We start from the raw sequence: 226,985 nt of genomic DNA, 5'->3' as shown, positions 1-226,985 counted from the left end.
GGTCGACCTCGATTCCGGCCGTCGACGGGTCGGCGATCAGCGCGGCCGCCAGGGCCCGGTCGTCGCTGGAGCGGACGAGATAGCGGTGCGGCCGGTCGGTCATCAGCCGGCGGATGCGGCGGAAGTCGCCGGAGGCCGCGTGGCGTCCGGCCACGATCACCTCGATGTGCGAGGCGAGCTGCTCGACCTCCTCCAGGATGTGCGAGGAGAAGAGCACCGTGCGGCCCTCGGCGCCCATCCGGCGCAGCAGGTCCATCAACTGCATGCGCTGGCGCGGGTCCATGCCGTTGAACGGCTCGTCGAGCAGCAGCACCGACGGCTCGTGGACGAGGGCCGAGGCCATCTTCACGCGCTGCCGCATGCCCTTGCTGTACGTGGCGATCTTGCGGTCCTGGGCGTATTCCATCTCCACCGTGGCGAGGGCCCGTTGGGCCTCCTTGTCGCCCAGGCCCTGCAACTCGGCGTTGGCGACGACGAATTCACGTCCGGTGAGGAAGTCGTACATCGCCTCCCGCTCGGGGACGATGCCGATCTTGCGGTAGACCGACTCGTTGCGCCAGATCGTCTCGCCGTCGAGCGTGACGGTGCCGGTGGAGGGGTTGAGGAAGCCGCCCATCATGTTGATGAGGGTCGACTTCCCGGCTCCGTTGGGGCCGAGCAGGCCGGTGACTCCGGGGCCGACGGTCATGGTGACGTCGTTGACGGCCACGACGTTGCCGAACCAGCGGGACGCGTGGTCGATGTTGAGCGAGGTCACAGCCCGACCTTTCGGTAGCGGCGCATCAGCACGCCGTACGAACCGGCGATGAGCGCGAGGACGACCAGCAGATAGACCACGCCGACCGCGGTGCCGGGTGCCGCGGCCTCCCCGCCGGGGGCGGCGGTGGGCGCGCCGAGGAAGGCGTCCTGCACTCCGCCGATGAGGGTGATCGGCGAGAACAGGCCGATCCACTTCACGGCGCCGACGTTGTCGGTGCCGTAGGCGATGCCCTGGAGGGTGGAGACCGCTCCGTAGGAGATCACCAGGGTCGCGATGACGGCGGCGACGCCGAAGCCGCGGCGCGGGGTCAGGGCCGCCATGACGAGGCCGATGCCGCCGAAGAGCAGCGAGAGCAGCGTGACGGAGACGAGGCCCTGGCCGAGCATCTGCGCCTGCTCGGCGAAGTCCATCTTGGCGAGCAGCGAGCCGACGAACAGGATCAGCAGCGGAGCGGCGGTGAGGACGAACATCGCGGAGGCCATCGCCCCGTACTTGGCGAGCACGTAGTCGACGCGCTCGATCGGGCGGGCGAAGTAGAGGGGGACGGTCCGGAACCTGAGGTCGCGGGAGACCGACTGCGGGGCCTGGGCGGCCACGAAGATGGCGATCACCATCTGGAGGAAGATCGCGTACTGGGTGTACTCGATCGACAGCTTCGAGGACTTGGTGACGACCGCGACCGCGACGATGATCAGCGCGGGCACGCACATCACCGCGAACAGCAGCATCGGCAGCACCTTGGACTTGGCGCTGCGGCCGAGTCCGTACGCACCGCGCAGCGACTGCGAGAACAGCGCCCGGCGGGCGGACGAACGGCCGAGCCGCGGGCCGTCGTAGCCGCGGTAGCCGATGTTGTGGATCTGCGTGGCCTCGCGGCCCTGCACGGTGTCGGGGGTCGGGGCACTCATCGCGCCGGCACCTCCTCCTGCTGCTCGGCCCGCGGCTTGAACACCTCGGCGATGTGGTGGCGGCGCTGCTCCATGCGGACGAGACCGAGGCCGAGGCCGGCGACGGTGTCCCGGACCAGGTCGTAGGTGTCCTCTCCGGCGGCCTCCAGGAGCAGGATGTGACCGGCGCCCGGCAGTCCCTCCTCCACCCCCGCGTGCAGGGTGATGCCGGCGGCGGTGAGGGCGGCGCGGAGCGCCTCCGTGCCGTCGGGGTGGGCGTCGGAGTCCGTGACCTCGACCGCCAGGGTCGTGGTGCTGCGGGTGAAGTCGCTGGTGGAGCTGGAGCGGAGCAGCCGGCCGCCGTCGATGACGACGACGTGGTCGCAGGTGCGCTCCAGCTCGCCGAGCAGGTGCGAGGTGACGAGGACCGAGATGCCGAAGTCGGTCCACACCCGCCGGATCAGGCCGAGCATGTCGTCCCGGCCGACCGGGTCGAGGCCGTTGGTCGGCTCGTCGAGCAGCACCAGCTGCGGGTCGTGGACGAGGGCCTGCGCCAGCTTCACACGCTGCTTCATGCCCGTCGAGTAGCCGCCCATCGGGCGATAGCGCTCCTCGTACAGGCCGACGTGGCGCAGGGTGTCGGCGGTCCGCTCGCGGGCGGCGGTCGCGGGCAGGCCCGACATGCGCGCCATGTGCACAACGAACTCGGTCGCCGAGACGTCGGGCGGCAGGCAGTCGTGCTCCGGCATGTAGCCGACGCGCTCGCGGATCTGGGCGCCGGAGGTGGCCACGTCGAGTCCGAGGACTTCGGCGCGGCCCTCCGTGGCCGGGGACAGACCGAGAAGGATCTTGATCATCGTGGACTTGCCGGCTCCGTTGGCACCCACCAGTCCGGTCACACCGGGCCCGATGTCCAGGGAGAGCCGGTCGAGAGCGGTCACCCGGGGGAACCGCTTGCTGAGGCTTTCGGTGGCGATCACAGTCACGTCTCCGACGGTAGTGGTGTGCGTCACGGCAGGCGTCAGCCCAACGGCTCGATTCATGTCCGACTCCAGGTGTACACGCCCGTAGGGGAGCAGCGACCAAGGTCTCGTTTTCCACAGGCCCGTGCACGCCCCTTGACGCAGCCGCCGTGCATTGTCACATTCATCGATGGCAAGTTACGGACGCGTAGCGCATCCGGACGGTCACACAGGACGGGCGGGGTGACATGGCATCGGTCGGAACGGCGGGCGCGGCGGTGACGCGCGAACTCACCGCGGAGCTGCGCGGGTTCAGAGAGGTGCAGCGGCTCTCCTACGCCTGCGCGGAGGCCGTCGCGGCGCAGCTCAGACCGGGCGTGACCGAGCGGGAGGCGGCCCGGATGCAGCGGGAGTGGCTGTACGAGCGCGGGGTGAGGGACTGGTTCCACCGGCCCTTCGCCTGGTTCGGGGACCGCACCGCCTTCGTCGACTTCAAGATCCCGCTCCAGTTCTTCCCGACGAACCGGCGCCTCGAGCCCGGGATGCCCTTCATCCTGGACATGGCCCCGGTCCACAAGGGCTACACGGCGGACATCGGCTACTCGGGCTCCCTGGGCCTCAATCCCGTCCAGGACAAGCTGCTCGCCGACCTCAGGGAGCACCGCGAGCTGATCCTGCGCGAGGTGCGCGAGCGCCGCACGCTGCGCGAGATCTACGAGGACGTGGACCGGCTCATGGTCCGCCAGGGGTACGCGAACCGGCACCGGGCCTATCCCTTCGGCGTCATCGCCCACAGGATCGACCGGGTGAGAGAGCGCCGCTGGGCGCCCACCCTGTTCGGCTTCGGCACCCAGTCCCTCAAGGGCCTGGCGAGCGACGCCCTGCACGGCCACCGGGACGGCTGGTCCCCGCTGTGGTCGCCGTACACGTTCTCCGACCACCCGCCCGTGCCGGGCCTCTGGGCGGTCGAGCCGCACCTCGGATTCCGGGGTACGGGCGCGAAGTTCGAGGAGATCCTGGTCGTCACCGACTCCCGGGACCCCGAGCAGAGCGCGTACTGGCTGGACGACGACCTGCCGCACGTGCGGCGCTGGAACGAGGAGGGGGCGGCATGATCGCGGGACTCGACGGGGCGCGGGAGCGCTGGGTCCGTACCGGCGGGATAGAGCTGTGTGTGGCCGAGCTGGGGGACGAGAGCCGTCCGACGGTGCTGCTCGTGCACGGCTACCCGGACTCCAAGGAGGTCTGGTCGGAGGTCGCGGCCCGGCTCGCCGAGCGGTTCCACGTGGTGCTGTACGACATCCGGGGACACGGCAGGTCGACGGCGCCGGCCCCGCTGCGCGGCGGCTTCACGCTGGAGAAGCTGACCGACGACTTCCTGGCGGTCGCGGACGCGGTCAGCCCGGACCGGCCGGTGCACCTGGTCGGCCACGACTGGGGTTCGGTGCAGTCCTGGGAGTTCGTGACGGTCCCCCGCACCGAGGGCCGGATCGCCTCCTTCACCTCGATGTCCGGCCCCTCCCTCGACCACTTCGGACACTGGATCAAGAGCCGGATGACCCGGCCCACCCCGCGCCGGGTCGGGCAGCTCCTCGGCCAGGGCGCCAAGTCCTGGTACGTGTACCTGCTGCACACCCCCGTGCTGCCGGAGCTCGCCTGGCGCGGGCCGCTCGGCAGGCGCTGGCCGAAGATCCTGGAGCGGCTCGAGCGGATCCCCGCCGGTGACTACCCCACGGCGTCCCTGCCCGGGGACGCGGCGCACGGCGCGTGGCTCTACCGGGACAACGTGCGGGCGCGGCTCTCCCGCCCGCGGCCCGACGCCTTCGCGCACGCGCCCGTGCAGCTGATCACGCCCACCGGCGACGCGTTCCTCTCCGAGCGGCTCTACGACGACCTGGCCGGCTGGGTGCCGGACCTCACCCGGCGGACCCTGCCGGCCAAGCACTGGGTGCCGCGCACCCGCCCCGATCAACTGGCCTCCTGGATCACCGAGTTCGTCGAGGCGAACGAGGACCCGGCGGCCAGGGCGCCGAAGCCGGCGAGGAGCGAGGTGCGCCCGGAGTACGCAGAGCGCTTCGGCGGTCAGCTGGTCCTGGTGACCGGCGCGGCCAGCGGCATCGGCCGGGCCACCGCCTTCGCGTTCGCCGAGGCCGGCGCCCGGGTGATCGCGGTGGACCGGGACACCGAGGGCGCGGCGCGTACGGCGGAGATGTCCCGGCTCATCGGGGCGCCCGAGGCCTGGGGCGAGACCGTCGACGTCGCCGACGAGCAGGCGATGGAGAAGCTGGCCGCGAAGGTGGCGAGCGAGTACGGCGTGGTCGACGTGCTGGTCAACAACGCGGGGATCGGCCTGACCGGCTCCTTCTTCGAGACCACGCCCGAGGAGTGGAAGCGGGTCCTCGACGTCAATCTGTGGGGCGTGATCCACGGCTGTCGGGCCTTCGGCGCGCAGATGGCCGAGCGCGGCCAGGGCGGCCACATCGTCAACACGGCGTCCGCGGCCGCCTTCCAGCCCTCGCGCGCCCTGCCCGCGTACAGCACGTCCAAGGCCGCGGTGCTGATGCTGAGCGAGTGCCTGCGGGCCGAGCTCGCGGACCAGGGCATCGGGGTCTCGGCGATCTGCCCGGGCATCGTGAACACCAACATCACGGCGACCGCCCGGTTCGCCGGAGTCACGGACGAGGCGGAGGAGAGGCGGCGCCAGAAGAAGGCCTCGCGGCTCTACGGTCTGCGCAACTACCCGCCGGAGAAGGTCGCGGACGCGATCCTGCGGGCGGTGCTGCGCGACCAGGCCGTGGTCCCGGTGACCCCGGAGGCCCGGGGAGCGCATCTGATGGCACGGCTGGCCCCGGGCGCGCTGCGGGCGCTGGCACGCTGGCAGCCGCCGGCGTAGGGGCTCCTCGCGGGACTCCCGGAGCGGGGCGGTCGTACGATCCCTGGCAGGTGGGGCCCTGGGCGTCGGGGTGGAGGGAGCGGTCGGTGGGAGCGGGTTTGTCCGAGCAGTCAGCACAGCCGGAGTACCGGATCGAGGATCTGGCCCATCACAGCGGGGCCACGGTCCGGACCATCCGCGCCTACCAGGACCGCGGCCTGCTGCCCCGACCGGAGCGGCGCGGCCGGTCGAACGTCTACGGGGACACGCACCTCGCCCGGCTGCGGCAGATCGCGGACCTGCTGGACCGCGGCTACACCCTGGCCTCCATCAAGGAGCTCCTGGAGGCCTGGGACGCCGGTCGCGGGCTCGGCGGGGTGCTCGGCCTGGTCGCCGAGGTCGACGGTCCGTGGACGGACGAGGAGGCCGACCGCATCTCGCGGGCCGAGCTGGACGCGCGCTTCGGCGGCGAGCCCGACGAGGAGGCGGTGCGCGACGCGATCGAGCTCGGGGTCCTGGAGCGCATCCCGGACCGGGACGCCGAGGAGTACCTCGTGCCGAGCCCGCAAGAGCTCGCGGTGGCGGCGGAGTTGTACGCGGCGGGCGTTCCGCTGGCGGCGATCACCGGGCACCTGAGGGAACTTCGCGGGCAGGTCGAGCACATCGCCTCGCGTTTCCTGGAGTTCACGACGGAGCACGTGTTCGCGCGCTATCTGGAGCACCGGCCGCCGACGGACGCGGACGCGGCCGAGGCGGCGAGCATGGTGCGTCGCCTCCGGCCGCTCGCCCAGCAGACGGTGGACGCCGAACTCGCGCGGGCGATGCGCCTGTTCGCCACCCGGCACCTGCAGTTCCATCTCTCACCCGACGCACCGCCGCCGGCCGACCGCGAGCCCCGTTCGGTGACGCTTCCTCCGGAGACGATTCGCGCCGTGGAAAGCCTGGTTGGCGCGGAGAACGTGGCGGCGTTCGTCACTGCGGCCGCCGAACGAGAAGTACAGACAAGGACATTGGACGCCCTTGCCTCAAATGCCGCAAAAACCAGCTAAATTACCCAAGTCACCTGGGTTTCCGCGGGCGTTGTCCACAGAACCGCCAAATAGCCTGTGGATAAACCCACTTGGCTGTGGATCAAACATGGGGCTTCAATGCATTCATGAATGACGAGAAACGCACCGTGAAGGTGTCGAAGTACCTCTCGAAGCACCTGCGTCACCAGCCCGAACGCATCGGTCTCGTGCTCGACCCGCACGGCTGGACCGAGATCGACGCGCTCCTGGGAGCCGCGGCCGCCCACGGTTTCCCGATCACCCGGGCCGAGCTCGACCACGTGGTCGCCGCCAACGACAAGAAGCGCTTCGCGATCGAGGGCACCCGCATCCGGGCCAGCCAGGGACACACCGTCCCGGTGGACCTGGACCTGCCGGCCGTCGAACCCCCCGCCTACCTGTTCCACGGTACGGTCGCGGCCGCCCTGCCCGCCATCCGGGCCGAGGGCCTGCGCCCCATGGCCCGCCACCACGTGCACCTCTCCCCCGACCGGGAGACCGCCACCCGGGTCGGCGCCCGACGCGGCCGCCCCGTCGTGCTGAGCATCGATGCCGGTGCCATGCACCGCGCCGGCCACGTCTTCCACGTCAGCGCCAACGGCGTCTGGCTGACCGACGCCGTACCGCCGCAGTTCATCCGCTTCACCGACTGACCCCTCCCCGGCCCGCCGCTTCACCGGGTGCCCCACCCCGGCCCGGCCTGCGACGGCCGCTTCCCCGGCCGACCGGATCCGCCGATCGACGGTCTGCCCGGTTCCGGGCAGATTCCGGGCTGAGGCATGATCGTGGCCATGGGACGACACCAGCACCCGCACCTGCCCACGACCGAGTCGGCCGTCAGGGCGCTCCGCACGGTCGCCCAGGAGTTCAACCTGGAGATGACGGTCACCGACGACATCGGCGCGGACCGGACCTCCCGCCGCACCTCCGCCGGCGCCTTCGCCGTCCTGGACCCGGACGGCTCCCTCCCGCACGAGGCCTACGTCGAGCTCGGCGGCTCCCCGTCCGTGAGCGTCCAGCTCTTCCCCGAGGACGACGCGAAGATCACCGTCGACGGGGTCGTCTTCGACGACGTCCCCCGCGACGCCGCCCCCGCCTTCGTGCGCTCCGTCCACGGCGGCCTCGCCTACGTGAAGGGGCGCTTCTTCCCCCCGGGCTGGTGGCTGATCGTCCCGCTACCGGGCGACGAGACCTACAAGGAACTCGTCTTCCGCACCGCGCTCACCCCCTGGCTCTCACGCAACGTGCGGTGACCACACGGGGCCACGGGGGCGCCCACGACGGACGTACGCCCGTCCGTAAGACCTTGCCGGGAAGACGTACACCGGGCGGTTCGGCCCGACCGAAGCGGATCAGAGCGCGATGAGCCGGACGCGACTACCGCACAGCTTGGCCATGTCGTCGACATCCGACGTGAGCATGGCCACTGGACCCGGCTGGCGGAGTGCCAGCTCGGCGACGGTGGCATCCATCGCGTACTTGTGTCCGTGGAGGCCGGCTTCTTTCAGCAGGCCGGCGGCGGCTCCGGCCGCCTGCTCGGTCACCGCTTGCACCTTGACCTGGGAGAGCACCCGGTTCAACCGGGCGGTATTCACCCGGGCGTGCACGACTTCCACGATGGTGTTGGCGCAGACCACGAGATCGGCGGCCATCGAGTGGAAGGATCGGATCATCGCGAGCACGGCCCGGTCCTGTGAGATCCAGGCGGACAGTCCTCGGGAGTCCAGTACGACGGTCTCGATGCGGTGGTTCACGCGGCGCTCGCCGACTCCTCGTGCTCGGCCGTGCCGAAGATTCTGGCTTGGGCCGCGGCCAGCTCCTCGTCGGTGAAGGCGCCGTGTTCGTCCTCGTAGCGGCGCAGCTCCTCGCCGAGCAGCTGGTGTCTGATCTGGCGGGCGACCGCCTCCGCGACGTAGCCGGAGACGTTGTCCGTGAGCCTCTTCAGCTCCGCCACCTGCTCGGTGGGCAGAGTGACCGTGATGCGGGTCGTATCAGCCATGGAGCCAGCATACTGCGGTATGCGCGTCATCTGTCGGGCTTCTCCGCATACGACCTCAGCGTCGTCCCGCGCTGAGCAGTTCACTCAGGCGGTCGCCGATCACGGACACCCCAGGGCGGGGGGCGCTCGCGTAGTACCAGGGCTTGCGCCGGCGCAGCAGCGTCTCGCCGTGCTCGCTCCAGGCGAATCCGGGCTTCCGCAGCAGCTTCCGGAACACGGCGTCCGCTGTCTCCGGGTGAGCGGCGACGAGCCGGTGGATCGGCAGTGGAGTGATCGACTCCTCACGCAGGTACGTGCGCAGCAGATCCTGGTGCCGCCCGCGGTCCGTGAGAGCGGGCTCCGCGAAGAGGTCCCGCAGCATCCCGTAGTCGGCGTAGAAGTTGAGCCCGTCGACCTGGTCATAGATGAGGCCGACGGTCTCCGAGTCCGCCAGTTCCGACGGCAGCTCGAAGAAGGGCAGGTCCAGGCCGGGGAGCCGCTTGCGTCGGGCACGGCTGGGCTGTGCGGCGACGGTGGCCTGTTGGCGGTGGCGGTAGTAGGCGTTGAGGAGGTCCTCGGCTTCGGCAGGCGGAAGGACCAGTTCGTCGCCACCGCAGAACTCGACGAACGCGGCCCGGTCCTCCCGCATCTGCTGCCATCCCTGCTCGATCTTCCGGGGGTTGCGGAAGACCAGCTCGGGTCGGCTGGTGGCCAGTGCGAGCGCCGCCTGTGCGACGTCGGTGGCACTGGACCCGGGGTGGTACGACATCGCCCCGGACACCAGCCACGCCCCGCCGGCCGACTGAACGGGTACCAGGCAGGCGTGGAGGAATCCCCCCTCGGACACTCCGCGGAACGCCGCCCGCCCGGCATTCGAGTAGGTGCGGTACTCGAGGTCGCTGACCAGGTCGAGCAGGACGACGGCATCCCCGTCCTTGCGCCGGATCTCGAAGACGCCCTCAACGGGGTCACGCCAGCCGAGCAGCAGCTCCCGGTCGGCCGCGGTCAAGTCCTTCCGGCCGTCGACGAAGCGGTCCACCACGGTCGAACCGTCCGGCAGGCGGTACCGCAGGATGAAGTGGTCGGTGATCCGGATCGCCTCGCCCTCGTCCAACTGCCGTTCAGGCCCCGCGGCCTCCAGCAGGAGGGGTGTCAACCACCGGTCGAAGCGGGCACTCTGCGCGAAGACGACCAGCCGCCCCTTCAATTCGGCGCTGCGCTCGATGAGATCAGCCAATGACGGTTCATGGGCACCCCGGTGTGCGCCCTGTGCGGCCTCAGCCACTTTCAGCCCTTCCGTACGCGCCGGTTCCGCGTGAAGTGAGAGGTGTCCGGCCTCAAGCGGCCCAGTGACGGTACGCCTCGATCCACTCCGCCCCTTCGGGTGCCGGGCTGGGCAACGGCAGATCCAGAATCCCGATCGACTGCCGGACGTGACCGCGAGAGCACAAGGCGACGACCTTGCCGTCGGGCGCGAGGTCGACGCCGCGCACCGCCACCTCGGCGCCGAGAACCGTGGTGGTGAAGGGCAGGGCGAGGTTCTCCTCGAGCATGGTGAACAGACCGGTCCGCTGCTCGTCCTCGCCGTAGGCGTCCACCGTCGCCTCGTCGATCATGGCCTCAAGCTCGACCCTGTCCAGCGTGCCCATGACGCCACGGTAGCGGCCCGCATCGCAACGTCGGCGTGGCTTCCCGAATCTGCTCCGTCGGCATATCCGTGACAGCGGGAAGCCCGCGTATCGTCGAGGTCATGCGTCTGAGCACGGTGATCCTCCCCATCCACCGATGGGCAGAAGGGCAGAAGAGCTGGCGGCGGGCCGAAGACCTCGGCTTCCATGCCGCGTACACGTACGACCACCTGTCGTGGCGGTCGTTCCGGGACGGGCCGTGGTTCGGTGCCATCCCCACACTCACAGCCGCAGCTTCGGTCACACAGAGTATTCGATTGGGTACTCTCGTGACGTCCCCCAACTTCCGGCACCCGGTGACCCTCGCCAAGGAGCTCATCTCCCTGGACGACGTCTCCGGCGGCCGCGTCACCCTCGGCATCGGCGCCGGCGGCAACGGCTTCGACGCCACCGCGCTCGGCCAGGAGGCCTGGACACCGCGGGAGCGGGCCGACCGCTTCGCGGAGTTCGTGCCGCTGCTCGACCGGCTGCTCACCGAGGACGCCGTCACCCAGCAGGGCGCCTTCTACACCGCGGACGAGGCCCGCAACATCCCCGGCTGCGTACAGCGGCCGCGGCTGCCTTTCGCGGTCGCCGCGACCGGCCCGCGCGGCCTGAAGCTGGCGGCGCGCCACGGCCAGGCCTGGGTGACCACGGGCGACCCGAAGCTCTACGAGAACGGCACCCCGGAGCAGTCCGAGGCCGCCCTCCGCGGCCAGGTCGAGAAGCTCGGCAAGGCCTGCGCGGAGATCGGCCGGGACGTGGTGGAGCTGGACAAGATCCTGCTCACCGGCTTCACCCCGGAGAAGAACACGGTCCTGGGCTCCGTGGACGGCTTCGTCGACTTCGCCGGCCGCCACCAGGAGCTCGGCTTCACCGAGATCGTGATCCACTGGCCGATCCCCGACTCGGTCTTCGCCGCCGACCGGGACGTCTTCGAGAAGATCGCCACGGAGACCGTCGCGCAACTGGGCTGACCGCCGCCACGGAGCGACCCCCTCGCCCCGCAGGCGTCCGGCGAAGGAGTCGGACCCGGGGGCGCGGGTGCCGCCCGGGGCCCCGGGCCGACGGGGTCCCCCACGGTCGGCGGGCCTCTGAAACGCCCGGCACAGCATCAGCCCCGGGTTCAGCAGCGCCCCCGGGGGCGCCCGGGGCCCGGTCGCCCCACTCAGATGTGCGCCCCCTCGCACGCCCGTGCAGATTGTGCGGAAGAATGAGGCGGTGACCTCACCCCACTCCGAGCGCCCCGAAGCCCCGGCCGTCCGGCTGATCGCCACCGACCTCGACGGCACCCTTCTGCGGGACGACAAGACCGTCTCCGAGCGGACGATCGCGGCGCTCGCCGCCGCCGAGCGCGCCGGCATCGAGGTCTTCTTCGTCACCGGCCGCCCCGCCCGCTGGATGGACGTCGTCAGCGCCCACGTCCACGGCCACGGCCTCGCGATCTGCGCCAACGGCGCCGCGGTCGTCGACCTGCACGGGGGCGGGACGTTCCTGGAGGTCCGCCCGCTGCAGCGGCCCGTCGCCGTCGAGGTCGTCAGGGCGCTGCGCGCCGCCGCCCCCGGCACCAGCTTCGCCGTCGAACTCACCACCGGCATCCACTACGAGCCGGAGTACCCGCCGTTCTTCCTCGACCCGGGTGCCACCGTCGCCACGGCCGAGAAACTGCTCTACGAAGAGGCGCCGGGCGCCGCGGCCCCGGTGATCAAGCTGCTCGCCCAGCACCCCGGGCTCGACCCCGACGCCTTCCTCGCCACCGCCCGCGAGGCCGCGGGCGACCTGGCCTCGTTCACCCGCTCCAGCCCCACCGCGCTCCTCGAGATCAGCGGGCTCGGCGTCTCGAAGGCCTCCACGCTCGCCCTCTGCTGCGCCGAGCGCGGCATCGCACCCGAGGAGGTGGCGGCGTTCGGCGACATGCCGAACGACATCGAGATGCTCAGCTGGGCGGGCCGTTCGTACGCCATGGGCAACGCCCACCCCGACGTGATCGCCGCCGCCTCCGGCCGCACCGTCGGCAACAACGAGGACGGCGTGGCCGTGATGATCGAGCAGTTCGTCGCCGAGGCGGAGGCCGTACGCAACGGCTGAGCGGGGCGTTCGGAAGACCGGGCCGAGGCGGTACGGAACGGGCGAAGGGCGCGGGGAACGCCTGGGCGAGGACGTACGGAACGCCGAGCCCGGCGGGTACGGAATCGGGCGGGGGCGGCCGGCGGGCCGGACGTGGCCGGCGGGCTAGAGCGGGGCCTCCCAGATCACCGTGGTCCCGCCGCCGTCCTCCCCGATGCCCGGGCCGCACCAGCTCGCGCCGCCGAGCGACTCGGCGCGGCGGGCGAGATTGCGCAGACCGCTGCGCCGGCCGCCCGCCGGGAGGCCGACGCCGTCGTCCGCGACCGCGAGCCGTACGCCCTGGGCGCCGTCGGGCAGGGAGACGGTGGCGTCCACGACCACGTCGATCCGGGTCGCCTCGGCATGCCGGAAGGCGTTGGAGAGCGCCTCGCGCAGCGCGGCGATCAGGTTCTTGCCGGTCAGGTCGCCGACCAGCGCGTCGACCGCCCCCACGAAGCGGTGCGCGGGCTTGAAGCCCAGGGGCACCGCCGCCATGTTGATCTCCCGCAGCACGCGCGTGCGGAGTCCCGACGGCGCCTCGGCCGGCCCCTGCTGGAGGGCGAAGATCGCCGTACGGATCTCCTGGATGGTCACGTCCAGCTCGTCCACGGCCTTGCCGACGCCCTCCTGCACGGCGGGCACGATCGACCGCCGCTGCGCGCTCTCCAGCATCATCCCGGTGGCGAACAGCCGCTGGATGACCAGGTCGTGGAGGTCACGGGCGATCCGGTCGCGATCCTCGAAGACCGCGAGCCGCTCCCGGTCCCGCTGTGCCTCCGCCATCATCAGGGCCAGTGCCGCCTGCGAGGCGAACTGGGTGGCCAGGGTCCGCTCGGTCTCCGTGAACTGCCCCGCCCCGCGCGCCCGCGGGGTGGCGAGCGCGCCGAGGACCCGCCCGCCGCTCTGCAGCGGCAGCAGCATCGCGGGACCGTACTCCGCGGACAGGCCGCTGAGCATCCTCGGGTCCGTCGAGGCGTCCGCGACGAACACCGCCTCGCCCTCCATCAGCAGTTTCACCACCGGGCTCTCGGGCGGGATCACCACCCCGAGCGCCCTGCTCGCGTGGGTCGCGGAGACGGCGACGATCTCCAGACCGCCCTCCTCGGCCGGCAGCAGCACGATGCCCGCGGCGGCCTCGGCGAGCCGGCGGGCCTGCTCGGCGACGACCGTGAGCGCGTCGTCGGCGTCGCCGCCGGAGAGCAGGGCCGTGGTGACGGCGACGGATCCGTCGATCCACCGTTCGCGCTGCCGGGCGGCCTCGTACAGCCGGGCGTTGCCGATGGCGATCCCGGCCTCCGTCGCGAGCACCCGGACCATGTGGACGTCGTCGTCGTTGAACTCGCCGCCGCCGTTCTTCTCGGCGAGGTAGAGGTTCCCGAAGATCTCGCCCTGGACCCGGATCGGCACCCCGAGGAAGGTGTGCATCGGCGGGTGGCCGGCGGGGAAGCCGGCCGCGCGCGGATCCGCCGACAGGTCGGCGAGCCGGATGGTCTGCGGCTCCCGGATGAGCGCGCCGAGCAGCCCCGCATGCCCGTCGGGCCGGTGCCCGATGCGCTGGGCGATGTCGTCGCCGACGCCGAAGGTGACGAACTCGGAGAGACCGTCGCCCTCTTCGTCGACGACGCCGATCGCGGCGTAGCGCGCGTCGGCGAGTTCGGCCGCCGTCTCACAGATCCGGTCGAGCGTGGAGTGCAGTTCGAGGCCGGTGCCGACGGAGCGCATCGCCTCCAGGAGCTGCGGGACGCGGGCGGTGAGCTCGGTGGAGAGGCCGTGCAGGCTCCGGGTGGCCTGGGTCGCGGCTTCGAGCGGGTCCGGGGCGTCCGGCACGGCGGCGGTCATGAGACGAGCCTAGTAAGTCCTATTTGGCGAGAAAAGTCGGCCGTTCGGTGGACGCGTCGCCGGCGCTGCCCGCAGCGGCGCCCGGAGACGTCTCCTCCCGGCCCCCGCCGGTGCCTGCGGACGTCAGCAGCAGATCGGTCGCCCGCTCCTGCTCCAGCATCCGCCGCAGCGGCCCGTCGGCGCCCGCGAGCTCCGCGTACGGACCGCGCTGCACGGTCCGGCCCCGGTCCAGGACCACGACCTCGTCGACGGCGTCGAGGCCGTGCAGGCGGTGGGTGATGAGGACGGTCGTCCGGCCCTCGGTGGCCCGCAGCAGGTCGTCGGTGAGCGCGTCGGCGGTGGCCAGGTCCAGGTGCTCGGCCGGCTCGTCGAGGACGAGGACGGGGAAGTCGGCGAGGAACGCCCGGGCGAGTGCCAGGCGCTGGCGCTGGCCGCCCGAGAGTCGCGAGCCGTGTTCCCCCACGAGCGTGTCGAGACCGTCGGGCAGTCCGTCCACCCAGTCCAGGAGCCGGGCGCGGCGCAGCGCCTCGCGCAGCTCGGCGTCGCTCGCACCGGTCCTGGCGAGGCGGAGGTTCTCCCGGAGGGTGCTGTCGAAAAGATGCGCGTCCTGGGCGCAGAGGCCGACGAAGCGGCGTACCGCGTCCCCGTCGAGCTCCCGGGCGGGCACCCCGCCGAGCGCGTACGTGCCGGACTCGGCGTCCAGGAAGCGCAGCAGCACCTGCGCGAGGGTCGTCTTGCCGGAGCCGGAGGCACCGACCACGGCGATCCGGCGCCCCGCCTCCAGGGTCAGCCCGAAGTCCGTGAGCGCGGGGCGGTCCTGTCCGTCGTGCCGCGCCCGGAGCCCGGCGAGCTCCAGCGGGAACGGGTTCGCCGGGGGAGCGGCGGGCGTGACCGGCTCGTGCACCGGCAGGGGAGCGTCGAGCACCTCGAAGACCCGCTCCGCGCTCTGCCGTACGCGCCGACGGTACTGGACGGCGAGCGGCAGACCGGTGACGGCCTCGAAGGCGGCGAGCGGAGTCAGCACGACGACGGCGAGCGCGACACCGTCGAGGCGCCCGTCCCGCACGCCCTGCACGCCCACGAACGCGGCGGCCACGACGGTGAGGCCGCAGACCAGCGCCGAGAGTCCGGCGCCGAGCGCGGTGGCGGCGGACTGCCGGGACGCGATGCCGGTGAGGGTACGGTCGGCCGCCGCGGCCCGCTCGACACGCCCCTTCAGGGCGCCGGACACGGTGAGTTCGGCGCAGCCTCGGAGCAGGTCGACGACGGTCGTGGTGAGCGCACCGCGCGCGGGGGCGAGCTGCCGCTCGGCCCGCCGGGCGAGCGTGCCGCCGGCCCATGGCACGACCACCCCGGCGAGGAGCAGTCCCGTGGCGAGCACGGCACCGGCCGCGGGCAGCAGCCAGGCGGTGAACCCCACGGACCCGATGCCCACGACGACAGCCGCACCGACGGGCAGCGACCAGCGCAGCCAGTAGTCCTGGAGGGCGTCGACGTCCTGCACGAGCCGGGCGAGGAGATCGCCGCGCCGGGTGCGGCGCAGACCGGCGGGCGCGATCCGCTCCAGGCGCCGGTAGACGGCGACGCGCAGGTCGGCGAGCATCCGCAGGACGGCGTCGTGCGAGACGAGCCGCTCGGCGTACCGGAACACGGCCCGCCCGATACCGAAGGCGCGGGTGGCGGTGACGGCGACCATCAGATAGAGCACGGGCGGCTGTTCGGACGCGCGCGAGATGAGCCACCCGGACACGGCCATGAGCCCGACGGCCGACCCCAGGGCGAGGCTGCCGAGCAGCAGGGCGAGTCCCATCCGCCCCCTGAGCTCCCCGGCCATGGCCCGCACGCGTCGCAGGACGGACCACCCGGACCCGCCCGAGGGGACACCGTGGGCGGGATACCCGGCAGCCTCCCCCGACGCACCCGGGGCGCCCGGGACGCCTCGCGCCGCGCTGTCGTCCGCCCCGGGCGGCGCCGTGCCTCCGGCCGGCCCGGCGGCGAGGTGGCCCCCGGTGTCCGTGAGGCCCTCGGCGCCGGTGGCGACGACGGCCGTCCCGTGGGGCCGGGTCGTCTCCGGCGACGAGGCCGGCAGCGGCGTCCCGTCGGCCAGGAGTCCGGCCACGTGCGGCCGGTCCAGGGCCTGCGACGGGCGGCCCGGCGTCTCCTCCGACCGTCCGGCCGGGGTCAGCCGTACGACCCGGTCCGCGACGGCGAGCAGCGCCGGGCGGTGGACGACCAGCAGGACCGTGCGGCCTGCGGACAGGCGGCGGACGGCGGCGACGACGGCCGCCTCCGTCTCGCCGTCGAGGGCGGCGGTGGGCTCGTCCAGGAGGAGGAGGGGACGGTCGGCCAGGAAGGCGCGGGCCAGGGCGAGGCGCTGGCGCTGGCCGGCGGAGAGGCCCGTGCCGTCCTCGCCGAGGACGGTGTCCGCGCCTTCCGGGAGCTCGGCGAGGAAGTCGTCGGCGCCCGCGTCCCGGAGGGCCTGGCGCACCGCCCCGTCGGATGCCCCGGGACGGGCCAGGCGCACGTTCTCGGCGATCGTGCCGGCGAAGAGGTAGGGGCGCTGCGGCACCCAGGCGATCCGGGTGCGCCACTCCTCCAGGTCGAGCGAGGCGAGGTCCGCTCCGCCGACGCGGACGGAGCCGCCCTCCTCGGGGGTCAGGAAGCCGAGCACCACGTCGAGCAGGGTGGACTTGCCGACACCGCTCGGCCCGACCAGGGCCACCGTCTCGCCGGGTTCCACGGTGATCGACGCGGCGTCCAGCGCGGGTTCCGCCCGGCCGGGGTGCCGTACCGTCACGCGGTCGAGGTCGAGGCGGAGGGACGCGGGCACCGGTCCCGTGCCCCCGGCCGGCAGCGGCGTCTCCAGGACCTCGAAGATCTCCTCGGCGGCCGCGAGGCCCTCCGCCGCCGCGTGGTACTGCGTCCCGATCTGCCGCAGCGGCAGATACGCCTCGGGGGCCAGGACCAGGATCACGAGCCCCGTGTAGAGGTCGAGGCTGCCGTGGACGAGCCGCATGCCGATGGTGACCGCGACCAGGGCGACCGAGAGGGTCGACAGGAGCTCCAGGGCGAAGGAGGAGAGGAACGCGATGCGCAGCGTCCGCATCGTCGCCCGTCGGTACTCGGTGGTGATCGACCGGATGTTCTCGGCCTGGGCCTTGGCCCGGCCGAAGACCTTGAGGGTGGGCAGCCCGGCGACGACGTCGAGGAAGTGGCCCGAGAGCCGGGAGAGCAGCTTCCACTGACGGTCCATCCGGGCCTGGGTGTACCAGCCGATGAGGATCATGAAGACCGGGATGAGCGGCAGGGTCAGCACGATGATCGCGGCCGAGATCCAGTCCTCGGTGACGATCCTGGCGAGCACCGCCACCGGCACCACGACCGCGAGCCCCAGCTGGGGCAGATAGCGGGCGAAGTAGTCGTCCAGCGCGTCCACACCCCGGGTCGCGAGCGCGGCCAGCGAACCGGCCTTCTGCCCGCTGAGCCACCCCGGCCCGAGCCGAGCGGCCCGCTCCAGCAGCCTGCCCCGCAGCTCGGACTTGACCGCCGCGCTCGCCCGGTGCGCGGCGAGCTCGGTGAGCCAGGAGACGAGGCCCCGCCCCGCCGCCACTCCGGCGAGCAGCAGCAGGGGCGTGGTGAGCCCGGAAACCGTCAGGCCCCTCTGGAAGGCCCCGACCACGATCTCGGCGATGAGCATCGCCTGGGCGACGATCAGCGCCGCCCCGACCAGGCCGAGGACGACCACCGCCGTGAGGAAGAGACGGGTGGCCCGGGCGTACCGCATGAGCCGCGGATCGATCGGTTTCACGTGAAACATGCTCCCCTGGCAGAGGGCCGGCTGGTGAGCCCGGCGGGTCAGCCGCGTCCTAGTGAGCCGCGTCGGCGATGTGCTGCGTGCCGATCCGCTTGCGGAAGACCCAGTAGGTCCAGCCCTGGTAGAGCAGCACCAACGGGGTCGCGATCGCCGCACACCAGGTCATGATCTTGAGCGTGTACGGACTCGACGACGCGTTGGTCACCGTGAGACTCCACGCGGGGTCGAGCGAGGACGGCATGACGTTCGGGAAGAGCGTCAGGAACAGCATCGCCACCGCGGCGGCGACCGTGACACCCGACAGCGCGAACGACCAGCCCTCACGCCCGATCCGGATCGCGCCGATCGCCCCGACCAGGGCCACGACCGCGACCAGCATCGCGACAAGGCTCCAGCCGTCGCCGTTGTCCACCTGGGTCCAGACGAGGAAGGCGAGCGCGAGGACCGCCGTGACGAGACCCAGCTTGAGCGCGAGCGCACGGGCCCGGGTGCGGATGTCCCCGACCGTCTTGAGTGCCGCGAACACCGCACCGTGGAACGTGAAGAGGCTGAGCGTGACCAGCCCGCCGAGCAGGGCGTACGGGTTCAGCAGGTCCCACAGGTTGCCGACGTACTCCATGTCCGCGTCGATCTTCACGCCGTGGACGATGTTGCCGAAGGCCACACCCCACAGGAACGCCGGGACGAGCGAGGTCCAGAAGATGGCCTGCTCCCAGTTGCGCTGCCAGTTCTCCTCGGGCCGCTTCGCCCGGTACTCGAAGGCGACACCACGGATGATCAGACAGACCAGGATGACCAGCAGCGGCAGGTAGAAGCCGGAGAAGAGGGTCGCGTACCACTCGGGGAAGGCCGCGAAGGTCGCACCGCCCGCGGTGAGCAGCCACACCTCGTTGCCGTCCCAGACGGGACCGATGGTGTTGATGAGCACACGCTTCTCGGTGCGGTCGCGGGCGAGCAGCTTGGTGAGGACGCCGACACCGAAGTCGAATCCCTCCAGGAAGAAGTAGCCGATCCACAGGACGGCGATGAGTACGAACCAGACGTCGTGGAGTTCCATGCCTCGATCTCCTCAGCCTCAGTACGAGAAGGCCATGGGCCGGTCGGCGTCGCGGTCCCCGCCGATCCTGGTGGGCGGATTGAGGTCGTCCTCGGTGAGCTCGGGCGGGCCGGCCTTCACGTACTTCACGAGCAGCCTCACCTCGATCACGGCGAGAACGGCGTAGAGCAGGGTGAAGACGATCATCGAGGTGAGCACCTCGCCCTGGGAGGTCCCGGGGGAGACCGCGTCACGGGTGCGCAGCACGCCGTAGACGACCCAGGGCTGACGGCCCATCTCGGTGAAGATCCAGCCCCAGGAGTTGGCGATCAGCGGGAAGAGCATCGTCCACAGGGCGACGATCCAGTACCACCTGCCCAGACGGGGGCTGAGCGCCTTGTTCCGGAAGAGGACCAGATGCGGCACCTCGTCCTCACCGGTCCGCAGCCCGGGCGCCAGCATGAACTTCTTGCGGGTCAGCCACAGACCCACGATTCCGATGCCCAGCGAGGCCATGCCGAAGCCGATCATCCAGCGGAAGCCCCAGTAGGCGACGGGGATGTTCGGCCGGTAGTCACCGGGGCCGTACTTCTCCTGCTCCGCCTTGTTGACGTCGTTGATGCCCGGCACGTAGGAGTCGAAGTCGTCGTTCGCGAGGAAGGACAGCAGGCCGGGGATCTCTATGGCGACGGAGTTGTGACCCTTTTCGACGTCGCCGTAGGCGAAGACGGAGAAGGGGGCGGGTGCCTCGCCGTCCCAGAGCGCCTCCGCCGCGGCCATCTTCATGGGCTGCTGCTTGAACATGACCTTGCCGAGCAGGTCGCCGCTGATCGCGGTGCCGAGACCCGCGATGATCAGGGTGATCAGGCCGAGCCGCAGCGAGGTCCGCATCACGGCGACATGCCGCTTGCGGGCCAGGTGGAAGGCCGAGATGCCGACCATGAACGCGCCGCCGACCAGGAAGGCCGCGGTCATGGTGTGGAAGAACTGGTTGAGTGCGGTGTTCTGGGTGAGCACCAGCCAGAAGTCGGTGAGTTCGGCCCGGCCCCGCTCGGCGTTGATCCTGTAGCCGACCGGGTGCTGCATCCAGGAGTTGGCCGCGAGGATGAAGTACGCGGACAGGATGGTGCCGATCGACACCATCCAGATGCAGGCGAGGTGGATCTTCTTGGGCAGCTTGTCCCAGCCGAAGATCCAGAGACCGATGAACGTGGACTCGAAGAAGAAGGCGATCAGCGCCTCGAAGGCGAGCGGGGCACCGAAGATGTCGCCGACGAAGCGCGAGTAGTCGGACCAGTTCATGCCGAACTGGAACTCCTGCACGATGCCGGTGACGACACCCATCGCGATGTTGATCAGGAAGAGCTTGCCCCAGAACTTCGTCGCCCTGAGGTACTTCTCGTTCTCCGTGCGCACCCAGGCCGTCTGGAGGCCGGCGGTGAGGGCCGCAAGGGAGATCGTCAGGGGGACGAAGAGGAAGTGGTAGACGGTGGTGATGCCGAACTGCCAGCGCGCCAGCGTCTCCGGCGCAAGAGCTAGGTCCACGACGTCGTCTCCTTACATCGCGTAGTCACGTGGGCAGTCTGCCCCGTTTGCCCCACCCACTTCAGGAGGAACAGGGACACGCTTGTGAACGCGTTCACATTCACAAGCATTATGGCTCATACGACATCCGTACGTCCCATCGGGGGGTCCCCTTATCGGGCGACCCCTTCCCAAGAACTTCAACATATTGTTGAATCCGGGCCATGACCCTTCGGATACGCGTCTCCTGGCCCGCCGGCCACACCACGGCCACCATCGACGAAACCCCCACGAGCAAGGCGCTCGCGGGGGCTCTCCCGATCTCCTCCACCGCCCGGACCTGGGGCGAGGAGGTCTACTTCGACACTCCGGTCTCCGTGCCGCTCGAAGCGGACGCCCGCCAGGTCGTCCCACCGGGCACGGTGGCCTTCTGGACGGAAGGCGACGCGCTCGCCCTCCCCTACGGCCCCACCCCGATCTCACTCGGTGACGAACCGCGGCTCGCGAGTCCCTGCAACCTCCTGGGCGCGCTGGACGGCGACCCGCGGATCCTGGCCACCGTCAGGGACGGCGACCCGATCCGCGTGGAACTCGTGACCGACTGACGACCGGCCCTCACCGGCCGCTCAGGCCTCCTTGCGGAAGCCCTCCGCCGCCTTGAGGAACAGGTCGTTCGCCTCGCACTCACCGATCGTGACGCGGACGCCCTCCCCCGCGAACGGCCGCACCACGACACCGTGCCGCTCGCACTCCGCCGCGAAGTCCATGGTCCGCTCGCCGAGCCGCAGCCAGACGAAGTTCGCCTGGGTGTCCGGCACGGTCCAGCCCTGGGCCACGAGCCCCGCATGGACCCGCTCGCGCTCCGCCACCAGCGAGCCGACCCGCCCGAGCAGCTCGTCCTCCGCCCGCAGCGAGGCCACCGCCGCGTCCTGCGCGAGCTGGCTCACCCCGAACGGCACCGCCGTCTTGCGCAGCGCCGCCGCCACCGGCTCATGGGCGACCGCGAAGCCCACCCGCAGTCCGGCGAGCCCGTACGCCTTCGAGAAGGTCCGCAGCACCGCCACGTTCGGCCGGTCGCGGTAGAGCTCGATGCCGTCCGGGATGTCGGTGTCGCGCACGAACTCCCGGTACGCCTCGTCGATCACCACCAGGATGTCGGAGGGCACCCGGTCCAGGAAGCGCTCCAGCTCCGCGCGGCGCACCGCGGTGCCCGTGGGGTTGTTGGGGTTGCAGACGAAGATCAGCCGGGTCCGGTCGGTGATCGCCGCGGCCATCGCGTCGAGGTCGTGCACATCACCGTCGGTCAGCGGCACCTGCACCGCGGTCGCCCCGCTGATCTGCGTGATGATCGGGTACGCCTCGAAGGAGCGCCAGGCGAACATCACCTCGTCGCCGGGGCCCGCGGTCGACTGCACCAGGGACTGCGCCACGCCCACCGAGCCGGTGCCCGTCGCCAGGTGCGTGACCGGCACGCCGAAGCGGTCGGCGAGCTCCTCCATCAGCCCCGTGCAGGCCATGTCCGGGTAGCGGTTGAAGTTCGCGGCGGCGGCCAGCGCACTCTCCATCACGCCCGGCAGCGGCGGATACGGGTTCTCGTTGGAGGACAGCTTGAAGGCGACCGGACCACCCGCGGCGGCCGGCTTGCCCGGCTTGTAGGTGGGGATGCCGTCCAGCTCGGCGCGCAGCTTGGGGCTCGTCCCGCTGGTCTCGCTCACAGTGTGTCCTCCTCGACGATCCGTACCACCAATACTCCTCACCTTATGAGGATTCGCCTCCCCTGCGAATGGCCTGTGGACAACAGAGCGGCAACGGCGCCGAGGAGCCCGGGGCGCCCGGACGGCGGCCGGGGTGATCACCGGACGCCGGAGGGCCGCCTCGCAGGGGAGCGCGCACCGGGGTGGCGTGCGCCGGTGGCGAGCGCCGTGGCGCGCATCCCCCGTAGAGGTGAGTTGAGACCTCTTCGAGACCTCGCCCACTTGCCAGGTGCATGGGCACCTGGGACTCCTGCTCCCATGCAACTGACCTGAACTTTCTTGGTTTCCAAGGCGGTTGAGGCTTAATGATCATGCAGAAACGTGCCTGTCCCTGCCTGCATATGCGACCGGCTCTACCCACCTCCCTCGCCCTACTATCGGCTCGCCATGACAGCAGCAGGGAAGCACCAGGTGAGCCGGGCACAGACCCGGGGAGGCCGGCAGGGCCGGGCGGGCATCCGGGACGTGGCCGCCGCCGCCGGGGTCTCGATCACGACTGTCTCCGACGCGCTCAACGGCAAGGGCCGGCTCCCGGACGCCACCCGCCGTCACGTCCGCGAGGTCGCCGACCGGCTGGGCTACCGCCCGTCCGCGGCGGCCCGCACGCTCCGTACGGGCAAGTCGGGACTCATCGGCCTGACCGTGACGACGTACGGGGATGAACCTTTCACCTTCACCGAATTCGCGTACTTCGCGGAGATGGCCAGAGCCGCCACCTCGGCCGCGCTCGCCCGCGGCTACGCCCTCGTCATCCTCCCCGCCACCTCCCGTCACGACGTCTGGTCGAACGTCGCCCTCGACGGCACCGTCGTCATCGACCCCTCCGACCACGACCCCGTCGTCACCGAACTCGTTCGCCAGGGACTGCCCGTCGTCTCCGACGGGCGGCCCGCCGGCACCCTGCCGGTCACCGCCTGGGTCGACAACGACCACGAGGCCGCCGTCCTCGACCTGCTCGACCACCTCGCCGCCGCCGGCGCCCGCCGGATCGGCCTGCTCACCGGCACCACCACCGACACGTACACCCGGCTCTCCACCACCGCGTACCTCAACTGGTGCGAGCGGGTGGGCCAGGACCCCGTCTACGAGGCCTATCCGGCGCACGACCCGTGCGCGGGCGCCGTCGCGGCCGACCGGCTGCTCGCCCGCCCAGACCGCCCCGACGCCGTGTACGGGCTCTTCGACCCCAACGGCACCGACCTGCTCGCGGCAGCCCGCCGCTACGGGCTGCGGGTGCCGGACGACCTGCTGCTGGTGTGCTGCAGCGAGTCGACCGTGTACGCCAACACCGAGCCGCCGATCACGACGCTCTCGCTCAAACCCCGCCGGATCGGCACCGCCGTCGTCCAGCTCCTCATCGACGCCATCGAGGGGGTCGAGACGGACGGCCCGGTCGAACAGGTGATACCCACGGAGCTGATCGTCCGCACCTCCTCGCAGCGACGGCCTCCGCGGACGACGGTGAGCCCGCCGAGGTCTCCCTCGAAGGACTGATCCCGAGGGGCGGGGAGGGGACGCGCGCCGGACCGGGGAACCCGGCGCCGGACGGGGGAAACCGGCGCCGGGTCAGCGGGATCCCGGCGCCGGACAGAGGACGGGACGGGGACAAACCTGCGGGCGACTCCGTCCCTCCCCTGGCCTGGACCTTCCCAATTCGGACGAAACAACCGGTGAACCCGGAGTGGACCCGGATTCAGCACCCCTGGTGCGTCACACAGGAGGACGCTCATTCCTATGATGGGCGGACGACACCGCGGACCACCCCGACCAGGCCGGTCCGCGCTGTGCAGGGCATCGCGACGGTGGTGGAGGGGTCGATGACACAGGGGGCCGGACAGGAACCCGTGGTGCGCACGGCGACGTTGCGTGACTTCCGCGTACCTCCGTACGCCCGGGTGCCCGTCCAGGGGCAGTCGGCGGACGCGTTTCCCAGCGCCGCCCCGGCGGCCCCGGAGGGCCCCGCCGCGCCGGCCACGCCTCCCGCACCGGCCGCCCCTCCCGCGCCGGCAGCACCCCCGGCACCCGCCGACGCCACGCTGCACCTGGGCTCGGTCGGACACCCGGGCAACGCGTACCCCGCCGACGAGCCGCCCGAGGGCTACACGCCGACCGAGCGGGACCTGCCGGTCATCAACCGGGGCGACACGGTCCAGGTGCACGTCGCCCCCGCGCCCCAGCCGGTCCCCGCGAACCCCGACGGCCCCGGCCCGCTCTTCGTCGTCGGCGACGTCCACGGCTATCTGGACGAACTGCTCGCGGCCCTGCACGCCCAGGGCCTCGTCGACGAGAACGGCAGCTGGTCCGCCGGCAACGCACGCCTGTGGTTCCTCGGCGACTTCACCGACCGCGGCCCCGACGGCATCGGCGTGATCGACCTCGTGATGCGTCTGTCGGCCGAGGCCGCCGCGGCCGGCGGCTACTGCAAGGCCCTGATGGGCAACCACGAACTGCTGCTCATCGGCGCCAAGCGGTTCGGCGACACGCCGGTCAGCTCCGGAGCCGGCACCGCCACCTTCCAGGCCGCCTGGCTGCTCAACGGCGGTCAGAAGCACGACATGGACCGCCTCCAGGACGTCCACCTCCAGTGGATGTCCCGGCTCGACGCCGTCGTGGAGGAGGACGGGCACCTGCTCCTGCACTCCGACACCACCGCGTACCTGGAGTACGGCCAGACCATCGAGGACGTCAACGACAAGGTCCACGAGATCCTCACCCGGAACGACGCGGACGAGGTCTGGGACGTCTTCCGGAAGTTCACCAGGCGCTTCGCCTTCCGGGACGAGGCCGCGGGGCCGGAGGCGGTGCAGGAGCTGCTCGGCACCTACGGCGGACAGCGGATCGTGCACGGCCACAGCCCCATCCCGTACCTCCTCGGCCAGGTCGGCACGGAGGACGGCGAGGAGGGTGAGCGCCCCGTCGTGGACGGCCCGCACGTCTACGCGGACGGGCTCGCCATCGCGATGGACGGCGGAGTGACCATGGCCGGAAAGCTACTGGTCGTCCAACTCCCCCTGCCCGCCTGAGGTATTAACCGTACGCATCCGGGGAAGGCGATTTCCCGGAACACCCTGTCACCGCGTGCCGGAAGCGCAATACCATCGGCTCATCCGTAGCAGGCTCTCCTCCGTTTCCGCCCGACCTGCCGTGCCCCACGGCCGGTTCCGGCCCTTACGGAGCATCGGGGGATGCACATGAACGTGGCTCCGCACCTGCTGACCGAGGACCGCGCCGAGTTCGAGCGGGTCCTCGACGAGGCACTGCGCAACGCGCACGACCGGCCCGATCTCGCCGAGGTCGGCACCAGGCTCACGACTGCCCAGCTGCGCGCGATGGCCCTGAACGCGACAGCACTGATCACGACCGCCGCCGCGGTCGAGTACGACCACTTCGTGAAGGTCCGTGAGCAGCTCCGCTCGGCGAGCAGCGCCCTGGCGAGCGGCGCGGGCGAGGTGCCCGTCGAGGACGGCGCGGCGGCCGGCGCGGGCATCGTCGCCGTCGTCACCGTCCTCGCCCCGGTCCTCGCGGGCACCGCGGCAGTGATCTTCCTGCTGGTCGGAGCGGTCCTGAAGATGCTGGCCCCGGCTCCCGCCTTCGCCGACACCCTGCTCACCGCGGGCCTCCTCTTCGGCGCCGTCGGTGCGGCCGGACTGCTCTGCGCCGCCGCCGGGCTGCTGGTCACCGCCCGGCGCAACAGCGCCACGGAGGTCCACGCCCCGCACCCCGACGACGAGTTGTCCCGCGCCCGGGCCGCCTGGTGCCAGGCGCTCCTGGAACGCGGGGTCCTGCCGTTCCTCCGCGACGCCCTCGCCGTGCCCCCGCCCCGGGAGCAGCCGGCGCCGCCCCCGGCCCGCCGCATCCCCAAGGTCGGGTACAGCGGGCCGGACTTCACCAGCCCCAACGAGGGCGCACCGGCGTCGCGCCCGACCTACTCGAGCCCCGACTTCACGAGCCCGGACTTCGGGTCGCCGGAGCAGCGGACCGAGTGACGGTCAGGAGGCGCCGCCCTCGCGGAGCTCCGGCGACGCGTGGTCGACGCGTGCCCCGCCCTGCGTGCCGCCGTCCCTCGCACCGTGCGCCGGGTCCGCGCCTCTTCGGGGCGCGGACGCGCCCGGCGCCGTGCGGATCACGCGCGGTCTCGACGGTCCTCCACCGGCCCGCCTCCCCGCGTACGGACGTACGCGCAGGAGGTACCGGCCCGCGACTCCCCCGAGTCCCGCGGGCCGGTACCGGTCCGGGGGCCGGGGTCAGTCGGCCAGCGGGAGGTAGACCCGGTTGCCCGAGGCCGCGAACTCGGCCGACTTCTCGGCCATGCCCGCCTCGATCTCGTCCGCCTTCAGGTCGCCGCCGTGCTCGCGGCGGATGTCCTGCGAGATCTTCATCGAGCAGAACTTGGGCCCGCACATCGAGCAGAAGTGCGCCGTCTTCGCGGGCTCGGCCGGCAGCGTCTCGTCGTGGAACTCGCGCGCCGTGTCCGGGTCCATGGCCAGGTTGAACTGGTCCTCCCAGCGGAACTCGAAGCGCGCGTCGGACAGCGCGTCGTCCCACTCCTGGGCGCCCGGGTGCCCCTTGGCCAGGTCCGCCGCGTGGGCCGCGATCTTGTAGGTGATGACGCCGGTCTTCACGTCGTCCCTGTTCGGCAGGCCCAGGTGCTCCTTGGGCGTGACGTAGCAGAGCATCGCGGTGCCCCACCAGGCGATCATCGCCGCACCGATGCCCGAGGTGATGTGGTCGTACGCCGGGGCGACGTCCGTGGTCAGCGGGCCGAGCGTGTAGAACGGCGCCTCCTCGCAGATCTCCTGCTGGAGGTCGATGTTCTCCTTGATCTTGTGCATCGGGACGTGACCCGGGCCCTCGATCATGGTCTGCACGTGGTGGCGCTTGGCGATCGTGTTGAGCTCGCCGAGGGTCTTCAGCTCGGCGAACTGCGCCGCGTCGTTGGCGTCCGCGATCGACCCGGGCCGCAGTCCGTCGCCGAGCGAGTACGTGACGTCGTACGCGGCGAGGATGTCGCAGAGCTCCTCGAAGTTCGTGTAGAGGAAGTTCTCCTTGTGGTGCGCGAGGCACCACGCGGCCATGATCGAACCACCGCGCGAGACGATGCCGGTCTTGCGACGGGCGGTCAGCGGCACGTACGGCAGCAGCACGCCGGCGTGCACCGTCATGTAGTCGACGCCCTGCTCGGCCTGCTCGATCACCGTGTCCTTGTAGATCTCCCAGGTGAGCTCCTCGGCCTTGCCGTCGACCTTCTCCAGGGCCTGGTAGAGCGGCACGGTGCCGATCGGCACGGGGGAGTTGCGCAGCACCCACTCACGGGTGGTGTGGATGTTGCGGCCGGTGGAGAGGTCCATGACCGTGTCGGCGCCCCACTTGGTCGCCCAGGTCATCTTCTCCACCTCCTCCTCGATGGAGGAGGTGACGGCGGAGTTGCCGATGTTGGCGTTGACCTTCACCAGGAACCGCTTGCCGATGATCATCGGCTCGATCTCCGGGTGGTTCACGTTGGCCGGCAGCACGGCGCGGCCGGCCGCGATCTCCTCCCGCACGACCTCGGGGGAGACGTTCTCGCGGATCGCGACGTACTCCATCTCCGGCGTGATCTCGCCACGCCGGGCGTACGCGAGCTGCGTGACGGCCTGCCCGTCGCGGCCCTTGCGGGGCAGCCGCGGGCGGCCCGGGAAGACCGCGTCGAGGTTCTTCAGCCCGCCTCCGCGCGGCGCGGTGTGCTTGATGCCGTCGTCCTCGGGACGGACGGGACGCCCCGGGTACTCCTCGGTGTCGCCTCGCGCGATGATCCAGTTCTCGCGCAGGGGCGGCAGGCCGCGCCGGACGTCGGTGTCGATGGTGGGGTCGGTGTACGGACCGGACGTGTCGTACAGCGTCACGTCCTTGCCGTTGGTGAGGTGCACCTGACGGACGGGCACCCGGATGTCGGGGCGGGAGCCCTCGACGTATCCCTTGTGCCAGCCCGGCGTGCGCTCGCCCCGGCCGTTCGGGGCGTCCGTCTGGTCGGAGGCAGGCGTGCGTGCATCCTGAATGGTCATAAGACCGAATCTCCCTACGCCGGCATTACCCGGTAACAGGTTCGGCGGTCGGCGCAGCCTCCTCCCGTACGTACATCGGTACGCGCGTACGGTGATCAGCGCCCTCTCAGCCCGGTGCTCCGAGCTCCCGCGTGTGCAAAGGTGCCACCACGCTAGCGCCCTCTCTGGCGTGCTGAACAGTGGGCCCCCGGCTGTTCTTGCGATGATCGGTCGGTGACTTCGACGCATCAGCCCCACGAACCGCACGGCCACGGGCACCCCCACGGGCACGACCACGGGCCTGGTCAGGGCCTCGTGGACCGGGACCCGAACGGGCCGGGACCGGGCCGCGAGGACCGTTCCGACGGGCCGGGCCACGGAGGCGGCGGTGGGGGGAGCGGGAGCCACGGGCACGGTCACACGCACAGCCACGGGCCCGCCGCGCCCGTCTCCCGGCATCTGCGCAAGGTCATCGCCGCGGTCCTCATCCCCTTCGCGACCGCCGTCGTCGTCGGGCTGCTGGTGCTGTGGCCGGGGAGCACCCCGGGGCACCAGCGCACGGGGGTCGGCTTCGACCGGCAGACCGAGCAGGGCAGGGTCACCGCCGTCCAGCACGTCGACTGCAAGGACGTGAACGCCGCCCAGGTCCCGCCGACCGGCGACACCTCCACCCCGGAGGGACGCGAGGCGGTGAACGGGCAGCAGGGGCAGTGCGAGAAGGCGACCGTCACGGTCACCACCGGCCCGGAGAAGGGCCGCACCTTCACCGAGATCGTGCAGCCGGACGCGCCGCGGCAACTCGACGAGGGGCAGGGCGTGGTGGTCGCGTACGCCCCCGACGCGCCGCGTGACCTGCAGTACTCGGTCACCGACGTCGACCGGAAGCTACCGCTCTACGTCCTCGCGGGCATCTTCGCGCTCGCCGTCGTGGTCGTCGGCCGGATGCGCGGCGTGATGGCGCTCGTCGCGCTCGCCGTCAGCTTCATGGTGCTGTCCTTCTTCATCCTGCCGGCGATCATCCAGGGATCGAACCCGCTCGTGGTCGCCATCGTCGGCGCGAGCGCGATCATGCTGATCGCGCTCTACATGTGTCACGGCCTGTCGGCCCGCACCTCGGTCGCCGTGCTCGGCACGCTGGTCTCCCTGCTGCTGATCGGCCTGCTCGGCTCGTTCTTCATCGGCTGGGCCTCGCTCACCGGCAACACGGACGACAACACCGGTCTCATTCACGGGCTCTACCCGGAGATCGACATGTCCGGTCTGCTGCTCGCCGGGGTCATCATCGGTTCCCTCGGCGTGCTGGACGACGTGACCGTCACCCAGACCTCGGCGGTGTGGGAGCTGCACCAGGCCGATCCGCGGATGGGGCCGCGCGCGCTCTACCGGGCCGGCATCCGGATCGGCCGGGACCACATCGCCTCGGTGGTGAACACCCTGGTCCTCGCCTACGCCGGTGCGGCGCTGCCGCTCATGCTGCTCTTCTCGATCGCGCAGAGCAGCGTGGGGATGGTGGCCAACAGCGAACTCGTCGCGGAGGAGATCGTCCGCACGCTGATCGGCTCGATCGGTCTGGTCGCCTCGGTGCCCGTCACCACCGGCCTGGCGGCGCTGGTGGTCTCGGCGGACCGGCCGGAGGCCGGCCGGCAGCGCCCGGGCAGGGGCGGGCGCCGTCGCCGGGCCAAGTGACGCGGGCCCGGCCGGGGGCGGGGACACGAGCTCGGCGGAAGGCGTGCCGGGCGGCCCGGCCGCCCGACCGGGGAGGTGACCCGGCCGGGGAGGTGACACGGCCGGGGAGGTGACACGGGCTCAGCCGGCGTTCTCCTCCGCCAGGATGCGCCCGAGTGCGGCCTCCAGGCTGTCCTCGAAGTCCCCCAGCGCCTGTTCCTGGCCGAGCGGGACGAGCTTGTCCGTGCGGTCGAGGAAGGCGACCAGGGGCGGCGCGCTCGCCCGGAACAGGGCCCGGTCGGCCCCGACCTGCAGCCGGATCATCACGTCGGACAGCCCCTCGGGGTCGGTCGGCGCGATGTGGACGTCGCCGTCGCCGCTGGGGCGGTTGATCCCGTCGAGCAGCAGCTCCCGTCCGAAGGCCCAGGTGACAGGGGCGTCCCCGGGGAGGTGGAAGGTCATACGGACCGCATAGGGATCGCGGGTCTCATATCGCAGTTCCACCGGGATCCTGAAGGAGAGCTCCTCGGAGACGAGGAAGCTCATCAGGACTTCGGCCTGAACCGTCTCTCGCATCATGTACCCCGCAGTAGATGGAGCAGTTGTGTTGGCACGCTGCTGGAAATGCTCGGGTTGAAACGGCCAGGAATGATCCCCATGGCCCTCTTGACGCAATCGTGCTGTACGCACTAGCAGATCACAAGGAGTGATTTTTCAGATACTGATAGAGAACGCGAGGGAACTGAACAGCTTTCCGATCTCACTCTGTAGTCGATCGATCGCGGGTAGCAACCGTTCCGCCTGGTGAAGGGGGAGGGAAATGGCCATGGCGGCCGCTGTGGACCCCGCCGTGATGGGGATCGCGGCACAAACTGTGCCGAGTGCATATTCTTGACGTTCCACCAGGGGCTCCATTCGCCCCATACCGCCCAAACGGTCCAAAAGGGCGCGCCGATTACGCACCGTATACGGCGTGATGGCTTCCACCGGATGGCGGTCGAGGTGGTCTTGACGACTTCTCAGATCCAGTTGACTCAGCAGGCACTGCCCGATGGCGTGCGCGTGACCGGTCTCCCGGAAGTCGGCCCACTCCTCGACGGCGGGCGCCGCGGGGGTGTCGGCGACGGCGACGAGCTCGATCTCGCCCTCGCGGTAGACGGCGAAGTAGACGGGGACGCCGATGGAGTCCCGCCAGCGGGCGAGGGAGTCCTCGATCGTGGTGCGACGATTCTGCAGAACTCCACCGCCGACCAGACGGCCGGCGGCGTCCCCGAGGACGAACACACCCTTCTCGCGGCGCAGATAGCCCTCGTGCGTCAGGGTGCGGAGCAGGTGGTACGCGGTGGGGAGCGGCAGTCCCGCCTCCCGCGCGAGCTGCTTGGCGGGGGCTCCGTCCTCGTGGGAACCCACGGCCTCCAGCAGTCTGAGCGCCCGTTGCACCGAGCCGATCAGGGTAGGAGCAGCGGGCTGCGAAGCAGTGGGCAAAGGTCACCCCCAGGCGAGTCGACGAGTGCGCCGCACTCGCCCGCAGGGGCCGCCCCCGCGCGCCCGCCGCGGCCTGGGACCCGGCGGGGAGGTCTGTGCCCGAGGCTCCCGGGGCGGCAGCGGATTTCCACTCTAATGGCAGCCTCTACGGGCCCACGGGCTTCTACCTGCGCGTTCCCTCGGCCGGGCTAATCCCCGGGGCCCAGGACCATACCGACGGGTAGACCGTGCCATCGGCCAGGCGCCGCGGGGGTCCCGGCGCCTCCGGCCGCGCGGGGGTCCTACCAGTCCTCGCGCGACGAGGACGAGGAGGTGAACTTGCGGACCACGTAGATCAGACCGCCGACCAGGGCCACGAACACCAGCAGCTTGAACAGCAGGCCGACCACGAACGTCAGGACGCTGGTGATCAGACCGCCGAAGACGACCAGAGCGATGACGGGTATGGCGATCCACTTCACCCACCACGGCATCCCCGCGAGAATCTCCTTCACCGCCATTGCGCTTACCTCATCTCCGAAGACCGAGCCCGAAGGTCCGTCGGCGCTCCCTGCGCCGGACACCTTCGATGCTAGGGGCGGACACCAAGGCGACGGGGGCCTCACGGCCCTCCCTCTTCCCTGATCCGCCCCCTAAGGGAACCGGCTCACCGCCCCCGAGGCGCCGGGCCCCCCACGGCCGGGGAGCGCCTCCCTCAGCCCTCCGGCGGCGAGAACACCACCATCACCCGCAGGTCCTCGGTGATGTGGTGGAACCGGTGCGGCACCCCCGCCGGCACGTACACCACACTGCCCCGCGCCACCGGGGTCGTCTCGTCCCCCACCGTGATCGAGGCCCGGCCGCTCACCACGAAGTACACCTCGTCCTGGCCGTGCGGCCGTTGCGGGTCGAGCTGCCCCGCGTCGAGCGCGTACAGGCCCACCGACATGTTCCGCTCCCGCAGGAACTGCAGATAGGCGCCGTCGTTGGACGCGCGCTCCGCCTCCAGCTCGTCCAGCCGGAATGCCTTCATCGTTGATACGCCCCTGCCTTGGCCGGATCTTGTCTGCCACGATCTGACACATGAAGAATTTCATCGTCAAGACGCTCGCGAACGCGGGCGCCCTGGGTGTGGCCATCTGGCTGCTGCAGGACATCACTCTGACCGGGGACAGCACCGCCAAGAAGGCCTGGACCCTCATCCTGGTCGCTCTGGTTTTCGGCCTGGTGAATTTCCTGGTGAAGCCGGTCGTGAAGCTGCTCACGTTCCCGCTCTTCCTGCTCACGCTCGGGCTGATCACCCTGGTCGTCAACGCACTCATGCTGCTCCTGACGTCCTGGCTGGCCGACGTGCTCGACCTCAGCTTCCACGTGGAGGGATTCTGGACCGCCGTGCTCGGCGGCCTGATCATCTCCGTCGTCTCCTGGGCGCTGAACATCGTCCTTCCCGACAACGACTGAGGCGGCCATGACCTACCGCGTCTGTTTCGTCTGCACGGGCAACATCTGCCGCTCGCCGATGGCCGAGCACGTCTTCCGTGCCCGTGTGGCCAAGGCCGGCCTGGCCGGCGCGGTGGAGGTGGACAGCGCCGGCACCGGAGGCTGGCACGAAGGAGCCGGCGCCGATCCGCGTACGGCCTCCGTCCTGGAAGCCCACGGATACGGGTCGCAGCACACCGCCCGGCAGTTCCTCGCCTCCTGGTTCCCCGCGCTCGACCTGGTGATAGCCCTCGACGAGGGGCACGCACGGGAGTTGCGGGCGCTCGCCCCCACGCCCGCGGACGCCGCGAAGATACGCCTGCTGCGCTCGTACGACCCGGCGGCGGGCCCGGACCTCGACGTGCCCGACCCCTACTACGGCGGCCGCGAGGGCTTCGAGCAGTGCCTGGAGATGGTGGAGGCGGCGAGCGGGGGACTGCTCGCCGCGGTGAGCGACGAGATCGAGGAACGAACGGCATGAGCGGCATGAGCGGCACCGAAGGACTCGTCCCCCAGGGCCCGGGGGACCTCGGCGACGCCACCCGAGCGGTCCGGGCCGGCCTCCCCGAGCCCGTGAAGTACGAGCCCACACTGCCCGGGCCGGTCTTCGCGGCCCACTTCCACCTGCCCGGCGACCCGACCGGCCCGTACACCTACGGCCGGGACGAGAACCCCACGTGGACCCATCTGGAACGCGCCATCGGCGAGCTGGAGGCGCCGGGGGAGAGCGGCGTCGAGACACTGGTCTTCGCCTCCGGCATGGCCGCCATCTCCGCCGTGCTGCTCTCCCAGCTCAAGGCCGGCGACGCCGCCGTCCTCCCCGAGGACGGCTACCAGGCCCTGCCGCTGCTCCACGAGCAGATGCGCGCCTACGGCATCGAGGTGCGTACCGCCCCGACCGGCGGGGACGCCCAGCTGTCCGTGCTCGCCGGGGCGAAGCTGCTGTGGCTGGAGACCCCCTCCAACCCGGGGCTCGACGTGTGCGACGTGCGGCGCATGGTGGCCGCCGCCCACGAGGCCGGGGCGCTCGTCGCGGTGGACAACACCCTGGCCACCCCGCTCGGCCAGCGCCCGCTCCAGCTGGGCGCCGACTTCTCCGTGGCCAGCGACACCAAGGGCATGACCGGCCACGGGGACATCCTGCTCGGGCACGTCAGCTGCCGCGATCCGGAGCGCGCCGCCGGGGTACGGCGCTGGCGCAAGATCGTCGGCGCGATCCCCGGTCCGATGGAGGCCTGGCTCGCGCACCGTTCCCTGGCCACCCTCTCCTTGCGGATCGACCGGCAGTGCGGCACCGCGCTCGTCCTCGCCGAGACGCTCGCGGCCCACGGGGACGTGACCGGGCTGCGCTACCCGGGCCTGCCCGGCGATCCCTCGCACGAGGTGGCCGCCCGTCAGATGCGGCGCTTCGGCTCCGTCGTCTCCTTCGTCCTGCCCGACCGGGAGTGGGCCGACCGCTTCCTGGACGCGCTGCGCCTGGTCGACGACGCGACCAGCTTCGGCGGGGTGCGGTCCACGGCCGAGCGGCGCGGACGCTGGGGCGGTGACGCGGTGCCCGAGGGTTTCGTGCGCTTCTCGGTGGGCGCGGAGGATCCCGAGGACCTGATCGCGGACGTCCTGCGCGCCCTCGACGAGGCGGCCAAGGGCGCCGGATAGTCCGTACGGGCCCCGGAAAGAGGCGTTCCGAACCTCCCCCCTCGTGGCTCGGAACGCCCCTGCCCCCTGCGGGTTCCTCAGCGGACGACCGCCCGGACAAGGCTAGTTGACTGTGCGTCAGTGTCCAATCACGGTAGCGACAGCTACCTATCGACTTATTTATAGTTGGACGGTCCTGAGGCGCCGTCCACGGACCGCCTGAGTCGAACGGCCCGCCCTGAGGGCCGGGAGGGGCGGACATGGATCTGACGCTGCTGCGCACGTTCGTCACGGTGCACCGTGCCGGGTCCTTCACCCGTGCCGCCGCGCTCCTCGGCCTCTCCCAGCCGGCGGTGACCAGCCAGATCCGCACCCTGGAGCGACAACTGGGCAGGCCCCTCTTCCTCAGACGGGCCCGCGGGGTCACCCCCACCACGATCGGCGACGAACTCGCCCACCGGGCCGCCCCGCATCTGGACGCGCTCGTGGAGATCGCCGGGGCGGGCCTGGAGGAGCAGAGCGGGGTGCGCACCCTGCACGTCGCCGGTCCGCCCGAGTTCACCTCCGCCCGGGTGCTGCCCGCCCTCACCCCCCTGGTCACCCAGGGCCTCGCGGTCCGCGCCTCCTTCCTCGGCGACGTGCGGGAGACCCTCGACGGACTCGCCGCCGGCCACCACGACCTGGCCGTCGCCACCGCCCGGCCCCGCGGCGGGCTGTTCGCCGCCACTCCGCTCTGCGACGAGGAGCACGTCCTCGTCGCGGCACCCCGCTGGGCCTCCCGGCTCTCCCCCGAGGTGCTGCGCGAGGGCGCGGTCGTCCTGGAGCAGCTGCCGGTGGTCGAGGTGCACGAGTCGCTGCCGTTCGTCTCCCGCTACTGGACGGCCGTCTTCGAGTCCAAGCCGGCCGCCGCCGCGACGGTGATCGCGCCGGATCTGCGGGCCGTCCGTGACTCCGCCGCCTCGGGCGCGGGGCTCGCGGTGCTCCCGCGCTATCTGTGCGAGGAGGACCTGGCGCGGGGGCGTCTCGTGGCGCTGCTCGACCCTCCGGTGCCGCCGCTGCGCACGTATTTCCTCGTCGTCCGCACCGGCACGCTCGCCCTGCCGCACCTGGCGCGGGCCCACGAGTGGCTCCTGCGGGCCGCGGGGGACTGGTGAGTTTCCAGGCAGCGGGCGTTTCAGGACAGCGGAGGCGGGCCATTTTCTTCCCATGACCGAACGACCTGTGGTCAAGCGCACCGCACGCGCCATCCTGCTCGACGGGGACGACCTGATCCTCATCAAGCGCACCAAGCCCGGGATGGATCCCTACTGGCTGACGCCCGGCGGCGGGGTCGAGGCCACCGACTCGACCGTCGTCGAGGCCCTGCACCGCGAGGTGGACGAGGAGCTCGGCGCCAAGATCACCGATGTGGTGCCCTGCTTCGTCGACACCGTCGAGCACATCGTCGACGGCGGGGTCTCCGGAGTGAAGGTCCAGCACTTCTTCGTCTGCCGCCTCGAATCGATGGACCTCTCCCGGCGCCACGGCCCGGAGGTCGACGAACCTGTCGGCGAGTACGAGATCGTGCGCGTGCCCTTCAACCGGGTGGGCATCGCCGCCGTCCACCTGGTCCCGCTCTCGCTGCGCCACTACCTGGACGGGAACATCGAGGGCGTCCGCGCGATGCACGCCCCGGACCTCGGCTGAACCGCGATGTGGAGGAGAGCCCGTCGGCACCCGGCCGGCGGGTGGCCCCGGGGGCCGGTGCGCCCGGCTCCTAGGAGGCCTGGGGGACGAGCTCACCGAGATAGTCGTGCCGGATCCGGTCCGTGGGGATGCCGGCGCCCTTCAGGGCGTCGACCCCGCTGCGGATCATGCCGAGCGGCCCCGACAGATAGGCGTCGTACTCGGCCCAGGGCCCGTACCGGGCCACCGCCTCCGGGAGCCGGCCCTCGTCCTCGGTGACCGGTCGGACGGCCAGCCAGGGGAAGGTCTGCTGGAGCCGCAGCATCGTGTCGATGTCATAGAGGTCGTGACCACTGCGGGCGCCGTAGAACACCTCCACCGGGCGGCGGTCCCCGTGCTCGGCGACGTCCTCGACCAGCGCCTTGATCGGCGCGATGCCGGTCCCGCCGCCCAGGCAGAGCAGCCCGTTGTCCGTGGTGTGGTCGACGGTCATCGACCCCGCGGGCGGTCCGAGCCGCAGCACGTCCCCCGGGCGGGCACGGTGGACCAGGGCGTTGGACACCCAGCCCGCCGGCACCGCCTTGACGTGCAGGCTGAGCAGGCCGTCCGGCCGGGGTGCGGAGGCGAAGGAGTAGTGGCGCCATATCCGCGGCCACCACGGCGTCTCGAGGGTCGTGTACTGCCCGGCGAGGAAGGGGTACGGCTGGTCGGGCCGGAGCGTGATGACGGCGACGTCCGGTGTCCGCAGGTCGTGGCTGACCACCTCGGCCTGCCACCAGGGGGGCGCGAGCTGTTCGTTCTCGGCCGCCGCGTCGATCATGATCTGGGAGATCGTCGTGTACGTGCGGACCCAGGCGGCCTCCGTCTCCGCGTCCCAGGTCGTCACGGCGTACCGGACGAGGGCGCCGATGAGCGCCTCGCCCACGGCCGGGTACTGCTCGGGCCTCGTGCCGTACTTGCGGTGCCCCCGCCCCAGGTTCTGCAGGTATTCGGTGAGCACGCGCGTGTTGTCCAGGTGCTCGGCCGCCGTGAGCAGTGCCTTCAGCAGGCGGTCCCGCTGGGTGTCCATGGCCGCAGGGAACATCGCCCGCAGCCCGGGATGGCGGGTGAACAGCAGCGCGTAGAAGTACGAGGTCACCCGGTCCGCGACGGGGGCGATCTCTGCCAGGGTGCGGCGGATCAGGACCGCGTCGGGCGAGGGCGTACTCGTGGGGGCCGCCGGGCCGGGCGTCGGTTCGTCCGTCGGTATTCGGGGCGGCGCATCCGTGGCCGCAGCCGGAGCATCAGTCATGTCGTGCGCCTCCCCGCAGTCGGCCTCCGTGTTCGCAGGATGACATTCCGTGGGGGGTCCTGGACAGAAAGCGGGATTCCCGGTGATTCGCCCCGCCCCAAGGACTAGGCTGCGTTCTTTCGGACCAATTCGTACGCCTCGCGCAGATCGCCGCCCGTGTAGCGGTGCCGGGCCAGGTCCGTGAGGTGGTGGTCCGCGTTGACGGCCACGGACTCGGGCACGATCGCGAAGAGTTCGGCGTCGGACATCGAGTCTCCGTACGCCACACAGTCGGTCCGGTCGACACCGAAGCGCGTGCAGAGTTCGCCCGCGATCCGCACCTTCGCCGAGGCGTCGAGGATGCCGGGCCGGTGGATCGGCTCGACGAAGGGGACCGCGGGCCAACGGGAACCGTGAGCGGCGTCCAGACCCCATGCCAGCAGCCGCTCGACGAAGAAGTCGGGCGAGAGGGAGATGACCGCGCAGTGACTTCCCTCGGCTCGGATCTCCGCCCACACCTCGCGGATCCCGGCCAGCCAGGGCGCCCCGTCGAAGGCCGCCGTCACCTGCTCCGGGGTGAGCTCGGACCAGAGCGCATGGGCCCGCACCGCGAACTCGTCAGGCGTCAGCCCCTGCAGCAGGAACTCCTGCTCCAGCCGGTCGATCTCCTCGCTCAGCCCCAGCTGTCGGGAGATCTCCACCGCGGCGGCCGAACCACGGATCAGCGTGCCGTCGAGATCGAAGAGGTGAAGTCGGCGCCTGCCGTTCAGGGTCGTCATGTACGCCGAGGCTAGTACGCCGGCTTACTCCCCCGGGAAGACGCGACAGACGCCGGATCTTCGGCACGGTGTTTCACGTGAAACAACTCCGGCGGCCCGCACGGCGGGCACTCCTGGTCGTCCATGTCGCGGTCTCGGTGGCCTGGCTCGGCCTCAGCCTGGGGCTGCTGACCCTCGGCATCGCCGCCTACACGACCCACGATCCCTCCCTCACCCAGGCGGCCTACCGGGCCATGGGGGTGTTCGCGGACTGGCTCCTCGCCCCCGTCGCCCTGGTGACCTTCGGCAGCGGCCTGGTGCTCTCGCTGGGGACGCCCTGGGGGCTCGCCCGGCATCACTGGGTCTGGATCAAGTTCTGGATCACCCTGGCCACCGCCACCGCGACGATCTTCGCCCTGCGGCCGGAGATCACCCACGCCTCGGCGGCCGGGGTACCGGACAGCAGCCTGGTCGCGGCCCCCGTGGTCTCGACGAGCGCCTATCTCTTCATGACTGCGATCTCGGTCCTCAAGCCCTGGGGGCTGACCGGGCGTGGACGTCGCCTGCGGGACTCCGCCGGCCGCCGGCGGGCGGGGGTCCCCGCCACTCCGCGTAAAGCGGTGGACGCGACGGGACCCCGTCGGGAAGCCTGATCACCATGCCCCTCTCGCACCCCCCGCTCGACCTCCTCCCCATCCGGCGCCTCACCGCAGACGACCTCCAGGCCTGCGCCGACCTGTCCGCGGACCGGGGCTGGCCCCGCGAGGAGCACAAGTGGGGGCTGCTGCTCACCGCGGGCATGGGCCTCGGCATCGACGACCCCTCGGGCAGGGGACTGGTCACGGCCTGCGTGGTCATGTCGTACGGGCCCGAACTGGGCGCGATCGGCATGGTCCTGGTCGCCGAGCGATACGCCCGCCAGGGCGTGGGACGCCGCCTGATGCGGCACGTCCTCGACGAGGCCGGGGAGACCCCGCTCACCCTATACGCCACGAGCAACGGGCAGCCGCTCTACGAACAGCTGGGCTTCTCGCAGACGGGCAGCTCGGAGATGCTGAAGGGCCGCTTCACCGGCACCGAGCCGGCGACCGCGCGCGGGGTCCGCCCGGCGACCGCGGAGGACCTTCAGCACGTCCTGCGGCTCGATCGCGAGATCTTCGGAGTGGACCGCACCCACCTCATCACCCGTCTGCCGGCCTTCGCCGATCACCTCCGGGTCGCCGAGCAGGACGGCGAGATCACCGGCTTCGGCGCTCTCTGGCCCAACATGGACACCCATGTCGTCGGCCCGCTGATCGCCCGCGACCCGGCCACGGCCCAGGCGCTCGTCGCCTCGCTCGCCGCCGCGAGCGGCCGCCCCCTGCGCACGGACGTCGACACGCGCCACACCACGCTGCTGACCTGGCTCAAGGCGAACGGCCTGGAGCAGGTCGCCACCAACGCCGTCATGGTCCGCTCCCTGCCGGACCTTCCGGGCGACTGGACCCGACGCTTCGCGCCCCTGACCGTCGCGGCGGGCTAGGAGGCGTCCCCCCGCTCCCGGTGTTCGTGAGCATTTATTTGCACACGCGGACTTTTGCGCTTCATCGTCTACCCTTGGCAGGGAACCGCCCCGACGGAGAAGACCGAGGAAGCGAGGAAGATCATGACCGCGACGGACCCCGCACTGACGGCCCTCTCCCAGGGCTGGTGCGCGCTTTCCCTGCTGCACGGCAGGATCGAGTCGCACATCGAACGTGCCCTGGAGTCCCAGCACGGTCTGAGCGTCCGCGAGTACTCCCTCCTCGACGTGCTCAGCCGACAGCACGACGGCCCCGGCGGACACCTCCAGATGAAGCAGGTGGCCGACGCGGTGGTGCTCAGCCAGAGCGCGACCACCCGGCTCGTCACCCGGCTCGAGGACCGCGGTCTGCTCACCCGGTACCTCTGTGCCACCGACCGGCGCGGCATCTACACCGACGTCACCGAGGCCGGCCAGAAGCTGCTCGACGAGGCCCGCCCCACCAATGACCGCGCCCTGCGCGAGGCCCTGGACGAGGCGGCCCTGAACCCTGAGCTGACCCCGCTGGTGCGCGTCGTCGAAGGCCTCGGCATCCCGGCCTGAGCCCACCACGGCGGGGCGTAGCCTGCCCGGCATGAGCGATCTTGAGATCCGACCCGCCGAGCAGCACGACCTGCCTGCCATCGTGGCGATGCTGGCCGATGACCCGCTGGGCGCCCAGCGTGAGTCGCCGCACAACCTCACCCCGTACCTCGCCGCCTTCCAGCGCCTCGCCGGGGACCCGAACCAGCACGTGGTCGTCGCCGTGCGCGCGGGAACCGTCGTCGGCACGCTGCAGCTCACCGTCATTCCCGGGCTCTCCCGCCGGGGCACCACCCGCTCGATCATCGAGGGCGTCCGTATCCACACGCAGGAGCGCGGCAGCGGGCTCGGCACCCGGCTCATCGAGTGGGCCGTCGAGGAGTCCCGTGCGCAGGGCTGCCGCCTGGTGCAGCTGACCTCCGACGTCACCCGTACCGACGCCCACCGCTTCTACGAGCGGCTCGGCTTCGAGGCCTCCCACGTGGGGTTCAAGCTGAGCCTGTGAGGCCGGCGAGGGTGATGACGCGCTGTTTCACGTGAAACAGCGCGTCCCGCACGGAAGACCGGGTCAGAGTCCGCGCCAGCCCGCCTCGTCGACGCCACCGGGCACGGCGTCACCCTGCTCGTAGGGCTCTCGGGTGAAGACGAAGGAGCCCAGGTCGAGATGGCTCACCGTGCCGTCCGGACGCCGCACGGCCCGCAGGGTCTCCCCCTGGTAATAGCCGTCGAGGCCGATCCAGCCGCCCTCCGGCAGCGCCCGGAAGGTCGCACGCCGCCCGGCGCCCCGCAGCGGCTCCAGCACCACCTCGCCCCCGGGGCCGACCCGCAGCGCGTAGGCATACGTCCCCCAGTACCAGGGGCCGGTGAGTGCCAGCAGTTCCTCGTCGACCTCGGCCGCCGCAAGCGGCCTCCAGGGCTCCGGGAAGCGGGGCTCGGCCTCCGCCACGATCCGGATGAGATCGGCCGCCACAGAGGACGGCAGAGGGCCCGAGGTGGCGTTCGCGAGCGCCACCGCGCCCAGGCCGTCCTCGACGCTCACCCAGAGACCGGCGACGAAGCCCGGCAGCGAGCCCGTGTGTCCGACGAGCGTCCGGCCGTCATGGCGCAGCAGTTGGAGCCCGAGGCCGTACCCCCACTCCGCGTCGCCGGGGGCGGGCGGCACCGCGGGCACCCGCATCTCCTCCAAGGTCGCCCGGCCGAGCACCCGGTCGTCGCCCCCGGCCAGGAACGCGGCGAAACGGCAGAGGTCGCCGACGGTCGACCAGAGAACCCCGGCCGGCGCCATGAGCCCCAGATCCTCCAACGGCTCGGGCAGCATCACATCGGCCCACGGGTGAACCGCCCAGCCGCCCGCGTGCGGGGCGACCGGCCGCACCGAGGTACGGCTCAGCCCCAGCGGCTCCAGGATCTCGGTGCGCAGCGCCTCCTCCCAGGACGCCCCGCGCACGGTCTCGACCAGCGAACCCAGCAGCGTGTAGCCGGGGTTGGAGTAGTGGAAGAGGCGCCCGGACGGATGCACCAGGGGGCGCTCCCCCAGGACGTCGGCCAACTCCGGTCGCGTCGTCCCCGGCGTGCGTTCCCACCAGGGCGCGGGCGACTCCGCCGCGAGGCCGGCGCTGTGCCCGAGGAGTTGAGCGATCGTCACCTCGCCCACCCCCGTGCCCTTCAGGTGCTTCTCCAGGGTGTCGTCGAGCCCGATGAGCCCCTCGTCCCTCAGCCGCATCACCAGAACGGCGGTGAACACCTTGGTGATCGAGCCGATCCGGAACTGTGTCTCGGCATCCGGGGCGTGCCCGTCGACGCAGGAGCGCGATCCGGACCAGACGGTCCGTCCCTCCCGCACCACACCCGCGACGAACGAGGGCGCGCGCCCCTGGGTCTGGGCGACGGCGATCCGGTGCAGCAGGGCACGCTCGGTACTGGGCAGCAGGTCTTCGAGGGAAGAGGTCATACGGTCATCTTCGCTCCGCGGCTGCTCGTCCGCGTGGGCGATGTCGCGCGGTCCCCCACGCGGGCGCCGCGCCGGTCCGTACGCGGACGTCCGACCTACGGGAGGCTGGCATCATGCGGAAACTGATCTACGGCATGAACGTGACCCTGGACGGCTACATCGCGGCCCCCGGCGACGACATCGGCTGGAGCGTGCCGAGCGCCGAGCTGTTCCAGTTCTGGTCCGACCAGTTGCAGGCGACCGAGCTGTCGCTGTACGGGCGCAAGTTGTGGCAGACGATGAGCTCCCACTGGCCGACCGCCGACCAGCAGCCGGACGCGACCCCCGCCGACATCGAGTTCGCGCGCCGCTGGCGGGACATGTCGAAGGTGGTGTTCTCCTCCACGATCGAGACGGTCGACTGGAACACCCGCCTGGTCGCCGGCGACGTGGTCGCCGAGATCACCCGGCTCAAGGCGGAGGACGGCGGCCCGATGGACATCGCCGGCGCGACACTCGCCGGGGCGGCCATGCGAGCCGGACTGATCGACGAGTACGTACTGGCCACCGCGCCGGTCCTGGTGGGCGCCGGCACCCCGTTCTTCACCACACTCGACCACTGGGTGAACCTGAACCTGGTCGAGACCCGGACCCTCCCCGGCGGCGTGACCCTGACCCGGTACGAGACGAGGCGCTTGTAGGGTCTCGCGGCTCGTGTCAGAGGTCACCGCTGTGACTTGGGGGCTCTCAGACCCGTCTCACCACGTGGCGGGGTTGATCAGTCTCACGGCGGTGACGGACCCCCAGAACTGGGCTCGTCACTCGTCGTCGAAGTCGTCAGGCGGGATGGTCCATCGCATCACCATCTCTCGCGCCTCGTCGGGTCCGAGCGTGACTGGATAGACCTGGCCGGCGTCCCGCCCACCGCGGTGCCTCATCGAGTGGTCGCCTTGGTCCCATTCGATCCCGAGCATCTGGCAGCCGCCGACCTCGATCGCACCGATGTGGAGCGGATGGTGCCACCCGGCTCGCCGGAAGCGGTAGAAGTCAGTGTGCTGGTCGATCGAGACCATGAGGCCCTTGCCGTGGAGGCGGTCCCGCCAGGCGGTGAGCTCGGCTGCGCGGGCGGCTGCCTCGGCGAGCGGGAGGTCGAGCCACCCGTGCGGGCCGTCGACGCCGTGCTGCGCGATTCTCTCACCGCCGAACTGCGCGTGAGCGTCGTCCTCGTATCGGCCCCAGTACGTGACGTCGGCGAGTCCGTCGGCCGGCTCGTTGTTCATCCCCGTCCATGCGTCCAGCCCTGCAGCGTCGCCGATGACCATGCCGCACCGGTCGACGGGCAGGTCTCCGAGTCGGACGGGCAGCGATCGGTCTGCGGTTCCGGGCGATGGGAGTCCGAGGCTGATCTCCAGGGTTGCGATCGTCGGTTCCTCGTCGAACGGTGAGGGCGAGGTGCTCGCCCTCACCCTCAGCGGCCGGTCATCAGCGGCCGGGACGGCGACCGCCTCGCACAACCACTCACGAAGATGGCCTCCTCCCGAGGACGCGGCCGTCCTGGCGCGCTCGGACAGGGGTTGGCCCAGCTCCCGCCAGGAGTCGATCCACCCAGCCATGCCGAGCACCTGCACTCCGGACGGCACGCTGACGGTTCCGAGGTCGACGAAGGTCTCAGGCATCCGCCGATTGTGCCTTCCCCGTACGACAGGATTCGGTGCGAGGTGTCGGTAGCCGTCGCCGGATCCTCCGATCTACGGCCCTCCTCCGCTGTTGGACTGTGCTGTGTCGCCGCGGTCGCGAAAAGCAGGTTGCACGCGAACGCACCGAACGTCATCGCCGACAAGCAGCTTCCGGACCACGGATGGGGTGATCAGCCCATAAGTTGGTGTCAGTGCCGATCGACCCGGCGCATCGCACCACCCCGGGTGCAGTCACCGCGATCGGAGAGCACCGTGAAGAACAGCCCGTTGTGGCGAGTGGTCGACAACGAGAACGGTACCCAGTCCATCGTCAGCACGCCCTCCGAGGCGGTTGCGTTCGTCAACAGCCGGTTCGACACCTCTGACGACGACGAACCCTTCGGCATCACCGAGGTCGGCCCTCTCCTTCCGAAGCCACTCGAGATCATCACCGCATGGGCCGCCGAGAAGGACGGCGAGCGAACCGACGGGCGTACTGCCCCGATCACCATCAGGCCGGTTGTGACGGACAACGCCAGCGCGTGCGACGACATCGTGCTCTGGGGCGACGTGTACGTCTCCTGGGACCACGACATGTACACCGTCGAGGGGCCGGACGGCTCCGAGTACAGCGAGGCTTACAGCGCAACCGAGTTGAGTGCGATTCTTGACGAGTACGCCGACGACTATGAGTACGCGCCTGAAGGGCCCGACAGCCACAGGTGGCCGAAACCGGAAGAGTTGATCACCTACGGCGCCCAGGAGTGTGCCAAGCGGTTCGGGCACCTCGACGACGACGCCCTGCTGTGGCTCGCTGCCACCCGCATCACGCTCGCCGTGTGGCGCAACACACCCGTCGAGAACTGGCATGCCGGGAAGAGTCCGCTGCACGACGGCACGATGATGCGGATCAACACGGCGACCACCCGACTCGTGCGCTCGATGCTGTCGTTCGACCATGTCGACTGGATCGGTCTCGGTCTCGCGATCGTCAACCCGTCCCGGGTTCTCCCGACAGGGCAGTCCGTACTCGAGCTCGGGCTGGCCTGCCACAACCCTGACGACCCGGCGCACGAGGTTGATCCGCGAGAAGAACTCGCGGAGATGGCGCAGGTCGCGATCTCCTGGGGGCGAAGGTACTGCCTTCACGAGAAGGAGTTCGGCCTGCGAACCCTGATCGAATCCTTCTGTGCGTCCGACAACGGCTGGTTCGGAGCACCGAGTTGGGGGCGGATCGTCGATCGGTTCCTTACGGCTGTCGACGACCGGGAGAATGCGCACTGGGGCATATACCAGGACAAGCCTTGGTTCGACGAGTGGTTCACCAACCGGCCGGCCGACATTGCGGATACCACGGAATTTCGTCGGCTGCTCCTTGCCGGGCCCGACCTGCTGTCCGAGGAGGCCGCCGAATGGTGCGTGGATGGTGCCATCGGCTACGTCTGCCAGGACGACCACGCGAACGACTGCTGGCGGTGCGGTATCCCGCTGGCAGCGGAATCCCCCAACGAGTGAATGTGTGCACCAGCGTAGAAAAGGAGCAACCCACTGACCGCACTCTCTCCCGCCTACTCGGCGGCCTTCCCTACTTGGGGAGCCAGTCGCGGCTCCACTGACTGGAGATGTGCGGGTGCGAGGCTCCCACGCCGGACCTAAGGCAAGGTCAGGTGAGCGTCAGGTCTGGGCCATGTCCACGAAGCGCGAGTAGTGGCCCTGGAAGGCCACCGTGATGGTCGCGGTCGGACCGTTACGGTGCTTGCCGACGATGATGTCGGCCTCGCCCGCGCGCGGGGACTCCTTCTCGTAGGCGTCCTCGCGGTGCAGCAGGATCACCATGTCCGCGTCCTGCTCGATCGAGCCGGACTCTCGGAGGTCGGAGACCATCGGCTTCTTGTCCGTGCGCTGTTCCGGGCCACGGTTCAGCTGGGAGAGCGCGATGACCGGGAGTTCCAGCTCCTTGGCGAGGAGCTTCAGGTTTCGCGACATGTCGGAGACCTCCTGCTGACGGCTCTCGGAGCGCTTGGAGCCGCCGGACTGCATCAGCTGGAGGTAGTCGATGACGACGAGCTTGAGGCCGTTGCGCTGCTTGAGGCGGCGGCACTTGGCGCGGATCTCCATCATCGACAGGTTCGGCGAGTCGTCGATGTAGAGCGGGGCCTGCGAGACGTCCGGCATCCGGCGGGCGAGCCGGGTCCAGTCCTCGTCGGTCATGGTGCCGGAGCGCATGTGGTGGAGCGCCACCCGGGCCTCGGCCGACAGCAGACGCATCGCGATCTCGTTGCGGCCCATTTCGAGGGAGAAGATGACGCTGGGCAGGTTGTTCTTGATGGACGCGGCCCGGGCGAAGTCCAGCGCGAGGGTGGACTTACCCATGGCGGGTCGCGCCGCGATGATGATCATCTGACCGGGGTGCAGACCGTTGGTGAGCGCGTCCAGGTCGGTGAAGCCGGTGGGCACACCCGTCATCTCGCCGCTGCGGGAGCCGATCGCCTCGATCTCGTCGAGGGCGCCCTCCATGATGTCGCCGAGCGGCAGATAGTCCTCGGTGGTGCGCTGCTCGGTGACCTGGTAGATCTCGGCCTGCGCCCGGTTGACGATCTCGTCGACGTCGCCGTCGGCCGCGTATCCCATCTGCGTGATCTTGGTGCCGGCCTCCACGAGACGCCGCAGCACCGCGCGCTCGTGGACGATCTCCGCGTAGTACGAGGCGTTGGCGGCCGTCGGGACCGACTGGACGAGGGTGTGCAGATACGATGCGCCGCCGACACGGGTGATCTCGCCGCGCTTGGTGAGCTCGGCGCCGACCGTGATGGGGTCGGCGGGCTCGCCCTTCGCGTAGAGGTCGAGGATGGCCGCGTACACGGTCTCGTGGGCCGGCTTGTAGAAGTCGTGGCCCTTGATGATCTCGACGACGTCGGCGATGGCGTCCTTGGACAGCAGCATGCCGCCGAGGACGGACTGCTCGGCGTCCAGGTCCTGCGGGGGAACGCGCTCGAAGCCGGACAGCCCCGAGTCCCAGCCGCCCTCGCTGCCGCGCTCGTGCTGGTCCTCCCGCCCACGACCGCGGCCCCGGGGCTCGCGGGATCGGGTGGGCAGCCGGTCACTGGGCCCGCTGTCGGCCCAGGGATCGTCCAAGGGCTCGGTCATGCTCACCAAGCCACCTCCTCCCGTCCGCTCCGCGGACCTCTCCGTGCCACTCTTTCTTACGCCACGGCTCGGACAAACAAGAGGCTTTGACTCCGCTTCTGGCGCGTCGGGCGCCGGACCACGGTAGGCCCGCGGGCACCGTCAGCCAATCTGGTTATCCACAGGGCCTGTGGGTGAAGGCCCAGATGCTGTGGAGAACCCCCCGGAACCTGTGCACGGACCGGGGGACAGCCGTGTGGACAAACTCATAACCACCTACGGCAAACACCCCTGACCTGCACCTTTTCCGTCCACGGGCTGTGGGGGAGAAAAACTTTTTCACCGGGCTCACGATCAGAACAAACGGCGCACACCCGAAGGGTCTCTCGCGCCTGAAGTAAGGATCACTTGACCGTTGCATGTGTTACCTGTGGAAGATTAGATTGTGGCCATGCACCAGGCTCACGCGACCCCCAAGGCCGTTCGACGGCAACACGACCGCGAGATCGTCTCGCTCGCCGTCCCGGCCTTCGGCGCACTCGTCGCCGAGCCCCTCTTCCTCATGGTCGACAGCGCCATTGTCGGCCACCTGGGCACCTCCCAGCTCGCCGGACTCGCCATCGCCTCGGCCCTTCTGGCCACCGCCGTCAGCGTCTTCGTCTTCCTCGCCTACGCGACGACCGCGGCCGTCGCCCGCCGTGTCGGCGCCGGCGACCTCCAGGCCGCCATCCGCCAGGGCATCGACGGCATCTGGCTGGCCCTCCTTCTCGGCGGCGCCGTGGTCGCCCTGACGCTGCCCACCGCTCCCTGGCTGGTGGACATCTTCGGCGCCTCCGGCACGGCCGCTCCCTACGCCGTGACCTATCTGCGGATCTCCAGCCTCGGTATCCCGGCCATGCTGGTGGTCCTCGCCGCCACCGGTGTCCTGCGCGGCCTCCAGGACACCCGCACCCCGCTCTACGTCGCCATCGGCGGCTTCACCGCCAACGCCGCCCTCAACCTCGGCCTGGTCTACGGCGCCGGGCTCGGCATCGCCGGCTCCGCCTGGGGCACGGTCATCGCCCAGCTCGGCATGGCGGGCGCCTATCTCTTCGTGGTGATCCGAGGCGCACGGAGACACGGCGCCTCGCTCCGCCCCGACGCCGTCGGCATCCGGGCCTCCGCCCAGGCCGGTGCCCCACTCCTGGTGCGCACCCTCTCGCTGCGGGCCGTCCTGATGATCGCGACCGCCGTGGCCGCCCGTCTCGGTGACGCCGATGTCGCCGCCCACCAGGTCATCCTGTCCCTGTGGAGCCTGATGGCCTTCGCGCTCGACGCGATCGCCATCGCCGGCCAAGCCATCATCGGCCGCTATCTCGGTGCCGACGATCCGGACGGCGCCCGCCAGGTCTGCCGGCGCATGATCCAGTGGGGCGTGCTGTCCGGAGTCGCCCTCGGAGCACTGCTGATCGTCGCCCGGCCGCTCTTCATCCCGCTCTTCACCAGCGACCCCGCGGTCCAGGACGCGATGCTCCCCGCGCTCCTGGTCGTGGCGCTCTCCCAGCCGATCGCCGGCGTGGTCTTCGTCCTCGACGGGGTGCTCATGGGCGCCGGTGACGGCCCCTACCTCGCCTGGGCCATGCTGCTGACCCTGGCCGTCTTCGCGCCGGTCGCCCTGCTGATCCCCACCCTCGGAGGCGGCCTCACCGCACTCTGGGGGGCGATGACGCTGATGACGACCGTCCGGATGGCGACCCTGTGGTTCCGTGAGCGCTCCGGCCGCTGGCTGGTCACGGGCGCCACGCGCTGAGCGTTGTTTCACGTGAAACAGCGGAAGGGCCGCACCCCGGGGGGTACGGCCCTTCTGTACTGCTGAGCGCAGTCTGCCTTCAGGGCAGCGTTACGCGGCGACGACCTCGACGCCGAGCTTCGCGGCAACCTCGGGGTGCAGACGCACGGACACCTGGTGCGAGCCCAGGGTCTTGATCGGCGAACCGAGCTCGACGCGACGCTTGTCGACGTCCGGGCCACCCGCGGTCTTGATCGCGGAAGCGATGTCGGCCGGGGTCACGGAGCCGAAGAGACGGCCGGCGTCGCCGGAGCGAACGGCCAGGCGCACCTTCGTGCCCTCGAGCTGGGCCTTGATCTCGTTGGCCTGCTCGATGGTCGCGATCTCGTGGATCTTGCGGGCGCGGCGGATCTGCGCCACGTCCTTCTCGCCACCCTTGGTCCAGCGGATCGCGAAACCACGCGGGACCAGGTAGTTGCGAGCGTAGCCGTCCTTGACGTCGACGACGTCGCCAGCGGCACCGAGGCCGGAGACCTCGTGGGTGAGGATGATCTTCATTTTCCGGTCACCCTTCCCTTATCGCGCGGTGGACGTGTAGGGCAGCAGCGCCATCTCACGGCTGTTCTTGACGGCCGTGGCGACGTCACGCTGGTGCTGCGTGCAGTTGCCGGTCACGCGACGGGCACGGATCTTGCCGCGGTCGGAAATGAACTTCCGCAGCATGTTCGTGTCCTTGTAGTCGACGTACGCGACCTTGTCCTTGCAGAACGCGCAGACCTTCTTCTTAGGCTTGCGCACAGGCGGCTTCGCCATGGTGTTTCTCCTGTGTGATCAAGAAGTTTGGGTACAAGCCACTTCCGGGGCTGACGCCCTAGAAGGGAGGCTCGTCCGAGTAGCCGCCGCCGGAGTTGCCACCCCAGCCGCCACCGCCGCCACCCTGCTGGCCGCCGGAGGGGGCGCTGGAGGCCCAGGGGTCGTCGGAGGGAGCTCCGCCGCCGCCCTGCTGGCCACCGCCGGAGTTGCCACCCCAGCCGCCACCGCCGCCACCCTGCTGGCCGCTGCCACCGCCGCCGTAGCCGCCCTGACCACCACGACCGGTGGTGCGGGTGACCTTGGCCGTGGCATTGCGCAAGCTGGGGCCGACTTCCTCGACGTCCAGCTCGTAGACCGTGCGCTTGACGCCCTCGCGGTCCTCGTACGACCGCTGCTTCAGCCGGCCCTGCACGACGACGCGCATGCCCTTCTGAAGCGACTCGGCGACGTTCTCCGCCGCCTGACGCCAGACCGAGCAGGTCAGGAACAGGCTCTCGCCGTCCTTCCACTCGTTGGTCTGACGGTCGAAGGTGCGGGGAGTGGACGCGATGCGGAACTTCGCGACGGCCGCACCGGACGGGGTGAAGCGCAGCTCGGGGTCTTCGACAAGATTGCCGACGACCGTGATGACGGTCTCGCCTGCCATGGGTGAACCTCTCGGCGGGATTGCTTCTGGCTGCTAACTGCTACTCGGACCCGAGTACCTGTGAGCGAGAGCTCAGTGGGTCTCGGGGCGGAGGACCTTGGTCCGGAGGACCGACTCGTTCAGGTTCATCTGGCGGTCGAGCTCCTTGACGACCGCAGGCTCGGCCTGCAGGTCGATGACCGAGTAGATGCCCTCGGGCTTCTTCTTGATCTCGTAGGCGAGACGACGACGGCCCCAGGTGTCGACCTTCTCGACCTTTCCGTTGCCCTCACGGACGACGGAGAGGAAGTTCTCGATCAGCGGGGAGACAGCGCGCTCCTCGAGATCGGGGTCGAGGATGACCATCACCTCGTAGTGACGCATGTGGAACCCACCTCCTTTGGACTCAGCGGCCACGGTCGTTCCGTGGCAGGAGGGTCGTGATGCGTGAGCAACGGTATCCGCCGCCACTGACAGTCCCCCTCGACGAGCGAGGGGGTGCCGGCGAGGTCCTCGGACGGACCTGGGCAGACACCGGTGCAGACCGTACAGAGTACCCGCACATCCCCCTGCGGTTGAAATCCGGCGGTGGGGGGACGCAATCTGTACTCAACGGATGTGGGCGGCGTCACAGAGGCGTCGCCTTCCGGACGGCACGCCAGGAGGTGCCCCATGGCACAGGCAATGCGACCCGACCCCGGACACTCCCTCTTCGCGACGGACGGCAAGCCCCACCCGCTCCAGGACGCCCTGATGGGCATCACGCTCTTCCTCGGCGTCCTCGCCTTCATCACCGCGCAGTTCCACCACCTGCACGCCCTGGCGTCGTGGGCGGGACTGATCGGCATCCTGACGGGTGCGTACGGCCAGTTCATCTCGGTGACGACGCGGGAGCGGTTCGTCCTGATCATCGGGCTCGGCGCCTCGGCAGTGGGCTTCTACCTCGGCATGTTCTACGGCGGTCTCGTCTGAGGTGCCCGGGCCGGCCACCGGCCACGGGACACGTCCCATCGGGGCGCTCCCCGGTCGCAGTAGGCTTCGGCGCGAGAGCCGGAGCCCCTGAACCGATGGGGACACACCTGCCGAGGAGCGCCCCGCATGAGCCTGACCCTGAGGACCATCAGCCGTGAGCAGCATCTGGCATTCATCCAGAGCCAGCCCGCGGCGAGCCACTGCCAGGTCCCGGCGTGGGCGGATGTGAAGACGGAGTGGCGCTCGGAGAACCTCGGCTGGTTCGACAAGGCGGGCGAGCTCGTCGGCGTCGGCCTGGTGCTCTACCGCCAGTTGCCGAAGATCAAGCGCTACCTGGCCTATCTGCCCGAGGGCCCGGTCATCAACTGGTACGCCCCGAACCTCGACGACTGGCTGCAGCCGATGCTGGCGCACCTGAAGCAGCAGGGCGCCTTCTCCGTGAAGATGGGCCCGCCGGTCGTCATCCGCCGCTGGGACTCGGCCGCCATCAAGTCCGGCATCCAGGACCCCGACGTCAAGCGCCTGAAGGACGTCGAGGCCACCCACATCGAGCCGCGCGCCTTCGAAGTGGCCGACCGGCTGCGGAAGATGGGCTGGCAGCAGGGCGAGGACGGCGGCGCCGGCTTCGGCGACGTCCAGCCCCGCTACGTCTTCCAGGTCCCGCTCGCGAACCGCTCGCTGGACGACGTCCTCAAGGGCTTCAACCAGCTGTGGCGGCGCAACATCAAGAAGGCCGAGAAGGCCGGTGTCGAGGTCGTCCAGGGCGGCTACGAGGACCTCGCCGAGTGGCAGCGCCTCTACGAGATCACGGCCGTCCGCGACCACTTCCGGCCGCGCCCGCTCTCGTACTTCCAGCGCATGTGGACCGTCCTCAACAACGAGGACCCCAACCGCATGCGGCTGTACTTCGCCCGCCACAACGGCGTGAACCTCTCCGCCGCCACGATGCTCGTCGTCGGCGGGCACGTCTGGTACTCCTACGGCGCCTCCGACAACATCGGCCGCGAGGTCCGGCCCTCGAACGCGATGCAGTGGCGGATGCTGCGCGACGCCTACGCGATGGGCGCCACCGTCTACGACCTGCGGGGCATCTCGGACTCCCTCGACGAGACCGACCACCTCTTCGGTCTCATCCAGTTCAAGGTCGGCACGGGCGGCGAGGCCGTGGAGTACGTCGGCGAGTGGGACTTCCCGCTCAACAAGCTCCTGCACAAGGCCCTGGACATCTACATGTCGCGTCGCTGACGACGCGCGCGAGGCTTGCGTAGTCTCGTACACACCTTTGACACACCGCAGCCACCAGAAAGGTTCCGGGCCGGCCATGGCGCTCTCCCTCTACGTCGACACCGCGCGCTGGCGGGCGCACCAGAAGTCCGTGATCGACCAGTTCCCCGGTCTGATCCCGGTCTGCAAGGGCAACGGCTACGGCTTCGGCCACGAGCGCCTGGCGGACGAAGCCGCCCGGTTCGGGGCCGACATGCTCGCGGTGGGCACCACCTACGAGGCCGCCCGGATCAAGGACTGGTTCAGCGGTGACCTGCTGGTCCTCACGCCGTTCCGGCGCGGTGAGGAGCCGGTGCCGCTGCCCGACCGGGTGGTCCGCTCGGTGTCCTCCGTGGACGGCGTGCACGCCCTGGTGGGCGCCCGCGTCGTCATCGAGTGCATGAGCTCGATGAAGCGCCACGGCGTCCACGAGGAGGACCTCGGCCGGCTCCACGCCGCCATCGAGGACGTACGCCTGGAGGGCTTCGCCCTCCACCTGCCGCTCGACCGCACCGACGGCACCGACGCCGTCGAGGAGGTCATCGCCTGGATGGACCGGCTGCGGGCCGCCCGGCTGCCCCTGCACACGATGTTCGTCAGCCACCTGCGCGCCGACGAACAGGCCCGGCTGCAGCAGCAGTTCCCGCAGACCCGCTTCCGCGCCCGCATCGGCACCCGGCTGTGGCTGGGCGACCACGAGGCCACCGAGTACCGCGGCGCGGTCCTCGACGTCACCCGGGTCGCCAAGGGGGACCGGTTCGGCTACCGCCAGCAGAAGGCCGCGTCCGACGGCTGGCTCGTGGTGGTCGCCGGCGGCACCTCGCACGGCGTCGGCCTGGAGGCCCCCAAGGCGATGCACGGCGTGATGCCGCGGGCCAAGGGCGTGGCGCGGGCCGGCCTCGCGACGGTCAACCGGAACCTTTCTCCGTTCGTCTGGGCCGGCAAGCAGCGCTGGTTCGCGGAGCCGCCGCACATGCAGGTGTCGATCCTGTTCGTGCCGGCCGACGCACAGGAGCCGCAGGTCGGCGACGAGCTGGTCGCCCACCTGCGTCACACCACCACGCAGTACGACCGGATCGTCGAGCGCTGAGCCACCGGCACGAAGCGGCCCCCGGGGAAGTCCCCGGGGGCCGCTCGGCGTTCTCGGCACGGACCGCGCCGGGTCACTCCCCCGGGATGCCCCAGTCCACCCGCGGCCCCTCGACGGCCGGAGCCGCGTGGCGCGCCGGATGCGCCGCCCGGCCGAGGACGAAGACGTCCTCGGCGCCGTCCAGGACGCCTCCCGAGGGGTCGTCCGAGCCGTCCCGCCGCACCCCGTCCCGGTCGGGGGCCAGGATGTCGCGCACGACGAGCGCGCACAGGTAGAGCGTGCCGAGCAGGTGCAGGGCGATCACGAACTGGTAGCCGTCGGTCGGCAGCCCCTGCTTGTTGCCGCTGCTCGTGTAGGCGAGGTACATCCAGATGCCGAGGAAGTACATGACCTCACAGGCCTGCCAGACCAGGAAGTCGCGCCAGCGCGGCCGGGCGAGCGCGGCGAGCGGGACGAGCCACAGCACGTACTGGGGCGAGTAGACCTTGTTCGTGAGGACGAAGGCCGCCACGATCAGGAAGGCCAGCTGCACGAGCCGGGGCCTGCGGGGCGCGTTGAAGGTCAGGTAGGCGAGCCCCGCCACCGCCAGAATCATCAGGAACAGCGCGTAGTAGTTGGCCGTCGCCGGGCGGATCGACTCGCCGGTGACCTGGCTGATGAGCAGCCAGAACGAGCCGAAGTCGATGTTCCGCTCCGTGCTGAAGACGTAGAACTGCTTCCAGCCCTCGGGCGCCAGGAGCATCACCGGCAGGTTCACCACCAGCCACGCCCCCGCCGCGCCCAGCACGGCCCTGGCGAACGCCCGCCACTTCCCCGCCCGCCAGCACAGCAGGAGGACGGGTACGAGCAGCAGTACCGGGTAGAACTTGGCGGCCGTCGCGAGCCCCAGCAGCACACCGAAGCCCAGCGGCCGGCTCCGCGCCCACATCAGCAGCGCGGCGGCCGTCAGGGTGACCGCCAGCAGGTCCCAGTTGATCGTCGCCGTGAGCGCGGCCGCGGGCGCCAGGGCCACGAGCAGAGCGTCCCAGGGGCGCCTGCGGTGGGTCCGGGCCACGCAGACGGCCAGGACGGCCGTGCACACCAGCAGCAGGCCGGAATTGGCCATCCAGTAGGCCTGCTCGCGCTGGTTGAGATCGCCGTCCCCGGGCGTCAGCCAGGCCGCGACCTCCATGAACAGACCGGTCAGTACGGGGTACTCCAGGAACGGTATGTCGCCACCGATCCGGTCGAAGTACGGGACCAGGCCCTCCGCGAACCCTCGCCCGGTGAACAGGTGCGGGATGTCCGAGTAGCAGGCGTGGGTGTACTGGGAGGTGGATCCGCGGAACCAGGCCCAGTCGTAGCAGGGCAGCTTCTGCACCATGCCGAGCGCGAACATCCCGATGGCGACGAGCGCGATCACCCGCACCGGGGTGAGCTGTCCGGCGCCGAGGAGCGCGCGGCGCCCGATCGGTCCGCCGATCAGCTCGCTGCCGGTGGCCGCGACCTCGTCGGTACGAGTGGGGCAGACCACCGGGTCCTGCGGAGGGCTCGTCTTCTGGAGGCTCGGCATGGGGGACATCCTGCCGTACGCCCCTGGGAAACCGTGAGGGCCGCCGCGCCCGGTGCCGTACACGAGGTACGGACCGGCGCGGCGGCCCTCGAAGGGTGCCGGGTGGCGGGGTCAGCCGTTCAGGCCCCAGGTCCCGCCGTTCGGTTTTCCGCCGGTGGTGGTGCCGGAGGTGGGGGTGTCCGTGGGGTCCGGTGGCGGTGTGGTGGTCGGGCCGCCGTTGGTACCGCCGTTGTCCTGGCCCTTGGTGGTGCCGCCGTTCGGGTCGCACGGCCAGTCCCAGACGCTGCAGGTCTTGCCCGGGTCCGGCGACTTGGTCGGCTTGTCCGTGGGCGCCTGCGTCGACGGCGTCGTGGAGGGCGTCTGGGACGGGGTCTCCGTCGGCGTCGGGGTCGGGCTGACCATGCCGCCGCCGTAGACGCCCTCGGCGTCGTCCAGGGGCTCGGGCGCCGGGAAGCTCTTCGGCTCGGTGCCCTTGAGCGCGTCCGTCATGTAGTCGTGCCAGATCCGCGACGGGAACGAATTACCGTGGATCTTCGGCTGGTCGCCGGTGCCGTACATGGACTCGAACTTGCGACCCTTGAGGGTCTCGTCGTCCGCGAAGCGGTACATGTCGATCGCGGTCGAGAGCTGCGGGGTGTAGCCGACGAACCAGGCCGAGTTGTTGCCGTCGGTCGTACCCGTCTTGCCGGCCGCCTCGCGGTCGTCCAGCGCGGCCTTCCTGCCGGTGCCGCCCTTGACGACGCTCTTGAGGACGTCGGTGACGTTGCTGGCGACGGCCGTGGAGAAGACCCGCTTGGGCTGGGCCTCGTGCTTGTACTTGACCTGGCCCTGCTTCAGGACCTTCTCGACCGAGTACACGTCGTTGCGCTCACCGTTGTTGGCGAAGGTCGCGTACGCGCCCGCCATGCGGATCGCGCTCGGGTTGGAGATACCGAGGGAGAACGACGGCACGTTGGCCTTGACCAGCGAGCCCTCCCGCAGACCGGCGTCGATGGCCGCCTGGCGGACCTTGTCGATGCCGACGTCCATGCCGAGCTGCACGTACGGCGAGTTCGCCGACTTCATCATGGCCGTGCGGAGGTTGATGTTCTTGTAGCTGGCGTGCTCGTCATTGGCCTGGTGCCACTCGTTGCCGTTCTCGTCGCGCCAGATCGAGCCGTCGTAGTTCTTGATCGTCAGATTGTTCTGACCGCTGTAGTAGCTCTTGTCCGGGTCGACGAGCGTACGGGTGGAGGCGTCCTGCTCCTTGCTCCCCTTCGGGTCGCGGACACCGTCGCGCATCGCCGCGGCCAGGACGAAGGGCTTGAACGTCGAGCCGACCTGGGCACCGGTCTCGTCGGCGTTGTTGGTGAAGTGCGTGGTGGCGTTGGCGCCGCCGTAGATCGCCACGATCGCGCCGGTCTCGGGGTTCACCGAGGCACCGCCGAACTGGACGTGCGTATCCGTCTTCGGGCGCTTCTTCGGGTCGATGTACTCCGCGTACACCGACTTCACGGCCTTCTCGAGGGCGTTGACCTTCTTCTTGTCGAAGGTCGTGTAGATCTCGTAGCCGCCGCGCGCGAGGTCCTTCTCGGTGATGCCCAGCTCGGTGTTGTTGAGGACGCTCTTCTGCGCCGTGCGCACCAGGTAGCCGATCTGACCGCCCAGCTGGGCGCCCTGGGTCCGCGTCTTCACCTTGGGGAACTCGGGGTACTTCGCGCGCTCGGCGGCCGGCAGGCTGCCGTCCTTGACCATCTCGTCGAGGATCCACGCCCAGCGCTTCTCGGCGCGCACGCGGTTCGCCTCCGGGGTGGCCGCCGGGTCGATGTCGACGCTGCCGGCCGGGTCGTAGTACGTCGCACCCTTCAGCAGCGAGGCCAGGAAGGCGCACTCGCTGGGGTTGAGGTTCGCGGCGTTCTTGCCGAAGTACGTGCGGGCCGCGGCCTGGATGCCGTAGGCGCCCCGGCCGTAGTACGAGGTGTTGAGGTAGCCCGCCATGATCTCGGGCTTGCCCTTCTCGTTGCCCACGCGCATCGAGATGAAGAGTTCCTTCACCTTGCGGGTCAGCGTCTGCGACTGGTCGTCGAGGCGGTTGTTCTTCACGTACTGCTGGGTGATGGTCGAGCCACCCTGGGTCTCGCCGCCCTTGGCCATGTTCCAGACGGCACGGCCGATACCCATGGGGTCGATGCCGGAGTCCGTCCAGAAGGTCTTGTTCTCCGCCGAGACCACGGCGTTCTGCATGGCCTTCGGGATCTGGTCGAACGAGACGATCTGGCGGTTGACCTCACCGCCGGTCGCGGCCATCTGCGTGCCGTCGGACCAGTAGAAGACGTTGTTCTGCTGCTTGGCACTGATGGCCTCGTCAGGGATGCCCACCATGGCGTACGCGATCGTCGCCGCGCCCATGAGGCCGCCGACGAAGGCCAGGAAGAGGCCCGTGGTGAGCTTCCACGAGGGCATCCAGCGACGCCAGCCGTACTTGCCGTACCGCGGGTAGTCGATCATCCGCTTCTTGCCGGGCGGACGTCCGCCGTCGTTACGACCCCGTCCGGGACCGCCACCACGGCCGCCGCCCCCTCCGCGACGGCCGCCGGGTCCACCGGGACCCCCGCCGCCCTCGGGTGCGCGCCGGCGTCCGCCGCGCTGGGCGGCGCGCCGGGCCTCGGCGCGGCCACCGTAGGGACGCTCCTCCCCCCCATAAGAGGAAGGCGGCCCGTACGAGGCCGAAGGAGACCCCGTGCTGACATCACGGTCCTGGGCCGGCCTGCGGCCCATCGGCTGCTGGGCGGCGCGCCGGGCCGCAGCACGACCGCCACTCGGCGGCTGCTGCTGCGGCATTTTGCGACGGTGCTCGCTCATCGAACGACTACTCCTCGGGCAGGCACACAGGCCTGGAAGCGGCAGTTGAGTTCCGGTCCCCCCGAAATGCACACGGCCGGACCTCGGAAAAGACCCCACCGTGCCGCAGCCGGTCACCCGCTTCACTGACGCCCTGCGGCATCGCTTGGTTCCCGGTGGTCTGCATGCCGCACAGACTACGCACGGCCAAAACCCGTCTAGGGCCGAACATCACCCCAAATCCGGCAAGTCGATCGCTGTGAATTGACGATGTGACACCGGTCACCCGGGTCCCACTTGTCGCATCACTCGGGCCGTTCTATCGTCGGGATGTATCGAGTCGATACATCAGCGCGGCACATCGGCTCGGCACAAGGGTTTTCCCCCTGGTCCGAGAGACGAGTCCCGAGAGCGGAGGAGGCGACAGATGAGCAGGCGCTCCGGAATTCTCGAGTTCGCCGTTCTCGGTCTGCTCCGCGAGGCCCCCATGCACGGGTACGAGCTGCGCAAGCGGCTCAACACCTCCCTGGGGATATTCCGGGCCTTCAGCTACGGGACGCTCTATCCCTGCCTCAAGACGCTGGTCGCCAACGGCTGGTTGATCGAGGAGCCGGGGAGCGCCCCCGAAGAGGCCGTGGCCGCTTCACTCGCAGGACGCCGCGCCAAGATCGTCTACCGGTTGACGGCCGAAGGTAAGGAGCACTTCGAGGAGCTCCTCTCCCACACCGGCCCCGACGCCTGGGAGGACGAGCACTTCGCCGCCCGCTTCGCCTTCTTCGGCCAGACCGAGCGCGACGTGCGGATGCGAGTGCTCGAGGGCCGCCGCAGCCGGCTGGAGGAGCGCCTGGAGAAGATGCGCGCCTCTCTGGTCCGGACGCGTGAGCGCCTCGACGACTACACGCTTGAGCTGCAGCGCCACGGAATGGAGTCCGTGGAGCGCGAAGTGCGCTGGCTGAACGAGCTCATCGAGAGCGAGCGGGCGGGGCGGGATCAGCGATCCGGCCCCGAGGACGCCGCTCAGCAGCACAGAGAATCTGGAGAAACGGGCGGCCTGCCCCGGCACGGGGGCAGTACCCGGCCGGATCCGTCCGACGACACCGCACAGTGAAACCCTGCCTCGCAGGGCTTCCACGATCACACAGGGAGCAACCGGAATGGGTTCGGTTCGCGTAGCCATCGTCGGCGTGGGCAACTGCGCCGCCTCGCTGGTACAGGGCGTCGAGTACTACAAGGACGCCGATCCGGCGGCCAAGGTGCCCGGCCTGATGCACGTCCAGTTCGGCGACTACCACGTCGGCGACGTGGAGTTCGTGGCCGCGTTCGACGTCGACGCGAAGAAGGTCGGCCTCGACCTGTCGGACGCCATCGGCGCCAGCGAGAACAACACCATCAAGATCTGCGACGTCCCCCACAAGGGCGTCACGGTTCAGCGTGGTCACACCCTCGACGGTCTCGGCAAGTACTACCGCATGACCATCGAGGAGTCCGCCGAGGCCCCGGTCGATGTCGTCCAGGTCCTCAAGGACCAGCAGGTCGACGTGCTCGTCTGCTACCTGCCCGTGGGCTCCGAGGACGCGGCGAAGTTCTACGCCCAGTGCGCCATCGACGCCAAGGTCGCCTTCGTCAACGCCCTCCCGGTCTTCATCGCCGGCACCAAGGAGTGGGCGGACAAGTTCACCGAGGCCGGTGTCCCGATCGTCGGCGACGACATCAAGTCCCAGGTCGGCGCCACCATCACGCACCGCGTGATGGCCAAGCTGTTCGAGGACCGCGGTGTCCGTCTTGAGCGCACCATGCAGCTCAACGTCGGCGGCAACATGGACTTCAAGAACATGCTCGAGCGCGACCGCCTCGAGTCCAAGAAGATCTCCAAGACGCAGGCCGTCACCTCCCAGATCCCCGACCGGGAGCTGGGCGAGAAGAACGTCCACATCGGCCCCTCGGACTACGTGGCCTGGCTGGACGACCGCAAGTGGGCGTACGTGCGCCTTGAGGGCCGCGCCTTCGGTGACGTTCCGCTGAACCTGGAGTACAAGCTCGAGGTGTGGGACTCGCCGAACTCCGCGGGTGTCATCATCGACGCCCTGCGCGCGGCGAAGATCGCCAAGGACCGCGGCATCGGCGGCCCGATCCTCTCCGCCTCCTCGTACTTCATGAAGTCCCCGCCGGTCCAGTACTTCGACGACGAGGCCTTCGCCAACGTCGAGAAGTTCATCAAGGGCGAGGTCGAGCGCTGACCTGACGGTCCAGCGGCTCGATGAGAAGGGTCCCCGTGGCACTGCCCGGGGGCCCTTCTCGTATGTGAGTCTTGCTGCCATGTCCGTCGTGCGTGATCTGCGCATCCTCCTGCGCCTGCGCAACTTCCGCCGCCTGCTCGCCGTCCGGCTGCTCTCCCAGTGCGCCGACGGCGTCTACCAGGTGGCCCTGGCCACGTACGTCGTCTTCTCGCCCGAGAAGGAGACCAGCCCCACCGCCATCGCCTCCGCGATGGCCGTCCTGCTGCTCCCGTACTCCCTCGTCGGGCCCTTCGCCGGTGTCCTGCTGGACCGATGGCGCCGCCGCCAGGTCTTCCTCTACGGAAACCTGCTGCGTGCCCTGCTCGCCGCCGGGACGGCGGTGCTCATGCTCGCCTCGGTACCCGACTGGCTCTTCTACGGCTCCGCCCTCTCCGTCACGGCCGTCAACCGCTTCGTCCTGGCAGGCCTCTCGGCCGCTCTTCCGCGCGTGGTCGACGACGAACGGCTGGTCATCGCCAACTCCCTCTCGCCGACCGCCGGCACCCTCGCCGCGACGCTCGGCGGCGGGCTCGCCTTCGGTGTACGCCTGATCGCCGACGACTCCGACGCCGCAGTCGTCCTGCTCGGCGCCGTCCTCTACCTCTGCTCCGCGCTCGCCGCGCTGCGGATGTCCCGTGAGCTCCTCGGACCGGATCCCGACCAGGTCCAGCCGCGACTCGCCGCCGCCCTGGCCTCCACCGCACGGGGCCTGGTCGGCGGTCTGCGGCATCTCGCCCAGCGGCGGCCGGCCGCCCGGGCGCTCGCCGCGGTCACCGTGATGCGCTTCTGCTACGGGGCACTGTTCGTCACCGTGCTCATGCTCTCGCGCTACGCCTGGGGCACCACCCAGGCGGAGGGCCTCGCCGTGCTCGGGCTCGCGGTCGCCGCCTCCGGGGCCGGATTCTTCGCCGCGGCGGTGCTCTCCCCCTGGGCGGTCGGAAAGCTCGGGCCCTTCGGCTGGATGACCCTGTGCACGGCTTCCGCCGCGCTGCTCACCCCCGCGCTGGGGCTCACCTTCGCCCGGACGCCCTTCCTCGTGGCCGCCTTCGTCCTGGGGCTGACCACTCAGGGCGCGAAGATCGCGACAGACACCGTCGTCCAGACCTCGGTGGACGACGCCTACCGCGGTCGGGTCTTCTCCCTCTACGACGTGCTCTTCAACGTCGCCTTCGTGGGAGCGGCCGGCGTCGCGGCCCTGATGCTCCCGCCGGACGGACGGTCCCCCGCCCTCGTGGTGCTGGTGTCCGCGCTCTACGCGTCCCTCGCGCTCTTCCTGCTCCACGTCGTCCGAGCCGACAGGGTGCGCGCCAACGGCAAGGGGTGATGTTTCACGTGAAACACCACCCCTGGCGGAACGCGCTCGCGGCCGTTCCACGGTCGATGTTTCACGTGAAACATCGACTGTGGAACATCGACATCAGGCGCTCTGGTTCGCCCACCACTCCTTGAGCGCGGCGACGGCGTCGTCGTGGCCCATCGGCCCGTTCTCCAGTCGCAGCTCCAGCAGGAACTTGTACGCCTGGCCGACCGCAGGCCCGGGACGGATGCCCAGGATCTCCTGGATCTGGTTGCCGTCCAGGTCCGGACGGATCGAGTCCAGCTCCTCCTGCTCCTGCAGCTGCGCGATGCGCTCTTCCAGCCCGTCGTAGGCACGGGAGAGCGCGGCGGCCTTGCGCTTGTTGCGCGTGGTGCAGTCGGAGCGGGTCAGCTTGTGGAGCCGGGAGAGCAGCGGACCCGCGTCCCGCACATAGCGCCGGACGGCCGAGTCGGTCCACTCACCGGTGCCGTAGCCGTGGAAGCGAAGGTGCAGCTCCACGAGACGCGAGACGTCCCGGACCATCTCGTTGGAGTACTTGAGCGCCGTCATGCGCTTCTTCGTCATCTTCGCGCCGACCACCTCGTGGTGGTGGAAGGAGACCCGGCCGTCCTTCTCGAAACGGCGGGTGCGCGGCTTGCCGATGTCGTGGAGCAGGGCCGCGAGACGCAGCACCAGGTCCGGGCCGTTCTCCTCCAGGTCGATGGCCTGGTCGAGGACGGTCAGGGAGTGCTCGTAGACGTCCTTGTGCCGGTGGTGCTCGTCGTTCTCCAGGCGCAGCGCCGGCAGCTCCGGCAGCACATGGGCCGCGAGACCCGTGTCGGCGAGCAGCCCGAGGCCCTTGCGAGGGTGGGCGGAGAGCAGGAGCTTGTTGAACTCCTCGCGGACGCGCTCGGCGGAGACGATCTCCAGCCGGTCGCACATCTCCGTCATCGCCGTGACGACCTCGGGAGCGACCTCGAAGTCCAGCTGCGCGGCGAAGCGCGCGGCGCGCATCATGCGCAGCGGATCGTCCGAGAAGGACTCCTCCGGCGTGCCCGGGGTGCGGAGCACCCGCTCGGCCAGGTCATCGAGACCGCCGTGCGGGTCGATGAACTCCTTCTCCGGGAGCGCCACGGCCATCGCGTTGACGGTGAAGTCACGGCGGACCAGGTCCTCCTCGATGGAGTCGCCGTAGGAGACCTCGGGCTTGCGCGAGGTGCGGTCGTACGCCTCCGAGCGGTAGGTGGTGACCTCCACCTGGTAGCCGTCCTTCTGGCAGCCGACCGTGCCGAAGGCGATCCCGACCTCCCAGACGGCCTCGGCCCAGGGACGGACGATCTTCAGAACGTCCTCGGGGCGGGCGTCGGTGGTGAAGTCCAGGTCGTTGCCGAGACGGCCGAGGAGGGCGTCGCGTACCGAGCCTCCGACCAGCGCGAGGCTGAACCCGGCGGCCTTGAAGCGGCGGGCGAGGTCGTCGGCGACTGGGGACACACGCAGCAGTTCACTGACCGCGCGGCGTTGCACCTGGCTCAGTGCAGTCGGGGTGTCTTCGTTGGCGTTCGGCACAACAGAAAAGGGTACGTGCCCCGGCTCACCGCGACGTCCCCGTTTTCCCACGGGCCACGCACGTGACCCCGGTCTCTTCCGGTCCGCCTCGGCGGACCCGGCCGCCATCAGCTGGAGCAGTCCCCGGCACTTGGCCGCCGCGTGCCTCGTTACCATGCCTGGACACAGCAACCGGGAACCACTGACACCACTGACACCACTGACAACGACGAGGACGGGCGACGCGTGGCCGAGGCGGCAGCTATTCAGGGGACCGTGCCCTCACCTGCCCGCCGCTGGTTGCGGCGTACGGCCTCCCTCGCCGTCGCTGTTCCGCTGCTGGCGGGGCTCTTTCAGGGTGTGACCGCCCCCACTGCCGAGGCCGCCGAGAAGGCGAAGGGGTCGGGGTCGGTGGAGGTGTCTCTCGACACACTGGCGCCGAGTGCCCCGGTGGAGAGCGACACGCTGACCATCACGGGAACGGTCACCAACGAGGGCAGGCAGGCGGTGACCGACGCCACGGTCGACCTCCGGGTCGGCCCGCGGATGACCAGCCGCAGCGAGATCGAGGACATCGGCCGCAGCGGCGCCTACCGTGACGGCCGCGACCCGTCCCCGCTCGGCAAGCCCTTCAGCGTCCCCATCCCCAGGCTGGGCTCGGGACTGAGCAAGGACTTCACGCTCCGCGTCCCCGTCTCCAAGCTGGGGCTGGACGACGAAGGCGTCTACCAGCTCGGGGTCTCCCTCACGGGCCGGACCGCGAGCCAGCCCTACGACCGTGTCCTCGGCATCGAACGGACCTTCCTGCCGTACGAGCCCGAGGAAACCGAGAAGAAGACCCAGCTCTCGTACATCTGGCCGCTGATCTCCACGACCCACGTCTCCGCCGAGACGGGCGCCGACCAGCAGCAGACCCCGGTCTTCGAGAACGACGACCTGGCCACGGACCTCGCCCCCGGCGGCCGGCTCCACGAGATGGTCGCGCTCGGCAAGGACCTCCCGGTCACCTGGCTGATCGACCCGGACCTGCTCGCCGGCGTCGACGCCATGACCGGGCCGTACATGGTCAAGAGCGGCGCGACCGAGGTGCCGGGCAGGAACCAGGCGATCGCCGAGCGCTGGCTGGACGCCCTGGAGAAGGCCGTACAGGGCCACAAAGTGGTCGCCCTGCCCTTCGCCGACCCCGACCTGGCCTCCCTCGCCCACCACGGCAAGGAGGTGCCCGGCTCCCTCAGCCACCTCCAGCAGGCGACCGCGCTGGCCGCGTCCACCGTCGAGACCGTGCTCCACGTCAAGCCGTCCACCGACTTCTCCTGGCCCGTCGACGGCGCCGTGGACCCGTCCGTCATGGCCGTCGCCACCTCCGCCGGCGCACGCAACGTGATCGCCCGCAGCGACAGCTTCCGCGACGACCTGTCGTACACGCCGACCTCGGCCCGCCCCATCGCCGGCGGCACCACCGCGATCGTCAGCGACGCCGTCCTGTCCAAGGCCTTCCAGGGCGACCTGATCCGGGCCGAGAACTCCACCCTGGCCGTCCAGGCCTTCCTCGCGCAGTCCCTCGCGACCACTCTGGAGATGCCGGAGAAGCAGCGCAGCGTCGTGGTCGCCCCGCAGCGCATGCCCACCATCGCCCAGGCACACAGCATGGCCGCGGGACTGCGGGGCCTGGCCGCGGGCCGCTGGACGCAGCCGCAGGACCTGCTGGCCGCGGCGGTGGCCCAGCCGGACCCGGACGCGTCGCAGCGGGTGCCGGGCAGCAGCTCGTACCCGAGGAAGCTGCGCGCCCAGGAGCTGTCGCCCGCGGCCTTCCGCCAGATGAAGGACACCGGGGACGAGCTGGACGACTTCAAGGTGATCCTGAGCGCCCCGGACCGAGTGGTGCCGCCCTTCACCAACGCGATCAGCCGTGAGATGTCGACCTCGTGGCGTGGCGAGGCCCCGTCGGCCGCGCTGTACCGCCAGGAGGTCCTGGTCTACCTGCGCAACCTCACGAAGGAGGTGCAGCTGATCGAGAAGTCGGACCTCACCCTGTCCGGCCGCAGCGCCACCATCCCCGTGACCGTGCAGAACAAGCTGCTGCAGGGCGTGGACCACCTCGTGCTGCGGCTGACCTCCGGCAACAGGACCCGTCTGCAGTTCGACGGCGAGGCCTTCGCCGAGCAGCCGGTGAAGGTCGGCGGAGGCCACAGCCAGTCGGTGAAGTTCCCCGCCTCGGCCAACGCCAACGGACCGGTCCCGATGACGGCCCAGCTCTTCACCGAGGACGGCACGCCCTACGGTGCCCCGATGAGGTTCACCGTGAAGGTCTCCGAGATCACCCCCACGGTGATGCTCGTGATCGCCGGCGGTGTGCTCCTGCTCGTCCTGGCCGGCATCCGGATGTACAGCCAGCGCAAGCGCGCCGCCGCCCGGAACGCGGCGGCGGAGGCCGAGAGCACGGCGACGGAAGGCGAGGCCGGCCCCGAGGGCGACACCGACGCGGAAAGCGACGCGGAGGTCACGAGCGGGGACGAGCCGGACGAGACCCGGACGGAATCCGTGCAGCCGAGTGACCCGACACCGGACACCGGGTCCGAAAGCGGCGACCCGTCCGGCCCGGGTGAGAAAGTGGACCGTTGAGCGATGTCGTGGCCGGTCGGCCGGGGACGATGAGGTGGGGTAACCATGAACGCGCCGTACGACGGTGACCGCGGCCAGGGCGCGGGCGGCACCCAGCCGTCCGGTGGCACGCCCGCGGCCCCGGCACCCGGCCCCGCGCCGGTGCCGCCGCATCAGCAGGCCGCTCCTGACCCGTACGCACCGGATCCGCAGAATCCGTACGCCCAGGACCCCTACGCCCAGGACCCCTACGTCCAGGACGCCTACGCCCACGACCCCTACCAGGCGCGGGACCTGTCCGCCCAGGACCCGGTGGACGAGGCGCTCTACGACCGCGCCGCGCACCCGCCGCCCCCGCCGGGCACCTACGCGGAGCCGCAGCCGCTCTACCAGCAGCCGAGCGTGCCCCCGCACGCCCCGGACCCCCGCGTCTGGGCGCAGACGCCGGCTCCCGAGCCCGACGGCCCGTCCCGCCATCTGCCCTACGGCGACGACGCCCGCACGGTCCAGTTCACCGGTGTCGACGACCTCGTGACCCGGGCGGGGGAGGAGCAGCCGGCGACGGACGCGTTCGCCCACCTCTACCGGGACCAGCAGGCGTCCGGCCAGGTGCCCCCGCCGTCCCCGGAGCCCGACCCCATGCCCGCGCCCGCCCCGAAGAAGGCCGGCCGGGCCTCAGGTCTGCTCAGGTCGAGCGCCGTGATGGCGGCAGGCACCCTGGTCTCCCGCCTCACCGGCTTCGTCCGCAGCCTCGTGATCACCGGTGCCCTCGGCGCCGCGCTGCTCGGTGACACCTTCACCGTGGCCTACACGCTGCCGACGATGATCTACATCCTCACCGTCGGCGGCGGCCTCAACTCGGTCTTCGTGCCGCAGCTGGTCCGCTCGATGAAGAACGACGAGGACGGCGGCGAGGCGTACGCCAACCGGCTGCTCACCCTCGTCATGGTCGCGCTCGGCGCGATCGTCGCCGTGGCCGTGTTCGCCGCCCCGCTGCTGATCCGGCTGATGTCGAACACCATCGCGGACGACGCGGCGGCCAACAGCGTCGCCGTCACCTTCGCCCGCTACTGCCTGCCCACCATCTTCTTCATGGGTGTGCACGTGGTGATGGGTCAGATCCTCAACGCTCGGGGCAAGTTCGGCGCGATGATGTGGACCCCGGTCCTCAACAACATCGTGATGATCTCCACCTTCGGCCTGTTCATCTGGGTCTACGGCACGTCCGCCGAATCCCACATGGGCGTCACGACCATCCCCGACGAGGGCGTCCGGCTGCTCGGCATCGGCACCCTGCTCGGCCTGGCCGTCCAGGCCCTGGCGATGATCCCCTACCTGCGGGAGACCGGCTTCCGCTTCCGGCCCCGCTTCGACTGGAAGGGCCACGGGCTCGGCAAGACCGTCAAGCTGGCCAAGTGGACCGTCCTGTTCGTGCTCGCCAACCAGGCGGGTGTCCTGGTCGTCACCCAGCTCGCCACCGCGGCCGGTGAGGAGTCCGGGAAGAACGGTGCCGGCTTCCTCGCCTACTCCAACGCCCAGCTGATCTGGGGCATGCCGCAGGCCATCATCACGGTCTCCGTCATGGCCGCTCTGCTGCCGCGCATCTCCCGCGCCGCCTCCGACGACGACCCGGGTGCCGTGCGCGACGACATCTCGCAGGGGCTGCGCAACTCGGCCGTGGCGATCGTCCCGGTCTCGTTCATGTTCCTGGCGCTCGGTGTCCCGATGTGCACCCTGCTCTACGCCTCCAGCGGTGTCGAGGCCGCCCAGGGCATGGGCTTCATCCTGATGGCCTTCGGCCTCGGTCTGATCCCCTACTCCGTGCAGTACGTCGTGCTCCGAGGCTTCTACGCCTACGAGGACACCCGCACGCCCTTCTACAACACCGTCATCGTCGCCGCGGTCAACGCGGCCGCCTCCGCGGTCTGTTACGTGCTGCTGCCGGCCCAGTGGGCGGTGGTCGGCATGGCCGGGTCCTACGGTCTGGCCTACGCGGTCGGTGTCGGCGTCGCCTGGCGCCGGCTGCGCAACCGTCTGGGCGGCGACCTCGACGGCGCCCATGTGATGCGCACCTACGCCCGCTTGTGTCTGGCTTCGCTGCCCGCCGCGATCGTGTCCGGAGCCGTCGGGTTCGCCCTCCTGAAGCTGCTCGGGGAGGGCGCCCTGGGGTCGCTCGTCGCCCTCGTCGTCGGTGGGGCGGTGCTTCTGGGAGTCTTCTTCGTCGCGGCGAAGCGCATGCGGATCGCGGAGCTCAACTCCATGGTGGGTATGGTCCGCGGACGCCTGGGACGCTAGTCGGAACACGGCTCGCGGGCTTCGCACAACCATCGGCTGCCACCGCGTGTCGTGCATAGCGCCGGACTGTGGGCACAATTGGCATGGCTGTTGGATGTGGCGCAACGGATGGGGAGGCAGGAACGACGGTGGCGGAACGTAGCACGGCTGCCGTCGACGTGGCCGACAACAGCGGTGACGACCCGCTGACCGCAAAGGCGGACACGGCCGCGACCGACGGGGTGGCGGAAGCGCAGAAGAAGGCGGCCCCGGCCGCCGAGGCCACGGAGAGCAAGGCGGTCGAACGACAGAACGGCGAACAACCCTCCATCACGGCACCCGAGCTGCACAGCGGCCACAAGCTGGCGAGGCGGTACCGGCTGGAGGAGTGCGTCACCCGTCTGGACGGATTCAGCAGTTGGCGTGCCGTGGACGAGAAGCTGCGGCGGGCCGTCGGGGTGCACATCCTGCCGGCCGACCACGCCCGCGCCCGCTCCGTGCTGGCCGCCGCGCGCTCCGCGGCGCTCCTCGGGGACCCGCGGTTCGTGCAGGTCCTCGACGCCGTCGAGGAGAACGATCTCGTCTACGTGGTGCACGAGTGGCTGCCCGACTCCACGGAGCTGACCGCGCTGCTCGCGGCCGGGCCCATGGAGCCGCACGACGCCTACCAGCTCGTCACCCAGGTCTCCGGGGCCATGGCTGCCGCCCACCGTGAGGGGCTCTCGCACCTCCGGCTCACGCCGAGCGCGGTGCTGCGCAGCTCCACCGGTCAGTACCGCATCCGCGGCCTCGCCGTGAACGCCGCCCTGCGCGGCATCAGCGCCGAGCGTCCGCAGCGTACGGACACCGAGGCGATCGGTGCCCTGCTCTACGCGGCCCTCACCCAGCGCTGGCCGTACGAGAACGACGCCTACGGCCTCTCCGGCCTTCCCAAGGGGGTCGGGCTCCTTCCCCCCGACCAGGTACGTGCGGGCGTCCACCGGGGCCTCTCGGAGATCGCCATGCGGGCCCTGGCGAACGACGGGGCCACGGCCTCGCGCCAGGAGCCGCCCTGCACCACCCCGGACGAGCTGGCCAAGGCGGTCGCGGCGATGCCGCGCATCCGCCCGCCGGAGCCGGAGTTCCCGCTGCCCGCGCCGCCGGAGTACCAGCGCACCACGTACCAGCAGGGCACGTACGGGCGTCCCCAGCCGCACCCCGCGGCGACCCAGCAGATCCTGACTCCGCCGCCCCCGCTGCAGAGTCGCACGGGCAAGGCGCTGAAGTGGGCCGTCTCCGCCCTGCTGATCGCGGCCCTGGGCCTCGGGAGCTGGCAGATCGCGGACCGGCTCCTGAACCAGAGCAAGTCGAACGAGACCCCGCCGACCCAGCAGCTGCCGCAGGACGAGGACAACAAGGAGCCGAAGGCGGACGGGAAGCCGGTCGCGATCGAGGACGCGCGCGACTTCGATCCGCAGGGCGCCGACGGCGGCGAGAACCCCCAGGACATAAAGAACGCCTACGACAACGACCCGAGCACGTCGTGGACGACGAGCAGCTACAAGGGGTACTCGAAGTTCGGCAACCTGAAGGACGGGGTCGGGATCATCCTCGACCTGGGCAAGGCCCAGCAGGTCTCCAAGGTCGAGGTCTCGTTCAACGGCGTCACGTCGGTCGAGTTGCGGACGACTCCGGAGAACTTCTCCTCGCAGCCGAGCAGGCTGGGCGACTTCACCCAGCAGACCGCGGGTAAGGGAACCCAAGTGGATCTCGTTCCCGGCAAGCCGCTGACGACGCGCTACGTTCTCGTCTGGCTGACGGATCTGCCCTCGGGCGGAGACGGCTACCGGGGCGAGATCTCCAACATCAAGATCACCAGCTGATCTCACACCCGGGGGGAGGGGCTCACCGTTGGACGACGCCACAGGCGACAAGCGCAGCGACCAGGAACTGCTGGCCTGCCACGTGGCCGGCGATCCGGACGCCTTCGGTGAGCTCGTCCGGCGCCACAGAGACCGGCTGTGGGCGGTCGCCCTGCGGACGCTGGGCGACCGCGAGGAGGCCGCTGACGCGGTCCAGGACGCCCTCGTGTCGGCGTTCCGGGCCGCCCATACCTTCCGGGGCCAGTCGGCCGTCACGACCTGGCTGCACCGCATCACGGTGAACGCCTGCCTCGACCGCGCTCGCAAGGCCGCCTCGCGCAAGACCTCGCCGATGGACGACACCGCCCGGTTCGAGCAGCTCCTCGAACCGGCCGAGTCGGCCGAGGCTCCCGCCGAGCGCCAGGACCTTCACCGCCAGCTCCTGAGAGCCCTCGCCACGCTCCCGGCGGAGCAGCGAGCGGCCCTCGTCCTCGTCGACATGCAGGGGTACCCCGTCGCCGAGGCCGCTCGTATCCTCGATGTCCCCCCCGGAACGGTGAAGAGCCGCTGTGCGCGCGGGCGGGCCCGGCTCCTGCCGATGGTCGCTCATCTGCGCGATGACACGGTGGGTAGCGAAGGACCCGACCAGGGAAGGAACCGGACGCCGGGGACATCCGTCCCAGTGGTGCCGGGACCGACGGATACCGGATCGAGTAATCCAGCTGCTGTGAAGGGCGGAGGTGGGCGCACGTGACTTCCACGGCCGACAGGACTCAGCACCCGGACGTCTCGGAGATCTCCGACCTCACCGAGGGGCTGCTCTCGCCGTCCCGGAGCGCGACCGTGCGCCAGCATCTCGACGTCTGCCCCCTGTGCGCTGATGTACGCACCTCCCTGGAGGAGATCCGGGGACTGTTGGGCACCCTCCCCGGACCGGCTCGGATGCCCGCCGAGATCGCCGGGCGGATCGACGCCGCACTCGCCGCCGAAGCCCTGCTGAACGCCACCGCGCCGGAGACGGACGCGCGTGTTTCACGTGAAACGTCTCCGCGCCGCGCCACGCCCTCGGCCGCTCCCGCTGCCGACCGGCCCGCCGGTCGCCCGGCCGCCGCCACAGGCCCGGGACGCCCCCGCAGGTCGCGCCGACGGCTCGCTGCTCTCGGCGCCACGTTCGGAGCCCTGGGGCTGGGTCTCTTCCTCGTTCAATCCGGCGGCCTTGATGGCGGCGCCGGCGCCGACAAGAAGTCCGACGTGGCCGCCGCCAAGGCCGACGCCCGGTTCGACGGCCGCCCCGTCGACTCCACCGTGCAGGCCCTCCTGGGCCAGAACCGCACCTTCCAGGCCCCTCAGGACCGGAAGGGCACTCCCGCGCCTCTCACCGCCGAGAGCGGCGGAGACGGGCAGGAGCGGGTCGCGGGTGGCACCCTTCCCGCCTGCGTGCAGGCCGGCACCGGACGGGCCGACGCCGCGATCGCCTTCCAGCAGGGTGACTACCAGGGAACGCCCGCCTATCTGGTCGTCCTCCCCGACACCACGGACGGCACCCGGGTCGAGGCTTATGTGCTCGACGCCGCCTGTGCCTCCGGCGACGGGAGCGGCAAGGCCGAGGTCCTGCTCCAGGAGTCCCTCCCGCGCTCCTGACTCGCCACGCGGACGGCGGCGGTCTCGGGAATGCTCGCCCCGTAGGATCGGTTGGGTGGGGTGAGAGTGACCGACCCGATCACCCCCGTAGGCAGTAGGCAGTCTGCAGAGACGAGGAAGAAACCCGTGAGCGACGTCCGTAACGTGATCATCATCGGCTCCGGGCCCGCGGGTTACACCGCTGCGCTCTACACGGCCCGCGCGTCGCTGAAGCCGCTCGTCTTCGAGGGTGCCGTCACCGCTGGTGGCGCCCTGATGAACACGACCGAGGTGGAGAACTTCCCCGGCTTCCGTGACGGCATCATGGGCCCGGACCTCATGGACAACATGCGGGCCCAGGCCGAGCGCTTCGGCGCCGAGCTCGTGCCGGACGACATCGTCGCCGTGGACCTCACGGGCGAGATCAAGACGGTCACGGACACCGCCGGAAACGTGTACCGCGCCAAGGCGGTCATCGTCACCACCGGCTCCCAGCACCGCAAGCTCGGCCTGCCGAACGAGGACACCCTCTCCGGCCGCGGTGTCTCCTGGTGCGCCACCTGCGACGGCTTCTTCTTCCGGGACCAGGACATCGCCGTCGTCGGCGGCGGCGACACCGCGATGGAGGAGGCGACGTTCCTCTCGCGCTTCGCCAAGTCGGTCACCATCGTCCACCGCCGTGACTCGCTGCGCGCCTCCAAGGCGATGCAGGAGCGCGCCTTCGCGGACCCGAAGATCAAGTTCGCCTGGGACAGCGAGGTCGCCGAGATCCACGGAGAGCAGAAGCTCACCGGTCTGACCCTGCGCAACACCAAGACCGGCGAGACCAGCGAGCTCCCGGCGACCGGCCTCTTCATCGCCGTGGGCCACGACCCGCGGACGGAGCTCTTCAAGGGGCAGCTGGACCTGGACGCGGAGGGCTACCTCAAGGTCGACGCCCCGTCGACGCGCACCAACCTCACGGGTGTCTTCGGCGCCGGCGACGTCGTCGACCACACCTACCGCCAGGCGATCACCGCCGCCGGCACCGGCTGCTCCGCCGCGCTCGACGCCGAGCGTTTCCTGGCCGCCCTCGCCGACAGCGAGAAGCTCGCCGAGACCCCTGCGGTCTGACCCCTACGCATCCCCCACCCCACACCCCGCGAATCAAGGAGGCCGCCGTGGCCGGCGCCACTGTTACCGCTACTGACGCTGACTTCGAGGAGAAGGTCCTCAAGAGCGAGAAGCCCGTTCTCGTGGACTTCTGGGCCGAGTGGTGCGGCCCGTGCCGCCAGATCGCCCCGTCGCTGGAGGCCATCGCCTCCGAGCACCCCGAGATCACCATCGTGAAGCTCAACATCGACGAGAACCCGGGCACGGCCGCCAAGTACGGCGTCATGTCCATCCCGACCCTGAACGTCTACCAGGGCGGCGAGGTCGTGAAGACCATCGTCGGTGCCAAGCCGAAGGCCGCGCTCCTGCGCGACCTGGAGGGCTTCGTCGAGGCCAAGGCCTGACGTTCTCGCTGTTTCACGTGAAACACCAGCGGCCCGTCCCTGATGAGGGGGCGGGCCGCTGGCGTCTGTCGGAAGGCGTCAGAGGGGCCGCAGCGCGGGCTCCTTCTGTACGGCGCCCAGGAGCCGGTCGAGAGCCAACTCGACGTCCTCCTTCCACGAGAGCGTCGTCCTCAGCTCCAGCCGTAGCCGGGGGAAGGCCGGATGCTGCCGGACGGTCTTGAATCCCACGGCCAGCAGATGCTCGGCGGGCAGCACACACGCCGGCTCCTTCCAGCGGGCGTCGCCGAAGGCCTCGATCGCCTTGAACCCCCGCCGCAGCAGATCCTTCGCCACCGTCTGCACCATGACCCGGCCCAGCCCCTGCCCCTGGTACCCGGGCATGATCCAGGCCGTCATCAACTGCACCGCGTCCGCGGCGACCGGACTTGTGGGGAAGGCGGTGGAGCGGGGCACATAGGCCGGAGGTGCGTACAGCACGAAGCCGACCGGCACCTCGTCGACGTAGACCACCCGGCCGCAGGACCCCCATTCGAGGAGCACGGCGGAGATCCACGCCTCCTTCTCCAGCTCCGGGCGCCCGGCCTTCACAGCGGCCTCACCGCTGACCGGATCCAGCTCCCAGAACACACAGGAGCGGCACCGCTTGGGGATATCCGGAAGGTTGTCCAGCGTGAGCGGTACGAGCCGACGCCCCACGGCTGCTCCTCGCTTCCCTCGGCCATCGCTGTACGAATTCGCCTCCCAGAATCGTAACGAGGGGCCGATCACGGCGATACCGCAGACAGGCAAAGGGCGGAGCGCGTCCCGGTGAATGCCGAAACACGCCCCGCCCTGGGGACGAAGGAGAGGCAATCAGCCCTCGGAGCCCTGCCCGTCCTCGTCGGCAGCAGCGTCCTGGCCGCTCTGCTCGGTACCGCCGTGGTCCATGACACGCCCCTCGCCCGGGGCAAGCGTCGAGAGGATCCGGTCGAGATCCTCCATCGAGGCGAACTCGACGGTGATCTTGCCCTTCTTCTGGCCGAGGTCGACCTTCACCCGCGTCTCGAAGCGATCCGAGAGCCGGGTCGCGAGATCGCGCAGAGCCGGAGAGACCCGGGCGCCCGCCCGCGGGCCCTTGGGCTTCACCGAAGAGGACGGCTCCGAACCCAGAAGCGTGACGATCTCCTCCACCGCACGCACCGAGAGGCCTTCGGCAACGATCCGGTAGGCGAGCTTGTCCTGCGTCTCCGGGTCGTCCACGGAGAGCAGGGCACGGGCGTGACCGGCCGACAGCACACCGGCGGCGACCCGGCGCTGCACGGGCGGAGAGAGACGCAGCAGTCGCAGCGTGTTGGAGACCTGCGGACGCGAACGTCCGATGCGGTCGGCCAGCTGGTCGTGGGTGCAGTTGAAGTCCTTGAGCAGCTGGTCGTAGGCGGCGGCCTCTTCCAGCGGGTTCAGCTGGGCGCGGTGCAGGTTTTCCAGGAGGGCGTCGAGCAGCAGCTTCTCGTCCTCGGTGGCCCGCACGATCGCCGGGATCCGCTCCAGGCCGGCCTCACGGCATGCCCGCCAGCGACGCTCGCCCATGATGAGCTCATAGCGCTCCGGAGCGAGCTGACGCACGACGACCGGCTGCAGCAGACCGACCTCCTTGATGGAGGTGACCAGCTCGGCCAGGGCATCCTCGTCGAACACCTCACGCGGCTGACGCGGGTTCGGCGTGATGGAGTCCAGCGGCAGCTCGGCGAAGTGCGCACCCGCGGGAGACTCCGGCAGCGGCTCGGGTTCCGGCGCCGGCACCACGGAGTCGGGGGACTGCGGGCCGGCCGGCAGGGTGGCCAACTTCGCCGCGGCCACGCCCCGGTCCGAGGCGGGTCCCGGGACGGCTCCGGCAGAAGTCGCGGTAGAGGCGGACCCCACACCGGCGGCCGGCACCTGTCGCTCCTGGGGAGCCGCGGGGATCAGCGCACCGAGCCCACGCCCCAGACCCCTACGTCGCTCGCTCACTGGATCCCCTCCGACATTCGCTGGCTGTTCTGGTGACCCATGTGCGGGGTGACCCCGTGGGCCTGACTGGCGTCATAGCTGAGATCGACTCCGCGCAGGGCGATCTCGCGCGCCGCCTCGAGATACGACAGGGCACCGCTGGAGCCCGGGTCGTAGGTGAGCACGGTCTGCCCGTAGCTCGGCGCCTCCGAGATACGCACCGAGCGCGGGATGCTGGTCCTGAGGACCTCCTCACCGAAGTGGCTGCGCACCTCGTCGGCGACCTGAGAGGCGAGCCGCGTGCGGCCGTCGTACATGGTGAGGAGAATCGTCGACACGTGCAGCTCGGGGTTGAGATGTCCGCGCACCAGGTCGACGTTCCGCAGGAGCTGACCCAGGCCTTCCAGCGCGTAGTACTCGCACTGGATGGGGATCAGCACCTCGGCCCCCGCCACCATGGCGTTGACCGTCAGCAGGCCCAGCGAAGGCGGGCAGTCGATCAGGATGTAGTCGAGCGGCTGCTCATAGGCCTGGATCGCACGCTGAAGCCGGCTCTCGCGCGCCACCAGCGACACCAGCTCGATCTCCGCACCGGCGAGATCGATGGTGGCAGGGGCGCAGAAGAGACCCTCGACATCCCGGACGGGCTGGACGACCTCGGCGAGCGGTTTGCTCTCGACGAGGACGTCGTAGATCGAGGGGACCTCGGCGTGGTGATCGATGCCGAGCGCCGTGGAGGCGTTGCCCTGCGGGTCGAGGTCGATGACCAGGACACGGGCACCGTGCAGGGCGAGCGAGGCGGCCAGATTGACCGTCGTGGTCGTCTTGCCCACGCCGCCCTTCTGGTTGGCCACGACCATCACACGGGTCTGGGCAGGCCGAGGGAGTCCCTCACCGGCCCGTCCCATGGCCTCTACGGCCAGCTGGGCAGCACGGCCGATGGGGGTGTCGTCCATCGGAGGCGGTGTTTCACGTGAAACATCCGCCCCTACCGATTCGGTTCGGGGACCGGGGACCGGATCGGTCATCGGTCCCGCGATGTTGGCGTCGGACCGCAAGGATTCACTCTCCTCGGCTTCAGGCTCGCGATGGATAGAGCCTGCCATGCCTTCGGGCTCGTGAACCAGCGAGGCCCGTGGTTCTGTGGATGAATCCACCTCTGTGGACAACCCTTTAACCCTCACGGGGGGTTTCGTCGGGGTCTTCCGGTCCCAGGGCGTGGCAGCCGCGCGGCCGCGGCTGATGATCCCCTGCAGCAGTGAGCGACGTTTCACGTGAAACACGATGCACGCGCTACAGGGCCGCAGCTGCCCGACACTCCGAAATCTGTGCGTATCGCAGCTTGTACGGATCAGTGGAACGGATCCCCACGGGCTCAGCGTCGCCGGCGAGGCCGACTCGTGCGGGCCGCCTTGGCACGCTTGGCGGCGAACCTCACACCACCGGGGCTCTCCCCGCATTCGACCCGGACCACCGTGGTCATCGGGTCGACGATGCCCTCGCCCACGTGCAGCACCGAGGCCTCCACGACACCGAGCTTGGACAGCGCGGCGCGGGCGCCGTCGATCTCCTCCTCGGCGGTGTCACCCTTCAGCGCAAGCATCTCGCCGTAGGGCCGGAGCAGCGGTACACCCCAGCCGGCCAGCCGGTCGAGCGGTGCCACGGCCCGGGCCGTCACGACGTGGACGGGCGGCAGCTTGCCCAGCATCTCCTCGGCGCGGCCGCGGACCACGGTCACATGGTCGAGGCCGAGGAGTTCCACGGCCTCCTGGAGGAAGTTCGTCCGGCGGAGCAGCGGCTCCAGCAGCGTGATCTTCAGGTCGCGGCGAACCAGGGCCAGGGGGATACCGGGCAGGCCTGCGCCGGAGCCGACGTCGCAGACCGTGACGCCCTCGGGGACGGCCTCGGAGAGGACCGCGCAGTTCAGAATGTGCCGCTCCCACAGCCGGGGAACCTCACGCGGGCCGATGAGACCTCGCTTCACCCCGGCGTCCGCCAGGAGCTCCGCGTACCGGACCGCCTCCGGGAAGTACTCGCCGAAGACTGTCCGCGCCTGCTCCGGCGCCTGGGGAAGCTCCGCTGCCTCCGTCACGGGGAACCGTCCTTCCGTACCGTACGCGTTCCGTGCGAGCGCACGGGGTGGCTGACTATCAGGCTGACAAAGGTCGGCCCCGCCTGCGAACAGACGGGGCCGACATGACGAGAGGGGTCAGGCAGGGAGTACGACGACGAAGCGCTGCGGCTCCTCGCCCTCGGACTCGCTGCGCAGACCGGCGGCGGCGACCGCGTCGTGCACGACCTTGCGCTCGAACGGCGTCATCGGGTCCAGCTTGACCGGCTCACCCGACGCCTTGACCTCGTCCGCGGCCTTGGCGCCCAGCTGGGCGAGCTCGGTGCGCTTCTGGGCGCGGAAGCCGGCGATGTCCAGCATCAGTCGGCTGCGGTCGCCGGTCTCCCGGTGCACGGCGAGCCGCGTCAGCTCCTGAAGGGCCTCCAGCACCTCGCCGTCGCGGCCGACGAGCTTCTGCAGGTCACGGCTACTGGCGTCGCTGACGATCGAGACCGAGGCTCGGTCCGCCTCGACGTCCATGTCGATGTCACCGTCGAGGTCGGCGATGTCGAGCAGGCCCTCGAGGTAGTCGGCCGCGATCTCACCCTCCTGCTCCAGGCGGGTCAGGGTGTCGCCACCCTCGGCGGCGGAGGTGGTGCCTTCCGTCACGGATGGACTCCTTCTTGCTCGGTGGAGGCTTACTTCTTGGAGGACGGGTGCTTGGGCCGCTGCTGGCCCTTGCGCTGGCCGGACTTGCCCTGGCGGGAGCCGCCGGAATTGGCACGGCTCGGACGCGCGGGCTGCTCGTCCGTGGCCTGCGACTGCGGCTTCTTCTCCAGCGAGGGAGCTGCCGGCTTCTCGACCGAGTCGGCCTGCTCGTCGTCCGAAGGCTTGGCATCCGAGGGATGCTGGCCGCCCGCGGCCTGACGCTGGGACTTGGTCTGGCGCTTGGGCTGCTGACGACGGGTGGCGGCTCCGCCGTCCGCCTCGGCGGTCACGGTCGCACCCTTGATCACGGTGCCGTCGGCCTGGGCCGCGAAGCCCGCCTTCGACAGGCCCGCGAAGAAGCGGCGCTCGTTCTCGTTGCGGTCCGCGCCCTTGGCGACGATGGCCTTGACGATGTTCTTCCGGCGGCGGCCGCGAACCTCACCGTGCTGGCTGACGTTCTTGAGCAGGCGCTGCAGGTAGGCGTCCTGGGCCTTGCTGCCCGGCGTCGGGTTCTGGTTGATCACGTACATCTGCTGGCCCATGGTCCACACGTTGGTGGTCAGCCAGTAGACGAGGACACCGACGGGGAAGTTGATGCCCATGCCGGCGAAGATCAGCGGGAAGATGTACATCAGCATCTTCTGCTGCTGCATGTACGGGGTCTTCACCGAGAGGTCGACGTTCTTCATCATCAGCTGGCGCTGGGTGAAGAACTGCGAGGCCGACATCATCACGATCATGATCGCGGTGACGACGCGCACATCGGTGATCGAGGCGCCGAGGGCCTGGGCCTCCGCGGCGCTGTCCGTGAACTTGGCAGCCAGCGGGGCACCGAAGATGTGGGCCTGGCGGGCGCTCTCGAGCAGCGACTGGTTGATGACGCCGATGGTCTCGCCGTTGGCGATGGCCGACAGCACGTGGTAGAGGGCGAAGAAGAACGGCGACTGCGCCAGGATGGGAAGGCACGAGGAGAGCGGGTTGGTACCCGTCTCCTTGTACAGCTTCATCATCTCTTCGGACTGACGCTGCTTGTCGCTCTTGTAGCGCTCCTGGATCGCCTTCATCTTCGGCTGGAGCGCCTGCATGTTCCGCGTCGACTTGATCTGCTTCACGAAGAGCGGGATCAGGCAGATGCGGATCAGCACCACCAGGGACACGATGGAGAGACCCCAGGCCCAGCCCGTGTCGGGGCCGAAGATCGCCCCGTACATCTTGTGGAACTGGACGATGACCCAGGAAACGGGCCAGGTGATGAAGCTGAACAGACTGGCAATCGTGTCCACTAATCAGGCTCCTTGAGCATTGGGCGAGGTCTCTGCGGCCGGGCTCGTCTCGGCGGAGAACCCGCCCTTGTCTCCGCGCAGGGCGTTACGCAGCATCTCGTGCCAGCGCGGCCGCTTACGCGGGGGAACATGGTCCACGCCGCCCGGCGACCACGGATTGCACCGCAGGATGCGCCAGGCGGTCAGGGCAGTGCCCTTGATCGCGCCATGCCGGTCGATGGCCGTGAATCCGTAGTGGGAACACGACGGGTAATACCGGCAGACGGGGCCCAGGAGCGGGCTGATCGTCCACTGGTACAGCTTGATGAGAGCCAGCAGCGGGTACTTCATCGCGTGCCCCCTCCCAGCAACCGCTGGAGAGCGGCATCCAGGTCTCGGGCCAGGTGTGCGTGATCGGCGTCACCGGCTCCGGGCAACGCCCGTACGACCACCAGGCTACCGGGGGGCAGCGTGGTGAGCCGCTCGCGCACGAGATGGCGCAGGCGGCGCTTGACCTGGTTGCGGACGACCGCGCCGCCTACTGCTTTGCTCACGACGAAACCCGCACGCGTCGGGGGAGCGCTCTCCCCAGGCGCGTGCGGGTCCGTTGCACCGCTGCGTAGATGGACGACGAGGAGCGGGCGGCCGGCCCGGCGTCCTCTGCGTACCGCGGTCGCGAAGTCCTCGCGCCGCCTCAGCCGATTCTCGGTAGGCAGCACGTCATGACCTGTTTAGACAGATCAGGCGGACAGGCTCGCGCGACCCTTGGCACGGCGGTTGGCCAGGATGGCACGGCCGGCACGGGTACGCATGCGCAGGCGGAAGCCGTGGGTCTTCGCGCGACGACGGTTGTTCGGCTGGAAGGTGCGCTTGCTCACTCGGGGGCTCCAGAAATGATTCGTAGATGGCGGGACATCGCCTGGCTGTCACCGTGCGCCCACGAGTAGCTCGCATACGCCCGAGTGCACCGCTTCGCGATCACACTATGGTGATCTTCGCCCATCGGAGGCAGGCGGCAGCAGCCATCGACAACTCGACCTGGTTACGGTACGCGCGGCTACGCCATCCGGTCAAACCGGCCGGTCATCGGGGTCCACTGTGCACAGGCTGTGGACAACAACTTGAACCACGTCAGCCGCCACGACTACCGTGGCTGAACTCCACAGTCTTTTCCCTTCTGTCCTTACCTGTCCTTACGGACTTCGACCCACCGTCCCGAGAACCACACATTCGTGGGACCTGCGAGGAAGCGTGCCCCGTGGCTGACGTACCTGCCGATCTTGCCGCAGTGTGGCCACGCGTGCTGGAACAGCTCCTCGGCGAAGGCCAGGGCATCGAGCCCAAGGACAAGCAGTGGATCGAGCGCTGCCAGCCGCTCGCCCTGGTGGCCGACACCGCACTGCTCGCCGTCCCCAACGAGTACGGCAAGCAGGTCCTCGAAGGCCGCCTCGCCCCGCTGATCAGCGAGGCCCTCAGCCGCGCCTGCGGCCGGCCGATCCGGATCGCGATCACCGTCGACGACTCCGCGGGCGAGCCCGCCCCGCCGGTCCGGCAGCAGCCCCAGCCGCAGCAGCCGCGCTACGAGGAGCGCCCGCCGGCGGAGCCCTACGGCTCGTACGAGAAGTACGAGAAGTACGACGACTACGGGCGCCCGATGCCGGACGACGGTCTGCCGACCGCCCGCCCCGCCTACCCCGGGGAGTACCAGCAGCGCCCGGAACCGGGCTCCTGGCCGCGCGCCCAGGAGGACCTCTCCTGGCAGCAGCAGCGGCTCGGCGGCTTCCAGGAGCGCGATCCGTACGCGACGGCGCGGCCGCAGTCCCCGCAGCCGCGTTACGACGAGCGCCCGCCGTACGACCAGCCCCAGCGCCCCGAGCGCGCCGAGATGACCGAGCCGCAGCGTCCCCGGCCCGGCGGCCCGGGTCCCGGCGGGATGGGCGGGGGCTCCGCGGGCGGCCCCGGCATGGGCGGCTCCTCGTCCGGCCAGGGCGGCGGAGCCGGCGCGCCCGGCGAGCAGCACGCGCGCCTCAACCCCAAGTACCTCTTCGACACCTTCGTCATCGGTTCCTCGAACCGCTTCGCGCACGCGGCGGCGGTCGCCGTGGCCGAGGCGCCGGCGAAGGCGTACAACCCCCTCTTCATCTATGGGGAGTCGGGGCTCGGCAAGACCCATCTGCTCCACGCGATCGGGCACTACGCGCGCAGCCTCTACCCGGGCACCCGGGTGCGGTACGTGAGCTCGGAGGAGTTCACGAACGAGTTCATCAACTCGATCCGCGACGGCAAGGGCGACGCGTTTCGCAAGCGCTACCGGGATGTGGACATCCTGCTGGTCGACGACATCCAGTTCCTCGCGAGCAAGGAGTCGACGCAGGAGGAGTTCTTCCACACCTTCAACACGCTCCACAACGCGAACAAGCAGATCGTGCTCTCCTCGGACCGGCCGCCGAAGCAGCTGGTGACCCTGGAGGACCGGCTGCGGAACCGCTTCGAGTGGGGTCTGACCACGGACGTGCAGCCGCCGGAGCTGGAGACGCGCATCGCGATCCTGCGGAAGAAGGCCGTGCAGGAGCAGCTGAACGCCCCGCCGGAGGTGCTGGAGTTCATCGCCTCGCGGATCTCGCGGAACATCCGTGAGCTCGAGGGCGCGCTCATCCGCGTCACCGCGTTCGCGAGCCTCAACCGGCAGCCGGTGGACCTCGGGCTCACCGAGATCGTCCTCAAGGACCTGATCCCGGGCGGCGAGGACTCGGCGCCGGAGATCACCGCCGGCGCCATCATGGCGGCGACGGCCGACTACTTCGGTCTGACCGTGGAGGACCTGTGCGGCTCGTCCCGCAGCCGCGTCCTGGTCACGGCCCGGCAGATCGCCATGTACCTGTGCCGTGAGCTCACGGACCTGTCGCTGCCGAAGATCGGCGCGCAGTTCGGCGGCCGCGACCACACGACGGTCATGCACGCGGACCGCAAGATCCGCGCGCTGATGGCCGAGCGGCGCTCCATCTACAACCAGGTCACCGAGCTGACCAACCGCATCAAGAACGGCTGAGCCCGCGGCGGGCGGTGACGGCCCCTCCGCAGGACGGCGAGGGCCGCCGAAGGGCGTTCCGGGACACCTCCCGGGGCGCCCTTCGGCGTTCCCGGGGCAGCCCCGTCGTCATGCGAGGCGGCCTGTGGCGGCGTCGGCATCGCCCCCCTGGAGCCGCACGACCGAGACGTCCTGCGGCTCTCTCCCTCAGGCTTCGGCGGCGTTCCCCGTGCATTTCCGGCGGCCTCGGAGGCACTTCCGGCGCCCTCCGGAGGCCCGGCCTGCGTCCTCGGAGGCACATCCGGTGTCCCCCAGAGCCTGCTCCGGCGTCCCCTGGAAGCTTCCTCCGGCGTCCCCCCGGAAGCTGCTCCCGCGCTGTCGGCGGGGTGCTTCCGACTCTGCCGGGCGCCTTCGGAGGGGGAGGATCGGGACGCGCTGCGGACCCGGGTGTTCGATTACTCCGTTCCGGTGGCGGGTTCTCCACAGATTGGGGGATGATCTCCCGTCCACAGGGTGGGGACTGCTGAGTTATCCGGATTGCTTCCACAGGCAGTGCTGGTGACAGCCCATCACTCCAGGTCAGGGGGGTGTGGAATTGTTGGCAAACGATCTCCACAGCCTGTGGACAAAACTTTCGTCCACAGGGGGTCCTCGCGGTTGTCCACGGGCGGCCCACAGGGAGTAGGCGGTTGCCCACAGCTTCTCCACACCGCTGTCCACTGTTCGGCAACGAAACGCGCGGGCTCACTGGGGCGAGTGAAAGCGGTCACACCAAGGGAGACGTTTGGGCTGTGGGGAACCTGGGGAAAGCTGGGGACAGCACTGGGGAGAACTCCCCCTGCCCTGTGTATCGGGTGTGCAGAACTTTCGCGTGTCCACAGAACCCTCCGGTTGTCCACCGGGTCCACCCACAGGGTCAGTGGACAAAAAACTGGGCCTGACCTGCGAAAATGGCGTTTTCCACCGTTTCCACAGGCCCTACTACTACTCCCACTCATAGTTAGCCCGGAATCCGCTTCGAAGTGGGGCCTGTGCACAACTCGAGCCCGGAGCTTCGGCGACCTCTCGTCGCGACTTGACCCCGAGCCGCACCGAGTGTCGGCGGCGTACGTCAGACTGGATCCCGCAGTCGACGAAGAGCCAGCAACAAGCAGGAGGCGGTTCCGGTGAAGATCCGGGTGGAGCGCGATGTACTCGCGGAGGCGGTGGCCTGGGTGGCCCGCAGCCTTCCGGCCCGTCCGCCGGCGCCCGTTCTCGCGGGCCTTCTGCTGAAGGCCGAGGACGGCGCGCTGAGCTTCTCCAGCTTCGACTACGAGGTCTCGGCCCGCGTCTCCGTCGAGGCGGAGGTCGAGGAGGACGGCACCGTCCTCGTCTCCGGCCGTCTGCTCGCCGACATCTGCCGCGCCCTCCCCAACCGTCCGGTGGAGATCTCCACAGACGGTGTACGGGCGACCGTCGTCTGCGGCTCCTCCCGCTTCACCCTCCACACCCTGCCGGTGGAGGAGTACCCGGCCCTGCCGGAGATGCCCACCGCGACCGGCACCGTCCCCGGTGAGGTCTTCGCGGCCGCCGCCGCGCAGGTGGCCATCGCCGCCGGCCGCGACGACACGCTGCCCGTCCTCACCGGTGTGCGCATCGAGATCGAGGGCGACACCGTCACCCTTGCCTCCACCGACCGCTACCGCTTCGCCGTCCGCGAGTTCCTGTGGAAGCCGGAGTCCCCGGACGCCTCCGCCGTCGCCCTGGTGCCGGCGAAGACGCTCCTGGACACGGCCAAGGCCCTCACCAGCGGCGACACGGTCACCCTGGCGCTCTCCGGCTCCGGCAAGGGCGAGGGTCTGATCGGTTTCGAGGGCGCGGGGCGTCGCACCACCACCCGTCTGCTCGAAGGCGACCTGCCGAAGTACCGGACGCTCTTCCCCACCGAGTTCAACTCGGTCGCGGTGATCGAGACCGCCCCCTTCGTCGAGGCCGTCAAGCGTGTGGCCCTGGTGGCCGAGCGCAACACCCCCGTCCGGCTCAGCTTCGAGCAGGGCGTGCTCATCCTGGAGGCCGGCTCCAGCGACGACGCACAGGCTGTGGAGCGCGTGGACGCGCAGCTGGAGGGCGACGACATCTCGATCGCCTTCAACCCGACCTTCCTGCTGGACGGCCTGAGCGCGATCGACTCCCCGGTCGCCCAGCTGTCCTTCACGACCTCGACCAAGCCCGCGCTCCTGAGCGGCAGGCCGGCGGTCGACGCCGAGGCGGACGAGGCCTACAAGTACCTGATCATGCCGGTCCGCCTGAGCGGCTGACATCGGGACACCAGGCGTCGACTGAGCGGCTGACCCCACAGGTGTGCACGGGGGTCCGGGCGTAGGCTCGGACCCGGGTACACACCGCACACGACGCTTAAGGAATCTCTGATGGAGCTCGGTCTCGTCGGTCTCGGCAAGATGGGCGGCAACATGCGCGAGCGCATTCGCCGCGCCGGCCACACCGTCATCGGATACGACCGCAACCCGGACCTCGCCGATGTCCACAGCCTCGAAGAGCTTGTGGGCAAGCTCAAGGGTCCGCGCGTCGTGTGGGTCATGGTCCCCGCCGGTGCGGCGACCCAGTCGACCATCGACGAGCTGGGCGACCTGCTCTCCCCCGGCGACATCGTCGTGGACGGCGGCAACTCCCGCTGGACCGACGACGAGAAGCACGCGGAGGAGCTCGCCGCCAAGGGCATCGGCTTCGTCGACTGCGGCGTCTCCGGCGGCGTCTGGGGCCTGGAGAACGGCTACGCGCTCATGTACGGCGGCGACGCCGAGAACGTGGCCCGCGTCCAGCCGATCTTCGACGCGCTGAAGCCCGAGGGCGAGTTCGGCTCGGTCCACGCGGGCAAGGTCGGCGCCGGCCACTTCGCGAAGATGGTCCACAACGGCATCGAGTACGCGATGATGCAGGCCTACGCCGAGGGCTGGGAGCTCCTGGAGAAGGTCGACTCCGTCACCGACGTCCGCGAGGTCTTCCGCTCCTGGCAGGAGGGCACCGTCATCCGCTCGTGGCTGCTCGACCTCGCGGTCAACGCCCTCGACGAGGACGAGCACCTGGACAAGCTGCGCGGCTACGCGTCGGACTCCGGCGAGGGCCGGTGGACCGTCGAGGCCGCCATCGACAACGCCGTACCGCTGCCGGCGATCACCGCGTCGCTGTTCGCGCGGTTCGCGTCGCGTCAGGACGACTCGCCGCAGATGAAGATGATCGCCGCGCTGCGCAACCAGTTCGGCGGCCACGCGGTCGAGGCGAAGAAGTAATCCACAGGCTGTGCACCCCGCGGTGCACAGCAGCCGGGGGAAGGTCGGCGCACACCATGCACGTCACGCATCTGTCGCTGGCCGACTTCCGCTCGTACGCCCGGGTCGAGGTCCCGCTCGATCCGGGCGTCACCGCTTTCGTGGGGGCGAACGGCCAGGGCAAGACCAATCTGGTCGAGGCCGTCGGCTATCTCGCCACCCTCGGCAGTCATCGCGTCGCCTCCGACGCGCCGCTCGTGCGCATGGGCGCGGAGCGGGCGATCATCCGCGCCGCCGTCACCCAGGGCGAGCGCTCCCAGCTGGTCGAGCTCGAACTCAACCCGGGCCGGGCCAACCGCGCGCGTATCAACAGGTCCTCGCAGGTCAGGCCCCGTGACGTGCTCGGCATCATCCGGACGGTGCTGTTCGCCCCGGAGGACCTGGCGCTGATCAAGGGCGATCCCGGCGAGCGCCGGCGCTTCCTCGACGAGCTGATCACGGCGCGCGCGCCGCGTATGGCGGGCGTGCGCTCCGACTACGAGCGGGTGCTCAAGCAGCGCAACACCCTCCTGAAGTCCGCCGCCATGGCCCGGCGGCACGGCGGCCGCTCCATGGACATGTCCACCCTGGACGTCTGGGACCAGCACCTGGCCCGGGCCGGAGCCGAACTGCTCGCCCAGCGGGTCGACCTCATCGACATGCTCCGCCCGCTCGCCGACAAGGCGTACGAGCAGCTGGCTCCCGGCGGCGGGCCGGTCCAGCTGGACTACAAGCCGTCCGCACCCGGCTCCGGGCACACCCGCGAGGAACTGTACGGACAGCTGATCGCCGCGCTCGCCGACGTCCGCAAGCAGGAGATCGAGCGGGGGGTCACGCTCGTCGGACCGCACCGCGACGACCTGCTGCTCAAGCTCGGCGACCTGCCGGCCAAGGGATACGCGAGCCACGGCGAGTCCTGGTCGTACGCGCTGGCGCTGCGGCTGGCCTCGTACGACCTGCTGCGGGCCGAGGGCAACGAGCCGGTGCTCGTCCTCGACGACGTCTTCGCCGAGCTCGACGCGCGCCGGCGCGAGCGGCTCGCTGAGCTGGTGGCGCCCGGCGAGCAGGTGCTGGTGACGGCGGCGGTCGACGACGACGTGCCGGGAGTACTCGCGGGCACGCGGTACGCCGTGTCCGGCGGCGCGGTGGATCGGGTCTGAGAGGCGGCACGGCGATGAACGGCGAAACTTCCCCACAGCCTGTGGACAAGTCGGCGGGCGCCGCCACCCCCGAACCCTCCGGGGTGGATCTCGCCCGGGTCGCGCTGCGTGCGGCGAAGGAGCAGGCCAGGGCGCGGGGCGCGGCCGCGGCGCAGAAGAAGCAGGCGCGGCGCGGCGGCGGTCTGCGCTCCGGCGCACGCGCCGACGGGCGCGACCCGATGGACCTCGGCGCCGCCATCAACCGCCTCATCACCGAGCGGGGCTGGGAGACGCCCGCGGCGGTCGGCGGCGTCATGGGGCGGTGGCCGCAGATCGTGGGCGAGGACCTGGCGAAGCACTGCGTCCCGCTCAAGTACGACGACGACCCGGAGGAGCGGGTGCTCACGGTGCAGTGCGACTCGACGGCCTGGGCGACCCAGCTGCGGCTGCTGGCGCCGAGGCTGGTCGCGCGGCTGAACGAGGACCTGGGCCACGGGACCGTGCGGATGATCAAGGTGCTCGGGCCCGGCGGACCCCGGCGCGGCTACGGGCCGCTGCGGGCGCCGGGCTCCACGGGGCCGGGCGACACGTACGGGTAGGAGAGGGGACGGGCCGAGGCCGGGTCCACCGCCGAGGCCGGACCCGTACCACCGCCGCCGGAGCCCCTTCCGTCCCGGCCGGCGCAGGCCCCACCGCCGCGGTCCAGGCGCGTCCCGTTCCCACCCGCGCCGACCCGTTCCCACCCGCGCCGGCGCTACCGCCGCCGCCGAAGCCCGTCCCGTCCCCACCGGCGCCCGTCCCCGGAGCGCCGGTCCGTGTGGCACCCGCCCCTGGCGCGGCCCCGTAGCGCCGCCGCCCCCCCCTCCGGGCCGTGTTCCGGCACCCCGGTCCCGGTGGAACGACGGGCCGGGGCGGCGTGGGGAAGCCAGGTCCGCATCCGCTCCTCGGCCCCGCCCACTCGCCGTCACCGCCCGAAGCGCTAGGTGGCGGTCAGGGGCGTCTGGGGCCCCGTCCCGGATATGGGGAGTCGTCTCGATGCCGTTGAGGGCGGCACATGAGCATTCAGGTACCGGCAAACCCCCATGAGTGTCAGTGGTACCGGTAGACTGGGAGACAATCCCGCCACCCCGCGGAACAAGTCGAACGACGCAGCCGCTCCCGTATGCCCGGAGAACGGCCTGTGCTGTGCCAGAAAGGGCGCTTCGTGGCCGATTCCGGCAACCCCAACGAGAACAACCAGTACACCGCCAGCAACATCCAGGTCCTCGAGGGTCTGGATGCGGTGCGCAAGCGCCCCGGCATGTACATCGGCTCGACCGGCGAGCGCGGTCTGCACCACATGGTGCAAGAGGTCGTCGACAACTCCGTCGACGAGGCCCTGGCCGGCCACGCGGACACCATCGACGTCACGATCCTGGCCGACGGCGGCGTGCGCGTCGTCGACAACGGCCGTGGCATCCCGGTGGGCATCGTCGAGTCCGAGGGCAAGCCGGCCCTCGAGGTCGTCCTGACCGTGCTGCACGCGGGCGGCAAGTTCGGCGGCGGCGGCTACGCGGTCTCCGGTGGTCTGCACGGCGTGGGTGTCTCCGTCGTGAACGCCCTGTCCACGAAGGTCGCCGTCGAGGTCAAGACCGACGGCTACCGCTGGACGCAGGACTACAAGATGGGCGCCCCGACCGCGCCCCTCGCGCAGCACGAGGCGACCGAGGAGCACGGCACCTCGGTGACCTTCTGGTCCGACCCGGACATCTTCGAGACGGTCGAGTACTCCTTCGAGACGCTGTCGCGCCGCTTCCAGGAGATGGCCTTCCTCAACAAGGGCCTGACGATCACGCTCACCGACGAGCGCGACTCGGCCAAGGCCACGGTCGGCGCCGACGACCCGGACGCCGAGGCGACCCCGGAGCCCGCCGCCCGCACGGTGACGTACCACTACGAGGGCGGCATCGTCGACTTCGTGAAGTACCTCAACTCGCGCAAGGGTGAGCTGATCCACCCGACCGTCATCGACGTCGAGGCCGAGGACAAGGAGCGCGCGCTCTCGGTCGAGATCGCGATGCAGTGGAACTCCTCGTACAGCGAGGGCGTGTACTCGTTCGCGAACACGATCCACACCCACGAGGGCGGTACGCACGAAGAGGGCTTCCGCGCCGCGCTGACGACGCTCGTCAACAAGTACGCGCGCGACAAGAAGCTGCTCCGCGAGAAGGACGACAACCTCACCGGTGACGACATCCGCGAGGGTCTGACCGCGATCATCTCGGTCAAGCTGGGCGAGCCGCAGTTCGAGGGCCAGACCAAGACCAAGCTGGGCAACACCGAGGCGAAGACCTTCGTCCAGAAGGTCGTGCACGAGCACCTGACGGACTGGTTCGACCGCAACCCCAACGAGGCCGCGGACATCATCCGCAAGGGCATCACCGCCGCCACCGCGCGCGTGGCCGCCCGCAAGGCCCGGGACCTGACCCGCCGCAAGGGCCTCCTGGAGTCGGCGTCCCTGCCGGGCAAGCTCTCCGACTGCCAGTCGAACGACCCCACCCAGTGCGAGATCTTCATCGTCGAGGGTGACTCCGCCGGCGGCTCCGCCAAGTCCGGCCGCAACCCGATGTACCAGGCCATCCTGCCCATCCGCGGCAAGATCCTGAACGTCGAGAAGGCCCGGATCGACAAGATCCTGCAGAACACCGAGGTCCAGGCGCTGATCTCGGCCTTCGGCACCGGGGTCCACGAGGACTTCGACATCGAGAAGCTCCGCTATCACAAGATCATCCTGATGGCGGACGCCGACGTCGACGGCCAGCACATCAACACCCTGCTGCTGACCTTCCTCTTCCGCTTCATGCGCCCGCTGGTCGAGGCCGGTCACGTCTACCTGTCGCGTCCGCCGCTCTACAAGATCAAGTGGGGCCGGGACGACTTCGAGTACGCCTACTCGGACCGCGAGCGCGACGCGCTCGTCGAGCTGGGCAAGCAGAACGGCAAGCGGATCAAGGAAGACTCGATCCAGCGCTTCAAGGGTCTCGGCGAGATGAACGCCGAGGAGCTGCGGGTCACCACCATGGACGTCGAGCACCGCGTGCTCGGCCAGGTCACCCTGGACGACGCCGCGCAGGCCGACGACCTGTTCTCGGTGCTCATGGGCGAGGACGTCGAGGCGCGGCGCTCGTTCATCCAGCGCAACGCCAAGGACGTTCGTTTCCTCGACATCTGAGTCGGTCTCAGCTGACCGTACGAAAGGACTGACGACCAGCAATGGCCGACGAAAACACTCCTGTGACCACCGACGAAGAAGAGGGTCCCGTCCTGCGCATCGAGCCCGTCGGGCTCGAGACCGAGATGCAGCGCTCGTACCTCGACTACGCGATGTCCGTCATCGTGTCCCGCGCGCTGCCCGACGTCCGTGACGGCCTCAAGCCGGTGCACCGCCGTGTCCTGTACGCGATGTACGACGGCGGCTACCGGCCCGAGAAGGGCTTCTACAAGTGCGCCCGCGTCGTCGGCGACGTGATGGGCAACTACCACCCGCACGGCGACTCCTCGATCTACGACGCCCTCGTCCGCCTCGCCCAGCCCTGGGCCATGCGGATGCCGCTCGTCGACTCCAACGGCAACTTCGGCTCCCCGGGCAACGACCCGGCCGCCGCCATGCGCTACACCGAGTGCAAGATGGCGCCGCTGTCGATGGAGATGGTCCGCGACATCGACGAGGAGACCGTCGACTTCACGGACAACTACGACGGCCGTTCCCAGGAGCCGACCGTCCTGCCGGCCCGCTTCCCGAACCTGCTGATCAACGGCTCCGCCGGTATCGCGGTCGGCATGGCGACGAACATCCCGCCGCACAACCTGCGCGAGGTCGCCTCCGGTGCCCAGTGGTACCTGGAGCACCCCGAGGCCAGCCACGAGGAGCTGCTCGACGCGCTCATCGAGCGCATCAAGGGCCCCGACTTCCCGACCGGCGCGCTGGTCGTCGGCCGCAAGGGCATCGAGGAGGCGTACCGCACCGGTCGCGGCTCCATCACGATGCGCGCGGTCGTCGAGGTCGAGGAGATCCAGAACCGCCAGTGCCTGGTCGTCACGGAGCTGCCCTACCAGGTCAACCCGGACAACCTCGCGCAGAAGATCGCCGACCTGGTGAAGGACGGCAAGATCGGCGGCATCGCCGACGTGCGGGACGAGACCTCCTCGCGCACCGGCCAGCGCCTGGTCATCGTGCTCAAGCGGGACGCCGTCGCCAAGGTCGTCCTCAACAACCTCTACAAGCACACCGACCTCCAGACGAACTTCGGCGCCAACATGCTGGCGCTCGTCGACGGCGTGCCGCGCACGCTCTCCCTGGACGCGTTCATCCGCCACTGGGTGACGCACCAGATCGAGGTCATCGTGCGCCGGACGAAGTTCCGGCTGCGCAAGGCCGAGGAGCGCGCGCACATCCTGCGCGGTCTGCTCAAGGCCCTCGACGCGATCGACGAGGTCATCGCCCTCATCCGGCGCAGCGACACGGTCGAGGTCGCGCGTGAGGGCCTGATGGGCCTGCTGCAGATCGACGAGATCCAGGCGAACGCCATCCTGGAGATGCAGCTGCGCCGGCTCGCCGCCCTGGAGCGCCAGAAGATCGTCGCCGAGCACGACGAACTCCAGGCGAAGATCAACGAGTACAACGGGATCCTGGCCTCGCCCGAGAAGCAGCGGGCGATCGTCAGCGAGGAGCTCGCGGCGCTGGTCGCCAAGTACGGCGACGACCGCCGCAGCCAGCTCGTCCCCTTCGACGGCGACATGTCCATCGAGGACCTGATCGCCGAGGAGGACATCGTCGTCACCATCACGCGTGGCGGCTACGTGAAGCGGACGAAGACCGAGGACTACCGCTCGCAGAAGCGCGGCGGCAAGGGCGTGCGCGGCACGAAGCTGAAGCAGGACGACATCGTCGACCACTTCTTCGTCTCCACCACGCACCACTGGCTGCTGTTCTTCACCAACAAGGGCCGGGTCTACCGGGCCAAGGCGTACGAGCTGCCGGACGCCGGACGGGACGCCCGCGGCCAGCACGTGGCCAACCTGCTGGCCTTCCAGCCGGACGAGCAGATCGCCCAGATCCTGGCGATCCGCGACTACGAGGCCGCTCCCTACCTGGTGCTCGCCACCAAGGGCGGTCTGGTGAAGAAGACGGCGCTGAAGGACTACGACTCCCCGCGTTCGGGCGGTGTCATCGCGATCAACCTGCGCGAGCGGGACAGCGGCGCCGACGGCCTCGCCGACGAGCTGATCGGCGCCGAGCTGGTGTCCTCCGAGGACGATCTGCTGCTCATCTCCAAGAAGGCGCAGTCGATCCGCTTCACCGCCACGGACGACGCGCTGCGCCCGATGGGCCGCGCCACCTCCGGTGTGAAGGGCATGAGTTTCCGCGAGGACGACGAGCTGCTCTCGATGAATGTCGTCCGGCCGGGTACTTTCGTCTTCACCGCGACCGACGGTGGCTACGCCAAGCGCACCCCGGTCGACGAGTACCGCGTCCAGGGTCGTGGCGGCCTCGGTATCAAGGCCGCCAAGATCGTGGAGGACCGCGGATCGCTCGTGGGCGCGCTGGTGGTCGAGGAGACCGACGAGATCCTCGCCATCACGCTGTCCGGTGGTGTGATCCGTACGCGAGTCAACGAAGTCAGGGAGACCGGCCGTGACACCATGGGCGTCCAGCTGATCAACCTGGGCAAGCGCGACGCCGTCGTCGGCATCGCCCGCAACGCCGAGGCCGGCGGCGAGGACGAAGACGGTGACGAGGCAGTGGAAGCTGTCGAAGGCGTGGAGACGGCCGAGGCGGTCGAGGGCACGGAGCCCGCGACCGGGGAGCACGAGGAGTAGAGCGTGAGTGGAGCCACGGGCGCCGGTTCGGCCGACGGCCGGTCCGCAGGATCGAGCGGTGCCCGTGGCTCCGCCACGGACTCCCAGGGGGTTACGGTGACGGACACTCGGGGGCAGAGTCCCTCGTACGACACGTACAACGGGCCGCTGCCCGGCGAGCGCGGGGGGACGCAGCCGCAGGGCCCGTACCACCCGCCGCAGGCCTACGGCGCCCCGGCGCAGGGGGGTACGCCCGCCCAGGGCGTGCCGGCGGCGGGCGGCGGCCAGAGCGCCGCCGCGACGCGCAAGCCCCGAACGGGGGCGCGTACGACGCCGCGGACGCGCAAGGCGCGGCTGCGGGTCGCCAAGGCCGATCCGTGGTCGGTGATGAAGGTGAGCTTCCTGCTCTCCATCGCGCTCGGCGTCTGCACGGTCGTGGCCGCGGCGGTGCTGTGGATGGTCATGGACGCCATGGGCGTCTTCTCGACCGTCGGCGGCACGATCAGCGAGGCGACCGGCTCCAACGAGTCGAACGGCTTCGACCTGCAGTCGTTCCTGTCGCTGCCGCGCGTGCTGATGTTCACGTCGGTGATCGCGGTGATCGACGTCGTCCTGATGACCGCCCTGGCGACGCTGGGAGCGTTCATCTACAACCTGTCCGCCGGTTTCGTGGGCGGTGTCGAGCTCACGCTCGCCGAGGACGAGTGACCTGCGGATGACCCGCGGGGGGCCGGTCCCCGGATCGGATTTTGGGACTGGCCCCCACGTGCGCTAATCTTCAGGAGTCAGCGCGCGGGACACACTCCGCAAAGCGCGGCGGGGCTATAGCTCAGTTGGTTAGAGCGCATCCCTGATAAGGATGAGGCCACAGGTTCAAATCCTGTTAGCCCCACACAGAAGATCGGCCCGGACGGTTCACCCGTCCGGGCCGATTGCTTTGGGGGACGCGTTGGCGGCCTAGGTCACCGATCGGTATCGGCCGGTGTGTAGAGTGGGCGTCAGAAGTCTCCTACGTCAACGAAAGACGAGGTCGCGCGGTGAAGAAGCTTCTCCTGGTCGCACTGGCCGCCATCGGCGGGCTCCTCGTGTACCGCCAGATCCAGGCGGATCGCGCCGAGCAGGATCTGTGGACGGAGGCGACCGACTCCGTGCCCGCAGGTTCGGGTGTGTGAGACGAAGAACCGTCTGTGGGTGAGGCCCCGGCCGCTGTGAGCGGTCGGGGCCTCGCTCTGTCTTCACCCCCGCACTGTTCACGCTCGCGAACGAAATGCTTGCTCTCGCGAATTCTTGGGGTCCCGGCCGGACGGACGGGCAGGATGGGCCGGCACGGACACGACGAGGGGATGAGCGTGAAGAGGCAACGGGCCACCCGCCGTAAGGCGGGAGGGGGTACGGCGGGGGTGCTGGCCGCGCTGGTGTGCGGGGCCGCCCTGCTGCCGGGCACGGCGTGGGCGGCGGGCGACGGGACCGGTTACGCGTTCGCCGACGGTGCCCGGCAGGTGAAGGGCGCGGTGTCCAACCTGGACGCCGAGCGGTTGACGGCGGGGCGGACCTACCGCGACACCATCGGGAAGGACGGCAAGCTCTACTACCGCGTCGACCTCGACGCGAAGCAGAACGCCTACGTCTCGGTCGTGGCCGTCCCCAAGGCGGGCGGGAAGACCGCCTACGGCGACGGCATCAAGGTGAGCCTGCAGGACGGCTCCAGCACGCAGTGCGGCTACCAGGACACGAACTTCGGCGCCTCCGAGTTCCCCCGGCCGATCACCGCCTACGCCCACCGCACCCTCACCCCGGAGTCCACCTCCTGCCGACAGGCGGGGGCTTACTACGTGCTCGTCGAGCGGGACTCGCAGCCGGAGTCCGACCCCGCCGACTGGCAGCTGGAGATCCGTTTCCTGACCGAGCCGGGCGTCCGGAAGAGCGGCCCGACCGCGCTGCCGGAGACCTGGGCGTCGGGGACGCCCCAGCCGCCCGCGGGAGGCCCGCAGCGGCGCGCGGGCGGCGCCGGAATGGCGGACGCGACCTCGCTGCGGCAGGGCGAGTGGCGGACCGACATCAGGCCGGGGCAGACGCTCTTCTACCGGGTGCCGGTCGACTGGGGCCAGCAGCTCTTCACCAGCGCGGAGCTGGGCAGCAGCCCCGCCGCCGACACCTACGTCTCCCACGCGCTCGTGCTGTCCCTGGCGAACCCGGCCGGCGGACACGTCGACGAGGACACCCTCACCTACGACGGCGACCAGGTGACGATGGCGCTGGACCCGCAGCGGCCGGTCGCCTACGAGAACCGCTTCTCGTCGGACGAGGGCACCAGCGGGCTGCGGTTCGCGGGCTGGTACTACCTGTCGGCCACGCTCAGCCCCGAGATCGCCAAGGCCTACGGGGACGAGCCGCTGCCGCTGACCCTGCGGGTGAACCTCACCGGGCGGCCCGAGGCCGGTCCGGAGTACGACGGGGCCGCCGGGCCCTTCACGGTGACCGACGAGGACCGGGACGCGGCGGCCAGCGGGCAGAGCGGCCCGCAGGCGGCCGGGAGCGGCACTCTGAGGGTCGTCGGCGTGGCCGGGATCGGCCTCGGAACCGTGCTCGTGCTCGGCCTGGGCGCCTGGTGGCTGCTGGCCCGTCGGGCGGCGGGCGCGGGCCCTACGCCTGGATGAGCGCCCAGATCCCCACGGCGAAGCACACCAGCGCGGTGGCCAGCACCGGGATCGCCACCTTCGCGGGCGGTCCCGGCCGGCGCGCGGGCGGCGACCCGGCCTGAGCGGTGTGGGGACGGGGGGAGGACTGCTCGTACGACACCCCGGCCGTGGCGGCCCGGGCGAAGGAGACGGGGGAAGGCGGCGGGTCCTGCACGGGGGCGGGAGCCGGCGCGTACGCCGGGGACGGCGGGACGGCCGCCGGCTGGGTGGGCGTCTGCACCGGGGCCTGCGCGGGCCCCGGAACGGCGGTGCGGGGCGGCGGCGGCAGGTGGAAGCTGCCCGTCTCGGACGCGCTCGGCTGCCGCCGGGCGGGCTGGGGCTCTGCCCGCAGGTCCTGCCGCGGTACGGGCGCGCCGGCCGGCGCAGGGGTGTGCGCGCCCTCGGCGCCGCGGGCCGGTCCCTCGGGGCCGTTCGGGCCGAAGCCGGCGGGCAGCGGGCCGATCTGGTCGAAGATCTCGACGGGCTCCTCCCCGCTCCCGGCCTCCGGCAGCAGTTCGGCCGCCGCGTTCAGCGCCTTGCGGGCGCCCGTGGCGGTCTTGAAGCGGGCCTGCGGGTCCGGCTGCAGCAGGCCGGCGAGGACCTGCCACAGCGGCTCGGCGATGCCCTGCGGGGCGCCCGGGGTGCCGTGGGTCCGGAAGTACTCCACCAGGGCGTGGGAGTCCGGCCTGCGGCCCTGGAGCAGATACAGCCCGACCAGACCGACCGCGAACAGGTCCGCGGTGAAGTCCGGCTCGGCACCCATGAGTTGCTCGGGTGCGAAGTAACCGGGCGTTCCCACCACGTAGTTGGTCTCGGTGAGCCGGGGCTCGCCCTTGCGCATCGAGATGCCGAAGTCGGACAGCCGCAGGTGCGGCCGTCCGGTGCCGGTGACCTCCATCAGGATGTTCGCCGGCTTGATGTCGCGGTGCACGACCCCCTCCGCGTGCACCGCGGCGAGTCCGGACAGCAGCTGGTCGAGCAGGGTGCACACGAAGCGGGGCGGCAGCGCGCCGTAGTCCCCGATGACGTGGGCCAGGGAGCCACCCGCCACGAGGTCCATGGTGAAGAGGACCTTGTCGTCGTCCGCGGCCCAGCTGGCCGGGGCGAGGACGTGCGGGTGGTCGATCCTGAGGGCCTGCTCGCGGACGAAGCGCAGCAGGGTGTGGGCGTCGCTCTGCTGGAGCACCTTGGCCGCCACGTAGCGGCGGCGCCGGTGGTCCCACGCACGCCAGACCGCGCCGACCCCACCACGCCCGACCGGATCGATCAGCTCGTACCGACCAGCGAAGACCTCACCCATCGCGCTGCGCCCGCTCCCCGTGCCGTCTCGGATGCCGCCGTCCCGGCGTCAGTTCTGATGCGCCTCGTAGTGGGCGACGGCGTCAGCGGTGCGCCCCGCGCCGTACACCCGGAGGAACTCTGCCAGTTCCGGGTGCGCGGGCGCGAGCGAGTCGGCGGCGTCGATGATGTCGCCGGCCGCCGCCACGGAGCGCAGCAGGGACTGGATCTCGCGGACCACACGGCGCACGGTGGGCGCGCCGCTGGACGGGGTCGGGCTGGTCGCGGTCAGGACGGAGCCGCCCTGGGACTTCTTGATCTCGTCCATCCGGTCGGTGGCCTCGGCGGCGCTGACGCTGCCGTCGGCGACCTGGCCGGCGAGCTCCTGAAGGGCCTGGACACGCTGGACGACGGCGGGATTGCCGATCTTGGCCCGCTGGCCGCTCATCAGCTGGGAGAGCATGGGCGCGGAAAGCCCCAGCACGGCTGCCAGCCTCGCCTGGTTCAGCCCGAGATCGTCGATCAGCCGGCGGAAGAGCGCCCCCAACGGCTCCCCGTACCAACTGCGCTGAAGCTCCCGGGCTCTGGCCGTGGCTTCCTGCTGCGCTGTATCCATTACTACTTCTCCCCATCCCTTGGGTTCGCCACTGCGAACCCCGATCAGCATCTTACGGAGCGTGGTCGCCCACGGGGAGTCCCAATCCTTTTGCGGGATACCGGGGGTGACCCGGTACTCTGTTGTCGTTCCGGGGCCTTAGCTCAGTTGGTAGAGCGCTGTCTTTGCATGGCAGATGTCAGGGGTTCGACTCCCCTAGGCTCCACTTCGGAAGAAAAGCTCCCTGAGCTGCGGAAACGCAGGCAGGGAGCTTTTTCGTGTTCGAACGAAGTGGCCCGGTGGATCACCCCCGGAATGGACCGGGTGTGGTGGGCCACAGGCTCGTACGGTCGTGTTCATGGCGAAGATGAAGCGCACGGCGGGCGGGGCGCACGCGAGTGCGAGGACGCATCGGCTGCTGCTCGCGGCCCAGCTCGGCAACTCCGTCGGCGACGGCGCCTTCTACGTGACCTCGGCCCTCTACTTCTCCCGGGTCGTCGGGCTCTCCCCCGCACAGATCGGCGCCGGCCTCGCCGCGGCCTGGGGAATCGGCTCGCTCGCCGGGGTGCCGCTCGGGCATCTCGCCGACCGGCGCGGACCGCGCGGCAGCGCCGTGCTGCTGGCCCTGGCGACCTCCGCGGCCGTCGCCTCCTTCCTCCTCATCCGTTCCTTCGTGCCCTTCCTGCTCGCCGCCGCGCTGTACGCGACCGCCCAGAGCGGTCTGGCCGCGGCCCGCCAGGCCCTCCTCGCCGGACTCGTCGCGCCCGGCGCCCGGATCGGGATGCTGGCCCGGATCCAGGCCACGCTCAACGCGGGTCTCGCCGTCGGCGCCGCGCTGGGCGGCCTCGCCCTGAGCTCCGGCACTCGCACCGCCTCCTGCGCCGTGTTCGCCCTCGACGCGCTCGGCTTCCTGGTCTGCGCCCTGCTGCTGGGAGGGCTCCCGGCACTGCCCGGCACCCCGGCCGCACCGGGCGGGGGGCCCCGGCTCGTCGTGCTGCGGGACCGCCCGTACGCCGTGCTCACCCTGCTCAACGCCCTGCTGCTGCTCCGGCTGCCGCTGCTCAGCCTGGCCCTGCCGCTGTGGATCGTGGAGCGCACCGCCGCCCCCGGATGGACGGTCTCGGCCCTGTTCGTCCTCAACACCGGCGCGGTGATGCTGTTTCAGGTGCGGGCCGCGCGCTCGGTGACCGGGCTGCCCGAGGCCACCCGGGCGGTGGTCCGGTCCGGCCCGGTGATGCTCGCCTCGTGCGCCGTCTTCGCGCTCACGTCGGCCGGCCTCGGATCCCGGCCGACGGTCGCGGTCCTCGTCCTGGGCGCCGTCCTCCAGGTGGTCGCCGAGATGCGGCACTCCGCGGGCTCGTGGGAGATCGGCCTCGCGCTGGCCCCGGCCGACCGGATCGGCCAGTACCAGGGCTTCTACGGCACGGGCGTGCCGGTCGCCAGGACGCTCGGACCGCTGCTCGTCACCACGCTGCTGATCGGCTGGGGCCCGGCGGGCTGGCTGGTCCTGGGCGCGGTCTTCCTGGTCGCGGGCCTGGCCACCGGGCCGGCCGTGCGCCGTGCGGAGCGCGCCCGGAGCCGGGCGGCGGCCCCGGTGGCGGGGGAGCCCGCCACGGCGTACTGAGCCGGACGGGTGGTGTTCATCGGAAGAACTGCACGGCGACGGCGTCGCTCCGTGGATTCCGCCTGCGCCTCCTCATGATGAGGAAGGTACGAAAAGCGCGCAATCCGAAATGAACCATCCGAGAACGCCCCTCCCGTTCAGCACGAAAGTGAGAGGTCATGGCCACCGCCAAGGTCAAGCAGTTCTGGACCGCCCTCGTCTCCGTCCTCTTCGCCCTGCTCGCCTCCCTCGGCCTGGCGACCCCCGCCACCGCCGCCCGGCAGCCCGCCCTCCAGCAGGGCGAGGAGCCGGCGCTCGCCGGTGGCGCCGCGGCCGCCGCGGCCCGTCCCGCCGTCCCGGTACCCGCACAGCGAACGCCCAGGGACTGGCACACCGCCCAGGGCCGCGCCCTGCCGCCCACCATCAAGCAGCGGATCCGCGCCGAGGCGCACGGCTCGTCCCCCTCGGTCCGGCACCTGCGCGCCGACGCCGGCGACCTGGACCCTTTCGGCTGGGAGGACCTGGCCGGCCTGAGCGGTGCCACGGCGGCGACGCGGACCGCCGAGCAGCCCGCGCGGACCGCCGGGACCGCCGCTCAGGGCGCGGCCGGCACGACGAGCGCCGCCCGGGCGGCACAGAACGCGCCGGTCGCGCAGGCCGCGTACGCGGCGTAGGGCGCGGCGGGATTCTCCGCCGCGCCCTGTGCCCGTACCCGTATCGCCCCTCCGTGCCCGTATCGCGACCGGCGGACGATCAGCGGCGTTCCTCGCCGCGGTCCGGAGCCTCCGCGTCGGCCTCCTTGGCCGCCACCTCGGGATCGAGTGAAGAACCGCCGTCGTCGACGGACGACAGCCGGGTCTCCTCGTCCAGCTCGGTGGGAGCGGGCGGCTCGACCAGCCAGTCGGGGTTGGCCTGCTTGTCCCACCACTTCCAGGCGACGAACGCGCCGCCCACGACCACGCCGAGGACCGCGAGGACCTTGGCGACGCGTCCGGCCCGGTGCCGGCGCTCATGCTTCTTCACGATCTTCCGGATGTCCTTCGGCGTCACCTGACCGCGCAGCGCGGCCCAGGCGGCAGTCGAACGCGACCCGGCCTCCTCCAGGACGGGACCGGTCGCGGCGACCGCGTGCCCGACACGCGGAACGGTGTAATCGGTCGCCTGACGGGCGGCCTTGCGGGTCACGGCCGCAGCGCGTTGCGCGGCCTCGTCGACCCGCGGCGGCACGTGCGGTGCGACGTGGCAGTCGTACTGCTGACGGGCCTGAACACGGGCCGCACCAGCGGCCTTCGAGACCCTCGGGGCGATCCTGACGCGCGCCTCGTGCGCGTACTGCACGGCCTGGTCCCTGGCCGTCCCGGCGTACGGCGCCACCACTTCCGCGGCGTGCAGGACGCTCTCCTTCGCCGAATCTGTCGCGGCGCGCACGCTGTCCATGCGGGTCACGGGATCCTCCTCCTCGGTGGCGGTATCGGTTTTTCACCTTTCCATCCTTTTCGGAATCATGCCTGCCGGACCGCGCTCCGGCATGCGGGGCGGGCATCCGGGGCATGCGAGGATGCGGGCGTGAAGCACGCGTGGGCACGGACGCCCGCGTGCCGAGGTGCGGAGAGAGGCAGATCGTGGCCGAGCAGCTGTACGCGACCCTGAAGACCAGCCAGGGTGACATCGAGATCCGGCTGCTGCCGTTCCACGCCCCCAAGACGGTCCGGAACTTCGTCGAACTCGCCCGTGGCGAGCGCGAGTGGACGCATCCGGAGACCGGCGTGGTCTCCACCTCCCCGCTCTACGACGGCACCGTCTTCCACCGCGTGATCGAGGGCTTCATGATCCAGGGCGGCGACCCGCTGGGGAACGGCACGGGCGGCCCGGGTTACGAGTTCGCCGACGAGTTCCACCCGGAGCTCCTCTTCGACAAGCCGTACCTGCTCGCGATGGCCAACGCCGGCCCGGGCACCAACGGCTCGCAGTTCTTCGTCACGGTCGGTCCGGCGACCTGGCTGAACCGCAAGCACACGATCTTCGGCGAGGTCGTCGGTGCGTCGAGCAGGAAGGTCGTGGACGCGATCGCCGCCACCCCGACCAACCCGCGGACCGAGCGCCCGGTCGAGGACGTCGTCGTCGAGACCGTCGTGATCGAGAGCCGCTGACCCGGAGCTCACCCGCCCCTCGGGAACCTTCGCGCCCCGCCCGTCCGTCAGGAGGGCGGGGCGATGTGCTGACCGCCCCCGTCCGCCAGCCGCCTCACGGGAGGACCCCCATGGACCCGCAGTCCGGTCTGCCGCGCTGCTATCGCCACCCGGACGTCGGGACCGGCATCCGCTGCACCCGCTGCGAGAAGCCGATCTGCCCGCAGTGCATGGTCTCCGCGTCCGTCGGCTTCCAGTGCCCCGACTGCGTGCGCAACGGCTCCGGTACGGGCCACGCGCCGGACGCCAACCAGCCGCGGACCCTCGCGGGCGGCCGGGTGGCGGCGGACGGGCGCCTCGTCACCAAGATCCTCATCGCGGTGAACCTCGGGCTGTTCATCGCCGCCCAGGTGGCCGGCGACCGGTTCGTCGACCAGCTGGTCATGATCGGGTACGCGTACAACCCGGTGCTCAGCGAGGTCGTCGGCGTCGCGGACGGCGAGTGGTACCGGCTCCTCACCTCCGCCCTCCTCCATCAGGAGGTCCCGCACTTCGTCTTCAACATGATCGGACTGTGGGTGATCGGCGGGATCGTCGAGCCGGAGCTCGGCCGGATCCGGTACGCCCTGCTGTGTCTGCTCTCGGGGCTGTCCGGCTCCGCGCTCGTCTATCTCCTGGACGCTCCGAACCAGGCCTCGCTCGGCGCCTCGGGGATCGTCTACGGACTGATCGGCTCCTGGGTGGTGCTGGCCCGGCGCCGGCGTTACGACATGCGCCCGGTGCTGCTCTTCGTGGCGATCTCGCTGGTCTTCACGTTCGCCCGGCCGGGAGTCTCCTGGGAGGCGCACATCGGCGGCCTGGTCGCGGGCGCGCTCGTGACGTACGGGCTGGTGCACGCGCCGCGGGCGCGCCGGGACCTTGTGCAGTACGCGGTCTGCGGGCTGGTGCTGCTGCTCGATCTGGGGATCGTGCTCGGACGGACAGCCGCGCTCACCTGAGCGGGCAGAGCTGTGGACGAGCTTCCGGGAAAGCTTTCCCCAGAGTTATCCACAGTGCGTGGCGGGGACGTCGCATCATCCCGGCCATGACCGCGCCCCCCACTCCTGATCAGGCATTTTCTCTCAGGAGTGGGGGGCGAAGTGTTCCTGCGGAGGTGTTCTCGCGGTCGTACCGGCGTCAACACCGTGGGAGTTATCCACAGATCGTCGTAAGTTATCCAGTGCTGTGCACAACACTGTGGATAACTCAGGGCAGAGCTTGACGCGTCACTTCCACTGGGTGGAGACACCGAAGCCGGCGGCGATGAAGCCGAAGCCGACCACGATGTTCCAGTTGCTCAGGGACTTGACCGGCAGCGTGCCGTCGGTGACGTAGAAGACCACGATCCACACCAGCCCGATGGCGAACATCGCCAGCATCACCGGGGCCACCCAGCTGCGGTTGGTCAGCTTGATGGCAGCGGCCTGCTTCGTGGCGGGCGGCGGCGTGTAGTCGGCCTTCTTGCGGATCCGTGACTTCGGCACGAGGGACTCTCCTGTCGATGCGCTGCGTGACCGCGCAGGGAACTGTGACTGGCGCCGGGACGGGACGGAGCGGGATCCGACGAAGCGGACCGCCACGTCCTCCGGGCGTCCGTTAGCGTAGTGGTTCCGCGGCACCGAAGGGGATCAGGGTACGTTGAGCAATTCCGCCGACACTCCCGCAGGGCCGGGCCGAAGCACCAGATGGCGCCCGGTCCGGGTGCTGACCGCTGCCGTCTTCGCCCTCGCCGGACTGATCTTCGTCACCAGCTTCAACACCGCCAAGGGCACCAACCTCCGCACCGACGCCTCCCTCCTCAGGCTCTCCGACCTGATCGAGGAACGCAGCCACAAGAACGCCGGCCTCGACGAGTCCGCCGCCGCCCTGCGCCGCCAGGTCGACGCCCTCGCCGCCCGCGACGACGGCTCCACCACGGCCCAGGACGAGCGCCTGCGCGCCCTGGAGAACACCGCCGGCACCACCCCGACCTCGGGCCCCGGCCTCACCGTCACCCTCAACGACGCCCCGCCGAACGCCCAGGCGGCCCCCGGCTACCCCGAGCCCCAGGCCAACGACCTGGTCATCCACCAGCAGGACCTCCAGGCCGTCGTCAACGCCCTGTGGAAGGGCGGCGCCAAGGGGATCAAGGTCATGGACCAGCGGCTGATCTCCACCAGCGCCGTGCGCTGCGTCGGCAACACCCTGATCCTCCAGGGCCGCGTCTACTCGCCGCCCTACAAGATCACCGCCGTCGGTGACCGCGACCGCCTGACCAAGGCCCTCGCCGACTCCCCCGCGATCCAGAACTACCAGCTATATGTGAAGGCCTACGGGCTCGGCTGGAAGGTCGACGAGCACAGGGCGGTGACTCTCCCCGGCTACTCGGGCACAGTGGACCTCCACTACGCGAAGCCTGTGAGCTGACGCATGCGCTGACCGGGGGGGAGCCGGGTGCGGTGACGGTGCGACTGGTCGTACGGACCCTCAGCGAGCTGTGCATCACCACCGGTGCCCTGATCGTCCTCTTCGTCGCGTACGTCCTGTACTGGACCGGCGTCCAGGCCGACAGCGCCACCGCCGGCCAGCTCGACAGCCTCCAGCAGGAGTGGGTCGCGCGCCCGGTCGAACCGGCCGGCGCGCTTCCCGCGCCGCCCGCCCCCACCCCGTACACCGCCGGCAAGGGCTTCGCCGTCATGTACGTGCCCCGTCTCGGCGCGGACTGGGAGTGGCCCGTCCTGGAGGGCACCGGGGTCCGCACCCTCAAGAAGGGCCTCGGCCACTACGCGGGCACCGCCCGCCTCGGCGAGACCGGCAACTTCGCCGTCGCCGGACACCGCCGCACCCACGGCGACCCCTTCAAGGACTTCCCCCGGCTGCGCCGCGGCGACGCCGTCGTCCTCACCGACGGGACGACCTGGTTCACCTACCGCGTCGACCGCGCCCCGTACCGGACCGTGCCCACCGACACCGCCGTGATCGACCCCGTCCCCCGGAGATCGGGGTTCGACGGCCCCGGCCGCTACCTCACCCTCACCACCTGCGATCCCGAGTGGGGCAGCAGCCACCGGCTGATCGTCTGGGCCCACCTGGACGCCACCCAGCCCGTGACGGCCGGTCGTCCACAGGCTTTGGACGGTTGACCCCCGACCGCCCCGGCGCCCCGTACTCTGGTCCCCGTAACGAACGGAAGGGGCGTCGGACGTCATGTACGGATGGATCTGGCGGCATCTGCCGGGCAACGCCTGGGTGAAGGCGCTGATCTCGGTCGTGCTGGTCCTCGCGGTCGTCTACGCCCTCTTCCAGTACGTGTTCCCCTGGGCGGAGCCGCTGCTTCCGTTCAACGATGTGACGGTGGACGGCCAGTGAGCGCGCGAATTCTCGTCGTCGACAACTACGACAGCTTCGTCTTCAACCTCGTTCAGTACCTGTACCAGCTCGGCGCCGAGTGCGAGGTGCGGCGCAACGACGAGGTGGAGCTCTCCCACGCCCAGGACGGCTTCGACGGCGTCCTGCTCTCGCCCGGTCCGGGCGCGCCCGAACAGGCCGGGGTCTGCATCGACATGGTGCGCCACTGCGCCGCCACCGGGGTGCCCGTCTTCGGCGTCTGCCTCGGCATGCAGTCGATGGCCGTCGCCTACGGCGGGATCGTGGACCGCGCGCCCGAGCTGCTGCACGGCAAGACCTCGCCCGTCACCCACGAGGGCAAGGGCGTCTTCGCCGGTCTGCCCTCGCCGTTCACCGCGACCCGCTATCACTCGCTGGCCGCCGAGCCCGCCGCCCTGCCGGCCGAGCTCGAGGTCACCGCGCGCACCGAGGACGGCATCATCATGGGGCTGCGGCACCGCGAACTGCCCGTGGAGGGCGTGCAGTTCCACCCCGAGTCGGTGCTCACCGAGCACGGGCACCTGATGCTCGCCAACTGGCTGGAGCAGTGCGGCGACAAGGGAGCGGTCGCGCGGTCGACGGGACTCGCGCCGGTGGTGGGCAAGGCCGTCGCGTGACGGCCGGGTCGCCGTGGTTCCGGGCGACGAACCTGCCGGACGAGGAGCCCGGACCGGGGTCCCCGCCCCGGCCGATGCCCCAGCCCGGGGCCGTACCGCCCCCGTACGAGGCCGAGACGGCCGTCTACGAGCCGATAGCGGCCCCGGACGCGTATCCGGCCCACCAGCCGCCCCCGGCGCCCCAGGGGGCGTACGGAGCCGCCTACGAGACGTACGGCGCGAAGACGCAGGGGACGGCCGCGAGCCACGGCGCCGCGGAGGCGTACGGGACGACGGCCGCGAGCCACGGCGCACCCGAGACGTACGGCGCCGCTGAGACGTACGGGAGCGGCGGGGGCTACGGGACCGTCCCCGGCCCCTACGCGGGCGACGCCTACGGGAGCCCGGAGCAGTCCGCGCCGCAGCCCGCACCCGTACCCGCGCCTGCCCCGGAGCTTGGGCCGGAGCCCGAAGACCGGACGATGGCGCTGCGCACCGTCGAGGAGGCCGGGGCCGCCACCGCCGCCCCGCTGCCCGGTCCCGGCCGGGCCGAGCGCCGCCGCGCCGCCAGGCGCAAGGGACGCGGAGCTCCCGAGCCGGCCGCGCCGGCGCAGCCCGCCGCCCCGCTGTCCCGTGTCGAGGCCCGCCGGGCCGCCCGAGCCGCCAAGGACAGCCTCGGGGTCGTCCTCAGCCGCGTCGTCGGTGAACTGTTCATCACCTTCGGCGTCGTGATGCTGCTGTTCGTCGCCTACCAGCTGTGGTGGACGAACGTGCTCGCCGGCCAGGAGACCGACCGGGCCAAGAAGGACATCGAGAACTCCTGGTCCCAGGGGCAGGACGATGCCCCCGGGGCCTTCGAGCCCGGCAAGGGCTTCGCCATCATGTACATCCCCAAGCTCGATGTCGTCGTCCCGATCGCCGAGGGCATCAGCAAGCCCAAGGTCCTCGACAAGGGCATGGTCGGCCACTACGGCGAGGGACGGCTCAAGACCGCGATGCCCGCCGACAAGCAGGGCAACTTCGCGGTCGCCGGGCACCGCAACACCCATGGCGAGCCGTTCCGTTACATCAACCGCCTGGAGCCGGGCGACCCGATCGTCGTCGAGACCCGCGACGCGTACTACACGTACGAGATGGCCGGCATCCTGCCGCAGACCTCGCCGTCGAACGTCTCGGTCATCGAGCCCGTGCCCAAGGGTTCGGGCTTCACCGGGCCCGGCCGCTACATCACGCTGACCACCTGCACACCGGAGTTCACGAGCACGTACCGCATGATCGTGTGGGGAAAGCTCGTCGACGAACGCCCGCGCAGCAAGGGAAAGCCGGACGCGCTCGTAGGCTGAGCCCCACTACCGAGACCACCCACACCTCGACGGGACGACCTAGTGGCACGTGCGCGCAACCGGATCGCCGGGATCATCAGCGTCTTCGGCGAACTCCTCATCACCGCGGGCCTCGTCCTCGGCCTCTTCGTCGTCTACTCGCTGTGGTGGACCAACGTCCTCGCCGACCGCGCCGCCGGCAGGGACGGCGACCAGGTCCGCGAGCACTGGGCGGCCAGTGGCCCCGGGGCGCTCGACACCAAGGACGGCATCGGCTTCCTCCACGTGCCGGCGATGGGCGACGACGAGGTGCTCGTGAAGAAGGGCACCGACACCGAGATCCTCAACAACGGTGTCGCCGGCTACTACAGCGCTCCGCTCAAGTCCGCGCTGCCGCAGGACAAGCAGGGCAACTTCACGCTCGCGGCGCACCGCGACGGGCACGGTGCGAAGTTCCACAACATCCACAAGCTGAAGAACGGCGACCCGATCGTCTTCGAGTCCAAGGACACCTGGTACGTCTACAAGGTCTACAAGATCCTCCCGGAGACCACGAAGTACAACGTGGACGTCCTCCAGCCGGTCCCCAAGGAGTCCGGCAGGACCAGGCCGGGCCGCTACATCACCCTGACGACCTGCACCCCGATGTACACCTCGGACTTCCGCTACGTCGTGTGGGGCGAACTGGCCCGCACCGAGAAGGTCGACGCCCGTCGCACCCTGCCGGCGGAGCTGCGCTAGGACCTCCCCGGGGCGCAGCCCCCGCGAAGACGCGCGTGAGCCCCGGCATCCAGGATGCCGGGGCTCACCTCACTCACGGGTGCGGGCTGCGGTTCAGTCGAACCAGCCGCCGCCGTTCTTCTCGGTCTTCACGTTGACCGTCTGGTTCGGCTGGCCCGGGGTGCCGGGCTGCGGGTCCTGCTCCTTGATGCGGGCGTTGCCCTCGTTCGGGCCGTCCACGGTGCCGAGCTGGTAGCCGAAGGCCGCGAGCGTCGCCCGGGCCTGGTCGAGGGTCATGCCCGTGACCGGCGGGATCGGCTGCGCCGTCTGCTGGGGTCCCTTCGAGACCTTCAGCGTGATCTGGACGTCCTTCGGCTGGTCCGAGTTGCCGTTCGGGGTCTGGCCCACGACCGTGCCCGCGGGCTGGTCGGAGTCCTGGTCCTGGCGGGCGACGTTGGAGAAGCCGAGCGTCTGGAGCTGCTGCAGGGCGACGTCGTAGGTGCGGCCGGTGACGTCCGGCAGCTGCGACTTCTGCTTCTTGGCCACGGTGATCGTGACCTCGGAGTTCTTCTCCGCCTGCGAGCCGCCGTCGGGGCTCTGGCGGAGCACCCGGCCGGCCTCCTGGTCGGACTCCTCGTACTTCACGTTGACCTTGAAGCCCTTGCCGCGCAGCGTGTCCTCGGCGCTCTGCTGCTGCTTCTCGGTGACGTCCGGGACCTCGACCTGCGGGGCGCCCTCGGAGACCACGACGGAGACCGTCTCGCCGACGTTCATCTTCGCCGTGCCGTCCGCCACCGGCGTCTGGCTGCAGATCAGGCCCTTGGGCTGGTCGCAACGCTGGGTGCCGGACTGCTGCACCTTGACGTTCGAGTTCTGCGCGAGACCCTCGGACTCCTTGAGCGACTTCCCGACGAACTGAGGCACCGGGACCTGGTCCGCGCTCTCCTTCGAGTCGAAGATCGACTGTCCGATCAGGATCGCGCCGACGAGCACCAGGACACCGGCCAGGACCAGAAGGATCGTCGAGGTGTTCGACTTCTTCTGGCGGCGGCGGTCGGGGCGGTCGTCGTAGCCGTAGCCGCCGCCGTCCGGGTTCATCGGCGGCAGCATCGTCGTCTGACCCGCCGGGTCCGCCTGGCGCAGGGCCGCCGTCGGCTGGTCCTCCGGGCCGTAGCCGCCGTAGCCGCCGCCGTAGGCGACCGCGCCCATCGCGGCGGTCGCCGCGACCGGCTGGCCGTCGAGGCAGGCCTCGATGTCCGCGCGCATCTCGTCGGCGGACTGGTAGCGGTAGTCGGGGTCCTTGACCAGCGCCTTCAGGACGATGGCGTCCATCTCGGGCGTGATCTCGGAGTCGAAGTTGCTCGGGGCCTGCGGCTCCTCGCGGACGTGCTGGTAGGCGACGGCGACCGGCGAGTCGCCGATGAACGGCGGCCGGACCGTCAGGAGCTCGTACAGCAGGCAGCCGGTGGAGTACAGGTCGGAGCGGGCGTCGACCTGCTCGCCCTTGGCCTGCTCCGGGGAGAGGTACTGCGCCGTACCGATCACCGCGGCGGTCTGCGTCATGGTCATGCCCGCGTCGCCCATGGCGCGCGCGATGCCGAAGTCCATGACCTTGACCTGGCCGGTGCGGGTCAGCATGACGTTCGCCGGCTTGATGTCACGGTGCACGATGCCGGCGCGGTGCGAGTACTCCAGCGCCTGCAGGATGCCGACGGTCATCTCCAGCGTGCGCTCGGGCAGCAGCTTGCGCCCGGAGTGAAGCAGCTCACGCAGGGTCGAACCGTCGACGTACTCCATCACGATGTACGGGATGGAGACCCCGTCGACGTAGTCCTCGCCGGTGTCGTAGACGGCGACGATCGCCGGGTGGTTCAGCGAGGCGGCGGACTGGGCCTCACGGCGGAACCGGGCCTGGAAGGACGGGTCGCGGGCGAGGTCGGCCCGCAGCGTCTTCACGGCGACGGTGCGGCCGAGCCGGGTGTCGTGGGCGAGGTAGACCTCGGCCATGCCACCACGGCCGAGCACCGAGCCCAGCTCGTACCGGCCGCCGAGGCGACGCGGCTCTTCCATAGCTTCTCCAGCCCTCTCCGTCTGTCCCGACCGCACCCGTGTGTGGTCCGGCGGTGTGTGCTGTCCGCGCATACGCTACCGGCCGACGGAAGGCGCTTCGTCCGCCGACCGCCACCTGATACCCGACCGGTATCCGGCCCGGCCCCCGCCCGTGGTATCGGTCACGGTCCCGCGCGGTGACATCCGTCACCGCCCCGGTCCGGTCCGGGCCCACCGGCCGGAAGATCAGCTCCTGCTGTTCAGTACCGCCTTCATCACGGCCTTCGCGATCGGGGCCGCCAGGCCGCCACCGCTGATGTCCTCGCGGTCGGTGCCCTCGGAGTCCTCGACGATCACGGCGACGGCGACCGGGGAACCCTGGTCGGTCTTCGCGTACGAGATGAACCAGGCGTAGGGACGCTTGGCGTTCTTCTCGCCGTGCTGGGCCGTGCCGGTCTTGCCGCCGACCTTCACGCCGTCCTTGTGCAGGTCGGCGTTGCCGCCGGTGCCGTTCTGGACGACGTTCTCCATCATCTGCTGGAGCTTCTGGGCGGTCTCCGGCGAGACGGGGCGGCTGAGCTCCTCCGGCTCGGTCTGCTTGATGACGTCGAGGTTCGGCGCCACCAGCTTGTCGACCATGTACGGCTTCATCAGCTTGCCGTCGTTGGCGATCGCGGCCGTCACCATGGCCATCTGCAGCGGAGTCGTCGCCGTGTTGAACTGGCCGATCGACGACAGCGCGTTGCCGCCGCGGTCGGCCTGCTTGTCGTAGACGGAGGCGACGGCGCGGACCGGGGTGAACTGCTCGGAGTTGAAGCCGAACTTCTCCGCCATCTCGACCATCTTGTCCCGGCCGACGTCGTCACCGAGCTTCGCGAACACCGAGTTGCAGGAGATCTCCAGCGCCCTGTTCAGACTGGCGTTGGCACAGCCGCTGGCGTGGTTGACCATCGGCTTGGTGGAGAGCGGGATCTTCCAGCCCTCGGGCGTCTCGGTGGCCGCGTTGATGTCCGTGACCTTGCCGTTCTCCAGCGCCGCCGCCGCCGTGACGACCTTGAAGACGGAGCCGGGCGGGTAGATCTCGCGGAGGGCGCGGTTCAGCTTGGGCTTGTTCTTGTCCTTCTCCAGCGCCTGCCAGGCCTTGGCGTCGGAGTCGTGGTAGCCGGCGAAGGAGGCCGGGTCGTACGACGGCGTCGAGGCCAGCGCGAGGATCTTGCCCGTCGACGGCTCGATCGCGACGACCGCGCCCGTCTTGTTGCCGAGCCCCTTGAACGCGGCCCTCTGCGCGGCCCCGCTCAGGGTGGTGACGACGTCGCCGCCCTTCTTCTTCTCACCGGTGAACATGGCGAGCGTGCGGTCGAAGAAGAGCCGGTCGTCGTTGCCGGTGAGGATGCCGTCCTCGATCTTCTCGATCTGGCTGGCGTCGAAGGCCTGGGAGGCGTAGCCCGTCACCGGAGCCCACATCCTGCCGTCGATGTACGTGCGCTTGTACGCGTAGAACTCGTCGCCCGAGTCGACGGAGCCGGTGATCGGCTTGCCGTCGACGATGATGTTCCCTCGCGCGTTGGAGTAGCGCTCGATCGTCACCCGCCGGTTCTTCGGATGGGCGTTCAGCTCGTCGGCGCGCACGTACTGGAGCCAGTTGTCCCGCACCAGCAGGGCGAAGATCAGCAGGCCGCAGAAGATCGCGACGCGGCGCAGCGGCTTGTTCACGGACGGACCACCTGCGTCATCTCGGCGTCGGGGTTCGGGGCGGGGGAGGGCGCGGGGCGGCGCGCGGTGTCGCTGATGCGGATCAGGACGCCGATCAGCGCCCAGTTGGCGATCACGGACGAGCCGCCGTAGGCGAGGAACGGCATCGTCATACCGGTCAGCGGGATGAGCCCCATGACACCGCCGGCGACCACGAAGACCTGCAGGGCGAACGCGCCCGACAGGCCCATCGCGAGCAGCTTGCCGAACGGGTCGCGGGCGGCCAGGGCCGTGCGCACACCGCGCTCGATGATCAGCCCGTAGAAGAGCAGGAAGACCATCACACCGGCGAGACCGAGCTCCTCGCCGACGGTGGCGAAGATGAAGTCGGAGTTGGCGGCGAAGCCGACCAGGTCGGAGTTGCCCTGGCCGAGGCCGGTGCCGAGGATGCCGCCGGAGCCGAACGACATCAGCACCTGCGTCATCTGGTCGCAGGCCATGGCCATGTTCGAGCCCTCGGGCGCGGTCTTCAGGCACTCGAAGGGGTCGAGCCAGGCCGCCACACGCGACTGCACGTGGGAGGCGGTCGAACCGACGACGACCGCACCCGCGGTCGACATCAGCAGACCCATGACGACCCAGCTGGTCCGCTCCGTCGCCACGTACAGCATGATCACGAACATGCCGAAGAACAGCAGCGAGGTGCCGAGGTCGTTCTCGAAGACCAGGATGAGCAGGCTGATCGCCCAGATCGTGAGGATCGGGCCCAGGTCGCGGCCACGCGGCAGGTAGAGCCCCATGAACCGGCGGCTGGCCAGTGCGAGCGCGTCCCTCTTCACCATCAGATAGCCGGAGAAGAAGACCGCGAGGACCAGCTTGGCGAACTCACCGGGCTGGATCGAGAAACCGCCGACGTTGATCCAGATCTTGGCGCCGAAGACGTCCGCGCCGAGGCCCGGGACGAGCGGCAGGATCAGCAGGACGAGGGCCGCCGCCATCGAGATGTAGGTGTAGCGCTGCAGCACCCGGTGGTCCTTCAGGAGCAGCAGCACGCCCACGAACATGGCGATGCCGATCGCCGAGTACATCATCTGGTTCGGGGCGTCGGGGCTGAAGGTCTTGTAGCGGGCGATGATCCGCGGCGACTGGTCGAGGCGCCAGATCAGCACCAGGCCGAGGCCGTTCAGCAGGGTCGCCAGCGGCAGCAGCAGCGGATCCGCGTACGGGGCCCACTTGCGCACCACCAGGTGCGCCACTCCCGCGAGCAGCGTGAGGCCCGCCCCGTACCCGAGCATGCCCGGCGGCACCGTGCCGTCGATCGCGAGACCGACGTTGAGGTACGCGAACACCGGAATGGCGACGGCGAACGCGAGCAACGCCAGCTCGGTGTTGCGGCGGCTCGGCGCCTCGATGGCGCCGATGGTGGTCGTGTTGGTGACAACGCTCATGGTGGTGAAAGGCCCCCTACGGGTCTGCCTACTGCTTGCCGCAGTTCGAGGCCAGCTTCTGCTCCTCCGCGGACAGGGTGGGTCCAGGGGACGGCGCGGCCGGGGTGGGCTTGGGGTTCGGCGAGGCGGCGCCCTCCGAAGGCGGCGGCGTGCTCGCCTTGTCGGCGGCGGACGCGGCGGCCTTCTGGCGCTGCTCGGTCTTCTTGCAGGCCGAGGCCTGCAGCGAGAGCTCCGCGATCTTCGTCCGGGCCTTGTCGAGGCTGCCGCCCGCGATCGTGTCCTCGACCTGCTTGCGCTGGTACGCCGGCAGGTACTTGAGTTCGATCTCGGGGTGGTCCTTCTCGACCTCCGAGAGCTTCACCCAGGCGAGGTCCTGGCTGATGCCCCGGTACAGCGCCACGTGCTCGTCCTTCGACCCCACGTAGTACTGGGTCTGCGTCCAGCGGTAGCCGCCGTACAGGCCGCCGCCGATCACACCGAGGGCGAGGAGCAGGAAGAAGGAGCGCTTCAGCCACTTGCGGCCGGTGCGCGGCTTCACGAAGTCGTCGTCCGCGTACGAGCCGAACGAGCCCTGCGGCGGCATCCCGCCGTAGCCGTGGTCGTCGCCGCTGCCGGGCGGGCCGAAGCCGCCCGCGGGGGGCTGCTGGTGCGGGGCCGGCCGGCCGAGCCCGGAGGCGCGGCCCGCGGGCGTGTGCATCGCGCCGCCGTCGTGCAGCTGGGCCTGGTTCTCGGCGACCGCGCCCACGATGACGGGGGTGTCGCTGAGGTGTCCGGCGAGGGTGTCGCCGCCGTCGACGTCCAGGACGTCGGCGATGATCACCGTGATGTTGTCCGGGCCGCCGCCGCGCAGCGCGAGCTGGATCAGCTCCTGCACCGTCTCGTGCGGGCCCTGGTAGCTGGCGAGGGTCTCCTCCAGCGTCTGGTGCGACACGACGCCCGACAGGCCGTCGGAGCACACCAGATAGCGGTCGCCGGCCCGCACCTCGCGGATGGAGAGATCGGGCTCGACGTGGTCGCCGCTGCCCAGGGCGCGCATCAGCAGCGAACGCTGCGGATGGGTCGTCGCCTCCTCCTCGGTGATGCGGCCCTCGTCGACGAGCCGCTGCACCCAGGTGTGGTCCTGCGTGATCTGCGTGAGCACGCCGTCGCGCAGCAGGTACGCGCGCGAGTCGCCGACGTGCACCAGGCCGAGGCGCTGGCCCGTCCACAGCAGGGCGGTGAGCGTCGTGCCCATGCCCTCCAGCTGGGGGTCCTCCTCGACCATCATCCGCAGCTGGTCGTTGGCGCGCTGCACGGCCGTACCCAGCGACGTGAGGATGTCGGAGCCGGGGACGTCGTCGTCGAGCGTCACCAGGGTCGAGATCACCTCGGAGGAGGCGACCTCACCGGCGGCCTGGCCGCCCATGCCGTCGGCGATCGCGAGCAGCCGCGGTCCGGCGTAGCCGGAGTCCTCGTTGCCCTCGCGGATCATGCCCTTGTGCGAGCCCGCGGCGAAACGCAGCGAAAGACTCATGCCCACCTGCCCTGTCGGCGCCGCCTCGGGGTGCCGCCGGTCTCGAGCCACACTGCCCACCCTCCGGTCGGGAGCCCGTACCCGCCCTGGCCCGCTGCCCGGGCAGCCGCGCGGTCCCCGGGGCGGCCCTTCGTGGGGAACGTCCCGGCGCGCTCGCTCCGCTCGCGCTTACTCATGATGTAGCACTACTTCCGAAGCTCGATGACGGTCTTGCCGATGCGGATCGGCGCGCCCAGCGGAATCGGTGTCGCGGTGGTGAGGCGGGTCCGGTCGAGATACGTGCCGTTGGTGGACCCGAGATCCTCGACGATCCACTGACCGTCCCGGTCCGGGTAGATCCTGGCATGCCGGCTGGAGGCGTAGTCGTCGTCCAGCACGATCGTCGAGTCGTGGGCCCGGCCCAGCGTGATCGTCTGGCCCTGCAGGGCGACCGTGGTGCCGGTGAGGGTGCCCTCGGACACGACGAGCTTGGTCGGGGCGCCGCGGCGCTGCCGCCCGCCGCCGGCGGCCGCGGCCGGCTGTCCGCCCCGCTGCTGCGGAGGCGCGGCGGCCTGGCGGGCACCCTGCTGTGCGGCGCGCCCCTCCTGGCGGCGCGACCCGCGCTGGGTGACCCGCGTGCCGAACAGGTCGCTGCGAATGACCTGGACGGCCACGATGACGAACAGCCACAGAACGGCCAGGAAACCCAACCGCATGACCGTCAGGGTCAGCTCTGACATTGCCCCCGCTTCACCCTTCGGCTTGCCGGTAAACGATGGTGGTGCTGCCCACGACGATCCGCGAGCCGTCGCGGAGCGTAGCGCGGGTGGTGTGCTGCCCGTCCACCACGATGCCGTTGGTGGACCCGAGATCCGCGATCGTCGAGGGCGTTCCGGTCCGGATCTCACAGTGCCGGCGCGAGACGCCGGGATCGTCGATCCTCACGTCCGCGTCGGTGCTGCGGCCGAGGACCAGAGTCGGGCGGGAGATCTGATGGCGGGTGCCGTTGATCTCGATCCAGCGACGGACCTGACCGCCGCCTCCGCCCGGCACGGGCGCGGGGCCGCCGGGGCGGCCCGCGGCGGGCGCGGCCGGACGGTGACCCGGCATCGCCGGGGCGCCCGGCGGCGGGGCGGCGGGCATCGGCGGAGCGCCGGCCGGCGGATAGCCGTAGCCGCCGCGGGGCGCCTGCTGCTGCGCCTGACCGGGGTGCTGGGCGTGGCCGGGGGACGGCTGCGGCTGTGACGAACTCGACGCGAGCGTACGGCTGCGCACCCGGTACAGACCGGTGTCGAGGTCCTCGGCCTTCTCCAGGTGGACCTTGATCGGGCCCATGAAGGTGTACCGCTGCTGCTTGGCGTAGTCCCTGACCAGGCCGGCGAGCTCGTCGCCGAGCTGGCCCGAGTAGGGGCTGAGGCGCTCGTAGTCCGGCGCGCTCAGCTCGACGATGAAGTCGTTGGGGACGACGGTCCGCTCGCGGTTCCAGATCGTCGCGTTGTTGTCGCACTCGCGCTGGAGCGCGCCGGCGATCTCGACGGGCTGGACCTCGGACTTGAAGACCTTGGCGAAGGTGCCGTTGACCAGACCTTCGAGTCGCTGCTCGAACCGCTTCATGACTCCCATGGGGCACCTCCTCCGTCGTTGTCGCCCTGGTACTGCTTACTGATCGTATCCACGCGTCGGGAAATCGGCTGGTTCCCCTTCTCTGCCCTGTGGACGAGTGTCACCTCTCACAGACCTTCCGCAGTCCCATCCGCAGTCCCATCGGCAGGCTGCCCCCACGGATCGTAGAGGCGGCCTGTGGACAGTGTCCCGCACCCGAGGGCGAAGCAGGAGGGCCCCGTGCGTCACTGCCGCCCTTCTTCTCCCCCCGACCCCGTCGCTCACTCGCTCCTCGTCCCCTGTCTCCTCGTCAGCGGAGGAGGGGTCGAAACAACGGATGTGAATCCAAGGCCTGCGACGTGCTAATCTTCAGATGTCGCCAGGCGAACGAACCGAAAAGGTGAGGGAGCCCGGAGACCACCCAATGCGCGGGTGGCGGAATAGGCAGACGCGCTGGATTCAGGTTCCAGTGCCCGAAAGGGCGTGGGGGTTCAACTCCCCCCTCGCGCACCGACGAAACGGTCGGCATCGTAATCACGATGCCGACCGTTTCTCATTTCCCCGGTCCGGTCGGTCCGGTCCGTTCCTGTGGTCCTGGGCTGCCGGGTCGGCGCAGGCCCGGTTTCCTGTCGGCGGACGCCGGGTGTGACGTAGGCCACGGGGATGTGCGGGGGCGCCCCGTCGGGCGGGCCGCGCGGGCCGGTCAGCATGATCGGGCAGGGCAGGGCAGGGCAGGGCAGGGCAGGGCGGGGCGGGGCCGGGCCGGGGGGCCGGGCAGGGCCGGGCAGGGCAGGTCGGGCCGGGGGTGGTCTTCAGCGGCCTCCAGGGGCCTCCAGGGTCTTCACGGTCTCCAGGAGTCTCCAGGGGAGTTGACCACCGGGGTCGGGACCACCGGACAATCCGATGAGCCGACGACCGGCCCGGGCCGGGAGCTTTCCCTGTCCACGCACACCCTGGAGGATCCGCACCATGAGCAGCACCTCGTCGCCTTTCCCCGACCGGATCGAGCTCCGGGGCGAAGGTCTCGTCCTGCGGGACTGGACGGAGGCGGACCTGGCCGCGATGCCGGATCTCTTCGACGACCCGGACGTCGCCTACTGGACGCCGATCGTCTCGCCCTTCGACGAGGCCGCCGCCCGCGCACGGTTGGTCCGGGACCGGGAACTGCGGGCGGAGGGCACGACCATCCTGCTCGCCATCACCACGGACGGTTCCGCACCGCTCGGCGAGGTGATGCTGCGGCGCGCCCCCGAGGGCATGGAGATCGGTTACGCGGTCGGGCCGGCGCACCGAGGCCGGGGACTGGCCGCGCGGGCGGTGCGGGTGATGGCGGCGTACGCCTTCGGGGAACTGGGCGCGGAGCAGGTGATCCTGGAGCTGGAGGCCGAGAACGCCGCCAGCGTCGCCGTCGCCACCAAGGCGGGCTTCGGCCTGCTCGACGTGCCGCTGATCGAGGGTGAGGAGAAGGGCCGCCCCTTCGTCCTGCAGACCTGGGGGCTGACCCGCGCCTCGTGACGCGGTGCGGGGGCGGAGGTCCCGTCGGTTCGGCGGGAGCGGGGACGGATCGGTTTGGCGGGGGCGGGGGCGGGGGGCTCGTCGGTCTCGCGGGCGGACGGCACCCTCGCGGTCCCCGAGGCCGACGACCTTCGTCGACACGGGGTGCGACGAAAGAGGACGGCGGCGGGTCGAGCGCGCGGCCTATCGTGCGAGCGTGGAAGCTCCTTCGAAGATCGGGACCGCCGGGACTCGGCTGGTGACGCTGCTCGGTGCGGCGTGGCGCTGGTTCGCGGTGCCCGAGCAGTGGTCGCGCCGCAGGACTGCGGGCGAGCTCGTGGGCGCCCTCGTCATGGCCCTGCTGGGCGCCGGCACCCAGGACATCCTCGGCGGTGACGGCTGGGTCCTCGCCGTGGTCGCCGTCGGCTCGGCCGTGCTGTCGCTGCTGCGGCGACGGCTCCCCGCCACCGTGCTCGTCCTCACGTCGTTCCTCACCCCGTTCGTCCCGGGCTTCCTGGCGCTGCTGATCCTCATCGGCTGGTCGGCCGGTCGCTACATCGCGGGTGCCGGGCGGGCCCTCGTCGCGTTCACCGCCGCCTACGTGCTGAACATGGCGGCCACCGTCGCCGAGTCCTGGGGCCAGCAGCGGATGCTGACCATCGCGTTCATCTCGACCCTGTACTTCCTGGGCACGACGCTCGCGCCCGGACTCGCGAACCGCTACTGGACCCAGCGCCGGACCCTGCTGCACGCCCTCCAGGAGCGCAACGTGCAGCTGTTGCGCGAGCGGGCGATGGTCGTGGGGCAGGCGCGGATGCGGGAGCGGCAGCGGATCGCCCAGGACATGCACGACAGCCTCGGTCACCAGCTGGCGCTGATCTCCGTGCACACGGGCGCCCTCGAAGTGGACCCGCATCTGACCGGCCGCCAGCGCGAGGTGGTCGCGGTGCTGCGGAACGCGTCCGTGGACGCCATGCACGAGCTGCGTGAGGTCGTCGGCATCCTGCGCGACGGCGTCGCCGCCCCGGACGAGGGACCGGGTGGCCCGGTCGCGCCGCCGGGCGACGAGACGGGCCGGGCGGCACGGGGGACGGCCGGCATCGAGGGGCTCGTCGCGGCCGCCCGGTCCGCCGGCACCACCATCGGCCTGACCCGGCGCGGCGACCCGCGGGCGCTCGCACCGGCCGTCGACCACGCCGCGTACCGGATCGTCCAGGAAGGCCTGACGAACGCCTACAAACACGCGCCGGGCGCCCCGATCACCGTCGAAGTGCGCTACGAGCCGGACGCGTTCGTCGTCGAGGTCCTCAACGAGGAGACCGCGGAGCGGCCGACGGGCGTCGTCAGCGGCGGACAGGGCCTCACCGGGCTGCACGAACGCGCCCGCCTCGTCGGCGGCATCGTCCACGCGGGCCGTGCGGACAGCGGAGGCTTCCGGGTCGCCGGCGTCCTGCCGTACGGGGCGGTGGAGGCCGTGCCGTACGTGGACCCCTTCACCGATCCGGGCGCCGACCCGACCGGGGCGGGACTGGCGGGCCCTCAGGCCGCCCTGTACGCCGCGCCTTTCGTCGATGCGGCCGACGACTTCCGGCAGCAGTCGAAGAACGCCGTGATCGGCAACCGTGGTCAGGTCGCAGTCGGACCGTCCGACTGGACCGTGACCGAGCGGGAGTTGGCGATGGCGATGAAGGCGGGGCGGGGCAGGAGCACCGGCGGCGGGATAGCGATCGGGTGCGGGATCGCGTTCGCCGCGCTCGTGCTGCTGCTGGTCGCCGCGGGCTTCGGCGTCTTCTTCATGGTGAGCTCGGTGTCGGACGCGATGATCGACCCCGCCGAGTACGACGCCGTGAAGGTCGGGCAGAGCGAGCAGGAGGTACGCGACCGACTCCCTTCGGGCGACACGATCGCGACGACCGGTCTGCACGGGAAGGGCCCCGCGGAGCCCGAGGGTTCCACGTGTCTGGTCCTGATGAGCTCGCAGACGGGGGACGACATGGAGTCCGAGCCCGTTTTCCGGTTCTGCTTCAAGGACGGCAAGCTGATCGAGAAGAAGTCGTACGACGTCGTGCGCTAGCCGCCCCGTCGTACCGGGAGCCGTTGGGGAGTGGCCGTGACTGGGTCAGGAGCCGGGACCGGGACCGCAGGGACCGGGGCTGGGGCGGGACAGCGGATCAGAGTGGTGATCGCCGACGACGAGCCCCTGATCCGGGCCGGGATCCGGATGATCCTCACCTCCGATCAGGAGATCGAGGTGGTCGCCGAGGCCGTGAACGGCCGGGAGGCCGTCGACCTGGCCCGCGCCCACGCCGCTGACGTCGTGCTGCTCGACATCCAGATGCCCGTGCTCGACGGGCTCTCCGCCCTGCCGGAGCTCCGCCGGGCGGCGCCGTCGACCCGCGTGATCGTGCTGACGACCTTCGGTGAGCGGGAGAACGTGCTGCGGGCGCTGGAGCACGGCGGGGCCGGCTTCCTGCTCAAGGACACCGCGCCGGCCGAGCTGATCCGGGCCGTGCGGGCCGCCGCCGCGGGCGACGCGTACCTGTCCCCCGCCGCGACCCGGCACGTGGTCGAGCAGCTCGCCTCCGGGCGGGAGGCCGCCCGTGCGGAGGAGGCGCGGGCCCGGCTCACCGCGCTCAGCGAGCGCGAGCGCCAGGTGCTGGAACTGCTCGGGGAGGGTCTGTCCAACGCCGACGCGGGCCGGCGCCTGCACATGAGCGAGGCCACGGTGAAGACGTACGTGAGCCGGATTCTGGCCAAGCTGGGCTGCGAGAACCGCGTGCAGGCGGCGCTGCTGGCGCGGGACGCGAGGCTGTAGGCGGGCCCGCCCCGGCGAGCGGAGGCGGTCCTGCCGGGACGGGGCGGACCGCTGCCACGTCCCGGCGCAATCCGCTCTCGGGTCCATCCCGGCTGGGGCTCCGACTCTGGCCTGGGCTCCGGCTCCGGCCTGGGCTCCGGCCCTCTGCGGCTTGGGTTCCGGCACTGGCACCGGCCCCGGCCCTGGCTGGGGCTACGGATGAGGCTTGGGCTTGGGCCAGGAGTCGCCGATGGGGGTGGGCGGGCCGCCCGCGTCGCCGGCGGTGTTGTAGCGGAGGAGATAGGTCGCGAAGGCGGCGAGATCCTCGGCCGACCAGTCCTTGAGGCGTTCCTCGTACGCGGCGAGCCGGCTGGCCTGCGTGGAGGCGAGGACCTGGGTGCCCGCCTCGGTCGGGTGCAGCACCTGGACCCGGTGGTCGGCCGGGTCGGGGCGCCGTTCGACCAGGCCGAGCTTCTCCAGGGCCGCGATCTGGCGGCTGACCGTGGACTTGTCCAGCAGGTAGTGCGCCGCGAGGTCCGTGGCGCGGCAGCCCTGCTGGTCGTCGATGTGGGCGAGAAGCGTGTACGAGACCAGCGGCAGCTCCGGATGGAGCCGTGCCGCGGCCGCCCGTGCCCGGCGGGCGAAGGCCGTCAGTTCCCGCTGGATGATGTCGAGAGAGTTCTCCCGCGCGCCGCCGTTCATGGTGCGCTCCTTGCTGCCGCGAGACGGGCGCATGTGCCGCACCCTCCCTTTCAGTTGTATAGTACAACGGTACTTTAGTTGTAAAAGCCAACCATGGAGGTTCAGGTGTCCGCAGGACCGACCACCAAGGGAGCACTGCGCCACGTCCTCGGGCATCTGCTCACCCCCCTGCTCATGTGCGTCGGCATGGGCCTCGCCTACCTCGGCGCCTTCCACGCGCCCGAGCCGCACCACCTGCGCGTCGACATCGTCGGCTCGGGACCGCAGGCCCAGGTCCTCGCCCAGACCCTCCAGGACAAGGGCGCCGGCGCCCTCGACGTCCGCACCGTCCCCGACCGCGCCACCGCCACCGCCGCCCTGCGCGACCGGGCCAGCTTCGGTGCCTACCTCCCCGGCGAGGCCCCGTCCGCGCCGGCCGCCGGGAACGCCGCCCGCCCCGAGCTCCTCGTCGCCTCCGCCTCCTCCGACACCAGCGCCATGGCCGTCGAGAAGGTCTTCACCAAGGTCGCCGCCACCCGGGGGCAGCCGCTCAAGGTCACCGACGTCGCCCCCGTCTCCGCCGGCGACCCCACCGGCCAGGGCGTGTTCTTCCTCCTCGTCGCCCTCAGCATCGGCTCCTACGCCTCCGTCGCCGTCATCGGCGGCGCCGGCGCCGTCCTCCCCATGCGGATCCGGGCCCTGCTCGCCGCCGGCATGTCGCTCCTCGTCAGCCTGGTCGGCGCCGTCTTCGCGGGGCCCCTGTTCCACCTCGTCGACCACGGTCTCGCCGGGGTGTGGGCCATGTCCTGGCTGTACAGCGCCGGCATCCTGCTGATCGGCGTCGGCCTGCACACCTTCCTCAAGCGCTGGACCACCCTCGGCGTGATGGTCCTGTTCGTGATGCTCAACTTCACCAGCTCCGGCGGCATCTACCGGCCCGAACTCCAGCCCGGCTTCTTCGGCTCGCTGCACGCCTTCTGGAACGGCGCCGGATTCGTCGAGGGCGTCCGCGACCACGTCTACTTCGGCGGCCACGCCCTCGGCGGCAACCTGCTCGTCCTGACCCTCTGGCTGCTCGCGGGCATCGCCCTGACCGTCATGGCCGGCCTCACCGAAGCCCGCCGCCGCACCTCCTCGACGGCGGTGACCGCCACGGCCACCCCGCCCGGCCCGGCCTCCCCGGGCGCACCCGCCTCCCCTGCCCAGCACGACCCGACGACGCCGGAAACGGAGCAGGCGAAGGCCGAGAAGGCGGAGGAGGAGATGGAGGAGGCGGTCGGCGTCTGACCGCCCGGGGGAGTTGTCCACAGGCCGTTGTCCACAGGGGGAGACGGCTGGTGGCCCCGGCTGTACCGTCATGACCCGTCAACGAACTTGATGTTGGCGGAACAGCGAACGGCGGGGGAGGGCGTCCCATGGACGACAACACGGCAGCGGTACCGGGACAGCGTGCTCCCTCGACGGCGGACGGCGGCACGACCCGCCTTCCGCACGTCCCCGGCTTCGCCCCCCGCGCCACCCCCGGGGCCGCCCCCTCCGCCAAGCAGCGCGGCAAGCGCCTCCGGGACGTCCTCCCGCGCGCCGCACAGGCCGAACTCACCCCCGCACCCGACCGCCCCGACGCCGCCCGCGCCGTCGAGGAGTCCAACCACGGGCGCGTGCCCGAACTCACCCCCATCCGGGTCGGCCGCATGGCGGCCAGCCCCTTCGCCTTCCTCCGCGGCTCCGCCGGCCTCATGGCCCACGACCTCGCCGGCTCCCCCGTCACCGGCATAGCCGCCCAGCTGTGCGGCGACGCGCACGCCGCCAACTTCGGCCTCTACGGAGACGCCCGCGGCCGGCTCGTCATCGACCTCAACGACTTCGACGAGACCGTCGTCGGCCCCTGGGAATGGGACCTCAAGCGGCTCGCCACCTCCCTCGTCCTCGCCGGACGAGAGGCCGGCGCCGACGAGGAGACCTGCCGGGCCGCCGCCTTCGACACCGCCGGCGCCTACCGCCGCACCATGCGCCTGCTCGCCCGGCTCCCCACCCTCGACGCCTGGAACGCCATCGCCGACGAGGAGCTCGTCTCCCACACCGACGCCCGCGACCTCGTCGGCACCCTCGAACGCGTCTCGGCGAAGGCCCGCAACAACACCAGCGCACGCTTCGCCGCCCGCTCCACCGAGGCCGTGCCCGAGACCGAGGGCGGCGGCCGGCGCTTCGTCGACGCACCACCGGTGCTGCGCCGCGTCCCCGACGCGGAGGCGGCCGCCGTCGCCGCCTCCCTCGGGCCCTACCTGGCGACCGTCTCCGAGGACCGGCTGCCGCTGCTCGCCCGGTACGCCGTCCACGACGTGGCCTTCCGCGTCGTCGGCACCGGCAGCGTCGGCACCCGCTCGTACGTGGTGCTGCTCCTCGACCACCGGGGCGAGCCGCTGGTCCTCCAGGTCAAGGAGGCCCGCCCCTCGGCGCTGCTGCCCTACCTTCCGGCGCTCGGCTTCACGACGCTCGACGTCGGGCACGAAGGACGGCGTGTGGTGCTCGGACAGAAGCGGATGCAGGTCGTCAGCGACATCCTGCTCGGCTGGACGACGGTCGAGGGACGGCCCTTCCAAGTACGCCAGTTCCGCAACCGCAAGGGCAGCGTCGACCCCGCCGCCCTCACCCCCGACCAGTTCGACGACTACGGCCGCATGACCGGCGCCCTGCTGGCCCGCGCCCACGCCCACAGCGCGGACCCGCGGCTGATCGCCGGCTACTGCGGCAAGAACGAGGAGCTCGACGAGGCCGTGGCGACCTTCGCCGTCGCCTACGCCGACCGCACCACCGCGGACCACACCGACCTCCTGTCGGCCATCCGCAGCGGCCGCATAGCAGCGGAACACGGCGTCTGAGACGAGGACGCACCGTCGGCCCCGGCGACGCCTGCAGCCCAGGGGCGTCCGGAGGCCCCCGGAGGCCCCCGGACGCCGTACGGGGGCACCCTGGAGGCAGTCCTGGGGCGGTTCGGAGGCGGCACGGGGCCAGCGTGGGCGGCCGGGGCTTCCTGGACGGGGCGGCGACAGGCATCGGTTCGGGAGCCGGACGGAAACCGGCCCGGGCCCGGGCAGCGGACGCCTCGGGGGCGCCCCGGGAGCGCACGGGGGTCTCTGGGCGCCGATCGGGGCTGGTGCTCGGGGGTGACGGCGAGAGGCACGGCGCCCTGGGGACGACCGAGGTGTGCTCGTCGGTCCCGCGCTCCCTGTGCAGGGGTGGGGCCGCACGGAAGGGTGTCGGTGGGTGTCGGCGCGTGGCTTCACGTGGGTGGGGGTGGGGAGGAGGGGGTGGGGGGAGGGGAGGGAGGGGGGGGAGGCCCCCCGAGAGAGCCGTAGGCTGGGTGGGGACGAGCCGGAACGAGGACGTGGACGGGCGTGACGTGAGCGTGGACCAGAGCGAGCGGCCTGAGGCGAGGCTCGATCAGGCGGTTCGGGTGGCCGAGCAGGCTCTGATCGAGTTCGAGATCGCGGTCGAGACCTTCCGGGTCGAGGTGGAGAACTTCTCCCGGCTGCATCACCAGAGGCTCGGCCCGATGTACGCGCGGCTCGACGAGCTGGACGCGCAGATCGCGGAGGCCAAGGCGGCGCAGACCGGGGATCCCGAGGACCTGCGGCGCGCCCAGGAGGCGCGGGCGGCGGTCATGCCGATGCCCGGTGTCGAGGAGCTGTTCCACGACTGGATCGACTCCGACGGCCTGTCCCCCGAAGCGGCGGCGATGCTCACGGAGCGGGCGGTGCAGTCACCGAAGCGGGTGCGGCCGTCCGACGAGGTGCGCAAGCTGTACCGGGAGCTGGCGCGCCAGGCCCATCCGGATCTCGCGCGGGACGAGGACGAGCGCACGCGGCGCGAGGAGTTCATCACGCGCGTGAACGCCGCCTACGCCCGTGGGGACGAGGCCCTGCTGAAGGAGCTGTCCGCGGAGTGGGCGGCCGGGCCGGTGCCGGAGGTGCGGCTCAGCGAGAGCGAGGAGCTGTACGCGCGTCTCGAGTGGCTGGCGCAGCGCAAGGAGATGCTGTCGGTGGTCGCGCGGGAGCTGGAGGAGAGCGCGATCGGCGCGATGCTGCGGATGGCGCCGGACGATCCCGACCGGCTCCTGGAGGAGATCGCGGAGCAGCTGCTCGCGCAGGTCGCCGAGCGTGAGGCGGAGCTCGCCGCGCTCGTCCGGTAGGCCGGGTGCAGTAGTTTCGATGGTGGTGCGCCCGTGGGTGGCGCTGAGCTGTGAGAGAGAAGGCCAGGTCCATGAATTTCGCCCCGCTGCCGTCCGTCGACGCGGCCTCCGTGCCGGCCGACGCTCTGGTTCTGGACGTGCGTGAGGACAACGAGTGGGCGGCCGGTCATGTCGAGGGCGCGCTGCACGTTCCGATGAGTGATTTCGTGGCGCGTTTCGGTGAGGTGACCGAGGCCGTGGCCGATGGCCGTCAGGCGTTCGTGATGTGCCGGGTGGGTGGCCGTTCGGCGCAGGTGACGCAGTACCTGGTGCAGCAGGGCATCGACGCGGTGAACGTCGACGGCGGCATGCTGGCCTGGGAGGGTGCCGGTCGTCCGATGGTGACGGACGACGGCGGCTCCGCCTTCGTGCTCTAGTTCCGAGGCGGTTCCCGGACCCTGCGGGGTTGTTTTCTGCCGCCGGCGCGGGGTTTGCGGCCTGGTCGGTGTTCTCCGGCCGGGCCGTCGCCGGTTCGTCAGGCGAGCGGGTGGGCGGCCAGCAGGTCGCCCAGTTCCTCCTCGTGGAGGGCGGCGGGGCCGAGGGAGAGTTCCAGGTGCTTGGCCCAGGCGTGGTAGCGGTGCAGGGAATAGTCGGTGTCCGCGCCGAAGCCGCCGTGGAGGTGCTGGGCGGTCTGGACGACGCGGCGTACGCCTTCGGCGGCCCAGATCTTGGCGACGGCGATGTCCGCGGCGGCCGGGAGTGCTCCGGTGGCGTCGGTGGTGATGCGCCAGGCGGCCTGCCAGAGGGTGACTTCCATGGCGCGCAGGTCGATGTAGCGGTCGGCGGCCTGGACGGCGACGGCTTGGAAGGTGGCCACGGGGTGGCCGAACTGTTCCCGCTTGCCGGTGTACTGGCTGGTCATGTGCAGGACCTGTTCGCCGAGGCCGAGGGCGAGGGCGCAGGTGCCGGTGGCGAGGAGGGCGTGGAGTCGTTCCCAGGTGCCTTCGGTGTCGATGACGTCGGCGGGGTCGACCCGGAGGTCGTCGAGGTGGAGTTCGGCGAGGAGTTCGCCGTGGGTGCCGTACTGGTCGGCCAGGGTGAGTCCGGGGTGGCTGCGGGGGAGCAGCGCGAGGACGGTGTGGCCGTCGGGGGTGTGGGCGGGGACGGCGATGAGGTCGGCCTGGTGGGCCCAGGGGACGGCGCTGGTGTGGCCGTCGAGGGTCCAGCCGGTGGTGTCGCGGTGGGCGGTGACGGCGAGGGGGGCCGGGTCGTGGCCGGTGCGGCCCTGGGCGGCGGCGGTGAGGACGAGTTCGCCGCGGGCGACGCGGGGGAGCAGGGCGTCGGTGGTGGCGGTGGGGGCGTGGTGCTGGAGGGTGAGCGCGACGGCGCTGGTTTCCAGGAGGGGGACGCGGGCGAGGGCGCGGGCGGATTCGCGCAGGACGAGGCAGAGGGCGATGGGGTCGAGTCCGGCGCCGCCGTGGGCGGGGTCGAGGACGAGGCCGAGCAGGTCGGTGTCGGCGAGGCGGGCCCAGAGGGCGCGGTCGAAGTCGTCGTCGACCGCGCCCGGGGTGAGGGCGGGGCTGGGTACGGCGTCGGGTGTGACGTCGGCGAAGGCGGCTTTGGCCGTCTCGGCGGCCGCCTGCTGCTCTTCGGTGAAGGTGAAGTCCACTGTCCTGCCCCTTCTCGCCTTGCCCCGCTGTTCTCTGACGGGTCGTCAAGATAGAACAGGTTCTAGTGGAAGGGAATGGGCGGGGCCGACCGGGTCAGCGGTCGAAGTCGAGCTCGACCTCCGGCGTGGCGGGACGGGACTGGCAGGCCAGGACGTAGCCGGCGTCGGTCTCCTCGGGCTCCAGGGCGAAGTTGCGGTCCATGCGGACCTCGCCGGTGACGAGGAAGGCGCGACAGGTGCCGCACACGCCGCCCTTGCAGGCGTACGGGGCGTCCGCCCGGGCGCGCAGCACGGTGTCGAGGAGTGTCTCGCCGCGCTGGACGGGCCAGTTGCCGGAGCGGCCGTGCAGGGTGGCGGTGAGGGTCGCGTGAGCGGGGGCGTCCGCTGCGGCGGCCGGCGTGGGGCCGGTGCCGTCGTCGACGTGGAAGATCTCCTGGTGGACGCGGGCGCGGTCGACGCCGAGGCCGTGCAGGGCCTGTTCGGCGCTCTGCACGAGTCCGAAGGGCCCGCACAGGAACCAGCCGTCGATCTCGCCGACGGGCAGGAGTGCGGGCAGGAGGGCGGTGAGCCGTTCCGCGTCGAGCCGTCCGGAGGGGAGTCCGGCCTGCTGCTCCTCGCGGGAGAGGACGGTGATGAGCTGGAAGCGGTCCGGGTAGCGGTCCTTGAGGTCGGCGACCTCGTCGAGGAACATCGTGGAGGCTTCGGTGCGGTCGCTGCGGACCAGGCAGAACCGTGCGTCGGGCTGCCGGGCGAGCAGGGTGGCGGCCATCGACAGGACGGGCGTGATGCCGCTGCCGCCGACGACGGCCGCGAAGTGTCCGGGGCGCGGGGCGAGGACGAAGCGGCCCATGGGTTCCATGACCTCGACGAGGTCACCGACGGCGAGCTCCTTGAGGGCGTAGGTGGAGAACTCTCCGCCGTCGACGTGTCGGATGCCGACGCGCAGCACCGGGGTCTCGCCGTCGGCGGCGGCCGGGGCGCAGATCGAGTACGTGCGGCGGATCTCCGTGCCGTCGGCCGCGGTGCGGCGCAGGGCGAGGTGCTGGCCGGGGGTGTGCCGGTAGGCGTCGACGAGCTCGGCCGGGACCGTGAAGGTGACGGCCACGGAGTCGTCGGTGAGCTGCTCGACCTCGCTGACGCGGAGCGGATGGAACCCGGCCCGGCCGGGGCTCTGGGACGGCATCTACAACTCCTTGAAGTGGTCGAACGGTTCGCGGCAGGAAGTGCAGCGGCGCAGTGCCTTGCACGCGGTGGAGGAGAAGCGGCTGAGCAGCTCGGTGTCGGTGGAGCCGCAGTGCGGGCAGCGGATCGCGAGGGTGAGCGTCACGGGCCCGCCGGCCGGCCCCTGGGGGCGGGGCGGCGCGATGCCGAACTCGGCGAGCTTGCGGCGTCCTTCGGCGGTGATGTCGTCGGTCGACCAGGCGGGGCTGAGGACGGTGACGACCGAGACCTCGGGTATGCCGTGGGCGTGGAGGGCGTGCTCGATGTCGGAGGACATCGCCTCGATCGCCGGGCAGCCGGTGTAGGTCGGGGTGAGTTCGACCTCGACGCGGCCGGGGCTCTGGACGTGGACGCCGCGGACGACGCCGAGTTCGGCGAGGGTGAGGACGGGCAGCTCGGGGTCGGGCACGGCGCCGGCGATCCGGGCCAGTTCCTCTTCGAGGGCGGTCGGGGTGGTGGTCACCACGACGCCCCCGGGTGGCTGCGGTGCAGGTGCTGCATCTCGGCGAGCATGCGGCCGAAGGACTCGGTGTGCAGGCCCTGGCGGCCGGCACCCGCGCGCCAGGCGCCGGTGCGGGGGCCGGAGGGGACGGTGAGCGTGGCCTTTTCCAGGACGGCGGTCACGGAGGTCAGCCAGGCCCGTTCCATGGCCTCGCTGTCCACGTCGAGGCCGTCGAGGGGCTGGAACAGTTCGCCGGTGTAGCGCCACAGTGCGTCGCAGGCGTGCTGCATGCGCCGGTGGCTCTCCTCGGTGCCGTCGCCGAGGCGCAGGGTCCAGTGCTCGGCGTGGTCCTGGTGGTAGGCGACTTCCTTGACGGCCTTGCCGGCGAGTCCGGCGAGCGGGCTGTCGGTGGCGGCCAGCTGCCTGTACAGCAGGTGCTGGTAGGTGGAGAAGTAGAGCTGCCGGGCGATGGTGTGGGCGAAGTCGCCGTTGGGCTGCTCGACGAGCTGGCAGTTGCGGAAGGCGCGTTCCTCGCGGAGGTAGGCCAGTTCGTCCTCGTCGCCGACGAGGGAGAGCAGGATCCGGGCCTGGCCGAGGAGGTCGAGCGCGATGTTGGCGAGGGCGACCTCCTCTTCGAGGACGGGTGCGTTGCCGGCCCACTCCCCCAGGCGCTGGGCGAGGACGAGGGCGTCGTCGCCGAGGGCGAGCGTCGCGGCCGGGACGCTGGTCGTGGTGGGGCCGGTCACAGGTGCTTCACCCCGTCCGGGATCTCGTAGAAGGTCGGGTGGCGGTAGGGCTTGTCCGCCGAGGGCTCGAAGAAGGGGTCCTTCTCGTCGGGCGAGGAGGCGGTGATCGCCGTCGAGGGGACGACCCAGAGCGACACGCCCTCGTTGCGCCGGGTGTAGAGGTCGCGGGCGTTGCGCAGGGCCATCTCGGCGTCCGGTGCGTGCAGGCTGCCGGCGTGGGTGTGGGACAGTCCGCGGCGCGAGCGCACGAACACCTCCCACAGCGGCCATCCGTCGGTGGTCATGCGCGTGCCTCCCCGTTCTCGTGCTGTCCGGCGTGCTTCTCCGCGTAGGCCGCGGCGGCGTCCCTGACCCAGGCGCCGTCCTCGTGTGCCTGGCGGCGCTTGGTGAGCCGCTCTTCGTTGCACGGGCCGTTGCCCTTGAGGACGTCCCAGAACTCGGCCCAGTCGATGGGGCCGAAGTCGTGGTGCCCGCGCTCCTCGTTCCACTTCAGGTCGGGGTCGGGGAGCGTGAGGCCGAGGCTCTCGGCCTGCGGGGCGGCGATGTCGACGAAGCGCTGGCGCAGTTCGTCGTTGGAGTGGCGCTTGATCTTCCACGCCATCGCCTGGGCGGAGTGGGTCGATTCGTCGTCCGGAGGCCCGAACATCATCAGCGAGGGCCACCACCAGCGGTTCACCGCGTCCTGGGCCATCGCGTGCTGGGCCTCGGTGCCGCGGGAGAGGGCGAGCAGCGCCTCGTACCCCTGGCGTTGGTGGAAGGACTCCTCCTTGCAGACCCGGACCATGGCGCGCGCGTACGGCCCGTAGGAGCAGCGGCAGAGGGGGACCTGGTTGGTGATGGCGGCGCCGTCCACGAGCCAGCCGATGGCGCCGACGTCGGCCCAGGTCAGCGTCGGGTAGTTGAAGATGGAGGAGTACTTCTGGCGGCCGGAGTGGAGCTTGTCGAGGAGCTCGTCGCGGCTGGCGCCGAGGGTCTCGGCCGCGCTGTAGAGATACAGCCCGTGGCCCGCCTCGTCCTGGACCTTGGCCATGAGGATCGCCTTGCGCCGCAGGCTGGGCGCGCGGGTGATCCAGTTGGCCTCCGGCTGCATGCCGATGATCTCTGAGTGGGCGTGCTGGGCGATCTGGCGGATGAGGCCGGCCCGATAGGCCTCGGGCATCCAGTCGCGGGGCTCGATGCGCTCGTCGGCGGCCACTGCGGCATCGAACACCGCTTCGAGGGCGGCCTGCGTCGCCGTCGAACCCGCTGTCCCTGTCGTCTCTGCCGTACCTGTGGTCATCGGACCCCCTACCGACCGATCGTTCGGTTGAATGACTTCAATGGTCGTTCGGGGGCCCGTATGGTGTCAACCTCTGTGGACAACTGCTTGGGCCGATCGGGAGCGGGGCGCGGTGGACTCATACGGCGGCAAGGGGGCCGGGGGCGTCGGTGACGACGCCGGCGCGGGAGGCCCCGATCAGGGCGTCACGCCCGCGCGCGAGTCCGCTCGCGGGATCGAACCCACACGCGAACGCACGCCCGCACGCCTGGCCGACGCGGGCACCCGGGCCGTGGAGCCCGCCGAGGTCGAGGCGTCCGCCGAGGCCGTGAGCCCCGCCGGCGCCACCGCGACAGGCGATGCCGACGCGACGGGCCCCGCGGCCGCGGCAGGTGACGCCGACGAGACAGGCACCCCGGCAGCGGCGACCGGGGCCGTCCCGCCCCGCCCCGGGGCCGTCCCGGCTCCCTCGCCCGAGGCCGGAGCCGCTGGCGCGGGCGGCGGCGTCCCGCACGGCCCCCGGGCCGGCATCGCCGCGCTCTCCCTGCCCTACCAGGTGGTCGCGGCCGTCGCCCTCGCCATGGTGGCCGTCTTCGCCTGCGTCCACCTCGCGATGGTCTTCCTGCACGTCGCGCCCTCGAACACGCTCACCAAGCAGCACGGCGAGGCCGTCGACGACTGGGTGTATCCCGAGTTCGAGCAGAACTGGAAGCTCTTCGCCCCCAACCCGCTCCAGCAGAACAACTCCGTCGAGGTCCGCGCGCAGATCGCCGGAACCGACGGCGGCCGCAGGACCACCGGCTGGATCGACCTGTCCGCCCAGGACGCCGAACGGATCCGCGGCAGTCTGCTGCCCAGCCACACCGAGCAGAACGAGCTGCGCCGGGCCTGGGACTTCTATCTCGGCTCGCACACCGAGGACCACCGCCCGAACGGGATGCGCGGCGAGCTCTCCGAGCGGTACATGCGGCGGATCGTGATGCTGCGCCTGGACGAGAAGGAGCTCGGCGGCCGGGTCCAGAAGATCCAGCTGCGCTCCGTCAGCCGGCCCGTGCCGGCCCCCGCGTGGAGCACCGAGAAGGCCGACACCCGGCCGGCCTACCGTTCCTGTCCGTGGTGGCGGATCACCGCCGCAGACCGGCCCGCCGGGGCCACCGTGGAGGCGGCCCGATGAGCCCCGACCCCGCCGCCGAGCAGCCCCGCGTTCCCTTCGACCGGCGGCTCGCCGCCGCCGTCCAGAAGGTCACGGCGAACGCCCTCGGCCCGTACCAGACGGCGATCGTCCGGATCGGCTTCTCCCTCACCTGGCTGCTGTTCCTGCTGCGCGAGTGGCCCCACCGGCTGGAGCTGTACGGCCCCGACGGCCCCTGGTCCTGGGAGATGGGCCGGCGGCTGATCACCGACAACGGCGCGTTCAGCGCGCTGATGTGGTCCGACGGGCGCGTCTGGTTCGAGATCGTCTACGGCCTCGCCGTCCTCTCCGCCGTCCTGCTGCTGCTCGGCTGGCACACCCGGGCCGTGTCGGTGGTCTTCATGGCCGGCGTGCTCTCCCTGCAGAACCGCTCCATCTTCATGGGCGACGGTGGCGACAACGTGGTCCATCTGATGGCGTTCTACCTGGTCCTCACCCGCTGCGGGCGGATCTGGTCGCTCGACGCCCGGCGCGCGGCCCGCGGCCGCGGCCAGGGCGGACCGGTCGGGCCGCTGCTGTGGACCGTGCTCGGCGGCCTCCTGATGGCCGCCACGTACTTCTCCGACAGCACCGGGGAGTGGTGGCTGCTGGTGCTGCTGTGGGTGCTGTGGCTGGGGCAGGGGCTGTGGTGGCTGGTGTGCCGCTACGCCCCCGACGAGCCGCGCGTCCTGCTGGACGTCCTCGCCAACCTCGTCCACAACGCCACCCTCGTCGTGATCATGGCCGAGGTCTGCCTGATCTACGCCACCGCCGGCTGGTACAAGATCCAGGGCTCGCGCTGGCAGGACGGCACCGCGCTGTACTACCCGCTCAAGCTGGACTACTTCTCCCCCTGGCCCGCGCTGTCGGACATGCTGGGGGCGAGCGGGACCACGGTGATGCTGCTGACCTACGGCACCGTGATCGTGCAGGTCGCCTTCCCCTTCACCCTGTTCAACCGCAAGGTCAAGAATGTGCTGCTGGCGGCGATGATGCTGGAGCACGCCGGCATCGCCGTGCTGCTGGGGCTGCCCTTCTTCTCCCTCGCGATGATCGCCGCCGACGCCGTCTTCCTGCCCACCGTGTTCCTGGTGTGGCTGGGCGCGCGGGCGGCGCGCGGCCGGGACCGGATCCTCGGCCGGGACCGGGTCGCCGCGGAAGGGCCGGCACCGAGCCGGTCGGGTGCGGAGCCGGGCCCCCGTACCCTCGTCGGGTGAGCACCACCGAAGAGAAGCCCGGACCCGTCGAGGGCGGCGAGCCGATCCAGTACGACGAGGGCTTCGGCCCCGAGATCGGTGTCGGGCCGCACCCGGAGCCCTGGCCGGATGACGAGCGCCACGACCCCGAGCTGCTGGCCGGCGGCGACCGGCGCAATGTCGTCGACCGCTACCGCTACTGGACGCGCGAGGCGATCGTCGCCGACCTGGACACCCGCCGGCACGACTTCCACGTGGCCGTGGAGAACTGGGGTCACGACTTCAACATCGGCTCGGTGGTGCGCACGGCCAACGCCTTCCTCGCGAAGGAGGTCCACATCGTGGGCCGCCGGCGCTGGAACCGGCGCGGCGCCATGGTCACCGACCGCTACCAGCACGTGCGCCACCACCCGGACACGGAGGCGCTGACCGCGTGGGCGGCCGCCGAGGACCTGCCGATCATCGGCATCGACAACCTGCCGGGCGCGGTGCCGCTGGAGCGCACCGTGCTGCCGCGCCGCTGTGTGCTGCTCTTCGGGCAGGAGGGGCCGGGCCTCACCGAGGAGGCGCGGAAGCACGCGGCGATGGTCTGCTCGATCGCCCAGTTCGGCTCGACCCGGTCGATCAACGCGGGTGCCGCGGCGGCGATCGCCATGCACGCCTGGGTGCAGCGCTACGCGGAGATCTCCCAGGACTGACCGCCCCGGTGCCGGACGCGTGCCCGGCACCGGCGACGGCCGGTGGAGGTCAGGCCTGGCGGCGGACCTCCACCACCCGAAAGCGGTTGGAGACGAAGGCGCCGTCGCAGAGCGCCGCGTTCGCCGCCGGGTTGCCGCCCGAGCCGTGGAAGTCGGAGAACGCGGCCGTCTGGTTCACGTAGACGCCACCCGTCAGGTTCAGCGAGAGCTGCGCCGACTCCTCCAGGCAGACCTCCTCGACGGCCCGCTCGGTCTCCGCCGAGGTCGTGTAGGCGCCGACGGTCATCGCACCCTTCTCGCGGACCGTGCGCCGCAGCAGCTCCAGGGCGGCCTCGGTCGAGTCGACCGCGACGGCGAAGGACACCGGGCCGAAGCACTCCGAGAAGTACGCCGCCTCCGCGTCCGGCTTGGCGCCGTCGAGCTTCACGATGACCGGGGTGCGCACCACGGCGTCCGGGAACTCCGGGTTGACCACCTCGCGGGAGGCCAGCGCCACCTCGCCGAGGCTTGCCGCGGCCTCCAGGCGCGCCTTCACGTCCGGGTTGACCAGGGCGCCGAGCAGCGCGTTCGCCCGGGCGTCGTCGCCGAGCAGGCCGCCCACCGAGGCCGCCAGGTCGGCGGTCACCTCGTCGTACGACTTGGGACCCTGGTCGGTGGTGATGCCGTCGCGGGGGATCAGCAGGTTCTGCGGGGTGGTGCACATCTGGCCGCTGTACAGCGACAGCGAGAAGGCCAGGTTGGAGAGCATGCCCTTGTAGTCGTCGGTGGAGTCGACGACCACCGTGTTGACGCCGGCCTTCTCCGTGTAGACCTGCGCCTGGCGTGCGTTGGTCTCCAGCCAGTCGCCGAAGGCGGTCGAGCCGGTGTAGTCGATGATCCTGATCTCGGGGCGGACCGCCAGGGTCTTGGCGATGCCCTCGCCCGGACGCTCGGCGGCCAGCGCGACCAGATCGGGGTCGAAGCCGGACTCGGCGAGGACCTCGCGGGCGACCCGGACGGTCAGGGCCAGCGGGAGCACCGCGCGCGGGTGCGGCTTGACCAGGACCGGGTTGCCGGTGGCCAGCGAGGCGAAGAGGCCCGGGTACCCGTTCCAGGTCGGGAAGGTGTTGCAGCCGATGACCAGGGCGATGCCGCGGCCGACCGCGGTGAACTCCTTGCTGAGCTCCAGCGGGTCGCGCTTGCCCTGCGGCTTGGACCAGGACGACCGGCCGGCCGGGGTACGGGTCTGCTCCTCGTACGCGTACGCCACGGCCTCCAGGCCGCGGTCCTGCGCGTGGGGGCCGCCGGCCTGGAACGCCATCATGAAGGCCTGGCCGCTGGTGTGCTGAACGGCGTGCGCGAACTCGTGGGTGCGGGCGGAGATCCGGCCGAGGATCTCCAGGCACACCAGGGCGCGGGTCTCGGGGCCGGCCTCGCGCCAGGCCGCCATGCCCGCGCGCATCGCGGGCAGCAGGACGTCGATGTCGGTGTGTGGATACTCGATGCCGAGCTCCGGGCCGTAGGGCGAGGTCTCGCCGGGGACCCAGCCGTCGGTGCCGGGCTGGTCGAGCTCGAAGCGCCGGCCGAGCAGCTCCTGGTAGGCGGAGAGTCCGGCGGCGGCGTCCAGCGAGCCGTTCTCTCCGTAGGCCTTCGGGTGCTCCGGGTACGGCGACCAGTAGGCGCGGGTGCGGATCGTGGCGAGGGCCTGATCGAGCGTGGACCGGTGCTTCTCGGCCAGACGGTCGGTGGTCAGCTGAGCGGTGGCCATGGGTGGACCAACTCCTCGTCGAGCTGGGCAGGGAGACGCGTACGGAGTTAGAGTAACCGAACGATCGGTCGGGACAAGGGGGTCCGGCGATCCTGTGGAAAACCCATCGGGGAGGATCACTCCTATGAGCGCCAACACGACCGTCCGGGGGAGCGACGCGGTGTCGGCCGCCGGGGCCGCACCGATCGATCCGGCCGGCACCGTCGCCGTCGTCGGCACGGGCACCATGGGCCAGGGGATCGCCCAGGTGGCCCTCGTCGCGGGCCATCGCGTCCGCCTCTACGACAGCGCCCCCGGCCGTGCCGAGGAGGCCGTGACCGCCGTCGCGGGCCGCCTGGACCGGCTGGTCGAGAAGGGGCGGCTCGGCAAGGAGGAGCGGGACACGGCCGTCGCCCGGCTGCACGCCGCGGGCGAGCTCGCCGAGCTCGCGGACGCCGCCCTCGTCGTCGAGGCGATCGTCGAACTGCTGCCGGTCAAGCAGCGGCTCTTCGCCGACCTCGAGGAGGTCGTCGGGGCGGACACGGTGCTCGCCACCAACACCTCCTCCCTGTCCGTGACCGCCATCGCGGGCGGGCTGAGGCGGCCCGGCCGCTTCGTCGGACTGCACTTCTTCAACCCGGCCCCGCTGCTGCCGCTGGTCGAGGTCGTCAGCGGCTTCGCCACCGACCCGGACGCGGCCACGCGCGCGTACGAGACGGCGAAGCGCTGGGGCAAGACACCGGTGCGCTGCACCGACACCCCCGGATTCATCGTCAACCGGGTCGCCCGCCCCTTCTACGCGGAGGCGCTGCGGATCTACGAGGAGGGCGGCGCCGACCCCGCCACCATCGACGCGGCCCTGCGCGAGTCCGGCGGCTTCAGGATGGGCCCGTTCGAGCTGACCGACCTCATCGGCCAGGACGTCAACGAGGCCGTCACCCGCTCGGTGTGGGAGTCCTTCTACCAGGACCCGAAGTTCACCCCCTCGCTCGCGCAGCGGCGGCTGGTCGAGTCCGGGCGGCTCGGCCGCAAGTCGGGGCAGGGCTGGTTCTCGTACGCGGAGGGCGCCGAGCGCCCCGAGCCGCACACCGCTGCGCCGGCCGAGGCACCGGCCCGGATCACCGTGCGAGGCCACCTCGGGCCCGCCGAGCCGCTGGTGGAGCTCTTCGAGCAGGCCGGGATCGCGGTGCGCCGCACGAAGGGCGAGGGCTGCATCGAGCTGCCCTCGGGAGCGAGGCTCGGGCTCGCGGACGGCGAGAGCTCCTTCGAGTACCACCAGGAGGAGATCGTCTACTTCGACCTGGCGCTCGACTACGCGGCGGCGGGCAGGATCGTCCTGTCGGCGCGCGCGGGCATGGACCCCGAGGTCCTGGCCGAGGCCGTGGGCCTCTTCCAGGCGCTCGGCAAGAAGGTGTCCGTGATCGGCGACGTGCCGGGCATGATCGTGGCCCGGACGGTCGCCATGCTCGCGGACGTCGCCGCGGACGCGGTCGACCGCGGGGTCGCCAGCGCCGAGGACGTGGACACGGCCATGCGGCTCGGTGTGAACTATCCGGCCGGCCCCCTGGAGTGGGCCGGGCGCCTGGGCCACCGCAGCCTGTGCGACCTGCTCGGCAATCTGCACGAGCGCTACCCGACCGGCCGCTACGCCCCCTCGCTCGCCCTGGTCCGCCGGGGATGCGACGAGTCGGCCGCAGAGGCGGAGGAGAAGAGATGACCACCGCGCGACGCGACACGTACACCCCCGAGACGCTCCTCCGGGTCGCCGTCCGGATCTTCAACGAGCGCGGCTACGACGGCACCTCGATGGAGCACCTGTCCAAGGCGGCCGGGATCTCCAAGTCGTCCATCTACCACCACGTGGCCGGCAAGGAGGAGCTGCTGCAGCGGGCCGTCAGCCGGGCGCTCGACGGGCTCTTCGCGATCCTCGACGAGCCGGCGGCCGGTCGGGGCCGGGCCATCGAGCGGGTCGAGTACGTCACCCGGCGCACCGTCGAGGTGCTGATCGAGGAGCTGCCGTACGTGACGCTGCTGCTGCGCGTCCGGGGCAACACGACCACCGAGCGGTGGGCGCTGGAGCGGCGGCGCGAGTTCGACCACCGGGTGGCCGAGCTCCTGAAGGCGGCCGTGGCCGACGGGGACCTGCGGGCCGACGTGGACATCCGGCTCGCCACCCGGCTCCTCTTCGGCATGATCAACTCGCTGGTGGAGTGGTTCCGGCCCCAGCAGGACTCGGTGGCGGAGCGCGACCAGCTCGCCGACACCGTCGTCCATCTGGCCTTCGACGGGCTCCGGACGGCCCGCTGAGACCACCCGGTCCCGTCGCGGCGACCGACGGGACGACCGAAAAGCCCGCCCGGGACCCCCGGGCGGGCTTTTCGGCTTCCGGGGCCTCCGCAGGCTTTCCGTGGCATCTGGTGTCGGGGGCACTCCGGCTTTCGGAGGCACTCCGGCTTTCGGAGGCACTCCGGCTTTCGGGGCCCGCGGTGTGCGCCCGCGTCACTCTGCGCGCCGGGAGGCCCTCTGCGCGCGCCGGGGGCCGCCGGGCCGAGGCTCCCCCGGAGCCCTTCCGTGGACTCCTTCGCGGCCCGGAGGCGCACCCGCCGGGGGCGCGGCCCGGGGGGACCCGTCAGCCCATGCGGCCCGGATGCGGGTCCAGGTCCGTCTCCTCGAAGACCAGCAGCGTCCGGGTCGAGAGCACCTCGGGTATGGACTGGAGCCGGGTCAGGACCAGCTCGCGCAGCGTTCTGTTGTCCGGGGTGTGCACGAGGAGCAGGACGTCGAAGTCACCGCTGACCAGCGCGATGTGCGCGGCGCCCGGCAGCGCCTGGAGCTGCTCGCGCACCGTGCGCCACGAGTTCTGGACGATCTTGAGGGTGATGTAGGCGGAGGCGCCGTGGCCCGCCCGCTCGTGGTTCACGCGGGCGCCGAAGCCGCGGATCACCCCGTCGTCGATGAGCCGGTTGATCCGTGCGTACGCGTTGGCGCGGGACACGTGGACCCGCTCGGCCACGGAACGCACCGAAGCGCGGCCGTCGGTCTGGAGCAGCCGCAGGATGTCCCGGTCGATCGCGTCCAGCGGGCGGGCCGGCGGCATCGGGGAGAGCATGGCAGGGGTGGCGCCGGGGGGCGTGCTCAGGGGCTCGCCGTGCGCCTGCTCCTCGACGTCGGCCATTTGTTCATCCGCCATGTCCCCCCGCCTCTCTCTTGTGGACGACCTGCACCCATCCCAAGCCGTGGAGAACCGTTTGTCCACAGGCTGAAGGTGCCTGTAGCCAAAATGCCTCCACGACCGAACAATCGGTAGGTGAGGCGCGCCACATTCCGCGCCACCCGCCTTCGGGTCTTATGCCCGCTCCCATGAGGAGGTGGACTCGTTGCAACAGCGCAGTTCGACAGTCCAAGAGCCCCCCGGTGCCGCCCGCGCCTACCGGCCCACCCCGCCGCCGGCCTGGCAGCCGCGCACCGACCCGACTCCGCTGCTCCCGGACGCCGAGCCGCTGCGCGTGCTCGGCACGGACGCCGTGGCCGACGCCGACCCCGAGCTGCTCCGCCGCCTCTACCGCGAGCTCGTCCGCGGCCGCCGGTACAACGCGCAGGCGACCGCACTCACCAAGCAGGGCAGGCTCGCCGTCTACCCCTCCACGACCGGCCAGGAGGCCTGCGAGGTCGCCGCGGCGCTGGCCCTGGAGGAGCGGGACTGGCTCTTCCCCTCGTACCGGGACACCCTGGCCGCCGTCGCCCGCGGGCTCGACCCCGTCCAGGCCCTCACGCTGCTGCGCGGTGACTGGCACACCGGCTACGACCCGCACGAGCACCGCATAGCCCCGCTGAGCACCCCGCTCGCCACCCAGCTCCCCCACGCCGTGGGCCTCGCCCACGCCGCCCGTCTCAAGGGCGACGACGTGGTCGCGCTGGCGATGGTCGGCGACGGCGGCACCAGCGAGGGCGACTTCCACGAGGCGCTGAACTTCGCCGCCGTGTGGCAGGCACCCGTCGTCTTCCTCGTGCAGAACAACGGCTTCGCGATCTCCGTTCCGCTCGCCAAGCAGACCGCGGCCCCGTCGCTGGCCCACAAGGGCGTCGGCTACGGGATGCCCGGCCGGCTCGTCGACGGCAACGACGCGGTCGCCGTCCACCAGGTGCTGACCGAGGCGGTCGCCCGCGCCCGGCGCGGCGGCGGACCCACCCTCGTCGAGGCGATCACCTACCGGATCGACGCCCACACCAACGCCGACGACGCCACCCGCTACCGCGGCGACAGCGAGGTCGAGACCTGGCGGGCGCACGACCCGATCCTGATCCTGGAGCGGGAGCTGACCGAGCGCGGACTCCTCGACGAGGAGGCCCGCCGCGCGGCGGCCGAGGACGCCGAGACGATGGCGGCGCGGCTGCGCGAGCGCATGAACGCCGACCCCGTGCTCGACCCGATGGACCTGTTCGCCCACGTGTACTCCGAGAAGACCGCGCAGCTGCGCGAGCAGGCGGAGCAGCTGCGGGCGGAGCTCGACGCCGAGAGCGAGGCGGGATGACCACCCACGCGACTGCGCGGCCGGCCGCGAAGAAGGCGGCCAAGCCCGCCACCATGGCCCAGGCGCTCCAGCGGGCCATGCGCGACGCGATGGCCGAGGACCCCACCGTCCATGTGATGGGCGAGGACGTGGGCACCCTCGGCGGTGTCTTCCGGGTCACCGACGGCCTCGCGAAGGAGTTCGGCGAGGACCGCTGCACCGACACGCCGCTGGCCGAGGCGGGCATCCTCGGCACGGCCGTCGGCATGGCGATGTACGGGCTGCGGCCGGTCGTCGAGATGCAGTTCGACGCCTTCGCCTACCCGGCGTTCGAGCAGCTCATCAGCCACGTCTCCCGGATGCGCAACCGCACCCGGGGCACGATGCCGATGCCGATCGTCGTCCGGGTGCCGTACGGCGGCGGGATCGGCGGCGTCGAGCACCACAGCGACTCCTCCGAGGCGTACTACATGGCGACGCCCGGCCTGCACGTCGTCACCCCGGCGACCGTCGAGGACGCCTACGGCCTGCTGCGCGCGGCCATCGCCTCCGACGACCCCGTGGTGTTCCTGGAGCCCAAGCGGCTCTACTGGTCGAAGGCCGACTGGTCGCCCGAGGCGCCGACGGCCGTCGAGCCCATCGGCAAGGCGGTCGTGCGCCGCCGCGGCACCAGCGCCACCCTGATCACCTACGGCCCCTCCCTGCCGGTCTGCATGGAGGCCGCCGAGGCGGCCCAGGCCGAGGGCTGGGACCTGGAGGTCGTCGACCTGCGCTCCCTCGTGCCGTTCGACGACGAGACCGTGTGCGCCTCCGTCCGGCGCACCGGCCGGGCCGTCGTCGTGCACGAGTCGACCGGCTTCGGCGGTCCCGGCGGAGAGATCGCCGCCCGGGTCAGCGAGCGCTGCTTCCACCACCTGGAGGCGCCGGTCCTGCGGGTCGCGGGCTTCGACATCCCGTACCCGCCGCCGATGCTGGAGCGGCACCACCTGCCGGGCGTGGACCGGGTCCTCGACGCGGTCGCGCGGCTCCAGTGGGAGGCGGGCAGCTGATGGCCCAGGTGCTCGAATTCAAGCTGCCCGACCTCGGTGAGGGACTCACCGAGGCCGAGATCGTGCGCTGGCTGGTCAACGTGGGCGACGTCGTCGCCATCGACCAGCCGGTCGTCGAGGTCGAGACGGCCAAGGCGATGGTGGAGGTGCCCTGCCCGTACGGCGGCGTCGTCACCGCCCGCTTCGGCGACGAGGGGACCGAGCTGCCGGTCGGCGCGCCGCTGCTGACCGTCGCGGTCGGCGGGGCCCCCGGAGCGGACGGAACCGCCGCTCCCGCCGAGCAGGCCGAGGCCGCGTCGGCGGCCGAGCCCGCCGACGCGTCGGAGCACTCGGGCAACGTGCTCGTCGGCTACGGCACCGCCGGGCCCGCCGCCCGGCGCCGCCGGGTGCGGCGCGACGGCCCCGCGGCGGCCCCCGCGCCTGCCACGACCGCCGCTCCGGCCGCGCTCGTGGAGCCGGAGGCCCCCGCGGGACCCGTGCCCGTCATCTCGCCGCTGGTGCGCAAGATCGCCCGCGACAAGGGGCTCGACCTGCGGCAGGTCCGCGGCTCGGGACCCGAGGGCCTGATCCTGCGGGCGGACGTCGAGACCGCGCTCGCCGGACGGGACCGGTCCACGACCGCCTACGCCACCGCGGCGGCGCCCGCGCCGGCCGCCGCCCCGGCGAGGACCTCCGCCGCCGGCGAGCGCGTCCCCCTGCGCGGGGTGCGCGGGGCCGTCGCCGACAAGCTGTCGCGCAGTCGTACCGAGATCCCGGACGCGACCTGCTGGGTCGACGCCGACGCGACCGAACTCATGGCCGCGCGGGCGGCGATGAACGCGGCGGGCGGACCGAAGATCTCCGTCCTGGCCCTGCTCGCCCGCATCTGCACGCACGCCCTGGCCCGCTTCCCGGAGCTCAACTCCACGGTGGACACGGCCGCACGGGAGATCGTCCGACTGCCCGAGGTGCACCTCGGGTTCGCCGCCCAGACCGACCGCGGTCTGGTCGTCCCGGTGGTCCGTGACGCGGGCGGCCGCACGGCCGAGTCGCTCACCGCCGAGTTCGCGCGCCTCACGGAGGCGGCGCGGCAGGGCACGCTCACCCCGGCGGACCTCACGGGCGGCACGTTCACGCTGAACAACTACGGCGTGTTCGGGGTCGACGGCTCCACACCGATCATCAACCACCCCGAGGCGGCCATGCTCGGCGTGGGCCGGATCGTGCCCAAGCCGTGGGTGCACCAGGGCGAGCTGGCGGTGCGTCAGGTGGTGCAGCTCTCGTTCACCTTCGACCACCGGGTCTGCGACGGCGGCACGGCCGGCGGCTTCCTGCGCTACGTCGCGGACTGCGTCGAGAACCCGGCGGTGCTGCTGCGCACGCTCTGACGGCCGACGGAACTCCGCCGGGACGGACGCCGATCGGGGCACGGGGCCCCGCCGGTTCCCGGCGGTCCTGTCCGGGACCCCACCCCACGCCGGGTCCCGGACGCGCTTCCTGAGGACGCCCCGGTCCCTGCCGGACCGGGGCGTCTCCCTTGGTGAGACGAACGGGCGGGCGCCGGGCCATCCCCGCCGGGCGCGGACCATACTGCTGGGATGACGACCGCGTACGACGCCATCGTGCTCGCCGGAGGCGCCGCCCGGCGCCTCGGCGGGGCCGACAAACCCGGCGTACGGGTGGGCGGACGCCCGCTCCTCGACCGGGTCCTGGCCGGCTGCCGCGACGCCGGCCGCACGGTCGTCGTCGCCGAACCCCGGGCCACCGCCCGCCCCGTCGAGTGGACCCGGGAGGAGCCGCCCGGCGGCGGCCCGGTCGCCGCACTCGCCGCGGGCCTGGGCCGCCTCGCCGAGGCCGCCACGCCCGGCCGGACAGCCCCCGCCGACTCCTGGCCCGCCGGCTCCTCGTCCGCCGTCGCTCCGTCCGCCGCCGGCTCCTCCCGCCGCTCCTCCTCCGCGAAGGCCGGTCCCGGGCGGCCCGACGCGGGCCCGCGGGGGACCGGCGCCTCCGGCAGCTCCGCCGGACTCGTTCTCGTCCTCTCCGCCGACCTCCCGTTCTTCGACGCCGGGACCGCCCGGCGGCTGGTGGACGCCCTGGCCGCCGCGCCCGATGCCGAGGCCGTGATGGGGGTCGACGCCGAGGGCCGGGAGCAGCCCCTGGTCGCCGCCTATCGGGTCGCCGCCCTGCGGCGCGAGCTGGCCGGCGTGGCCGCCGCGCAGGGCGGGCTCGACGGGCTGCCGTTGCGGCGGATCACCGCGGGTCTGCGCCTCGTACGGATTCCCGCGGAGGCCTCGGCCTCCTTCGACTGCGACACCTGGGAGGACATTGCCGCCGCCCGGGCGCGGATCAGGGAGCATGGGAACGTGCTGGATGAATGGATCACCGCAGTCAAGGACGAACTGGGCATCGACCTGGACGTCGACACGGGCCTGCTGCTCGACCTGGCCCGTGACGCCGCGCACGGGGTCGCCCGGCCCGCCGCGCCGCTGACCACCTTCCTGGTGGGCTACGCGGCGGCCCGTGCCGCCGGCGGCGAGGGCGGCCCCGAGGCCGTCAAGGAGGCCGTGCAGAAGGCCGCGGCGCTCGCGCAGCGCTGGGCCGCCGAGCAGGACGAGGCCGGATGACCATGAAGGAGAGCGTGCCCGACGACGGGGTGGACGACGTCCTCGCCCTCGTCGGGCGCTCCCGCGGGAACGACTCCGGCCCCACGGCCGCACCCGCGCCCGGTGCCGCACCCGCGCCCGGTGCCGAGCGGCATCGCGCCACGCCCTGGCACGAGGCCCGATCCGTCGCCGCACGGGCCGGGGCGCGGGCGGCGGGACGAGCGCCGGTGCAGGTCCCCCTCGGGACGGCGCTCGGCCGGGTCCTGGCCGAGCCGCTCCACGCCCTGACCGACCTTCCGTCCTTCGACACCTCCGCCATGGACGGATGGGCCGTCGCCGGCCCGGGTCCCTGGCGCGTCGACCCCGAGAGCGCCGTCCTCGCCGGGCACGCGCCCGCCGCCGCCCTCGACGACGGTCACGCGGTACGGATCGCGACCGGCGCCCGGGTGCCGCCGGGGGCCACCGCCGTCATCCGCAGCGAGCACGCCCGCACCGACGCCGTCGGGCAGCTGCACGCGCAGCGTGAGGTCGTCCCGGGCCAGGACATCCGGCCCCGCGGCCAGGAATGCCGTTCCGGCGACCGGCTGCTGCCCGCCGGAAGCACCGTGACGCCCGCCGTCCTGGGTCTCGCCGCCGCGGCCGGCTACGACCGGCTGAGCGTGCACCCGTGCCCGCGGGTCGAGGTCCTCGTCCTCGGTGACGAGCTGCTCGCTTCCGGGCTCCCTCGGGAGGGCCTGATCCGCGACGCCCTCGGCCCGATGCTCGGCCCCTGGCTCAGGGCGCTCGGCGCCGAGGTCCTCGGCACCCGGCGGGTCGGCGACGACGCCGAGGCGCTGTACACGGCGGTCACCGGCTCCGACGCCGACCTGGTCGTCACCACCGGAGGCACCGCGGCCGGACCGGTCGACCATGTGCACCCGGTGCTCGCCAAGGCGGGCGCGACCCTGCTCGTCGACGGGGTGAAGGTGCGTCCCGGCCATCCCATGCTCCTGGCCGAGCTCGGTGCGGGCCCGGCGCACCTCGTCGGCCTGCCCGGCAACCCCCTCGCCGCCGTCTCCGGGCTGCTCACGCTCGCCGCGCCGCTGCTGCGCACCCTCGCGGGGCGGTCGGTCCCGGAGCCGTACCGCGTTCCCGTGCGCGAGGAGATCCAGGGGCACCCGTACGACACCCGCCTCGTGCCCGTGATGCTGCGTGGCGACGAGGCGGCGCCGCTGCACTACAACGGCCCCGCCATGCTCCGGGGCATCGCCGCCGCCGACGGCATGGCGGTGGTCCCGCCCGGTGGCGCACGGCCCGGGGAGGCGCTCGACGTTCTCGACCTGCCCTGGACGGGCCTCTCCGCCCCCGGGGAGGCCCAAGGAGTGTGTTTCACGTGAAACTGCCCAGCCGCGACGCGATGGCCCGCCAGGCCGACGAGAAGGCGAACTCGCGGATCAAGCTGCCGCGCCGGGTGGTGGAGAAGCCGCTGCGGCAGGTCGCGAAGCGACTCCTGATGGCCTTCGGCGTGCTGCTGGTGACCGTGCTCATCGTCTACGTCGACCGGGAGGGGTACCACGACAACGCCGACGAGACGCTCGACTTCCTCGACAGCGTCTACTACGCGACCGTCACCCTCTCCACCACGGGCTACGGCGACATCGTCCCCTACAGCGACTCCGCCCGGCTCGCGAACATCCTGCTTGTCACGCCCCTGCGCGTGCTGTTCCTGATCATCCTGGTCGGCACCACTCTCGAGGTCCTCACGGAGCGGACCCGGGAGGAGTTCCGGCTGAATCGCTGGAGGTCCACCTTGCGCGACCACACCGTCATCGTCGGCTTCGGCACCAAGGGGCGTTCGGCGATCCAGACGCTGTGCGCGACCGGGCTGCGCAAGGACCAGATCGTCATCGTCGACCCGTCGGGCAAGGTCATCGAGGCCGCCAACGCCGACGGCTTCGTCGGTGTCATCGGCGACGCCACCCGCAGCGACGTTCTGCTGCGGGCCGAGGTGCAGAAGGCCCGTCAGATCGTCATCGCCACCCAGCGCGACGACACCGCCGTCCTGGTCACCCTGACGGCCCGCCAGCTCAACCGCGGCGCGAAGATCGTCGCCGCGGTCCGCGAGGAGGAGAACGCGCCGCTGCTGCGCCAGTCCGGTGCCGACGCCGTGATCACCAGCGCCAGCGCCGCCGGCCGGCTGCTCGGCCTCTCCGTGCTCAGCCCCAGCGCGGGCACGGTGATGGAGGACCTGATCCAGCAGGGGTCCGGCCTCGACCTGATCGAACGCCCGGTGACCAAGGCCGAGGCGGGCAAGAACGTCCGCGAGACGCAGGACCTGGTGGTGAGCGTGCTGCGCGGGCACCGGCTGCTCGGCTACGACGATCCGGCCGCCAGCCCGCTCCAGCTGACCGACCGGGTGATCACCATCGTGCGCGCCACGCCCCTCACCCCGCTCACCACCCCGGCCGACGACTGAGACCTCCCCACGCCTGCCCTCGACCTCACCCCGCCCTCATCTCCCTCCCGTTCCCGCCCCGCCCCCACCCTGGTCCGCGGCTCCGGGAGTAGCCTCGCCGACATGCATGCGATCACGATTCCGGAACCCGGCGGGCCCGAGGCGCTGGTCTGGGCCGAGGTGCCCGATCCCGTCCCCGCCGAGGGCGAGGTTCTCGTCGAGGTGGTGGCGAGCGCCGTCAACCGTGCCGATCTGCTCCAGCGGCAGGGCTTCTACGATCCGCCGCCGGGCAGCTCCCCGTACCCCGGTCTCGAGTGTTCGGGCCGGATCGTCGCACTGGGCCCCGGGGTCTCGGGCTGGTCCGTCGGCGACGAGGTGTGCGCGCTGCTCGTCGGCGGCGGTTACGCGACGAAGGTCGCCGTCCCGGCGGGGCAGTTGCTGCCCAGGCCGGACGGCGTGGACCTGGTGACGGCCGCGGCGCTGCCCGAGGTGGCCTGCACCGTCTGGTCGAACATCTTCATGCTCGCGCACCTGCGGCCCGGTGAGACGCTCCTCGTGCACGGCGGGGCGAGCGGCATCGGCACCATGGCGATCCAGCTGGCCAAGGCGGTCGGCGCGCGGGTCGCGGTCACCGCGGGCGGGCCCGGGAAGCTGGCCCGCTGCGCCGAGTTGGGCGCGGACATCCTCATCGACTACCGCGAGCAGGACTTCGTCGAGGAGCTCCACAAGGCGACGGACGGGGCGGGTGCGGACGTCATCCTCGACATCATCGGCGCCAAGTACCTGGACCGGAACATCAAGGCGCTCGCCGTCAACGGGCGCCTGGTCGTCATCGGCCTCCAGGGCGGCGTCAAGGGCGAGTTGAACCTGGGTGCCCTGATGGCCAAGCGTGCCGCCGTCCTGGCGACGACGCTGCGGTCGCGGCCGCCCGGTGAGAAGACGGCGGTGGTCGCCGCGGTGCGCGAGCACGTCTGGCCGTTGATCGCGGCGGGCACGGTGACGCCGGTCGTGGACCGGACCGTGGCGATGACCGACGCCGCCGAGGCCCACCGGGCGGTCGAGGACAGCAGCCACGTCGGCAAGGTGCTGCTGCTCGCGCCCGGGACGTAGCAACCCGAGCTCGCGCCCGGGACGTAGCGCCCCGGGCACGGAAACGGAAGAGGGCCCGGTCCCCGCGGCGTACACCGCGGGGACCGGGCCCTCGACAGGTCGGGGGCCTACAGATACGGCCCCGAGCCGACCGCGCGGCCCCGGCCGGGACCGTGGTCGTGCTCGTCGTCATCATCGTGCCCGGCGCCCGGCGGCAGGGCGCGGCGCATCTGCTCCAACTGGGCGCGGGCCGCCATCTGCTGGGCGAACAGCGCGGTCTGGATGCCGTGGAACAGGCCTTCGAGCCAGCCCACCAACTGGGCCTGCGCGATCCGGAGTTCCGCCTCGGAGGGGATCGCCTCGTCGGTGAACGGCAGGGAGAGCCGCTCCAGTTCCTCCACCAGCTCGGGGGCGAGCCCGTCCTCCAGCTCCTTCACCGAGCTGGCATGGATCTCCTTCAGTCGTACGCGGCTCGCCTCGTCGAGAGGGGCCGCCCTGACTTCCTCCAGAAGCTGCTTGATCATGCTGCCGATCCGCATGACCTTCGCAGGCTGCTCGACCATTTCCGTCAACGGGACCTCGCGGGATTCGTCGTCACCCTGAGTGCCGCCGAGCGCCATCCCGTCCTGGCCCACGATGAGGACCTGGGGGCTCTCCTGCGACCTGTCATTCCTCGGCATCTCCATGCCGCCCATTCTCTCGCACACACGCCTCATCACACGGTGTGCCCCTGGAAGAGGGTGATCCACCCTTTTCCAGGGGCACAGCACGGCAACGGATCCCGCGGTCCCGTCAGTGCGCGGCGCGGCGGGCCAGCGCCCCGCGGGAGCGGGTCACCAGGGCGGCGAGCAGGGCGGCGCCGAGCGGCACGGCCACGAGGAGCGCGGCGAGCGTCTCCCAGGGGACGACGACCGGCACGTACGGCGGGGTGTCCGAGATGCCCCAGCCGTTGTCGAGGGCCTCCTGGTAGAAGTGCCTCTCCTGCCGCTCCTCGGTGAGCCGCAGGCCGACCGCGGGCAGCACGCCGGCGGCGGATCCCAGGACCACGCCCATCGCGGCGACCACACCGCACTGGAAGCCGCTCAGCGTCCGGCGCACCCGGGGCGGCGCACCGACCGCGGCGAGCGTCTTCAGGTCGGCTTCCGCGTCGGCCTGGGCGAGGCCGGTGGCGATGCCGGCGGCGCCGATGGTGACGAGGCCGGCGAAGACGGTCAGCGCCAGCAGCACGATGCTGTTCTTGCTGACGAAGCCCTCCTCCACGACCAGGTCGACGTCGCTGCCGATCTTGGCGAGTTCGGCGTCGAGCTTCTGGCTCTGCTCGGAGTTCGGCAGGTGGTCGGTGGTGAAGAAGGAGCCGAGCGGGACCGTGCTCAGGCCGGCGGCCTTGGCCGCGTCGGGGCTGATCAGGCCGGCGACGCCATAGGAGGCCGGGGAGCCGGGCACCTGGTAGGCGGGGAAGGACTTGGTCTCGCCGGGCACCGGCTTGTGCTGCTCGGCGGCGCGGTCGGCGGCCTCGTTGTCGGTGATCAGCTTGACGCCGACCTTGCCGGTCCCGTCGACCTGGGCGCGGGAGAAGCTCACGAACCTGCCGTCGGCGAGGGCCCGGGCGGCGCCGGGGTCGTCGATGCCGAGGACGGTGAGGAGCCGGCCGTCGGCGATCAGGAGGCCGCTCTCGACGGAGATCGATCCGCTCTGGGGATCGGACGTGCAGCGCCAGTCCTTCGCGAGGGCACGCCGCTGCTCCTTGGTGAACTTCTCCGCGGGGTCGGTGCCGTCGGCGCCGGCCGCCCACAGCGGGCACTCGTTGGCGGGCGGGATGACCACCTCGTAGCGGCCGCAGCCGGGGCTGCCGCCCCAGGGCGGGCAGCCGGGCTTGCCGACGGAGATGCGGGAGACGTCGGCGCGGAGGTCGACGGGCAGGGTGCGCTGCACGGCGTCCCGGGCCGTGGCGGCGTCCCGGCCGCCCTCCTCCGTGACGAGCACGGAGACCGCGCCGTACGGCAGGCTCGGGTGGTATCCGGCCAGGTCCTGGGCGTCACGGCTCGCGGCGTAGGTGGAGACGGCCACGGTGCCCGCGACGGCCGCCAGGACGGCGGCGACGGCGGGAGCCGTACGGCCCCGGTTGCGTACGGCGTCGCGCAGGGCGAGGCGCGGCGAGAGCGGCAGCCAGCGGCCGGTGCGTCCGAAGAGGCCGACCAGGGCGGGCGTCATGGCCACCACGCCCAGCTCGGCGATCGCGGAGCCCCCCGCGACGACGAACAGCTGGTCGGTGACGACCGAGCCGTAAAGGGCGATCGCGCCGCCGAGCAGGACGGCGGCGAGGCCGACCAGCGGCAGGACCCGGCTGCTGCGGCGGACGCCGCGTCGCCCGGTCAGGGAGGCGAGGACGGTCTGGCGGGACGCGGTGACGGCCGGGACGATCGCGGCGAGCAGGCCGGTGAGGACGGCGAGCCCGGCGATGGCGAGGATCTCCAGCGGTTTGACGGTGAAGCCGCCGAACCGCTGACCCATGTACTCCTCCAGATAGGGCCGGAGGGCGAAGGTGAGGATCAGGGCGAGGACCGTGCCGACCACGGCCGAGGCCACACCGATGACGAGGCCGCCGCTCAGCACGATGGCCCGGATGTGACTGCGGGCACCGCCGTTGGCGCCGACCAGGCCGAGCTGGCGGCGGGAGCGGCGGGCGCCGACGGCGAAGGCGGGACCGGCGAGCAGGCAGATCTCCAGCATCGCCAGGCCGACGACGGTGCCGAGCGCGGCGAGCGCGGCGGCGCGGGCGGCCGGGCTCTCCTGGTAGGTGCTCCAGCCGTCCTTCTGGTAGAGCGGGACCTCGGAGTCGGCGGGCGGGGCCAGGGCCACGGCCCGCGAGGTGACCACGACGCCCTTCTTGTTGATCTCCTGGACCGTGTTCCACGTGAAACCACCGGACTTCTTCACCAGGTACGTGGTGGAGACGTCGGGCTTCGGGATGCCGGCCTTTTCCACGGCCTGGCCGTAGGCGCCGAGGAAGGCGCCGGGCAGGGCGTTGACCTGCGCGGCCTTGAGGTCGCTGGGCAGTTCGTACGCGCCGGTGATCGTGTACGTGCGGTCGAAGCCGCGGGCGGTCAGGGTGGAGCCGACCGTCAGTCCGCTGCTCTCCAGGAAGGCCGTGGTCGCGGCGATCTCGTCGGTCTTCTCCGGGAAGCGGCCCTCGCGAAGCCGCATGATGCCCCGGGCGACCGGGTCGGCGGCCTTCAGCTCGCGTACCTCGGTGTGGAGCAGTCCGTGGGTGGTGGTCAGCTTGGCGCTGCCGGAGCTGTCGGTGAGGACCGTCGAGCCGGCCGGGATGGCCTTCCTGACGTCCGTGGAGCCGCTGGGCCAGGGCTTGTTCGCGCTGTCGTAGTCCTCGGCCGGTGTGCTCTGGTCGCCCTTGGGGTCCTGCAGGAGCGGCACACCGTCGACGTGGCCGTCGGTGAACAGGGCGTCGGCCGCGCCTATGGACCGTTCCAGCTGCTGCGCGGTGGAGAGTTCGGAGCTGCGGACCGTCAGGTCGAAGGCGCTCACACCGAGGATCGGCAGGGCGATCATGGCCAGGACCAGGAAGCTGCGTCCCTTGGAGCGCCAGGCGTCACGGCGGGCGATGCGGACCGCGGCCCGCCAGGAGTGGAACCAGGTCGTCACTGCTGCGCCGCCCGGCCGGTCAGGAGCGAGTCGGCCTCGCTGCGTACGGTCTGGTCGACGACGGCGCCGTCCCGCAGGAAGACGACGCGGTCGGCCCAGGCGGCGAACCGCGGTTCGTGGGTGACCAGGATGCCGGCGGCGCCGGCGTCGCAGCGGGAGCGCAGCAGGGCCAGGACGGACTCGCCGGTCTCGGAGTCGAGGGCGCCGGTGGGCTCGTCGGCGAGGACGAGGCGGCGGTCGCCGACCAGGGCGCGGGCGATGGCCACGCGCTGCTGCTGGCCGCCGGACATCTCGTCGGGGAAGCGCTCGGCGAGATGCCCGAGGTCCATCTCGGCGAGGGCGGCGAGGGCCTCGGTGCGGGCCTTGCGGGCGGACACGCCGTCCAGCTCGCGGGGCAGGGCCACGTTCTCGGCGGCGGTGAGGGCCGGGATGAGGTTGTAGTCCTGGAAGACGTAGCCGATGCTGCGGCGGCGCAGGGCGGCGAGCTCCTTGGCGCCCACACCGGTGATGTCGGTGCCTTCGACGATCACCTGGCCGGAGGTGGGGGCGTCGAGGCCGCCGGCGATGGTGAGCAGCGTCGACTTGCCGGAGCCGGACGGGCCCATGACGGCGACGAGTTCACCGGGGTAGACATCGAGGTCGATGCCGCGCAGGGCGTGCACCTCGGTGGCGCCCGCGCCGTGGACGCGGGTCAGGTGCTGCAGACGCAGCACGGGCTGCTGCTGTGTGGACATGAATCCCCCTCGGGGTACGCCCGGCGAACGGTGCTGTGCGGAGCGGTCGTCGACGGCGCCGTGCGTACGGTCTGGGTCTGGTCGGGTGGTGTGGTCGGGTGGTGTGGTCGGGTGGTGGAACGGTGGTGAAGCACGGGAAACAGCGGTGGTGCGGTGTCGGTACGTCGGTGGAGCGGTGAGAACGCGGTGGTCGGGCGGGGTGCGAGCGGGCGGTGGGGACGCGAGGCGTCGGACGCCCCGGGCTCTCAGCGCCCCAGGCCCTCTGGGTTCTCAGCCCTGAGCCCTCAGCGCCCCCCCGGGCCCTCAGCCCTGGGCCCTCAGCCCTGGACCCTCAGCGCCCCGGGGCCTTCGAGGCGGCCCGCGCCGGGGCGGTGTCGTGCGGTGGGGTCGGCGGGGGCGGTGACGGGGCGGCCTCCGGGGCCGCGGCCGCTGCCGCCGAGAGGCGGATCAGCCGGGCCTCGCAGTGGTCGAGCCACCGCGCCTCCGCCTCCGTCTGGAAGATCAGCTGCTCCAGGACGAGCAGCCAGGCGACGTCGTCGCGCTCCCGGGCCCCGTTCCTCTCGACGGCGGCGAGGGCCTGCGCCTTGAGCCGGGTGTAGTCCTGCATGGCCTTCACGGTGTGCCGGCGCTGGGACTGGATGACGTCGCGGATGTCGACCCCGGGCGCCCCGACGGCCATGGCGAGCTTGATGGCCAGCTCGTCCCGGGCCGGGCTGGTGCGGTCGACGGGATTCTCGAACCAGCTGCGCAGCTCGGCGCGACCGGAGTCGGTGATCGCGTAGAGCGCGTGGCCGGCTCCGTCCTCGCCGTCCTGCGCGATCATCCCGTCCCGTTCGAGCCGGCTGAGGGTCGTGTAGACCTGGCCCACGTTCAGCGGCCACGTGGAACCGGTGCGGGACTCGAACTCCGTGCGGAGCTGGGAGCCGTAGCGCGGGCCGTGTTCGAGGAGGGCGAGAAGCCCGTGGCGGATCGACATACCGAGTATGTATACCGAGTAAGTCGAGACCGGCAAGCGTCCTGAGAGGGACCCGGGAGGTCCGACTCAAGGAGGACCCGGGCCGCCGCGACGCGTCAGCGCCGCCGCATCCGGACCCCGAGGAAACCGATGCCGAGTCCCATCAGGGCCAGCCCGACCCCCAGGGTCAGCACGGGAATCCGCCGGTCGGAGAGGGTGTCGGTGGCTTCGGCGCCGATCCGCTGCGCGGCCGCCGGCGCCTCGGCGTCCGAGCTCTCCGCGGCCGGCGCGTCCGTCTCGGGTACCGCTCCGATCTCCTCGTCGGACTCCGCCGCGGACTCGTCCTCTGTTGCGGTTTTGGTACGAGCGGGCGCTGCGGGGCTCTGTGGGGCCCCCGACGAGGGGGCGGCGGCGGGTCGCCCGGGGCGCGGCCTGCCCTCCCCCGCCGGGCGCCCCGCGAAGGAGGCGGTCGTGCTGGGCCCGGCAGGCTCGGAGGGCTCGTCCGGGTCGGTCGGCTCGGAGGCGTCCGGGGAGTCGCCGGTGGCGGCGGAGCCGCTCGGCGCGGGGGCGGGGGAGACGGTCGAGGAGGGCGCCGAGGGGGAGGGCGTCGCCGTCGGGCGCGGGGAGGCGGTCGCGGACACCGGGGGGCGGGGGGTGGCCGACGGGGGATGCGCCGTCGCGGTGGCGGTGCGCCCGCCGCCGGGCGTGGCCTCGGCGGCGTACGCGACGGGCCCGTGGGCGACGGAGCAGACCGCGCCTGCCGCGAGCCAGCAGGCGAGGACGGGCGCGACCGCCCGCGCACGAGGACCTGGTCCTGGAGTCACCGGGTGACCCCCTCCCGTACTGAGCCGCCGAGTTGTTCGACTCAGCGTCACATGTCGGGAGAAACACGGCATCCCGGACAGGTCCGCCCGGGGGCGGCCGTCCGGGACGGTGTCGACGACCTCGGTCGTCGCCGGGCCGGGTGCGGTGCGTACCGTCGCACCGCACCGGTGCGACGGGGGCGCCCGGTGCGCCTACTGCGCCGGGTTGCCGGTGGACACCTCGAGCGTGAACTCGGCGTCCTCCTTGCTGATGTCCGTGCCCTGGCGCGGGTACTGGGTGATGACCGTGCCCTGGCCGTACGTGGCCTCGTCGACCGACGACTCGGCCTTCACCTTCCAGCCGGCCGCCTGGATGCACGCCTTCACGGACTGGATGTTCTTGTACGTGAAGTCGGGCACCTCGAACTTGTCCGGGTCGCTGCTCGACTCGGTCGGCTCCAGGCACTTCTTCGTCTCGATGGTCTTCGAGTAGTCCGGACCCTTGTGACCGGGAGCGCTGCTGGTGGTCTGGCTCGGGTCGTTCCCGCCCGCGTTGTCGTCCGGGTCCTTGTCCATGAGCGAGACGCCCACGATCACACCGATGACCACCAGGAGGCCGATCGCACCGATGGCGATCTTGTTCGTCCGGTTCTGCGAGCCGCCACCGCCGCCGCCCGGGGAGCTCTGCTGCACGGTGTACGGCGAGGAGTGGGAGGGCGTCGGCGCCGGGGTCTGGTAGGCGGGCACCGGGGCCGGGGTCGGGGCCTGCTGCGGATAGCCGTACGACGGGGCCGGGGTCGGCGGGCCGTACGGGCCGGGCTGCGCGGTCGGGTGCGGCGTCGGATAGCCGGCCGGGTGCGGCTGGTACGGCGTCTGGACGCCGTGCGTGGCCGGCGGCGGGGTCTGGCCGACCGGCGGGAAGACCGCGGAGCCGACGCCCGAACCGCTCTGGACCGGGCCGCCCGCGACGATGACCGGAGCACCGGTGTGGCCGGCCGACATCACCCGCAGGCACTCGTCGCGCATCGCGGCGGCGCTGGGGAAACGCTCGTTCGGGTTCTTCTTCAGCGCACGGGCCACCAGGGCGTCCATCGCCGGGGTCACCGCCCGGTTCACCGAGGACGGTGCGACCGGCTCCTCCTGGACGTGCGCGTAGGCGATGGCGAGCGGCGAGTCCGCGTCGAAGGGCAGCCGGCCCGTCAGCAGCTGGAAGAGCATGATGCCGACCGAGTACAGGTCGGAGCGGGCGTCGACGGCGCGGCCCAGGGCCTGTTCGGGCGACAGGTACTGGGGGGTGCCGACGACCATGCCGGTCTGCGTCATCGAGGTGACGCCGGACTGCATGGCGCGGGCGATGCCGAAGTCCATGACCTTGACCACGCCGCGCTTGGTCATCATCACGTTGCCCGGCTTGATGTCCCGGTGGACCAGGCCCATTTCGTGGCTGGTCTCCAGGGCCGCGAGCACGTCGGCGGTGACCTTCAGCGCCTTGTCGGCCGGCATCGCGCCGTACTGCTGGATGTCCGCGCCGAGCACCGATCCGAGCGGCTGGCCCTCCACGTACTCCATGACGATGTACGGCATCACGGCGCCGTCGAGGGTGTCCTCGCCGGTGTCGAAGACCGAGACGATGTTCGTGTGCGACAACTTCGCAACAGCCTGCGCCTCACGCCGGAAGCGTTCGCGGAACGACTGTTCGCGGCCGAGCTCGGTGTGCAGCGTCTTGATGGCGACCTGGCGGTCGAGCGCGCTGTCGTACGCCAGGTACACCGACGCCATGCCGCCCTCGCCGAGCAGGTCGCGCAGCTGGTACCGGCCGCCCGCGACCGAACCGCCCGCATAGCGGCCCTGTGCGCCGTCCTGGCTCATCTCGTGCTTCCCCCTACGCGCGCGCGGCGGCGCTGATCCCGAATATTCCCGGCCAAGTCTGCCCCAGGGCGGTGACACGTCAAGCGGCGCACCCTTTCGGTGCCCGTTCCGTGACCCTCCGCACGGAAACGTCGCGCAGGTGTGACAGGAACGCCCTGGAATTTGCACAGGTGTACGTGCGGGGAGTGAGATGGCCCGTCCATCGCGGACCGTGATGTCGCACGGAGCCTGTAGCGTGACGACTGGACACGGCACGAGAGACGACGGCGAGGACTGATGGCACCCGAATCCGGAGCAGGTGGCGGTGTGCCGGACCCTTCCGCCGAGTCGTGGGGCCTCGGAGGCGTCGTCGGCGACGGGCGTTACCGGCTGACCCACCGTCTCGGACGCGGCGGCATGGCCGAGGTGTTCGCGGCTGAGGACGTGCGTCTCGGGCGCACCGTCGCCGTGAAGCTGCTGCGCCCCGATCTCGCCGAGGACCCGGTCTCCAAGGCCCGCTTCACGCGGGAGGCGCAGTCGGTCGCCGGCCTCAACCACCACGCGATCGTGGCCGTCTACGACTCCGGCGAGGACGTCGTCGGCAATCAGTCCGTGCCGTACATCGTCATGGAGCTGGTCGAGGGCCGCACCATCCGCGACCTGCTGATCAGCGCCGAGGCGCCCGGGCCCGAGCAGGCCCTGATCATCGTCTCCGGCGTCCTGGAGGCGCTCGCCTACTCCCATCAGCACGGCATCGTGCACCGCGACATCAAGCCGGCGAACGTCATCATCACCCACACCGGCGCCGTCAAGGTCATGGACTTCGGCATCGCCCGCGCCCTGCACGGGGCGCAGTCGACCATGACCCAGACCGGCATGGTCATGGGCACGCCGCAGTACCTCTCCCCCGAGCAGGCGCTCGGCAAGGCCGTCGACCACCGCTCCGACCTGTACGCGACGGGCTGTCTCCTCTACGAACTGCTCGCGCTGCGCCCCCCGTTCACCGGCGAGACACCGTTGTCGGTGGTCTACCAGCACGTCCAGGACACCCCGGTCCCGCCGTCCGAGGTCGCCCAGGCGGCGCCCCCGGAGCTCGACGGTCTGGTCATGCGCTCCCTCGCGAAGGACCCGGACGACCGGTTCCAGAGCGCCGAGGAGATGCGCGGCCTGATCCAGTACGGGCTGACGATGCTCCAGGAGCAGGGCGGCCACACCGGCATGTGGAACACCGGCCCGGTCGAGATGTACGAGGGCCCGCACACCCCGGGCGGCGGCGTCACCGCGACCACGGTGATGGGCGGCCACCCCGGCCACGCGCCGCACTACGACACCTCGCAGGGGCCGATCCTGCCGCCGGTGAACCCCGACGACGGCGGCTACGACGGGACGCCCGGCGGCTACGGCCCGGACGGCGGCTACGGCGCGCAGGGCGGCAAGCGCCCGGGAGGCCGCGCCAAGCTGCTGCTCTTCGTCGCGCTCGCGCTGGTCGCGATCGTCGCCGGGGTCGCGTACGCGATCGACAAGGCCGGCGACAAGAACGGCGGCGGCGGCACGAAGCCGCCGGCGGTCACCGACTCGCCCTCCACCCAGGAGGAGTCGCCCACCCCGTCCGAGGAGCCGTCCGAGGAGACCGAGAGCCCCGACTCCTCCTCGGGTGGCAACCAGCAGACCTGGGCGCCCACGAACCCGCCGACGGTCGACCCGTCGACCGAGCAGCCCCCGACGGGCGAGCCGTCGACCGATCCCACGGACAGCACCGACGGCGGCAGCACGGGGACGAGCGAGGGCTCGACCGAGGGCACGGGCACGGAGGGGACCACCGAGGGCTCCTCGACGGGCACCTCGACGGGCACGTCCACGGGCACCTCGTCCGGTACGTCCACGGGCACCTCGACGGGCACGTCCACGGGCACCTCGACCGGTACGTCCACGGGCACCACGGCCGGCACCACCACGGGCACGGGGACCGGCACCACCCCCTGACCCGGGTTCAGCTCGTGAACGCGTCGCGCACCGCCTCGTACTCACGGGTCCACCACACCGCCAGGGCCGACACCGCGGGGAACTGCGGATCGGCCCTGCGGTCGTGCCGCTGGTAGCGCCAGCGCAGCGTCCAGAAGTCGTTCAGCCGCTCCCACCACACCCGGTCCACCGCGGCCGCCAGCTCGGCCCGGTCCACACCCGCCGCGCGCCGGTACGCCCGCGCGTACGCCCGCACCTTGTCCAGGGCCAGCTCCCCGCCCGGACGCACGAAGAAGATCGCGGCGGCCCGGACCGCCTCCTCGGCGCGTGGCCGGACGTCCAGGCGGTCCCAGTCCACGATCGCGGCCGGTTCGGCGCCCCGGTAGAGCAGGTTGAAGGGGTGGAAGTCGCCGTGCACCCAGCCGGTCGCGGCGGCGGCCGGCGGCCGGCGGTGGGCATGGGCGGCGAGCAGCACCCGGCGTTCCCGCAGCCGGTGCTCGGCGAGCTCGTCGAAGCCGTCCCTCGGCCGGCGGGCGCGGACCAGGCGCAGCAGCTCGTCGATGAGCCGGAAGGTGTCCTCCGGGCGGGCGCTCTCGTGGCCGGAGTCCGCCGACGGCGACTCCATCACCCGCTCCAGGCCGGTGTGCACCTGCCCGAGCAGGGTGCCGAGCCGCCGGGACCCGGCGGCGGAGAGCTGGGCGCCGTCCCGGTGCCGCCCGTCGACCCAGGGGTGCAGCGCGTAGCAGTGGCCCCCGATGACGGCGACCGTGCGCCCGGCGGAGTCGGGCAGCGGCGGGGCGACGGGCACGCCGAGCGCGTGCAGCCGCTGGGTGGCCCGGTGTTGCCGCGCGATGGTGTCCCGGTCGGCCGTGCGCGCGTCCAGGTGCTGTTTGAGGAAGTAGCAGCCGCGGGTCGTCGCGAGTCGGTAGCCGCGGTTGAGGAGCCCCTGCGCGACGGGCTGGCAGGACAGCGGCTCGCCGGCGTCCGTGTAGCGGCGCAGCAGGGCGCCGACGGGCGGGGCGAGGGGCGTGGAGGAGCAGGCGCCCGAGGACGCCGGGGGTACAGATGAGCGCGGCACTCCCCAGATGTTAGATCACGCTACGTGGTGGAGATGTCGCTCTGCCGGACGGGCGGGGGCGGCGGCGGGAGCGGGGGGCGCCGTCGTCCGTTCGGGCGGGCAGTCGAGGGTGTGCACGGTGACGAACCGGGGCTCGATGCGCAGGTAGACCGGGTCGAAGGGTTCTCCGTCCACCGAGCGGGGGGCCGGTCCGAAGGCCGCCAGCTGCCCGCCGGTGGGCTCGACGATCTCCGCGGTGCCGGTGAACTGCACGGACCACAGCTGCTCGGCGCCGGAGGTGAGGTTGTCCGCGCTGTAGGCGACGACGCTGCCGGCGCAGGCGCGGTGGTAGCCGAGGCCCCGGTGGAGGCGGAGCAGGACGCCGTCGGCGGTCACGATGTGCCGGGCCGGGGCGACGAACGGCATCGCCCGCATGCTGGTGGCCACGCGCCCGTACGGCACGCGGTCCAGCAGCTCGATGGCGCGGATCTCCTCGGTGGACATGCCTTCCACTCTCCGCCGCCGGCGTCGTGCCGGGAAGGGGCCCCCGCCCCGTTTCCCGGGGACGTAGGTCCCGAATGCGGGCCGTCCGGCCCGGCCTGACCCTTTCGGGTGAACCGGCCCGGCGGGGTGGGCTCAGTGCCGCTCGGCCTGCATCCTCGCCACGTACGCGGCGGCCTGGGAACGCCGCTCCATGCCCAGCTTCGACAGCAGGCTGGAGACGTAGTTCTTGATCGTCTTCTCCGCGAGGTGGAGCCGTTCGCCGATGGCCCGGTTGGTCAGGCCCTCGCCGATCAGATCGAGGATCCGGCGCTCCTGCTCGGTGAGGTGGGCGAGCCGGTCGTCGCCCTTGGGGCGGTTGCCGTCCCGCAGCCGCTCCAGGACCCGCGCGGTGGCCACCGGGTCGAGCAGCGACTTGCCCGCGGCGACGTCCCGGACGGCGCTGAGGAGCTCGTTGCCCCGGATGGCCTTCAGGACGTAGCCCGAGGCTCCGGCCATGATCGCGTCGAAGAGGGCTTCGTCGTCCGCGTACGAGGTGAGCATCAGGCACTTCACCGCATCGTCCTGCGAGCGGACCTCGCGGCAGACCTCGACGCCGCTGCCGTCCGGGAGCCGGACGTCGAGCACGGCGACGTCGGGGCGCGTCGCAGGGATCCTGACCAGGGCGTCTGCGGCGGTACCGGCCTCGCCGACCACCTCGATGTCGCCCTCCACGGAGAGCAGCTCGTGGACGCCGCGCCGCACGACTTCATGGTCGTCCAGCAGAAATACCCGGATTTTTCCCTCTTCGCGCACGCAGCCAGTCTCACATATTGGCTCTTCCCGCGCCCGGGGTGCCCGGGATAACGTGCCGGGTGTTCCGACGACGGCGTCGGGCCCGTTGTCATCGCGCTGACCAGGGCTGAGTCCCCCATTTCTCGATTTACTTGGAAATCCAAGCAAAATCGCAGGTCAAATGGGGTTTCGCAGAAATGTTGCGCTGTGGGTAACGTGCCTATGACGGCGTTCGCCGGGGCACCTGTCACGCCCGACCCCGGCCGCGTCGCACCCACCCCGTGCGAAGGGTACGGATAAGGCGGAGAGCCGCACTGGCCCACCCGGCGAACCCGGGGGCCGGACCGACGGAGGAGCACGCACGTGACCGTGGAGAGCACTGCCGCGCGCAAGACGACGCGACGCAGCAGCGGCACCAAGCGCACCACCAGCGCCAGCGCCAAGAAGGCGCCGGCCGCGGAGAGCGCCGAGCCCGAGCTCGTACAGCTGCTGACGCCCGAAGGGGAGCGCGTCCAGCACCCCGAGTACGACATCGACCTGAGCGCCGAGGAGCTGCGCGGCCTCTACCGCGACATGGTCCTCACCCGCCGCTTCGACTCCGAGGCCACCGCCCTGCAGCGCCAGGGCGAGCTGGGCCTGTGGGCCTCGCTGCTGGGCCAGGAGGCCGCCCAGATCGGCTCCGGCCGCGCGCTGCGGGACGACGACTACGTCTTCCCGACCTATCGCGAGCACGGCGTCGCCTGGTGCCGCGGGGTCGACCCCACCAACCTCCTCGGCATGTTCCGCGGTGTGAACAACGGTGGCTGGGACCCCAGCAGCAACAACTTCCACCTCTACACGATCGTCCTCGGCTCGCAGACCCTGCACGCCACCGGCTACGCCATGGGCATCGCCAAGGACGGCGCGGACTCCGCCGTGCTCGCGTACTTCGGCGACGGCGCCTCCAGCCAGGGCGACGTCAACGAGTCGTTCGTCTTCTCCGCGGTCTACAACGCCCCGGTCGTGTTCTTCTGCCAGAACAACCAGTGGGCCATCTCCGAGCCCATCGAGAAGCAGACCCGCGTCCCGCTCTACCAGCGCGCCCGCGGCTTCGGCTTCCCCGGCGTCCGTGTCGACGGCAACGACGTCCTCGCCTGCCTGGCCGTGACCCGCTCGGCGCTCGAGCGCGCCCGCCGCGGCGAGGGCCCGACGCTCATCGAGGCGTTCACCTACCGCATGGCCGCCCACACCACCTCCGACGACCCCACCCGCTACCGCCGCGACGCGGAGCGCGAGGCCTGGGAGGCCAAGGACCCGATCCTGCGCCTCAAGGCGTACATGGAGCGCGAGGGTCACGCCGACGCGTCCTTCTTCGAGGAGCTCGAGGTGGAGAGCGAGGCCCTCGGCAAGCACGTGCGTGAGGTCGTCCGCGCCATGCCCGTTCCGGAGCACATGGCGATGTTCGACAACGTGTACGCGGACGGGCACGCGCTCGTCGACGAGGAGCGCGCGCAGTTCGCCGCCTACCAGGCGTCCTTCGCGGACGGAGAGGCCGAGTAATCATGGCTGTTCAGAAGCTTCCGCTCGCGAAGGCGCTCAACGAGTCGCTCCGCAAGGCCCTGGAGACCGACCCCAAGGTCGTCATCATGGGTCTGGACGTCGGCAAGCTCGGCGGCGTCTTCCGGATCACCGACGGTCTGCAGAAGGACTTCGGCGAGGACCGGGTCGTCGACACCCCGCTCGCCGAGTCCGGCATCGTCGGCACCGCGATCGGCCTCGCCCTGCGCGGCTACCGCCCGGTCGTGGAGATCCAGTTCGACGGCTTCGTCTTCCCGGCGTACGACCAGATCGTCACGCAGCTGGCGAAGATGCGGGCCCGTTCGCTCGGCACCGTGAAGATGCCGGTCGTCATCCGCATCCCGTACGGCGGTGGCATCGGCGCCGTCGAGCACCACTCCGAGTCCCCCGAGTCGCTCTTCGCGCACGTCGCGGGCCTCAAGGTGGTCACCCCGGCGAACTCCTCCGACGCCTACTGGATGCTCCAGCAGGCGATCCAGAGCGACGACCCCGTCATCTTCTTCGAGCCCAAGCGCCGCTACTGGGACAAGGGCGAGGTCGACACCGAGGCCATCCCGGGCGAGCTGCACAAGGCCCGGGTCGCCCGGGAGGGCACGGACCTCACCCTCGTCGCCTACGGCCCGATGGTGAAGACCTGCCTGGAGGTGGCCGCGGCCGCCGCCGAGGAGGGCAAGTCGATCGAGGTCGTGGACCTGCGCTCGATCTCCCCGCTGGACTTCGACACCATCCAGGCCTCGGTCGAGAAGACCCGCCGTCTGGTCGTGGTGCACGAGGCCCCGGTGTTCTTCGGCTCCGGCGCGGAGATCGCCGCCAGGATCACCGAGCGCTGCTTCTACCACCTGGAGGCCCCCGTCCTGCGGGTCGGCGGCTACCACGCGCCGTACCCGCCGGCGCGCCTGGAGGAGGAGTACCTGCCGGGTCTGGACCGCGTGCTCGACGCCGTCGACCGCTCGCTGGCGTACTGAGGAGAGCACCGTGACGATCCGCGAATTCAAGATGCCCGACGTGGGGGAGGGCCTGACCGAGGCCGAGATCCTCAAGTGGTACGTCCAGCCCGGTGACACCGTCACCGACGGGCAGGTCGTGTGCGAGGTGGAGACGGCGAAGGCGGCCGTCGAGCTGCCCATCCCGTTCGACGGCACGGTCCACGAGCTGCTGTTCCCCGAGGGCACCACGGTCGACGTCGGCCAGGTCATCATCTCGGTGAACGTGGGCGGCGGCGCCGCACCCGCGGCCCCGGCCGCCGTCGCGGCGCCGGAGCCGGCCGCCGCTCCGGAGCCGGTCGCCGAGGCCGAGCCGGAGGGCCGCCAGCCGGTTCTGGTCGGCTACGGCGTCTCCGCGAGCTCCACCAAGCGGCGCGCCCGCAAGGCGTCCGCGGCGGAGCCCGCCCAGGTCGCCGCGCCCGCCCAGGTCGCCGCGCCCGCCCCGGTGGTGCCCGGGCAGCTGAACGGCCACGGTCCCGCGACCGGCCGCCCGCTGGCCAAGCCGCCGGTGCGCAAGCTGGCCAAGGACCTCGGCGTCGATCTGGCGACGGTCACCCCCACCGGCCCGGACGGCGTCATCACCCGGGACGACGTGCACCGCGCGGCCGCCCCGGTCGCGGCCCCGGTTCCGGTCGTGGAGCCGGTCCCGGTCGCCGAGGCCCCCGCTCCCGCCGCGGCGGCCGTGCCGGCGCCCGCGGCCTCCTCGGACGCCCGGGAGACCCGTATCCCGATCAAGGGCGTGCGGAAGGCCACGGCGGCGGCGATGGTCGGCTCGGCCTTCACCGCGCCGCACGTCACCGAGTTCATCACCTTCGACATCACGCGCACGATGAAGCTGGTCGAGGAGCTCAAGTCCGACAAGGACATGGCGGGCCTGCGGGTCAACCCGCTGCTGCTCATCGCCAAGGCGGTCCTGGTCGCGGCCAAGCGCAACCCGGACATCAACGCGTCCTGGGACGAGGCCGCCCAGGAGATCGTGCTCAAGCACTACGTGAACCTGGGCATCGCCGCGGCCACCCCGCGCGGTCTGATCGTGCCGAACATCAAGGACGCGCACGCCCAGACCCTTCCGGAGCTGTCGCGGTCCCTGAGCGAGCTGGTCGCCACCGCCCGCGAGGGCAAGACCACCCCGGCGGCCATGCAGGGCGGCACCTTCACGATCACCAACGTCGGCGTCTTCGGCGTCGACACCGGCACGCCGATCCTGAACCCGGGCGAGTCCGCGATCCTCGCGGTCGGCGCGATCAAGCTCCAGCCCTGGGTCCACAAGGGCAAGGTGAAGCCGCGTCACGTCACCACCCTGGCGCTCTCCTTCGACCACCGCCTGGTCGACGGCGAACTCGGCTCCAAGTTCCTGGCCGACGTGGCCGCGATCCTGGAGCAGCCGAAGCGGCTCATCACCTGGGCCTGACGGTCCGGATGCGTTGTTTCACGTGAAACGCCCGGTCGGGACGACATGTCCTGGCCGGGCGTTTTCGGGTGAGGAGCCAGGTCCGCCGCGGCGGCGAGCGACTGACGGACAGACAGGCCCGTCCGCATCGCGGACGGGCCTGTCTGTTGCACCCCTGTTGTATCTAAGCTGTGTGCATGCCAGCCGCCCCCGCCCAGCAGCCTGCCGCCAAGCAGCCCCCCGCCGCCGATCGCGTCTACATGCACGTCAAGCAGGCCGTCCTCGAACGTCGCTACGAAGGGGGCACCCTCCTCACCGAGGGAGAGCTCGCCGAGGCCGTCGGAGTCTCGCGGACGCCCGTGCGGGAGGCGCTGCTCAAGCTGGAGATGGAAGGGCTGCTCAAGCTCTACCCCAAGAAGGGCGCGCTCGTGCTCGCGGTCTCCGCGCAGGAGATCGCGGACGTCGTCGAGACCCGGCTGCTCGTCGAGGAGTTCGCCGTGCGCCGGGCCGTGCCCGCCGCGCCGGCCCTGGTCGCGCGGCTGGAGGAACTCCTGGAGGAGCAGAAGCGGCGGGCCGAGGCCGGAGACCTGGCCGAGGTGGCCGTCACCGACCGCTGCTTCCACGCCGAGATCGTGCAGCACGCAGGAAACCAGATACTGGCGCGGCTCTACGACCAGCTACGGGACCGGCAGCTGCGCATGGGCGTGGCGGTCATGCAGTCGCAGCCCGACCGCGTCGCCAAGAACATCACCGAGCACGCCGAGATCCTCGACCGCATCAAGGCCGGGGACGTCGAGGGCGCCGCGCACTGCGTGCGGCAGCACCTCAGCTGGGTCAAGGTGCTGGTCCGGGGGGAGGAGCGATGAGCCGGGACGGATTCGGCTCCGCCGTCACCCTGCCCGGCGACCCGCCGGGCGGCCGCCGGGCCGCGCTGGTGTGGGGCGTCGGCGTCGCCGTCTACTTCGTCGCCGTCATCTTCCGGACCTCGCTCGGCGTCGCCGGGCTCGACGCCGCCGAGCGCTTCGACGTCAACGCCTCGGCCCTGTCGACGTTCTCCATACTCCAGCTGCTCGTGTACGCCGGCATGCAGATACCCGTCGGCCTCATGGTCGACCGGCTCGGCACCAAGAAGGTGCTGACCATCGGGGTCCTGCTGTTCACCCTCGGACAGCTGGGCTTCGCGCTCTCCCCCTCGTACGGCATGGCCCTCGCCTCCCGTGCCCTGCTCGGCTGCGGCGACGCGATGACCTTCATCAGCGTGCTGCGGCTCGGCAGCCGCTGGTTCCCGGCCCGCCGCGGGCCACTGATCGGGCAGGTCGCCGCCCTCTTCGGGATGGCCGGCAACCTCGTCTCCACGATCTTCCTCTCCCGCGCCCTGCACGACCTCGGCTGGACCACCACCTTCGTCGGCAGCTCGCTCGCGGGCGTCCTCGTCCTCGTGATCCTCGTGCTCTTCCTCAGGGACCACCCCGAGGGGTACGAGCCCGAACCCGTCCACCACGCCGGCGCCGCCTTCGTCCGCCGCCAGATCGCCGCGTCGTGGCGGGAGCCCGGCACCCGGCTCGGCATGTGGGTGCACTTCACCACCCAGTTCCCCGCCATGGTCTTCCTGCTGCTGTGGGGACTGCCCTTCCTCGTCGAGGACCAGGGCCTGGACCGCGGGACCGCCGGCGCACTGCTGACCCTCGTGGTGCTCTCCAACATGGCCGTGGGTCTCGCGTACGGCCAGATCATCGCCCGGCACCACACCGCCCGCGCCCCGCTCGCGCTCGGCACCGTCGCCGCCACCGCCCTGCTGTGGGGCACCACCCTCGTCTACCCCGGCGGCCAGGCGCCGATGTGGCTGCTCGTCACCCTCTGCGCGGTGCTCGGCGCCTGCGGTCCGGCCTCGATGATCGGCTTCGACTTCGCCCGCCCCGCCAATCCGCCGGAGCGCCAGGGCACCGCCTCGGGCATCGTCAACATGGGCGGCTTCGTCGCCTCGATGACGACGCTCTTCGCCGTCGGCGTGCTCCTCGACGCGACCGGCGACGACTACCGGATCGCGTTCTCCTCCGTCTTCGTCCTGGAGGCCCTGGGCGTGGTGCAGATCCTCCGCCTCAAGGCGCGCACCGCCCGCCGCGAGCGGGAGCGGCTGGTCGCCAGCCGGGTGGAGGCCGTGCACGTACCGGCCTGAAGGGTCAGTTCGGCGTCACCGCGAAGTTCGCCAGGATCGCCCGCGCCAGGTCCTCGTCGCCCTCCGTCTTGACCCGGTCGGCCACGTCGGCCGGCCGGACCCGGCCGCAGGCCAGGCGGACGTACGTCTCCCAGTCCGTCGCCAGCGTCACCGCGGGACCGAGCGACGGGGCGCCGTCGACCGAGCCGTTGCCCTGCGCGTCCACCCGCACCGTCCGCAGGAACTCCACCGGGCCGCTCACGTCGAAGACGAACGCCGAATTCGCGGGGGCGCCGGCTTCCTTGGCCACCACGTGCGGCAGCGCCTCCAGGAGCACGTCGCGGGTCACGTAGGCGCCGGGGGAGTCCAGGTTGCCGGGGACACCGAGGGAGGCGCGCAGGTCCTGCTCGTGCACCCAGCAGTCGAAGGCGCGCATCCGGTAGGCCAGTTCCAGGGTCTGCTCGGCGCCGAGCGGGGCCCGGATCAGGGCGTCGGGCTGCCGGTTCTCGTTGCGCAGCTGCCGGGCCCGGCGGATCAGGACGTACTCCAGCTCCGAGGTCATCTCCGGCGCCGTGTGGTGCCGCCGCACGTCGACCTGCATCTCCATGTACCGGGCGAAGTCCGTGCGCACGTGGTAGAGGTCGCGGGGCAGGCTGTGGATCGGGCGGGGGTCGCCGAGCATCTCGGTCTCCATGCCGATGACATGGGAGACGATGTCGCGCACCGACCAGCCCGGGCACGGCGTGGCGCGATTCCACTCGCCCTCGACGAGGGGCTGCACCAGCTCCGCTATCGCTTCGAGCGAGTGGGTCCAGGCGTCGACGTAGTTCTGGAGGCTGGGATGGACGGTCACGGGACCCCTCGGCGGTTCTGCGGTGCGCGGGCTGGGCTGGCTGGCGGGCGGGCGACGGTTGGGAGTTCTGTATGCAGTTCTGGCGGCCGAAAACATGACTCCGTGGGAGGCTCGGACGCTAAGTTACGCTGCCCGAAGGCACCCCGGCAGTGCTTTCGTGTGACGATCGTAGGCCGGTGTTGACGGCTCGAATGCCAGGACGGTGGTAGTGTGCGCGCCTCGCTGATCCAGATCGCGGTAGACCCGGACGAACCGGTCGAGGACCGGCGGGCCCGCGTGGCCCGGCTGGTACGGGAGGAGCGGGGCGCCGCCGAGCTCGTCGTCCTGCCCGAACTGTGGCCCATGGGAGCCTTCGCCTACGAGGCGTTCGCCGCCGAGGCCGAGCCGCTGAAGGGCGCCACCTACCAGGCCATGTCCGACGCCGCGCGCGACGCGGAGGTGTGGCTGCACGCGGGCTCGGTCGTCGAGGCCGTCTCCGGCGCCCTCTACAACACCTCACTGGTCTTCTCCCCCGACGGCGAGCTCGCCGCCAGCTACCGCAAGATCCACCGCTTCGGCTTCGACAAGGGCGAGGCCGTCCTGATGGCGGCCGGCGAGGACCTCGTCACGGTCGACCTGCCCCAGCTCACCGTCGGCGTCGCCACCTGCTACGACCTGCGCTTCCCCGAGCTCTTCCGCGGTCTCGTGGACGCCGGCGCCCAGGCCTTCGTGATCCCCGCCGGCTGGCCCGCCCGCCGCCGCTCGCACTGGACCCTGCTCGCCCGGGCCAGGGCCGTGGAGAACCAGGCGTACGTCCTCGCCTGCGGCACCGCCGGCACCCACGCGGGCGTCGAGCAGGCCGGGCACTCGATCGTCGTCGACCCCTGGGGCGAGGTCCTCGGGGAGGCCGGACCGGACGAGGAGACCCTGCGGGTCGTCCTCGACCCGGCCAAGGTCGCCGCCACCCGTGAGCAGTTCCCCGCGCTGAAGGACCGGGTCCTGGGCCGTCCGTAGCCGCTGCCGCCCGCCGCCGGGCCGGGGCCGGCGGATCACGCGGGGCTCCGGGCACCGAGAGCCCGGCCTCATCGGCGGGTCCCCCGCTAGGCGTTCGCCTCCGCCCAGAGCTCCGTCACCCGGCGCACCCCGGACCGCACGGCCCCGACCCGGGTCAGGGCCGCGCGGTCCACGCCCGCGAAGATCAGCGCGAGGGCCAGGTCGGCGCCCTCGACGCGCCCGCCGGCGTGCACCGAAAGACGCCGGCCCTTCCCGCGCCCGGACTCGCGCACGGTGACCGTGACCCCGGGGTCCTCGGCGTCGTCGGCCCGGGTCAGGACATGGCCGCGGGCGTCGAGCGCGGCCAGGCGGTAGTGGTCGCCCGCGAACCGCAGTCGCAGGGCGCGCTGCTCCAGGGTGGTGCCCCAGCGGTTCCGGGTCATGTACGCGACGCGGTCGCCGACCCGCAGGGTGGCCCGGTTCAGGGTGGGCAGCCGCAGGGTGTCCGTGTGGATGCCGCGTGCCTCGAAGGTGGCGGTGGGTATCCGGCCGCCGCGTGCCTCCGAGACGACCGTCTCCGGGGCGGTCCGGGGCAGCGGGCAGGTCAGCACGATCTCGCCGAACTCCGCGGAGACGCCCCGCCAGCCGGAGCGCACGTCGGGCCGTCGCCCCTCCTTCCAGGGGACGAGGGCGAACGGTGTGACGGTGGTGTGCACGGAGGTGACTCCTTCGAGGGCGGCGGGGGACCGGAGGCTCAGACGGTGATGGCGTTCAGGGTGGCGGGTACGGCAGGGCCGGGGGCGCCGGGCGTGCCACGGACGGCGGGGACGCGGGCAGAGGCGGGGCCGCCGGGGGCGGGGACGGCCGCCGCCGTGGCGGAGACCCCCGGCCGGTCCGCCGGCGCGTACTCCGCCCACGCCGCCGCCAGCCGCCGGACCGCCTCCACGAGGAGGCCGGCCGGCAGCAGGAAGTGCAGCCGCAGCATGCGCGCGCTGCCGCCGAGCGCGTCCATGGTGGAGCCGGGCAGCACGGCCACCCCGTGGCGCAGCGCGATCTGCGCGAACGACACCCCGTCGCCGTACGGGAGCGAGACCCACAGGGTCTGCCCGCCCGCGGCCGCGGGGCAGTCCCACGAGGGGAGCCGGCGGGCGAGCTCGGCCCGCAGCAGGTCGTGGCCGGCCCGCAGTTCCGCCACCCGGGCCCGCAGCAGCGAGGGGAAGGCACCGAGCAGCCGGGCGGCCACCAGCTGGGCCGGCACGTCACTGCCGAGGTCGTGCAGCGCCTTCAGCCGCGCGAGCCGCGCGACCAGCGGGACCGGGCCGCGCACCCAGCCGGTCCGCAGGCCGCCCCACACCGCCTTGCTGAGCGAGCCGACGCCGATGACCTCCGCACCGTACGAGGAGAGGGGCGGCGGTCCGGCCTCGCCGGCGGTCCCGTCGAAGCGCAGCTCCGCCAGCACCTCGTCCTCCACGAGCGGCACCCCGCACGCCTGCGCCGCCTCGACCAGCCGCCGCCCCGACAGCGGCGGCAGCACGGTGCCGGTGGGATTGTGCAGATGCGGCACCACATAGGCGAGGACCGGACGGTGACGCTCCATCACCGCCACCGCCGCCGGGACGTCCAGCCCGTCCGGCCCCACCGCCACCGGAGACAGGACGGCCGCCGCCTCCCGGAACAGGTCGAGCGCCCCCGGATAGCCGGGCGCCTCCACGAGGACCGCGTCGCCGGGCGCCACCAGCAGCCGGGTGAGCAGCGCGATCCCCTGCTGGGCGCCGGTCGTGACCAGGATCTGCGCCGGGTCCGTCGGCACGCCCCGCGCCTCGTAGCGCCGCGCGACCGCCGCCCGCAGGGCCGCCAGACCGGCCGGGTGATAGCCCAGGTCGTTCGCCGGCAGCACGAGCCCCGCATACGCCTCGGCGAGCTCACGCGGCGGCGCCGGCGGGGCGGCGCAGCTCAACAGGATCACGTCGTCGGACGGTTCGAGCAGATGCAGGAACATGGGGTTGGACGTCTCCGTCACCCGCGGCCCCGGCGGAGCGAGCGCCGCCGGCGCCACGCGCGTACCGCTGCCCTGCCGGCGCACCAGGCGCCCCTCCTGGCGCAGGGTGTCGTACGCGGCGACCACCGTCGTCCGGCCGACCGACAGCGCGGTCGCGAGCCGCCGGTCGGGCGGCAGCGGGGCGCCCGGCGGCAGCAGGCCCTCGTCGATCAACTGCCGTACGCGGGCGGCGAGCAGGAGATACAGCGGTCCCCGCCCGGCCGACCAGCGCCCGAGCCAGGCGACGAGCTCATCCACGGAGAGTGCCATTGGATCCATCGGCGGACCAATCTGCCGGGATTGGTCCTGTGGCCGCAAGCCCGCCCTCCCCAGACTGGACGCCATGAGCGCCGAACTCCCCGCAACATCCCGTCCCGAGACCCTCGCCGTCCACTCCCCGCAGCCGGTGATCCGCGGCAGCCGGCCGCTGGGCGTGCCCCTCCACCAGGGCCACGTCTTCGCCTTCGAGAGCGCCGACGCGCTCGCCGAGGCCTTCGAATCGCCCGACGCCTTCCTCTACAGCCGCATGGGCAACCCCACCGTCCGCGCCCTGGAGACCGCCGTCGCCCGCCTGGAGGGCGGCGCCGACGCCCTGTCGTACGCCTCCGGGATGGGCGCCGTCAACGGCGTCCTGCTCGGACTCCTGTCCACCGGCGGGCACATCGTCGCCCAACGCTGCCTGTACGGCGGCACCTACGCCGTCCTCACCGACCTCGCCGCGCGCTGGGGCGTCGAGGTCACCTACGTCTCCGGCACCGACGCCGACGAGGTGCGCGCCGCACTGCGCCCCCACACCCGGCTGCTCTACCTGGAGACCGTCGCCAACCCCACCACCCGGGTCTCCGACCTGCCCGCGCTGGCCGCCGCCGCCCGCGAGGCCGGGATCCCGACCGTCGTCGACAACACCTTCGCCTCGCCCCTGCTGTGCCGTCCGATCGAGCACGGCGCCGACATCGTCGTCCACTCCGCGACCAAGTACCTCGCCGGGCACGCCGACGTCCTCGGCGGCATCGCCGTCTTCAAGGACGTCGACATGTACCGGCGCATCCGCCACCACGCCGTCGAGCAGGGCGCGGTCACCGACCCGTTCGCCGCCTGGCTGACCCTGCGCGGGCTGCAGACCCTGCCGCTGCGCATCGAGCGCCAGAGCGCGAGCGCTGCCGAGCTGGCCGGCCGGCTCGCCCGCCACCCGGCGGTGGCCGCCGTCCGCCACCCGGCGGTCGCGGGCCACCCGGACCGGGAACTGGCGGCCCGCCTGCTGCCGAAGGGCGGCGGAGGAGTCGTCTCCCTCGACCTCGCGGGCGGCCGTGACGCCGGCCGCAGCTTCGTCGAGGCGGTCCGCGTGGCCTCGCTGAGCGTCTCCCTCGGCGACGTGAAGACCCTGGTCATGCACCCGGCCTCGACCTCCCACCGCCAGCTCGACGAGCAGGCCCTCGCGGCGGCGGGCATCGCCCCCGGCACGGTCCGCCTGTCGGTCGGCATCGAGCACGTCGAGGACCTGTGGGCGGACCTGGACCAGGCCCTGACCAAGGCGCTGTAGCCGCGAGCGGACCGCCCCGGGGGAGGGCTCCCGGTCCGGCCCGGTCCGGAAGACGGGCGCTAGTCCTCCCGCTCCCGCTCGGCCATCCGGATCACGCACACCGCGACGGCGATGAGCAGGGCGGAGTCGGCGTCCTCGCGGACCACGTTCACGGCGTAGGTGTCGCGGACGTGGAACCACTGGCGGGAGATGTGGGCGAGGAGTTCGCCGTCGTACTCGACGGCGAACTCCCGGTCCAGGATCCGCCCGCTGACGTCCAGTTCGGTGTCGTCGGCCAGGGTGACCCGGAAGTGGTTGCGCAGCAGCGACAGCCGCTTGCGGCGGATCGTGGCGAGCGGGCGCTCGTCCCGTTCGATCGTCATCGCGTCCCGCAGGCTGAACATCTTCTGCCGCAGCGTGATCAGGACCTGTCCGTCGGGGTCCTTCAGCTCCAGGGTGTCGCGCAGCCGCAGCGCCTTGCCGTCGACGAGGAAGGCGTGCCGGCCCTGCTCGTCCTCGATCCAGTAGTCGTCGCCGATGGCGAAGAGTTTGTCCCGTACCAGATATTTCATGACGGAATGCCTTCCCCGTCGGAGCCGGAACTCACCTCGGGCGGGTGTCCCGGGCGGGCGCCACCCCGGCGGACCGTGCCATCCGGCCGTGATCCGCGCTTCACGGGCGGATGGCAAGCTTGAAACATGAACGATGCTGCCCCGGCGCCCACTCCCGCGCCCGCGCCCCGCCGCGCCCGTGTCCGTGCCCCCGAGCTCGTCGGCAAGGGCGGCTGGCTCAACACGGGCGGAGACGATCTCACCCTCACGGACCTGAGGGGAAAGATCGTTCTGCTCGACTTCTGGACCTTCTGCTGCATCAACTGCCTGCACGTCCTCGACGAACTGCGGGAGCTGGAGGAGAAGCACCGCGACACCCTGGTGATCGTCGGGGTGCACTCGCCCAAGTTCGTGCACGAGGCCGAGCACCAGGCCGTCGTCGACGCCGTCGAACGCTACGAGGTGCACCACCCCGTGCTCGACGACCCCGAGCTGGCGACCTGGAAGCAGTACGCCGTACGGGCCTGGCCCACGCTCGTCGTCATCGACCCCGAGGGCTACGTCGTGGCCCAGCACGCGGGCGAGGGCCACGCCAACGCGCTGCGCACCCTGGTCGAGGAGCTGGAGGCCGAGCACGAGGCCAAGGGCACGCTGCGGCGCGGCGACGGCCCCTACGTGCCGCCGGAGCCGGTCGCGACCGACCTGCGCTTCCCCGGCAAGGCGGTCCTGCTGCCGTCCGGGAACCTCCTCGTCTCCGACACCACCCGGCACCAGCTCGTCGAGCTGGCCGCGGACGGCGAGACCGTCGTACGGCGGATCGGCGCCGACGGCGAGTTCCGCGAGCCGCAGGGCCTGGCGCTGCTGCCGGACGGCACGGTCGTCGTCGCCGACACCGTGCACCACGCCCTGAAGCGGCTCGACCCGGCCACCGGCGCGATCGAGCGGATCGCCGGCACCGGCCGCCAGTGGTGGCAGGGCTCCCCCACCTCGGGCCCCGCGCTGGAGGTCGACCTGTCCTCGCCGTGGGACGTGGCCTGGTGGCACGGCAGGGTGTGGATCGCGATGGCCGGCGTCCACCAGATCTGGACGTACGACCCGGAGACGGGGACCGTCGAGGTCGCGGCCGGCACCACCAACGAGGGGCTGGTGGACGGCCCGGCCGCCGAGGCCTGGTTCGCGCAGCCCTCCGGTCTCGCCGCGACCGCCGACCGGCTGTGGATCGCCGACTCCGAGACCAGCGCGCTGCGCTTCGTCGAGGCGGACGGCGACGGCTATGCCGTCCGCACCGCCGTCGGCACCGGTCTCTTCGACTTCGGCCACCGCGACGGCGCCGCCGGGCAGGCCCTGTTCCAGCACCCGCTGGGCGTCACCGCGCTGCCCGACGGCTCGGTGGCGGTCTCCGACACGTACAACCACGCCCTGCGCCGCTTCGACCCGGCGAGCGGCGAGGTGACGACGCTGGCCACCGATCTGCGGGAGCCCAGCGACGCGGTCGTCGTCGGCGAGGACGTGGTGGTCGTCGAGTCGGCCCGGCACCGTCTGACGAGGCTGCGTCTCCCGGAGGAGGCCGTGCAGGTCGAGTCGGTCGCCCACCGCACGCGGCGCGAGGCCACCGACGTCGCGGCGGGCCGGCTCCGCCTCGACGTGGTCTTCCAGGCCCCGAAGGGCCAGAAGCTCGACGAGCGCTACGGCCCCTCGACCCGGCTGCTGGTCTCCTCGACCCCGCCGGAGCTGCTGCTGGCCGGTGAGGGCAAGGGCACGGACCTCTTCCGCGACCTGGAGCTGAACCCGGAGCTGACCGAGGGCGTCCTGCACGTCTCGGCGATGGCCGCCTCCTGCGACGACGACCCGGCCAACGAGTACCCGGCCTGCCACGTCCACCAGCAGGACTGGGGCGTCCCGGTCCGGATCACCGACGGCGGGACGGCCCGTCTCCCGCTGATCCTCGCGGGCATGGACGAGGCGAAGGCCTGAGGCACGGACCGGGCCCCCGGCTTCTGCCGGGGGCCCGGTCCGTCCTGCCTCAGCGGGCGCCGGTTCACGCGGCCGGCGGTCCCCGGCGCCCCGGACGGGGTTGCTGGGGGTGCGTCGGCAAGCGAGGAGACGGCGGGTGCGGGTGGACGCGCCCCGGTGCGGGGCGTGGGGCGTCCGGGGGTGCGGACCGGGGCGATCAGCCCGCTTCCCGTCGGTCCCGCGGCCTGGACCGGTGGGCCTGCCAGGCAGCGAGGGCTTCCGTGCGGCCGCCGGCCGGGTGGGCGGCGTGCCAGTCGCGCAGGAAGCGGTTGAGCTCGAACTGGGCGCCGATCTCCTGCGGGCGGGCCGCCGCGTGCCGGGTCTCCCGCCAGTGCCGGGCGGCGTCGGCCAGGGTGCGGCCGGCGCTCTCCGCGACGTAGGCGCGCATGTGCGCGTCGAAGTGGAACGACGGCCCCAGTTCGGCGCGGAACCAGGCGCGCAGCACCTGGCTGCAGCGCTGGCCCTCCGGTATCACGGTCGTCGCGTCGACCGGGGCGGTGAGCTGTCCTGCCGCCCCGGCGGCCCGCCGCCGGGGCGGGGCCGGGGGCAGCGGGCGGCCGTCGAGGGCGGCCGCGAGCCGCTCGGTGACGGCCGCCTTGCCGCCGCCGGGGGACAGGCCCATCGTGCGGGCGAGCACGGTCAGTTCCGCGAGGGTCCAGTACCAGCGCCGGAGTTCCGCGCCCGTCAGGTCCGGTGTGAGCGCGGGGCGTCCCGCCGGGGTGGCGGCGCTCACCCGGCTAGCCCTCCAGGAAGGCGAGCAGCGCGTTCGCGAGGTGGTGCGGGTCGTCCGAGCCGCACAGCTCGCGGGCGCTGTGCATGGACAGGCAGGCGACGCCGATGTCGACGGTCGTGATGCCGTGCCGGGCGGCGGTGATGGGGCCGATCGTGGTGCCGCAGGGCATGTCGTTGTTGGAGACGAACGACTGCCACGGGACGCCGGCCTTCTCGCAGGCGGCGGCGAACACGGCCCGGCCGGTGCCGTCGGTGGCGTAGCGCTGGTTGACGTTCACCTTGAGGATGGGGCCGCCGTTGGGGCGGGGGTGGTGCGTCGGGTCGTGCCGCTCGCTGTAGTTGGGGTGCACGGCGTGGCCGACGTCGGAGGAGAGGCAGACCGAGCCGGCGAGGGCGCGGGCCTTGTCCTCGTAGCCGCCGCCGCGGGCGTAGACCGAGCGCTCCAGGACGGTGCCGAGCAGGGGGCCCTGGGCGCCGGTGTCGGCCTCGGAGCCGTTCTCCTCGTGGTCGAAGGCGGCGAGGACCGGGATGTAGGGCAGGTCGTCGCCGAGTGCGGCCGCGGCGGCGAGGGCGGCGACGCAGGCGTGCACCGAGATCAGGTTGTCCATGCGCGGGCCGGCCAGGAGTTCGCGGTCGCGGCCGAGGTAGGCGGGGGCCTCGACGGCGTGCACCATGAGGTCCCAGCCGGCGACGTCCTCGGCGTCGAGCCCGGCTTCCGCGGCGAGGAAGGCGATCAGGTCGCCCTCGTGGACGTCGCCCAGGCCCCAGATCGGCTGCATGTGGCGCTGGCGCTCCAGCTTCATGCCCTCGTTGACCTGGCGGTCCAGGTGGACGGCGAGCTGCGGGACGCGCAGCAGCGGCCGGTCGACGTTCACCAGGTGCTGGGAGCCGTCGCGCAGGGTGAGCCTGCCGGCGAGGCCGAGGTCCCGGTCGAGCCAGCTGTTGAGCAGCGGTCCGCCGTAGATCTCGACGGCGACCTGGCGCCAGCCCTCGCGGCCGAAGTCCGGCTGCGGCTTGACGCGCAGGTTCGGGGAGTCGGTGTGCGCGCCGACGATCCGGAACGGGGTGTGCGGGGTGGCGCCCTCGGGCACGTACCAGGCGATGATCGCTCCGCCGCGGATCACGTACTTCCCGCCCGAGGTCCCGTCCCAGGCGTCCGTCTCCTCGACCTTGCGGAAGCCGGCCTTCTCCAGGCGCCCGGCCGCGTTGGCCACCACGTGGTACGGCGACGGCGAGGCCGCCAGGAAGGTCATGAGGTCATCGGTGTGGCCGCGGTCGAAAGGGGAAGGGGCGCGCGAGGCGCTCTTCTCGGTGGCGGTGGCGTGCGACGGGCGGGCTGGTGCGCTACTCATGTCCTTCACCTTACGCAGATCTCGACATGCGGACGTGCGAGCGTCGAACACCTGTGGACAAGTCGCTCGGGCCCTGTGGAAAAGACGGAACGGCCCGCCCCCCTCCCCGGGAGCGAGCCGTTCCTGATGCGGACGTGGCGCGTACCTGTGCGGTACTAGAACGCGGCCTCGTCCAGGTCCATCAGCGAGTTGTCCACGCCCTCGGCGAGGAGGCGCTCGGTGGAGACGCCGGGCAGGACGTTGGCGGCGAAGAACTTCGCGGCCGCGATCTTGCCCTGGTAGAAGGCGACGTCCTTGCCGGAGGCGCCGGCGGCCAGCTTCTCGGCGGCCACGGCCGCGCCCTTGAGGAGCAGGTAGCCGACGACCACGTCACCGGACGCCATGAGCAGGCGGGTGGTGTTGAGGCCGACCTTGTAGATGTTCTTCAGGTCCTCGCCGGTGGCGGTGAGGTCGGTCAGCATCGCACCGACGATGCCCTCCAGGTCGACGGCCGCCTTGGCGAGCGCGTCGCGGGCGCCGGCCAGCTCCTCGCCGCCGGTGCCGACCGCGAGGAACTTCTTGATCTCCTCGGCCAGCGCGTTCAGGGACGCGCCCTGGTCGCGGACGATCTTGCGGAAGAAGAAGTCCTGGCCCTGGATGGCCGTGGTGCCCTCGTAGAGGGTGTCGATCTTGGAGTCCCGGATGTACTGCTCGATCGGGTACTCCTGCAGGAAGCCGGAGCCGCCGAAGGTCTGCAGCGACTGGGCGAGCTGCTCGTAGCCCTTCTCGGAGCCGTAGCCCTTGACGATCGGGAGCAGCAGGTCGTTCAGGCCGTGCAGGGCCTTGGCGTCCTCGCCCGCCGCCTCCTTGAGCTGGATGGCGTCCTGGACGGAGGCCGTGTAGAGGACGAGGGAGCGCATGCCCTCGGCGTACGCCTTCTGCGTCATCAGCGAGCGGCGGACGTCGGGGTGGTGCGTGATGGTGACCTTGGGGGCGTGCTTGTCCATGAAGTTCGCCAGGTCGGTGCCCTGCACGCGCTCCTTGGCGTACTCCAGGGCGTTGAGGTAGCCCGTGGAGAGGGTGGAGATCGCCTTCGTGCCGACCATCATGCGGGCGAACTCGATGATGAGGAACATCTGGCGGATGCCGTCGTGCTTGTCGCCGATCAGCCAGCCCTTGGCGGGGTGCTTGTCGCCGAAGGTCATCTCGCACGTGTTGGAGGCCTTGAGGCCCATCTTGTGCTCGACGTTGGTGGCGTAGACGCCGTTGCGGGCGCCGAGCTCGCCGGTCTCCCAGTCGAACTCGTACTTCGGGACGAGGAAGAGGGAGAGGCCCTTGGTGCCGGGGCCTGCGCCCTCGGGGCGGGCGAGGACGTAGTGGAGGATGTTCTCCTCCATGTCGTGCTCACCGGAGGTGATGAAGCGCTTCACGCCCTCGATGTGCCAGGAGCCGTCCTCCTGCTGGACCGCCTTGGTGCGGCCGGCGCCGACGTCCGAGCCCGCGTCGGGCTCGGTGAGCACCATGGTGGAGCCCCAGCGCTTCTCGACGGCGATCTGCGCGACCTTCTTCTGCGCCTCGTTGCCCTCGTTGAAGAGGATGCCGGCGAACGCCGGGCCGGAGGAGTACATCCAGATGGCCGGGTTCGAGCCGAGCAGCAGCTCCGCGTAGGCCCAGATGAGCGAGCGCGGGGAGACGGTGCCGCCGATCTCCTCCGGGATGCCCAGGCGCCAGTACTCGGACTCCATGAAGGCGTCGTACGACTTCTTGAAGGAGGCCGGCACGGGGGCGGTGTTGGTCTCCGGGTCGAAGACCGGCGGGTTGCGGTCGGCGTCGGTGAAGGACTCGGCCAGCTCGTTCTCGGCGAGGCGGCGGATCTCGTCGAGGATGCTCTTGGCGGTCTCGACGTCCATCTCCTCGAACGGACCGGTGCCGTACACCTTGTCGCGGCCGAGCACCTCGAAGAGGTTGAACTCGATGTCGCGGAGATTCGACTTGTAGTGCCCCATGGCGACGGCTCCGTAAGGATCGGGGAGGCGGATGTCCTCGTAGACGTACTACTACCCGTGAGTAGCTCACGCTCATCCACGATGATGCTACCCGCCGGTAATAAAGGCAACCCCTATCCGGACATCTGTGACGCGGGCCGCACCCCCTTCCCGGGCCTCGATAGGCTGGCCCGCATGTACGGCTACGAGCAGAATCCGGGTGCCCAGCAGCAGTACGGCCCGCCTCCGCAGCAGGGGATGCCGGGCGGCATGCACCCCGGCATGCAGCCGGGCATGCAGGCCGGCGGGATGCAGGGCGGCTACGCCCAGCAGCCCCCGCTCTACCCCGAGCCGTCGCCGCCCTCGCTCGCCGACGCCGTGCGCGCCTTCACGACCGGCACGCTCGCCGCCGAGGACTTCCAGCAGATCTTCGCGACCTCGAAGGTCTACTGTCCGCGCGGCGACAACCCGGGCTTCCTGGCCCTGCACAACACCCAGCAGCCGGTGATCCCCATGTTCACCTCGCTCAAGGAGCTGCGGCGGTACGCGGGCAAGGAGTCCAAGTACTTCGTGATCACCGGCGCCGAGGTGATCGACCTGCTGCCGACCGGCTACGGCTTCGTCCTCGACATGGAGGGCGACCACCGGATGGTCTTCGATGCGAAGGCCGTCGAGCAGATGGTGGACTACGCGATGCGGCGGATGTACGGCTGACGCAGTCTGGAAGGACAGGGAGAGCGCCCGGGAGGAATTCCTCCCGGGCGTTCCGCGTTCCGGGTGGCAGGAAGTTCAGGATTCAACTAAAGTGGTGGCACAAGGAGGTCCCCCCGATGCCTGCTGTGACTGTCGAGAACCCGCTCACCCTGCCGCGCGTGGCCGCTGCCGCCGACGCCGTCGCCCGCCCCGTGCTCGCCGTGACCACGGCGCCCCAGGGCTTCGAGGGCGAGGGATTCCCGGTACGCCGGGCCTTCGCCGGCATCAACTACCAGTACCTCGACCCGTTCATCATGATGGACCAGATGGGCGAGGTGGAGTACGCCCCCGGCGAGCCCAAGGGCACGCCCTGGCACCCGCACCGCGGCTTCGAGACCGTCACGTACATCATCGACGGGATCTTCGACCACCAGGACTCCAACGGCGGTGGCGGCACCATCACCAACGGCGACACCCAGTGGATGACCGCGGGCTCCGGCCTGCTCCACATCGAGGCCCCGCCGGAGCACCTCGTCGTCAGCGGCGGCCTCTTCCACGGCCTCCAGCTGTGGGTGAACCTGCCCGCCTCCGACAAGATGATGGCGCCCCGCTACCAGGACATCCGCGGCGGCCAGGTGCAGCTGCTCACCTCGCCCGACGGCGGCGCGCTGCTGCGCGTCATCGCCGGCGAGCTCGACGGGCACCAGGGGCCCGGCGTCACCCACACCCCGATCACGATGATCCACGCCACCCTGCGCCCCGGCGCGGAGATCGAGCTGCCGTGGCGCGAGGACTTCAACGGCCTCGCCTACGTCCTGGCCGGGCGCGGCACCGTCGGCCAGGAGCGCCGGCCCGTCCACACCGGACAGACCGCCGTCTTCGGCAAGGGCGGCTCGCTCACCGTCCGCGCCGACGAGAAGCAGGACGGGAACACCCCCGACCTGGAGGTCGTGCTCCTGGGCGGCCGGCCGATCCGCGAGCCGATGGCGCACTACGGCCCGTTCGTCATGAACACCCAGGCCGAACTCCGCCAGGCCTTCGAGGACTTCCAGGCCGGCCGGCTCGGCACGATCCCCGCGGTGCACGGGATGGGCGAGTAGCCGGGCCGGGCGACCGGCGTCACGAGAGGCTGCTGACCGCCGCCGGACGGGCGGTCAGCGGCCGGCCCGGGTCCACGACGCCGAGGCCGGACATCAGGGCCCGGCGTGACGTGCGCCGACGGCACGTGCGTGATGCCCAGCACCACCGGGACCGAGGCGAGGGCCGCAAGGCCGCCGGCGTACCGGACGGGGCGCGCCGTGGGCGGCGGGCCGACGGGATGTGCCGCGGATCACGGACGCGGTCCTCGGCGTCTTTCCCGGACCCGCGCTGACGAGGCGTCACCCGTACGGCACCGAGCGCGCGACGACACGCCGAGCGGCGTGGTCCGGTGGAGGCGTGCCCACCGAACGCCCCGCCGCCGACCGCCCGCTGCTGCCGGAGGGCGCCCGCCGCACCGCCGCCTGGTGCGTGGTCGCGCTGCTGGTCGCCGGCGTCGCGGCGGTCTTCATCTGGTTGTGCGTCGCCTTCAAGACGGCCGTCACCCCCGTCCTGCTCGCCCTGCTCGGCACCGCCCTGCTCGGCCCCCTCCACCGGCGCCTGCTGCGCATGAAGGTGCAGAAGTCGCTCGCCGCAGGCCTCACCGTCCTCGCCGTGCTCGCGGTCGTCGGCGGCGCCACGTACATCGTGGTCGCCGCGATCGTCGAGACCGGCGACCAGATCGTCGCCTCGCTGCGGCAGGCCGCCGCCGACATCGCCGAGCACTTCGGCGCGGCCGGCACCTCCCTCGACGACCTCGCCGAGAACGCCCAGAAGCTCCTGGAGAAGTTCGGCGGGACGGCCGCCTCCGGGGTGATCTCGGGGCTCAGCGTCGTCGGCCAGATACTCGCCACCGCGATCCTCGCCCTGCTCCTCATCTTCTTCTTCCTGCGCGACTCCGACCGCGCCGCCGACGTCCTGCGGTCGCTCGCCCCGCGCTCGACCCGCGACACGGCGGAGGCCATGGGGCGGCGCGCCTTCGAGGCCGTCGAGGGCTTCATGCGCGGCACCACCCTGGTGGCGCTCGTCGACGCCGTCCTGATCGGGATCGGCCTGCTCGTCCTCCGGGTCCCGGGCGCGGTGGGCCTCGCCGCGCTGGTGTTCGTCACCGCCTACATCCCGTACCTCGGCGCCTTCCTCTCCGGCGCCGTCGCCGTCCTCGTCGCCCTCGCCGACCGGGGCTTCGTCATCGCCCTGTGGGTGCTCGGGGTCGTCCTCGCCGTCCAGGTCATCGAGGGCAACGTGCTGCAGCCGATGGTGCAGAGCCGGACGGTGCAGATGCACCCGGCGGTGGTGATGCTGGCGATCACCGCCGGGGCATCGGTCGCCGGCATCCTCGGCATGCTGCTCGCCGTGCCCCTGACCGCCGCCTTCTTCGGGATCCTGGGCGAGCTGCGCAGCCGGTACGGGGCGGGGGAGGACGCGGCGGAGTAGGCGGGGGCCGACAGGGTAGCCGGAGCCGCCCGGGCGGTCGGAGGACCGCGGCGCCGGGGCTACGCGGGCGTCAGGCCGCCCGGCTCGAAGGCGCGCAGCATCTGCTCCAGGGCCGCCTGGTCGGGGCCGGCGAAGGGTTCGACGTCCGGGGCCATGGTGATCGTCTCGATCATGCGGCCGGTCATCCGTACGGCCGGCGGGAGATGGGTGCTCAGCACGATCTCCGGGTTCATCTCCCGGATCAGGTCCACCCACGTCCCGTACTTCAGCGGGTCCACGATCTGCACCCACGGGCTGTCCACCGTGGCCCACAGCAGCTGAAAGGCCCGGAGCTCCTCCGGTTTGAGGTCGTTCGCGTGGCCGCTCTCGGCGAGCTCGGCGGTCGGCATGGGGGCGCCGAAGCAGTCGGAGCTGAAGCAGGTGCGGGTCTTCTCGTCGTAGAAGCCGACGGTGGCGGGGTTGTCGAACAGCGGGGGCCGGAAGGCGTCGAGGACCCGGTCGCCGACGTCGAGGGTCTGGCCCGGGTTGAGGAGGTAGACCCGGTCCATGGGCAGCGGGCGCTCGGTGGACATGATCCCGGCCGCGACGAACGTGGTCACGAGCCTGGCGTCCGGGGCGGCGTCGAGGAGGCGGAAGAGGCCGCCGGTGTGGTCGCGGTCGGGGTGGGTGAGCCAGATCCACCGCACGTCGGCGGGGTCGATCACCGAGCCGAGGGCCGCGACGAAGTCCCGGTCGGAGAGCGAGAGACCGGTGTCGACGACGACCGGTTCGCGCGCCGTGAGGACGTACGCACTGACGGGGATGTGCCCGATTCCCGGCACTTCGAGGCTGTCCGCCAGGACCGTGGTGTCGCTTCCGACCTTGTGGGTGTCCATGTCGCGCTCCGTGGTCCCCCCGGCGGCCGTACTCCACCAGTGTCCTGCGAGGGCGGGAAGGCCGCTCGTCAGGCCGTCCGGTCCGGACCGGTCCCGTGGGGCCCCGCCGGTTCGTGCCGGGCCGTGTCGGGGCGCCCGCGCGGCGGCCGGGGGACCTCGAGCGCGGAGGCGGAGGCCTGGTGGCCCGGAGACCCCTGCCGGGCGGCCTGGGGCCGGGGCCGGGAAACCCCTGTCCGGCGGCCTGGGGCCCGGGGCCGGGAAACCCCCGCCGGGCGGCCTGGGGCCGGGGCCCGGAAACCCCTTGCCCGGCGGCCGGGGGCAGGGGCCCGGAAACCCTTGCCCGGTGGCCCGGCGGCCCGGCGGCCCGGAGCCCCCTGCTCGGCGGCCCCGGAGGTCCAGGCCCGGGCGGGGTGCTCGCGCCTCGGCCCGGCGCCTCGGGGGCCTTCGGCGCGTACGGCCCGGACCCGGGCGACTTCCCGCGGACCCGTCAGCCCGCGGCCGACTCGTGCAGCTCGAACCAGATCGCCTTGCCCTCGCCCCGCGGGTCCACGCCCCATGTGTCGGCCAGCATCTCCATCAGGATCAGCCCGCGCCCGCTGGAGGCCATCTCGCCCGGGTGGCGCCGGTGCGGCAGTTCGTCGCTGGCGTCGGCGACCTCGACGCGGAGCCGGCGGGCGTTGCCCAGGCAGACGACCTCGGCCACGAGCAGCGCGTCGCCGTCGGTGTGGACGAGGACGTTGGTGACCATCTCGGAGACCATCAGCACCGCCGAGTCGACCTGCTCCGCGTCCGACCAGTCGTGCAGCAGCTGCCGCACCTGCTCACGCGCGGTGGCGATCCGCTCCGGCTCGGCCTGGGCGACGGTCATCATCGTGCGCCGCGGGGCCTCCTGCACGGCCGTGCCCTGGCGGGAGAGGAGGAGGACCGCGATGTCGTCCTCGCGGCGGTCGGCCAGCGGACCGGTGGTGTAGTGGGAGCCGGGCCCGTGGACGGCCTCGACGAGCCGGTCGGCCAGCTCCTCCAGGTCCTCGCCCGTATCCGACTCCAGCAGCTTCCTGACCCGCTCCCAGCCGCTGTCCAGGTCGTGGCCGCCGGTCTCCAGGAGCCCGTCGGTGCAGATCATCAGGGTCTCGCCGGGCTCCAGGGTGAGCCGGGTGGTGGGGTAGTCGGTGTCGGGGTCGATCCCGAGGGGCAGGCCGCCCGCCGTGGGCCTGAGCAGCACCGTTCCGTCGGTCATCCGTACCGCGGGGTCCGGGTGCCCGGCCCGGGCGATCTCGACTACGCCCGAGTCCAGGTCGACCTCCAGGTAGAGACAGGTCGCGAACCGGCCCCCGCCGTAAGCGCCCTCGTCGTCCGTGCCGTCGTTGATGCCGTAGAGGAAGCGCGAGGCCCGGGACAGCACGGCGTCCGGGCGGTGTCCCTCGGAGGCGTAGGCGCGGAGCGCGATCCGCAGCTGGCCCATGAGCCCCGCCGCCCGCACGTCGTGCCCCTGCACGTCGCCGATGACCAGGGCGATCCGGCCCGGGCCGGCCCCGCCGGGCAGCCGGATGACGTCGTACCAGTCGCCGCCGACCTGGAGGCCGCCGCCCGTGGGCACGTACCGCGCGGCGACCGCGATGCCCGGGATCCCGGGCCCCAGCACCGGCATCATCGTCCGCTGCAGGCCGAGCGACAGCTCCCGCTCCGACTCGGCCACCCCGGCCCTGGCCAGTGCCTGCGCCAGCATCCGGGCGACCGTCGTCAGGACGCTCCGCTCGTCCGGCGTGAAGGCCACCGGATGCTTGAACGCGGCCATCCAGGCCCCCATCGTGCGCCCGGCGACGACGAGCGGGACGAAGGCCCAGGAGTGCCGGCCGAAGCGCCGGGCCAGCGGCCAGGTCATCGGGAAGCGGCGCGCGTACTCCTCCTCGGTCGGCAGATAGATCGCCCGCCCGGTCCGGACGACCTCGGCCGCCGGATAGTCGGTGTCCAGGGTCATCGAGGTGAACGGCCCCTCGTCGCCGTCGCCGTGCCCGTGGTGCCCGATGACGGTGAGCCGCTCGCCCGACATGCCGAAGACGGCGAGCCCGTCCGGCGAGAAGCCCGGCATCGACAGCGATGCCGCGACCCGCAGCACCTCCGCCGTCGACCGGGCCTCGGCGAGCGCGCGGCCCGCGTCGAGCAGGAAGGCCTCGCGGGAGCGGCGCCAGTCGCCCGTGACCGGGGTGCGGGCGGCGGTGCCGGGCTGCGGCTCGGCGACCTCCTGCAGCGTGCCGACCAGCTGGTAGTCGTTGCCCTCGATCAGCGGCTTCGACCTGCTCCGTACGGTGCGGATCACCCGCCCGTGCCCGTCCATGATCCGCAGCCGGGCCTCGGCGAGGGTGTCCTCGGCGACGGCGAGGGCGACGACCCCGTCGATCTCGTTCCAGTCGACCGGATGAAAGCGGGAACGCGCGGCGGCCTCGGTGAGCTGCACGGGCTCGGCGGGCAGCCCGAGCAGCCGGGCCGCCTCGGCGTCGAGGGTCACCACCCCGGAAGCGTTGTCCCAGCGCCACAGACCGGTCGCGATCGCAGCCAGGACGTCCTCGGTGCGCATTGCCCCACTTTATGAAGATCGGACAGCAGATCGCCACTGAGAGTATTCGAATCGCGATCTTGGGTGTCCCGGTACCCTGGGACGGCTGGACGTGTGTGTGTCCGGCACCCACCAAGGATCCCGAAGAACTGGATGAACGACGATGCATCGGTACAGGTCCCACACCTGCGGCGAGCTCCGCGCCTCTGACGTCGGCACCGACGTCCGGCTGAGCGGCTGGCTGCACAATCGGCGCGACCTGGGCGGCATCCTCTTCATCGATCTCCGCGACCACTACGGCATCACCCAGCTGGTCGCCCGCCCCGGCACGCCGGCGGCCGAGGTCCTCGACAAGCTGACCAAGGAGACGGTCGTCCGCGTCGACGGCAAGGTCGTCTCGCGCGGCGCCGACAACGTGAACCCCGAGCTCGCCACCGGCGAGATCGAGATCGAGGCCGCCACCGTCGAGGTCCTCGGCGCGGCCAAGCAGATCCCGTTCACCATCAACACCGACGACGGCGTGAACGAGGAGCGGCGCCTGGAGTACCGCTTCCTCGACCTGCGCCGCGAGCGCATGCACCGCAACATCATGCTGCGCTCGGCCGTCATCGCCGCCATCCGCTCCAAGATGGTGGCCCTCGGCTTCAACGAGATGGCGACCCCGATCCTCGCCGCGACCTCCCCCGAGGGCGCCCGCGACTTCGTCGTCCCGTCCCGTCTGAACCCGGGCAAGTTCTACGCCCTGCCGCAGGCGCCGCAGCAGTTCAAGCAGCTGCTGATGATCTCCGGCTTCGACCGCTACTTCCAGATCGCGCCGTGCTTCCGCGACGAGGACGCCCGCGCCGACCGCTCGCCGGGCGAGTTCTACCAGCTCGACGTCGAGATGAGCTTCGTCGAGCAGGAGGACGTCTTCCAGCCGATCGAGAAGCTGATGACCGAGCTCTTCGAGGAGTTCGGCGGCGGCCGCCACGTCACCTCCCCGTTCCCGCGGATCCCGTTCCGCGAGTCGATGCTCAAGTACGGCAACGACAAGCCGGACCTGCGCACCGACCTCGAACTCGTCGACATCACCGACGTCTTCGAGAACTCCGAGTTCAAGGCCTTCGCCGGCAAGCACGTCCGTGCGCTCGCCGTCCCGGACACCGGTGACCAGCCGCGCAAGTTCTTCGACGGCCTCGGCGACTTCGCCGTCTCCCTCGGCGCGAAGGGCCTCGCCTGGGTCCGCGTCGGCGAGGAGAACGCGCTGACCGGCCCGATCGCCAAGTTCCTCACCGAGGAGAACGTCAAGGTCCTCACCGAGCGCCTGGGCCTCAAGCCCGGCCACGCGGTGTTCTTCGGCGCCGGCGAGTTCGACGAGGTCTCCAAGATCATGGGCCCGGTCCGGGTCGAGGCCGCCAAGCGCGCCGGCCAGTTCGAGGAGAACGTCTTCCGCTTCGCGTGGATCGTGGACTTCCCGATGTACGAGCGGGACGAGGAGACCGGCAAGATCGACTTCTCGCACAACCCGTTCTCCATGCCGCAGGGCGGCCTCGAGGCCCTGGAGACGCAGGACCCGCTGGACGTCCTCGGCTGGCAGTACGACATCGTCTGCAACGGCATCGAGCTCTCCTCCGGCGCGATCCGGAACCACGAGCCCGAGATCATGTTCAAGGCCTTCGAGATCGCGGGCTACTCGAAGGAGACCGTGGAGCACGAGTTCGCGGGCATGCTCCGCGCCTTCGAGTACGGCGCCCCGCCGCACGGCGGCATCGCCCCGGGCGTGGACCGCATCGTGATGCTCCTGGCCGACGAGCCGAACATCCGCGAGACGATCGCCTTCCCGCTCAACGGCAACGCCCAGGACCTCCTCATGGGCGCCCCGACGGAGCTGGACGAGGCCCGTCTGAAGGAGCTGAACATCCAGCTCCGCAAGCCGGTCGAGAAGAAGACCACGGAGGACCGCCCGGTCACGGAGTCGGTCCACCCGGACGCGGCGCGGTAAGCGGTACGTCCTCCTGACGTGAGGGGCCCGGAACCGTGGGTGCGGTTCCGGGCCCCTCACGCTTCCCGTCGGCCCGCCCGGAACGGCGCCCAGAGATCGAGGCTCCCTACGTCGCCGTGGCCGGCGCGGCGACCACGCTCCTCGTCAGTGGCCCGGTGGAGGGAGAAGGCGCCCTGCCGTGCGTCGTTCGGGGCGATGGTCATGGCGGTCGCCCTTCGTCTGTGCCAGGGCGAGGATCGTCACGTTCAGGGTAGGTGGCAGCTCCCGCACCGGCCCGGTTCCGGTCCTCGGTACGCCCGGTCGCAGACGTCGCAGTTCTGCAGCGGGTGGTGTTGCCGTTCGGGGGCACGGAAGGGCGGCGGAGCCGGGAGCCGTTCGGACAGACGGTGAGCGAGGATGGCGGCGGGGCGGTACAGGGGTGCCGGGAGGTCGGCGGTCAGAGCATGCCGTACGGCGTCCGGGGCGACGTCCCGCTCCAGCCAGGCGGCGACTCCTGGGGAAAGGTGCTCGGTCTCGGCGGCGGTGAGAAGCAGTCGGGGGTCTCGCAGCCGGAGCCCGGCGAGGAGTTCCACGGCGGTCAGCAGCAGGTCGGAGGCGGGATATGCGGGCTGCGGCACGGCGGGCAGGGCGCGGCGACGCGGCTCGGGCCGGGGGGTCCGTGCGGGCTCCGGCACGGCGGGCAGGGCGCGGCGACGCGGCTCGGGCCGGGGCTTGGGCTGCGACTTCGGCTTCGGCGCCGGTCGTGCGGTCCGGGTGCCGGCGCTGGTCCTGCCGCGGCCCGGCTGGTTGCAGAACACCGACCGTGTGACGATCCGCCCGTTCGCCAGGCGTACGCGCTCGCGTCGCAGGTAGCCGTGGGCCTCCAACTCGCGCATGGCACGTGCGGTCCGGGTGGTGCCCTCGCGCAGGTTCCTGGCGATGGTCTTGATGTCGATGGGCGCGCCCTCGGGCAGCGATTGGATGTGGCTGCCGATGCCGATCGCCAGCCCGGACAGCTCTCCGTGCTGGAGGAGGTGGTTGCCGACGACGGTGAAGCGCTCGGTGTGGCGCGTGTTCTCGTGAATCACGCCGCCGGTCGTACCCCGGTGAGAGTGGTTCTTCCCGCCGTTACGGGACGGATGGGGCGGGCGCACGCTAGTGTTCTGGTTATCCATCGGGAAGGTCCTAAGCTTCCTGGATGGTCAGGCCCTCGCACTGGGATTGCCGTCCCGGCGGGGGCCGACGCATGTCCGGGGTGGTGTCGGTCGTGCCGAGCGTAGATCAGGCAACCGGGCCCTCCACTACTCCAGTTGGCATATTTCACCGGCAAGAGTGACGGGCAGGGCTGGGAGGGAAAGGGAGGGGTGGGGGGTTCTTTTCTCCTCCGGTTCTTGTTAGGTGGGACCACCCGAGCCACCGGAGTCCGCTTCTCCGGGCTCCGGTGAACCGACGAGATCCAGCTCCGCCCAGACCGTCTTCCGGGGTACGGGTACGGACCGCCCTCGGCGCCCCACGGGTCGGCCGGTGCCCAGACGAGCAGCGGCCCGTCGCCCGTTCCGACCGGGCCGGGACCCATCCGGTCCGGTGGCGCGTAAGGCGCCGGCTCGGGCCCGCCCCTTCAACGGGCGATGGTGGCGTGGAACCCGTGAGCCGCCGTCACTCGCCGCCGGCGAGGTAGGGACGCACCCGAGTCACCGCCGCCCCTGTGGCCGTGAAGCGGAGCCGGGAGTCGGCGTGTTCGAGGGACACCCGCACGGACCCCGTGCCGTGCGGGGCGAGCGCGACGCCGGCCCTGGCGCTGGGATTCCATCCGGAAAGGAAGATTTCCGAGGTGTTCGTGAAGGCGACAAAGAACTCCACGGTGTTGTAGGGCCGTTGGCCCCATTCCGGGGGTGGGTTCGGGGGAAGGCGGCCGGTCTCGAATCCCAGGGTCGCCGAGCGCTCGCGTTCGTCGATCTGGAGGTAGAACAACTCGCAGGCCTCCAGCGGAAGGCCGCCAGCTCCGTAGAGCCCGCGCAGCCGACCCTCCGGGTCGACCTGCAAGGTCCAGTCAGAGGCGTTCATAGAAGTTCTTCTCGTCAGGTCCGGGGAGTGACTCGTAGCGGCGCCTGTCCAGCGCCTGCGCGAACAGATGCCTGCCGGCGTCCGACCCGTCGGGCCCCGCCCGGAAGGCACTCACGTGCCCGACGAGGGCGGAACGACTGCTGGTGAAGGCGAGGTCCACGCCCGGGGCGACCGCTGTCACCCGCACCCGGTCCCCTCCTTGCACGGATCCCACGTCGAAGGAGACGGCTGAAGCCGGCGGATCCCACACCGCCAGGGTCAGGTCCGTGACGGCGAGGAACTGGAGGTGGCACTGAACGGTGTCGACTCCCGACCCCGCCCACTCGTCCGGAAGGCGCGAGGGGAACACCGGGAGGTCGACGCGCAAGGTCACCGTCGGACCACGCCAGTTCATCTGGAGGGACCGCAGACGGAGCCCGTCGAGGGCGGGCAGTTCTCCGTAAAGTGACGTGAGGATCTGTGAGTTGGGGATGACGAGCCGGTTGGTCATGGTCCCGTACACTCTACGAACCCGAACGACCTTCCGGTGCGAGCTCCGCTCCCTCTGCGGGAGATGCGCGACGACGACCCGAAGCGTCCTCCTCCTCGGTCGCCGCGCACACCAGTCTGCGCCCACGCGGCGTTCGTCCCGCTGCCGCAGAGGCGCGAGCGTACCTCGCTCACCCAGGAGAGAATCGATGGGTGACGATCCACGTCTCTGATTCCTCCGTCGACACCGCGCACATCACTCGGCCGTCCTCCGACACCGTCAAGAATTCAGCGTTGCCGGTGCCGGCGCGAATTCGGGACGGGAGGGCGGCTCCGATGGAGTCTCTCACGTGAATCCAGGTGATTTCCCCACGCGCGACGGAAGTGAGAATGTAGAATTCACCTCCCTCTGTGAGGAGGCGGTTGGCGGCGGCCTGATCTGCCCACTGGCGGTCCAGTTGCGCGGAGGCGTCCGGCAGTGAATCGGCGATGGATACCGTGGGTTCGACTGCCACTCCGTTGACCGCGTAGATCGCAGACATGACGGCGGGGAAGCCCATGGGGACCTCACGATCCAGCACTGTGAGGCCGCTGGCCTCCAACTTCCTCTGCCACTCCGGTGTGGCGTCGTCATGATCCTGTGCAGAAGAAGTGATGGTCGCCGCCTTCCTCGTTGATCCTCGGCGTAGATGTACCCCGGCTCATACGTGAGACGCTTGTCGCCGACCACCTTCCATGGGTTCAAGAGCAGCTACGGCAGCGGCAGCGAGGGCGACTCCTGCGTCGAGGTCGCCACCAACCCCGACACGGTCCACGTCCGCGACTCCAAGCTCACCGACAGCCCCCGGCTCGCGCTCGCGCCGACCGCGTGGGCGGGCTTCGTGTCGTACGCCTCGGGCCGCTGACGTACACAGAACCCACGTGCCCACCGGGAATAACGTACGACGATCCACGCTTCGTATTTTTCCGTAAAGGCAGCGCACATCATCGACCGTCAAGCCGCCGAGAAGAAGCCCGCGGACGACCGCCCGGTGCCAGAATCTGTCGACCCGGACGCGGCGCGCTATGCCTGACCGTTAGCTAATGGAAGGGCCCGTAACCGTACGACGGTAAAGGGCCCCTCGGTGCATCGTGATGCATTAAGGCAGCCGGCGCCACTTCAGACACGCTCTAGGGAAGTTGTGGTATGAGCGCCAGCCACTCATGGATGTCAGGTGCTACCTTCTCGTCTCTGCTCAGAACGTCCTTGATTTGCAGGAGTGGAGACAGCACGTTCTTGATACGCCGGAGTTGCAGGATTTCCTCGCGCGGCTTTGTCTGCCACGCCTCGGCGCTTTGAGTGACTTCTGCAGGGGTCATTCCGATTTGCGGGAAGATCGCGGCGCAAAGGTCGGACGGCTGGCGAGTCGCATCTGTTTCGCTTGCGCCGAAGAATCGGATCATGTACGCACGGATACTGACTTCCTCGGCGAGTTCTACCTTCGGGTCCGTGTTTCCCGAGTGTTTCTTCGGGAGGGCTGACAATGCCAGATGCCTCCACCGAATTCTTGTCTCTGCGGCGTCCGAGTTTCTCTGCATTCTGCCAACGGCTAGGTCACGCACCTGCTCCCAGTGGCCTGGTGATGCAGTGCTGTCGGCAGTCTCTCTGACGTGCCGTTCCAGTTCCGGCAGGGAGCGGCTGGTGATGTCGTAGGCGTCGCCCCCGCCGCGACCATCGGCTGAAGGGTGGTCAGAAGAAGGTGATTCCTGCGCGTTCACATGCTTCCTTACCGATCTCCAGGCTCTCGGCCGGAGGTTTGTGGTGTCCGCTGTTCCGATTGATTTCCATTCCAAAGTACGATCCCTGGCCGCCTGCGATTTCTGCACTCGTGTGGTTCAAGAGCAGCTACGGCAGCAGCAGCGAGGGCGGCTCCTGCATCGAGGTCGCCACCACCCCCGACACGGTCCACGTCCGCGACTCCAAGCTCACCGACAGCCCCAGGCTCGCGCCCGCGCCGACCGCGAGGGCGGGCTTCGTGTCGTACGCCTCGGGGCGCTGACGCGTAGAAGGCGACTCGCAGCTGCCACCCGTCTCCCTGACAGTCTGCCTGCCCAGCGTTCTCGCCCATGAGAGAGAACGCTGGGCAGGCTCCGGCGGACGATGACCCGCCGCCGGGTCCTCCTCGCGGGCGGCGGCGCCGCGGACGCTGCCGGTATCAAGGCAAGCGCGATCGCGTCGGCGGCGGAGGGCCGCCGAAGGGCTCGACGACGGGCAAGGGTGCGTTGCCCGAGCTCTGCGACTGACAACCGCCGAGCCCTCCCCTGAGTCCCGGGTCAGAGGTAGGCGAGATCTCCGCCCCGTCCGAGAAAGCTGTTGATCCGGGTTGTCGCCTCGGTGCCTTCGAAGGCTGTCACGTCTCTTGCCATGCTCCGGAGAACGTCTGTATAGACCACGCTGGGGCAGAAAAGGACGAAGCCTGCGTAGGGATGCTTGTTGAGTGGAATGGCAGGGAAGAAGCCCGCCTCGACGGAGAATCTCAGGTAGAGAGAGATGATTCTCCGGCGGCGGGACTCCAGGTCTTTCGAGTTCCTGAAATCTCTGGAGAGTGACCAGTGGGTTTCCATCAGTAGAGCCGATCGGAGCCAGGCACTGTTCGATGCGTCAGAGCCTCCGACGGCGCATGCGAATTCTGAGCTACGGATCGCCAGGTTGCTGATGAAGTCACGGACGGTCGGCTCGGTGTTCGGGAGGGACTGGTACCGGGACTCGAAGCAGGGAAGCCCCTGGAACTGATGGGTGGCCGCACGCTTTCCCGAACGCCACAGAATCGAATGCCCGTCGACGCTCTCGCCCGGAGGCTCCCAGTTCACTGGGCGAAGCTTTGCCGACCATGCGAAGAACCTTTTTTGGTGAAGCTTGGGCAGGACAGTGGCCCAGGTGTCGCTTTCCATGTCTGGCTCGCAGAACACCCACACCGCACCGATATCACCCAGTGGGCCCTCCAGGGACGAGACTGTTGAGCCGATTCCCTCCGAATCCCAGCGCGCTTGTCCGCAGATGAAATAGCCCTCACTCGACATTCCTCGGTACCCCCCTGAGTCCGTATGCTGATGGCGTGTCGCCATGGTAGACGTGCTCGCCCTTGGGGTCGTGATAGTGAGGCAGTGGCCACTCTTCAAGTTCTGGATCCTTGTTCTTGAAGTAGTGCCCATTTGCGTGGTGATAGAACTCCAGCTCATTCCCCTTGGAGTCGATGGCGCGTATCAGCTCCCACGGCTCGCCCTTGGGGCCGTGGAGGTTCGGGTTCTTACCCCCTTGTCCGACCCTCTCGATGTACGAAGGGTCCTCGATCTCGTAGCGGCGCAGGACTTTGGCGAGAGCTGAGTCGTGGTCAGGGAACCGGACGTCGCCGCGTTCGACATCGGGCGGAAGGTTCATGCGAGCGACGCGCGGAACCGCTCCAAGGAGGAGAAGTAGTCACTACGCGCACCGTCCCCTGCGGGAAGGCTCGAAAGGTCCTTCTCCGCGAGTTCCAAAGTGGGACGGAGCACCGCGTCCGCGAGCTCTCCCAGACCGCACTTACCCAGGACGGTCCCCCTTGCCGAAACCGTGACGACTCCCTTGCGGTCGCGCCGGAAGTCGAGCCGGAATGACGTGTCGGTACCCACGAACGACGCCGTCTTTCCCCCGCCGGTGAAAAGGGGCCGAAGCGAGTCGAGCAGGAGGGGAACCGACAGGTAGATCATCATCCCCTGATCGGGGACATGGCCGGCCGATGCGACTGCTCCGCCCTCCCCCTCACAGGTGACGTCCCCGAGGTCGAAGCCACTGGGTTCGCCCTGGTCGGGGCGGACGGTGAACGTCATCCTGATCACGGACAATCACTCTTTCCTGGGAGGAGAAGCGGACGTTCTGCTCCCGCTGAGGGAGATGCGCGACGACCTCGGTTCGGCCCTGTAGTTGGCTCTCTCCGCGAGACCATCGCACTCCCGCTCAACGGCAACGCCCAGGACCTGATGACGGGTGGCCCGACGGAACTGGAGGAGGCTCGTCTGCGCGAGCTGAACATCCAGCGTCGGGCCCCGTCGTGCGTCGGCCCCGGTCTGACGACTACGCCTTACAACCGCAAGGTGCCGGAATCGGGTCTCATGTGAACTTTGATGAGACCATTTCCATCGTATTCTGCAAAGTCGTCAAACTCGAGAACGGGGCCTTCGTCGCTCAAGTCCGCGCCGCAGAAGTATCGTGAGCCAGGAGCGCCGGAATAAAGGTAGTCCAGATCGGGAATGGCGTCGCGAGTTCTGCATACAATCCCTGGCTCGCGCCCTGCGTACATGATGAACACGAATTCGTGGTTTCCTGCCGGGCTCGATCGAAACTCTTCCCAGAACTCCCGGTCATCAAAGTTGTCGGGGAGCTCTAGCTCCTTATGTGGTAGGACCGCCCATCTCACGCTGCTTACAGTCCAGGGGAGTCTGCTGAGGGCTGCATTGAACTCTTGTGAGTGGCCTTTTTCGAGTATGACGTGCTCGTGATCGTCAAGCCATGTGGCGACGTGAGCAGATCGCACGTGCATAAACTTTCCCCTCACGTATGCGGATAATGTTCGAGGATTTCAAGAAAGTCCCCTTCGGTGCCACCCCGTATCGTATCTGCCCCATACTGCCACTGGTCACTCCTCTTGCGTCCGACCCGAGACCACCAGTTGACGTGAAACCCCTTTTCCGGATTATCGGGATCGAAGTCGATTCTCCATCCACGCATTCCATCCGGGCTCTGCATGCCCGTCACCCGGCCGGCGTGAGGGCCTATTTCTTGCACAAAGGGTATCTGGTCGTCCCCCAGGCCAGCACGCTCCCTTGCGTGCTGGCGAGCGTCGGCGTAGGTGTCGAAGTACTCGTGAATCTCGCGAGATTTCTTTCCCTTTCCGTCCTCGTCAGGGCACGCCTTCAGTCCTAGTGGATCCGCCCATGTATTCGGATTGGAGACGTACGCAACCGAATTTGGTGCCGGAGCCAGACCCAACGGATCCTGGCTCAAGTACCGAGCCGACTCCGGGTCGTAATACCGGAAGTAGTTGTAGTGCAGCCCCGACTCCGGGTCGAAGTACTGGCCCGGGAAGCGCAGTGGCGTGTAGGCCGTGGCGTCTCGGTTCCACGTCGTCGTGCCCCAGAGGGTGGTGCGGGTGCGCCAGGCGAGGGTGCCCGACTCGTCGACGAGTTCCGTCGGTGTGCCGATCAGGTCCGTGACGATGGCGAAGAAGCGCTCGTCGTCCGTGTCCGTGCGGCGTTCCGTCTGGGAGAGGGGCCGCAGACCCGCGTGGTCCCAGGTCAGGACGACGTTCTCGGTCGACTGCTCGCAGAGGGTCGTGCCGTCCCAGGTGAAGTGGACCGTCTCCGAGGCGGATCGCTTGGATATGCGGCGGCCCAGAGCGTCGTACGCGTAGTGCCAGACCGTGCCGTCCGGCGTGGTCACCGACGTCAGGCGGTCTTCCGCGTCCCAGGCGTACCGCCAGGTGTCCGGCTTCCGGGAGAGGCGGGTCTTCTGGCGCAGGACGATCCGGCCCTGGTCGTCGTGCTCGTAGCGGACGGCGCCCGCGCGGGTGATCCGCGTGCCCTCGTACGCGCGCGGGCCCGTCGCCGACTGGGCCGGGTGCGCGGACGGCCAGTCGGCCGCCGTCTGGTTGCCGGCCTCGTCGTACGCGTACCGCTCCGTCCACCGGTCCGCACGCACCGCCGTGACTCGCCCCGCCCCGTCCAGGTCGAAGCGGCGCGTCCCCGAGAACTCGTCCGTGACGGCGACCAGGCCGCCGTCCGGGCGGTAGTCGTACGCGCGGTGCTGGAGGCGGGCGCCGCCCCGGGCCGACGTGACCTCCTGCACCGTCAGGCGGCTCATCACGTCGTACGTCGACGTCAGCGAAGCGAAGTCCGCGACCGTGCGCTCCACCTCGCGGCCCAGCGCGTCGAAGGAGAAGGCGAGTTCGCGCCCGGAGGCGGTGAGGCTCGTCCTGCGGCCCGCCGCGTCGTACGACCACGTACTGACCGAACCGCCCGGCGTCGTCCTCCCCACCCGCCGGCCCGCCTCGTCGTACGTATAAGACAGAGTCCGGCCGTTGACCGTCTCCGACACCAGACGGCCGAAGCGGTCCCGGAGGCGTTCAAGGCGCGCGTCCGGGTTCGTCGCCACCGCCAGTTCGTCGAAGATGTCGTACTCGTACGTCGTGACGGCCCCGCCCGCGTCCTTGCGGAGCAGCCGGCCCAGTGCGTCCCGCTCGAAGCGGACCGTTTCGCCGGCGCCGTTCGTGCGGGATGTCAGGCGGCCCGCCGTGTCGTGCGTGTAGGTCAGGGTCCTGCCGTCGAAGTCCGTCTCGGATGTCGTCCGGCCGGCCCCGTCGTAGGCGTACGTCCAGGTCAGGCCCTGGGGGTTGGTGACGCCCGTCAGCTGCAGCGCCGCGTCGTGGGTGAAGGAGTAGCGCGTCCCGTCGGGGTCGGTGCGGGTCGCGAGGACGTCGAAGTCCCCGTAGGTGAAGACCGTCGTGCCGCCGAGGGCGTCGGTGTGGGTGAGGCAGTTGCCCTCGCCGTCGTGGGTCCAGGTCTCCACGGAGCCGTCCGGCGCGGTCCGGCGGGCGAGACGGCCTTCCGGTGTCCACTCCAGCCGCGTCACCGCTCCCATCGCGTTCGTGACGAGGACCGTTCGGCCGAAGGCGTCGTAGGCGTACGTGGTCGTCGCGCCGAGCGGGTCCGTCACGGCGACCGGGAGGCCCGCGTCGTCGCTGCGGACGCGCGTGACGGCACCCAGGGGGTCCGTGACCGTCGTGAGCCGGCCCCGTGCGTCGTACGTGAACTCCGTCCGCCCGCCCGAAGGGCTGGTCGCCGACGTCCGGTTGCCGCGCTCGTCGTACGTCTGGCGGACCGTCGTGCCGTCCGGGCGCCGGACCTTGACGGGCAGGCCGAGCGCGTCGTACTCGGCCGTCGTGGTCCGCCCGTCGGGGCGGGTGACGGTCGTGAGCCGGCCCTCGTCGTCGTAGGCGAGGAGCGTCGTGTGGCCCAGGGGGTCCGTGCGGGAGAGCAGACGGCCCCGGGCGTCGTACGTGGACCGGGTGGTCGCGCCGTCCGGTGCCGTCTCGGCGGTGATCCTGGCCTGGTCGTTCAGCTCGAAGCGGGTCGTCCGGCCGAGCGCGTCGGTGTACGTCGACTCCCCGTCGCCCCAGGTGAAGCGGCCGGCCATGACGCCGTCGCGGCCGGACTGGGAGACACAGCGGTCGCGCTCGTCGTAGACGTAGTCGTAGCGGTGCCCGTTGCTGTCGGTCCAGGACGTCATCCGGCCCCGCTCGTCGTAGCCGAAGAGCAGCGGGCGGCCCGCGGAGTCGGCGACGGAGGTCAGATGGCCGTCGGTGTAGCCGTAGCGCCGGATCTCCTGGTCGCCCAGGTGCAGGGCCGTGATCCGGGATCCGTCGGTGGTGAGGCGGAGGCGGTAGCCGCCGTGGTGGACGAGCTCGGTCGGGGCACCGTCCGTGTCGTGGCCGACGGTGATCCAGTTGCCGTTGCGGTCGTCGATCTGGACGAGGACGGCCTCGTCCCCGTCGCCGACGGTGGCGAAGTGGCGTACGACGCCGGTCTCCGGGTCCGTCACCGTGTACGTGGCGTCCGACGCGTCCCGGTCCAGGGTCCAGCGCCGGGTGCCGTGCGTCGGCAGTACCGGTACACCGGGGGCCGGGTGCGGGTAGGCGAGGAGACTGCCGTCCTCGCAGAGCAGGACCACCCCCTCCGCGTCGATCTCCAGTCGCTGGTCGATCGTGCTCGCCCACGCAGGACCGAACCACCGGCCCGCCCGGTAGGAGGACTCGTAGTGCCGGCCGAAGACGAGCGGCAGTGCGCCCGGCAGGGCGATGTCCGTCTGCGGCAGGAAGACCCGCCCCGTGGCCATGTCCACGGGGTCGCCGCAGTCGCACTTCTCGTCCGGCTTGCGGCCGGCACCGTGCGGGTCCTCGGTGTGGGCGTCACGGCCCGGGGTGCCGCCCGGCTTCCTGTGCGGGACGTCGTCCAGGTGCTTCAGCCGTGTCAGGGACTTCAGGCCGCCCGCGCCCTTGGTGCCGATGAGTTCCGGGACGAGGCGGCCGAGGAACTCGGAGGGGTCGCCCTTGGCGGCGTCCCAGGCGTTCTTCAGGGCGCGGTCGGGGTTGGCGGCGGTGGAGACGAGGCCGGCGAGGGTGGTGTTGACGCCCTTGTAGTACTCCGCCGGGTGGGTCAGGTTGTACGGGTCCATCGGGTCGAGCGAGCGGACGAAGTTGAGCAGGCCCGCGGTGCCCTTGACGACGCCGCCGCCGAAGTGGGCCAGCTCGAAGCCCTGCCCGACCCCCCAGTCCGTCAGTTCCAGCTTGGCCTTCTCCAGGCCGGTCGGCTCCTTCGGCGCGTGTGCGAGGGCGGCGCGGACCGCGCCCTTGGCGGTCTCGCCGGCCTCGTTGCGGGCCTTGCGGGCGTCGTTCAGGATCTCCTGTGCGCGCTTCCGCTTGGACGCGCCGGGGTCGGAGAAGTCGCCGGGATGGGGCAGCGGCTTGTCGCTCTCGCGGGCGGCCTCGTAGGCCGCGGACTTCTTCTCGTAGGCCTCCGCGGCCTCCTTGGTGTCCTTGTCGCCCTCCTTGTACAGGGCGATCGCCTCGCGCGCCTTGCCCTGCGCGCTGGTCACCGCGTGCGCGTAGGTCTCCAGCGCCTTGGCCGCGTGCTCCATCGCGTCCGCCGCGTGCAGCCAGTCCGTCGGCAGGGTCTGGAACTTCTCCCGGAACGTGTCGGCCGCCGCGCCCTTCCAGTGCGCGGAGTCCAGCTTCTTCATCCCGCCGCCGACCAGGTCGAAGGCGCGTCGGAAGTCCCGCAGGTTCTTCACGGTGGCCGCGATCCTGTCCGGCTTGCCGTGGACGAGCTCGTCGGCCTGCTCGGTCTGCCCGAGCTGCTGTTCGCCGACCTCCGCGCCCAGGGAGGAGGCGGTCTCGTCGCCCCAGTCCTCGACCGCGTCCGCCCAGTCGTGCGCCCCGGCCTTGTCCAGTACCTGGCCGGTCTTGTCGGTGACGTAGTCGACGCCTTCGCCGACCAGCTCCTTGCCCCGGTCGAGCCCGTGGTCGACCCCGTCGACGATCTTGTCGCCCCACCCCTTCCAGTCGACCATCAGCGGCTCTCCCCCCACCGCGGCTCCTCGGCCTGGTCGACCGTCGCCTGGTCGGGGGCGAGTTTCTCCTTCAGCTTGGCGTCCACGAGGTCACGGTCCGCCGGGTCGATCAGCCCGGAGCGCTCCATCTGGTCCAGCTCCGCGTCCATCACGTCGTAGCCGGTGTTCTTCCAGGTCTGCTTGACCTCGTCGTGCGCCTTCGAGAACGACTCCGGGCTCCAGTCCGCGCCGTCCCAGGCGTGCTGGTCGCGGACGGTCTCCCAGCTCATCTGCTTGACCTCGTCCTCGGACAGATGCGGATTGCCGTTCAGGGAGTTCACACCGATCTTGAAGGTGTCCTTGATGTACTGCTCCTGCTCGGCGAACGACCCCGCCGACAGGCCGACCCCCTGCGCGAAACCGTTCCCGCGCATCGCCAGCGCCCGCACGCCCCACTCCCACCGGCCGCAGAACGTCTCGAACTCCGACGTCAGACCGCCATGGCCCAGCTCCAGCCCGGACAGGGCCAGATCCGAGAAGCCACGGCCCACGGACGCCTGGCCGGTCATCCCGAGGTCCTTCAGCTCGGAATGCGCCAGATCGATGCCCTTCGCTATCTCCGCCAGCGCCGCCGGCGGCACCGCCAGATCAGGATCGTTCCCGCTCACCGCTCCCCCGTTCCCCCGAGATCCACCGCCACCTCGTCCGGAACGATCCCCGCCACCGGCGGGAACACCACTCCGTCCGTACTGCCCGCATCCAGTGCCACCCCGCCCGGGCCGGGCAGCATCGGCACCATCACGTCGAGAAGCCGCGCACCCAGCACCGTCCGGTACGTCCACTCCCGGCCCGCCTCGCCCCGGGCCTCCGCGAACCGGGCCAGCGCCTCCTCGTCGGAGAACGCGCAGATCCACCGCACCCCGTTGAAGTCGGCCGTCCACAGGCTCCCGGACGCGTCGAACGGCACCAGGACGGCCGTACGCCGGAACTCGCCCAGCAAACGCGCAAACTCGCGGCGCGCCGTCGCGAGTTCGTCGACGGCGGCCGGGTCGGTCGTCGCCCCGGGCGGGTCCGCCGTCGGCCGCGCCGGCGCCGGAGCGGCCGCCAACTCGGCGAGTCGCGAAACTCTTTGAGGCCTCGCCTCGTCGTCCCCGTTGTCGATCACCCGGTCATGTTGTCATGTGCTTATTTCCGCGAGCAATGACCATTCGGGCGATGTCCGTTGCTCGTTGCGGGCCCGGGACGCAGCGCGGCGGCCGCCGTCCCCGGAAGGGGACGGCGGCCGCCGTGGTGGGTGTGCCGGGGGGCGTCAGTCCTTCTTCGGGTCCTCCAGGCGCGGGAAGAGGACCGCGCCCTTCGTCACCGTCGCGCCCGCCGGGAGCCTGCCCCACGTGCCGGCGTCCTGGACCGGCTGGGCGGCCAGGGCGCCCAGGACGGGCTCGGCGCCGAGGGAGTCCCAGAGCTTCTGGGAGGTCTCCGGCATGATCGGGTTGAGGAGGACGGCGACGGCGCGGAGGGACTCCGCGGCCGTGTACAGGATCGTCGCGAGGCGGGCGCGGCCCTCCTCGGACTCGTCCTTCGCGACCTTCCACGGCTCCTGCTCCGTGATGTAGCCGTTGACCTGCTTCACGAAGTCGAAGATCGCCAGGATGCCGCCCTGGAAGTCCAGCTCCTCGCCGATCTTCGCGTCGGCCGTCGCCACGGCCTTCGCCAGACCCTCGTGGATCGCCTTCTCCGCGTCACCGTCCGCCGCCGACGCGGGGAGCGCGCCGCCGAAGTACTTGCCGACCATCGCCGCCACGCGCGAGGCGAGGTTGCCGTAGTCGTTGGCCAGCTCGGAGGTGTAGCGGGCGGTGAAGTCCTCCCACGAGAACGAGCCGTCGCTGCCGAACGCGATCGCCCGCAGGAAGTACCAGCGGTACGCGTCCACGCCGAAGTGCGAGGTCAGGTCCTGCGGCTTGATGCCCGTCAGGTTCGACTTCGACATCTTCTCGCCGCCGACCATCAGCCAGCCGTTGGCCGCCACCCGGCCCGGGACCGGCAGGCCCTGCGCCATGAGCATCGCCGGCCAGATCACCGCGTGGAAGCGGAGGATGTCCTTGCCGACCAGGTGCACGTTCGCCGGGAAGGTCTCCTCGAACTTCGCCGGGTTCTCGTTGTAGCCGACCGCCGTCGCGTAGTTCAGGAGGGCGTCGACCCACACGTAGATCACGTGCTTGTCGTCCCACGGGATCGGGATGCCCCAGTCGAAGGTCGAGCGGGAGATCGACAGGTCCTGCAGACCCTGCTTGACGAAGTTCACGACCTCGTTGCGGGCCGACTCGGGCTGGATGAAGCCCGGGTTCGCCTCGTAGAACTCCAGCAGCTTCGGGCCGTACTCGCTCAGCTTGAAGAAGTAGTTCTCCTCCTTGAGGATCTCCACCGGCTTCTTGTGGATCGGGCACAGCTTCGTGCCGTCCTCGGCCTCGAGGAGATCGCCCGGGAGCTTGTACTCCTCGCAGCCCACGCAGTACGGGCCCTCGTAGCCGCCCTTGTAGATCTCGCCCTTGTCGTACAGGTCCTGCACGAACTCCTGGACGCGGTCGGTGTGACGCTTCTGGGTGGTGCGGATGAAGTCGTCGTTCGCGATGTCCAGGTGCTCCCAGAGGGGCTTCCAGGCCTCCTCGACGAGCTTGTCGCACCACTCCTGGGGCGTGACGCCGTTCGCCTCCGCGGTGCGCATGATCTTCTGACCGTGCTCGTCCGTGCCGGTGAGGTACCACACCTTCTCACCGCGCTGGCGGTGCCAGCGGGTGAGCACGTCGCCTGCGACGGTCGTGTAGGCGTGGCCCAGGTGAGGAGCGTCGTTGACGTAGTAGATGGGGGTCGAGACGTAGAACGCCTTCGATCCCTGCTTCTCGTATCCAGTGGCCGCCATGGTGCGAATTTTAACGGCCGGGAACCGCTGCCCCTGCCGGGGCGGCCGGGGCCCGTCGCACGCCGGGGGCCCGGCGGCACGCGTGACGCGTGCGGCGCCGGGCCCCCGGGGGCCGAGCAGGTGGTCGGGCGGGTGGTGGGGCGGGGCGCGGGAGCCGGTGGGCGCGTGGGTGCCTCACCGGCCCACCGCAGGGCCCCTGCCCGTCCCTAGAGCGACCAGTCCGCGAGGAGCCCCTTGTAGAACGCGGCGTGCGGGGTCTCCACCGGGGCCGGGCCCGCGAAGTGGACGCCCGTACGAGGGGTCGCGAGCTTACGGAGGTAGTCGAAGGCCTTGTTGTCCTCCTCGCCCCACACGGTGAAGCGCCAGTGCACCGCAGCCCTGCCCTCCGCCGCCGCGTCCGTCAGCGCCTGGGTCGCGGCCGTCTTCGACTCCGGCGCGCCGTCCGTCTGGAAGACCACCAGGGCGGGAAGGGCCGGGTCCGCGCTCTTCTCGTGCAGCGCGAGGACCTCCGCGATCGCCCGGTCGTAGTTGGTCCGGCCCATCCGGCCGAGGGTCGCGTTGATCGCCTCGACGCGGTCGGGGGTGGTGTCGGCGGGGCGGAGCTCCGCGGTGCCGTCGATCTCCGTCGAGAAGAAGACGGTGGTCACGGCCGCGTTCTCGGACAGGTGCGCGGCCAGCGCCACGGTCTGCTCGGCGAGGCGCTGCACGGAGCCGTCCTTGAAGTACGGCCGCATCGAGCCGGAGCGGTCCACGACCAGGTACACCGCCGCCCGCGCACCGGTCAGGCCCTGCTTCCTGAGCACCGCGCCGGCCGCCTTGTAGGCGTCCACGAGATGCGGGGCGTCGGCCTTGAGACGGGCGGGGGAGAGGGCCGGGGAGGGCGCCGCGGAGGGGGCGGGGACGGCGGTGGCCGCCTCGGTCTCCGGCTCCGGCTCCGGCTCGGTCTCGGCCTCGGGGGCTTCCCCGGTCTCGGCCTGGGGGGCGTCCTCGGGCTTCGTCCCGGCCTCGGGGGCGTCCTCGGGCTTCGTCTCGGCTTCCGCTTCCGCTTCCGCCTTCGTCCCGCCGTCGGCCGAGGGCTGCGCCTCGGGCTCGTCGGCCGGGGCCGCGGGCTCCGCCGGAACCTCCGCGACCGTCTCGGCGGAAGTCTCGGCCTGCGGCTCGGCGGCGCCGTCCTCGGCCGCCGGTGCCTGAGCCTCGGCCGTGACGTCGGCCGCCTGCGGCTCCGGGTCCGTGGCGGTGGGCTCGTCCTCGATCGCGGGCTCGCCGTCGGCCACGACCTCGGTACCGGCCGCGTCCTCCACCGGAGCGGGCTGCTCCGGCGTGGCAGGCGCCTCGACCGCTACGGCGGCCTCGGCGGCGACGGGCTCGACGGCGACGGGCTCGGCCGGGACCGGCTCGGCTTCGTCCGCAGCCGCCAGGCTCGCGTCGGCGTCGGCGTCGGCGGCCCCCGGCGTCTCCTCGGCGGCAGAGGTGCGCTCGCCGGTCGCCGGCGCGGTGGGCTCGGCTGCCGCCTCGACCTCGGCCGCCACCGGCTCCGCCTCGTCGTCGCCCGCGCTCGCGGCCGGGGCCGCGCCCGCGCTTCCGCTCTTGCCCTCGGCCGGGGCCGCGTCATCGTTCTCGCGCCCGACCTCGGCCTCTGCCGGGGCCGCGCTCGACGGCTCCGCCTCGGCCTCGGCCGCGACGGCCGCCGTCTCCGTCCCCGAGGACGCCCGGCGCGCGGCCGGGATCTGCGGGTTGTCGAAGCTCGCCGCCACCAGATCCGCCGCGGCGCGCTCGGCCGCGCGCTCCGCGGCGCTGTCCGCCGGGGCGGCGTCGGCCGGAGCGGCCTCCGGGGCCGGAGCGGCGGCCGGCCCGGCCGCCGAGGCCGCCGTCTCCGCGGACTTCTCCGCGGACGTCTCGCTCGTCGCCTCGGTCGGCGTCTCGGCCGGCTCCGGCGCCCGCTCGGGCTCCGGCGCCCGCTCGGTCGCCGCCGTCGTCTCCGTCTCAGGCGCCATCCCCTGGGCCGGGACGGAGGTTGCCGGGACGTCGGGCTCGGCGTCGTTCGCGCGGTTGCGGCCGAATACCTTGCTCAGCAAGCTCCGAATACCCATGGGAGAACCCCTTCGCATGAGTTGGGTGCGGTATGCGTCCTTCATCCCTGGCCAGGGCGGACACGTAAGGTTAGCGGCCGCCCTCGCCGCTCCCTACGACCCGGGCGCCCCCGGTTGCCGCGCATTCATCGCGCGTTCACTCCAACGCCTCCGCTGTGCAGAAGTGCACACATAACGTCACGGCCGACCAGAGCCGAGCCATGGAGGACGAAGTGCGCAAACTGCTGCCGATGCTGAGCAACCACTCTCACGGAGGCGGCCGTTCCGCCCTGACCTGCCGGTTCCGGTGCGGTGACGCCTGCTTCCAGGAGGTGCCCAACACCAGCGCCAACGAGTACGCCGGCGACGTCATAGCCGGAGTGCTGTCGCGCCGCTCCGTCATGCGCGCCGCCGCCGTCGTGACCGTCGCCTCCGCCGCCGGCGGAGCCGTCGTCCTCGGCAACGCGCCCGCGGCCGAGGCGCACGGGGGCCACCACCACCAGGGCGGGAGGGCCACCGGCGCCCGTGGGCTCCGCTTCGACCCGGTCGCGCCCAACACCGCCGACCAGGTCACCGTCCCCGAGGGCTACGCCCAGAACGTCGTCATCCGCTGGGGCGAGCCCATCCTCCGCGGTGCCCCGGCCTTCGACCCGGAGAAGCAGACGGCCGCCGCCCAGGCCGGGCAGTTCGGCTACAACAACGACTTCCTCTCCCTCCTCCCGCTGCGCGGCGAGCCGCACCGCCAGGTGCTCGTGGCCAACCACGAGTACACCGACGAGGTCCTGATGTTCCGGGGCTACGACCCCGAGAACCCGACCCGCGAGCAGGTCGAGATCGCCTGGGCCGCGCACGGTCTCGGTGTCGTCGTGGTCCAGGAGGAGCACCGCACCGGCAGGCTGACCGCGGTCACCCGCCACCACCTCAACCGGCGTCTCACCGCGACCAGCGAGTTCGAGCTCACCGGCCCGGCGGCCGGCAGCGACCTGGTGAGGACCTCCGCCGACCCCGAGGGCCGGACCGTCCTCGGCACGCTCAACAACTGCTCCGGCGGCACCACCCCGTGGGGCACCACCCTCCACGGCGAGGAGAACTTCAACCAGTACTTCGCCAACGCCTCCAGCGCCACCGACAAGCGCTACGGCATCGGCACCGGCGCCACCGAGCGCAAGTGGGAGCGCTTCGACAAGCGCTTCGACCTCAAGCAGGAGCCCCACGAGGCGCACCGCTTCGGCTGGGTCGTCGAGCTCGACCCGTACGACCCGGAGTCGACCCCGCGCAAGCGCACCGCCCTCGGCCGCTTCAAGCACGAGGCCGCGCAGCCCCGTCTCACCGACGACGGCCGTCCCGTCGTCTACATGGGCGACGACGAGCGCTTCGACTACTTCTACAAGTTCGTGTCGAGCAAGCGGATGAAGAAGGGTTCGTCGCGGGCCGCGCACGCGCACAACCTCACCCTGCTCGACGAGGGCACCCTCTATGTCGCCAAGCTGACCGGCGACAGCCCGGCGGCCGAGATCGACGGCACCGGCAAGCTGCCCTCCGACGGCGAGTTCGACGGCTCCGGCGTGTGGATCCCGCTCGCCACGGCCGGCCCCGAGGGCAGCGTCTCGCACGTCCCCGGCATGACCGCCGAGGAGGTGTACGTCTTCACGCGCCTCGCCGGTGACAAGGTCGGCGCCACGAAGATGGACCGCCCCGAGGACATCGAGCCGTCCCCGCGCACGGGGCGCGTCTACGTCGCGCTCACCAACAACACCAACCGCGGCAAGGGCACCAACCCGGCGGCCGACGAGGCCAACCCGCGCAACCTCAACAAGCACGGCCAGATCCTGGAGCTGGCCGAGCACTGGGACGACCCGGCCGCCGACGGCTTCGCCTGGCGCCTGTTCCTCGTGGCGGGCGACCCGAACGACCCGGCGACCTACTTCTCCGGCTTCCCGAAGGACAAGGTCTCCCCGATCTCCTGCCCGGACAACGTCGCCTTCGACCCGCACGGCAACCTGTGGATCTCCACCGACGGCAACCAGCTCGGCTCCCACGACGGTCTGTTCGGTGTCGCCACGCACGGCGAGCGGCGCGGTGAGCTCAAGCAGTTCCTGACCGTTCCGCGCGGCGCCGAGACCTGCGGACCGATCGTCCAGGACCGCCGCGTCCTGGTCGCCGTCCAGCACCCGGGCGAGATCGACGGCGCCTCCGTCGAGAAGCCCGCCTCCGTCTGGCCCGACGGCCCGGGCCGGATCGTGCGCCCCGCCGTCGTCTCCGTCTGGCGCACCGACGGCCGCGACATCGGCGTCTGAGCCGGACGGGACCCGGTTTCCGGCCCCGGAGTCGATCCCGGGGCCGGCCGTGGCCTCCGAGGCCCGGGCGTCGCTTCGGCCGGGGCCGGCCGTCGTGGGCCCGGGGTGGGCGTCAGTCCACCCCGAGCCCCTCCCGGAACCTCACGAACTGCTCCTCCGGCTCCCCCGTGTACACCCACGGAACCCACGCCGCCCGCGCCCCCAGGAGCCCGAGCAGTTCCCTCGCCACCTCCACCTGGCCCGCGTAACACGCGGCGTGGGCGAGATAGTTGAGGTCCGCGACCTCCTCGGGCGCCACCGGGCTGCCCGGTTCCCGCCCGCCGATCCAGCGCGCGTGGGTACGGCGCAGCTCCGTCACCGCCAGCTCGTGCTTCCAGTGCTGGTCGAAGCCGCGCACCGGGCCGCGGCCCAGCGCCCCGTCCGCGATGTAGCGGTACTCCTCGACCCGCGCGATCTGCACCAGGATCGGCAGGGGCGAGCCGGGCGGCGCCACGCCGGCGGCGTCCCGCGCGAAGTCGTACATGGCGCCGTGCGTGCCGTGCCAGCGGGCCGACCAGTAGCGCAGCACCTGGGTGTGGCCCTCGGTGTTGTACGGGTCCCGGCGCCGCAACTCGGCGAACCAGTGGTGCAGTTGGCGGCGCGGCACCCCGCCCTCGTACAGCCGGGCGACGGACAGCAGCGAGATCCACGGCATCGGGTCCTGCGGCGCCGCGTCCGCCGCGGCGAGGCAGGCGTCCACGGAGGCGTCGATGCGTCCGCGGTCGACGGCGCCGCCCCGGCCCGCGGCGATGGCCGTGTCGAAGACCCGCACCACCTCGGTCGCCGCCCGCAGCACCGCCGCGTCCGGGTTGCCCGGCTCGGCCGCCCGCCAGGCCTCGACGGTCGAGCTGCCCGCCGCGGCGTGCGACAGGAGCCGTAGCCGGTGGGTGCGGCGCGACCAGTCGTCACCGGTCTCCGCCAGCAGGTCGCGTACGCCCTGCCAGCGGCCGATGACCATGTCGTGCCGTGCCTCGGTGAGCGCGCGGTCGCCGTAGTCCGGGTCGAAGTCCGGGGTGAAGCGCGCGACGCGTGTGGAGCGCCCCGATCGGGACGGGCGGCGCAGAGCGGCCATCCGGATGCCTCCCTCGTAAGCGGAATCTGCGGTACCTGCGAAGCCTGCGGTACCGGCGGGGCGGTGCGGAGCCTGCGGAACCGGCGGGCGGGTGCGAAATCTGCGGAGCCGACGAGCCGACGAGCCGATGAGCCGATGAGCCGATGAGCCGACGAGCCGGCGGCGGGGTGGCCGGGTGCCGGCCGGAGCGGCCGCCCGCGGCGGTGGCGCCGTCAGAAGTCGGTGGCGAGCGACTCGTCCGCCCGCCGGGCGCGCGGCGAGTCCGGCGAGGCGTAGGGCTCGGCGGCGGCGAGGGCGCGGCCGGCGTCGAGGCGGGCCGGGCGGTAGTAGTCGCTGCCCTTCTTCCAGTACACGAGCATCGGCACGACACCGACGGCGAGCCCGCCGAGGCCGATCACCAGCGAGGCCGTCGACAGTTCGCCGAGCGACTCGACGAAGACCCAGAGCATGAACGCCGAGCCCAGCAGGGGCCACGCCCCGCCCAGCAGGAAGTCCCGTACGGAGGCGAGCAGCAGCTTCTTGTAGGCGACGACCGCGGCGATGCCGGCGAGGCCGTAGTAGAACGCGATCTGCAGACCGATCGCGCGCACCGCGTCGCCGAGGACCTCGCCGACCGAGCCGGCGGCGGCCGAGGCGGCGAACATGACGAGCGCGGCGGCGCCGACGGTGAGGACGGCGACCCACGGGGTGTTCCAGCGGCGGTGGACGGTGCCGAGCGCGGCCGGCAGGGTCCGGTCGCGGCCCATCGCGAAGAGCGAGCGGGTGACCTGGATGAGGGTGGTCTCCAGGGTGGCGACGGTGGACAGGAGCACCGCCAGGATCAGCAGCTTCCCGCCGACGCCGGGCCAGATCTCCTGTCCGAGGACGGCGAGGACGTTCGCGTCGGCGTTCCGGATCCGGTCGGCGCCGAGCAGCACGTTGACGGCCACCGTGAACGCCTCGAAGAGCAGGAACACGACGCCGATGCCGACGAGGGCGGCGAGACCTGCCGTGCGGCGGCTGTCGCGGGTCTCCTCGCTGAGGTTGCTGGTGACGTCCCAGCCCCAGTAGTAGAAGGCGGCGATCAGCGCACCCGCCGCGAAGCCGGAGGTGCCGCCGAAGTGGCCGAGGCCGAACCAGGACCAGTCGAAGGCGGTGGCGCTCCCGCGATGGAGCAGCGCCCCCACGACGAAGGCGACCATGACGAGCATCTCGACGCCGGACATGACGAGTTGGGCCCGTACGGTGAGCCGCGCGCCGCCCAGGACGACGAGCAGCATCATCAGGAACCAGCCGGCGCCCACGGCGCAGGACAGTGCGGTGTCGTCGGCGTGCCCGGGGGCGAGCAGGGAGAGCGTGAGGGTCCCGGCGGGGAGCGATCCGGCGACCATGAAGACGGTGGCGGAGAAGACCAGCGCCCAGCCGGAGAGGAAGCCGAGGAAGGGGTGGAGGGTGCGGCCCACCCACGAGTACCCGGCGCCGGCGTTGACGTCGATCCGGCCGAGGCGGGCGTAGGCGAGGACGATGCCGAGCATGGGTATCGCGCAGTAGAGCAGCGAGGCGGGCCCGGCGAGGCCGACCGCGCCGAAGAGCACGGCGGTGGTGGCGGCGAGCGAGTAGGCGGGGGCGCTGCCCGCCACGGCCATCACGATGGTGTCGAACGTGCCGAGGGCGTTGGGCTGGAGACCTCTGCGGGGGGCTCTGCCGGATGCTCTGCCGGGAGTCGTGCGCATGGCGATGTCCTCGGGGGGTGGGGAGGGGGGAGGGGTCGAGCGAGGAGGATCGGGGCGGGGGGAGGGGGCGGAGGGGGTGTGCGGGGCCGGGGAAGTGACCGTGCCACCAGGGCGCTTGTGGCAGGGAGGAGACGCCGGTCACGGTGAATTCGTGCGCATCGTAGTCGTCCCCGTGGGTTCCGGTAACGGCGGCGGGAGGGTTGGGTTCCGCTACCGCCGGTAAAGGCTTCCGTACGCCCCATTGGCGTGGTTTACGGGTCTGTGGGCGTCGAGCACGGCGAACGGCGAAGGGCGCTCACGGCCACGGGGGCCGGCGCTCACGGCGAGGCGATCGCCCGGGCGGCCCGCACCTCCTGGCGCAGCGCGGAGAGCACCCCGTCCTCGTCGCCGCCGAGGTCCACGCGTACCTCCACGAGCACGTCGCTCGACCGCAGTCCCTCGGCCATCTCGCGCAACTGGCGCTCCACCGCGGCGACCTCGGCGGGTTCGGGGGCGGGTGCGCCGTGGTCGACGCGGATCCGGGCGGCGGTGGTCGCGTCCACGATGCGTTCCACGGCGATGGCGAGCGGCCACCAGGCGGCGGCCAGGTCGCCGGCGGGCGGCGGTTCCGTCAGGGCGCGCTGGAACTCCGACCGCACGCTCGACATGTCGCGGTACAGCTTGCGCCGGGCCCGGTGCCGGACCGCCGGGTCGGCGCCGACCGCGCCGGGCGCGAAGGCCAGCACGAGGTAGCCGGCGGTGTCGGCGACGGCGTCGGCCAGCCGGTCGGCGACCCGGGTGTGCCAGGACTCCGGCCACAGCAGGTAGCCGGCGACCAGGGCGATGGCGCAGCCGATGAGGGAGTCGTACAGGCGCGGCAGGACCAGGTGGAAGCGCTGGTGGTTGAGCAGGTCGGACAGGAGCAGGATGACCGGGGTGATGGCCGCGGTCTGGAAGGCGTACCCCTTCGCCGAGAAGGCCGGGATGAGCGCCGCGAGCACCATCATCACCGGCACGTCCCACCAGCCGCGCGGCACCGCGGCGAGCACGGGCGCGGCGAGCAGCAGCCCGCCGGCGGTGCCCAGGGCGCGGAGCACGGCCCGGGAGAACACCGAGCCGAAGTCCGGCTTCAGGACGAAGGTGACGGTGAGCGCGACCCAGTAGGAGCGCGGGACGGCGATGAGCGAGACGAGCGCCTGGGCGAGGCCGATGCAGAGGGCGAGCCGGAGGCCGTAGCGCCAGGAGGCACCGGACACCAGCGCGCCGCGGGTGGCGCGCCGGACGCGTACCCGCAGGGCGGCGGGGCGGCCGAGGCGGTCGTCGACGTTGTACGGGCGGGACTCGGTGCCGTTGACGAGGCCGGCCGCGTGGCGCAGGGCCTCGTCGACGGCCTTCTCGGAGGGCCGGCGGGCCTCGGGGAGGTCCGGCGCGGGCTCGCCGGTGCGGCCCGTCTCGACGGTGTCGGCGAGCGCGCGGACCGCGGCGGGGATCTGCGGCGGCAGCGGGCGGTGGAAGCGGCGGGCGGCGAAGTGGGCGGCGGGGGCGGCCTCCAGGAGCGGGATCAGCGCGTTGAGCTGGGACAGCAGGCGCACCAGGGTGGGCGCCCGGCCGTGGTGGCGGGCACGGCGGGCCAGGACGAGGTCGTAGGACTGGTTGAGGGAGGCGGTGACGGCCTGTCTGCGCTCGTCGTACGCGTCGGTGCCGGCGGCCTCGAAGAGCTCGGCGATCGCCCGGTAGGTCCCGGCGACGGCCGCCCGCTCGGGCTGCCCGCCGCGCAACGGCCAGCCGAGCAGGGTCAGGACGAGGACGACGACCCCGCCGAGGCCGAGCAGGACCGGGGCCTTCCACCAGGGCTGGGGCATGGGCAGGCCGGCGCCGACGACGGCGTTGAGGAGCAGGAGAAGCCCGGAGACGGAGGCGACGGCGCCGATCGACGAGATCATCCCCGAGACGAGCGCGACGAGCGTGAGCACGGCGACCGCGACCCAGCCCTCACCGAACACGAGCGTGCCGAGGGTGACGCCGAGGGCGCCGAAGAGCTGCGGGACGGCGATGTTGAGGATCCGCATCCGGTAGGCGTCGGCGGTGTCCCCGATGACCCCGGACAGTGCCCCCATCGACACGAGCGCCCCGTACGCCGGCCGGTCGGTCGCGAATCCGACGGCGAGCGGCGCTGCCAGCGCGACGGAGGCGCGGGCCACGGCGGGCCACGGTACGGGCGTGGGCTGCGGCCGGAGGCCGGCGGTGAGCCAGGCGGGCGGGGACAGCCGTGCGGGTTTCGCCATGCGACCAACGTAGGCGGTGGGGGCGCGATCCCGGCCGCCCCGGGGTCAGCTGCGGTAGTTCTCCACCTCGGCGGCGGGGCGCAGGGCCGCCGTGTCGGGGTCCTCGCCGAACTCGCTCTTCGCGCGGCGCTGCCGCAGCAGGTCCCAGCACTGGTCGAGCTGCACCTCCACCTCGGCGAGCCGGGTGCGTTCCTCGTCCGGGAGGCCGCCCGTGCGCTGCCGCAGCGCGCGCTCCTCCTCGACGAGGGCGCCGATGTTCTCGAGGATCTCGTCGTTGTCCATGCCTTCCAGCCTGGCCGATCGGTGCCCGGCCCGCAGGTCGGGGAGGGCCGGGCCGGGACCGGGCACCGCGGTGGCCGTCAGTGGCGCAGCGCCTGGGAGATCTCCGCCTTGGTGGCGCCGGTCAGCGAGCGGTTGCTGCGTGCCGTACCGGACTTGGACCTGCCGGGTTCGACCGCGTCGATGGTCATGACCACCACGTCGAGGAGATTGCCCTCCGTGTCGCGGAAGTTGACCTGGATCGTGTAGTCGGCGTTCTTGTCCAGGGGGTTCGTCGCGGTGATCTCGGCGACCGTCCGGTCGCCGTCGACGGACGTGGGGCCGGCCTTGACGTCGCCGGTGGCCTTCACCCCGTTCTTGACCTCGTCCATCTTCTGCTGCGCGGCCGAGGCCGCGGCGGCGGTGGCGGAGGCGACGATGCTCCCGGCCGTGTCCTTCGCCTCGTCGCATCCGGCGAGGGCCGGGCCGAGGGCGGCGACGGCGAGGACCGCGGCGGCCACGGAGGCGGCGCGGCGGCCGCGGGGGCGCGTCACAGGGTCCCGCGCCCGTACGAGTCGTCCGACGCGAGCGCCCAGACGACGAAGACGGACACGGCCATCGAGAACAGCGCCCACCACGGCTGGTACGGCAGGAACAGGAACTGGGCGACGATGTTGAGCGAGGCGAGCGCGATGCCCGCGATCCGGCCCCACTCGGCGCCCTTGAGGATCCCGATGCCGGCCACGGCGACGACGACGCCGAGGCAGAGGTGGATCACGCCCCAGGTGGTCAGGTTGAACCGGTACACGTAGCTGCCGACCCGGGCGTAGACGTTGTCCTCGGCGATGCCGGCGATGCCCTGGAAGACGTCCATGATGCCGACGACCAGCATCAGGACACCGGCGAAGAGGGTGCCGCCGGCGGCCCAGCCGCCGCTGTCCGACGGTTGCTTCGATGTGCGCGGAGGTGCGGTGTTCTGGCTCATGGCCTCATCGTGGGAGCGCCTGTTCGGTTCCGAATCTTCTGCTGGGCCGTAAGGGTGAGGGGACCCCCGGCCGCCCGTGCGGGCACCGCGGGCGGCGACCGGTCCGCGGCCCCGCTCCCGCCCCTCGGCGGCGCCGTGTGCCCGCCCTGCCGGGCGTGCTCTGCGGGATCGGCGCCGTGGCCGTTCGTCCGGCGGGTGTCCCACGGCCCGGGCGCCGCAGGCACCGGGCGTCCACCGGCTGATCCACTTGCGGGCGCTGCCGCGCGGGTGTGCTCTGGAGGGTGCACCAGCAGGCGCGGGAAAGGAGCCTCCGCCATGGCCGCACACGCAGCGGTACCCGCCCGCAGGCACTTCAGCACGCACGGCTGGGGGATACCCGTCACCCTGGGCATCGCCTACGCCCTCTACGCAGGGACCAACGCCCGCCAGGGCGGTCCGACGACCTGGGGCGACTTCTGGGTCGGCCTCATCAGCGGCGTCGTCGTCGCCGTCGCCGTGTGGACCCTGCACCGTTTCGGGCGGCACCTGCGGCGCGAGGTGCGTGCCGCGGCCTGGGGCGCCCTCGCCGGCATCGCGATCGGCTTCCTCTACAGCCTCACCGGCGCGAGCGTCTACTCCTCCACGCTCCTCGGCCTGATCGTCGCCGCGGTCAACGGGGGCGCCGCGTTCTACCTCTTCTTCACGCACGAGGACGCGTACGGTCGCCCGGCTCCTTACTGACCGCGGCCGGTCCGGCGCCGGTGGTACGCCACCGCCACCGCCGCGAGGAGCGGCGGCCAGGCGAGGAGCGGCGCGTAGCAGGCCACGAGCAGGGCGTCCTGGGCCGGTGAGGCCGGGATCCCCGGGCCGAGACCGGCGTACGCCGCGTACGCGCCCCACCCCGCGACCGCGCACAGCCCGGCCACCCCGGCGAGGGCGGTCGCGGTCGCGGCGGTGGGGTTCACGCGGCGCCCGCCGAGGAACGGCAGCCACCGCGGGAACACCTCGCCCCAGGCCCGCACGAGCCCCAGTGTCAGGAACGCCAGCAGCTCCGACACGACGCTCAGGGACACGACGTACAGGCACGCGCCGGGTCCCGTCATGGCGTCGCCGGCGTCCAGGGTGACCGGTAGCCCGGCGACGAGCGCGAGCCGCCACAGCCCCGACGGCAGCACGGCGAGCGGGACGGCGTGGGCGGCGAGCACGGCCCAACGCGGCACGGTGGGAAGAGCGTTCGTCTTCAGCATGGCCCCAGACTGACGGCGGGGCCGGGCCGGCGGCGTCGGCGCGGAGGCCGGTCCGCCTCCGCCGCGCGGGGGAGGCGCCCTCCTCCCCGGAGACGGTGCCCCCGGCGGCCCGCTCCCGGCCGCCGGAGCCCGCCGAGAGCGGCCCCGGCCACGCCCGGCGGCAGGACACGCGCGTGACCGACCTCGCCGTCGCGACCGAGGGCATGACCGGGGTCTCCCCCTGGACGCCGGGTGGCCGGCGCTGCTGGTGGTGGTCCGGGGCGGCGACGAGGCGGCTCTGCCACCGCGGGTGCTCAGCTGCGCGGTGTGGTCTGCTGCACGGCCCAGCGGTTGCCGTCGGGGTCGGCGAAGTAGACGAACGACCCCCAGGGCCGGTCGTCGATCGGGCTGACCTCGATGCCGCGGGCCACCAGGGCGGCGTGCGCCTCCTCGATGTCGGCCACGACGACCTGCATGTTGTCCAGGGAGCCCGGGGTCATCTCGGTGATCCCCTGCCCGAAGGCGATCGAACAGGCGGAGCCGGGCGGGGTCATCTGGACGAAGCGGATCGCCTCGCTGACCGTCACGTCGTGGTCGGGGTGGAAGCCGACCCGCTCGTAGAAGGCCTTGGCCCGGTCCACATCGGTGACGGGCACCCCGATCAGCTCCAGTTTGATGTCCATGTCGGCATCATCCGCTCCGGCCCGCCGGGGCGCCCGTTGACCTTCCCCCGCGGGGAAGGCCCAGCCTCGGTCGTGCCGGGCGGGAAGCCCGGTCCAGGGAGGCTGAAAGGCTGGGGCCATGCTGCTGCTGACGATCGGCGACTTCGCCCGCGCCACGGGGCTCTCGGCCAGGTCGCTGCGCCGCTACGACGACCGGGCGTGCTGCCGCCCGCCCGCGTCGACCCGTACTCCGGCTACCGGTACGGGCGCGGGCATTCGCGTCCGGGCGTCGGGGACGAGGTGCCCGGGCGTGGGGTGCCCGCCGGCCCCGGCGCGGTCCGGGGTCACGGGGCCGGGCTCACGGCGTCCGGCCCGGCCCGTCCGGCCTGACCCGAAGGACAGGCCTCAGCCCGTCGCCTCGTCCTCCGTCGTCTCGCCGCGCACCACCACGACCGGACACGGCGCGTGCTGCGTCACGTTCGTCGAGACGGAGCCGAGCACCGCCGCCTTGAAGCCGCTGTGGCCGCGGTCGCCCACGACCAGGAGCGACGCGCCCGCGGCCTGGTCGACGAGGGCCTGGGAGGGGTTGCCGCTCACGACCGTGCGGGTGGTCGTGGCGGCGGTCCCGGCCGGGAGCACCTTCGCCAGGGATCCGTCGAGGATCTGCCTCGCGAGCTCCTCGGGGTCGGACTCCGGCGGCACGCCCGGCATCAGCGTCGCCCAGGACGCCGGGTACTCCCAGCTGATCACCGCGTGGAGGGAGTCCCCGGTGAGGGAGGCCTGCCGGGCCGCCCACCTGAGCGCCTTCAGGGAGGACGCCGATCCGTCCACGCCCACCACGATTCTGCCGCCGGCCATCGCCGACCTCCGTTCGTCGTCGTTGTCGTCGTCGGGAAGCCTCACCCGAACCCCGGATCGCAAACGATCAGTCCAGGCGCAGGTCGGCCAGCTGCTTCTCGAACGGGACGAGGTCCTCGTCCGCCTCGGCCTCCTCGCGGGCCGGCCGGGCCCCGACCAGATCCGCGAACTCGCTGCCGGCGCGGGTGATCCGGGTCGGCAGGCCTTCGGTGTAGTCGTCGCCGCCCGAGCCCCAGTCCTCCGATGCCGCGTAGACGGCGGTCGGGGCGACCACGGCCCGCAGGTACGCGAAGAGCGGCCGGAGGGCGTGGTCGAGGACGAGGGAGTGGCGGGCGGTTCCGCCGGTCGCGCCGACGAGGACCGGGGTCCCGGTCAGCGCCGCCGGGTCGAGGAGGTCGAAGAAGGACTTGAACAGGCCGCTGTACGAGGCGGTGAAGACGGGGGTCACGGCGATGACCCCGTCCGCCGCGGTGACCTTGTCGATCGTCTCCCGGAGCTTCTCCGACGGGAAGCCGGTGACGAGGTTCTTCGCGATGTCGACGGCCAGGTCGCGCAGTTCGACGACCTCGACGTCGACGGCGTACTCCTGCTCGGCGAGCCGGTAGCGGGCGGCCTGGAGGAGCCGGTCGGCGAGCAGCCGGGTGGACGAGGGGCTGCTGAGGCCGGCCGAGACCGCGATCAGCTTCAGGGTGCGCACGGGGTCATGCCTCCTTCTTCGTCGCCGCGGCCGCCGGAACGGCCGGGTGGAGCGGGGCGGTCGCCGGGACGTCGGCCGGGCGCAGGTTCGCGAACTCCTTGCGCAGCACCGGCACGACCTCCTCGCCGAGGATGTCGAGCTGTTCGAGGACCGTCTTCAGCGGCAGTCCGGCGTGGTCGACCAGGAAGAGCTGCCGCTGGTAGTCGCCGACGTAGTCCCGGAACGACAGGGTGCGTTCGATGACCTCCTGCGGCGAGCCGACGGTCAGCGGGGTCTCGCGGCTGAACTCCTCCAGGGACGGACCGTGGCCGTAGACCGGCGCGTTGTCGAAGTACGGGCGGAACTCCCGCACGGCGTCCTGCGAGTTCTTGCGCAGGAAGACCTGGCCGCCGAGGCCGACGATCGCCTGCTCGGGGGTGCCGTGACCGTAGTGGGCGTACCGCTGCCGGTAGAGCCGGACCATCTTCTCGGTGTGCTGCTTGGGCCAGAAGATGTGGTTCGCGAAGAAGCCGTCGCCGTAGTACGCCGCCTGCTCGGCGATCTCGGGCGAGCGGATGGAGCCGTGCCAGACGAACGGCGGGACGCCGTCCAGCGGGCGCGGGGTGGACGTGAAGCCCTGGAGCGCGGTGCGGAACCTGCCCTCCCAGTCGACGACGTCCTCCCTCCACAGCTTGTGGAGGAGCGCGTAGTTCTCGATGGCGAGCGGTATGCCCTGGCGGATGTCCTGGCCGAACCACGGGTAGACCGGGCCGGTGTTGCCGCGGCCCATCATCAGGTCGACGCGCCCGTCGGCGAGGTGCTGCAGGGTCGCGTAGTCCTCGGCGATCTTCACCGGGTCGTTGGTGGTGATCAGGGTCGTGGAGGTGGAGAGGATCAGGTTCTCCGTGCGGGCCGCGATGTGGCCGAGGAGCGTCGTCGGGGAGGACGGGACGAACGGCGGGTTGTGGTGCTCGCCGGTCGCGAAGACGTCCAGGCCGACCTCTTCCGCCTTGAGCGCGATGGCGACGGTGTTCTTGATCCGCTCGTGCTCGGTGGGGGTCCGGCCGGTGGTGGGGTCGGTCGTCACGTCGCCGACGGTGAAGATCCCGAACTGCATCGCGCTCACCTCTCGCCTCTCGTAGTCTTTGGTTGAATCTTAAACTGTCCGCCTCAACGGTGCCACCTCCGCCCCTATTCCCGGCCCCCTCCCGGAGGGGGCCGTATCCGGCCGCCCGGCCACGGCCGTCGCCGCCCGAGGGCCGTGGCGGTCCGAGGGCCGTGGCGGCGCGGGCCGTGGCGGCGCGGGCCGCCGGGGGCCGCTCGCCCGCCCGGGGCCCGCCCGCCCGGCGGCGGCCCGCCCCGAGGCCCGCCCGCCCGGGGCCCGCCCACCCGGCGGCGGCCCGCCCGTACCCTGGACGCCATGACCGAGGGCACGAAGGACGCCGAGCGCGACGACGAGGGCTGGAAGGAGCGGGGCGTGATGCTCCGCGTCTTCGTCTACGTCTTCGCGACCCACGCCTTCGCCGGGTTCGTCTGGCTGCTCTTCTTCGTGGGGCAGAACGCCCCGAAGTAGGCGCCGGGCGGCCGGTTCCCGCCCTCCCGAAGGGCCTCCCGTAAAGTCCCCGACGTGAACGCTGCGATATCGGTCGTCGGAATCGGCGCGGACGGCTGGGACGGGCTCCCCGAGGCCTCCCGCCGCCCCCTGCGCGCCGCCGAGGTGCTGATCGGCGGCCCCCGCCAGCTCGACCTGCTCCCCGAAGGCGACTGCCCCGGCACCCGGGTCCCCTGGCCGAGCCCGCTGCGCCCCGCCGTCCCCGGCCTGCTCGCCGCCCACGAGGGGCGCCGGGTCGCCGTCCTCGCCAGCGGCGACCCCCTCTTCTACGGGATCGGGCGCACGCTCGCCGAGCTCGTCGGCCCCGACCGCCTCGACATCCGGCCGCACCCGTCCTCCGTCTCGTACGCCTGCGCCCGGCTCGGCTGGCCCCTGGAGACCACCGAGACGGTCTCCCTGGTCGCCCGGCCGCTCGACGCGCTCGCCGCCGCCCTCCACGACGGACGCCGGCTCCTGCTGCTCGGCGAGGGCCCCGACAGCCCCGCCCGGGTCGCCCGGCTGCTGCGCGAGCGCGGCTGGAGCGGCACCCGGATCCGGGTCCTGGAGCAGCTCGGCGGACCCGGCGAGCGGCTCCTCGACGGCACCGCCGCCGACTGGCCGTACGAGCGCACCGACGCTCTCCACGTCCTCGCCCTCGACTGCGTCCGCGACCCCGACACGCTGCGGCTCGGCACCACACCCGGCCTGCCCGACGAGGCGTACGAGCACGACGGCCAGCTCACCAAGCGGTACGTGCGGGCCGCCACCCTCGCCGCGCTCGCCCCCGCACCCGGCGAACTGCTCTGGGACATCGGCGGCGGCTCCGGGTCCATCGGCATCGAGTGGATGCGGGCCCACCGCGGCTGCCGGGCGGTCGCCGTCGAGAAGCAGCCCGAGCGCGCCGCGCGCATCGAGCGCAACGCCGCCGCCCTCGGCGTACCCGCCCTGAAGGTCGTCACGGCCGCCGCGCCCGGCGGCCTCGCCGCGCTCCCCACCCCCGACGCGATCTTCATCGGCGGCGGCCTGACCGCCCCCGGCCTGCTCGACGCCTGCTGGGACGCGCTCCCGGCCGGCGGCCGGCTCGTCGCCAACACCGTGACCCTGGAGTCCGAGGCGCTGCTCGCCGACCGCTACCGGCGGCACGGCGGCGAGCTGATCCGGCTCGCGGTCGCCGCCGCCGTGCCCGTGGGCGGCTTCACCGGCTGGCGCCAGGCCATGCCGGTCACCCAGTGGTCCGTAACGAAGGGTTGAACACAGAGATGACCGTCTACTTCATCGGCGCGGGCCCCGGCGCGGCCGACCTGATCACCGTGCGCGGCGCGCGGACCCTGGCGAAGTGCGGGGTCTGCCTCTACGCCGGCTCCCTGGTCCCGACCGAGCTGCTCGCCGAGTGCCCGCCGGACGCGAAGCTCGTCGACACCGCGAAGATGGACCTGGACGGGATCGTCGCCGAGATCGCCGCCGCCCACGAGGCCGGCGAGGACGTGGCGCGGCTGCACTCGGGCGACCCGTCCGTCTTCAGCGCCATGGCTGAGCAGATGCGCCGCCTGGACGCGGCCGGCATCCCGTACGAGGTCGTGCCGGGCGTTCCCGCCTTCGCGGCGGCCGCGGCGGCGCTGAAGCGGGAGCTGACGGTCCCGACCGTCGGCCAGACCGTGATCCTCACCCGTATCGCCCAGCAGGCCACGCCCATGCCCGAGGGCGAGGACCTGGCCACCCTCGGCCGCAGCGGCGCCCTGCTCGTCCTCCACCTCGGTGCCCGCTACGTCGACCGGATCGTCTCCGAGCTGGTCCCGAACTACGGCGTGGACTGCCCGGCCGCGGTGGTGGCGATGGCCGGCCGTCCCGACGAGATCGTGCTGCGCGGCACGCTGGAGGACATCGCGGAGCAGGTGAGGGCGGCGGGCATCACGAAGACCGCGGTCATCATCGTGGGCCGCACCCTGGCGGCGTCGGAGTTCCGCGACAGCCACCTCTACGACCCGGCCCGGGACCGCCACACCTGCTGACGGCGGCCCCCGCGGCCGGACGCCTCAGGCGTTCGGCCGCTTGCCGTGGTTCGCCTTCTTCTTCTTGCGGGCCCGCTTCTTGTTGCCGCGCTTCGCCATGGAACTCCCTCTCGGTCGGGGATGCTGCCGGGGCCAGCCTAGGGGCGGCCCCCGGCACCCGCACGCCGAATGTCAGCCCCGTGCGCTGCAATGAGCGGATGACCGTTCACGACGTGGCCCGGGCGCTGCCGGGCATCGGGGAACTGCGCGACCACTGCCGGGGGCTCGCGATGCTGGAGGCCGTGCTGAGCCCGGAGTGGGATGGGCGGTACCACTCCTTCGACGCCCGCTGGAACGAGCACGAGGAGATGGCCTCGATGCGCGACGGGCAGGGCGACGAGTTCTCGTTCGTCTTCTCGCCCGCAGGGGCGTACGCCCGGGGCTTCGCCCACGAGGCCCCGATGAGCCCCTGGGCCGACCGGGACGATCCCGAGGTGTGGCCGGGCGTCCTGGACGACGTGCCGGCGGTCTTCCGTGCGTACGTGACGGAGCCGGCGTTCTGCGAGGAGGGGATCCCGGCGGTCACCTGCTGCCTCTGGCGCGAAGCCGCCGACTCCGCCTGGCGCACCGGCACCATCGACTTCCCCACCTGGGGAGACGGCGAGCCGGACGGTGCCGACCGGCTCTTCGCCCTGCTCGTCGACCGCTCGGCGGAGGCGTACGCGGAGTGGGCCGCCGACTACTACGAGAGGGAGGTCGACGTCGAGGCCGTCCGGCACGTCCTCGCCCTGCGCCCCCTCACCCGGGAGGTCGTCGCGGCCCTCGACCCGGAGCTGACGCTCGCCGACCTGGCGGAGGACCTGCGGGAGACCGGCTATCCGGCCTGACCGGCCGCCGCCCACTCCGGCGCCAGCGCGGACATCAGCGTCGCGTCCACCCGCTCGCCCTCCCACAGCAGGGCGTCGCGGAGCACGCCCTCCGCGCGGAACCCGGCCTTCTCGTAGGCGCGGCGGGCGCGCGGATTGAAGGCGTACACCTCCAGCCAGACGCGGTGGAGACCGAGGGTCCCGAAGGCGTGGCCGACGAGGAGGCGGGTGGCCTGGGTGCCGAGGCCGCGGCCGATGCCGGCCGGGGTGAAGCAGATCCGGAAGGCGCAGCTCTCGTTGCCCGGGTCCCACTCGTTGAGGACCGCCTCGCCGACGACCAGTCCCGAGGCCCGCTCCACCACGGCCAGGTCGAGCCGGTCGTCCCGGGCGCCCCGCGAGCCGTACCAGCGGCGCAGCGCGGGCTCGTCGAAGCGGGTGTGGTTCCCGGTCAGCCGGGAGATCTCGGGGTCGTCGAACATGGGCAGCAGCGCCGGGACGTCGTCCTCGGTGACCGGACGCAGCGTGACGCGTTCGCCGGTGAGGGTGGGCTTGTGCGAGAAGTCGGCCATCCGGCGATTCTCCGCAGTGTCCCGCCGGCTGTCGCGGGATTTCCGGGGCGGCGCCACCGGCGGCGACGGCCACACGGAGGACGGCTCCCGCGAGCCGGACTACGCTCCCGGCCCCGCCACCGGCGAGCGTCCCACGACCACGCCCGCGCGGTCGATGCAGATCACGTCGACGGCGACGGGTGCGCCGCGCAGGACCGCGAGGGCCTCGTCGCGGGCGCGGACGGCGACCAGGTCGCCCAGCGGGACCCCGGCGGCCTCGCAGAGGCGGAGCGCGGCGAGCCCGGTGTTGGCGTCGGCGATCTCCGCGGCCAGGTCCTCGCCGGCGCCGCCCGTCCGGGCCAGGTCGGCGAGGAAGCCCTTGTCGACCCGGGAGCGCGCGGAGTGCAGGTCCAGGTGGCCGGCGGCCAGCTTGGACAGTTTGGCGAAGCCGCCGCAGACGGTGAGCCGGTCCACCGGGTGGCGGCGGACGTACTTGAGCACGGCGCCCGCGAAGTCGCCCATGTCGAGCAGCGCGATCTCCGGCAGGTCGTAGAGCTGGGTGACGGTCCGCTCGGAGGTGGAACCGGTGCAGCCGGCGACGTGGGTGAGGCCGCCGGCGCGGGCCACGTCGACGCCGCGGCGGATGGAGTCGATCCAGGCCGAGCAGGAGTAGGGGACGACGACGCCGGTGGTGCCGAGGATGGACAGTCCGCCGAGGATGCCGATGCGCGGGTTCCAGGTGGAGCGGGCGATCTCGGCGCCGTGGTCGACGGAGAGGGTGATCTCGACGTCGCCGGTGCCGCCGTGCGCGGCCGCGACCCGGGCCACGTGCTCGCGCATCATCTGGCGGGGGACCGGGTTGATCGCCGGTTCGCCGACGTCGAGGGGCAGCCCGGGCAGGGTCACGGTGCCGACGCCCTCACCGGCCCTGAAGACGACCCCGGAGCCGGCCGGGAGCAGCCGGACCGTGGAGCGGATCAGCGCGCCGTGCGTGACGTCCGGGTCGTCGCCGGCGTCCTTCACCACGCCGGCCGTCGCGGAGTCCGGTCCGGTCGACTCGACGGCGAGCGCGAAGGCGGGCGTCTGGCCCTTGGGCAGGGTGATCGTCACCGGGTCCGGGAAGTCCCCGGTGAGCAGCGCCGTGTAGGCGGCGGTGGTCGCCGCCGTCGCGCAGGCACCGGTCGTCCAGCCGGGGCGCAGACCGGTGTGCTTGAGTTGGGCCGCACGCCCGCCGGAACTCATGAACGGACTCCCAGGATTCCCATGCACGTACTCATCCTCGGCGGGACGGCCGAAGCGCGCGCCCTGGCCGGGCTGCTCCACCCGCGGGTCCGTGTCACGAGTTCCCTCGCCGGGCGGGTCGCGGCGCCCCGGCTGCCGGCCGGGGAGGTCCGGATCGGCGGCTTCGGCGGGCCGGAGGGGCTCGCCGCGTGGCTGCGGGAGCACGCCGTGGACGCGGTCATCGACGCCACCCATCCCTTCGCCGAGCGGATCAGTTTCCACGCGGCCGCGGCGGCCGCCACCGCCCATGTTCCCCTGCTCGCCCTGCGCCGCCCCGGCTGGGTCCCGGTGGACGGCGACCGGTGGCACGCGGTCGCCTCGCTGGAGGAGGCCGCGGCCGCCCTCGACGCCTTCGGTGACCGCGTCTTTTTGACCACCGGCCGCATGGGCCTCGCCACCTTCGCCGCCCGCCCCGAGTGGTTCCTGGTCCGCTCCGTCGACGCCCCCGAGGCCCCGATGCCCGCCCGCACCGAAGTGCTCCTGGACCGCGGTCCGTTCACCCTCGACGGCGAACGTGCCCTGCTCGCCGCCCACCGCATCGACGTCCTCGTGACCAAGGACAGCGGCGCCGCCGCCACCGCCCCCAAACTCACCGCGGCCCGCGAGGCCGGCATACCGGTCGTCGTGGTCCGCCGCCCGCCCGCCCCGGCCGGCGTCCTGACGGCGGCGACCGCGGAGGAGGCCGCCGTGTGGGTGGGGGCGCGGGAGCGGGCCGGGGGCTGAGCGCGCCGGACCCGGGCGGCGGGGCTCCTGCCTCGGCCGGTGACCGGGTCGGGCGGGACCAGGTCACCGGTGCGCTCGACGAGCGGGGCGGAGGGCGCCGGCTCGTCGCCGTGGTCCTACTCCTCCGGGTACCGCCGGGGTGTCCACGTGATCCGCTGTCCGTCGGCCCGTTCCGTCACCCGCGTCTGCGACGAGCCGATCAGCAGGAGCGTGCGCATGTCGACCTCGGCCGGGTCGAGGGTCTTCAGGGTGAGGATGCGGACCGACTGTTCCGGGCCGCCCACGTCGCGGGCGACCACGACCGGGGTGTCGGGGGACCGCAGCTCCAGGAGGAGGTCGCGGGCCGCGGCCACCTGGTGGGTGCGGGACCGGGAGCCCGGGTTGTAGACGGCCAGGACCAGGTCGGCCTCGGCGGCCGCGCGGACGCGGCGGGCGATGACGTCCCAGGGCTTGAGGCGGTCGGAGAGGGAGAGGGTGGCGTAGTCGTGGCCGAGGGGGGCGCCCGCGGCGGCGGCGGCCGCGTTGGCGGCGGTCACGCCCGGGAGGACGCGGACCGGGATGTCGGCGTATCGCTCCTCCGAGGCGACCTCCAGGACCGCCGTCGCCATGGCGAAGACGCCCGGGTCGCCGCCCGACACGACGGCGACGCGGCGGCCGCGGCGGGCCAGGTCGAGGGCGAACTCGGCGCGCTCCGACTCGACCTTGTTGTCCGAGCCGTGGCGGCGCTGGCTCGCCCGCAGGACCGGGACGCGGTCGAGGTAGGTGGTGTAGCCGACGAGGTCGTCGGCGTTGACGAGCGCGCCGCGGGACTCGGGCGTCAGCCACGGCGCGCCGGCCGGGCCGGTGCCGACGACCACGACCTCGCCGGCGGTCTCCCGGGTCTCGGGGGCCACGGCGTCGATGCGGGACGGGAGGACCGCCACCGAGAAGTACGGGACGGAGGCCGGGTCGACGTCGGCCAGGGCGTCGGTGCGCTCGCCCGCCATGAACGCGCGCTCCACGTAGCGCGCGTCCTCCAGGCGCCCCGCCCGCTCCAGCGCCCGCCGTACGGTCGGGAAGGTGCGGCCGAGCTTCATCACGACGGCCGAGTCGGTGCCCGCGAGGCGGGCGGTCAGCTCGTCCTCCGGCAGGGTGCCGGGGATGATCGTCAGCACCTCCTCCGCCTCGCACAGCGGCTCGCCCAGCCGGGCGGCGGCGGCGCTCACGGACGTGACGCCGGGGATGACGGTGGTGTCGTAGCGGTGCGCGAGCCGCTTGTGCATGTGCTGGTAGGAGCCGTAGAAGAGCGGGTCGCCCTCGGCGAGGACGGCGACCGTGCGGCCGGCGTCCAGGTGGGCGGCGAGGCGGGCCGAGGCCTCCTCGTAGAAGTCGTCGAGCGCGCCCCGGTAGCCGCCGGGGTGGTCGGTGGTCTCCACCGTGAGCGGGTACATCAGCCGCTCCTCGATGTGGTCCTCGCGCAGGTGCCCGGCCGCGATGGAGCGGGCGATGGACCGCCCGTGGCGGGCCGAGTGGTACGCGACCACGTCCGCCTCGGCGATGGCCTTCACGGCGGCCACGGTCATCAGGTTCGGGTCGCCGGGGCCGAGGCCCACGCCGTACAGCTTGCCGGTCACTTCTGGATCTCCGCTTCGTGCGCGAGGGCGTTGAGGGCCGCCGCGGTCATGGCGCTGCCGCCCCGCCGGCCGCGGACGACGAGGTACTCCAGGCCGAGGGTGTTCGCGGCGAGGGCGTCCTTGGACTCGGCGGCGCCGATGAAGCCGACCGGGATGCCGAGCACGGCGGCGGGCCTGCCGGCGCCCTTCGCGATCATCTCCAGGAGGTGGAAGAGGGCGGTCGGCGCGTTGCCGATGGCGACGACGGAGCCCTCCAGGCGGTCCCGCCACAGCTCCATGGCGGCGGCCGAGCGCGTGGTGCCGAGCTCGGCGGCGAGCCCGGGCACCGCCGGGTCGGACAGGGTGCAGACCACGTCGTTGTCGGCGGGCAGCCGCTTGCGGGTGACCCCGCTGGCGACCATCTGCGCGTCGCACAGGATGGGGGCGCCCGCGCGGAGCGCGGCGCGGGCCGAGGCCACGACACCGGGGGAGTACGCGACGTCCTGGACGAGGTCGGTCATGCCGCAGGCGTGGATCATCCGCACCGCCACGGTGGCGACGTCGGCGGGCAGGCCCGCGAGATCGGCCTCGGCGCGGATCGTGGCAAAGGAGCGGCGGTAGATCTCCGCCCCGTCCTTCTCGTACTCGAACATCCTGGGGCTCTCGCTCATCTCGTCGTGGTGCGGGCCGTGGCGACCGCTTCGGGCAGGGAGGTACGGGGTGTGGGGACGCCGGCCACCAGGTATCCGCCGTCGCCGGTGGCGAGGACGTCGACCCAGGTGCCGTGCGGGTGGCCGCAGCGGCGTTCGCAGCCGGAGAAGTGCACCGGCAGGAGCCCCGCGGGCGCCCGGCGGGCGTCGGCGCGCACGTCGTCGAGGGCCTTGGCGCAGCCGGGCCGCCCGGTGCACGCGGTGACCCGGGCGCCGGGCGCGTCGGGGCTCGTGACGAGGCCGTGCGCGGCGAGTTCCGGGAGCCGGGCGGGGGTGGTGCGGACGACCGCTCCGCGCCAGGGCGTCAGCCGGATCCCGTCCGCGGGCAGCAGTGCCCGCAGCTGGGTGGCGGTCAGCCGGCCGAGGGGGGCGAGGACGTACACCGCGTCCGCGCCGAGCGCTCCCGGCACGGGCGGTTCGCCCGGCGGGAGCGGGGAGTCCGGTACGGCCTCCGCCCGGATCCCCGCCTCCTCCAGTGCTCCGGTCAGGTCCGGCGCGTGGCCCGCGGGCAGTTCCCTCACCCGCCAGGCGCCGGTGCCGGCCGTGGCGGCGGCGTCGAGGAAGGCGAGCGCGGCGGCCAGGGCGGCGCGGGGCGCGTCGGCGGCGGGGACGCGGCGGACCTCGGGGCCGACGCGGAGCTCCGCGCCCGACGGCCCTGCGACCAAGGTCACATCGCCGCCGAGTCCGGCGACGTCGCCGCGGCCGTCGTCGAGCACGAAGAGGAACCGGCCCGAAAGGGACGCGGCCCGTGGCGCGTCGCACAGCAGCGCGTCGAGCTCGCGGACCCACAACTGCACGTCCCCGTGGCCGAGTCCGTCGAGGCCGGCGGCCGGCGAGGCGACGATGTTGCGCACCCGCTCGTGGGTGGGGGAGGGGAGCAGACCGGCCTCGTCGAGGAGGGCGGCGAGCTCGGCGCCGCAGCCGTCCCGGAGGCCGCGCAGCTCGGCGTTGCCGCGCGAGGTGACGCTGATGCCGCCGTCGCCCAGGGTCTCGGCCGCCGAGGCGAGCAGCTCCGTCTGACGCGACGTCAGCATGCCGCCGGGCAGGCGTAGTCGGGCGAGGAAGCCGTCGTCGGCGGCGTGCAGACGCAGCGCCCCCGGGCATGCGTCACCACGGTCCCGTATGAGTGGTTCGCCCGGTTCGGGCGAGCGGTGAGGGGTGGGCGGCATGGCGGCGAGCATACCCACGGCCCCCCGGCCGACCGAGGGCTTCCACGGGGGTGTGATCAGGCCTACTCGCCCGCACCGCCCCATCCGTCGACCCGCACGATCTAGGATGCAGACCGGCATGGGGTCCCAGGACCCCGGGGAGGAAGCCCGGTGAGAATCCGGCGCGGTCCCGCCACTGTGAGCCGGCCCCGGACCCCCGGGCGCCCGGTGAGTCAGGAACTCCCGCCGTCCATACGACCACCCGGGGCGCGGACAACCCCGAGGAAGGGCCTGAGCTCGCCATGCTCCTGCTGCTGTCGCACTCCGACACCGACCTGCTCAGCGCCCGTGCGGCGAACGCCGCCGAGGGCCCCGTCGCCTACCGCTTCGCCAACCCGGCACGGCTGCCCCACGCCGACCTCCCCGCCCTCCTCGACGGCGCCGAGCTCGTCGTCGTCCGCCTCCTCGGCGGCCTGCGCTCCTGGGAGGAGGGGCTCGACACGGTCCTGGCCGCCGGGAAGCCGGTGGTCGTGCTCAGCGGCGAACAGGCGCCCGACGCGCAGCTGATGGAGGTCTCCACCGTCCCCGTCGGCGTCGCCACCGAGGCCCACGCCTACCTGGCGCACGGCGGCCCGGCCAACCTGGAGCAGCTGGCCCGCTTCCTGTCCGACACGGTCCTGCTGACCGGCCACGGCTTCGAGTCCCCGGCGCCCGCCCCCACCTGGGGCCCGCTGGAGCGGACCGCGGGGAACGAGACCGGCCCCACGGTCGCCGTGCTCTACTACCGCGCCCACCACATGAGCGGCAACACCGCCTTCGTCGGCGCCCTGTGCGACGCGATCGAGCAGGCCGGCGGCCGCGCCAAGGCGCTGTACGTGGCCTCCCTGCGCGTCCCCGAGGCGGAGCTCCTCGACGAGCTGCGCGGCGCCGACGCCATCGTCACCACCGTCCTCGCGGCCGGCGGCACCAAGCCCGCCGAGGCGCAGGCCGGCGGTGACGAGGAGGCCTGGGACGCCGGCGCGCTCGCCGCGCTCGACGTGCCGATCCTCCAGGCGCTCTGCCTCACCGGCTCGCGCGCCGCGTGGGAGGAGAACGACGAGGGCCTGTCCCCGCTGGACGCGGCCACCCAGGTCGCCGTCCCCGAGTTCGACGGGCGCCTGATCACCGTGCCGTTCTCCTTCAAGGAGATCGACGAGGACGGCCTCCCGGCCTACGTCGCCGACGCCGAGCGCGCTGCCCGCGTGGCCGGCATCGCCGTCCGGCACGCCCGCCTGCGGCACATCCCGAACGCCGAGAAGAAGCTGGCGCTGGTCCTCTCCGCGTACCCGACGAAGCACTCCCGGATCGGCAACGCGGTGGGTCTCGACACCCCCGCCTCCGCCGTGGCGCTGCTGCGCCGGCTGCGCGCCGAGGGATACGACTTCGGCCCGGTCGAGGACATCCCGGGCCTCGTCTCCGGCGACGGCGACGAGCTGATCTACGCCCTCATCGAGGCCGGCGGCCACGACCAGGACTGGCTCACCGAGGAGCAGCTGGCCCGCAACCCCGTCCGCATCCCGGCCGCCGACTACCGGCGCTGGTACGCCGAGCTGCCGGCCGAGCTGCGCGAGCGGGTGGAGGAGCACTGGGGCCCGCCGCCCGGCGAGATGTTCCTCGACCGCTCGCGCAATCCCGAGGGCGACATCGTGCTCGGCGCGCTGCGCCGCGGGAACCTGCTGGTCCTCATCCAGCCGCCGCGCGGCTTCGGCGAGAACCCGATCGCGATCTACCACGACCCCGATCTGCCGCCGTCCCACCACTACCTGGCGGCCTACCGCTGGATCGCCGCCCGCGTCGAGGACGGCGGCTTCGGCGCCGACGCGATGGTGCACCTGGGCAAGCACGGCAACCTGGAGTGGCTGCCCGGCAAGAACGCGGGCCTGTCCGCCGCGTGCGGGCCGGACGCGGCGCTCGGCGACCTGCCGCTGGTCTACCCGTTCCTCGTCAACGACCCGGGTGAGGGCACCCAGGCCAAGCGCCGTGTGCACGCGACCCTCGTCGACCACCTGGTGCCGCCGATGGCCCGCGCCGACTCGTACGGCGACATCGCGCGCCTGGAGCAGCTGCTCGACGAGTACGCGCAGATCAGCAGCATGGACCCGGCGAAGCTGCCCGCGATCCGCGCCCAGATCTGGACGCTGATCCAGGCCGCGAAGCTGGACCACGACCTGGGCATGGACGACCGCCCGGACGACGACGGCTTCGACGACTTCCTGCTGCACGTCGACGGCTGGCTGTGCGAGGTCAAGGACGCCCAGATCCGCGACGGTCTGCACGTCCTCGGCGGCGCCCCGACCGGCCCCGAGCGGGTCAACCTGGTCCTGTCGATCCTGCGCGCCCGCCAGATCTGGGGCGGCACCCAGGCACTGCCCGGCCTGCGCGAGGCCCTCGGCCTCGACGAGTCGGCCGCGACCCGGACGACCGCCGACGAGGCGGAGGCGAAGGCGCGCGAGCTGGTCGAGGCGATGGAGGCCGCCGACTGGGCCGTGGACGCGGTCCCGGCCCTCGCCGAGCCGTACGGTCCGCAGGTCGCGGACGTGCTGCGCTTCGCCTGCGAGCAGGTCGTGCCCCGGCTCGCCGGGACCACCGACGAGCTCGACCACGCCGTCCACGCGCTGAACGGCGGCTTCGTGCCGGCCGGGCCGTCCGGCTCGCCGCTGCGCGGCCTGGTCAACGTGCTGCCGACCGGCCGCAACTTCTACTCCGTCGACCCCAAGGCCGTGCCGTCCCGCCTCGCGTGGGAGACCGGCCAGGCGCTCGCCGACTCGCTGCTCGCCCGCTACCGTGACGACAACGGCGAGTGGCCCACCTCGGTCGGACTCTCGCTGTGGGGCACGAGCGCGATGCGCACGGCGGGCGACGACGTCGCCGAGGCCCTCGCGCTGCTCGGCGTCCGCCCGCTGTGGGACGAGGCCTCGCGCCGGGTGAACGGCCTGGAGCCGATCCCGGCGGCCGAACTCGGCCGTCCGCGCATCGATGTGACGCTGCGCATCTCCGGCTTCTTCCGGGACGCCTTCCCGCACGTCATCGGGCTGCTCGACGACGCCGTACGGCTGGTCGCCGGCCTGGACGAGCCGGCCGAGGTCAACCACGTCCGCGCCCACGCGCAGGCCGACCTGGCCGAGCACGGCGACGAGCGCCGCGCCACCACCCGCATCTTCGGC

At 71.6% G+C, this 226,985-nt stretch carries 204 protein-coding genes, 3 tRNA genes and 2 riboswitches (2 of these 209 cut by a window edge); of the genes, 102 read left to right on the top strand and 105 right to left on the bottom strand.

What is annotated here, in order from left to right:
- The 3 genes in view from ACGF1Z_RS22475 to ACGF1Z_RS22465 are tightly spaced (each overlapping or abutting the next) and all read right to left on the bottom strand, a layout consistent with a single transcriptional unit that may run on beyond the window.
- On the bottom strand, positions 1-757 hold the 5' portion of the coding sequence (locus tag ACGF1Z_RS22475) for an ABC transporter ATP-binding protein (RefSeq protein WP_393006615.1). It extends 155 nt beyond the left edge of the window; 757 of the gene's 912 nt are visible here — the first part of the coding sequence; its start codon is at positions 755-757; the stop codon falls past the left edge of the window.
- Complete coding sequence (locus ACGF1Z_RS22470; protein ID WP_393006613.1) at positions 754-1,668, bottom strand: ABC transporter permease; 915 nt, start codon at positions 1,666-1,668, stop codon at positions 754-756. Before ACGF1Z_RS22470 ends, ACGF1Z_RS22475 begins: the two co-directional genes overlap by 4 nt.
- Positions 1,665-2,627 carry an ABC transporter ATP-binding protein gene (locus ACGF1Z_RS22465; protein ID WP_393006934.1) on the bottom strand — a complete coding sequence of 321 codons (963 nt, stop codon included), beginning with the start codon at positions 2,625-2,627 and terminating at the stop codon, positions 1,665-1,667. The genes ACGF1Z_RS22470 and ACGF1Z_RS22465 overlap by 4 nt, the downstream gene beginning before the upstream one ends.
- A 230-nt stretch (positions 2,628-2,857) precedes the next feature.
- On the opposite strand from ACGF1Z_RS22465, the gene ACGF1Z_RS22460 reads away from it, so the two are divergent.
- The 5 genes from ACGF1Z_RS22460 (at position 2,858) to ACGF1Z_RS22440 (ending at position 7,783) form a co-directional block, all read left to right on the top strand.
- Positions 2,858-3,724 carry a M24 family metallopeptidase gene (locus ACGF1Z_RS22460; protein ID WP_393006611.1) on the top strand — a complete coding sequence of 289 codons (867 nt, stop codon included), beginning with the start codon at positions 2,858-2,860 and terminating at the stop codon, positions 3,722-3,724.
- Positions 3,721-5,502: an SDR family oxidoreductase gene (locus ACGF1Z_RS22455; RefSeq protein ID WP_393006609.1), complete on the top strand. Its 1,782-nt coding sequence runs from the start codon at positions 3,721-3,723 to the stop codon at positions 5,500-5,502. Before ACGF1Z_RS22460 ends, ACGF1Z_RS22455 begins: the two co-directional genes overlap by 4 nt.
- A gap of 98 nt (positions 5,503-5,600) precedes the next feature.
- Positions 5,601-6,530: a MerR family transcriptional regulator gene (locus tag ACGF1Z_RS22450; RefSeq protein WP_393006607.1), complete on the top strand. Its 930-nt coding sequence runs from the start codon at positions 5,601-5,603 to the stop codon at positions 6,528-6,530.
- Between the two features lie 107 nt (positions 6,531-6,637).
- Positions 6,638-7,183, top strand: a complete 546-nt coding sequence (locus ACGF1Z_RS22445) for an RNA 2'-phosphotransferase (RefSeq protein ID WP_393006605.1) — start codon at positions 6,638-6,640, stop codon at positions 7,181-7,183.
- A 138-nt stretch (positions 7,184-7,321) separates the two neighbouring features.
- A complete protein-coding gene (locus tag ACGF1Z_RS22440; RefSeq protein WP_393006603.1) occupies positions 7,322-7,783 on the top strand; it encodes a hypothetical protein in 462 nt (153 codons plus the stop codon).
- A 99-nt stretch (positions 7,784-7,882) separates the two neighbouring features.
- On the opposite strand, the gene ACGF1Z_RS22435 is transcribed toward ACGF1Z_RS22440, so the two are convergent.
- From ACGF1Z_RS22435 to ACGF1Z_RS22420, 4 genes are all read right to left on the bottom strand, one after another.
- A complete protein-coding gene (locus ACGF1Z_RS22435) occupies positions 7,883-8,284 on the bottom strand; it encodes a DNA-binding protein (RefSeq protein ID WP_393006601.1) in 402 nt (133 codons plus the stop codon).
- Positions 8,281-8,529 carry a hypothetical protein gene (locus tag ACGF1Z_RS22430; RefSeq protein ID WP_362948109.1) on the bottom strand — a complete coding sequence of 83 codons (249 nt, stop codon included), beginning with the start codon at positions 8,527-8,529 and terminating at the stop codon, positions 8,281-8,283. The genes ACGF1Z_RS22435 and ACGF1Z_RS22430 overlap by 4 nt, the downstream gene beginning before the upstream one ends.
- A gap of 55 nt (positions 8,530-8,584) precedes the next feature.
- Positions 8,585-9,745 (bottom strand): hypothetical protein, encoded by a 1,161-nt coding sequence (locus ACGF1Z_RS22425; protein WP_393006599.1) that lies wholly within the window; start codon positions 9,743-9,745, stop codon positions 8,585-8,587.
- 100 nt (positions 9,746-9,845) lie between these two features.
- A complete protein-coding gene (locus ACGF1Z_RS22420; protein ID WP_393006597.1) occupies positions 9,846-10,157 on the bottom strand; it encodes a hypothetical protein in 312 nt (103 codons plus the stop codon).
- Between the two features lie 101 nt (positions 10,158-10,258).
- Here ACGF1Z_RS22420 and ACGF1Z_RS22415 point away from each other — a divergent pair, with 101 nt between their 5' ends.
- Entirely contained in the window at positions 10,259-11,152 is an 894-nt protein-coding gene (locus ACGF1Z_RS22415; protein ID WP_393006595.1) for an LLM class flavin-dependent oxidoreductase, read from the top strand.
- Between the two features lie 244 nt (positions 11,153-11,396).
- Entirely contained in the window at positions 11,397-12,263 is an 867-nt protein-coding gene (locus ACGF1Z_RS22410; protein WP_393006593.1) for a Cof-type HAD-IIB family hydrolase, read from the top strand.
- A 144-nt stretch (positions 12,264-12,407) separates the two neighbouring features.
- Here ACGF1Z_RS22410 and ACGF1Z_RS22405 read toward each other — a convergent pair whose 3' ends face one another.
- From ACGF1Z_RS22405 to ACGF1Z_RS22390, 4 genes are read right to left on the bottom strand one after another with little or no spacing between them, the layout of a single operon-like run.
- Complete coding sequence (locus ACGF1Z_RS22405; protein ID WP_393006591.1) at positions 12,408-14,120, bottom strand: GAF domain-containing sensor histidine kinase; 1,713 nt, start codon at positions 14,118-14,120, stop codon at positions 12,408-12,410.
- Positions 14,121-14,139: 19 nt separating this feature from the next.
- The gene (cydD, locus tag ACGF1Z_RS22400) at positions 14,140-17,937 is read right to left on the bottom strand and encodes a thiol reductant ABC exporter subunit CydD (RefSeq protein ID WP_393006589.1); all 3,798 of its coding nucleotides are present in this window, start codon (positions 17,935-17,937) and stop codon (positions 14,140-14,142) included.
- A gap of 49 nt (positions 17,938-17,986) precedes the next feature.
- Positions 17,987-18,991: a cytochrome d ubiquinol oxidase subunit II gene (gene cydB / locus ACGF1Z_RS22395; RefSeq protein ID WP_393006586.1), complete on the bottom strand. Its 1,005-nt coding sequence runs from the start codon at positions 18,989-18,991 to the stop codon at positions 17,987-17,989.
- A gap of 18 nt (positions 18,992-19,009) precedes the next feature.
- On the bottom strand, positions 19,010-20,515 hold the full coding sequence (locus ACGF1Z_RS22390; RefSeq protein WP_393006584.1) for a cytochrome ubiquinol oxidase subunit I: 1,506 nt from the start codon (positions 20,513-20,515) through the stop codon (positions 19,010-19,012).
- Between the two features lie 203 nt (positions 20,516-20,718).
- Between ACGF1Z_RS22390 and ACGF1Z_RS22385 the strand changes: the two genes are divergently transcribed.
- A complete protein-coding gene (locus ACGF1Z_RS22385) occupies positions 20,719-21,099 on the top strand; it encodes a cyclophilin-like fold protein (RefSeq protein WP_393006582.1) in 381 nt (126 codons plus the stop codon).
- 21 nt (positions 21,100-21,120) lie between these two features.
- On the opposite strand, the gene hisC is transcribed toward ACGF1Z_RS22385, so the two are convergent.
- On the bottom strand, positions 21,121-22,209 hold the full coding sequence (gene hisC, locus ACGF1Z_RS22380) for a histidinol-phosphate transaminase (RefSeq protein ID WP_393006580.1): 1,089 nt from the start codon (positions 22,207-22,209) through the stop codon (positions 21,121-21,123).
- A 426-nt stretch (positions 22,210-22,635) separates the two neighbouring features.
- Here hisC and ACGF1Z_RS22375 point away from each other — a divergent pair, with 426 nt between their 5' ends.
- From ACGF1Z_RS22375 to ACGF1Z_RS22365, 3 genes are all read left to right on the top strand, one after another.
- Positions 22,636-23,742 carry a LacI family DNA-binding transcriptional regulator gene (locus ACGF1Z_RS22375; protein ID WP_393006578.1) on the top strand — a complete coding sequence of 369 codons (1,107 nt, stop codon included), beginning with the start codon at positions 22,636-22,638 and terminating at the stop codon, positions 23,740-23,742.
- Positions 23,743-24,065: 323 nt separating this feature from the next.
- A complete protein-coding gene (locus tag ACGF1Z_RS22370; protein WP_393006576.1) occupies positions 24,066-25,271 on the top strand; it encodes a metallophosphoesterase in 1,206 nt (401 codons plus the stop codon).
- Between the two features lie 162 nt (positions 25,272-25,433).
- Positions 25,434-26,234, top strand: coding sequence for a hypothetical protein (locus ACGF1Z_RS22365; RefSeq protein WP_393006574.1), 801 nt, complete (start codon positions 25,434-25,436; stop codon positions 26,232-26,234).
- A gap of 258 nt (positions 26,235-26,492) precedes the next feature.
- Here the strand turns inward: ACGF1Z_RS22365 and thiC are convergent, their stop codons facing one another.
- Positions 26,493-28,289, bottom strand: coding sequence for a phosphomethylpyrimidine synthase ThiC (thiC, locus tag ACGF1Z_RS22360; RefSeq protein ID WP_393006572.1), 1,797 nt, complete (start codon positions 28,287-28,289; stop codon positions 26,493-26,495).
- Positions 28,284-28,430, bottom strand: a riboswitch (TPP riboswitch). (Overlaps the previous gene by 6 nt.)
- Positions 28,431-28,502: 72 nt before the next feature.
- On the opposite strand from thiC, the gene ACGF1Z_RS22355 reads away from it, so the two are divergent.
- Entirely contained in the window at positions 28,503-29,954 is a 1,452-nt protein-coding gene (locus ACGF1Z_RS22355; protein ID WP_393006570.1) for a YibE/F family protein, read from the top strand.
- A gap of 120 nt (positions 29,955-30,074) precedes the next feature.
- Here the strand turns inward: ACGF1Z_RS22355 and ACGF1Z_RS22350 are convergent, their stop codons facing one another.
- The 4 genes from ACGF1Z_RS22350 to ACGF1Z_RS22335 form a co-directional block, all read right to left on the bottom strand.
- The gene (locus ACGF1Z_RS22350) at positions 30,075-30,509 is read right to left on the bottom strand and encodes an SsgA family sporulation/cell division regulator (protein WP_393006932.1); all 435 of its coding nucleotides are present in this window, start codon (positions 30,507-30,509) and stop codon (positions 30,075-30,077) included.
- A gap of 138 nt (positions 30,510-30,647) precedes the next feature.
- A complete protein-coding gene (locus tag ACGF1Z_RS22345) occupies positions 30,648-31,418 on the bottom strand; it encodes an IclR family transcriptional regulator (RefSeq protein ID WP_393006568.1) in 771 nt (256 codons plus the stop codon).
- Between the two features lie 281 nt (positions 31,419-31,699).
- The gene (locus ACGF1Z_RS22340) at positions 31,700-31,912 is read right to left on the bottom strand and encodes a DUF5326 family protein (RefSeq protein WP_393006930.1); all 213 of its coding nucleotides are present in this window, start codon (positions 31,910-31,912) and stop codon (positions 31,700-31,702) included.
- 200 nt (positions 31,913-32,112) lie between these two features.
- Entirely contained in the window at positions 32,113-32,430 is a 318-nt protein-coding gene (locus ACGF1Z_RS22335) for a cupin domain-containing protein (RefSeq protein ID WP_393006566.1), read from the bottom strand.
- A 50-nt stretch (positions 32,431-32,480) separates the two neighbouring features.
- Between ACGF1Z_RS22335 and ACGF1Z_RS22330 the strand changes: the two genes are divergently transcribed.
- The 5 genes from ACGF1Z_RS22330 (at position 32,481) to ACGF1Z_RS22310 (ending at position 36,197) form a co-directional block, all read left to right on the top strand.
- The gene (locus ACGF1Z_RS22330) at positions 32,481-32,858 is read left to right on the top strand and encodes a phage holin family protein (protein WP_376627371.1); all 378 of its coding nucleotides are present in this window, start codon (positions 32,481-32,483) and stop codon (positions 32,856-32,858) included.
- Positions 32,859-32,865: 7 nt separating this feature from the next.
- On the top strand, positions 32,866-33,357 hold the full coding sequence (locus tag ACGF1Z_RS22325) for a low molecular weight protein-tyrosine-phosphatase (RefSeq protein ID WP_393006563.1): 492 nt from the start codon (positions 32,866-32,868) through the stop codon (positions 33,355-33,357).
- Entirely contained in the window at positions 33,354-34,532 is a 1,179-nt protein-coding gene (locus ACGF1Z_RS22320; RefSeq protein WP_393006561.1) for a cystathionine gamma-lyase, read from the top strand. Before ACGF1Z_RS22325 ends, ACGF1Z_RS22320 begins: the two co-directional genes overlap by 4 nt.
- A gap of 239 nt (positions 34,533-34,771) precedes the next feature.
- Positions 34,772-35,665 (top strand): LysR family transcriptional regulator, encoded by an 894-nt coding sequence (locus ACGF1Z_RS22315; protein WP_393006559.1) that lies wholly within the window; start codon positions 34,772-34,774, stop codon positions 35,663-35,665.
- Between the two features lie 52 nt (positions 35,666-35,717).
- Positions 35,718-36,197: an NUDIX domain-containing protein gene (locus ACGF1Z_RS22310; RefSeq protein WP_393006557.1), complete on the top strand. Its 480-nt coding sequence runs from the start codon at positions 35,718-35,720 to the stop codon at positions 36,195-36,197.
- A 70-nt stretch (positions 36,198-36,267) separates the two neighbouring features.
- Here ACGF1Z_RS22310 and ACGF1Z_RS22305 read toward each other — a convergent pair whose 3' ends face one another.
- The gene (locus tag ACGF1Z_RS22305) at positions 36,268-37,596 is read right to left on the bottom strand and encodes a globin domain-containing protein (RefSeq protein WP_393006928.1); all 1,329 of its coding nucleotides are present in this window, start codon (positions 37,594-37,596) and stop codon (positions 36,268-36,270) included.
- On the bottom strand, positions 37,572-38,225 hold the full coding sequence (locus tag ACGF1Z_RS22300; RefSeq protein ID WP_393006555.1) for an HAD family hydrolase: 654 nt from the start codon (positions 38,223-38,225) through the stop codon (positions 37,572-37,574). The genes ACGF1Z_RS22305 and ACGF1Z_RS22300 overlap by 25 nt, the downstream gene beginning before the upstream one ends.
- A gap of 77 nt (positions 38,226-38,302) precedes the next feature.
- On the opposite strand from ACGF1Z_RS22300, the gene ACGF1Z_RS22295 reads away from it, so the two are divergent.
- The 4 genes from ACGF1Z_RS22295 to ACGF1Z_RS22280 all read left to right on the top strand — a co-directional run bounded on the left by ACGF1Z_RS22295 (position 38,303) and on the right by ACGF1Z_RS22280 (position 40,792).
- Positions 38,303-38,857 carry a DUF2269 domain-containing protein gene (locus tag ACGF1Z_RS22295; protein ID WP_393006553.1) on the top strand — a complete coding sequence of 185 codons (555 nt, stop codon included), beginning with the start codon at positions 38,303-38,305 and terminating at the stop codon, positions 38,855-38,857.
- A gap of 5 nt (positions 38,858-38,862) precedes the next feature.
- On the top strand, positions 38,863-39,726 hold the full coding sequence (locus tag ACGF1Z_RS22290; RefSeq protein WP_393006551.1) for a GNAT family N-acetyltransferase: 864 nt from the start codon (positions 38,863-38,865) through the stop codon (positions 39,724-39,726).
- 123 nt (positions 39,727-39,849) lie between these two features.
- On the top strand, positions 39,850-40,308 hold the full coding sequence (locus ACGF1Z_RS22285) for a MarR family winged helix-turn-helix transcriptional regulator (protein ID WP_393006549.1): 459 nt from the start codon (positions 39,850-39,852) through the stop codon (positions 40,306-40,308).
- Positions 40,309-40,339: 31 nt separating this feature from the next.
- Complete coding sequence (locus ACGF1Z_RS22280; RefSeq protein WP_393006547.1) at positions 40,340-40,792, top strand: GNAT family N-acetyltransferase; 453 nt, start codon at positions 40,340-40,342, stop codon at positions 40,790-40,792.
- Between the two features lie 63 nt (positions 40,793-40,855).
- Here the strand turns inward: ACGF1Z_RS22280 and ACGF1Z_RS22275 are convergent, their stop codons facing one another.
- Positions 40,856-42,238 carry a serine hydrolase domain-containing protein gene (locus ACGF1Z_RS22275; RefSeq protein WP_393006545.1) on the bottom strand — a complete coding sequence of 461 codons (1,383 nt, stop codon included), beginning with the start codon at positions 42,236-42,238 and terminating at the stop codon, positions 40,856-40,858.
- A 113-nt stretch (positions 42,239-42,351) separates the two neighbouring features.
- Here ACGF1Z_RS22275 and ACGF1Z_RS22270 point away from each other — a divergent pair, with 113 nt between their 5' ends.
- A complete protein-coding gene (locus ACGF1Z_RS22270; protein WP_393006543.1) occupies positions 42,352-42,918 on the top strand; it encodes a dihydrofolate reductase family protein in 567 nt (188 codons plus the stop codon).
- 117 nt (positions 42,919-43,035) lie between these two features.
- On the opposite strand, the gene ACGF1Z_RS22265 is transcribed toward ACGF1Z_RS22270, so the two are convergent.
- The gene (locus ACGF1Z_RS22265; protein WP_393006541.1) at positions 43,036-43,893 is read right to left on the bottom strand and encodes a hypothetical protein; all 858 of its coding nucleotides are present in this window, start codon (positions 43,891-43,893) and stop codon (positions 43,036-43,038) included.
- A gap of 273 nt (positions 43,894-44,166) precedes the next feature.
- Between ACGF1Z_RS22265 and ACGF1Z_RS22260 the strand changes: the two genes are divergently transcribed.
- Entirely contained in the window at positions 44,167-45,408 is a 1,242-nt protein-coding gene (locus tag ACGF1Z_RS22260) for a hypothetical protein (protein ID WP_393006539.1), read from the top strand.
- A 159-nt stretch (positions 45,409-45,567) separates the two neighbouring features.
- On the opposite strand, the gene dnaB is transcribed toward ACGF1Z_RS22260, so the two are convergent.
- Positions 45,568-47,046 (bottom strand): replicative DNA helicase, encoded by a 1,479-nt coding sequence (gene dnaB, locus ACGF1Z_RS22255; RefSeq protein ID WP_393006537.1) that lies wholly within the window; start codon positions 47,044-47,046, stop codon positions 45,568-45,570.
- A gap of 424 nt (positions 47,047-47,470) precedes the next feature.
- Between dnaB and ACGF1Z_RS22250 the strand changes: the two genes are divergently transcribed.
- Entirely contained in the window at positions 47,471-48,808 is a 1,338-nt protein-coding gene (locus ACGF1Z_RS22250; protein WP_393006535.1) for an MATE family efflux transporter, read from the top strand.
- Positions 48,809-48,898: 90 nt separating this feature from the next.
- Here the strand turns inward: ACGF1Z_RS22250 and rplI are convergent, their stop codons facing one another.
- From rplI to rpsF, 4 genes are all read right to left on the bottom strand, one after another.
- Positions 48,899-49,345, bottom strand: a complete 447-nt coding sequence (rplI, locus tag ACGF1Z_RS22245) for a 50S ribosomal protein L9 (RefSeq protein ID WP_053640001.1) — start codon at positions 49,343-49,345, stop codon at positions 48,899-48,901.
- Positions 49,346-49,363: 18 nt separating this feature from the next.
- Positions 49,364-49,600, bottom strand: coding sequence for a 30S ribosomal protein S18 (gene rpsR, locus ACGF1Z_RS22240; RefSeq protein WP_128983236.1), 237 nt, complete (start codon positions 49,598-49,600; stop codon positions 49,364-49,366).
- Between the two features lie 58 nt (positions 49,601-49,658).
- On the bottom strand, positions 49,659-50,246 hold the full coding sequence (locus ACGF1Z_RS22235) for a single-stranded DNA-binding protein (RefSeq protein ID WP_393006532.1): 588 nt from the start codon (positions 50,244-50,246) through the stop codon (positions 49,659-49,661).
- A 72-nt stretch (positions 50,247-50,318) separates the two neighbouring features.
- The gene (gene rpsF / locus ACGF1Z_RS22230) at positions 50,319-50,609 is read right to left on the bottom strand and encodes a 30S ribosomal protein S6 (protein WP_004950685.1); all 291 of its coding nucleotides are present in this window, start codon (positions 50,607-50,609) and stop codon (positions 50,319-50,321) included.
- Positions 50,610-50,897: 288 nt separating this feature from the next.
- On the opposite strand from rpsF, the gene ACGF1Z_RS22225 reads away from it, so the two are divergent.
- From ACGF1Z_RS22225 to ACGF1Z_RS22215, 3 genes are all read left to right on the top strand, one after another.
- Positions 50,898-51,197 carry a hypothetical protein gene (locus ACGF1Z_RS22225; RefSeq protein WP_393006530.1) on the top strand — a complete coding sequence of 100 codons (300 nt, stop codon included), beginning with the start codon at positions 50,898-50,900 and terminating at the stop codon, positions 51,195-51,197.
- Positions 51,198-51,323: 126 nt separating this feature from the next.
- Positions 51,324-52,442 (top strand): peptidoglycan bridge formation glycyltransferase FemA/FemB family protein, encoded by a 1,119-nt coding sequence (locus ACGF1Z_RS22220; RefSeq protein ID WP_132915769.1) that lies wholly within the window; start codon positions 51,324-51,326, stop codon positions 52,440-52,442.
- A gap of 76 nt (positions 52,443-52,518) precedes the next feature.
- Complete coding sequence (locus ACGF1Z_RS22215; RefSeq protein WP_393006527.1) at positions 52,519-53,550, top strand: alanine racemase; 1,032 nt, start codon at positions 52,519-52,521, stop codon at positions 53,548-53,550.
- A 73-nt stretch (positions 53,551-53,623) separates the two neighbouring features.
- Here the strand turns inward: ACGF1Z_RS22215 and ACGF1Z_RS22210 are convergent, their stop codons facing one another.
- A complete protein-coding gene (locus ACGF1Z_RS22210; RefSeq protein WP_393006525.1) occupies positions 53,624-55,102 on the bottom strand; it encodes a glycosyltransferase family 87 protein in 1,479 nt (492 codons plus the stop codon).
- 111 nt (positions 55,103-55,213) lie between these two features.
- A complete protein-coding gene (locus ACGF1Z_RS22205) occupies positions 55,214-57,943 on the bottom strand; it encodes a transglycosylase domain-containing protein (protein ID WP_393006523.1) in 2,730 nt (909 codons plus the stop codon).
- Positions 57,944-58,349: 406 nt separating this feature from the next.
- Between ACGF1Z_RS22205 and ACGF1Z_RS22200 the strand changes: the two genes are divergently transcribed.
- From ACGF1Z_RS22200 to ACGF1Z_RS22190, 3 genes are all read left to right on the top strand, one after another.
- Positions 58,350-59,030 carry a helix-turn-helix transcriptional regulator gene (locus ACGF1Z_RS22200; protein ID WP_393006521.1) on the top strand — a complete coding sequence of 227 codons (681 nt, stop codon included), beginning with the start codon at positions 58,350-58,352 and terminating at the stop codon, positions 59,028-59,030.
- A 46-nt stretch (positions 59,031-59,076) separates the two neighbouring features.
- Positions 59,077-60,159 (top strand): inositol-3-phosphate synthase, encoded by a 1,083-nt coding sequence (locus ACGF1Z_RS22195; RefSeq protein ID WP_393006519.1) that lies wholly within the window; start codon positions 59,077-59,079, stop codon positions 60,157-60,159.
- A gap of 79 nt (positions 60,160-60,238) precedes the next feature.
- Positions 60,239-61,522 carry an MFS transporter gene (locus ACGF1Z_RS22190; RefSeq protein WP_393006517.1) on the top strand — a complete coding sequence of 428 codons (1,284 nt, stop codon included), beginning with the start codon at positions 60,239-60,241 and terminating at the stop codon, positions 61,520-61,522.
- Between the two features lie 93 nt (positions 61,523-61,615).
- Here ACGF1Z_RS22190 and ACGF1Z_RS22185 read toward each other — a convergent pair whose 3' ends face one another.
- Positions 61,616-63,061, bottom strand: a complete 1,446-nt coding sequence (locus ACGF1Z_RS22185) for a CCA tRNA nucleotidyltransferase (RefSeq protein WP_393006515.1) — start codon at positions 63,059-63,061, stop codon at positions 61,616-61,618.
- 225 nt (positions 63,062-63,286) lie between these two features.
- Here ACGF1Z_RS22185 and ACGF1Z_RS22180 point away from each other — a divergent pair, with 225 nt between their 5' ends.
- The 7 genes from ACGF1Z_RS22180 (at position 63,287) to trxA (ending at position 72,872) form a co-directional block, all read left to right on the top strand.
- Positions 63,287-65,662 (top strand): DUF6049 family protein, encoded by a 2,376-nt coding sequence (locus tag ACGF1Z_RS22180; protein ID WP_393006513.1) that lies wholly within the window; start codon positions 63,287-63,289, stop codon positions 65,660-65,662.
- 45 nt (positions 65,663-65,707) lie between these two features.
- Positions 65,708-67,936 (top strand): murein biosynthesis integral membrane protein MurJ, encoded by a 2,229-nt coding sequence (gene murJ / locus ACGF1Z_RS22175; RefSeq protein WP_393006511.1) that lies wholly within the window; start codon positions 65,708-65,710, stop codon positions 67,934-67,936.
- A 128-nt stretch (positions 67,937-68,064) separates the two neighbouring features.
- Positions 68,065-69,777, top strand: coding sequence for a serine/threonine protein kinase (locus ACGF1Z_RS22170; protein WP_393006509.1), 1,713 nt, complete (start codon positions 68,065-68,067; stop codon positions 69,775-69,777).
- A gap of 28 nt (positions 69,778-69,805) precedes the next feature.
- The gene (sigM, locus tag ACGF1Z_RS22165; protein ID WP_393006507.1) at positions 69,806-70,510 is read left to right on the top strand and encodes an RNA polymerase sigma factor SigM; all 705 of its coding nucleotides are present in this window, start codon (positions 69,806-69,808) and stop codon (positions 70,508-70,510) included.
- Positions 70,507-71,397, top strand: a complete 891-nt coding sequence (locus ACGF1Z_RS22160) for a hypothetical protein (protein WP_393006505.1) — start codon at positions 70,507-70,509, stop codon at positions 71,395-71,397. The genes sigM and ACGF1Z_RS22160 overlap by 4 nt, the downstream gene beginning before the upstream one ends.
- A 126-nt stretch (positions 71,398-71,523) precedes the next feature.
- Entirely contained in the window at positions 71,524-72,489 is a 966-nt protein-coding gene (gene trxB / locus ACGF1Z_RS22155; RefSeq protein WP_393006503.1) for a thioredoxin-disulfide reductase, read from the top strand.
- Positions 72,490-72,536: 47 nt separating this feature from the next.
- A complete protein-coding gene (gene trxA / locus ACGF1Z_RS22150; protein WP_376627315.1) occupies positions 72,537-72,872 on the top strand; it encodes a thioredoxin in 336 nt (111 codons plus the stop codon).
- Positions 72,873-72,950: 78 nt separating this feature from the next.
- Here trxA and ACGF1Z_RS22145 read toward each other — a convergent pair whose 3' ends face one another.
- The 9 genes from ACGF1Z_RS22145 to rpmH form a co-directional block, all read right to left on the bottom strand.
- Positions 72,951-73,568, bottom strand: coding sequence for a GNAT family N-acetyltransferase (locus ACGF1Z_RS22145; RefSeq protein WP_393006501.1), 618 nt, complete (start codon positions 73,566-73,568; stop codon positions 72,951-72,953).
- A gap of 156 nt (positions 73,569-73,724) precedes the next feature.
- Positions 73,725-74,858, bottom strand: coding sequence for a ParB/RepB/Spo0J family partition protein (locus ACGF1Z_RS22140; protein WP_393006499.1), 1,134 nt, complete (start codon positions 74,856-74,858; stop codon positions 73,725-73,727).
- A complete protein-coding gene (locus tag ACGF1Z_RS22135) occupies positions 74,855-75,943 on the bottom strand; it encodes a ParA family protein (protein WP_393006497.1) in 1,089 nt (362 codons plus the stop codon). The genes ACGF1Z_RS22140 and ACGF1Z_RS22135 overlap by 4 nt, the downstream gene beginning before the upstream one ends.
- Positions 75,944-76,212: 269 nt before the next feature.
- The gene (gene rsmG, locus ACGF1Z_RS22130) at positions 76,213-76,929 is read right to left on the bottom strand and encodes a 16S rRNA (guanine(527)-N(7))-methyltransferase RsmG (RefSeq protein WP_393006495.1); all 717 of its coding nucleotides are present in this window, start codon (positions 76,927-76,929) and stop codon (positions 76,213-76,215) included.
- Positions 76,930-77,046: 117 nt separating this feature from the next.
- On the bottom strand, positions 77,047-77,556 hold the full coding sequence (locus tag ACGF1Z_RS22125) for a protein jag (protein ID WP_393006493.1): 510 nt from the start codon (positions 77,554-77,556) through the stop codon (positions 77,047-77,049).
- 29 nt (positions 77,557-77,585) lie between these two features.
- On the bottom strand, positions 77,586-78,878 hold the full coding sequence (gene yidC, locus ACGF1Z_RS22120) for a membrane protein insertase YidC (RefSeq protein WP_393006491.1): 1,293 nt from the start codon (positions 78,876-78,878) through the stop codon (positions 77,586-77,588).
- Between the two features lie 3 nt (positions 78,879-78,881).
- Entirely contained in the window at positions 78,882-79,208 is a 327-nt protein-coding gene (gene yidD, locus ACGF1Z_RS22115; protein ID WP_376627304.1) for a membrane protein insertion efficiency factor YidD, read from the bottom strand.
- Positions 79,205-79,576, bottom strand: a complete 372-nt coding sequence (rnpA, locus tag ACGF1Z_RS22110) for a ribonuclease P protein component (protein ID WP_393006488.1) — start codon at positions 79,574-79,576, stop codon at positions 79,205-79,207. The genes yidD and rnpA overlap by 4 nt, the downstream gene beginning before the upstream one ends.
- A gap of 21 nt (positions 79,577-79,597) precedes the next feature.
- Entirely contained in the window at positions 79,598-79,735 is a 138-nt protein-coding gene (gene rpmH / locus ACGF1Z_RS22105) for a 50S ribosomal protein L34 (protein ID WP_015659252.1), read from the bottom strand.
- 380 nt (positions 79,736-80,115) lie between these two features.
- Between rpmH and dnaA the strand changes: the two genes are divergently transcribed.
- From dnaA to ACGF1Z_RS22050, 11 genes are all read left to right on the top strand, one after another.
- Positions 80,116-81,906, top strand: a complete 1,791-nt coding sequence (dnaA, locus tag ACGF1Z_RS22100) for a chromosomal replication initiator protein DnaA (RefSeq protein WP_393006486.1) — start codon at positions 80,116-80,118, stop codon at positions 81,904-81,906.
- 1,145 nt (positions 81,907-83,051) lie between these two features.
- On the top strand, positions 83,052-84,182 hold the full coding sequence (dnaN, locus tag ACGF1Z_RS22095; RefSeq protein WP_393006484.1) for a DNA polymerase III subunit beta: 1,131 nt from the start codon (positions 83,052-83,054) through the stop codon (positions 84,180-84,182).
- 111 nt (positions 84,183-84,293) lie between these two features.
- Positions 84,294-85,172 carry a phosphogluconate dehydrogenase (NAD(+)-dependent, decarboxylating) gene (gnd, locus tag ACGF1Z_RS22090; protein WP_393006482.1) on the top strand — a complete coding sequence of 293 codons (879 nt, stop codon included), beginning with the start codon at positions 84,294-84,296 and terminating at the stop codon, positions 85,170-85,172.
- A 56-nt stretch (positions 85,173-85,228) separates the two neighbouring features.
- On the top strand, positions 85,229-86,350 hold the full coding sequence (gene recF, locus ACGF1Z_RS22085; RefSeq protein ID WP_393006480.1) for a DNA replication/repair protein RecF: 1,122 nt from the start codon (positions 85,229-85,231) through the stop codon (positions 86,348-86,350).
- A 14-nt stretch (positions 86,351-86,364) separates the two neighbouring features.
- Complete coding sequence (locus ACGF1Z_RS22080; RefSeq protein ID WP_393006478.1) at positions 86,365-86,928, top strand: DUF721 domain-containing protein; 564 nt, start codon at positions 86,365-86,367, stop codon at positions 86,926-86,928.
- Positions 86,929-87,509: 581 nt separating this feature from the next.
- Entirely contained in the window at positions 87,510-89,540 is a 2,031-nt protein-coding gene (gyrB, locus tag ACGF1Z_RS22075; protein ID WP_393006476.1) for a DNA topoisomerase (ATP-hydrolyzing) subunit B, read from the top strand.
- A gap of 41 nt (positions 89,541-89,581) precedes the next feature.
- Positions 89,582-92,188 (top strand): DNA gyrase subunit A, encoded by a 2,607-nt coding sequence (gene gyrA / locus ACGF1Z_RS22070; RefSeq protein WP_393006474.1) that lies wholly within the window; start codon positions 89,582-89,584, stop codon positions 92,186-92,188.
- A 96-nt stretch (positions 92,189-92,284) separates the two neighbouring features.
- Positions 92,285-92,875, top strand: a complete 591-nt coding sequence (locus tag ACGF1Z_RS22065; RefSeq protein WP_393006472.1) for a DUF3566 domain-containing protein — start codon at positions 92,285-92,287, stop codon at positions 92,873-92,875.
- Between the two features lie 110 nt (positions 92,876-92,985).
- Positions 92,986-93,059, top strand: a tRNA-Ile gene (locus ACGF1Z_RS22060).
- A 145-nt stretch (positions 93,060-93,204) separates the two neighbouring features.
- A complete protein-coding gene (locus ACGF1Z_RS22055) occupies positions 93,205-93,339 on the top strand; it encodes a DLW-39 family protein (protein WP_003958712.1) in 135 nt (44 codons plus the stop codon).
- Positions 93,340-93,510: 171 nt separating this feature from the next.
- Positions 93,511-94,824, top strand: a complete 1,314-nt coding sequence (locus tag ACGF1Z_RS22050) for a hypothetical protein (protein WP_393006470.1) — start codon at positions 93,511-93,513, stop codon at positions 94,822-94,824.
- Here the strand turns inward: ACGF1Z_RS22050 and ACGF1Z_RS22045 are convergent.
- Both ACGF1Z_RS22045 and ACGF1Z_RS22040 read right to left on the bottom strand, forming a co-directional pair.
- A complete protein-coding gene (locus ACGF1Z_RS22045; RefSeq protein WP_393006468.1) occupies positions 94,811-96,145 on the bottom strand; it encodes a protein kinase in 1,335 nt (444 codons plus the stop codon). The genes ACGF1Z_RS22050 and ACGF1Z_RS22045 overlap by 14 nt on opposite strands.
- A 48-nt stretch (positions 96,146-96,193) precedes the next feature.
- A complete protein-coding gene (locus ACGF1Z_RS22040) occupies positions 96,194-96,739 on the bottom strand; it encodes a helix-turn-helix domain-containing protein (protein ID WP_393006466.1) in 546 nt (181 codons plus the stop codon).
- A gap of 132 nt (positions 96,740-96,871) precedes the next feature.
- On the opposite strand from ACGF1Z_RS22040, the gene ACGF1Z_RS22035 reads away from it, so the two are divergent.
- From ACGF1Z_RS22035 to ACGF1Z_RS22025, 3 genes are all read left to right on the top strand, one after another.
- Positions 96,872-96,944, top strand: a tRNA-Ala gene (locus ACGF1Z_RS22035).
- Positions 96,945-97,076: 132 nt separating this feature from the next.
- A complete protein-coding gene (locus ACGF1Z_RS22030; protein ID WP_393006464.1) occupies positions 97,077-98,342 on the top strand; it encodes an MFS transporter in 1,266 nt (421 codons plus the stop codon).
- 158 nt (positions 98,343-98,500) lie between these two features.
- Positions 98,501-98,995, top strand: a complete 495-nt coding sequence (locus tag ACGF1Z_RS22025) for a DUF6344 domain-containing protein (protein ID WP_393006462.1) — start codon at positions 98,501-98,503, stop codon at positions 98,993-98,995.
- A 79-nt stretch (positions 98,996-99,074) separates the two neighbouring features.
- On the opposite strand, the gene ACGF1Z_RS22020 is transcribed toward ACGF1Z_RS22025, so the two are convergent.
- Entirely contained in the window at positions 99,075-99,767 is a 693-nt protein-coding gene (locus ACGF1Z_RS22020) for a DUF5324 family protein (protein WP_393006460.1), read from the bottom strand.
- Between the two features lie 176 nt (positions 99,768-99,943).
- Here ACGF1Z_RS22020 and ACGF1Z_RS22015 point away from each other — a divergent pair, with 176 nt between their 5' ends.
- The gene (locus ACGF1Z_RS22015; protein WP_393006458.1) at positions 99,944-100,471 is read left to right on the top strand and encodes a peptidylprolyl isomerase; all 528 of its coding nucleotides are present in this window, start codon (positions 99,944-99,946) and stop codon (positions 100,469-100,471) included.
- Positions 100,472-100,581: 110 nt separating this feature from the next.
- Positions 100,582-101,448, top strand: a complete 867-nt coding sequence (locus ACGF1Z_RS22010) for a rhomboid family intramembrane serine protease (RefSeq protein WP_393006456.1) — start codon at positions 100,582-100,584, stop codon at positions 101,446-101,448.
- Between the two features lie 267 nt (positions 101,449-101,715).
- Here ACGF1Z_RS22010 and crgA read toward each other — a convergent pair whose 3' ends face one another.
- Entirely contained in the window at positions 101,716-101,973 is a 258-nt protein-coding gene (gene crgA / locus ACGF1Z_RS22005; RefSeq protein WP_365343910.1) for a cell division protein CrgA, read from the bottom strand.
- Positions 101,974-102,127: 154 nt separating this feature from the next.
- Between crgA and ACGF1Z_RS22000 the strand changes: the two genes are divergently transcribed.
- From ACGF1Z_RS22000 to ACGF1Z_RS21975, 6 genes are all read left to right on the top strand, one after another.
- Complete coding sequence (locus ACGF1Z_RS22000; RefSeq protein ID WP_393006454.1) at positions 102,128-102,895, top strand: DUF881 domain-containing protein; 768 nt, start codon at positions 102,128-102,130, stop codon at positions 102,893-102,895.
- A gap of 32 nt (positions 102,896-102,927) precedes the next feature.
- Positions 102,928-103,611 (top strand): class E sortase, encoded by a 684-nt coding sequence (locus ACGF1Z_RS21995; RefSeq protein WP_393006452.1) that lies wholly within the window; start codon positions 102,928-102,930, stop codon positions 103,609-103,611.
- 64 nt (positions 103,612-103,675) lie between these two features.
- The gene (locus tag ACGF1Z_RS21990; RefSeq protein WP_169092881.1) at positions 103,676-103,837 is read left to right on the top strand and encodes a hypothetical protein; all 162 of its coding nucleotides are present in this window, start codon (positions 103,676-103,678) and stop codon (positions 103,835-103,837) included.
- Positions 103,834-104,472: an aminodeoxychorismate/anthranilate synthase component II gene (locus ACGF1Z_RS21985; protein WP_376627267.1), complete on the top strand. Its 639-nt coding sequence runs from the start codon at positions 103,834-103,836 to the stop codon at positions 104,470-104,472. Before ACGF1Z_RS21990 ends, ACGF1Z_RS21985 begins: the two co-directional genes overlap by 4 nt.
- Entirely contained in the window at positions 104,469-105,794 is a 1,326-nt protein-coding gene (locus ACGF1Z_RS21980; protein ID WP_393006449.1) for a class E sortase, read from the top strand. The genes ACGF1Z_RS21985 and ACGF1Z_RS21980 overlap by 4 nt, the downstream gene beginning before the upstream one ends.
- 42 nt (positions 105,795-105,836) lie before the next feature.
- Positions 105,837-106,514, top strand: coding sequence for a class E sortase (locus ACGF1Z_RS21975; protein ID WP_393006447.1), 678 nt, complete (start codon positions 105,837-105,839; stop codon positions 106,512-106,514).
- A gap of 93 nt (positions 106,515-106,607) precedes the next feature.
- Here ACGF1Z_RS21975 and pknB read toward each other — a convergent pair whose 3' ends face one another.
- The 6 genes from pknB to ACGF1Z_RS21945 form a co-directional block, all read right to left on the bottom strand.
- Positions 106,608-108,563, bottom strand: a complete 1,956-nt coding sequence (gene pknB, locus ACGF1Z_RS21970) for a Stk1 family PASTA domain-containing Ser/Thr kinase (protein WP_393006445.1) — start codon at positions 108,561-108,563, stop codon at positions 106,608-106,610.
- Positions 108,564-108,788: 225 nt separating this feature from the next.
- Positions 108,789-110,255 carry a peptidoglycan D,D-transpeptidase FtsI family protein gene (locus tag ACGF1Z_RS21965; RefSeq protein ID WP_393006443.1) on the bottom strand — a complete coding sequence of 489 codons (1,467 nt, stop codon included), beginning with the start codon at positions 110,253-110,255 and terminating at the stop codon, positions 108,789-108,791.
- Positions 110,252-111,682: an FtsW/RodA/SpoVE family cell cycle protein gene (locus ACGF1Z_RS21960; RefSeq protein WP_393006441.1), complete on the bottom strand. Its 1,431-nt coding sequence runs from the start codon at positions 111,680-111,682 to the stop codon at positions 110,252-110,254. Before ACGF1Z_RS21960 ends, ACGF1Z_RS21965 begins: the two co-directional genes overlap by 4 nt.
- 28 nt (positions 111,683-111,710) lie before the next feature.
- Complete coding sequence (locus ACGF1Z_RS21955; protein ID WP_393006439.1) at positions 111,711-113,195, bottom strand: Stp1/IreP family PP2C-type Ser/Thr phosphatase; 1,485 nt, start codon at positions 113,193-113,195, stop codon at positions 111,711-111,713.
- 185 nt (positions 113,196-113,380) lie between these two features.
- A complete protein-coding gene (locus ACGF1Z_RS21950; RefSeq protein WP_393006437.1) occupies positions 113,381-113,914 on the bottom strand; it encodes an FHA domain-containing protein in 534 nt (177 codons plus the stop codon).
- Between the two features lie 10 nt (positions 113,915-113,924).
- Positions 113,925-114,797: an FhaA domain-containing protein gene (locus ACGF1Z_RS21945; RefSeq protein WP_393006435.1), complete on the bottom strand. Its 873-nt coding sequence runs from the start codon at positions 114,795-114,797 to the stop codon at positions 113,925-113,927.
- A gap of 405 nt (positions 114,798-115,202) precedes the next feature.
- On the opposite strand from ACGF1Z_RS21945, the gene ACGF1Z_RS21940 reads away from it, so the two are divergent.
- The 4 genes from ACGF1Z_RS21940 (at position 115,203) to ACGF1Z_RS21925 (ending at position 119,085) form a co-directional block, all read left to right on the top strand.
- Positions 115,203-115,286: transfer RNA gene (locus tag ACGF1Z_RS21940), tRNA-Leu, on the top strand.
- Positions 115,287-115,745: 459 nt separating this feature from the next.
- On the top strand, positions 115,746-116,291 hold the full coding sequence (locus ACGF1Z_RS21935; RefSeq protein WP_393006433.1) for a GNAT family N-acetyltransferase: 546 nt from the start codon (positions 115,746-115,748) through the stop codon (positions 116,289-116,291).
- 331 nt (positions 116,292-116,622) lie between these two features.
- Positions 116,623-118,344 (top strand): sensor histidine kinase, encoded by a 1,722-nt coding sequence (locus ACGF1Z_RS21930; protein WP_393006926.1) that lies wholly within the window; start codon positions 116,623-116,625, stop codon positions 118,342-118,344.
- 105 nt (positions 118,345-118,449) lie between these two features.
- Complete coding sequence (locus ACGF1Z_RS21925) at positions 118,450-119,085, top strand: response regulator (RefSeq protein ID WP_393006431.1); 636 nt, start codon at positions 118,450-118,452, stop codon at positions 119,083-119,085.
- Between the two features lie 192 nt (positions 119,086-119,277).
- On the opposite strand, the gene ACGF1Z_RS21920 is transcribed toward ACGF1Z_RS21925, so the two are convergent.
- Positions 119,278-119,799 (bottom strand): MarR family winged helix-turn-helix transcriptional regulator, encoded by a 522-nt coding sequence (locus ACGF1Z_RS21920; protein WP_393006429.1) that lies wholly within the window; start codon positions 119,797-119,799, stop codon positions 119,278-119,280.
- A 72-nt stretch (positions 119,800-119,871) separates the two neighbouring features.
- On the opposite strand from ACGF1Z_RS21920, the gene ACGF1Z_RS21915 reads away from it, so the two are divergent.
- The 4 genes from ACGF1Z_RS21915 to ACGF1Z_RS21900 all read left to right on the top strand — a co-directional run bounded on the left by ACGF1Z_RS21915 (position 119,872) and on the right by ACGF1Z_RS21900 (position 124,350).
- Positions 119,872-121,032, top strand: a complete 1,161-nt coding sequence (locus ACGF1Z_RS21915) for a hypothetical protein (RefSeq protein WP_393006427.1) — start codon at positions 119,872-119,874, stop codon at positions 121,030-121,032.
- 128 nt (positions 121,033-121,160) lie between these two features.
- Positions 121,161-122,624, top strand: coding sequence for a DUF2252 domain-containing protein (locus tag ACGF1Z_RS21910; RefSeq protein ID WP_393006425.1), 1,464 nt, complete (start codon positions 121,161-121,163; stop codon positions 122,622-122,624).
- Positions 122,625-123,130: 506 nt separating this feature from the next.
- Positions 123,131-123,934, top strand: a complete 804-nt coding sequence (locus ACGF1Z_RS21905; protein ID WP_393006924.1) for a J domain-containing protein — start codon at positions 123,131-123,133, stop codon at positions 123,932-123,934.
- A 71-nt stretch (positions 123,935-124,005) separates the two neighbouring features.
- Positions 124,006-124,350 (top strand): rhodanese-like domain-containing protein, encoded by a 345-nt coding sequence (locus ACGF1Z_RS21900; protein ID WP_393006423.1) that lies wholly within the window; start codon positions 124,006-124,008, stop codon positions 124,348-124,350.
- A 98-nt stretch (positions 124,351-124,448) separates the two neighbouring features.
- On the opposite strand, the gene ACGF1Z_RS21895 is transcribed toward ACGF1Z_RS21900, so the two are convergent.
- From ACGF1Z_RS21895 to paaA, 6 genes are all read right to left on the bottom strand, one after another.
- On the bottom strand, positions 124,449-125,582 hold the full coding sequence (locus tag ACGF1Z_RS21895) for an acyl-CoA dehydrogenase family protein (protein ID WP_393006421.1): 1,134 nt from the start codon (positions 125,580-125,582) through the stop codon (positions 124,449-124,451).
- Between the two features lie 94 nt (positions 125,583-125,676).
- Positions 125,677-126,765 carry a 2Fe-2S iron-sulfur cluster-binding protein gene (locus tag ACGF1Z_RS21890; RefSeq protein ID WP_393006419.1) on the bottom strand — a complete coding sequence of 363 codons (1,089 nt, stop codon included), beginning with the start codon at positions 126,763-126,765 and terminating at the stop codon, positions 125,677-125,679.
- The gene (gene paaD, locus ACGF1Z_RS21885; protein ID WP_393006417.1) at positions 126,766-127,269 is read right to left on the bottom strand and encodes a 1,2-phenylacetyl-CoA epoxidase subunit PaaD; all 504 of its coding nucleotides are present in this window, start codon (positions 127,267-127,269) and stop codon (positions 126,766-126,768) included.
- Positions 127,263-127,991, bottom strand: a complete 729-nt coding sequence (gene paaC / locus ACGF1Z_RS21880; protein ID WP_393006415.1) for a 1,2-phenylacetyl-CoA epoxidase subunit PaaC — start codon at positions 127,989-127,991, stop codon at positions 127,263-127,265. Before paaC ends, paaD begins: the two co-directional genes overlap by 7 nt.
- The gene (gene paaB, locus ACGF1Z_RS21875) at positions 127,988-128,275 is read right to left on the bottom strand and encodes a 1,2-phenylacetyl-CoA epoxidase subunit PaaB (protein WP_393006413.1); all 288 of its coding nucleotides are present in this window, start codon (positions 128,273-128,275) and stop codon (positions 127,988-127,990) included. Before paaB ends, paaC begins: the two co-directional genes overlap by 4 nt.
- Positions 128,272-129,270, bottom strand: a complete 999-nt coding sequence (gene paaA, locus ACGF1Z_RS21870; RefSeq protein ID WP_393006411.1) for a 1,2-phenylacetyl-CoA epoxidase subunit PaaA — start codon at positions 129,268-129,270, stop codon at positions 128,272-128,274. The genes paaB and paaA overlap by 4 nt, the downstream gene beginning before the upstream one ends.
- Before the next feature lie 112 nt (positions 129,271-129,382).
- Between paaA and ACGF1Z_RS21865 the strand changes: the two genes are divergently transcribed.
- From ACGF1Z_RS21865 to ACGF1Z_RS21855, 3 genes are read left to right on the top strand one after another with little or no spacing between them, the layout of a single operon-like run.
- Complete coding sequence (locus tag ACGF1Z_RS21865; RefSeq protein ID WP_393006409.1) at positions 129,383-130,423, top strand: DUF5819 family protein; 1,041 nt, start codon at positions 129,383-129,385, stop codon at positions 130,421-130,423.
- Entirely contained in the window at positions 130,420-131,637 is a 1,218-nt protein-coding gene (locus ACGF1Z_RS21860; RefSeq protein ID WP_393006407.1) for an HTTM domain-containing protein, read from the top strand. Before ACGF1Z_RS21865 ends, ACGF1Z_RS21860 begins: the two co-directional genes overlap by 4 nt.
- Positions 131,634-132,314, top strand: coding sequence for a TrmH family RNA methyltransferase (locus ACGF1Z_RS21855; protein WP_393006405.1), 681 nt, complete (start codon positions 131,634-131,636; stop codon positions 132,312-132,314). The genes ACGF1Z_RS21860 and ACGF1Z_RS21855 overlap by 4 nt, the downstream gene beginning before the upstream one ends.
- Positions 132,315-132,363: 49 nt before the next feature.
- On the opposite strand, the gene paaN is transcribed toward ACGF1Z_RS21855, so the two are convergent.
- Positions 132,364-134,061: a phenylacetic acid degradation protein PaaN gene (gene paaN, locus ACGF1Z_RS21850; protein ID WP_393006403.1), complete on the bottom strand. Its 1,698-nt coding sequence runs from the start codon at positions 134,059-134,061 to the stop codon at positions 132,364-132,366.
- A gap of 124 nt (positions 134,062-134,185) precedes the next feature.
- Here paaN and ACGF1Z_RS21845 point away from each other — a divergent pair, with 124 nt between their 5' ends.
- On the top strand, positions 134,186-135,757 hold the full coding sequence (locus ACGF1Z_RS21845; RefSeq protein WP_393006401.1) for a 3-hydroxyacyl-CoA dehydrogenase: 1,572 nt from the start codon (positions 134,186-134,188) through the stop codon (positions 135,755-135,757).
- Entirely contained in the window at positions 135,754-136,347 is a 594-nt protein-coding gene (locus tag ACGF1Z_RS21840; RefSeq protein WP_393006399.1) for a TetR/AcrR family transcriptional regulator, read from the top strand. Before ACGF1Z_RS21845 ends, ACGF1Z_RS21840 begins: the two co-directional genes overlap by 4 nt.
- 322 nt (positions 136,348-136,669) lie before the next feature.
- Here the strand turns inward: ACGF1Z_RS21840 and ACGF1Z_RS21835 are convergent, their stop codons facing one another.
- Entirely contained in the window at positions 136,670-137,215 is a 546-nt protein-coding gene (locus tag ACGF1Z_RS21835) for an Lrp/AsnC family transcriptional regulator (RefSeq protein WP_393006922.1), read from the bottom strand.
- A 193-nt stretch (positions 137,216-137,408) separates the two neighbouring features.
- Here ACGF1Z_RS21835 and pdhA (ACGF1Z_RS21830) point away from each other — a divergent pair, with 193 nt between their 5' ends.
- The 7 genes from pdhA (ACGF1Z_RS21830) to ACGF1Z_RS21800 all read left to right on the top strand — a co-directional run bounded on the left by pdhA (ACGF1Z_RS21830) (position 137,409) and on the right by ACGF1Z_RS21800 (position 145,726).
- The gene (gene pdhA / locus ACGF1Z_RS21830; protein ID WP_393006397.1) at positions 137,409-138,572 is read left to right on the top strand and encodes a pyruvate dehydrogenase (acetyl-transferring) E1 component subunit alpha; all 1,164 of its coding nucleotides are present in this window, start codon (positions 137,409-137,411) and stop codon (positions 138,570-138,572) included.
- Entirely contained in the window at positions 138,569-139,600 is a 1,032-nt protein-coding gene (locus ACGF1Z_RS21825; protein WP_393006395.1) for an alpha-ketoacid dehydrogenase subunit beta, read from the top strand. The genes pdhA (ACGF1Z_RS21830) and ACGF1Z_RS21825 overlap by 4 nt, the downstream gene beginning before the upstream one ends.
- Positions 139,600-140,967, top strand: coding sequence for a dihydrolipoamide acetyltransferase family protein (locus ACGF1Z_RS21820; RefSeq protein WP_393006393.1), 1,368 nt, complete (start codon positions 139,600-139,602; stop codon positions 140,965-140,967). Before ACGF1Z_RS21825 ends, ACGF1Z_RS21820 begins: the two co-directional genes overlap by 1 nt.
- 210 nt (positions 140,968-141,177) lie before the next feature.
- On the top strand, positions 141,178-142,203 hold the full coding sequence (locus ACGF1Z_RS21815; protein ID WP_393006391.1) for a DUF6457 domain-containing protein: 1,026 nt from the start codon (positions 141,178-141,180) through the stop codon (positions 142,201-142,203).
- The gene (locus ACGF1Z_RS21810) at positions 142,200-143,558 is read left to right on the top strand and encodes a molybdopterin molybdotransferase MoeA (protein ID WP_393006389.1); all 1,359 of its coding nucleotides are present in this window, start codon (positions 142,200-142,202) and stop codon (positions 143,556-143,558) included. The genes ACGF1Z_RS21815 and ACGF1Z_RS21810 overlap by 4 nt, the downstream gene beginning before the upstream one ends.
- Before the next feature lie 20 nt (positions 143,559-143,578).
- A complete protein-coding gene (locus ACGF1Z_RS21805) occupies positions 143,579-144,637 on the top strand; it encodes a potassium channel family protein (protein WP_393006920.1) in 1,059 nt (352 codons plus the stop codon).
- A 102-nt stretch (positions 144,638-144,739) separates the two neighbouring features.
- Complete coding sequence (locus tag ACGF1Z_RS21800; RefSeq protein WP_393006387.1) at positions 144,740-145,726, top strand: NAD(P)H-quinone oxidoreductase; 987 nt, start codon at positions 144,740-144,742, stop codon at positions 145,724-145,726.
- A gap of 107 nt (positions 145,727-145,833) precedes the next feature.
- Here ACGF1Z_RS21800 and ACGF1Z_RS21795 read toward each other — a convergent pair whose 3' ends face one another.
- The 6 genes from ACGF1Z_RS21795 to ACGF1Z_RS21770 form a co-directional block, all read right to left on the bottom strand.
- A complete protein-coding gene (locus ACGF1Z_RS21795; RefSeq protein WP_393006385.1) occupies positions 145,834-146,391 on the bottom strand; it encodes a bacterial proteasome activator family protein in 558 nt (185 codons plus the stop codon).
- Between the two features lie 106 nt (positions 146,392-146,497).
- Positions 146,498-149,365: an FtsX-like permease family protein gene (locus tag ACGF1Z_RS21790; protein WP_393006383.1), complete on the bottom strand. Its 2,868-nt coding sequence runs from the start codon at positions 149,363-149,365 to the stop codon at positions 146,498-146,500.
- A complete protein-coding gene (locus ACGF1Z_RS21785) occupies positions 149,362-150,099 on the bottom strand; it encodes an ABC transporter ATP-binding protein (RefSeq protein WP_393006381.1) in 738 nt (245 codons plus the stop codon). The genes ACGF1Z_RS21790 and ACGF1Z_RS21785 overlap by 4 nt, the downstream gene beginning before the upstream one ends.
- Positions 150,100-150,430: 331 nt before the next feature.
- Entirely contained in the window at positions 150,431-151,075 is a 645-nt protein-coding gene (locus ACGF1Z_RS21780; RefSeq protein WP_393006379.1) for a PadR family transcriptional regulator, read from the bottom strand.
- A 95-nt stretch (positions 151,076-151,170) separates the two neighbouring features.
- Entirely contained in the window at positions 151,171-151,878 is a 708-nt protein-coding gene (locus ACGF1Z_RS21775; RefSeq protein WP_393006377.1) for a hypothetical protein, read from the bottom strand.
- Between the two features lie 192 nt (positions 151,879-152,070).
- On the bottom strand, positions 152,071-153,726 hold the full coding sequence (locus ACGF1Z_RS21770) for a protein kinase (protein ID WP_393006375.1): 1,656 nt from the start codon (positions 153,724-153,726) through the stop codon (positions 152,071-152,073).
- A gap of 276 nt (positions 153,727-154,002) precedes the next feature.
- Between ACGF1Z_RS21770 and ACGF1Z_RS21765 the strand changes: the two genes are divergently transcribed.
- The gene (locus ACGF1Z_RS21765; RefSeq protein WP_393006372.1) at positions 154,003-155,688 is read left to right on the top strand and encodes a protein kinase; all 1,686 of its coding nucleotides are present in this window, start codon (positions 154,003-154,005) and stop codon (positions 155,686-155,688) included.
- A 7-nt stretch (positions 155,689-155,695) separates the two neighbouring features.
- Here ACGF1Z_RS21765 and ACGF1Z_RS21760 read toward each other — a convergent pair whose 3' ends face one another.
- The 3 genes from ACGF1Z_RS21760 to ACGF1Z_RS21750 form a co-directional block, all read right to left on the bottom strand.
- Positions 155,696-156,745, bottom strand: a complete 1,050-nt coding sequence (locus ACGF1Z_RS21760; RefSeq protein ID WP_393006370.1) for a phosphotransferase — start codon at positions 156,743-156,745, stop codon at positions 155,696-155,698.
- Positions 156,746-156,760: 15 nt separating this feature from the next.
- Positions 156,761-157,228, bottom strand: a complete 468-nt coding sequence (locus ACGF1Z_RS21755) for a pyridoxamine 5'-phosphate oxidase family protein (protein WP_393006368.1) — start codon at positions 157,226-157,228, stop codon at positions 156,761-156,763.
- 132 nt (positions 157,229-157,360) lie between these two features.
- Positions 157,361-158,020 (bottom strand): response regulator, encoded by a 660-nt coding sequence (locus tag ACGF1Z_RS21750; RefSeq protein WP_393006366.1) that lies wholly within the window; start codon positions 158,018-158,020, stop codon positions 157,361-157,363.
- A 342-nt stretch (positions 158,021-158,362) separates the two neighbouring features.
- On the opposite strand from ACGF1Z_RS21750, the gene pdhA (ACGF1Z_RS21745) reads away from it, so the two are divergent.
- The 5 genes from pdhA (ACGF1Z_RS21745) (at position 158,363) to ACGF1Z_RS21725 (ending at position 164,105) form a co-directional block, all read left to right on the top strand.
- Entirely contained in the window at positions 158,363-159,538 is a 1,176-nt protein-coding gene (pdhA, locus tag ACGF1Z_RS21745; RefSeq protein ID WP_393006364.1) for a pyruvate dehydrogenase (acetyl-transferring) E1 component subunit alpha, read from the top strand.
- A gap of 2 nt (positions 159,539-159,540) precedes the next feature.
- Entirely contained in the window at positions 159,541-160,521 is a 981-nt protein-coding gene (locus ACGF1Z_RS21740) for an alpha-ketoacid dehydrogenase subunit beta (RefSeq protein ID WP_030692395.1), read from the top strand.
- Between the two features lie 31 nt (positions 160,522-160,552).
- Positions 160,553-161,950, top strand: a complete 1,398-nt coding sequence (locus tag ACGF1Z_RS21735; protein WP_393006918.1) for a dihydrolipoamide acetyltransferase family protein — start codon at positions 160,553-160,555, stop codon at positions 161,948-161,950.
- A gap of 176 nt (positions 161,951-162,126) precedes the next feature.
- Entirely contained in the window at positions 162,127-162,795 is a 669-nt protein-coding gene (locus tag ACGF1Z_RS21730) for a GntR family transcriptional regulator (protein WP_393006361.1), read from the top strand.
- Positions 162,792-164,105, top strand: a complete 1,314-nt coding sequence (locus ACGF1Z_RS21725) for a nitrate/nitrite transporter (protein WP_393006359.1) — start codon at positions 162,792-162,794, stop codon at positions 164,103-164,105. The genes ACGF1Z_RS21730 and ACGF1Z_RS21725 overlap by 4 nt, the downstream gene beginning before the upstream one ends.
- Positions 164,106-164,109: 4 nt before the next feature.
- Here the strand turns inward: ACGF1Z_RS21725 and ACGF1Z_RS21720 are convergent, their stop codons facing one another.
- Positions 164,110-164,937, bottom strand: coding sequence for a maleylpyruvate isomerase family mycothiol-dependent enzyme (locus tag ACGF1Z_RS21720; RefSeq protein WP_393006357.1), 828 nt, complete (start codon positions 164,935-164,937; stop codon positions 164,110-164,112).
- 210 nt (positions 164,938-165,147) lie between these two features.
- Here ACGF1Z_RS21720 and ACGF1Z_RS21715 point away from each other — a divergent pair, with 210 nt between their 5' ends.
- Positions 165,148-165,930 carry a carbon-nitrogen family hydrolase gene (locus ACGF1Z_RS21715; protein WP_393006355.1) on the top strand — a complete coding sequence of 261 codons (783 nt, stop codon included), beginning with the start codon at positions 165,148-165,150 and terminating at the stop codon, positions 165,928-165,930.
- A gap of 86 nt (positions 165,931-166,016) precedes the next feature.
- Here the strand turns inward: ACGF1Z_RS21715 and ACGF1Z_RS21710 are convergent, their stop codons facing one another.
- Positions 166,017-166,625 carry a hypothetical protein gene (locus tag ACGF1Z_RS21710; RefSeq protein ID WP_393006353.1) on the bottom strand — a complete coding sequence of 203 codons (609 nt, stop codon included), beginning with the start codon at positions 166,623-166,625 and terminating at the stop codon, positions 166,017-166,019.
- A 38-nt stretch (positions 166,626-166,663) separates the two neighbouring features.
- Complete coding sequence (locus ACGF1Z_RS21705; protein ID WP_393006351.1) at positions 166,664-168,217, bottom strand: PLP-dependent aminotransferase family protein; 1,554 nt, start codon at positions 168,215-168,217, stop codon at positions 166,664-166,666.
- Between the two features lie 73 nt (positions 168,218-168,290).
- Between ACGF1Z_RS21705 and ACGF1Z_RS21700 the strand changes: the two genes are divergently transcribed.
- Positions 168,291-169,487, top strand: a complete 1,197-nt coding sequence (locus tag ACGF1Z_RS21700; protein WP_393006349.1) for a trans-sulfuration enzyme family protein — start codon at positions 168,291-168,293, stop codon at positions 169,485-169,487.
- Positions 169,488-169,546: 59 nt separating this feature from the next.
- Here the strand turns inward: ACGF1Z_RS21700 and ACGF1Z_RS21695 are convergent, their stop codons facing one another.
- Positions 169,547-170,038 carry an LURP-one-related/scramblase family protein gene (locus ACGF1Z_RS21695; protein ID WP_393006347.1) on the bottom strand — a complete coding sequence of 164 codons (492 nt, stop codon included), beginning with the start codon at positions 170,036-170,038 and terminating at the stop codon, positions 169,547-169,549.
- Positions 170,039-170,164: 126 nt separating this feature from the next.
- On the opposite strand from ACGF1Z_RS21695, the gene ACGF1Z_RS21690 reads away from it, so the two are divergent.
- Positions 170,165-171,991 (top strand): NHL domain-containing thioredoxin family protein, encoded by a 1,827-nt coding sequence (locus ACGF1Z_RS21690; RefSeq protein WP_393006345.1) that lies wholly within the window; start codon positions 170,165-170,167, stop codon positions 171,989-171,991.
- Positions 171,992-172,187: 196 nt separating this feature from the next.
- Here ACGF1Z_RS21690 and ACGF1Z_RS21685 read toward each other — a convergent pair whose 3' ends face one another.
- From ACGF1Z_RS21685 to ACGF1Z_RS21675, 3 genes are all read right to left on the bottom strand, one after another.
- Positions 172,188-172,763 carry a DUF6434 domain-containing protein gene (locus tag ACGF1Z_RS21685; RefSeq protein WP_393006343.1) on the bottom strand — a complete coding sequence of 192 codons (576 nt, stop codon included), beginning with the start codon at positions 172,761-172,763 and terminating at the stop codon, positions 172,188-172,190.
- Positions 172,764-172,767: 4 nt separating this feature from the next.
- Positions 172,768-174,114 carry a M18 family aminopeptidase gene (locus ACGF1Z_RS21680; RefSeq protein ID WP_393006341.1) on the bottom strand — a complete coding sequence of 449 codons (1,347 nt, stop codon included), beginning with the start codon at positions 174,112-174,114 and terminating at the stop codon, positions 172,768-172,770.
- Positions 174,115-174,269: 155 nt separating this feature from the next.
- Complete coding sequence (locus tag ACGF1Z_RS21675) at positions 174,270-176,099, bottom strand: acyl-CoA dehydrogenase (protein WP_393006339.1); 1,830 nt, start codon at positions 176,097-176,099, stop codon at positions 174,270-174,272.
- Between the two features lie 174 nt (positions 176,100-176,273).
- Between ACGF1Z_RS21675 and ACGF1Z_RS21670 the strand changes: the two genes are divergently transcribed.
- The 3 genes from ACGF1Z_RS21670 (at position 176,274) to ACGF1Z_RS21660 (ending at position 179,282) form a co-directional block, all read left to right on the top strand.
- Positions 176,274-176,792, top strand: coding sequence for an SseB family protein (locus ACGF1Z_RS21670; protein ID WP_365343789.1), 519 nt, complete (start codon positions 176,274-176,276; stop codon positions 176,790-176,792).
- Between the two features lie 116 nt (positions 176,793-176,908).
- Positions 176,909-177,871, top strand: a complete 963-nt coding sequence (locus ACGF1Z_RS21665) for a pirin family protein (protein WP_393006338.1) — start codon at positions 176,909-176,911, stop codon at positions 177,869-177,871.
- 337 nt (positions 177,872-178,208) lie between these two features.
- On the top strand, positions 178,209-179,282 hold the full coding sequence (locus ACGF1Z_RS21660) for an AI-2E family transporter (protein ID WP_393006337.1): 1,074 nt from the start codon (positions 178,209-178,211) through the stop codon (positions 179,280-179,282).
- A gap of 59 nt (positions 179,283-179,341) precedes the next feature.
- On the opposite strand, the gene ACGF1Z_RS21655 is transcribed toward ACGF1Z_RS21660, so the two are convergent.
- Together ACGF1Z_RS21655 and ACGF1Z_RS21650 are read right to left on the bottom strand one after the other, a co-directional pair.
- A complete protein-coding gene (locus ACGF1Z_RS21655) occupies positions 179,342-180,157 on the bottom strand; it encodes an MBL fold metallo-hydrolase (RefSeq protein ID WP_393006335.1) in 816 nt (271 codons plus the stop codon).
- Between the two features lie 487 nt (positions 180,158-180,644).
- Entirely contained in the window at positions 180,645-182,732 is a 2,088-nt protein-coding gene (locus ACGF1Z_RS21650) for a SpoIIE family protein phosphatase (protein WP_393006333.1), read from the bottom strand.
- Between the two features lie 142 nt (positions 182,733-182,874).
- Here ACGF1Z_RS21650 and aspS point away from each other — a divergent pair, with 142 nt between their 5' ends.
- Entirely contained in the window at positions 182,875-184,692 is a 1,818-nt protein-coding gene (gene aspS, locus ACGF1Z_RS21645; RefSeq protein ID WP_393006331.1) for an aspartate--tRNA ligase, read from the top strand.
- A 245-nt stretch (positions 184,693-184,937) separates the two neighbouring features.
- Here aspS and ACGF1Z_RS21640 read toward each other — a convergent pair whose 3' ends face one another.
- From ACGF1Z_RS21640 to ACGF1Z_RS21625, 4 genes are all read right to left on the bottom strand, one after another.
- Positions 184,938-185,846, bottom strand: a complete 909-nt coding sequence (locus ACGF1Z_RS21640; RefSeq protein ID WP_393006329.1) for a helix-turn-helix domain-containing protein — start codon at positions 185,844-185,846, stop codon at positions 184,938-184,940.
- Positions 185,847-186,327: 481 nt separating this feature from the next.
- Complete coding sequence (locus tag ACGF1Z_RS21635; protein WP_393006327.1) at positions 186,328-186,735, bottom strand: Imm50 family immunity protein; 408 nt, start codon at positions 186,733-186,735, stop codon at positions 186,328-186,330.
- Positions 186,722-187,225, bottom strand: a complete 504-nt coding sequence (locus ACGF1Z_RS21630; RefSeq protein WP_393006325.1) for an Imm50 family immunity protein — start codon at positions 187,223-187,225, stop codon at positions 186,722-186,724. Before ACGF1Z_RS21630 ends, ACGF1Z_RS21635 begins: the two co-directional genes overlap by 14 nt.
- A 169-nt stretch (positions 187,226-187,394) precedes the next feature.
- On the bottom strand, positions 187,395-187,745 hold the full coding sequence (locus ACGF1Z_RS21625; RefSeq protein WP_393006323.1) for a hypothetical protein: 351 nt from the start codon (positions 187,743-187,745) through the stop codon (positions 187,395-187,397).
- A 174-nt stretch (positions 187,746-187,919) separates the two neighbouring features.
- Here ACGF1Z_RS21625 and ACGF1Z_RS21620 point away from each other — a divergent pair, with 174 nt between their 5' ends.
- Positions 187,920-188,108, top strand: coding sequence for a DUF397 domain-containing protein (locus tag ACGF1Z_RS21620; RefSeq protein ID WP_393006321.1), 189 nt, complete (start codon positions 187,920-187,922; stop codon positions 188,106-188,108).
- A gap of 265 nt (positions 188,109-188,373) precedes the next feature.
- On the opposite strand, the gene ACGF1Z_RS21615 is transcribed toward ACGF1Z_RS21620, so the two are convergent.
- A complete protein-coding gene (locus tag ACGF1Z_RS21615; protein ID WP_393006319.1) occupies positions 188,374-188,961 on the bottom strand; it encodes a hypothetical protein in 588 nt (195 codons plus the stop codon).
- A 68-nt stretch (positions 188,962-189,029) separates the two neighbouring features.
- Here ACGF1Z_RS21615 and ACGF1Z_RS21610 point away from each other — a divergent pair, with 68 nt between their 5' ends.
- The gene (locus ACGF1Z_RS21610; RefSeq protein ID WP_393006916.1) at positions 189,030-189,242 is read left to right on the top strand and encodes a DUF397 domain-containing protein; all 213 of its coding nucleotides are present in this window, start codon (positions 189,030-189,032) and stop codon (positions 189,240-189,242) included.
- Positions 189,243-189,516: 274 nt separating this feature from the next.
- On the opposite strand, the gene ACGF1Z_RS21605 is transcribed toward ACGF1Z_RS21610, so the two are convergent.
- From ACGF1Z_RS21605 to ACGF1Z_RS21570, 8 genes are all read right to left on the bottom strand, one after another.
- A complete protein-coding gene (locus ACGF1Z_RS21605; RefSeq protein WP_393006317.1) occupies positions 189,517-190,263 on the bottom strand; it encodes a hypothetical protein in 747 nt (248 codons plus the stop codon).
- The gene (locus ACGF1Z_RS21600; RefSeq protein ID WP_393006315.1) at positions 190,253-190,621 is read right to left on the bottom strand and encodes a hypothetical protein; all 369 of its coding nucleotides are present in this window, start codon (positions 190,619-190,621) and stop codon (positions 190,253-190,255) included. The genes ACGF1Z_RS21605 and ACGF1Z_RS21600 overlap by 11 nt, the downstream gene beginning before the upstream one ends.
- Complete coding sequence (locus tag ACGF1Z_RS21595) at positions 190,618-191,058, bottom strand: hypothetical protein (RefSeq protein ID WP_393006313.1); 441 nt, start codon at positions 191,056-191,058, stop codon at positions 190,618-190,620. The genes ACGF1Z_RS21600 and ACGF1Z_RS21595 overlap by 4 nt, the downstream gene beginning before the upstream one ends.
- 712 nt (positions 191,059-191,770) lie before the next feature.
- Positions 191,771-196,342: a putative T7SS-secreted protein gene (locus ACGF1Z_RS21590; protein ID WP_393006914.1), complete on the bottom strand. Its 4,572-nt coding sequence runs from the start codon at positions 196,340-196,342 to the stop codon at positions 191,771-191,773.
- Positions 196,342-196,989, bottom strand: a complete 648-nt coding sequence (locus tag ACGF1Z_RS21585) for a hypothetical protein (RefSeq protein ID WP_393006311.1) — start codon at positions 196,987-196,989, stop codon at positions 196,342-196,344. Before ACGF1Z_RS21585 ends, ACGF1Z_RS21590 begins: the two co-directional genes overlap by 1 nt.
- Positions 196,986-197,486: an SseB family protein gene (locus ACGF1Z_RS21580; RefSeq protein WP_393006309.1), complete on the bottom strand. Its 501-nt coding sequence runs from the start codon at positions 197,484-197,486 to the stop codon at positions 196,986-196,988. The genes ACGF1Z_RS21585 and ACGF1Z_RS21580 overlap by 4 nt, the downstream gene beginning before the upstream one ends.
- 144 nt (positions 197,487-197,630) lie before the next feature.
- Positions 197,631-199,238: a methionine--tRNA ligase gene (metG, locus tag ACGF1Z_RS21575; protein ID WP_393006307.1), complete on the bottom strand. Its 1,608-nt coding sequence runs from the start codon at positions 199,236-199,238 to the stop codon at positions 197,631-197,633.
- A 206-nt stretch (positions 199,239-199,444) separates the two neighbouring features.
- A complete protein-coding gene (locus tag ACGF1Z_RS21570) occupies positions 199,445-201,313 on the bottom strand; it encodes a VWA domain-containing protein (RefSeq protein ID WP_393006305.1) in 1,869 nt (622 codons plus the stop codon).
- A gap of 227 nt (positions 201,314-201,540) precedes the next feature.
- Between ACGF1Z_RS21570 and ACGF1Z_RS21565 the strand changes: the two genes are divergently transcribed.
- The gene (locus tag ACGF1Z_RS21565; RefSeq protein WP_393006912.1) at positions 201,541-203,604 is read left to right on the top strand and encodes a PhoX family protein; all 2,064 of its coding nucleotides are present in this window, start codon (positions 201,541-201,543) and stop codon (positions 203,602-203,604) included.
- A gap of 112 nt (positions 203,605-203,716) precedes the next feature.
- Here the strand turns inward: ACGF1Z_RS21565 and ACGF1Z_RS21560 are convergent, their stop codons facing one another.
- The 6 genes from ACGF1Z_RS21560 to ACGF1Z_RS21535 form a co-directional block, all read right to left on the bottom strand.
- Positions 203,717-204,715, bottom strand: coding sequence for a hypothetical protein (locus ACGF1Z_RS21560; protein ID WP_393006303.1), 999 nt, complete (start codon positions 204,713-204,715; stop codon positions 203,717-203,719).
- A 212-nt stretch (positions 204,716-204,927) separates the two neighbouring features.
- Entirely contained in the window at positions 204,928-206,427 is a 1,500-nt protein-coding gene (locus tag ACGF1Z_RS21555) for an APC family permease (protein WP_393006301.1), read from the bottom strand.
- Positions 206,428-206,744: 317 nt separating this feature from the next.
- Complete coding sequence (locus ACGF1Z_RS21550; protein ID WP_393006299.1) at positions 206,745-208,691, bottom strand: FUSC family protein; 1,947 nt, start codon at positions 208,689-208,691, stop codon at positions 206,745-206,747.
- Positions 208,692-208,736: 45 nt separating this feature from the next.
- A complete protein-coding gene (locus ACGF1Z_RS21545) occupies positions 208,737-208,973 on the bottom strand; it encodes a DUF2630 family protein (protein ID WP_393006297.1) in 237 nt (78 codons plus the stop codon).
- A 77-nt stretch (positions 208,974-209,050) separates the two neighbouring features.
- Entirely contained in the window at positions 209,051-209,503 is a 453-nt protein-coding gene (locus tag ACGF1Z_RS21540; RefSeq protein ID WP_393006295.1) for a hypothetical protein, read from the bottom strand.
- On the bottom strand, positions 209,500-209,934 hold the full coding sequence (locus ACGF1Z_RS21535) for a hypothetical protein (protein WP_393006293.1): 435 nt from the start codon (positions 209,932-209,934) through the stop codon (positions 209,500-209,502). The genes ACGF1Z_RS21540 and ACGF1Z_RS21535 overlap by 4 nt, the downstream gene beginning before the upstream one ends.
- Before the next feature lie 315 nt (positions 209,935-210,249).
- Here ACGF1Z_RS21535 and ACGF1Z_RS21530 point away from each other — a divergent pair, with 315 nt between their 5' ends.
- Entirely contained in the window at positions 210,250-210,654 is a 405-nt protein-coding gene (locus tag ACGF1Z_RS21530; RefSeq protein ID WP_393006291.1) for a hypothetical protein, read from the top strand.
- Here the strand turns inward: ACGF1Z_RS21530 and ACGF1Z_RS21525 are convergent.
- The 5 genes from ACGF1Z_RS21525 to ACGF1Z_RS21505 all read right to left on the bottom strand — a co-directional run bounded on the left by ACGF1Z_RS21525 (position 210,648) and on the right by ACGF1Z_RS21505 (position 214,452).
- Positions 210,648-211,160, bottom strand: coding sequence for a hypothetical protein (locus tag ACGF1Z_RS21525; RefSeq protein ID WP_393006289.1), 513 nt, complete (start codon positions 211,158-211,160; stop codon positions 210,648-210,650). The genes ACGF1Z_RS21530 and ACGF1Z_RS21525 overlap by 7 nt on opposite strands.
- Before the next feature lie 293 nt (positions 211,161-211,453).
- Positions 211,454-211,822: a VOC family protein gene (locus ACGF1Z_RS21520; RefSeq protein ID WP_393006287.1), complete on the bottom strand. Its 369-nt coding sequence runs from the start codon at positions 211,820-211,822 to the stop codon at positions 211,454-211,456.
- Between the two features lie 384 nt (positions 211,823-212,206).
- Entirely contained in the window at positions 212,207-212,659 is a 453-nt protein-coding gene (locus ACGF1Z_RS21515; RefSeq protein ID WP_393006285.1) for a universal stress protein, read from the bottom strand.
- A 67-nt stretch (positions 212,660-212,726) separates the two neighbouring features.
- A complete protein-coding gene (locus ACGF1Z_RS21510; RefSeq protein WP_393006283.1) occupies positions 212,727-213,356 on the bottom strand; it encodes an FMN reductase in 630 nt (209 codons plus the stop codon).
- A gap of 4 nt (positions 213,357-213,360) precedes the next feature.
- Positions 213,361-214,452: an LLM class flavin-dependent oxidoreductase gene (locus ACGF1Z_RS21505; RefSeq protein ID WP_393006281.1), complete on the bottom strand. Its 1,092-nt coding sequence runs from the start codon at positions 214,450-214,452 to the stop codon at positions 213,361-213,363.
- Between the two features lie 303 nt (positions 214,453-214,755).
- Here ACGF1Z_RS21505 and ACGF1Z_RS21500 point away from each other — a divergent pair, with 303 nt between their 5' ends.
- From ACGF1Z_RS21500 to cobM, 3 genes are read left to right on the top strand one after another with little or no spacing between them, the layout of a single operon-like run.
- Positions 214,756-214,908: a DUF6126 family protein gene (locus ACGF1Z_RS21500; protein WP_393006279.1), complete on the top strand. Its 153-nt coding sequence runs from the start codon at positions 214,756-214,758 to the stop codon at positions 214,906-214,908.
- Positions 214,909-214,962: 54 nt separating this feature from the next.
- A complete protein-coding gene (cbiE, locus tag ACGF1Z_RS21495) occupies positions 214,963-216,177 on the top strand; it encodes a precorrin-6y C5,15-methyltransferase (decarboxylating) subunit CbiE (RefSeq protein ID WP_393006277.1) in 1,215 nt (404 codons plus the stop codon).
- Between the two features lie 8 nt (positions 216,178-216,185).
- Positions 216,186-216,935: a precorrin-4 C(11)-methyltransferase gene (gene cobM / locus ACGF1Z_RS21490; protein ID WP_393006275.1), complete on the top strand. Its 750-nt coding sequence runs from the start codon at positions 216,186-216,188 to the stop codon at positions 216,933-216,935.
- A gap of 24 nt (positions 216,936-216,959) precedes the next feature.
- Here cobM and ACGF1Z_RS21485 read toward each other — a convergent pair whose 3' ends face one another.
- On the bottom strand, positions 216,960-217,034 hold the full coding sequence (locus ACGF1Z_RS21485; protein WP_099895366.1) for a 50S ribosomal protein bL37: 75 nt from the start codon (positions 217,032-217,034) through the stop codon (positions 216,960-216,962).
- Positions 217,035-217,132: 98 nt separating this feature from the next.
- Between ACGF1Z_RS21485 and ACGF1Z_RS21480 the strand changes: the two genes are divergently transcribed.
- Positions 217,133-217,801, top strand: coding sequence for a hypothetical protein (locus ACGF1Z_RS21480; protein ID WP_393006273.1), 669 nt, complete (start codon positions 217,133-217,135; stop codon positions 217,799-217,801).
- Here the strand turns inward: ACGF1Z_RS21480 and ACGF1Z_RS21475 are convergent.
- Both ACGF1Z_RS21475 and ACGF1Z_RS21470 read right to left on the bottom strand, forming a co-directional pair.
- On the bottom strand, positions 217,789-218,349 hold the full coding sequence (locus tag ACGF1Z_RS21475; protein ID WP_393006271.1) for a GNAT family N-acetyltransferase: 561 nt from the start codon (positions 218,347-218,349) through the stop codon (positions 217,789-217,791). The genes ACGF1Z_RS21480 and ACGF1Z_RS21475 overlap by 13 nt on opposite strands.
- Positions 218,350-218,448: 99 nt before the next feature.
- Positions 218,449-219,570, bottom strand: coding sequence for a cobalt-precorrin-5B (C(1))-methyltransferase (locus tag ACGF1Z_RS21470; protein WP_393006269.1), 1,122 nt, complete (start codon positions 219,568-219,570; stop codon positions 218,449-218,451).
- 21 nt (positions 219,571-219,591) lie between these two features.
- Here ACGF1Z_RS21470 and ACGF1Z_RS21465 point away from each other — a divergent pair, with 21 nt between their 5' ends.
- Positions 219,592-220,332: a cobalt-precorrin-6A reductase gene (locus ACGF1Z_RS21465; RefSeq protein ID WP_393006267.1), complete on the top strand. Its 741-nt coding sequence runs from the start codon at positions 219,592-219,594 to the stop codon at positions 220,330-220,332.
- Between the two features lie 116 nt (positions 220,333-220,448).
- Here ACGF1Z_RS21465 and cobJ read toward each other — a convergent pair whose 3' ends face one another.
- The 3 genes from cobJ to ACGF1Z_RS21450 are packed head-to-tail and all read right to left on the bottom strand — an operon-like array spanning position 220,449 to position 223,815.
- Positions 220,449-221,894 (bottom strand): precorrin-3B C(17)-methyltransferase, encoded by a 1,446-nt coding sequence (cobJ, locus tag ACGF1Z_RS21460; protein ID WP_393006910.1) that lies wholly within the window; start codon positions 221,892-221,894, stop codon positions 220,449-220,451.
- Positions 221,895-221,941: 47 nt separating this feature from the next.
- The gene (locus tag ACGF1Z_RS21455; RefSeq protein ID WP_393006908.1) at positions 221,942-222,577 is read right to left on the bottom strand and encodes a precorrin-8X methylmutase; all 636 of its coding nucleotides are present in this window, start codon (positions 222,575-222,577) and stop codon (positions 221,942-221,944) included.
- 14 nt (positions 222,578-222,591) lie between these two features.
- Positions 222,592-223,815: a cobalamin biosynthesis protein CobG gene (locus ACGF1Z_RS21450; protein WP_393006265.1), complete on the bottom strand. Its 1,224-nt coding sequence runs from the start codon at positions 223,813-223,815 to the stop codon at positions 222,592-222,594.
- A 127-nt stretch (positions 223,816-223,942) separates the two neighbouring features.
- Positions 223,943-224,025, top strand: a riboswitch (cobalamin riboswitch).
- A gap of 59 nt (positions 224,026-224,084) precedes the next feature.
- On the opposite strand from ACGF1Z_RS21450, the gene cobN reads away from it, so the two are divergent.
- A protein-coding gene (gene cobN / locus ACGF1Z_RS21445) for a cobaltochelatase subunit CobN (RefSeq protein ID WP_393006263.1) crosses the window boundary here: on the top strand, positions 224,085-226,985 show its 5' portion. Its footprint extends 723 nt past the window's final position; the window shows 2,901 of its 3,624 coding nt (coding positions 1-2,901); it begins with the start codon at positions 224,085-224,087; the stop codon falls past the right edge of the window.

This window comes from Streptomyces sp. NPDC048018 (genome assembly GCF_043202995.1).
Classification (GTDB): domain Bacteria; phylum Actinomycetota; class Actinomycetes; order Streptomycetales; family Streptomycetaceae; genus Streptomyces.
The sequence above is the reverse complement of the archived record's forward strand: the minus strand, read 5'-3'. Positions and strand labels throughout refer to the sequence as shown.

Excerpts from the sequence above, each read along its gene's own strand:
- ACGF1Z_RS22470 (WP_393006613.1), bottom strand. The coding sequence starts at position 1,668 with ATGAGTGCCCCGACCCCCGACACCGTGCAGGGCCGCGAGGCCACGCAG.
- ACGF1Z_RS22460 (WP_393006611.1), top strand. The coding sequence starts at position 2,858 with ATGGCATCGGTCGGAACGGCGGGCGCGGCGGTGACGCGCGAACTCACC.
- ACGF1Z_RS22455 (WP_393006609.1), top strand. The coding sequence starts at position 3,721 with ATGATCGCGGGACTCGACGGGGCGCGGGAGCGCTGGGTCCGTACCGGC.
- ACGF1Z_RS22445 (WP_393006605.1), top strand. The coding sequence starts at position 6,638 with ATGAATGACGAGAAACGCACCGTGAAGGTGTCGAAGTACCTCTCGAAG.
- ACGF1Z_RS22440 (WP_393006603.1), top strand. The coding sequence starts at position 7,322 with ATGGGACGACACCAGCACCCGCACCTGCCCACGACCGAGTCGGCCGTC.
- ACGF1Z_RS22430 (WP_362948109.1), bottom strand. The coding sequence starts at position 8,529 with ATGGCTGATACGACCCGCATCACGGTCACTCTGCCCACCGAGCAGGTG.
- ACGF1Z_RS22420 (WP_393006597.1), bottom strand. The coding sequence starts at position 10,157 with ATGGGCACGCTGGACAGGGTCGAGCTTGAGGCCATGATCGACGAGGCG.
- ACGF1Z_RS22415 (WP_393006595.1), top strand. The coding sequence starts at position 10,259 with ATGCGTCTGAGCACGGTGATCCTCCCCATCCACCGATGGGCAGAAGGG.
- ACGF1Z_RS22405 (WP_393006591.1), bottom strand. The coding sequence starts at position 14,120 with ATGACCGCCGCCGTGCCGGACGCCCCGGACCCGCTCGAAGCCGCGACC.
- cydD (WP_393006589.1), bottom strand. The coding sequence starts at position 17,937 with ATGTTTCACGTGAAACCGATCGATCCGCGGCTCATGCGGTACGCCCGG.
- cydB (WP_393006586.1), bottom strand. The coding sequence starts at position 18,991 with ATGGAACTCCACGACGTCTGGTTCGTACTCATCGCCGTCCTGTGGATC.
- ACGF1Z_RS22385 (WP_393006582.1), top strand. The coding sequence starts at position 20,719 with ATGACCCTTCGGATACGCGTCTCCTGGCCCGCCGGCCACACCACGGCC.
- ACGF1Z_RS22375 (WP_393006578.1), top strand. The coding sequence starts at position 22,636 with ATGACAGCAGCAGGGAAGCACCAGGTGAGCCGGGCACAGACCCGGGGA.
- ACGF1Z_RS22370 (WP_393006576.1), top strand. The coding sequence starts at position 24,066 with ATGACACAGGGGGCCGGACAGGAACCCGTGGTGCGCACGGCGACGTTG.
- ACGF1Z_RS22365 (WP_393006574.1), top strand. The coding sequence starts at position 25,434 with ATGCACATGAACGTGGCTCCGCACCTGCTGACCGAGGACCGCGCCGAG.
- thiC (WP_393006572.1), bottom strand. The coding sequence starts at position 28,289 with ATGACCATTCAGGATGCACGCACGCCTGCCTCCGACCAGACGGACGCC.
- ACGF1Z_RS22350 (WP_393006932.1), bottom strand. The coding sequence starts at position 30,509 with ATGCGAGAGACGGTTCAGGCCGAAGTCCTGATGAGCTTCCTCGTCTCC.
- ACGF1Z_RS22335 (WP_393006566.1), bottom strand. The coding sequence starts at position 32,430 with ATGAAGGCATTCCGGCTGGACGAGCTGGAGGCGGAGCGCGCGTCCAAC.
- ACGF1Z_RS22330 (WP_376627371.1), top strand. The coding sequence starts at position 32,481 with ATGAAGAATTTCATCGTCAAGACGCTCGCGAACGCGGGCGCCCTGGGT.
- ACGF1Z_RS22325 (WP_393006563.1), top strand. The coding sequence starts at position 32,866 with ATGACCTACCGCGTCTGTTTCGTCTGCACGGGCAACATCTGCCGCTCG.
- ACGF1Z_RS22320 (WP_393006561.1), top strand. The coding sequence starts at position 33,354 with ATGAGCGGCATGAGCGGCACCGAAGGACTCGTCCCCCAGGGCCCGGGG.
- ACGF1Z_RS22315 (WP_393006559.1), top strand. The coding sequence starts at position 34,772 with ATGGATCTGACGCTGCTGCGCACGTTCGTCACGGTGCACCGTGCCGGG.
- ACGF1Z_RS22310 (WP_393006557.1), top strand. The coding sequence starts at position 35,718 with ATGACCGAACGACCTGTGGTCAAGCGCACCGCACGCGCCATCCTGCTC.
- ACGF1Z_RS22300 (WP_393006555.1), bottom strand. The coding sequence starts at position 38,225 with ATGACGACCCTGAACGGCAGGCGCCGACTTCACCTCTTCGATCTCGAC.
- ACGF1Z_RS22290 (WP_393006551.1), top strand. The coding sequence starts at position 38,863 with ATGCCCCTCTCGCACCCCCCGCTCGACCTCCTCCCCATCCGGCGCCTC.
- ACGF1Z_RS22285 (WP_393006549.1), top strand. The coding sequence starts at position 39,850 with ATGACCGCGACGGACCCCGCACTGACGGCCCTCTCCCAGGGCTGGTGC.
- ACGF1Z_RS22280 (WP_393006547.1), top strand. The coding sequence starts at position 40,340 with ATGAGCGATCTTGAGATCCGACCCGCCGAGCAGCACGACCTGCCTGCC.
- ACGF1Z_RS22275 (WP_393006545.1), bottom strand. The coding sequence starts at position 42,238 with ATGACCTCTTCCCTCGAAGACCTGCTGCCCAGTACCGAGCGTGCCCTG.
- ACGF1Z_RS22270 (WP_393006543.1), top strand. The coding sequence starts at position 42,352 with ATGCGGAAACTGATCTACGGCATGAACGTGACCCTGGACGGCTACATC.
- ACGF1Z_RS22265 (WP_393006541.1), bottom strand. The coding sequence starts at position 43,893 with ATGCCTGAGACCTTCGTCGACCTCGGAACCGTCAGCGTGCCGTCCGGA.
- ACGF1Z_RS22250 (WP_393006535.1), top strand. The coding sequence starts at position 47,471 with ATGCACCAGGCTCACGCGACCCCCAAGGCCGTTCGACGGCAACACGAC.
- rplI (WP_053640001.1), bottom strand. The coding sequence starts at position 49,345 with ATGAAGATCATCCTCACCCACGAGGTCTCCGGCCTCGGTGCCGCTGGC.
- rpsR (WP_128983236.1), bottom strand. The coding sequence starts at position 49,600 with ATGGCGAAGCCGCCTGTGCGCAAGCCTAAGAAGAAGGTCTGCGCGTTC.
- ACGF1Z_RS22235 (WP_393006532.1), bottom strand. The coding sequence starts at position 50,246 with ATGGCAGGCGAGACCGTCATCACGGTCGTCGGCAATCTTGTCGAAGAC.
- rpsF (WP_004950685.1), bottom strand. The coding sequence starts at position 50,609 with ATGCGTCACTACGAGGTGATGGTCATCCTCGACCCCGATCTCGAGGAG.
- ACGF1Z_RS22225 (WP_393006530.1), top strand. The coding sequence starts at position 50,898 with ATGGCACAGGCAATGCGACCCGACCCCGGACACTCCCTCTTCGCGACG.
- ACGF1Z_RS22220 (WP_132915769.1), top strand. The coding sequence starts at position 51,324 with ATGAGCCTGACCCTGAGGACCATCAGCCGTGAGCAGCATCTGGCATTC.
- ACGF1Z_RS22215 (WP_393006527.1), top strand. The coding sequence starts at position 52,519 with ATGGCGCTCTCCCTCTACGTCGACACCGCGCGCTGGCGGGCGCACCAG.
- ACGF1Z_RS22210 (WP_393006525.1), bottom strand. The coding sequence starts at position 55,102 with ATGCCGAGCCTCCAGAAGACGAGCCCTCCGCAGGACCCGGTGGTCTGC.
- ACGF1Z_RS22205 (WP_393006523.1), bottom strand. The coding sequence starts at position 57,943 with ATGAGCGAGCACCGTCGCAAAATGCCGCAGCAGCAGCCGCCGAGTGGC.
- ACGF1Z_RS22200 (WP_393006521.1), top strand. The coding sequence starts at position 58,350 with ATGAGCAGGCGCTCCGGAATTCTCGAGTTCGCCGTTCTCGGTCTGCTC.
- ACGF1Z_RS22195 (WP_393006519.1), top strand. The coding sequence starts at position 59,077 with ATGGGTTCGGTTCGCGTAGCCATCGTCGGCGTGGGCAACTGCGCCGCC.
- ACGF1Z_RS22190 (WP_393006517.1), top strand. The coding sequence starts at position 60,239 with ATGTCCGTCGTGCGTGATCTGCGCATCCTCCTGCGCCTGCGCAACTTC.
- murJ (WP_393006511.1), top strand. The coding sequence starts at position 65,708 with ATGAACGCGCCGTACGACGGTGACCGCGGCCAGGGCGCGGGCGGCACC.
- ACGF1Z_RS22135 (WP_393006497.1), bottom strand. The coding sequence starts at position 75,943 with ATGGCAGGCTCTATCCATCGCGAGCCTGAAGCCGAGGAGAGTGAATCC.
- yidD (WP_376627304.1), bottom strand. The coding sequence starts at position 79,208 with ATGAAGTACCCGCTGCTGGCTCTCATCAAGCTGTACCAGTGGACGATC.
- gnd (WP_393006482.1), top strand. The coding sequence starts at position 84,294 with ATGGAGCTCGGTCTCGTCGGTCTCGGCAAGATGGGCGGCAACATGCGC.
- recF (WP_393006480.1), top strand. The coding sequence starts at position 85,229 with ATGCACGTCACGCATCTGTCGCTGGCCGACTTCCGCTCGTACGCCCGG.
- ACGF1Z_RS22080 (WP_393006478.1), top strand. The coding sequence starts at position 86,365 with ATGAACGGCGAAACTTCCCCACAGCCTGTGGACAAGTCGGCGGGCGCC.
- gyrA (WP_393006474.1), top strand. The coding sequence starts at position 89,582 with ATGGCCGACGAAAACACTCCTGTGACCACCGACGAAGAAGAGGGTCCC.
- ACGF1Z_RS22050 (WP_393006470.1), top strand. The coding sequence starts at position 93,511 with ATGAGCGTGAAGAGGCAACGGGCCACCCGCCGTAAGGCGGGAGGGGGT.
- ACGF1Z_RS22045 (WP_393006468.1), bottom strand. The coding sequence starts at position 96,145 with ATGGGTGAGGTCTTCGCTGGTCGGTACGAGCTGATCGATCCGGTCGGG.
- ACGF1Z_RS22040 (WP_393006466.1), bottom strand. The coding sequence starts at position 96,739 with ATGGATACAGCGCAGCAGGAAGCCACGGCCAGAGCCCGGGAGCTTCAG.
- ACGF1Z_RS22030 (WP_393006464.1), top strand. The coding sequence starts at position 97,077 with ATGGCGAAGATGAAGCGCACGGCGGGCGGGGCGCACGCGAGTGCGAGG.
- ACGF1Z_RS22025 (WP_393006462.1), top strand. The coding sequence starts at position 98,501 with ATGGCCACCGCCAAGGTCAAGCAGTTCTGGACCGCCCTCGTCTCCGTC.
- ACGF1Z_RS22010 (WP_393006456.1), top strand. The coding sequence starts at position 100,582 with ATGGACCCGCAGTCCGGTCTGCCGCGCTGCTATCGCCACCCGGACGTC.
- ACGF1Z_RS21990 (WP_169092881.1), top strand. The coding sequence starts at position 103,676 with ATGTACGGATGGATCTGGCGGCATCTGCCGGGCAACGCCTGGGTGAAG.
- pknB (WP_393006445.1), bottom strand. The coding sequence starts at position 108,563 with ATGGAAGAGCCGCGTCGCCTCGGCGGCCGGTACGAGCTGGGCTCGGTG.
- ACGF1Z_RS21960 (WP_393006441.1), bottom strand. The coding sequence starts at position 111,682 with ATGAGCGTTGTCACCAACACGACCACCATCGGCGCCATCGAGGCGCCG.
- ACGF1Z_RS21955 (WP_393006439.1), bottom strand. The coding sequence starts at position 113,195 with ATGAGTCTTTCGCTGCGTTTCGCCGCGGGCTCGCACAAGGGCATGATC.
- ACGF1Z_RS21950 (WP_393006437.1), bottom strand. The coding sequence starts at position 113,914 with ATGTCAGAGCTGACCCTGACGGTCATGCGGTTGGGTTTCCTGGCCGTT.
- ACGF1Z_RS21945 (WP_393006435.1), bottom strand. The coding sequence starts at position 114,797 with ATGGGAGTCATGAAGCGGTTCGAGCAGCGACTCGAAGGTCTGGTCAAC.
- ACGF1Z_RS21935 (WP_393006433.1), top strand. The coding sequence starts at position 115,746 with ATGAGCAGCACCTCGTCGCCTTTCCCCGACCGGATCGAGCTCCGGGGC.
- ACGF1Z_RS21930 (WP_393006926.1), top strand. The coding sequence starts at position 116,623 with ATGGCCCTGCTGGGCGCCGGCACCCAGGACATCCTCGGCGGTGACGGC.
- ACGF1Z_RS21920 (WP_393006429.1), bottom strand. The coding sequence starts at position 119,799 with ATGCGCCCGTCTCGCGGCAGCAAGGAGCGCACCATGAACGGCGGCGCG.
- ACGF1Z_RS21910 (WP_393006425.1), top strand. The coding sequence starts at position 121,161 with ATGGACGACAACACGGCAGCGGTACCGGGACAGCGTGCTCCCTCGACG.
- ACGF1Z_RS21900 (WP_393006423.1), top strand. The coding sequence starts at position 124,006 with ATGAATTTCGCCCCGCTGCCGTCCGTCGACGCGGCCTCCGTGCCGGCC.
- ACGF1Z_RS21890 (WP_393006419.1), bottom strand. The coding sequence starts at position 126,765 with ATGCCGTCCCAGAGCCCCGGCCGGGCCGGGTTCCATCCGCTCCGCGTC.
- paaB (WP_393006413.1), bottom strand. The coding sequence starts at position 128,275 with ATGACCACCGACGGATGGCCGCTGTGGGAGGTGTTCGTGCGCTCGCGC.
- paaA (WP_393006411.1), bottom strand. The coding sequence starts at position 129,270 with ATGACCACAGGTACGGCAGAGACGACAGGGACAGCGGGTTCGACGGCG.
- ACGF1Z_RS21860 (WP_393006407.1), top strand. The coding sequence starts at position 130,420 with ATGAGCCCCGACCCCGCCGCCGAGCAGCCCCGCGTTCCCTTCGACCGG.
- paaN (WP_393006403.1), bottom strand. The coding sequence starts at position 134,061 with ATGGCCACCGCTCAGCTGACCACCGACCGTCTGGCCGAGAAGCACCGG.
- ACGF1Z_RS21845 (WP_393006401.1), top strand. The coding sequence starts at position 134,186 with ATGAGCGCCAACACGACCGTCCGGGGGAGCGACGCGGTGTCGGCCGCC.
- ACGF1Z_RS21840 (WP_393006399.1), top strand. The coding sequence starts at position 135,754 with ATGACCACCGCGCGACGCGACACGTACACCCCCGAGACGCTCCTCCGG.
- ACGF1Z_RS21835 (WP_393006922.1), bottom strand. The coding sequence starts at position 137,215 with ATGGCCGACGTCGAGGAGCAGGCGCACGGCGAGCCCCTGAGCACGCCC.
- ACGF1Z_RS21825 (WP_393006395.1), top strand. The coding sequence starts at position 138,569 with ATGACCACCCACGCGACTGCGCGGCCGGCCGCGAAGAAGGCGGCCAAG.
- ACGF1Z_RS21820 (WP_393006393.1), top strand. The coding sequence starts at position 139,600 with ATGGCCCAGGTGCTCGAATTCAAGCTGCCCGACCTCGGTGAGGGACTC.
- ACGF1Z_RS21815 (WP_393006391.1), top strand. The coding sequence starts at position 141,178 with ATGACGACCGCGTACGACGCCATCGTGCTCGCCGGAGGCGCCGCCCGG.
- ACGF1Z_RS21810 (WP_393006389.1), top strand. The coding sequence starts at position 142,200 with ATGACCATGAAGGAGAGCGTGCCCGACGACGGGGTGGACGACGTCCTC.
- ACGF1Z_RS21805 (WP_393006920.1), top strand. The coding sequence starts at position 143,579 with ATGGCCCGCCAGGCCGACGAGAAGGCGAACTCGCGGATCAAGCTGCCG.
- ACGF1Z_RS21800 (WP_393006387.1), top strand. The coding sequence starts at position 144,740 with ATGCATGCGATCACGATTCCGGAACCCGGCGGGCCCGAGGCGCTGGTC.
- ACGF1Z_RS21795 (WP_393006385.1), bottom strand. The coding sequence starts at position 146,391 with ATGGAGATGCCGAGGAATGACAGGTCGCAGGAGAGCCCCCAGGTCCTC.
- ACGF1Z_RS21785 (WP_393006381.1), bottom strand. The coding sequence starts at position 150,099 with ATGTCCACACAGCAGCAGCCCGTGCTGCGTCTGCAGCACCTGACCCGC.
- ACGF1Z_RS21780 (WP_393006379.1), bottom strand. The coding sequence starts at position 151,075 with ATGTCGATCCGCCACGGGCTTCTCGCCCTCCTCGAACACGGCCCGCGC.
- ACGF1Z_RS21770 (WP_393006375.1), bottom strand. The coding sequence starts at position 153,726 with ATGAGCCAGGACGGCGCACAGGGCCGCTATGCGGGCGGTTCGGTCGCG.
- ACGF1Z_RS21765 (WP_393006372.1), top strand. The coding sequence starts at position 154,003 with ATGGCACCCGAATCCGGAGCAGGTGGCGGTGTGCCGGACCCTTCCGCC.
- ACGF1Z_RS21755 (WP_393006368.1), bottom strand. The coding sequence starts at position 157,228 with ATGTCCACCGAGGAGATCCGCGCCATCGAGCTGCTGGACCGCGTGCCG.
- ACGF1Z_RS21740 (WP_030692395.1), top strand. The coding sequence starts at position 159,541 with ATGGCTGTTCAGAAGCTTCCGCTCGCGAAGGCGCTCAACGAGTCGCTC.
- ACGF1Z_RS21735 (WP_393006918.1), top strand. The coding sequence starts at position 160,553 with ATGCCCGACGTGGGGGAGGGCCTGACCGAGGCCGAGATCCTCAAGTGG.
- ACGF1Z_RS21730 (WP_393006361.1), top strand. The coding sequence starts at position 162,127 with ATGCCAGCCGCCCCCGCCCAGCAGCCTGCCGCCAAGCAGCCCCCCGCC.
- ACGF1Z_RS21725 (WP_393006359.1), top strand. The coding sequence starts at position 162,792 with ATGAGCCGGGACGGATTCGGCTCCGCCGTCACCCTGCCCGGCGACCCG.
- ACGF1Z_RS21705 (WP_393006351.1), bottom strand. The coding sequence starts at position 168,217 with ATGGCACTCTCCGTGGATGAGCTCGTCGCCTGGCTCGGGCGCTGGTCG.
- ACGF1Z_RS21700 (WP_393006349.1), top strand. The coding sequence starts at position 168,291 with ATGAGCGCCGAACTCCCCGCAACATCCCGTCCCGAGACCCTCGCCGTC.
- ACGF1Z_RS21695 (WP_393006347.1), bottom strand. The coding sequence starts at position 170,038 with ATGAAATATCTGGTACGGGACAAACTCTTCGCCATCGGCGACGACTAC.
- ACGF1Z_RS21690 (WP_393006345.1), top strand. The coding sequence starts at position 170,165 with ATGAACGATGCTGCCCCGGCGCCCACTCCCGCGCCCGCGCCCCGCCGC.
- ACGF1Z_RS21680 (WP_393006341.1), bottom strand. The coding sequence starts at position 174,114 with ATGAGTAGCGCACCAGCCCGCCCGTCGCACGCCACCGCCACCGAGAAG.
- ACGF1Z_RS21675 (WP_393006339.1), bottom strand. The coding sequence starts at position 176,099 with ATGGGGCACTACAAGTCGAATCTCCGCGACATCGAGTTCAACCTCTTC.
- ACGF1Z_RS21670 (WP_365343789.1), top strand. The coding sequence starts at position 176,274 with ATGTACGGCTACGAGCAGAATCCGGGTGCCCAGCAGCAGTACGGCCCG.
- ACGF1Z_RS21665 (WP_393006338.1), top strand. The coding sequence starts at position 176,909 with ATGCCTGCTGTGACTGTCGAGAACCCGCTCACCCTGCCGCGCGTGGCC.
- ACGF1Z_RS21655 (WP_393006335.1), bottom strand. The coding sequence starts at position 180,157 with ATGGACACCCACAAGGTCGGAAGCGACACCACGGTCCTGGCGGACAGC.
- ACGF1Z_RS21650 (WP_393006333.1), bottom strand. The coding sequence starts at position 182,732 with ATGCGCACCGAGGACGTCCTGGCTGCGATCGCGACCGGTCTGTGGCGC.
- aspS (WP_393006331.1), top strand. The coding sequence starts at position 182,875 with ATGCATCGGTACAGGTCCCACACCTGCGGCGAGCTCCGCGCCTCTGAC.
- ACGF1Z_RS21640 (WP_393006329.1), bottom strand. The coding sequence starts at position 185,846 with ATGGATAACCAGAACACTAGCGTGCGCCCGCCCCATCCGTCCCGTAAC.
- ACGF1Z_RS21635 (WP_393006327.1), bottom strand. The coding sequence starts at position 186,735 with ATGAACGCCTCTGACTGGACCTTGCAGGTCGACCCGGAGGGTCGGCTG.
- ACGF1Z_RS21630 (WP_393006325.1), bottom strand. The coding sequence starts at position 187,225 with ATGACCAACCGGCTCGTCATCCCCAACTCACAGATCCTCACGTCACTT.
- ACGF1Z_RS21625 (WP_393006323.1), bottom strand. The coding sequence starts at position 187,745 with ATGTCTGCGATCTACGCGGTCAACGGAGTGGCAGTCGAACCCACGGTA.
- ACGF1Z_RS21605 (WP_393006317.1), bottom strand. The coding sequence starts at position 190,263 with ATGTCGAGTGAGGGCTATTTCATCTGCGGACAAGCGCGCTGGGATTCG.
- ACGF1Z_RS21600 (WP_393006315.1), bottom strand. The coding sequence starts at position 190,621 with ATGAACCTTCCGCCCGATGTCGAACGCGGCGACGTCCGGTTCCCTGAC.
- ACGF1Z_RS21590 (WP_393006914.1), bottom strand. The coding sequence starts at position 196,342 with ATGGTCGACTGGAAGGGGTGGGGCGACAAGATCGTCGACGGGGTCGAC.
- metG (WP_393006307.1), bottom strand. The coding sequence starts at position 199,238 with ATGGCGGCCACTGGATACGAGAAGCAGGGATCGAAGGCGTTCTACGTC.
- ACGF1Z_RS21560 (WP_393006303.1), bottom strand. The coding sequence starts at position 204,715 with ATGGCCGCTCTGCGCCGCCCGTCCCGATCGGGGCGCTCCACACGCGTC.
- ACGF1Z_RS21555 (WP_393006301.1), bottom strand. The coding sequence starts at position 206,427 with ATGCGCACGACTCCCGGCAGAGCATCCGGCAGAGCCCCCCGCAGAGGT.
- ACGF1Z_RS21550 (WP_393006299.1), bottom strand. The coding sequence starts at position 208,691 with ATGGCGAAACCCGCACGGCTGTCCCCGCCCGCCTGGCTCACCGCCGGC.
- ACGF1Z_RS21545 (WP_393006297.1), bottom strand. The coding sequence starts at position 208,973 with ATGGACAACGACGAGATCCTCGAGAACATCGGCGCCCTCGTCGAGGAG.
- ACGF1Z_RS21535 (WP_393006293.1), bottom strand. The coding sequence starts at position 209,934 with ATGAGCCAGAACACCGCACCTCCGCGCACATCGAAGCAACCGTCGGAC.
- ACGF1Z_RS21530 (WP_393006291.1), top strand. The coding sequence starts at position 210,250 with ATGGCCGCACACGCAGCGGTACCCGCCCGCAGGCACTTCAGCACGCAC.
- ACGF1Z_RS21525 (WP_393006289.1), bottom strand. The coding sequence starts at position 211,160 with ATGCTGAAGACGAACGCTCTTCCCACCGTGCCGCGTTGGGCCGTGCTC.
- ACGF1Z_RS21520 (WP_393006287.1), bottom strand. The coding sequence starts at position 211,822 with ATGGACATCAAACTGGAGCTGATCGGGGTGCCCGTCACCGATGTGGAC.
- ACGF1Z_RS21515 (WP_393006285.1), bottom strand. The coding sequence starts at position 212,659 with ATGGCCGGCGGCAGAATCGTGGTGGGCGTGGACGGATCGGCGTCCTCC.
- ACGF1Z_RS21505 (WP_393006281.1), bottom strand. The coding sequence starts at position 214,452 with ATGCAGTTCGGGATCTTCACCGTCGGCGACGTGACGACCGACCCCACC.
- ACGF1Z_RS21500 (WP_393006279.1), top strand. The coding sequence starts at position 214,756 with ATGACCGAGGGCACGAAGGACGCCGAGCGCGACGACGAGGGCTGGAAG.
- cobM (WP_393006275.1), top strand. The coding sequence starts at position 216,186 with ATGACCGTCTACTTCATCGGCGCGGGCCCCGGCGCGGCCGACCTGATC.
- ACGF1Z_RS21480 (WP_393006273.1), top strand. The coding sequence starts at position 217,133 with ATGACCGTTCACGACGTGGCCCGGGCGCTGCCGGGCATCGGGGAACTG.
- ACGF1Z_RS21475 (WP_393006271.1), bottom strand. The coding sequence starts at position 218,349 with ATGGCCGACTTCTCGCACAAGCCCACCCTCACCGGCGAACGCGTCACG.
- ACGF1Z_RS21470 (WP_393006269.1), bottom strand. The coding sequence starts at position 219,570 with ATGAGTTCCGGCGGGCGTGCGGCCCAACTCAAGCACACCGGTCTGCGC.
- ACGF1Z_RS21465 (WP_393006267.1), top strand. The coding sequence starts at position 219,592 with ATGCACGTACTCATCCTCGGCGGGACGGCCGAAGCGCGCGCCCTGGCC.
- cobJ (WP_393006910.1), bottom strand. The coding sequence starts at position 221,894 with ATGACCGTGGCCGCCGTGAAGGCCATCGCCGAGGCGGACGTGGTCGCG.
- ACGF1Z_RS21455 (WP_393006908.1), bottom strand. The coding sequence starts at position 222,577 with ATGTTCGAGTACGAGAAGGACGGGGCGGAGATCTACCGCCGCTCCTTT.
- ACGF1Z_RS21450 (WP_393006265.1), bottom strand. The coding sequence starts at position 223,815 with ATGCTCGCCGCCATGCCGCCCACCCCTCACCGCTCGCCCGAACCGGGC.